The organism is Xanthomonas sp. WHRI 7065, assembly GCF_040203115.2.
GTDB classification, from domain to species: Bacteria; Pseudomonadota; Gammaproteobacteria; order Xanthomonadales; family Xanthomonadaceae; genus Xanthomonas; species Xanthomonas arboricola.
Map to the genome: position 1 here is coordinate 4,641,717 of NZ_CP168194.1, position 230,686 is coordinate 4,872,402.

Sequence of the window (230,686 nt, forward strand, 5' to 3'; positions counted from 1 at the left end):
ACCTGATAGGCGAAGGTGGGCACGCGGAATTCCTGCTTCACCCGCCGCACCACATCCAGATACGGCATGCCCGGCTTGACCATCACCATGTCCGCGCCCTCTTCCAGGTCCAGCGCGATCTCGCGCATGGCCTCGTCGCTGTTGGCCGGGTCCATCTGATAAGTGGTCTTGTCGGCCTTGCCCAGATTGCCGGCACTGCCGACCGCATCGCGGAACGGGCCGTAGAACGCCGAGGCGTACTTGGCCGAATAGGCCATGATGCGCACATTGAGATGGTCCTGCGCATCCAGCGCGCGGCGGATCGCACCGATGCGGCCATCCATCATGTCCGACGGCGAGATGATGTCCACACCGGCTTCGGCATGCGACAGCGACTGTCTGACCAGCGCCTCGACGGTGATCTCGTTGAGCACATAGCCCTTGGCATCGATGATGCCGTCCTGGCCGTGCGTGGTGTACGGGTCCAGCGCCACGTCGGTCATGATGCCGAGTTCGGGAAACCGCGCTTTCAGCGCGCGTACCGCACGCTGCGCCAGGCCGTCCGGATTCCACGCCTCGGCCGCGTCCAGGCTCTTGCCGGCCGGGTCGATCACCGGGAACAGGTCGATCACCGGAATGCCCAGCTCCAGGGCCGCTTCGGCTTCGCGCAGCAATTCGTCCAGCGACAGGCGCTCAACGCCGGGCATGGATGCGATCGGCGCGCGGCCGGACAACTCATGCACGAACACCGGCCAGATCAGGTCATCGGTGGTCAGCGTGTTTTCGCGCATCAAACGGCGCGAAAACGCATCGTGGCGCATGCGGCGGGGACGGTAATGGGGATGGGCCATCGTGGGCTCCTGTCAGCAGCCGGCAAGTTTACGCCCGCGACCCGCCGCCGAACGCGCTGCGACGCTGTGTCGCAGCGGTGCAACGGGCCGGATCACGCCGTGATCAATGCAAATGCAAGCGTGATCCGCTTGGACCACGCGGTCAGCTCACCCCACAGGGAACGCGCCCGGCTGGCGGCGGTGCCACGCGTCGATCTTCTCCATCCCCAGCCGGTGCACGGCCCTTCAGAGCTCGCGCGACCTGCCTGGAAGGCGACGCCGCGTGCTAGATCACGCCGCCGCCCAGGCTCAGGCGGATCACCCCGACCACGATCACCAGGCCGTTGAGCAGCAGACCGGTCTTGGCACGTCCGCGATTGCCGGCCGAGGTGAACAGCAGCGCGATCGCCGCGATCAGCGCGCCCACCGCCGCAAACGGGATCAGAAACCAGTTGCCCCAGCCCAGCAACGGGATGAAGGCCAGCACCATCCACAACAACGCCACAATGCCCCACAGCAGGCTGATCAATCCCACGTGCCACCTCGCATCTAAAGAATGGCATGAGCTTAGCGCCACGCCCGCCAAGGCGCTGTGGGCAGATGGTCACCCTGACCAATGGCGGCTTGGCGGTAGCCTCACGTGGGCATGGCTAGGGTGCGGCAAAGTCCGGAGCGATTCAGTCCGGGCGCCGGATCATCGCCATCATCGTCGTCAACAGGGCCCACACCATGAACAAGCATGCCGTCATCGCCGCTGCGCTCGCCATGCTCCTGGCCGGTTGCGCCAGCAGTTCCAAGGTGATGCTGGGCCAGGCGCGCGCGCCGATCGACCCGGCGCAGGTGCAGGTGTACTCCAATGCACCGGTCGGCTCGGTGGAGATCGCCCAGCTCGAATCCACCAGCGCTGCCGGTTTCGGCACCCAGGGCCAGACCGATGCAGCCGTGCAACGGCTCAAGCGCGAAGCCGCCAAGCTCGGCGCCAACGGCGTGGTCATCGTCGGCGTGGGCTCGGAACGCTCCGGCGGCGGCCTGTCGGTCGGCGGCGGCAGCTACGGCGGCCGGGTCGGCGGCGGGCTGGGCATCGGCATCCCGACCACCCAGAAACGCGCGGCAGGCATGGCGATTTGGGTACCGGCGGGGGCTAGCGATGCCACTCGCTCTCCCCCTGGGCAATAAAGCTTTCCTGGGATTCGGATGTTCTTTTGACCTAGCAAAACGACCGGCATCGAAAAGATGCTGGTTGTGTGTGACAACTAGTGCAACGCATCTCCTGCACCGGCTTGTGGTGAAACCCCCAATCGAATGCAGTATCCTTCGCGGGAAACAAAGTTGGTAACGGCCTAAGCAATCGCTTGCCAGTTTTCCTGTTGCCCCGCTCGTAGTCACTCGATCTTGGCAGAGCGAAACTATTGACCTCAGTCATCTAAGGAATAGTCATGAAAAGCTGGATATGGATGTTGATGTTGACGTTGGCAATTTGTTTCGTTGGACAAGCTGCGGCTCAAACTAAGGGAGTCAAGCTTGTCTGCCGCTCCGATGATCCATTTGTCTTCTGTACTCAGGGTTGCAAAGATCAAGACAAGAACTGGATACCGATAGATCCTATCAGTTCGACTTGGGTTGCCGCGCCCGGCTACTGTCTTTTTCCCAGTCTTTCACCCTGCTGCGCGGGTCCGGTTTGCCTTCAAGCTTGGACGCCAACGGCTATTACTGCGCTTGGCCAGTACCAGACAATCTGCAAAATAGCTAAGAAGCAAGGCAAATGGACGGGTCAACAGCGGCCAGAGAATGTGCCATTTGCCCATTAATACAGGCTCAGGCAGCTAGTCTGAAACAGGGTGACATGCAGCTTGCTGGCATACCTCTGCTGATAGTCAGCTTAGATTGACCCGCCCGTTTGACGAAGCGGGTCGCATTTGCTTTACCGAAAGATTTACTAAGAAGCATCGCTTTAGAATTAGACAGCGATTACTTTTGCTGCGCCGGAATGAACTGCGTTTCCACCGCCTTGGCCAGTTGGTCCGGCGGCAGCAGGCCCTGGTCGAGCAGGAAGTTGTTGAAGGCCAGGCGGTCGAACTTCTTGCCCAGGACCAGCTCGGTGCGCATGCGCAATTCGAGGATGCGGGTGTAGCCGTAGAAGTAGCTGCCGGCCTGGCCGGGGGCGCGGACGGTGTAGCGGTCCAGTTCCTGACGGGTCATCGCTGGCGAGAGGCCGACGTCGTCTTCGAGCACCTGGCGTGCGCGTTCGCGGTCGATCAGGCCGAGGTTGAGCATCGGGTCGAGCATGGCGCGGGCGGCGCGCAGCAGGCGGAACTGCAGGGCGATCAGCTGACCGTCGAGCGGTTCGTACGGGACCATTTCGGCTTCGGCATACAGCGCCCAGCCTTCGACGTTGACCGAATTGAACGCGAACAGGCTGCGCGCCAGCGACACGCCGCGTTCGACCATGGCGGTGAACTGCAGCTCGTGGCCGGGGCGACCCTCATGCGCGCTGAGCGTCCAGGCGGCCGAGCCGAAGTTGAAGTCGTCGTACTGTTCCTTCTTGGCGCCGTCGGCGGTCGGGTTGCCCAGCGGCAGAACGAACTGACCCTGCTGGCCGGTATTGCCGATCAGCGGGGCCGGCAGGAAGTGCGGTGCCGGTTGCGCAGCACTTTCGGCGGCACTGCCCAGGCGCATCTGCATCGGGCGATTGGGCACATCGACGATGCGCTGCTGACGGATGATCGGGTCGATCTGGTCGATCACGCCGCGGTAGTGGGTTTCCAGCTGGTCGTCGGCGATCTTGTTGCCCTTGAGCGCGCGGATCACCTGCACGTAATCGCTGCCCTGCACGCCCTTGGCCTTGGCCACCAGCGGCGCGAGCTGACGCATCGCCGAGCGGGTTTCCATGAATTCCAGCTGCGCGCGCTGGATCAGCTGCTGCGGGGCAATATCGATGCCGACCTGCTTGAGCTGGAAGGCATACAGCGGTTCGGGCAGGCGGGTGTCCTTGCGTGCCTTCGGCAACACCGTGGTGCGGGTCCAGTTGGCGTAATCCTTCAACTGGGTGGACATCGCCTTGAGCGCTTCGTCGCCGCCGGCGATCTTGTACTTGGCGAACAACTCGCCGATGCCGGCGACGTAGGTGTCCACGTTCGCCAGCGCCTGCTCCACTTCGCGCTGGGTGGGCTGCAGCAAGGTGGTGTTGCCAAGCTGTTCTTCGTAGCGCTGGCGGGCCAGCGTGGTGGTCGGCGTGCTGCCCGGCACCAGGCCGACGTAACGCTTGAGGCGATCCAGCGCCTTGGCGCGGCGCTCGGGCACGGTCTGGTCGGACAACAATCCATTGAGGCCGCTGAAGACCAGCTGCGGGGCATCGTTCCATGGCAACAGATAGCGCTCGTTGAGTTCGCTGCCTTCGATGTTCTGCTCGGCCGCAGCGATCATGATCTGCAGGTCCTGGCGCACATTGACGTCGCGCTCGGTGGCCAGCTTGGCCTGCAACGCGGCACGCGCCTTGTTCATCGCATCGCGGTAGCGCGCAGCGTTGTTTGGCCCCAGGTCGATGACCTGGTCGTCGTAGCCGGGCACGCCGAAGAAGCTGGCGTATTCGGGCTGGAATGGCGCCTGCGCGTTCAGCAGGATCTGTGCGTAGCCGTTGCTGGTCTGCACCCAGGCCGGCGTGGCAGGTTGGGCCTGCGCGGCCTTACCGGTCTGTGCCTGCAATGGCAGCGAAGCACCGAGCGCCAGCGCAATGGCGAGAACAAGTGGTTTCATGGGGCGGATCCGCAAGTTGAGTAGCGCGACCCTACCCATCCGCAGCGGCGGCGGCAATGCGTCTTAGGTCATGGTCGGCAGGAGTGCGGCGGCGTTTGCGGGTCGGCTACCAGGTTGATTGGATCGGCATACCTGCTGGCGAATGTCAGCGTCTGATAGCGCCATCGCCCGTGCCTGCGGCTGGCGTCCACCTGCCGCCGGTTTCCCTCAACGCGCGCCCTGTGCAGGTCCACGCTGCGACGGGCATCTCCTGCCCGACCGCTCTGGTGAATGTCGCCGATGCCAGGCATCGGCGGCCGTTTACCACTGCAGTTCCGTCTCCCCGGCACCGATTGCCGGCCGCTCAGGGCATCAAGCAGCGCTGGATGAATGCCTCCGCGGTCTTGTAGCGATGCAAGGCGGTGCTGCCGGACAAGCCGTGCTTGGCGCCGGGATAGGTCATCAATTCGAAGGCAGTGCCGCGCGTCTGCAACGCACTCATCAGCGCGGTGGAGTTGGTGAACAGCACGTTGTCGTCGGCCATGCCGTGGATCAGCAGCAGCTTGGCGCGCAGGCCGTCCAGATGGGTGGCGATGCGTGCGTCGCGGTAGCCGGCGGCGTTGCCGGCCGGCAGGTCCATGTACCGCTCGGTGTAATGGGTGTCGTACAGCCCCCAATCGGTGACCGGTGCGCCGGCTACGCCGCAGGCGTAGGCGTCGCTGTGTTTGGCCAGCAGCATCAGCGTCATGTAGCCGCCGTTGGACCAGCCCTGCACGCCGATGCGGGTGGGATCGACCCAGCGCTGCGCCTTGAGCCAGGCCACGCCTTGCAGCTGGTCGTCCACTTCCACCGTGCCCTGCCTGCCGTACAGCGCGCCACCGAAGGCACGGCCACGCCGCGGGGTGCCGCGGTTGTCCAGCGAGAACACCACGTAACCACGTTGCGCAAGATATTGATCGAACAGCGCATCGCCACGGCTTGGCCAGGCATCAAGCACGGTCTGCGCGGCGGGGCCGCCATACACGTACACCATCACCGGATAGCGCTTGGACGGGTCGAAGTTGTCCGGTTTGATCAGGCGATACTGCAGCGGCGTGGTGCCGTCGGCAGCGGTGAGCGTGCCGAATTCCACCGGGCGCTGCGCGTCACGGTATCTGGCATACGGGTGCTGCGGATCGGCCAGATCGTTCTTCAACAGTGTGGCGATTTTTTCGCCATTGGCGCGAAACAGCTCGATCTGCGGCGGCGTGGCGGTGTTGGACCAGCTGTCGACATACACGCTGGCGTTGTTGGCGAAGCTGGCGGCGTGCGTGCCGTGGGGTGTCGAACGTTGTTCGATCGCACCGCCGGCCAGCGGCACGGCGTAGATGTGGGCCTGGGTCGGCGACTCCTTGCTGGCGGAAAAATACACCGTGCCGGCTTGCTCATCGACGGCGAGCAGTGCATCGACCACCCAGGCGCCGGAGGTCAGCGGCGTGAGCGTGCGGCCGTCTTCCGATGCCACATACAGATGTTCGTAGCCGCTGCGCTCGGAGTTCCAGATAAAGCGGCCGTCCTTGAGAAAACGCAGATCGTTGTGGAGCGGTACCCAGGTCGGCGAGGTCTCGGTGATCAGCACGCGTTGCTTGCCACTGGCCAGCGTGGCTTCGATCAACTCGAGGGTTTTCTGGTCGCGTGACTGGCGCTGGAAGGTCAGCCGCTGCGCATCGCGCCAATCCACCCGTGCCAGATAGATATCGGGGTTATTGCCCAGCTCGATCCAGCGCGGCGCAGCGTTGGCGCGCGGTGCGATCACACCCAGTTGCACGGCCACATTGGGCTGGCCAGCCTGCGGATAGCGCTGGCTGATGACCTCGGTGTGGTCGGCATAGACTTCGGGGCGCTTTTGCACCGGCACGCCGGATTCGTCGATACGCGCGAAGGCGATCGCCGAGTCGTCCGGCGCCCACCAGTAGCCGGTGTGGCGATCCATTTCCTCGTCGGCGACGAACTCGGCCACGCCGTTGCCGATGGTCTCGCTGCCGTCGCTGGTGAGCTGCAGCTGCTTGCCGCTGGCCAGGTCGATCACCCACAGGTTGCGCTCGCGCACGAAGCTGACAAAGCCGCCCTTGGGCGAGAGCTTGGCGTCGGTGGCGAAGCCTTCGCCGTGGGTGAGCTTGCGCACTGCCGCCGCGCCGGTCTTGCGCAGGTCGTACAGATACAGTTCGCCACCGAGCGGGAACAACAGTGCATGTGCGTCCGGCGCCCATTGGTAATCGACGATGCCGGCGAAGGCGGCGATGCGTTGGCGCTCGCGGCGGGCCTTTTCGACATCGCTGAGCGTTTCGGTGCCGGGCAGCACGAGCTTGGAATCGACCAGCAGCCGGGTCTGCCCGCTGGCGATGTCGTACTCCCACAAATCCAGTTGATTGCGGTCGCTGTCCTTGCCGCGCAGGAAGCTCACGCGCGAGCCGTCGGGTGCGACCTTGGGCTTCATCAGCGTCGGGCCGGACAACGGCAACGGGCCGGTGATGGCATCGAGGGTGAGCTTTTCGGCGTGGGCGGTAGTGAGCGTGCTGAGCATGAGGGCAAGGGCGGCGAACAGGGCGCGCATCGAAGATCCTGTCTTGAGATAGCACACAGGATGCGGGCGCGTGGGGTGTTTGAGAAGCGCGGCGATGCTGCGCGTGCGCGATGAAGGGCTGCGCACGGTTGTGAGCGTGTACTGCAGCATGGTGCTGGGGTTGTTGTCGCTCAGTTTTTAGCGAGCAGAGGTGCGTTTGGGCTGATGGTCGCAGTTGGCGGGCTACGGATGGTGCATGCGCGTTTCGTGGTGCGCAGGTTACGGGGGGCGGTGGGTCTGGCTCCACTTGCGTACCCTCACCCCAATCCCTCTCCCGGGGGAGAGGGGCTCGAGGCGCCCGGGTTTGTGCACACCCGGTTGATGCAAGCGTGTGCCGCTGCTAATTCCTGATGCTGTTTGCTGTTGTCGTTGCTGCTGCGCAGTTGCAATAGTTGTCGCTATCGCCGTATGTATTGCTACGCCACCGTTCCTACCGCTTTGCCTCAGCGCTTGCCGAACAGATGCTTGCGCTCTTCCTCGCTCAGCGGCTTGCCGGCGTTGGGGTTGACTTGCTCCTTGAGCGCATACGCACGCTGCGTGGCCGGGCGCGCGGCGATGGCGTCGTGCCAGCGCTTCAGATGCGGGAACTCGGCGTAATCGGGGCGGATGTCGGCGTAGACCTCGATCCACGGATAGCTGGCCATGTCGGCGATGCCGTATTCGGGGCCGGCGAGGAATGCCTGCTCGGCCAGGCGCTTGTCGAGCACGCCATGCAGGCGACGCACTTCGGCGTTGTAGCGTTCGATCGCGTAGGGAATCTTTTCCGGCGCGTAGACGTTGAAGTGGCCCATCTGGCCGCTCATCGGCCCCAGCCCACCCATCTGCCAGAACAGCCACTCCAGCGCGGCAATGCGGCCACGCGCATCGCGCGGCAGGAAACGGCTGGTCTTCTCGGCCAGATACAGCAGGATGGCGCCGGATTCGAACACGCTCTGCGCCGGGCCGCCGTCGGCCGGTGCGTGGTCGACGATCGCCGGCATCTTGTTATTGGGCGAAATCTGCAGGAAGGCCGGCTCGAACTGCTCGCCCTTGCCGATGTTGACCGGCTTGAGCGTGTAGTCCAGCCCGGCTTCTTCCAGGAACAAGGTGACCTTGTGGCCGTTGGGGGTGGGCCAGTAGTACAGGTCGATCATCGTGCGCTCCAGTTCGGCAGGGGATGGCACGCAGCGCGCGCCTTGGCGATCGATGGTACGACCAAGCCCGCTACCGGCGCGTGCGCGTGCGGTGGTGCTGGCTGGAACGATGTGTGACGCGATTGGCTCGCGGCCGATGCTGCAGTGCAAGTTGACTTGGTTAAGCCTGCGCTCACAAATGCACGATTGTTTCATCGACCTTCGCCTGTCCCGCCTGGGGCCGGCTTATCTTCACTTGGGGAAGAAATCATCGTGAGAGAGCCACGCAACCTGCCGCGCACGCGGCGTCTGACGTCTGCCCTGCTGTTTGCCCTGTCGACGCCGCTGGCCGCGCAGACCGCGCCGGCGCCGCAGTCCGCATCCACCGTCCCCGGCGCGAGCCAGGCCGATCCCGCCACGCTCGATGCGGTGCAGGTCACCGGCATCCGCGGCAGCCTCACCTCGTCGATGAACGTCAAGCGCGATGCGCAGGGCATCGTCGATGGCATCGTGGCCGAAGACATCGGCAAGTTCCCCGATACCAATCTGGCCGAATCGCTGCAACGTATCAGCGGCGTGTCGATCGACCGTTCGCTGGGCGAAGGCTCGCGCGTCACCGTGCGCGGCGTCGGCCCGGACTTCAACCTGGTGCTGTTGAACGGCCGGCAGATGCCGGGCGCCAGCATCGAGGAATCCAACGCCTCCAATTCGCGCGCGTTCGACTTCGCCAACCTGGCGTCGGAGTCGATCTCCGGCATCGAGGTGTTCAAGACCAGTCGCGCCAGCACGCCCACTGGCGGCATCGGTGCGACCATCAACATCAAGACCAGCCGGCCGCTGGACAACCCGGGCCTGCATGCCAACGTCGGCCTCAAGGGCGTGCACGACAGCTCCAACGAGAATCTGCCCGGACGCCTGCAGGGCGATTCGCTGACCCCGGAAATCTCCGGCATTTTCAGCAACACCTCGGCCGATGGACGCTTCGGTGTATCGCTGAGCGGCAGCTACCAGGAACGCGACTTCGGCTATAGCCAGGTCGGCGTGCCCAACGGCTGGCGTTCGTTCCGCGGCGATTCCACCGCCTACGGCACCATCCCGCAACCGGGTGCGCCGGGCTCGGAGAACATCGTCAACCGCCCCGGTCCGAATGACATCTATTCGGTGCCGCAGAACCTCAACTACCGCGTGGTCGGCGTGGAGCGCCAGCGCACCAACGGCCAGTTGACGCTGCAGTACAAGCCGCTGGACAACGTCACCACGACGCTGGATTACACCTATTCGGAAAACAAGATCCAGCAGCAGCGCAACGAGATGTCGGTGTGGTTCAACTATGGGCCGTCGGCCAGCGCCTGGACCAATGGCCCGGTCGCCGGGCCGGTGACCTATTCGGAAATCGTCAATCCGGCCACCAGCGATCTGGCCACCGCCGGCTCCAACGCGGCCACCCGCAACCAGAACAAGTCGCTGGGTTTCAACGTGGATTGGGCGGTGAACGACCAGTTCAAGCTCAACTTCGACATCCACCGCTCCACCGCAGAAGCCGGTGCGGACAGTCCGTTCGGTTCCAGCAATTCGCTGGGCGTGTCCGGCTTTTACCGCGGCACCTCGGTGGTGGATTTCAGCAAGGATTTCCCGGTGTTGCAGCAGCAGTTGGGCTTTGGCCTGACCGGGCTGGATCCGTCGCGCACCTTGGTTACCGGCTCGGCGTTCCGTAATAGCTACATGAAGTCGGAGATCGACCAGGCCCAGGTCAACGGCGACTTCACCTTCGAAAATTATTCGCAGTTGAAGTTCGGCATCGGCAGCACCGAGGTCAAGAACCGCTCGGCATTCTCCAACGTGCAGCGCGACACCTGGGGCGGTGCCGGCACCGCGGCCGATTATCCGGACGATCTTTGGATCCCCAGTTCGTTTGCGCAGTACTTCGATGCGATCGACGGCAGCGGCAATCCGGCGCAGTTCAACCAGCTGTTCCTGTTCGACTTCGAACGTGCCCGCCAGGCGGCCGCGCAGGTGGCCGGCGACGATGCGCTGTACCGCACCTCGCCGGTGTTCACCACCGACCGCCGCGTCACCGAAAAATCCAAGAACGCCTACCTGCAGTGGAACAACAGCTGGGACGATTTGCGCGTGCCGATCAGCCTGGCCGCCGGTGTGCGTTACGAAGAAACCAAGGTGGAGGCGCAGGCACTGGTGCCGGTGGCGGTGGGCATCGACTGGGTCGCCAACAACGAGTTGCCGATCCGCTTGGCCGACTCGGCATTCGCCAGCGGCAGCGGCAAGTACGAGTACTGGCTGCCCAGCCTGGACCTGAGCTTCAAGCTCACCGAGGATCTGGTGCTGCGCGGCAGCTACGGTGAAACCATCGGCCGGCCCGGCTGGGGCGATATCCAGGGCGGGCAGACGCTCAACCAGATTGCGCGCCTGGAAGGCGGCACCGGCCAGGAAGGCAATCCCGGCCTCAAGCCGCTGCTCTCGCACAACATCGATTTTTCGCTGGAGTGGTACTACAGCGATGCCAGCTACGCCTCGGTGGGCTTCTTCCGCAAGAACATCGACAACTACATCGGTGTGACCACGCGCAACGACTCCTCGCTGGGATTGAACACGCCGGTGGGTGGTGCGTACTGGAACGAAGCGCTGGGCAACGGCTGCGCCTCGGCCGACTTGACCTGCATCCGCAACTACATCTTCCGCAACCGCGGCGGTGCGCCCGGCGTGGTGCGCGGGCAGGACGATTCCAACGGCAATGCCACCGGCGTGATCAGTGGGCAGCCGGGCGATCCGGTGGCCAATTTCGCCATCACCGCGCCGGCCAACCAGCGCTCGGCCTCGCTGGACGGTTGGGAATTCAACCTGCAGCACATGTTCGGCGACAGCGGCTTTGGCGTGTCGGCCAACTACACCATGGTCGACTCCGGCCTGACTTACGACAACTACGTGATCGGCGAGCAGTTCGCGCTGGAAGGGCTGAGCGACTCGGCCAACGTGGTCGGCTTCTACGACAGGGACAAGTGGCAGGTGCGTGCGGCCTACAACTGGCGCGACGAGTTCCTGGCTGCACGTTTCGACGGCAGCGGCCAGCCCAACCCGGTCTATACCGAAGCCTATGGTCAGCTGGACCTGAGCATCGGTTACCAGTGGACCGAGAACCTGTCGCTGAGCCTGGAGGCGATCAACCTCACCGACGAGGTGCAGCGCCAGCACGGCCGTCACCCGAACCAGATCATCTACGCCACCCAGACCGGCCCGCGCTACATGCTGGGCGTGCGTTACAAGTTCTGGTGATGTAGCGCGTTGGTCATGCAGTGATGTTTTTTTAAGCGCTTCCGGCAGTGAGTCTGCCGGGGCGTTTCGCACGGCGCTCTCGTGGCGTTTCCCGGATGTGTCGCATCCGGGACTTGCCATGCCGAAGCAACTGTCCAAGCATGGGCCACGCGCCCCGCGTGATGTGTCTTCCCCCATGATCAATGCCGTGTTGTTGAACAACCTCGATCACCGCGACCTGCGCGTGATCACCGCGCACGGCGCCGCCTACGGCGACGACGTGATGTCGGCCGCGACCTTTCCGCAGGAGTTCCGCCAACTGCAGGCGCAATACCCGATCGTGTTCCATCGCAGCGGCGAGCGCAGTTTTCAGCCGCTGGCATTGCTGGGATTACGCCTGGGCGAGAACCTGTTTCTGGACGGCGCGCGCTGGGATGCGCCGTACGTGCCGCTGGCGATCCAGCGGCAACCGTTTTTGATCGGCGAGCAGCCGGACGGGCCGATGGTGCACGTGGACCTGGACAGCCCGCGCATCAGCCGCAGCGAAGGCGAGCTGCTGTTTCGCGAACACGGCGGTACCACCGAGTTTCTCGACCACATCAGCCAGGTGTTGCGCACCTTGCACGATGGCCTGGCCGCGAGCGAGGCCTTCGTCGGCCGCTTGCTTGGCTACGACTTGCTCGAACCGTTCGTGTTCGAGGCCACGCTGCAGAACGGCCTGGAATGCCGTCTGACCGGGCTCTACGCCGTGCATGAGGAACGCCTGCGCGCACTCGACGATGCGGCCTTGCTCGACCTGCATCGGCATGGCGATCTGGAACCGTTGTACATGGCGGTGGCCTCGATCGCGCAGTTCCGCCATCTGCTCGACCGCATGCAGCGCCGTCATGCTGGCTGAGCCGCGCGCCATCGAAGAACTGCACGGGCTGGACCCGCAGCAGCTGGACCCGGCCGTGCTGCGCTCCACCACGCCGTTGGTGTTGCGCGGGCTGGTGCGCGACTGGCCATTGGCCCAGGCCGGCGCGACCTCGGCGCAAGCGGCGGCCGCCTACCTGCGCGGTTTCGATCGCGGTGAAGCGGTGGTGGCACAGGTCGGCCCGCCGGACATCGGCGGGCGCTTCTTCTACAACGCGGACATGAGCGGCTTCAATTTCCGCCCCGAGCGCGTGCCGCTGGGCGTGGTGCTGGAGACCTTGCTGCGCGATCTGCACAACCCGCAGCCACCGGCGATCTACGTCGGCTCCACCACGCTGGACACCTACCTGCCCGGCCTGCGCGCGCATAACCCGATCGCGCTGCCGCAGCGCGAGCCGCTGGCCAGTATCTGGATCGGCAATCGCACCCGCATCGCCGCCCACCAGGACCTGCCCGACAACCTGGCCTGCGTGGTCGCCGGGCGCCGCCGCTTTACCCTGTTTCCGCCGCAGCAACTGGCCAATCTGTATATCGGCCCGCTTGATCTCACCCCGGCCGGGCAGCCGGTCAGCCTGGTGGATATCGCCGCGCCGGACCTGCAGTGCTTTCCACGCTATGCGCAGGCGCTGGAACACGCGCTGGTGGCCGAGCTGGAACCGGGCGATGCATTGTTCATTCCGAGCATGTGGTGGCATCACGTCGAAGCGCTGACGCCGTTCAACGTGCTGGTGAATTTCTGGTGGCGGCAGAGCCCGGCCTACATGGATTCGCCGATGAACGCGCTGATGCTGGCGCTGCTCACCCTCCGCGACCTGCCAGCGGAACAACGTGCGATCTGGCAGGACGTGTTCGACCATTACGTGTTCGATGCCGATGCGGACACCGCCGCACACATGCCGGAGTCTGCGCGCGGCGTCCTGGCGCCGATGGACGAGGCCCGTGCCCGCAGCCTGCGCGCGCGGTTGCTGCAACGCCTGAATCGCTGAGGATCTGACGCCATGACCGACACCGCCCCTTCCGACCCAAAACAGCGCCCGGTGCGCCGCGTCGTCATCGCCGGTGGTGGCACCGCTGGCTGGATGGCCGCAGCCGCGTTATCCAAAGTGCTGGGCCGGCACCTGCAGATCGTGCTGGTGGAGTCGGACGAGATCGGCACCGTGGGCGTGGGCGAAGCCACCATCCCCAGCCTGGTCACCTTCCACCGCCTGCTGGAGATCGACGAGGCCGCGTTCATGGCCGCCACGCAGGCCACCATCAAGCTGGGCATCGGCTTCGAGCACTGGCGCGACGTGGACCGGCACTACATCCACTCCTTCGGCCACACCGGCACCGATCACTGGAGCGCGGGCTTCCAGCATTTCTGGTTGAAGGGGCGGCAGCGTGGCGTGGCGCGCGACTTCGGCGACTACTGCCTGGAACTGCGCGCCGCGCAGGAAGGCCGCTTTGCGCATCTGCCCAACGGCGGCATGAATTACGCCTACCACCTGGATGCCGGCCTGTACGCGCGCTTCCTGCGCCGCTTCAGCGAAGGCTTCGGCGTGCAGCGTATCGAAGGCCGCATCGGCAACGTGGAGACCCACGCGCACAGCGGCTATCTCACCGCGCTGACGCTGGACAACGGCACGCGGGTGGAAGGCGATCTGTTCCTGGATTGCACCGGCTTTGCCGGCCTGCTGATTGGCAAGACGCTGGGCGTGGGCACCGACGATTGGTCGCAGTGGCTGTTCGCCGACAGCGCGCTGGCGGTGCAGACCGAATCGGTCGGCGCGCCGGTGCCCTACACCCGCTCGCGTGCCGATCAGGCGGGCTGGATGTGGCGCATACCGCTGCAGCACCGGGTCGGCAACGGCATCGTGTACTCCAGCCGCTACATGGACCAGGACAGCGCCGCACAGGTACTGCAGCGCAATCTCAGCGGCCGCGCACTGACCCAGCCGCGCGCACTGCGCTTCACGCCCAATCAGCGGCATCGGGTGTGGGAAAAGAATTGCGTGGCGCTAGGGCTGGCCAGCGGCTTTCTGGAGCCGTTGGAGTCGACCAACATCCATCTGATCCAGCGTGGCATCATCCGGCTGATGCAGACCTTTCCGCAGGTCATCAACGATGTCGATATCGCCGAATACAACCGCCAGGCCGCCGCCGAAATCACCCATATCCGCGATTTCGTGATCCTGCATTATCACGCCACCGACCGCCGCGACACGCCGTTCTGGCGCGATTGCGCGGCGATGGACATCCCCGACACGCTGCGGCACCGGGTGGAGTTGTTCCGCCAGAGCGGGCGGGTGTTCCACCAGGCCAACGAGCTGTTTGCCGAGAATTCCTGGGTGCAGGTGATGCTGGGCCAGGGCATCACGCCGAAGCAGCACCACCCGGTGGCCGATCTGATGGGCGATGCCGAGCTCCGTCATTTCCTGGAGACCATCCGCACGCGGGTCGATGCCGCATTGGCGCGGCTGCCTGCGCATGCGGACTTCCTGCGCCGCTACTGCCCTGCGCCGCCGCTGCCCGAGCCGGCCACGCGGCTGCCGGCCGACGCCGCACTTGCAACCGAAGTGCGATGAATTTCGCGCCCGGCAGGCGCCCCCCCTTGGCTTAGACCGCCCCAGCAATGCTAGATTGCCGCTTTGCCGTCCATTGCGGGAACAATGGCCGGCCTCGCCGCAGCATCTTTCGCAATCGGGGTAAGGGGGACGCATGTTGGATCTGACACAGGGCCGTATGGCACGCCGGATCGCGCCGGTCATTTTGTTGGTCGGCCTGGCCGCCTGTTCCAAGCAGGACGACAAGGCCGCCACCACCGCGCCTGCCACCGGCGCCACGCCTGCGGCACCGGCCGCCGCGCCGACGCCGGCCACCGCAGTGTCGCCGCAGGTGCAATCGATGGCCGCCGACCAGTTGCGCGCATCGGCCACCAAGGCCTTGCAGGACAATCGCATGTACGCCCCAGCCGGCGACAACGCGGTGGAGTACTACCTGGCCTTGCGTGAAAAGCAGCCGCAGGACGCCACCGTCAACAGTGCGCTGACCGATCTGCTGCCGTACACGCTGATCGCCGCCGAACAGGGCATCAGCCGCGAAGAATTCCCCGAAGCGCAGCGCCTGATCGCGTTGATCGAAAAGGTCGACCCCAAGGCACCGGCACTGCCGCGCCTGAAGAGCGGCCTGGAAACCGGCATGAAGACCGCCGCCAGCCGCTCCGAGCAGGATGCCGAGCAGGCCAAGAAGCTGGTCGAAGACAAGGCCAAGCAGGCCGCTGAGCAGAAGCGTCTGGCCGAGCAGCAGACCCGCGAGGCGGCCGCTGCGCAGCAGATCGCCGCGCAACAGGAAGCCGCCCGTCAGCAGAGCGCCGAGGCCGAACGCCAGGCCGCCGCGCGCCGTCAGGCCGAGACCCCCACGCCTGCTCCGACCCAGGCCGCCCCGCGCCCGGCCCCGGCGACTGCCGCGGCTGCACCGGCCGCGCAGTCGCTGCGCCCGATCAGCACCCCGGCACCGCGTTACCCGCCCGAAGCGCTGCGCGCCGGTACCTCCGGCGAAGTGCTGGTGGAGATCACCGTCGGCACCGACGGCTCGATCACCGCCTCGCGCGTGCTGCGCGCCACTCCGCCGCGCGTGTTCGACCGCGAAGCGCTCAATGCGGTCAAGCGCTGGCGCTTCGAACCGGTGGCCGCCCCGGTGACCACGCGGCGCACGCTGTCGTTCAACCCGGGCGGTTGAGTGGGGCGTTGGGCGATCGAGTCGTTCTGCATGCGGTTGAGTGAGTGAGTTGGTTGGTTGATCGCTTGATCGCTTGGTTGTTGATCGCCTGATTGGTCGATCGTTTGTTGATTGCTGGCTAATGGCTGATGGCTGATGGCTGATGGCTGATGGCTGATGGCTACCGATGATCGATGCACTGCACTCCCGGCGAATGTCCGGCGCCAAACAAAAAGCCCGCAACGATGCGGGCTTTTTGTTTGCTGGTGATCCGCACCCTCATCCGGCGCTACGCGCCACCTTCTCCCAATGCGAGAAGGTGCATCAACCGGAAATCGCCAACCGCTCCTGGTGATAGCGCCGCACTGCCGCGTACCACAGCACCGCGGCCACACCGAATCCCGCCAGCAGATACACCGCCCAGGTCTGCGCGTTGATCTGCTCGTGGCGGATCACCTTGAGCAGCATCTGGTTCTGCGCCAGAAACGGCACCGCGAAATGCCAGAGCTGCGTCTTCAACGGATACGCCATCAGCGCATAGCCCGGCAGCATCGGCAGCAGCAACAGCCAGGTCATGTGCGCCTGCGCTTCCTTCATGCTCTTGGCGGCAGCGGCCAGATAGGTCAGCAGCGAGGTGCCGATAAAAAGCATCGGCACCAGGATGAACAGCATCTGCAGCATCGGCACGAAGCCGACGTTGAGCTGGCGGCCCAGGTTCGAGGTGGACAGCTGCGCACTCAACTTGAAGGCCAGCAAGGTCAGCAACAGCGACACCATGCCGATCACGCAGGCGGCGGCGATCTTGCCGCTGACGATCGCGCTGCGCGGCGCCGGGGTGGCCAGCAAGGGTTCCAGCGACTGGCGTTCGCGCTCGCCGGCAGTGGCATCCAGGATCAGCGAGGCGCCACCCAGGAACGAGGTGATCACCAGCAGCACCGGCAGCAGCATCGCCATCATCTGCCCGCGCTTGGCGTCGGCGGTGGCCAGATCCTGCGCGGCGATTTCCAACGGCCTGCCCACCTGTGCATCGATGCCGCGCGCCAGCAGGCGCAGTGCACCCACCTGCTGGCTATAGCTGCTGAGCGCAGCCTGCAGGCGCAGGCTCGGCACGTCGGCTTCGCGCCGCGTGCTGTCCTTGATCACCTCCACCAGCGCCGGGCGCCCGGCGCGCCAATCGTCGGCGTAGCTGTCGCTGATGCGCAATGCCACATCCACATCCTGATTGCGGATCGCGGCGGTCAGATCGGCCGGCGCATCGACCGCATTGAGCCCCTGCGCGGCCAGGAACCGCACCAGATTGGGCGCGTTCTCGCGGCCGAGCATGGGGATCTCCAACGGCTTGTCGATCTGCGTACGCACGCGGCTTTCGCTCAATGCGCCCATGCCCAGGATCAGCACCGGATACAGCAATGGCGACAGCAGCAAGGCCAGTGCGAGCGTACGGCGATCGCGGCCGATGTCGCGCAATTCCTTGCGCAGCACCGTCCATAGCGTGGACAACAACGATGTGGTGCTCATGCGTGCAGTCCCTCGTCCGAGCCGATCGCCTTGACGAAGGCGTCTTCCAGATTGTCTTCGCCGGTGCTGGCGCGCAGTTCGTCGGCGCTGCCGCAGGCCACCACCGTGCCCTTGGCGACGATGACGATGCGATCGCACAGCGCCGCCACCTCCTGCATGATGTGGCTGGAAAAGATCACGCAACGCCCCTCGGCACGCAGTTGCTGCAGGAAGCCACGCATGGCGCGCGTGGTCATCACATCCAGCCCGTTGGTGGGCTCGTCCAGGATGACGTTGCGCGGGTCGTGCACCAGCGCGCGTGCAATTGCGGTCTTGGTGCGCTGGCCCTGGCTGAAGCCTTCGGTCTGACGGTCGAGGATGTCATCCATGTCCAGCGCGGCCGACAGCAGGCGCGTGCGCTCGGCGATCTGAGCACGCGACAGGCCATGCAGCTCACCGAAATAGGCGATGTTCTCGCGCGCGGTCAGCCGCTTGTAGACTCCGCGCGCATCCGGCAACACGCCCAGCGCGCGGCGCACCGCCACCGGGTCGCGGGCGGCATCCACACCGTCCACCATGACGCTGCCCTGGTCGGGCGACATCAGCGTGTAGAGCATGCGCAAGGTGGTGGTCTTGCCGGCACCGTTGGGGCCGAGCAGGCCGGTGATCTGGCCGTCGGCAGCACTGAAACTGACCCCATCGACCGCCTTCACCAGGCCGGTCTTGGTCTTGAACGATTTGTGCAGGTTGTCGACGACGATCATGCGTGCGCCTCCGTGGCGTGGTCGGTGCGGCTCATGGTTCCCATCCGTTGAACGAGGTAAACGCGGGCACATTGTTGAGGCTGGCCACGCACTGCGCATCCAGTGCCTTGGCATTGGCGGTCTGCAGGAACTGGCCCAGCACCTTGGGCATGCAGCCCAGTCGAAACACCCCGTGGCCCTGCCCCGGCGCCACCAGGTGACGGCCATTGGGCAGGCCCTGCAGCACACGCTCGGCATAGCGCGGCGGCGTCACCGGGTCCAGCTCGCCCGACAGCAACAACACCGGCAGGTTGGATTTGAACGGTGCGGCGTCGGCAGCCGGGGTCGGCTTGGTCGGCCAGGCCTTGCAGGGCGCAAAGAACATCTGCGCGACCTCCGCTCCCAGCAAGGTGTCGTCCTTGCCGGATGGCGGCGTGTAGCGGCCGGCGTCTTCGCTGCACAGCACCGACCATTGCATCGGGCGATTCATCTGGTCGGACATGTCCGAGGCGCTCATCTGCGCCAACGCCATCAGCGAGGCGTAACGCCCTGCCGCCGCCTCGTCCAGCACCAGCGGCAACAACGAGGCGGTTTGCGGTACATACGAAAACCCGAACGCCAGGCCGACCACGGTATCGGCCGTCACCTGCTCGTGGTGCAGTTCACCGGTGCGCGGGTCGCGGTAATCCACCGCAACCGGCGCCTGACGCAAGCGCTCCACCACCTGCCGTAGCTGCGTGCGCGTGTCCACCGGAAAGCGTTTGGCGCATGCCGCGTCCTTGCGGCATTGGGTGGCCTGCAACGCGATCGCATCTTCGAACGTGCGCGCGAACTCGCCGCCGATCACCAGATCGTTTGGCGCCACGCCATCGATCACCAGCGTGCGTGTGTGTTGCGGATAGCGCACCGCATAGTGCTGTGCGACCCGGGTACCGTAGGAGCCGCCAATCAGGTTGAGCGTCTGCACGCCCAGTGCGGCGCGCACCGCATCCAGATCGCCAATCGCCTCGCTGGTGGTGAAATAGCGCGGATCGGCATCGTTGCGTAGCCCTTGTGCACATTGGCGTGCGTAATCGGTCAATTGCTCGGCGGTGGCGGCGCTGCTGTTTTCCAGTACGAGCGGCTTGCCGGCGGCATCGCGGCACGCAAGCGGATGCGAACCGCCGGCGCCGCGCTGGTCGACCAGGAAGATGTCGCGCCGCTTGCGGACTTCATGCAGCCCCATGTCCACGATCGCGGCGACCTGGGTGGCCGATTGCCCCGGCCCGCCGGCGATGAAGAACACCGGATCCGGCGTGCTGCCGGCGCCGGCATCGCTTTCCAGCCAGGCGATCTTCAGATCGATGCTGCGCCCGGTCGGCGCGGCCGGGTTTTCCGGCACGCGCAGGCTGGCGCATTGCGCCTCGATATTGCCGGCCACGCTGCCGGAACTCAGCGTGCACGGTGCAAATTGCAGCGTGCCGTAGCGAGTGCCTGCGGCGGTGCCGGTCTGCGGCTTGGCCGCCTGCGGCTGCGCGGTGCCGGGCGTGGCTGCGCCCGCCTTGGGCGCGGCAACTGCGTTTTCAGCCGATTTGTCAGCAGGCTGGCATCCGGTTGCCAGCAATGCGATCAGCAGCGCCGCCACCAGTGTGGGTTGCTTCACCATGTTCACCATCTCTCCTGATAGTTCCTGTCCCCTGACGCCGCATCCGGTCGGGCGTGACCGGTGCGGCTACTGCCCGTCTTCATAAAGAAAGACGTGCTCGATCGATTCCCCGAACAGACGCGCGATGCGAAACGCCAACGGCAGACTGGGATCGTACTTGCCGGTCTCCAGCGCATTGATGGTCTGCCGCGATACGCCCAGTCGCTCGCCCAACTCGCCTTGCGACCAGCCGCTGGCCTCGCGCAATTCGCGCACCCGGCTATTCATTCGAACCGTCGGGCATTGATGCTTTTGGTGACGCCGTAGATGGCGCACAACATCGGAAATACCCACAACATCGCCACCGTCGCGGGGATGTCGATCAGCTCGGCGGCCTGCAGGAACCCGCCGGTCATATACGCGCCGCTGACCAGGCCGGCGGCAATGGCGATCGACTCCAGTTCGATGCGCCGCTGCATTTCGTCCGAGTCGCGCACGTAGCGCGCCACTGCGCGGATCACCAGGGCGACCAGCACGGCCGGCAACAAGGCGATCAGCACGCGCGCCCAGCTCGGATCCACATGCGCAAGCAAGTATCTCCAGATCAGCATCACCACCACATACAAACCCATCGGCACGCCGAATTCGCGGTAATAGCGCCGCGCCAATGCCGGCCGTGTGCTGTCGCGCAGGCTACCGCGCGACAGCAAGAGCAGCAGCGACAGCACCAGGCAGGACACGCCCATGCCGGCACAGAGCCCGGCAAGGTGGGCACTCATCGGCAGCAGCTGCCAGCGACCAAGCGCGCTGACGGCGAGCAGGCCGGCTCCCAGACCGAGCGCCAGTAGCGCATTGCGTTTGCAGCGGCTCATGCGCGTGGCCTCGGGCGCGCCGATGGACGCATTGGCAGGCCAGTGCCTCCCATCCCGGCATTGCCGCGCAGCGGCCGCTGCGCCGACCACGCCGGTGTGCACTCCCATTGCCGATGCTGCTGACGCATTCCCTTCGCCTGTCAAGTCAACTTGACAGGCACGATGCGCCCGACACGTCCGACTGTCAAGCACCCTTTACACATTCGACCGCGTGCAATCCCTGCCCATCGCCACGCAACGCGGGTAGCAGGAAGACGCAAGCACCCCGGGTCCGCAGCACCGGGCCGGAGCTGGGTTACGCTCCGCGATCGAACATTGGCGGGAGCGGTGATGCGTCTGAAGATCTGGTGGGCAATTGCACTGAGCGGCTGCATGGCGAGCTCTGCCATGGCGCAGGCCGCCGCGCCTCGCACGATCGAACTGGATCTGGCCAGCGCCGCTGCGCCGGTCGACCGGTTCTACGATCTGTCGATCGGCTCGGACTTTCCCGGCACCTTGATCCGCAGCGACAGCCAGGCGCAACTGGTTCCGGCGGTGCAGGAGCTGGGGTTTCGCTATATCCGTTTCCACGACGTGTTCCATGACGTGCTCGGCACGGTGAAAGACGTCGACGGCACGCTCGTCTACGACTGGACCAAACTGGATCAGCTCTACGATGCGCTGTTGGCCAAACGCATCCGTCCATTCGTCGAGTTGGGCTTTACGCCTGGCGCGATGAAGACCTCCGAGCAGACGCTCTTCTACTGGAAGGGCAATACCTCGCATCCGGACCCGGCCAAGTGGACGCAGCTGATCGATGCGTACGTGCGCCACATCCGTGCGCGCTACGGTGCCGACGAGGTGCGGCAGTGGTACTTCGAGGTGTGGAACGAGCCCAACCTCAAGGATTTCTGGGAGAACGCCGACCAGCAGGCCTACTTCGACCTGTATGCGAACACCGCGCGCACGATCAAGGCGATCGATCCGCAGCTGCGCGTCGGTGGCCCCTCCACCGCCGGTGCGGACTGGGTGCCGGAACTGCTGGCCTTCGTTGCCAAGCACAAACTGCCGATCGACTTCGTCACCACGCATACCTATGGCGTGGACGGCGGCTTTCTCGATGAGGACGGCAAGCAGGACGTCAAGCTGTCGGCATCGCCGGATGCCATCGTCGGCGATGTGCGCCGCGTGCGTGCACAGATCCAGGCCTCGCCGTTTCCGGATCTGCCGCTGTATTTCACCGAGTGGAGCAGCAGCTACACGCCGCGCGATTTCGTCCACGACAGCTACATCAACGCGCCTTACATCCTGACCAAGCTCAAGCAGGTGCAAGGCCTGGTGCAGGGCATGAGTTACTGGACCTACACCGATCTGTTCGAAGAACCCGGCCCGCCGCCCACGCCCTTCCACGGCGGCTTCGGGCTAATGAATCGCGAGGGCATACGCAAGCCGGCGTGGTTTGCCTATAAATACTTGAACGCGCTCAAGGGCCGCGATATTCCACTGCGCGATGCGCACGCATTTGCGGCGGTGGATGGCCAGCGTATCGCCGCGCTGGCCTGGGATTGGCAGCAGCCGGTGCAGGCGGTGAGCAATACCCCGTTCTATACCAAACAGGTGCCGAGCACCGACAGCGCACCGCTGGTATTCCGCCTGGCGCACGTGCCGGCCGGCAACTACCGGCTGCAGGTGCGCAAGACCGGCTACCGGCGCAACGATCCGCTATCGCTGTACATCGACATGGGCATGCCCAAGGATCTGGCGCCGCGGCAGCTGGCGCAGTTGCAGCAGGCCACGCGCGACACGCCCGAGCAGGACCGGCGCGTGCGCGTCGGCGCCGATGGCGTGGTGGAGATCCACGTGCCGATGCGCAGCAACGATGTGGTGCTGATGACGCTGGAGCCATCGGCGCGCTGAGCGCCCGGTACGCCATTGCGCCTGCAATCAGGCGAGGCGTTGTGTATGGATTGCGTGCGCGCAGCGATGCGCGCAGTTCGGCGCGACGTCCCGACCGTGCATCGTTCGCGACATCGGGTGCGTCATGCGTGCGCTGCGGCATGTCGCGCGCATCGCCGCAGGACACTAAAGGCACGACATCATCAAGGTCCAGCGCGCTGGACCGTCACTCAGTCCGCGCAGCGCACAAGGTGAAAAGCGAATCGGCGTGATCGCATCGACCCGATTTACAGGACTTGAAGCGGCAAACAAAACGTAACGCGCAGTGGTCAGGTGAGAGCAGACGGCGCGGATGAGCTGCAGTGCATGAGTAGTCATGCCGGTTCCGGGCACCGGCCGCGCCCACCTGACGGTGAGCTCAGTCGTTTTGATGGCCGCTCTTACTTGAGATAGGTCTTGAGAATGGCAGTGATGTCGTCGACCGCCAGTTCGCGCTCGCCCAACGCCTCCGGTGCCGCGACGTGATGCTTCAAGTGCTCGCTGAGCAGCTCGACCATCAAGCCCTGCGCCGCGCCACGAAACGCCGCCACCTGCGTCAGCAAGGCGGTGCAGTCCACGTCCTGCGCCAGGGCTTTCTCCAGCCCCTCCACTTGCCCACGGATCCTGCGCACGCGGGCGAGCAGTTTGGATTTGTCCTGATTCAGATGTGCCATTGCCGTATACCCCCTGGGGGTATCTCAGATACCATAGGGGGGTATCGTAGCCAGAGCCCCTTCCGATGTCGATCACGCACGCCGCGCCGCACTGCGCGCAGTCGCACACATTCGCCAGCGCCAACCCGCTTGCCGAGCGCAGCACCCGCAAGGCCGTCATCCTGACCGTGGTCATGATGGTGGTGGAGATCGTCGGCGGCTGGACGCTCAATTCCATGGCCTTGCTCGCCGATGGCTGGCATATGAGCTCGCACGCACTGGCGCTGGGGCTGGCACTGTTCGCCTACCGCTTCGCGCGGCGCAATGCCAACGACCTGCGTTTCAGCTTCGGCACCTGGAAGGTCGAAGTGCTCGGGGGCTATACCAGCGCGATCCTGCTGTTGGGCGTGGCCGGCCTGATGGCGTTCCAGTCGCTGGAACGGTTGTTCTCGCCCAAGCCCATCCAGTACCAGGAAGCCACCGTCATCGCCGTCATCGGCCTGCTGGTCAACCTGATCTGCGCCTGGTGGTTGCGCGACTCGCATGGCCATGACCATGACCATCACCACGGTCACGCCCACGTGCATGACAGTCATGGTCATGGTCATGGTCATGGTCATGGTCATGGTCATGGTCATGGTCATGGTCATGGTCATGGTCATCATGATGCTCATGCCGATCTCAATCTGCGTGCCGCGTATCTGCACGTGGTGGCCGATGCGGCGACCTCGGTCCTGGCGATCGTCGCGCTGCTTGCCGGCATGTACTGGGGCGTGACCTGGCTGGATCCGATCATGGGCATCGTCGGCGCGGTGCTGGTCACCGTGTGGGCATGGGGACTGCTGCGCAGTACCGGCCGCGTGCTGCTGGATGCGGAGATGGATGCACCGGTGGTGGAAGAAGTGAAGCAGGTCATCGCCGAGCTGCCGCATGCCATCGACATCGGCGACCTGCATGTCTGGCGCGTGGGTGGCGATCGTTATGCCTGCATCGTCAGTCTGGTCACTGCGGCCGACATCGATGCGGACCTGGTCCGCGCCGCCTTGCAGATCCACGAAGAACTGGTGCACATCACCGTCGAGTTGCAGCGCCCGCCAGCGGCGCGGGCTGCGGCCTGACGATTCGGCGGCGCGCTGCATTCGGCGCCCTGCAGTAGTGAGCGCGGAATCGGTCAGCGAGAATGCCAGCCCGAGCAGCAGTGGCTCCAGTTGCACCGCGCGCCGGAGCACAGGATGCGACTGCAGCAGCGCACAGTGGGCGGGAGGGATAACCGGGACAGCATCGCAATGCTGTCGAGCAGCCTTGAACGCGTCGGGACCCGCGCACCGGGCGCGATCGGCGGGTGCCGAGCAAGCCAGCCCGGCACCGTGCAACTGGCTCAGGTTTTTGCCGGAGCCGGGCTGACGTATTTCTCGCGGCGGATCTGCGCGTTCGGCAGGCCGGCTGCCTTCAGGGCCTCGATGCAGCTGTCCACCATATCCGGGTTGCCGCACAGGTAGGCAATATCGCCTTGCGCATCGGGCGCGAACTCGGCTAGCTGCTGCTGCACGTAACCGTGCCGCACATCGGCATGCGGCTGCTCGGGCAGCTCGCGCGAGAAGCACGGCACGTAGCGGAACGACGGATGTGCATCGGCAAACGCGCGGAAGTCGTCGCCGTACAACAGCTCGGCCGGCGTGCGTGCTCCTTGCAGCAGCAGCACCTGCACGCCGCGGGTGGCGATCGCCTCGGCCAGCAGCGGCAGCATCGAGCGGTACGGGGTGACGCCGGTACCGGTGGCGATCAGCACATAGCGCTGGTTGTGGTCGCCCGGCGGCAGGCAGAAGCGCCCGTAGGGGCCGCTGGCCTGCAACTGGTCGCCGATCTGCAGGCCTTCGAACAGCGCGGTGGCCGAGCCGCCGGGCACGAAGCTCACCGCGATATCCACCGCCTCGCCCGGTCCGAGCGCATGGTCGTGAATGGTCGCCAGCGAATAGCTGCGCTTGGTCGGCGTACCGTCGGCGGCATCGAAATGGATCTGGATGAACTGCCCGGGCTGGAAATCCAGCGGCTGCCCGTCGTCACGCAGGAACTGGCAGTGGGCCACGGTGGGCGCAATCATGCGCCGGTCGACAAGCTTGAGGGGGAATTGAACGGGCACGAACGTATTTGGGACAGTCTGTGATCGGGGCTTGCCCCCGCGGGCTTCTATAATAACGGCCTGCAACTCGCTGCGCCGTCACGCTGACGCGAAGGAACATCTTGAATTCTCCATCTCCGATCACCGCACCCGCGCTGCGTGTGTGCGATCTGCGCAAGACCTACGACAACGGCACCCAGGCGCTCAAGGGCGTCTCGCTGGACGTGGCGCCAGGCGATTTCTTCGCCCTGCTCGGCCCCAACGGCGCCGGCAAATCCACCCTGATCGGCATCATCAGCTCGCTGGTGAACCTGTCCGCCGGCCAGGTGGAAGTGTTCGGCACCGACCTGGTCGGCCAACGCAGCGATGCGATGCGCCTGATCGGGCTGGTCCCGCAGGAGGTCAACTTCAACCTGTTCGAAAAACCCTTCGACATCCTGGTCAACTACGCCGGTTTCTACGGCATGCCGCGCGCCGAGGCCGAGCGCCTGGCCGAAGCGGAGCTGCGCCGCTCGCACCTGTGGGAAAAGGCCCAGGTGATGAGCCGCACGCTGTCCGGCGGCATGAAGCGCCGGCTGATGATCGCCCGCGCCATGATGACCCAGCCGCGGTTGCTGATCCTGGACGAGCCCACCGCCGGCGTGGACATCGAGATCCGCCGCGACATGTGGCGCGTGCTCAAGGAGATCAACGCCGCCGGCACCACCATCATCCTGACCACGCACTACCTGGAAGAAGCCGAGCACCTGTGCCGCAACCTGGCCATCATCAACCACGGCCAGATCGTCACCCAGGGGCCGATGCGCGAACTGCTGGCCAAGCTCGACGTGGAAGGCTTCCTGTTCGATATAGACGGCGACCTGCCGGCCGAACTGCCGGTGATCGAAGGCACCACGCTCACCGCCATCGATGGCCACACGCTGGACCTGGACATGCCGCGCGCGATGGATCTCAACCGCGTGTTCGCCACGCTCGGCAGCGCCGGCATCCGGGTGCGCTCGATGCGCACCAAGAGCAACCGGCTGGAAGAGCTGTTCGTGCGCCTGACCGGTGACGCCCCGGTACCGGCCACCGCCCCCACGCCTGTCGCCCCCAACGGCACACCGCCAGCGCAGCCGCGCAGCGGAGGCCAGCCATGAACGAGATCCGCACCGTGACCGAACCCACCAACGCGCGCCGCAACTGGATTGCGCTGGGCACCATCGTGCGCCGCGAAGTGCAGCGCATCCTGCGCATCTGGGGCCAGACCCTGGTGCCGCCGGCCATCACCATGACGCTGTACTTCCTGATCTTCGGCGGGCTGATCGGCTCGCGCGTGGGCGACATGGGTGGCTACTCGTACATGCAGTTCATCGTGCCGGGCCTGGTGATGATGAGCGTGATCCAGAACAGCTACGGCAACATTTCCTCCAGCTTCTTCGGCGCCAAGTTCGGCCGGCATGTGGAGGAGCTGCTGGTCAGCCCGATGCCCAACTGGGTGATCCTGTGGGGCTACGTCTCCGGCGCAGTGCTGCGCGGAGTGATGGTCGGCGCGCTGGTGCTGATCATCGCGATGTTCTTCACCCCGGTGCGCATCCCGCACCCGCTGGTCACGCTGACCACGGTGCTGCTGGGCGCGACCATCTTCTCGCTGGCCGGCTTCGTCAATGCGGTGTACGCCAAGAAGTTCGACGACGTGGCGATCGTGCCGACCTTCATCCTGACCCCGCTGACCTATCTGGGCGGCGTGTTCTACTCGGTGAAGCTGCTGCCGCCATGGGCCGAAGCGGCCACCCACGCCAACCCGATCTTCTACATGGTCAATGCGTTCCGCTATGGCCTGCTCGGCAGCTCCGACGTGCCGATCTGGGTCGCCTATGCGCTGATGCTGGGCTTTGTCGCGGTGCTCAGCGCGCTGGCGCTGTGGCTGCTGCGCCGTGGCGTGGGTTTGCGGAGCTGATGACGATGGCGATGCGTATCCTCATCCTCGGTGCCGGCGGCACCGGCGGTTATTTCGGTGGACGCCTGGCGCAGGCCGGTGTCGATGTGACCTTTCTGGTGCGCGATGCACGGGCTGCGCAGCTGCAGGCCGATGGCCTGCGCATTCGCAGTCCATTGGGCGATGCGGATCTGCCGGTGGCGCATGTCACCGCGCAGGACTTGCCGGCCCTGGTGGCGCAGCGGCCGTTCGATCTGGTGATCCTCAGCTGCAAGGCCTACGACCTGGATAGCGCGATCGAGGCGATTGCGCCGGCGGTGGGCGAGCACACGACGGTGCTGCCGATCCTCAACGGCCTGCGCCATTACGCGGCGCTGGACGAGCGTTTCGGTGCCGCACGCGTGCTGGCTGGGCTGTGCTTCATCAGCGCGACCAAGGGCGAGCACGGTGAGATCCTGCACCTGGGCAAGCCGGCGGCGATGACCTTCGGCGAGCGCGATGGCAACGGCGCATCGGCACGCGTGCAGGCGTTTGCGGCGGCCTGCGCGCAGGCCGGCATCGATCATGTGGCCAGCGAGCAGATCGCGCAGGAGCAGTGGATCAAGTACAGCTTCCTCACCGCGCTGGCCGCTGCGACCTGCCTGATGCGTGCACCGGTCGGGGCGATCGTCGCCACCGACGACGGCCGTGCGTTGATCAACGGTTTGTACAACGAGTGCCTGTGGGCCGCCGATGCGGCCGGGCAGCCGATTCCGGAAGCTGCGCGCGCCAAGGCGCTGCAGACCTTGTTGCAGGTGGATTCGCCGCTGAAGGCCTCGATGCTGCGCGATCTGGAAGCCGGCCAGGACGTGGAAGCGGCGCAGATCGTCGGCGACATGTTGAAGCGGGTGCGCGAGACAGGGCGCAACGCGCCGCTGCTGATGGCGGCCAATGTGCATCTGCAGGCGTATCAGGTGTTGCGGCATAGCTGAGGGTGTTGGGGTGTGCGGGCGGTTGTTGGGCTGCGGGTGCACCGTACCCCCATCCGCCCTGCGGGCACCTTCCCCGGCGGGGGAAGGGCTGTGACGTGGAGCGGACGGCTTTTCGTGTAGCGCCGTCCGCCTCTCTGGCACCTCCACGCGTGTCGCGGCTGATTGGCGCCCTTTCGGCGCTGATCGTTGAAGCGGTCTTCGGAAAGAAGCTGACTCCTGATGCCTGCTTCGATCAGGCGCATGCGTTGCATTGGCGCGAGGCGTCGACACACCTCACGCGATACCTCCGCAGCGCGATGCCATCGACGTCGACGTTGCCATTGCCTTCGCGCCATCACGACGCGGTGCGCACGATGCTCTGCATCCCCTCGCCCGTGTCGCCGCCGATGAAACTGCTCAGCCACCTGTTCCGTGCCGGTCACTTCGTGATCCTGGCATTTTTTGTGCTGTGCGCGGCGGGTCTGGTGGCGATGGCCGGGCTGGAGCTGTGGCATGGCTTTACCCCGGGCGGCGACATGGTGGTGCGCGACCGCTTCAACGTGGTGCTGGAGGCGATCGGCCTGCTCACCGTGGCGCTGGTGACGCTGGAACTGGGCCAGACCATCTTCGAGGAAGAGATCCTGCGCGACGTCAAGGTCAGCGGCCCCACGCGCGTGCGCCGCTACCTGTCGCGGTTCTTCGTGGTAATCGTGATTGCGCTGGCGATCGAGACACTGGTGTCGATCTTCGAGCTGATGCACGACGACCCGGCCAAGCTGCCGTATGCGGCGGCGGTGGGCCTGTGCGCGGCGCTGTTGCTGATCGCCTGGGGCGTATTCGTCAAACTCAATCGCAGCGCCGAAGAGCTGGAGCCCGAGGCGATGGCGGAAACCAAGCGCGAGGACCGCGAGGTCGAGGAATAAGCGCCGTCAGCTGCTGACGGCAGGCAGCGGCGGCACCGTGGTCGGCTTGCCGTTGTCGCCGAGCGCGATCATCACGAAGTGGCCGCGGGTACACAGCTCGCGTGCGCCGCTGAGCAGGTCTTCGGCGATCAGTTCCACTTCCACCTTGATCGAACTGCGCCCCACCGACACCACCCGCGCGATGGTTTCCACCATCTGGCCCTGGCGGATCGGCAGCTTGAAATCCACCTGGTCCGAGCGCGCGGTCACCACCGCACGGCGCGCATAGCGCGAGGCGGCCAGGAAGGCGGCCTTGTCCATCCACGCCAGCGCCTGCCCACCGAACAGCGTGCCCATGTGGTTGGTGTGGTTGGGGAACACGATCTCGGCCATGCGGACTTCGGTCGGTGGCTGGGTCTGCAGGCTGTCTGACATGAGGTGTTTCCAGAGAAGGGGGTCGCTGCGCGCCAGGGCGATTGCAGCAGCCTGGCACCAACAGGATAGGCGGTCAGCCGCAGCGGCGTACGCCGGAACGTAGCGCAGTGGTGATTGGCGGCCATCTTGCCGACGCAGGCGCTACGTTGCGCTTGCGCGCGGCTGGCGTTGGCGTGTTGGCCGGTGGCCGGCATTCGGCGTGGCTGTCGTGAACCGCCGCGCGCACGATGGGGTTTGTCGGGACGGCGGTCGCGGCCGGGGCCGCTCCTACGGGAGCATCAAGATTGCGTCGCCATCACTGGGTAAGGCGGCGGGCAGCCATCGCCTCGATGCGATGACGGGCAACCGCAGGTGCGCATGCGGCTGCGCGCCACGGTGGCTCAGAGGCTGGTCTTGACCGCGGTTTCCACCTGCGCCGGCGACTGGAAGCCGGGCAGGCGCGCCACCTCGCTGCCATCGCGGTACAGCGCCAGGGTCGGGGTCTGGCGCAGGCCCAGGTCGCGGAAGAACTCCTCGCCCACCACTTCCAGCTTGACCTTCAACAAGGCCACACCTTCGGCGGCATCGCTGTTGGCGAACTTGTCCAGCGACATGTCGAGCATGCGGCAGCCGGGGCAGTTGTCCTTGTAGAAATCCACCAGCGCGCGCGGATGCGCGGCCAGGGTGGCGGTGTAGTGCTCAGGCGACGTGACGGTAATGGTCTGCATCATGGGGATCGTTCTTGCATTGGGCCAGGACCTCGTCGGTCCAGGCGGCGATGGCCTGCGCGTCGCGCTGGCCGTGGGGCATCTGTTCGATGGTCAAACGCGGGAACGGGCTGGCGAAGAACTGGGCGATGCGATGCACCGCGCCGCAAAAATAGTCCTCGCCCCACTGCGTTTCGCCGGTGCCGAACACCGCCACCCGCGGCGGCTTGCCCAGCGTTTCGACCAATTCGACGATGAAGCGTTTCATCTCTGCCGGCGTACGGCCACCGTTGTCGGTCCAGCTACCGAGCAGAAACAGCTCGTACTGCCCCGGCGCATGCGGCACCTGTGCCAGCGTCTGCACATCGGTTTCCACCCAGGTCACCGCATGCCCGGCCGCTTCGCAGCGCAGTGCAACACTGCGCGCGACATCGCGCGTGTTGCCGCTCAACGAGGCCAGTGCGAGCAGGATGTTCATGAGGCGGGGATTCGGGAGTCGTGATTAGGGATTCGTTTAAAAGCAGGGATTGGAGAGTCGAAGTGGAGATTCGTCAAAGCACATCAAGTTGCTGTTGCAAATCCCGCCTACCCACTCTCCAATCCCGGATCTTGATGATTCGTAAAGCACATCGATGCGGCTGCGACGAATCCCAAATCCCGAATACCTAATCCCGGCTCCTCACAGATCGTCGAAGCCGTTATCCGAATTGGTCTTCTTGTACGAGGCATTGCGCATCTCGAAGAAGTCGGTCTTGGTTTCGGTGAAGTTGTCGGCGTAGGCCTTGATCCACGGCATCACGTTGTCGTTGGCGCCTTCGTACAGCTTCTCGATGCCGAGCATGCCGGCCATCTTGTTGGCGCGGTACTTCACGTAGCGGATCATCTCGTCCACGTCGATGCCGTCGATGCCGTCCAGCACTTCGGCCGTCCACACCGTTTCCAGGTCGATCGCGTGCTCGAACGCCTTGTGCACGTAATCGGTGAGCTGGTCGCCCTGCAGCGCCTGGTTCTCGCCGATGATGGCGCGAATCAGCTCGCTGATGAACTTGGAATGGGCCAGCTCGTCGCGGTTGATGAAGCTGATGATCTTGCCGGTGCCGGTCATGCGGTTCTGGCGGACCAGATTGTAGAAATACGCAAAGCCGGAATAGAAGTTGATGCCTTCCAGGATCGAGGACTGGATCAGCGCGCGGATCAGCGTTTCGGCCGTCTTGTCGCGCATGAAGTCTTCGTAGGCGCCCATGATCGGCGCATTGCGCTTGATGATGGTTGGATGCGTGCGCGCGATCTCGAACACGCGGTTCTGATCGGCCAGGCCGGTGATCGAGGCCAGCACGTAGCTGTAGCTCTCGTTATGGATCACTTCCTGCTGGCCGATGATCGCGGCATTGGCGTGCGCGGCCGGGTCGGTGATGTATTCGGCGACGTTGTAGATGAAGCGCGTCTGCGGCGAATCCAGCGTGGCCAGCAGGCCGATGATCGAGTCGTAGGCATTCTTCTCGCGCGCCGACAGCTCGTTGTACTGGCGCGCGTCGCCCTTCATGTCCACTTCGTCGGGGATCCAGAAGTTGGTCGACAGCTCCTTGTAGGCCCGATAGAAAGACGGGTACGGGATGTCGTTCCAGTTGAGGATGCCGGAGGTTTCGCCATTGATGATGGCGGTGGAGCGGTTCGGGTGACGCGGCTCCAGGATCTTGATGCGCTCAAGCGGTGTTGCGGACATGGGTCTCTACTCGTGTTTCAGGCGTCGCGCGTACGGCGGCGCAACAAATCAATCTGGAGGAAAGCCCCCTGAGTCAGGGGGCGCGCCGAAGGCGCGGGGTGTGGGAGCTGGTGAAGCAGGGTCCACGGTTCGCAACGCGAACCGTGGAAGCGAAGCGCGAATGCGCTTAGCTACCGCATGCGCTTTAGCTCGAACACCACTCGCATTCGCTGATGTCGATGTCGTTGGAGCGCACGTAGTACGTGGTCTTCAGGCCTTCGCGCCAGGCCGTCATGTGCAGGTCCAGCAAGGTGCTCGCACGGATGGTGCTGGGCACGTAGAAGTTGAAGCTGATCGACTGGTCGATATGCCGCTGGCGACGCGCGTTCTGACGCACGCTGGCGAACTGGTCGACCTTGTAGGCGCCCTTTTCGTAGTACGGCCAGGTTTCCAGCGACAGGCCAGGTGCGGCGACCGGACGGCGGAAGTCCTTCTTCTCTTCGTAGTAGAACGCGCTGTAGATCGGGTCGATCGAGGCGGTGGAACCGGCGATCTGCGCGGTGCTCATGTTCGGCGCAACTGCCAGCATCCAGGCATTGCGCACGCCGTTGACGGCCACCTGCGCGGACAGCTCCAGCCACTGCGGGCTGTTGTAGTCGCGCGCACGGAAGTACTCGCCGGTGTGCCAGTCGCTGCCGCGGAACACGCTGTAGGTGCCCTTTTCCTTGGCCAGCTCCATGCTCGCCTGGACGGTCAGATAGTTGATGCGCTCGTACAGCTCGTCGCTATAGTCCTCGGCTTCCTTGGCATTCCAGTGGATGGACTTCTGCGCCAGCAGATGGTGCCAGCCGAAGGTGCCCAGGCCGATGGCGCGGTACTTCTGGTTGGTGATGGTGGCCTGCGGCACCGGCAACTGATTCAGATCGATCACGTTGTCGAGCATGCGCACCTGGATCGGGATCAAGCGCTCCAGCACGTCGGCGCCCAGCAGATCGGCCTGGTCTGCCTGCACGGTGATCGCGCGGCCCAGGTTGATCGAGGACAGGTTGCACACGACGAAGTCGCCGGCCTTCTTGGTGGTGACGATCTGATTGCCGCTGATGATCTCCTGCATCATCCGCGTCGGGCTCATGTTCTGCAGGATCTCGGTGCACAGGTTGGACGAATAGACCATGCCCTCGTGCTTGTTCGGGTTCTTGCGATTGACTTCATCGCGATAGAACATGAACGGGTTGCCCGTTTCCAGCTGGCTGACCATGATCCGCTTGAAGATCTCGATCGCCTTGACCGTCTTGCGGGTGATGCGCTCGTCGGCAACCACTTCCTCGTACTTGCGACGGAAGCTGCTGTTGGCGTCGCCCTTCTTCTCGTCGTAGAAGTCCTGCAGGTACCAGCCCTTGATCCGCTTCACTTCGTGCGGATCGAACAGGTACCAGTCGCCGCGACGCTCGACCGCTTCCATGAACAGGTCTGGGATGCACACCGAGGTGAACACGTCGTGCGCGCGCAGACGCTGGTCGCCGTTGTTCAGCCGGAGATCCAGGAACGCCTCGATGTCGCGGTGGAAGATGTCCAGGTAGACCGCGATGGCGCCCTTGCGCTGGCCCAGCTGATCCACCGACACCGCAGTGTTGTTGAGCTGCTTGATCCACGGCACCACGCCGCCGGAGGAATTGGACACGCCGCGGATCGCCGACCCGGACGAACGCACATAGCCCAGATACGCGCCCACGCCGCCGCCGTGCTTGGACACGCGCGCCACGTCGGTATTGGAGTCGTAGATGCCCTGCAGGCTGTCGTCGACGGTATCGATGAAGCAGCTCGACAGCTGGCCGCCGACCTTGCCTGCGTTTGCCAGGGTCGGGGTGGCCACGGTCATGTACAGGTTGGACAGCGCCCAGTAAGCCTCGCCGACCAGCTGCATGCGGCGCTCGCGGCTACCCTTGCCGTTGCCGATCTCGTCCTGCATCAGGTACAGCGCGATGGTCAGCCAACGCTCCTGCGGCAGCTCGAACACGCCGCGCGAGTTGTCGGTGGCCAGGTAACGCGTGGCCAGCAGGTACAGGCCGTTGTAGGCGAACAGCTTGTCGCGCTCGGGCTCGATCATCTTGCCGGCTTCGATCAGCTCGTCCTTGGAGTAGCGGCGCAGGATGTCGTTGGAATAGACATTGCGGTCGGCCAGGCTCTCCTGCAGGCCGACGAACGAGCCGTACTTCTGGCTGGCGTCGTAGAAACGGTTGCGGCTGGCGCGCTTGTACAGGCGGCGCAGGTATAGGCGCGCGGCAAAGTGCTCCCACTCCGGGGTGGTCAGATCGACGCGGGCCTCGGCCTCGCGGATCAGGTGGTCGACCAGGTCGTCAGCGTTGACGCTGTCCTTGCGGTCGACGAAGCCGAACACCGAGCGCTTGTAGTCGGCCACGTCCAGCTGCGGGAATTCGGCATGGATCTGGTCGATGGCGCGCTCCAGGCGCTCCGGCTCGAACGGAATCCGGCGGTTACCGGCTTCCTTGGTGATCCAGGTGGCGACGGCTTGTTCTTCGATGGTCTGTGCGTGCATTGCAATGGCTTGGCGGGGAGGCGGCACGATGTCCGACGGGTCGGTCAATTCCGGCGCGCCGCAACCGGGCGCGCTGACACTGGCGGGAACGCTGGTGGGTGTTGCGGTACCGGCGGCGATCGCGGCAAGGGTGTCGTTGGTGGTCATGCGTCCTCCATGCGTAGGCACACGAACCCGGCTGGGGACGGGTTGCGGCCGGATCCGGATTCCCTGGACAGCGATGGCGGTGCGCGACGACCAGCACGCAAGACCCACGGTCTGCGGCGGCATCGCCTTCACCAGCCATCTCCTTACCGGAGATTCCACGGCCGCCACCGCGCGGTGTGCTGTCGCGCAGTGGTCGGTGGCGAAACAACCGCGGCGCAACGAGACCACGCCGCCCGCTCCAGGCGACGCCCGGATGGCTGTGATCGTTCGTTGCTGCCGCCGCGGAGAGGCGTTTGATTGGCAACCTGCTGCAAATCATGCTCTCACTGGTCCGGACGCCTTGGGGCGACCAACCACCGACTCCCCCAAGATAGTGGGGTCCCCCGGAGGGGTCAACACCAAATGTAGGAAAATCGCGAAAACCCTTACAGCACAAAGCACTGTCTGACGAACGGTCGGCGCAAGGCTGCGAACCCGTCCAATTGGACTGCGCAGTCAAGGCCCAAACCGGCAATTCTGTCGATCAGTTGGGTCCGGTTGGGTTGGCTGCGACACCCATCGACACTGAAGCTGGTCACAGTTGTGCGATCCCTGCCTCAGGCGGCACCCCACACCTGGGGGGCCTGCCCTGACACCGGCAATGGGAGGAACTCGCCGCTGCCCACTTTGGGTCGAGGGCGCAGCGCCCTCACCGCTCGCGGGACACGCCGTGAACCCGTCCCTGGGGGCTCGGCGGCGGCATCCATGCCGCCACACGGTCCCGCAATCGGCGAGGACACCGCACCAGAAAGTTGGTCAGTGGTCACGTGAAAGCTGCTGTAGCCCATTGCGCATCGGACGCTGAGCCGGCGCGTCATGATCGAACAACGCGCCTCAAGCACGGCTCCTACCGTGCACACCGATCATCCCGACTGGCCCTTGCCCGCTCACCGTCGCGGGACCTTACGCGGCATGGATGCCGCGTAAGAGCCTACAAGGACGTACTTGCGGCGTGTCCTGCGAGGGTGGGCGGGCAAGGGCCCGGCAGCAAACTCACAGCGTAGAGGGCGCGGCGAGGACACCGCACCGATTGCCGGTTGCTTTGTCGAAAACCATGCACACCGGCCATCCCGACTGGTCCTTGCCCGCCCACCGTCGCGGGACCTTACGCGGCATGGATGCCGCGTAAGAGCCTACAAGGACGTACTTGCGGCGTGTCCCGCGAGGGTGGGCGGGCAAGGGCCCTGCAGCAAACCCACACCGTCGAGGTCGGGCGTGCAAAGGCAATGCAGCCAAGCCACCGACCAGCCGCGCCATCCGATGGCCACGAAGGCACTGTCAGCCGCTCTCAAGTAAACGGCGTGACGCCTTGCGCGCTGCCCGTGCGCGGGAATCAGATCTCGGTCGGGCCGATGTGGTGCCGCTTGCGGTAGCGGATCGACGACCACACCGAGGCGGCGATGAAGGCCACGCCGATCAGGCCGGTCAGCACTTCAGGCACGTGGTACACGGTGCCGACCAGCATGATGATCGCCAGCACGCCGATGGCGTAATGGGCGCCGTGCTCCAGGAACACGAATTCGTCCAGCGTGCCCTTGTGCACCAGATAGACCGTCATCGAACGCACGAACATTGCGCCGATCGCCAGGCCCAGCATGATGATGACCACATCGCGGGTGATCGCGAACGCGCCGATCACCCCGTCGAATGAGAACGAGGCGTCCAGCACTTCCAGGTACAGGAAGGCGGCAATGCCCGAGCGCTTGGCCGGGCCCATGCCGTCTTCGCTCTCTTCGGACTCGAACAAGGCATCCACGCTGCCGACCAGCAGGTAAAGAAGGATGCCGCCCAGGCCGGCGAACAGCACGCTCTGGAAGATGGCCTCGGGCAGGAACAGCTTGGTGCCCAGCAGCACCGTCACCGCCACGATCACCGACATCGCATCGGCCTTGCCCAGCTTGCCGACCAGCCGTTCCACCGGGCCGAGCCAGTGCAGCTTGCGCTCCTGGTCGAACAGGAAGTTCAGGAACACCAGCAGCAGGAACATGCCACCGAAGGCGGCGATGGACGGGTAGTTGTCGGTCAGCACCTGGCTGTAGCGGTCCGGCTCCTTCAGCGCCATCTGCATCACCGGCACCAGGCCCATGCCGGTGGCCACCGACACGATCACGATCGGAAACACCAGGCGCATGCCGAACACCGCGATCAGAATGCCGACGGTGAGGAACAGCTTCTGCCAGAACGCGTTCATGTGCTTGAGCACACCGGCGTTGACCACCGCGTTGTCGAACGACAACGACACCTCCAGCACGCTCAGCACCAGGCACAGCCACAGCGCCTGCCAGATGCCCATCGAGGAGGTATGACCCCACCAGGCAGCCAGGCCCAGGCAGATCGCTGTGACCAAAAACGACATTCTGAAATCGCGGAACATTGACACTCCCAGGCGGGCCGAGACGACAGCCGAAGCAACCGGCCAGGGTGAGGCCCGGCAGATCCGGCATGCGGTGGAGGATGGGGGACCGCGGCGTGACGCTAGGTCAGGCCGGGCGTGGCTCGCCCATTATAGGGAGTGTCACCGCCATCAGGGTCGCATCGTCCGGATCCGGGCGGACCCCGAAGCCCAGGCTCTGGCACATTGCCAGCATGGTGCGGTTCTCGCGCAGCACCTGGCCTTCGATCTGCTTCAGGCCCAGCCAGCGCGCGTACTCGATCATGATGCGCATCAGCTGCCAGCCGATGCCGTGGCCCTTGAGGTCGGAGCGGATCAGGATGCCGTATTCGCCGCGCTCGTAGTCGGCGTCGGCATGCAGCCGCACCGCGCCGAGCATGTCGCCGGTCTTGGGGTCGATGGCCACCAGCGCGATCGAGCGCGCGTAATCGAGCTGGGTCAGCCGCGCGATGAATTCGTGGCTGAAATGCTTGACCGACTGGAAGAAGCGCAGCCGCAGGTCCTCGTCGGTGACCCGCGCGAAGAACGCGCGGAACAGCGCATCGTCTTCCGGGCGCACCGGGCGCACCAGCGCATGCGTGCCATCGCCCAGCCCGATCTGGCGCTCCCATTCCTTCGGGTACGGAAAGATCGCAAAGCGTGGATGGCCGCGGCCCTTGTGCAGCTTGCGCGCCGGCGCCACCGCCACGCGCGCGTCCAGCGCGATCACGCCATCGCGGTCGGCCAGCAGCGGGTTGATGTCCAGCTCGGTGATTTCGGGGATGTCGGCGGCCAGCTGCGCCAGCTTGACCAGCACCAGCGCCACCGCGCGCTCGTCCGCGGCCGGCACGTCGCGGTAGGCCTTGAGGATGCGCGACACCCGCGTGCGCCCGATCAGCTCGTGGGCCAGGCGCAGATCCAGCGGCGGCAATGCCAGCTCACGGTCGTTGATCACTTCCACCGCGGTGCCGCCGCGGCCGAACACGATCGCCGGGCCGAACACCGGGTCGTCGGCGATCCCGGCGATCAGTTCGCGCGCCTTGGGCCGCAGCACGGTGGGCTGCACGATCACTCCTTCGATCAGCGCATTGGGATGCGCGGCACGCGCACGCGCCAGGATGCCGGTCGCCGCTTCGCGCACCGCCGCCACGCTGGACAGGTTCAGGCGCACGCCATCCACATCGGACTTGTGCGCGATGTCGCTGGACAACACCTTCAAGGTCACCGTGCGGCCGACGGCCAGTAACGGGTCGGCCAGCAATGCGGCCTCGTTGGCGGTGGCGGCCACCTGCAGCGGCACGATCGGGATGCCGTAGGCGGCCAGCAGGCGGTTGGTGGCGACCGGGTCCAGCCAGCGCCGACCGGCGGCCAGGGCGTCGTCAACCACCGCCCGGGCGATGCCGGCATCCACCACGAAATCTTCCGGCAGGCTGGGTGGGGTCTCCATCAACGCCGCCTGCGCCTCGCGGTAGCGCACCAGGTGGGTGAAGCCGCGCACCGCGTCCGATTCGGTCGCATAGGTGGGCACGCGCGCGGCATTGAGCGCGGCGATTGCCGCGTCGTCCTGGCCCAGCCATACCGCGAACACCGGCTTTTCGCGCTGGTAGCGGTTGCGTTGGTCCAGCGCGCGGGTCAGCGCCTTGGCCGCATCGGCCGAGGAGGTGAACGCGGTGGGCACGTTGACCACCAGCAGCGCGTCGTTCTCCGGGTCGTCCAGCAAGGCTTCGATCGCCGCGGCATAACGCGGCCCGTCGGCATCGACGATGATGTCGACCGGATTGCTGCGCGACCAGCCCTGCGGCAGCGACTGATCCAGCCGCTCCAGCGTCTTGGCCGACAGCTCGGCCAGGGTGCCGCCGCGCAGCACCAACTGGTCCACCGCCAGCTGCCCCACCCCGCCGCCGTTGCTGAGGATGGCCAGCCGCCGGCCGGGAAAACTGCCGAGCCGGCCCAGGGTTTCGGCGGCGGCGAACAATTCGTCAAGCGCGCCCACCCGCAGCAGGCCGGCACGTGCGAATGCCGCGCCATACACCGCGTCCGAGCCGGCCAGCGCCTGCGCGTGGGTGTCGGCATTGGGATTGATGCGGAACTGGCGCCCGGACTTGACCACCACCACCGGCTTGGCGCGCGCGGCGGCGCGTGCGGCCGACATGAACTTGCGCGCATCGCCGATGCGTTCGACGTACAGCAGGATCGCGCGGGTGCGGTAGTCGGTGGCGAAGTAGTCGAGCAGATCGCCGAAATCCACATCCAGCGTATCGCCCAGCGACACCACCGCCGAGAACCCGACCGAGCGCGCCACGCCCCATTCCACCAGCGCGGCGGCAATCGCGCTGGATTCGGAGATCAGCGCCAGGTCGCCGGCCTGCGGGCAATGCGCGGCGATGCTGGCATTGAGCCGCGCATGCGGAGCGATCACACCCAGGCAGTGCGGGCCGAGGATGCGCATGCCCTTGGCGCGCGCGGCTGCCTCCATGCGCGCGGCCGGCGAGCCGGGGCCGCTGCCCAGCCCGGCGGTGAGGATGATCGCCGCAGCCACCCCGCGCCGCGCCGCGATCGACACGATGCGCGGCACGATGCGCGCCGGCGCGGTGATCACCACCAGGTCCGGCACCCAGGGCAGATCGGTCAGCCGCGCCACCGTGCGCACGCCATCGATCTCGCTGTAACGCGGGCTCACCCAGCCGATCTGCCCGGGAAACCCGGCCGCGCGCAGGTTGCGCACCACCGCCCGCCCGGCCGAGCGATCGCGCGGACTGCCGCCGACCACCGCCACGGTGGTGGGACGAAAGACCTGCTGCAGGTGGTAGGTACTCATGGCTAGAAGAGACGACGGGAAACGGACACGGTACACGTCGGCCCGAGCGCACGTCATCGATCCCGCAGCGAAGAAGCGCGACACAGCGCCTGCTATTGTTGTGAACGATTCCCATTTTCGTTAATATCCCGTGGTCAGCCAGCTTCCTGCGCCGCCCCGCGCCCCTCCGCCAGCGACTTACTCGGAACAGGGCCCCCCATGAAACTGCTGACCTTGTCGGCGCTGCTGCTCGCTGCCTCCGCCTCTGCGCACACCCCTTATCTGGCACCCAATACCTTCGCGCCCCAGCCCGGCCAGACGGTGACCCTGGACGCAGCCTTCGCCGAGACCTTCTTCGTCCCGGAAGCGGCCTTCGACCAGAGCCACTTCAGCATCACCGGGCCCGACGGCCGCGATGTGGAACCGGCCCGGGTGCAGGCGCTCGACACCCGCACCGTGCTCGAACACACCCTGGGCAAACAGCCCGGCACCTACCGGGTCAGCAGCGGCCTGCGCGTGGGGGCGCAGTTCCGCACCTGGGAGCTGGACGGCAAGCGGCAGACCGTGCGCGACCCCAACGTGGCCATGCCCAAGGGCGCCACGCTGATCTCCAGCTTCCAGTCGCGCACTTTGGCGGAAACCTATCTGAGCGTCGGCAAGCCTGATCGCCGCGCGCTGGCACCGCGCAACCGCGGGCTGGAACTGGTGCCGGTGACGCACCCCAACGACCTGTATGTCGGCGAGAGCTTCGCCTTCACGGTGCAGTACGACGGCGTGCCGCTGGCCAGGCAGACCGTGGACATCAGCGAGGCGGTGTGGACCTCCGACCGCAAGCCGACGCAGGTCAGCGTGACCACCGACGCCGCGGGCCGCGCGACCTTGAAGCTGGACCACGCCGGCACCTGGCTGGCGCTGACCCGTCACCGCACCCCGGCCCCGGCCGATGCCCCGGTGCGCGAGTACAGCAACAGCACCACGCTCACCTTCCAGGTGCTCGAACAATAGCGTTGCGCAACCGCTAACCGCGGTTGCATCGCCCTGGCAGCATGACACTACCGGCGCGGCCATCCGCCCGGCACCGCACTCCACCTGCAGGCCCAGCCAGCGCCACGGCCCGGCACCGTTTCTCCCCTCAAGAGGCAATCCATGAACACTGGCTCCCTGGCCGGCGCGTATCTGTGCGCGCTGTTACTTCCTGCCAGCGCTCTCGCCCAATCTGACCCGCGCCCGCTGCTCGGCGGGCACGGCAACAACGTGCAGGCCTTCATCACCCAGCATGACGACGACGGCGACGGCCGCATCACCGCCGCCGACTTCGCGGCCTTCCGCCGCGCCCGCTTCGACGCCACCGACCGCAACCACGACGGCAGCGTCGACGAGAACGAATACGTGGCCGAGTTCCGCCAACGCCGCCAGCGTGCGCTGGAGCAGGAACGCGGCGTACAGGCGGCACAGGGCCGGACCCGCTTTGCCGCCCTGGACGCCGATGGCGACGGGCAGGTGTCGCGCGCCGAATTCGACGCGGCCGGCGCGCAGGACTGGACGCGCGGTCAGGCGGCGCTGGCGGCAGCGGCCAAGGATGCGCCTGCCGATCGGACGCAGGCCTTCGACCGCGACGGCGGCCGCCCGGGTATGACCGACAGCGGCTCGGCCGAGGGCTTTCTCGCGCTGTACGACGAAAACGGCGACGGCAAGGTGGGCCGCAAGGAATACGCGGACCTGCGTACGGCGCAGTTCGTCAGTGCCGATGCCGACCGCAACGCGGCGCTGTCGCTGGACGAGTACCGGGTGGAATTCGAAGACCGCCTCAACCGCCGCCTCACCGCGCTCGAACAGGCCGACGACCGCCAGGTGCATGTGCGTTTCACCGTGCTCGACACCGACAAGGACCAGCGCATGAGCTTTGCCGAGTACCAGGCCTCGGGCCTGCGCACCTTCGCCCGCGTTGACCGCAACCACGACGGCGTGGTCGATGCCGGCGATGCCGCGTTGCCGCCGCCGGCGCCTGCGACTGCGCCGGCCACCACGCCGGCCCGGGCCGACTGACCTCCCGACGCGGGCCTTGCCGCCCGCGCTCCTGGCCCGCTACCGGCGGGCCCACCCAGCCACGCGACCGCTCTTGCCGCCCGCAGCCAGGTCCGCGCCTTCCGGCGCCCCCTCCCCTTTCCTTACTGTGGACTTCACGATGACCTCGACACCGACCCTGCTGGCCCTGGCGATCGCCGCCGGCCTGGCCTTCCCGCTGCATGCCGAACAGGCACCCGCCGACGCCACCACCTTCGACCCGGTCGAAGTGAAGGCCGCGCGCGACAAGCGCGCCTCCAGCAACCAGAACGTCACCACCCTCGACACCGCGCAGCTGCAGCAGGAACAGGCCGAGAGCATGGAAGACCTGATGCGCTACATCCCCGGCGTGAGCATCGCCGACATGGGCCGCTTCGGCGAGAACGGCTTCAACATCCGTGGCCTGGAAGGCGACCGGGTGGCGATGACCATCGATGGCCTGTCGATGGCCGAAGGCGTGGAGACCGCGCGCGACTACGAGTTCTTCCGCGCCGGCCGCGGCGGCGTGGACGTCGATTCGCTCAAGCAGGTGGACATCGTCAAGGGCGCCGACTCCATCAGCGCCGGCAGCGGCGCGCTTGGTGGCGCGGTGGTGTTCACCACCAAGGACCCCTACGACTACCTCAAGGCCCAGGGCAACGACAGCTATGTCGGCTTGAAGACCGGCTACACCGGGCATAACGACCAATTGCTCGGCAACCTCACCGTCGCCAACCGCAGCGGCATCGTCGAATCGATGCTGAGCTACACCCGCCGCGAGGGCCACGAATCCGAAGGCTGGTACTCCAGCACCGACATCGACACCGGCAGCGCGCGGCGCACACCCGACCCGGTCGACAGCCAGAGCGACAACGTGCTGGCCAAGCTCGACGTGGTGCCGAACGCACAACACCGCTTCGGCGTGGTGTACGAACGCAACCGCTCGCAGAACCGGGTCGACAACCTCAGCCGCGTCAGTGCGCCCAGCTACGCCGAGCGCATCGGCGAAGACAGCAACGACCGTGACCGCTACGGCCTGCGCTACCTCTGGCAGGCCGACAACGCCTTGTTCGACACCCTGGAGGCGCAGCTCGACCGCCAGCAGACCGACAGCCGCGGCACCACCCGCATCCTCACCCAGAGCGGCAGCTCGAGCACGCCGGCCACCGCCGCCACCACCCGCTGCACGGTGGCGCTGCCGTGCCGCCGTGCCGAGGACCGCGACACCGAGCAGACCCTGGACCGCCTCGCGGTCGACTTCGACAAGCAGCTGCACGGCAGCGGCTGGTCGCAAGCGCTGTTGTACGGGGCGGCCTGGCAGCGCCGCAGCATCGACTTCAGCGCGATCGACTACCGCTGGAACAACGCCGGCGCGCTGGACACCGCCACCGTCGACCCGGCGCAGGTGCCCAAGACCGATGCCGACACCTGGAGCGTGTACCTGCGCGACCGCATCGGCTTGCTCGACGACCGCCTGCAGCTCACCCTGGGTGCGCGCTACGACCACTACCGCTACGCGCCGACGCTGTCGTCCACCTTCGTCGATGTCACTGGCACGGTGCGCGAGGTGACCTTTGCCGCACCGACTTGGCAGGCCGGCATCAGCTACGCCTTCACCCCGCCGCAGACGCTGTGGTTCCAGGCCGGGCGCGGCTTCCGTGCGCCGACCACCGCCGAGATGTACGCCCCGACCAGCATCACCGCACTGACCCGGCTGGACACCGGCGCAACCGTCAACGTGCCGACGGTGGCCGCCAATCCCGCGCTCGACGCCGAGCGCAGCCTCAACCTGGAACTGGGCTGGCGCTGGGAGAGCGACTGGGCGCGCGTCGGCCTATCGGTGTTCCGCGACCGCTACGACGACTTCATCCAGAGCGAGACCGTCACCACCGATGCCGGCACGCTCTACCAGACCTGCACCCGCGGCGTGTGCAGCACGCGCAACGGCTACGCCTACACCACGCTGCTCAACGTCGGCCAGGTCGAGGTCAAGGGCGTGGAACTGGATGCGCAGTTCAAGCTCGGCGACGCCTGGCTGCTGCGCGCGGCATGGACCCACAACCAGGGTGAGCTGGAAGATGGCCGCCCGCTGGACAGCATCAATCCGGATCGCGGCGTGCTCGGCCTGAGCTGGCAGGGCCTGGACGAGCGCCTGCGTGTCACCGCCAACATCACCCACGCGCTGGCCAAGAAAGCCAAGGACGTCAATGTCGAGAACGACATCTTCGGCGCTGCGGCCGAGCCGTTCCTCAGCGACGCCTACAGCGTGGTCGACCTGTTCGGCAGCTACCGCTTTAACGCGCACGTGCGCGTCAATCTCGGCGTCTACAACCTGTTCGACGAGCGCTATTACCAGTGGGCGCGCATCCGCAATGTCACCCGCGGCGATTTCTATCTGTACGGCTATGCCACCGACGACGGCATCGGCCGCTACAGCGAACCGGGACGCAACCTGCGTGCCACGCTGTATGTGACCTTCTGACGCGATCGCCGCTGCGCATCGCTGCATGGCCTGTGCAGCGATGCGCGGTAGACCAGCCACTACGGCCTGAGCCTGCACACGCCGTGCTACGCCGGGTGCCGGTCCGCGGCGTCAGCCATCCGGTCAGAGGTGCCGCAACACCTGCGGCACCTCGACCATCGCAGTCCTCATCCAGGGCACGGCGGGGCGCAACTTCCGCGCGCCCTGCCCGCTGCGCTACAACAAGGTGCCGCTGAGGATCGCGGCGGCAATGCTGAAATAGATCACCAGCCCGGTGACATCCACCAGCGTGGCCACGAACGGTGCCGAGGCGCTGGCCGGGTCGAAGCCGAGCCGTTGCAGCACGAACGGCAGCATCGAGCCGGACAGCGAGCCGAAGGTGACGATGCCGATCAGCGCTGCGCCGATGGTCAGCGCCACCATCTGCCAGTGCGGGCCGTAGTCGTACAGGCCGGCGGTCTGCCAGAGGGTGATGCGCACGATCGCCAGGATGCCCAGGATGGTGCCCAGGGTGAGCCCGGTCGGCAGCTCGCGCAGCGCCACCTTCCACCAGTCGCCTAGGCGCAGCTCGCGCAGTGCCAGCGAGCGGATCAGCAGCGAGGTGGCCTGCGAGCCGGAGTTGCCGCCCGAGCTCATGATCAGCGGAATGAACAGGGTCAGCACCACCGCCTTGGACAGCTCGTCCTCGAAGTGCTGCATCGCGCTGGCGGTGAGCATTTCGCCTAGGAACAGCACGCTCAGCCAACCAGCGCGCTTCTTGATCATCTGGCCGAAGCCGATCTGCATATAGGGCTTGTCCAGCGCTTCCATGCCGCCGAACTTGTGCACGTCCTCGGTGGATTCGGCGATCAATGCGTCCAGCACATCGTCCACGGTGACGATGCCGAGCACATGGCCGTGCGCATCCACCACCGGGATCGCCAGCAGGTCGTGGCGGCGGATCAGGCGGGCGACTTCTTCCTGGTCCAGCGCCGGGTCCACCGTGACCGGCGGATTGACCTGTGCCACCTCCAGGATCGGCGCCTCCGGCGCGCCGGTGATCAGCCGGCGCATGGTGACCACCTGGGTCAGCACGCGGCTGTGCGGGTCGAGCAGATAGATCGCATAGACCGTCTCGCGGCTGCGCTCCACCTCGCGGATGTGCTGCAGCGTGCGGCCTACCGTCCAGTCGGCCGGCACCGCTACGAACTCGGTGGTCATCAGCGCGCCAGCGGTATTGGGCGGGTAGCGCATCAACGCCTGGATCGACAGCCGCGCCTCGGCACTGAGCAGCCACAGCAGCGGCTGGCGCTGCTCGGCATCCAGGCCATGGAAGATGTCGGTGGCGCGGTCGTCGGCCATCTGCCCGAGCAGGGAGGCGGCCTGCTCGGCCGGCAGCAGCGCGACCAGCGCGCTGGCGGCGTGCAGCTCGGGCTGTTCGAGCAATTTCACCGCACGCGGTTGCGGCAGCGCGGCCAGCACCTGTGCGGCCTCGTCGCGGTCGAGGGTATTGAGGTATTCCACCGCATCGGCCGTGTTGAAGTCGGCGATGGGTGCGATCAAGGCATCGACGCCTTGGGCAAGGCGCAGGGTTTCGTTGTACATGGTGGTTCGCCTGGTGACGACCGTCGTCGATGACAGCCGGCGAACCTGAGCCTCAGGCGTGCGCCAGCTGGGTCATCGACCCGGGTCTAGGGTGACTGTCGCTGGACATGAGTAAGGGCTCCGAAAAGTGCGTACCGGCCGGTGATCCGGGCGGCAGCGCGGCGCAGTCTGCGCGCCTGCGCCCGCTTGGTCAATGCCCTGCGCAGGCCATGCTCAGCGGGCGTCCAGGCGGACGCCACAACGCAGGGCCTGTCATGTCGACAAGCGACTGCATTGCACCCGACTACCGGCCGTGCGCGACCGACCAGGAAGGTGGGTCATGGCCTGCAACGGCGGCTGCGTGCACGCGTGCAATGCGGAACGACGTGGCGACATGCGGCTCAGTCATGCGGACGACGTGGCGCATTGCTGCCCGCGATGTGGTGCTGCCGGCTTGCATCACCGGACCAGAGCACACCGCCAATCCACACAGTTGCACGCAGCGCACGCCGATCCAGGCCAGCAGCCGACCGCGGGCGGCATAATGCGAACCTCAACGGAGAACGTGCATGCATAGCGGTGGTCTGGAACTGGCTCTGGTGCTGATGCTGGCCGCCATCGTGGCGGTGCCGGTGTTCAAGCGCTTCGGCCTGGGCGCGGTGTTGGCCTATCTGGTCGCCGGTGTGGTGCTCGGGCCCGATGGCGTGGGCGTGGTGCAGGATGCCGAGCGCATCAGCGGCGCGGCCGAGATCGGCGTGGTGATGCTGCTGTTCGTGATCGGCCTGGAACTGTCGCCGGCCCGCCTGAAGGTGATGCGTCATTCGGTGTTCGGTGCCGGCGCCACCCAGGTGGTGGTGACCACGCTGATCCTCGGGGGCCTGCTGATGCTCGGCAACCTGGGCTGGAAGAGCGCGTTGATCGTCGGCGTGGCGCTGGCGTTGTCGTCCACCGCAGTGGGCCTGCAGCTGCTGGCCGAGCGCAAGGCGCTCAATAGCGACTACGGGCGCCTGGCGTTCGCCATCCTGCTGTTCCAGGATCTGATCGCCATTCCGTTGCTGGCGGCCATTCCGCTGCTCGGTGGCAGCAAGAACGCCACGCTGGCATGGCCGGACGTGGCCAAGGCGGTCGCGGCACTGGCGCTGGTGATCCTGTGCGGGCGCTTCGTGCTGCGCCATCTGTTCAACGTGGTGGCGCGCACGCGCATGCCTGAAGTGTTCACCGCCAGCGCCCTGCTGGTGGTGCTGGGCACCGCCTGGATCATGCAGGAAGCCGGGTTGAGCGCCAGTCTGGGCGCCTTCATCGCCGGCGTGCTGCTGGCCGATTCGGAATTCCGCCATGAGCTCGAATCGCAGATCGAGCCGTTCGAAGGATTGCTGCTGGGGCTGTTCTTCATCTCGGTCGGCATGGGCATCGATCTGAACCGGGTGGTCGCCGAGCCAGGCCTGATCGCCGGCGGCGTGGCGATCCTGCTGGTGGTGAAGTTCTCGCTGCTGGTCGGCATCGGCAGCGTGGCGAAGTTGCCGCTGCGCAGCAGCCTGATGCTGGGCAGCGTGTTGTGGCTGGGTGGCGAATTCGCCTTCGTGGTGTTCAACGAGGCCGATCGGGTCGGCTTGCTGGAGCGCGCCAACCACGACCGGCTGGTGGCCGTCGTCGGCGTGTCGATGGCGCTGACCCCGCTGTTGCTGCTGGGCATGCAGCGCATCCTCAACGGGCCGCTGCGGCTGCATGCGCCCAAGTCCGACCGCCCGTTCGACACCATCGATGCGCAGACGCCCAAGGTGCTGGTCGCCGGCATGGGCCGCTTCGGTCAGGTGGTCGCGCGTCTGCTCACCGCGCGGCATGTGCCGTTCGTGGCGCTGGAACACAACCCGGACACCGTGGAAGATCTGCGCCGCTTCGGCAGCCAGCTGTACTACGGCGACCCCACGCGACCGGAACTGCTGCGCGCCGCCGGCGCCGACCGCATCAAGGTGTTCGTGATCGCGGTGGACGACCCGGACACCAACATCAAGACGGTGCGGCTGATCCGCCGCCTGTACCCGCAGGCCACCGTGCTGGCACGTGCACGCAATCGCCAGCACGCCTGGAAACTGATGGACCTGGGCGCCGAACCGTTCCGCGAGGTGTTCGCCTCCAGCCTGGAACTGAGCGAACGCGTGCTGACCTCGCTCGGCTTGGGCGAGGCGGTTGCCAAGGATCACGTCAAACGCTTCCGCCAGCACGACGAAGAGTTGCTGCATCGCCAGCACCTGGTCTACGACGACGAAGCCAAGGTGATCCAGACCTCGCGCGACGCACGCGCCGACCTGATGAATCTGTTCGAAGCCGACGTCAAGGCCGACGTGGACGGCGAGCCCGCGCCTACCACACAGGATCGCTGAGCCCTTGGTAGGAGCGTGCCTGCGCGCGACCCGGGCGTTACCGATAAAGCCCGTCGCACGCAGGCACGCTCCTACGTGGAGCTGCGGCGGCTGCCTCCGTCAGCGCCGTGGCGTTCGCGCCGCGGGCTTGCTGGCCGACTTCTTCGCTGCGCTCTTGCCAGCCGCGGTTTTGCCGGCGGTCTTTGCGACCTTGCCGGTTGCGCGTTTGCCCGCGGCTTTCTTTGCCGCACTGCCCGGCGACGTAGCCGCATCCTGCGATGGTCTTGCTGCAGCCGCAGATGCGCGTTTGGCTGGCGCCTTGGTGACCTTTTCGGCTGCCGCCTTGGTGATCTTCCTGGCCGGCGCCTTGGCAGCCTTCTTGACCGTCTTCCCGGTGGCTTTCTTGATCGGCGTTGCAGCGCTGCTGCGCGCTTCCGGTGCGCGGCGCGGTGGTGGCTTGCGGCCCGGAGTCAGCGCGCGCCAGGCGTGTCCGCCGTTCATCGCCAGCAAGGCGTCGGCGGCCGAGGGTCCGGCGCTGCCGGCGGCGTAATTGGGAAAATCGCTGGGCGGTTGTTTCCAGGCATCCAGGATCGGTTGCACGATGCGCCAGGCGCCTTCCACCATTGCCGCATCCTGGAACAGGCCAGCCTCGCCGTTCATGCAGTCCTGCAGCAGGCGCTCGTAGCCCACCGTGTATTCCTTGGGGAACCAGTCGCGGTAACGGAAGTCCATGCGCACCGGTGCCAGGCTGACCTGCGCGCCGGGGCGCTTGACGTCGAACTGCAGCGAGATGCCTTCGTCGGGCTGGATATGCAGCACCAGCCAGTCGGGGCCATAGCCGCCCACTTCGGTGCTGCGGAACGGCGCCAGCGGCGCGGGCTTGAAGCGGATCGCGATCTCGGTGGTGCGCTCGCGCAGACGCTTGCCGGTGCGCAGGTAGAACGGCACGCCGGCCCAGCGCCAGGTGTCGACCTGCAGCTTCATCGCCACGTAGGTTTCGGTTTCCGAATCGTCCGGCACGGTGTCTTCTTCACGATAGCCGGGCACAGCGCTGCGGTTGACCGCACCGGAGGCGTACTGGCCACGCACCACGTCTTCGGGCTTGATCGGGCGCACCGCCTCGATCACTTCGGCGCGGCGGCGATGCATTGCTTCGGTGGTGAACGCGGCCGGCGGCTCCATCGCAATCATCGCCAGCAGCTGGAAGAGGTGGTTGGGTACCATGTCGCGCAGGCAACCGGTGGGATCGTAGAAGCGCCCGCGCCCTTCCACCCCGATGGTTTCGGCGGCGGTGATCTGCACATGATCGATGCGGTCGCGGTTCCACACCGGCTCGAACAGGCCATTGGCGAAACGGAATGCCAGGATGTTCTGCACGGTTTCCTTGCCGAGGAAGTGGTCGATGCGGAACACCTGGTCCTCGTGCAGCACCTTGGCGACGGTGGCGTTGAGCGCGACGGCGCTGGGCAGGTCGTGGCCGAAGGGTTTTTCCACGATCACCCGACGCCAGCCCTCGCCCTCGCGTTGCTTGACCAGCCCGGCTTCGCCCAGGTTGAGCAATACCGGCTCGAAGAAGCGCGCGGCGGTGGCCAGGTAAAACAACACGTTGCCCTGGGTGCCGTAGCGCTTGTGCAGCTTCTCCAGCGCGCCACCCAGGGTTTGATAGGCACCCAGGTCGGTGAAATCGCCGCGCAGGTAATGCATGCGCTCGCGCAGCCACTCCCAGGTATCGGTGTCGAATTCGTCGGTCTGGAATTCGGCGTCGCGGCTGCTGAGCAGCTCGGTCATCGACTGGCCCATCATCGTGCGCCACGAACGCTCGCTGATATCGCCGTGGTCCATGCCGACGATGGCGAACTGCTCGCCCAGTGCGCCGGAGCGGCGCAGGTTGTACAGCGCCGGCATCACCAGGCGCTTGGTCAGATCGCCGCGTGCACCGAACACCACGATGATGCACGGCGGGGTGGTGGCTTGTTCGTTCATGGATGTGTTTCCTCTTTGCCCATGCGTCCGTGCAGGCGCAATGCCGCATTGACCAGAGCCACGTGGGAATACCCTTGCGGGAAGTTGCCAAGCATGCGTTTGCTGCGCGGGTCGTACTCTTCGGCGAGCAGGCCCACGTCGTTGCACAGCCCGAGCAGACGTTCAAGCAGGACACGTGCCTGCTCGGTGCGCCCGAGCAGGGCGTAGTTTTCCACCAGCCAGAAGCTGCAGGCAAGAAAGGTGCCCTCGCCGGCCGGCAAGCCGTCGGCGCTGTCGTCGGCGCGATAGCGTTCGACCAATCCGTCGATGGTCAGATCGCGTGCGATCGCATCGGCGGTCGCGGCGATACGCGGATCATCGGCCGGCAGGAACCCCACGATCGGGATCAGCAACAACGCCGCATCCAGACGATCGGAGCCGTAGCTCTGCACGAAGTGCCCGTCCGGGTGCACGCCTTTTTCCAGCACTTCGGCGCGGATGTCGTCGGCGATGCGGCCCCAGTGCGCGCGCTTGGCCGCATCGGCATTGGTGATGCCATCGCGCGCGCCGCAGTCGAATGCCAGCCAGGCCATCACCTTGGAATGCACGAAATGACGGCGCTCGTCGCGGATTTCCCAGATGCCTTCGTCGGGCAGGCGCCACAGCGTTTCCAGCGTCTCCAGCACCTTTTCCAGCAACGATGCCGACGAGCCATCGTCATCGGACGGCGGTGCCACGCCCTTTTCGCGTGCGTAATGGAACGCGCCGATCAACTCGCCGTAGACGTCGAGCTGGAACTGGTCCACCGCACCGTTGCCGATCCGCACCGGCCCGGAATTTTCATAGCCGGGCAGCCAATGCGCTTCCCACTCCTGCAGGCGGCGTTCGCCGGCGATGCCGTAGAGCGCCTGCAACTGATCCGGCGAACCAGCGATGGCGCGTTGCACCCAGTCGAGGAAGGCCTCTGCTTCGTCGCGATAGCCGGCCTGCAGCAAGGCGATCAGGGTGAACACCGAGTCGCGCAGCCAGCAGTAGCGGTAATCCCAGTTGCGGCTGCCGCCCAGATGCTCGGGCAGCGAGGCGGTCGGCGCGGCGACGATGCCGCCGGTGGGCAGATAGCTGAGCCCCTTCAGCACCACCAGCGAGCGACGCACCTGCTCGGTCCAGGGGCCGACATCGGTGCAGCGCCGCGCCCAGCCATGCCAGAACGCGGTCGTGCGTTGCAGCGCCTGTTCCGGATCGATCGCCGTCGGCGTGGGCTGATGCGACAGGCCGTGGCTGAGCAGAAACCAGGTGCTCTCGCCCTGCCGCAGCGTGAAGTCGGTTTCGGTGCCCATGTCCTCGCCGTGCAGCGCCTGCGGCGAGCGCAGCGCCAGCTGGTCGGGGCCGGCAATGGCGCGGATGCCGCCGTCGATGCGCGTCACCCATGGCACGGTGCGGCCATAGTTGAAGCGGAAGGTCAGGCGCATGTGCATCGGCACCTGGCCCTGCACGCAACGCACGATCCGCACCAGGTGCTGGTGGCCGTCGCCTTCATCGCTGGCGACCATGAAGTCGACCAGTTCCACCGTGCCGGTGTCGGTGTGCATGCGCGTGCACAACACCAGGCTGTCGTCTTCATAGGCACGTTCGCTGCGAAAGTCGCCGGCCGGCGACAACGCCCATTGCCCGTGCTGCTCATCGCCCAGCAGGGATGCGAAAAACGCATCGGAATCGAAACGTGGCAGACACAGCCAGTCGATGGTGCCGCGGTGGTCGACCAGGGCCGCGCTGTGGCAATTGCCCAGCATGGCGTGGTCCTCGATACGCACGCTCATCGTAGAGGCGCTTCCTTCGTGCGAGGGAGCGCCAAGTTTTGCATGCGCGGTGTCGGGATCAGGTTACGACTGCGCCGGCAGACGCAGCAACGGTGGCACCGTGTGTTCCAGGCGACGGATCAGTGCCGGATCCATGTACGCGTAGTCGTCGGGAATCTGCAGGCAGATCACCCGGCAATGGCGCAGATGCGCGGCGAAGCGTTTGCGCAGCAACTGCAGATGGCGACGCTCCATCACCAGCACCAGCTGCGCCTCATGCAACAGCTCCGGGGTGAGCTGCACCTCCGCATCGGCGGCCAGCCCGGCCGATTGCGTCTGCACGCCCGGCCAGTCGGCGAACACGCGCTCGGCAGTGGGGCTGCGCAGCCGGTTGCGGCTGCACACGAACAGCACCCGCAGCGGTGCGCCGCCGCGCTGGCTCAGCGGCCTTCGCGCAGGAAGCGCGCCATCGAGGACACACCCGGCAAGGCGGGTTCGAACTGGCCGGCCACATCGATGAAGCCGCGCATGATCGCGATCTCGCGCGGGGTGCGGTTGAGCGCATCGCGGCGGTCGGCATCGGCGCCGGCACGCAGCAGGCGCTGCACCAGCAACGGCAGGCCGTGCAATGCGGCCAGGTGCAGCGGGCCGAAACCGCGTTGATCGGCCACATCCAGCGAGACGTCTTCGTCGAGCAGGCGTTCGACGCCGGCCAGCACCACCTGCTCGTCGCAGGCGGTGCCCGGTTCGGCGCGCGCACCCAGCACCAGCAGCAAGGGGCTGACCCGGCCGCCGGCCAGGTAGTCCGGGTCGGCACCGGCCAGCAGCAAGGTATCCAGCAAGGCCAGCAGGCGGCTCTTGTCGCGCGCGGTGAAGCCGTACAGCGCGGCGCAATGCAGCGGCGCCAGGCCTTGGTCGTCGTTGGCGTGCACATCGGCCGCCGCGGTGAGCAGGCGCGCCACGATATCCGGCAGGCCCAGCGCGCAGGCCAGCATCAGCACGGTGACGCCGCCGGGCAGGCGGTGCTCGATCTGCGCGCCGGCCTGCAGCAACGCGGCCACGATCTCGGTCTGGCGCATGCTGACCGCCGCCGACAACGGCGTGGCGCCGCTATTGGCCGCGCGTTGCGGGTCGGCGCCGCGACCGAGCAGATGCGCCACCACGCCCAGATGGCCGCCACCGGCGGCACGCAGCAACGCGGTGCAGCCCTGGGCATCGATCGCATCGACCGGCAGGCCCAGATCGATCAGCCGACGCACCGCATCGGTGTCGCCGACCATCGCGGCGGCCGGCACATCCGCCTCGCGCAGGCTGCGCTGCGGCAGCGACCAGATGCGCCAGTCCAGCCAGTCGGCCAGGTCGCGGCGGCCAATCGACAGCGCCACCCCCAGCGGGGTCTGCCCGTCGGCAGCGCGCGCTTCCGGCGAGGCGCCCTGCTTGACCAGCAATTTCAGCGACGCCTCGCGGCCCAGCGCGGTGGCCAGATGCAACGCGGTCATGCCATGGCTGTCGCGCGCTTCGCGGTCCACGCCGTGTTCCAGCAGCCACTGCTGCAGGCGCAGCCAGCCCAGCCGCACCGCCAGCGACAACGGCGGATCGCCGGCGGCCGATGCGGCGAACGGGTCGGCGCCGCGTTCGAGCAGTTCCAGCGCGAACTGTTCCAGCCCGCGCGATGCCGCATCGTGCTGCACGCAGGCGCTGAGCAGCCGCGTCAGGCCGCCGGCACCGGCCGGCGACACGCCATGGCGCAGCAGCGTCTGCAGCGCCGGCACCGCCTCCACGCCCCGCGACAGCAGCGCAAACATCGGCACATCGCCGCAGGCATCGCGCACTTCGGCATCGGCCCCGTGGCGCAGCAGCCAGTCCACCGCGTCGGCGTTCAAGGCCAGATGCGCGTCGTGCAGCAGGCCGCCGAGTTCTTCCGGGCCGCACAGGCGGGCCAGTGCGACCAGACCGTCGCGCTGACCGAACTGCAGGCCTTCGCGCAGCAGCACCAGTGGCGGGCGATCGGGCAGCACCGCCACGCCGGAGCTCTCGCCGTGCGCGTCGCTGACCGCCGCCGGCAAGGGATAGGCGGGATCGAGCAACTGCACGATCGCCCAGCGCCCGGCTTCGGCGGCCACATCCACCGCGCGACGGCCGTGCGCGTCGGCGCTGTCGGCCGGCACCTGCAGCTCGAGCAGGCGCCGGATCAGCGCCGGCGACACGCTGTCGGCGGCGCAGGCCAGCATCACCGCATTGCGGCCCTCGCCGTCGATGGCCAGCACATCGGCCTTGCGCGCGACCAGGCGTTCGAGCACGCCGCTGCGCGCCTGCCGCGCCGCATCCAGCCACGGCGTACGGCCGAACAGGTCGCGCGCTTCCAGATTGGCGCCGGCTGCCAGCAGCGCCTCGACGATGTCGCCGTGTCCGGCCAACGCCGCTTCGTGCAAGGCGCTGCGGCGTTGGCGGTCGCGCGCATCCACGCGCGCCTTGTGCTTGAGCAGCAGCTGCACGCCGGCCGGGTCGTCTTCCTCGGTGCCGGCCGCGGCCAGCAGCACCGGCGCGCCACCTTCCGGTTCTGAGTGCGCGCCGCGTTCCAGCAGGAACTTGGCCAGCCGCCAGTTGCCGACCTGGCAGGCCATCGCCAGCGGCGAGTGGCCTTCGTTGTTGAGCGCATCGAGCTCGGCGGCGGCATCGCGCAGCAGCGCGGCCACGCCCGGGTCGGAACTGCGCACCGCGTGATGCAGCGGCGTGTTGCCGTCGTTGTCGCTGGCGCGCGGGTCGGCCCCGTTGGCCAGCAGCGTCATCACCGCATCCGGGCGGCCATGCCAGCTGTCGCGGGTGGCGGCCAGCAACGGGGTCATGCCGCGATGCGGCTGGTTGACGTCGACGCGGCGCACGATCAGCTCGCGCAGCAGGCGCAGATCCGGCAGCACCGCGGCCAGCGCGGGCAGGCTGCGTTGGTCGCGCCAATCCGGCAACGGCATCGCCTGCGGGTCGGCGCCGGCGTCGAGCAGCTGCAGCGCACGGTCCACGCGTCCGCTGCGCGCGGCCTCGAACAGTTCGGGCACCAGTTGGTGCTGGGCCACCGGCTCCAGCGGACGCGGCTCGGCCGCCGCTTCGGAAAAGAAATCGGCCGCCTGCAAGGCCGCCGGGGCATCGCTACGCGCCGGGGCGGCGGTGCGTTGCAACAGCAGGTGGGCGGCGGGCAGCAGCACGCTGGCCGCGATCGCCAGACTCCAGCGCAGGCTGCTCGACAACCAGCCCGGCCAGGCCAGCGCCACCACCAGCGTGCACATCGCCAGCACCAGGGCAGCGGCCAGCAGGCCGCGCCAGGCGTGCAACTCCTGCGTTGCCAGCGCATGCCAGCGCGGGGCCAGGGCGCCGCCATCGCGTTCGACCTCGCCCCACAGCGGCCAGGTCCGCCACAACCCGAGCAGCGCGGCGCTGACCGCCACACTCAAGGCCAATGCGGCGGCCAGGCTGCCGCTGTCGCGCAGGGCGGTCAGCGGCCAGCTGATCAGGGCGGCCAGCGCCAGCAGGCCCACACCCCAGATCGTCAGCAGCGGCGGCAAGGCCTGCGCAACCGCACGCGGCCGGCTGGGCAGTGCGCGGCTACCGCGCGCCCACGACACCGCCAGCGCGAACGCCGGCTGCGCCAGCCACAGCGTCACCGCGGCGACACCGCCGCCGATGCCGCCCAGCAACGACAACGCCACGCCGGCCAAGCCGGCCAGCGCTGCGGCCCGCAAGCGTGCGGCCCGTGCGGCCTCAGTCATAGTCGCACTCGCCCGCCAGCACCACCGTCTTGGGCAGTTGCAGATAGAAGCCGTGCTTGGCGAGCGCTTCGCGCACCGTGGCAACGTCGGCTTGCGCCAGACGGCGCTCCGGCGTCAACGCCACCTCCAGCACGAACGCGAACGGCGCCAGCTGCGCGTGCACGGCGGCGGGAAGACCGGAGAAGTCGTCGCGCGTGGCGAGGTAGACGAAGGTGTCCTGCTTGCGTTGGCTTTTATAGACGTAGGCGTGCATGCGCGCGTGGTCGCGCTCGATCGGCAAGTGTGTCGCAGGATTGTGTCCCAATTGCGCCGATGGCGAAAGCGCGGCAACGCGCGAAAACTCCAGCCCCGTCAGCGACATGACCGGCACGTTCAGTTGCGCCATCGACGGGAGGCGCACCCGCCATCGATATACTGAGTCCACTTCTTGCCAGCCAGACCACCGTGAGCCAAGCGCAGCATTCGTCCCAGATGGCCCCGGTCGCCGTCACCGCTTTTACGTCCACCACCGCGCTCGGCGCCGGGCTCGATGCCCAGGCCGCCGCCCTGACTGCTCGCCGCAGCGGCATGCGTCGCAACGATTTCGGCCCGCAGCCGCTGGCGTGCTGGATCGGCCGCGTCGACGGCGTGGAAGACATCGTGTTGCCGGAGGCCCTGCAAGGCTGGGACTGCCGCAACAATCGCCTGGCCTGGCTGGCCCTGCAGCAGGACGGCATGGCCGAGGCGGTGCAGGCCGCCGCGCAGCGCTACGGCGCCGAGCGCGTGGCGGTGATCATCGGCACTTCCACCTCCAGCATCGGCGCCAGCGAAGAGGCCTACACGCGGCTGGTCGAAGACGCCGACGGCGCGCGCTTCCCCGACGACCTGGATCGCCCGATCGTGCACACCCCGCACTCGCTGGGCGACTTCGTGCAGCACGCCACCGGCCTGCGCGGCCCGAGCGTGACCGTGGCCACCGCCTGTTCGTCCAGCGCCAAGGTGTTTGCGCAGGCCGCGCGCCTGATCGACGCCGGGGTGGTGGATGCCGCCCTGGTCGGCGGCGTGGATACCTTGTGCGGCAGCGTGCTGTTCGGCTTCAACTCGCTGCAGGTGGTGGCACCTGAGCTGTGCCAGCCGTTCGATGCGCGCCGGGTCGGCCTGAGCCTGGGCGAGGCCGGCGGCTTTGCCATGCTTGAACGCACCGCTGCCGCACCGGACGCAACGCTATGGCTGTACGGCTATGGCGAATCCAGCGATGCGCACCATATGTCCGCCCCGCATCCGCAGGGCCTGGGCGCGCAGCTGGCGATGCGCGGCGCGCTCGAACGCGCCGGCCTGGAGCCGGCCGCGGTGGGCTATCTGAACCTGCACGGCACCGCCACCCCGGCCAACGACAGCGTCGAAGCCGCCGCGGTGGCGGCGATCTTCCCGGCCACCCTGCACGCCAGCTCGACCAAGGCCTGGACCGGCCACACCCTGGGCGCGGCCGGCATCGTCGAGTCGGTGATCGCGCTGCTGGCGCTGCGCGACGGCGTGCTGCCGGGCACGCTCAACAGCGAAGTGCCCGACCCCGCCTGCGGCCCGCAGATCCGTTTCGACAATGCCCATTCCAAGATCGATTACGCAATGAACAACTCCTTCGGTTTTGGCGGCAACAACTGCTCGCTGCTGTTCGGGCAGGCCCGCTGATGCTGGCTGCCACCATTGAGGGGATCGGCTTCTGGACCCAGGGCCTGCCGAGCTGGGACGCCGCTGCGGCGTTCGTGCGCGGCGGCGCGCTGCAGGACACCGGGGCACGCCCGGCGCCGCAGCTGCTGGCCGCCAACGAGCGCCGTCGCGCACCGGACACGGTGGCGGTTTCGCTGGAGGCCGCGCTGGCCGCCTGCACCGCCGCCGGCCGCGAGCCGGCCAGCCTGCCGTCGATCTTCACTTCCACGTACGGCGACCTGGCCATCTCCGACTACATGTGCACCACCCTGGCCAGCGACCCCACGGCGATCTCGCCGACCAAGTTCCACAACTCGGTGCACAACGCCGCGGCCGGCTACTGGACCATCGGCGCCGGGGCGATGACCCCGGCCACCGCGATCAGCGCCAGCCTGGGCAGCTTTGCGCAGGGTCTGCTGGAGGCGCTGGTCCAACGCGCCGCCGGCATGGACGCAGTGCTGCTGGCCGGCTACGACGCCCGCTCGGTCGGGCCGCTGGGCCGGGTCGCCCCCAGCCAGGGGCTGCTCGGCGGTGCGCTGGTGCTGGGTGCGCCCGGCCAGGCCGGCAAGCCGCAGTTGCGGGCGCGGCTGGACGACGGCACGCCGACGCCGGGCGAGGGTCCGCTGGCGCGGCATGTCGCCGCCAATGCGATGGCGCCGATGCTGCCGTTGTTCGACCTGATCGCCACTGGCGGCGAACGCGTGGCGCTGTACGCCGGCCCGGGCCGGGTGTTGCGCGTGGAGCTCCAGCAGTGAGCCGGCAGCCGCTGACCCGCGAGGACACCGCGATCCTGGTGCCGGCGCTGAACGAATCGCTGCGCATCCGCGAAGTGGTCAACGATGCGCTGACCTATTGTTCCAACGTGATCGTGATCGACGACGGCTCCGATGACGGCACCGCCGACTGCATCGCCGGCCTGCCGATCACCTTGATCCGGCATCCGCAGCGCAGGGGCAAGGGCGCCGCGTTGCGCAGCGGGTTTGCGCAGGCGCAGCGGATGGGCATGCGCGCGGTGATGACCATGGACGGCGACGGCCAGCACAAGGCCGCCGATTTCCCGCGCCTGTTGGCGGCGGCCAACCGCCACCCCGGCTGCGTCATCGTCGGCGCCCGCATGCGCAAGCGCGCCACCCAGCCCACCATCCGCCGCATCGGCAACGATTTCGGCGACTGGGGCATCGCCTGGGCCTGCGGCTTCCAGCTGGTCGACAGCCAGAGCGGCCAGCGCCTGTATCCGGCCTCGGTGTTCACCCTGCCCGACGTGCCCGGCGAAGGCTTCGTGTTCGAAGCGCAGCTGCTGATTTCCGCCGCACGCCAGGCCGGCGCGCGCGTGGTCGCGGTGCCGATCGAGACCCGCTACGCCGGCACCTCGCCGGGCACGTTCCGCAAGAGCCATTTCCGCCTGGTACGCGATCTGTGGGAAATCACCTCGCATGTGGTGGTCCAGGCCTGGAGCTACGGGCATATCTGGCGCGAGTACCGCCGCGTGCGCGCCAACCCGGTGCTGATCGACGACGCTGACGGCGAATTTGCTACTGTGCCCGCGGTTACCAAGAGCAAGCCGACTCCATGAATGCACAGCGTGCCGATGTCGTTATCACCGGTGGTGGCCTGGCCGGCCTGAGTCTGGCCCTGCAGCTGCGCCAACGCGATCCCGCGCTGGCGATCACCGTGCTGGAGCGCCGTGCGCACCCGGTGCGCGAGGCGGCGTTCAAGGTGGGCGAGTCCACGGTGGAGATCGGCGCGCACTACTTCGCCGAGGTCTTGGGCCTGCGCGAGCATCTGGAGACCGAGCAGATCCGCAAGTTCGGGTTCCGCTTCTTCTTCTCCGACAAGCGCGAGGACATCGACCGCTGCACCGAGCTGGGCGTCAGCCAGATCCTGCCGACGCCGTCGTGGCAGATCGACCGCGGCCGCTTCGAGAATTTCCTCGGCGAGCGCGCCCGCGCGCAGGGCATCACGTTTGTCGACAGCTGCAGCGTCAAGGGCGTGGACCTGTCCGATGATGAGGCCGACCACGCTTTGCGCTACGAGCGCGCCGGCGAGGCCGGCACGCTGAGCGCCCGCTGGGTGGTGGATGCCAGCGGCCGCGCCGGCCTGCTCAAGCGCAAGCTCGGCCTGGCGCAGGACAATGCGCACGACGCCAATGCGGTGTGGTGGCGCGTGGAAGGCCTGATCGACCCCAATGGCTGGTCGCAGGACAGCAGCTGGCTGCAGCGTTGCACGCCGCCGGACCGCTGGCGCTCGACCAACCACATGTGCGGGCCGGGCTACTGGTTCTGGCTGATTCCGCTGTCGTCCGGCGCGCATTCGCTGGGCATCGTCTGCGATGCGTCGATGCACCCGCTGGACACGATGAACACCCACGACAAGGCGATGACCTGGCTGCGCACGCATCAGCCGCAGGTCGCCGCCACGCTCGACAAGGCCGACTACCGGCTGCAGGACTTCCTGTTCCTGCGTAACTTCTCCTATGGCTGCAAGCAGGTGTTCTCGCCACAGCGCTGGGCGCTGACCGGCGAAGCGGGCCTGTTCCTGGACCCGTTCTATTCGCCCGGCAGCGACTTCATTGCGATTTCCAATACCTACATCTGCGAACTGATCGGCCGCGACCGCGCCGGCAGATCGCTCAGCCCGTATGTGGAGCTGTATCAGCAGCTGTATTTCTCGTTCTACGAAAATACCCTGACCCTGTACCAGGACCAGTACGCGCTGTTCGGCGACGCGCAGGTGATGCCGGTCAAGGTGATCTGGGATTACACCTACTACTGGTCGCTACTGGCGCCGCTGTTCTGCTCCGGACGCATCGCCGACCTCAGCCTGCTCTCGCGCATGAAGTCCGATTTCTTCTATGCGCGCGACATGAATCTGGCGATGCAGCGTGTGCTGCACGACTGGGGCCAGCACAACACTGCACAGGGCCTGGCCACCGACGATGGGCGCCTGCTCGATCAGTACCTGATCGGCTGGTTCAACGAACTCAATGGCGCCTTGAACGACACCCTCGACGACGACGCCTTTGCCGCACGCATCCACAGCAACGTGGCGCAGATGGCGGTGCTGGCACGCGAGATCCTGCAGCAGGCACGCCAGCGTCATGCCGCACTGCCGGACCATGGGCTGGACGCCTTGACCGCCAACGCCATCGGCGAGCCGATCCTCACCGCCGCCTGGTACGCCGATGCGGCGTAAGTTTTATTGCGTGCAGAGAGGCGTGGATGAAACTTGGCTACTTCGTAACCTTGCTTGCGCTTAGTTCGCCGACGCACGCGGAGGAAATTGCCGCGTGCTCAAATCCGTCAGGAAAAGGCTATTACGCCGAGACAGGCATCATCACGGCAAAAGACAGTGGCTGGAACGATGAAAAGATCACGGGCGGCCTGACGAAACTGTCAAAGCACGGGGATGACTACGACCTGACGTATGTAGATGTACGCAAGGAGATAGTGTCAGCTCGCGAAGAAGGAGCAACGGTCATGCTGCTGAGTCGCGGCACTAGCTCGGTGTCCGTGCTGGTTGTTTACCCTGGCAAGACTGCCGAGGTCTATACATTCCTCAAGACTTCTTCAGGGCATCTGGAATATATCCACACGCTTAGTCGTGCTGGAGACGAGGTGCTTATTACCAAGGCATCCGTGATGCATGGCGAATGCCGCTACATCAACTTCGATGCGGTCTAGCCCATCCCACCATTGATGCCGATGACCTGGCCGTTGATGTAACCGGCAGCTTCCGAACACAGAAACGCCACCAATGCGGCCACTTCGTCGGGCTTGCCGACCCGGCCCGCCGGCACCAGTTGCTTGATCACTTCCGGCGCGAAGCTTTCGCCGACCATCTCGCTTTCGATCACGCCCGGCGCGACCACGTTGACCGCAATGCCGCGGCTGGCCATCTCGCGCGACAGCGATTTGCTGGCGCCGTGCAAGGCGGCCTTGGCCGCGGCGTAGTTGGTCTGCCCGCGGTTGCCCAGCACTGCTGCCACCGACGACACGCTGACGATGCGGCCCCAGCGCGTACGCGCCATCGGCAACAGCAGCGGCTGGGTGACATTGAAGAACCCGTGCAGCGACACGTCGATGACCCGATGCCACTGTTCGGCGTTCATGCCCGCCATCGGTGCATCGTCGTGGATGCCGGCGTTGTTGACCACGATCTGGATCGGGCCGACCTCCAGCAGGCTTGCCAGCGCCGCCGCACTGGCCTGCGCATCGGCGACATCGAACGCCACCGCCTCGGCGCTGCCGCCGTCGGCCACGATCGCTGCAACCACGTCATCGGCGCGGGCGATATTGCGATTGGCATGCACGATCACATGGCGCCCCTGCGCCGCCAGCTGACGGCAGATCGCACCACCAAGATCGCCGCTGCCGCCGGTGACAAGTGCGCGGCGCTGTGGAATGGAAGTGCTCATGGAAGCCTCGATGAAAGCCGCAGACACGACGGCGGAAAGAGCCTCATCCTAACGACTCGCAGCAGGCGCAGGAATAGATCCAGCATTGATCGCCCACTTCATGTAGGAGCGCGCTTGCGCGCGATGCGGCATCAGCGCTAAAGCCATCGCGCGCAAGCGCGCTCCTACAGGGCCGGGGTGGCCTGCGCGGCGCCCAGCATGACCGTGGCGCGCCCTTCGGCAAGCAATTGCGCGCCGTGGCTCAGGCGAAAACTGTATTGCTGGCTATCCTCGCCCTGCAGCAACACCTGCGCTTCGCAGACGATCGCATCGGGCAGGTCGTCCAGATACGCGACGTGCAGGTCCACCGCACGCAGCGCCACCAGCATGCCTGGGCGCACCGGCTTGCCCGATTCCCGGCCGAGCAAGCCGCCATGCACGGCCATGGCTTGCGCGCCGTATTCGCATAGATGCAGCGCGCGCAGGCGGCCATTGCAACGCAGCGGATGCGTGTCGCTGCGATGGGCATCACTGCGCAACACGATGCGCTGCGCATCCCATTCCAGCACTGCTTCCCACAGGCACATGCTGCCCTGGTGCGGAATCAGCGCGGCAATTGCCTCACGTCCCTGCATGTGCATCTCCGTGTCTTGCGCGCTCCAGCGCCGGCTCGCGCGATACCAGCAAGGCGAGGATGAAATTGAACAATACCCCCAGCGCCACCGTGCTGCCGATCGCACGCAACACCGGGATGCTGGAGGCAGCCAGTAGCGCGAACACCAGCAGCGTCATCAGGCTGCACACGATCAGCGCATGCAGCGTGCGCAGTTGGTCGGCGTGATCGTCGCCGGCATGGTCGAAGAACAACGCGTAATCCAGGCCCAGGCCTGCCGCCAGGATCAGCGCGATCAGATGGAACAGGTTGAGCTCCACCCCCATGCCGCGCAGGATCGCCAGGATCAGCACCGTGGTCAGCGCCATCGGCAGCAATACGCGCACGATCCGGCGCGGGCTGCGCAACGCGATCGCCACCGTCACCGCCAGCAGCAGCGCGGCCAGCACCAGCGCGCCGAGCACACGTCCGCGATACGCGGCCACAAGGGACTCGGACGCGTCCTTCAGATCCAGCAACTGCGCGCCGCTGCCTTGCACGGCGGCAGCCAGTACCGACGGATCGCGCAGGCCGGTCAACGACACCAACGCAGTGCTGCGATCGCCGCGACCCAGCAGCAGCCCGCCGACCGACGTTGCCAGCGGCGAGCCGGCCAGGTCCTTCGGCAACAGCGGCGCGGCGCGCTTGGCAGCGTCCAGGTCCTGCAGGAACGGCGCGAACGCGTCGCTACGAAACGGTGTGGCGGCCACCGCACTGTCGGTCAATGCGCGCGCTTGCGCAGCATCCGGCAACGCGGCCTGACGCGCATGCTGGGTCTTGATGCTGGGCAGATAGCGTGCAGCCATGTCGTAACCGGTCAATGCGCCGGCGCGCACCAGGGCATCCAGGCGCGGGCGCAACTGCTCGCTGGCCTGCAGCGCAGCCTCGTCGTTGGCGGCAGTCAGCGCGAGCACGTAACGCACGTCGGGGGCACCCAGTTCCTGGCGCAGATGCGTGTCCTGCGCCAGGGCCTTGGGCGGCACGGGGGTCAATTTCGACAGATCGTTCTGCCAGAACTGCCCCGGCGCGAACGCGATCACCGCGATGCCGATCAGCGCAATCACTGCCAGGCTGATGCGCGGCCGTGGCAGGCGCGCGATACCGCGCCACAGCGCGGCGAGCATGCGCGAATCGGCGTAGTCGCGCGGCGCCGGGTCGATCAACGACGGCAACAGCCACCGCGTGGTGATCGCGGCGGTCGCCAGCCCGGCGATGGTGAACACCGCCAGCTGCCGCAAGCCGTCCACACCGGAAAACAGGAAGGTCACATAGGCAATGCAGGTGGACACCACGCCGGTGGCCAGCGTCGGCCATAGATGACGCGCGTTGTCGCGCGGATCCAGACCCGGACGTTGATGACTGAACAGGTGGATCGGGTAATCCTGCACCACGCCGATCAGGGTGAAGCCGAAGGCCACGGTGATGCCGTGCACGCCATCGAACAGCAGCGCCACCGCAGCCAGACCGGCTAGGCCGGCACTGGCCAACGGCAGCACGCCGAGCACCGGAATCTTCCAGCTGCGATAGGCGACCAGCAGCAACAACACCAGTCCCACCGTATCCAGCGTCCCGATCCATTGCGCCTCGCCCTGCGTGCGCGCGGTGATTTCCACGGCGAATGCACCGGGGCCGGTCAAGGTAAGCCGGGTCGTGCTGCCCTTGCTGACCTTGGCGAAGGCCGCCTGCACTGCGTCGTAGGCCAGTTGCTGGCCGGTGGGATCGAAGCCAGCTGCGCGCGTCTGCACGACCAGCAAGGCCGAGGTGCCGGCACGGTCGAACCACACCTCGTTGCGCGTCTGCGGCGCCGCGGCCGGCTGCAGGGTTTCGGCCAGATGCAGCACTTCCAGCGTGGGGTCGCGCGGCAGCAACGGCTCCACCAGCGCCGCCGCCGGCGACCCCAGATCCTGCACGCGCGACTGCAATGCCGCTTGCAGGGTGTGCGCATCCAGCGGCGTAGTGTCGAAGCTGTCGCTGAGCAGATAGCGATACGGCAGCAGGCGCTCGGGGATCGCATCCAGCCCCGCAGTACCGCCATTGCCGACCAGCTCGAACAGCTGCGGCTGCGCAGCCAGGGCCTGCTGCAGGGCCTGCGACTGCGTGGCCAGCGTGGCCGGGTCGCTGTTGGACAGCGCCATCAGCAACAGGCGCGAGCCGGGGCCTTCGCCCAGTTCTTCGATCAGCAGTTTCTGCGCCGGCGTGCGTGGGGCGGGCATGAATTTGCGCAGATCGCCGGTGACCTTGAGCGTCTCGCTCAACCAGAACCCGGCCACCGCCAGCAACGCCAGCCATAGCAGCGCCAAGCCGATGCGGCGGTTTGCGTTCAACTTAAACGCCATGCGCAAGCCTCGCTGTGCCAGCCGAACGTCCACCGGCCGCGCGCGCGGCATCGGGCTGTGCGGGCGCCTTCCCGTTGCTGCGGGCGGGCATGAATTTGCGCAGATCGCCGGTGACCTTGAGCGTCTCGCTCAACCAGAACCCGGCCACCGCCAGCAACGCCAGCCACAGCAGCGCCAGGCCGATGCGGCGGTTTGCGTTCAACTTAAACGCCATGCGCAAGCCTCGCTATGCCAGCGGAACGTCCACCGGCCGCGCGCGCGGCATGGGAGTGTGCGGGCGGCTTGCTTGCGCCGTGGGCGCGCTGCGTCACGCGCCCGACCCGTGGCATAGCGTGGTCAGCGCCGCCGCATCGGTCACGCTTGCGGCCTCGCGCGCCGCACCGGCCAGCAGCGTGCGTTGCACGTCGCCCTTGGCCGGCTGGCTCTCGATGCAGCGCAACTCGTCATTGCGCCCGTACAGCCGCAACTCGCGCACCTGCTTGGCCACGGCAGCGTCCTTGGGCTGCAGCGTCAGTTGCCAGGCCTGCGGCTGGCCCTGCCCGCTGATGCGGTAGTGCTGCTCCAGCAGCGCGCGGTCGCCGGCCAGCAATGCGCCGAAGCCGGACTTCAGGCCGGCCAGTTCGGGCACCCGGCTCAGCGAAAAACGCCGCGGCGATTTGCCTTCGCGTTCCAGCACGCCCTCGTCGCCCTGCAACGTGGTGGTCTCGCGATACGGCGCGCTGACCTCGCGCACCAGGGTCTGCGCGTCCGGGCGACGGTAATGGCCCTGCACGCGCAGCGGCGTCTTCAGCAGCGCCGAGCCACGCAGTTCGACGAACTCGGTACTGACCGGTGCAGGGCGTGCCAGGCGCTGCAGCACCTGGCCGACGTCCAGCGTCTCAGGCGGTGCGGCGCATAGCGGTGCGGCGCTGAACAGCAGTATCAGCATCCACGGCAGGGTGCGGCACATCGGCATGGTGGGTGTTCCAGAAATCGTAGAAGTTGAACCAGTTGTACGGCGCGTAGCGTGTGTAATGTTCCAGCCTGGCCGCGTAATCGCGCATGAGCACCGCCAGCACCGGTGCGCGCTGGCGACGCGGCACGTCCAGGCCCTCGCTGAAGGTCTCGAATGCCAGCTCGTAATGATTGCCGCCGCGATATAGACCAAACGCCAGCACCACCGGCACCTTCAGCGCTGCGGCGATCAGCCACGGCGAGGTCGGGAACATCGCGTTGCGGCCAAGGAACGTCGCCGGCAACGCCGGGTCGCCCTCGCGCGGGCGATCGATCAGCAGCGCCACCAGCGCACCGGCGTCGGTGGCGTCCTTGATCGCCATGACGATCGAGGTCGCGTCCATGCCGGCATCGATGATGTTGGCCGCCAGCTGCGGATTCAGCGCGCCCAGCAGCTCGGTCATGGCGCGGTTGTGCGCCTTGTCCAGCACAACCTTGACCTGCACGTCCGGCCGCTCGGTGGCCAGCACGCGCAGCGCATCGAAGCTGCCCAGGTGCGAGCCGAAGATCAGCACGCCGCGGCCGCGATCCATCTGCGCATGCAGCTGGTCCAGCCCGGTGATGTCGACCCGGAAGCGCTGCATCTGCCCGCACAGCATGTACACGCGGTCCAGAATCGTCGAGGCGAAGGTGTGGATATGCCGCGCCACATCGCGCAGCGTGGCCGGGCGCTCCAGCACGCGCGTCAGATAGGCACGCGAGGCGCTGCGCTCGGGCGCACGCACCAGCAGGAAGTACAGCGTGATCGGGTACAGCAGCGCGCGTCCCACCGCACGCCCGGCATGCTGGGCGATGCCGCGGATCAGCCACAGCGCGAAACGTCCGCCGCCTTCCGGGCGCTGCTTCCACTGACTGCTCATTGCGCCGCCTCCGCCACCAGTTCGCCGCTGACCAGCAGCTCGTCGGCACGCTGCACGCGAAAGCGCCAGCGCGGGCCGGCGCCGTCCAGCATGACCGATGCCGTCTGCCCGGGCAGCAACGGCTGCACGAACTTCACCTGCGGCAGGCGTGCCGCGGCGCGTGGGCCGTGCGCGGCCTCCACTGCCTGCAGCACATGGTCGAGCACGACCACCCCGGGCACCACGGGACGCCCCGGAAAGTGCCCGGGCAGGCAGGGATGATCATGCGGCACGACGAAATCCATAAGCGGGTAACTCAAATCCTGGGTTGGAGCATCGCAGCCACGGCGTTATGTGCCTGCTCGGTCAATTGCTGGCGGTCCGGCGCATCCGGCCCGGTCACCGGGATCGGATCGCCGATCCGCACCCGGATGATGCCCGGGCGCACCCTGAACATACCCTCCACCGGCAGCACCTTGCCGCAGCCATCCACCGCCACCGGCACCACCTGCACACCAGCATCGATAGCGGCCTGCAACAGCCCGGCCTTGAATGGCAATAATGCGCCGCTGCGGCTACGGGTGCCTTCGGGAAACAGACACAACTGCTTGCCCTCGCGCAGCAGCGCGGCAGCCTGCCGGCGCACCATCGCCCCGGCACGGCGGCTGTCGCGGTCCAGGAACAACATGCCGGTGGCCCGCGCATACCAGTTCACGAACGGCACCTTGAGCATTTCGTCCTTGAGCAGGAACCGCAGCGGCACCGGCAAGGCGTAGAACAACGCGCAGATATCGATGATCGACTGGTGGTTGCTGACGAACAGATAGTTCCTGGACCAGTCCACGCGCTCGCGGCCTTCCACGATCACCGTGGCGCCGGCGCCGCGAAACAGCACCGGCGACCACATCCACGCGCCCATGCGCAGCAGGCGGTCGGTGTCGCGCGTGATCGCCAGCAACGCCAGCGCATAGACAATTCCGCCAGCGGTAAACGTCAGCGTGAAAGCCAGTTGCAGCAGATTGAACACGGCCCACGCCAGGCGCGACGGCATCCTTGCCAGCGGCATTTTTGTCTTGTCCCCGAAAATGTGCACGTACGTCGCTGCCCCTGGCCACGCACTCAGCGCAGCAGATCGCGCCAGAATTCCGGCCCGAGCCGCGCCATCTGGCGCAAGAAGTCTGGCAGATTACGATAGGGGCGCTGTGGAAACCAGCGGCCGCGCAATAGATATTCGCCTACAAAGAACCCGCCAACCACACCGTACGCCAGCAGATTGGCGAACAACGACGCGCGCGCGTCGCTGATCGGCAGCGGCGAGGCATAGCCCAGTTGCGCCAGCACGCCACTGGGTTCGGCGCACAGGCCCAGCACCAGGTTGACCAGGGTCAGCGCGCACAGCAGCAGCGCCCAGGCCAGGGTGAGGCGGCGCGTGTAGCGGTACTGCTCCGGAGTGATCGGCATGCCGGCCTGGCGATACAGCCCTTCGACAATGCGCGTGATCAACGGCGTGCGCCCGCGGCGCAGGCTGCGGCCGAAGAACCAGGCGATCCAGCCGGTGAACACCACCGGCGGCGCGGCCAGCACCAGCATCGCGTACGGCGAGTGCCACAACGCGCTCAGGCCCAGCAAGGTCAGCACGGCCAGCGCCCAGGCCCAGGCCCGGCGCGCGACCATCGGCTCGATCAGCACCATCAGCACCAGCAAGCCACCGGCGATGACGGCCAGCTCCGGGCGATGGCTGGCGTTGGCCCAATGCGCCAGCGGCGAATACGCCACCGCCAGCAGCACGCCCAGCCCCAGCACCCACGGGGGCGCATCGCCAGGCGCGGCGGTCGCAACCTCAGACGGTCTTGTTGGCTTCGACATGCGCCGACAATGCGCGCAGCGACGCGAAGATGCGACGGTTCTCGTCATTGTCCGAGCGCAGCTGGAAGCCATAGCGCTTGCTGATCGCCAGCGCCAGTTCCAGCGCGTCGATCGAATCCAGTCCCAGCCCGGTGTTGAACAACGGCGCCTCCGGGTCGATGTCGGCGGGCTGGACGTCTTCCAGGTTCAGGCTTTCGACCAGGAGTTCGGCCAGTTCACGTTCGGCAGCGGTTTGCGAGGACATCCAGAGAGCTTCCAGGTGAGGGTCGGGCGACAGATTCACAGCGAAATTGCAGAACAACCACCACAGCGGCGCGGACAACCGTCAGGTCGGCATCGGCGATGCTGCGGAACACAGACAGTGTACGTCGCCGTGCCGGCCGATTCCGAGCACTCGCCACGCCGGCCTTGCGGCCGCATTGTCGAGGGTGTCGATGGTTGTGCAACAGCGATTCGGCGGCCGGCATACCTGTCCGGGCCGCCGGTCAGGCTATCATGACTGCATGACGCTCGCCCGCTGCAGGTTCGTTCCAGGATGACTTCCACCGCTGTTGGCCCTACCCCGACCGCCAAGCCGGCAGCCGGGCCGGCTCCCGGACCTGAGTGCCCGGATGTCCTGATCATCGGCGGCGGGCCGGCAGGCTGCGCGGCCGCCATCGTCCTGGCCCAGCAGGGCTGGCAGGTGACGTTGCTGGAGAAGGCGCAGCATCCGCGCTTCCATATCGGCGAGTCGCTGCTGCCGATGAACATGCCGATTCTCGAACGCCTGGGCGTGTTGGAAGAGGTGCGCAGCATCGGCGTGCTCAAGCGCGGTGCGGACTTTCCCAACGACAGCGGCGGCTACAACACCTTCCGCTTCTCGCATGCGCTGGATGCCAAGGCCGATTTCGCCTTCCAGGTGCCGCGTGCGCAGTTCGACCAGGTGCTGTTCGAGCGCGCGCGGGCGGTGGGCGTGGATGCGCGCGATCAGGTCAAGGTCGAAGCGGTGGAGTTCGACGGGCAGCAGCCGGTACTGCAGGCGCAAGGCGCGGCAGGGATGCAGCAGTTCCGCCCGCGCTACCTGCTCGATGCCAGCGGCCGCGACACCTTTCTGGGCAACCGTTTCAAGCTCAAGCGCGCCAATGCCAGGCATCAATCGGCCGCATTGTTCAGCCACTTCCGCGGCGTGACGCGCCGACCGGGCGAAGATGCCGGCAACATCAGCATCTACCGCCACGCGCATGGCTGGATGTGGCTGATCCCGTTGCCGGACGACATCATGAGCGTGGGCGCGGTCTGCTACCCGGAATACATGAAGACCCGCAAAGGCGACAGCGAGGGCTTCTTCATGCGCACGCTTGCGCTCAACGCCGAGCTCAACGCGCGCATGCTCGGCGCCGAACGCGTGGCCCCGGTGCATGCCACCGGCAATTACGCCTACGAATGCACGCGCATGTCCGGCCCGCGCTGGTTGATGCTGGGCGATGCCTACACCTTCGTCGACCCGATGTTTTCATCAGGCGTATTCCTGGCCATGCACAGCGCCGAGCGCGGTGCGGCGATGGTGGACCAGGCCCTGCGCATGCCGCAGCACGAGGCGAAACTGCAGCGCGCCTTGCAGCGCGAACTCAAGCGTGGCGTGGACGAGTTCAAGTGGTTCATCTACCGCTTCACCTCGCCGACCATGCGCGCCCTGTTCGCGCAACCGCAGAACACCTGGCAGATCGAGGAAGCGGTGGTGGCGATGCTGGCCGGCGATGTATTCGACAGCCCCAAGGTACGCCTGCGCCTGCGCGCGTTCCGCGCCATCTATGCACTGACCACCTTGTCGATGATGCCGCGCGCCTGGCAGTCCTGGCGCCAACGCCGACGTCAGGCCACGCTCGGCTTCGACGGCGACACCTTGCAACGCGACACGCAACAACGAGATACGCGATGACCGCTTCCCAGGCCCAGACCACGCACACCGTGCGCCATCCCCGCCTGCAGGTCGACTATGTCGATCAGACCGACCCGTCTGCACTGCTGGCCGATCCGCAGGTGCTGGCCGTGTTCGGCTTCGGCACGGCGGCGCCGCGCCTGGACGACCCGCGCTACCTGCGCGTGCCGCTGCAGCCGTATCGAGCCGACGTGCTGGAGGTGTGGCGCAGCGATGCGGCGGTGCACAGCGGCCGCGATGGCAACATCGCCTGGGCCAGCGACGGCCGCCTGCAGTTCGGCGTGATCGAAATCGACGAGCAGGATGTCGATATCGAAGCCGCCGCCGCCAAGGCCTATGCGGAAATCACCGCCTTCGTCACCGGCAGCCAGACCCCGCGCCTGCTGCGTATCTGGAACTATCTGGACGCCATCACCCTGGGCAGTGGCGACCGCGAACGCTACCGGCAGTTCTGCGTGGGCCGTGCGCGCGGCCTGGGCGCCTTCGACAATGCGCAGCTGCCGGCCGCCACCGCGGTGGGACGCTGCGATGCCGAGCGCATCATCCAGATCTACTGGCTGGCCGCCAGCGACGCCGGCACCCCGCTGGAAAATCCGCGCCAGGTCAGCGCCTACAACTACCCGCGCCAGTACGGCCCGCAGCCACCGAGTTTCGCGCGCGCCATGCTGCCGCCGGCCGGCAGCGACATGCCGCTGCTGCTGTCAGGCACCGCCGCCGTGGTCGGGCATGCCTCGATGCACACCGGCCAGTTGCTGGCGCAGCTGGAAGAGACCTTCGCCAACTTCGACGCCCTGCTCGGCGCTGCCCGCCAGCATGCCCCCGCCCTGCCCGCGCAGTTCGGCGCCGGCACCCGCCTGAAGGTCTACGTGCGCGAGCAGGACGATCTACCCAAGGTCGCACAGGCCCTGGACGCCCGCTTCGGCGATGCGGTGCCGCGTCTGCTGCTGCACGCGGTGATCTGCCGCGACGAGCTGGCGGTGGAGATCGATGGGGTGCATGGGTGAGCGATTGCGGGCGTCAGCACTGATGCCCGCTGCGGCCACGCAGCAGCAATGCTCCGTGGCGAGGCCTGCGCTCAGCCGTTGAGCAAACCCAGCACCATATCGCGTGGCAGCTTGCCGGTTTCGTTGCGAGGCAGTGCGGCGAGTTTGCGCAGGCGGCGCGGCAGGAACACCGGGTCGACGCTGACGCGCAGGGCGGCGAGGATCTGCGCTTCGTCCAGGGTCGGGGCGACCACCAGTGCGGCGATGCGGCCGACCGCCTGACCGGGCTCGGGTGCGAGCTGCACGATGGTGCCGTCGACGACGCCGGGGATGGCCAGCAGGCGACGGGTCAGATCGGCCAGCGAGGCGCGTTTGCCGGCGATTTCCAGCAGATCGGCCTGCCGGCCACGCACCTGGAAGGTGCCGTCGGCAGCCACGTCCATCATGTCGGCCAACAGCACCGGGGTGGCCAGATGCGGTGCGTGCACCAAGGTGCCTGCCGCCTGGGTTTCCAGGCGCACACCGGGCAGCGGTGTCCACGCCGCCTCCAGCGCGGTGCGGCGCACCGCGAACACGCAGGTTTCGGTGGAACCGAACATCTCGCGCACCTCGCCGCCAAACCGCGCTTCGGCGGCCGCGGCCACCTCCTGCGCCAACGGCGCGGTGGCCGAGACGATGCCGACCAGCGGCGGCAACGCCACGCCGGATTCGACCAGCGCGCGCAGGTGCACCGGTGTGGTCACCAGCACGCGCGGGGCAGGAATGTCCGACAGCGCGCGCGCCACATCGTCCGGGAAGAACGGGCGGCCCGCATGCACCGCAAGCTCGGTCACCATCGGCAGCAGCACCGACAATTCCATGCCGTACATATGTTGCGGCGGCACCGTGGCGACCACGTGCGGCACCGCATCGGTGTGCGCCCACAGGCTTTCCAGCGCGACCAGATCCTGACGCGTACTGGTCAGGAAGCTGCCCCAGGTCTTGGGGTTGGGCTGCGGGCTGCCGGTGCTGCCGGAGGTGAAGCCGATGGCCACCAGGGCATCGTCGGCCAGCTGCGGAATCGGGCCTGCGGCCTGCGGCAACTCGGCCGGCAGCTGCCAGTAGCGCGGCGGTGCCAGCTCCAGTGCCAGATCGCCGAGGCAGTAGGCATCGGCATGCCGCGCCTGCACTTCGCCGACCACGGCCGGCGCGCGCGAGGACGGCAGCAGTGACACCTGACCGCGCAATGCGCACGCATAGAACGCGACCATGAAGCGATAGCGGTCTTCGCACAGATTCACCGCGTGGCGACCGTCCGGCAATTGCTGCGCCAGGCCATGCACGTGTGCAATGAAGGTGGCCAGATCGACCGACTGCCCCGCGCGCCAGGCCAGCGGCCGGCCGGGCGCGCCGACGGCCATCGGGTGGGAAACGGCAGGAACAGGCAGGCTGGACATGGGAACCGGCAATCGCAAAAGCGCGCTAGCTTGGCCGCCACCTGCCCTGCTGGCAAGTCGGGAGGTTTCCGGCTGCGCCACGAGGGCCGCGGTCGGGAACCTCGGCGAGGCACGTGCGCGAAGCACATTCCAACTCATTGCAGCTGCGCATCGCAGCTGGAGTGCATTGACCGTCAAGCGCCTACCCACCCTGGGGACCAATGTGCGCACAACTGTTTATGGTCGCGTCCGTCACTCGTCCATGCCTTGCCTGTTCGATAACGCGCTCGCTCCCACGCGCACATGACCTGTGGCCCAAGCCCCCGGCGGAAGCGAGCTGCTAGGCTTGTGCGCTCCTCGTTGCGTCCAGTTGTTACCGATGCCCAGATTGTTGCCGCTGTCCTTGTTGTTGCTGGCTGTCACCGCGCATGCGCAATCCGCCACACCGCTCACCATCGAACAGGTGATGGCCGATCCGGACTGGATCGGGCCGTCGGTGGATCAGGCTTGGTGGCAGTGGGACGGCAAACAGGTGCAATACCTGCTCAAGCGCGACGGTTCCCCGGTGCGCGACACCTATCGCCAGGGCGCCGGCGGCGGCAGCGCCGAACGCGTGGCCGACAACGCACGCGCCGGCCTGGATGCGGATAACCCAAGCTACGACGCGACCCGCCAGCGCATGCTGTTCGCGCGCAATGGCGACATCTTCCTGCGCGATTTGCGCTCCGGCGCGCTGACCCAGCTGACCCGCAGCAACGAAGTCGAATCGCGGCCGCAATTTGCCAGCGATGGCGGCGCGATCTGGCGCGCGGGCAACAACTGGTACCACTGGCGCGCCGACGGCGGCACTGCGCAGGTTGCAGTGGTCAAGGCCGAGCGCGATCCCAACGCTGCGCCCAAGGCCGATGTGTTGCGCGAGCAGCAGCTGGCCACGCTGGCCACGCTGCGGCGCGACCGTGAGCAGCGCGATGCGTTACGCACCCAGGAAGACGCCTGGCGCCGCGCCGATGCGACGCGTGCGGCAGCGCCGGTGTACCTGGGCGATGAGGTAGAGATCGTCGACAGCGCGTTGTCGCCGGACGGCCGCCACCTGCTGGTGGTCACCCAGGCCAAGGGTGCCGAAGAGGGCCAGGCCGGCAAGATGCCCAAGTACGTGACCGAATCCGGTTACGAGGAATTCCAGGAAGTGCGCACCCGCGTCGGTCGCAATGCGCCGGTGGCACATGCGCTGTGGTTGGTCGATGTCAGCGCCGGCACTGCAAGACCACTGTCCTTCGACACCCTGCCGGGTATCGCCACCGACCCGCTGGCCGCGCTGCGCAAGGCCGCCAAGCGCGACGCGCTCAAGGGCAACCGCGCCGTCCGTGTGGAAAGCGACGGCGACGGCAGCGGGCCGGCGGTGCACTGGAGCGACGACGGGCGCAACGTGGCGGTGGAGATTCGCGCGGTGGACAACAAGGACCGCTGGATCGCCAGCGTGGACCTGGCCAACGCCACGTTGCAGCCGCGGCACCGCCTGAGCGACAGCGCCTGGATCAACTGGGACTTCAACGATTTCGGCTGGCTGCCCGACAACCGCACGCTGTGGCTGCTGTCGGAAGAATCCGGCTATTCGCAGCTGTACACGGTGGAAGGCAACGGCAAGCCGCGCCAGCGCACGCGCGGCAAGTGGGAAGTGTCGATGCCGGTGCCCAGCGCCGACGGCAGCAGCATGTTCTTCCTGTGCAACCAGAAATGGCCGGGCGATTACGAGGTGTGCAAGCTGGACCTGCGCAGCGACCAGCTCAGCGAAGTCACTGCGTTGAATGGCGTGGAAGGCTTCAGCCTGTCGCCGAACGGGCAGCAACTGCTGGTGCGTTACTCAGGCAGCTACCTGCCACCGCAGCTGGCGGTGGTGCCGGCCGCAGGCGGCCAGGCCACGCTGCTGACCGACACCCGCACGCCCGCGTTCAAGGCGCAGCCGTGGATCGCACCGCAGTATGTGCAGGTACCGTCCAAGCATGGCGCCGGCACGGTCTGGGGCAAGTACTACGGGCCGCAGAACCCCGAGCCTGGCAAGCAGTATCCGATCGTGATGTTCGTGCACGGCGCGGGCTATCTGCAGAACGTCTCGCAGCGCTACACGCCGTACTTCCGCGAGCAGATGTTCCACAACCTGCTGGTGCAGCAGGGTTACATCGTGCTGGACCTGGACTACCGCGCCTCGGAAGGCTACGGCCGCGACTGGCGCACCGCGATCTACCGCAACATGGGCCACCCGGAGCTGGAAGACTATCTGGACGGGCTGGAGTGGCTGGTGACGCAGAAGCAGGGCGACCGCGCGCGCGCCGGCATCTACGGCGGCTCGTACGGCGGCTTCATGACCTACATGGCGCTGTTCCGCAGCCCCGGCACCTTCAAGGCCGGCGCGGCGCTGCGTCCGGTCGGCGACTGGATGCAGTACAACCACGAATACACCTCCAACATCCTCAACACGCCCGAGCTCGATCCCGAGGCCTACAAGACCTCATCGCCGATCAACTACGCCGACGGACTGCGCGACCATCTGCTGATCGCACACGGCATGATCGACGACAACGTGTTCTTCAAGGACTCGGTCGACATGACCCAGAAGTTGATGGAGCTGCACAAGGACAACTGGCAGGTGGCGCCGTATCCGCTGGAACGCCACGGCTTTACGCGTGCCGATTCGTGGCTGGACGAATACAAGCGCATCCTCAAGCTGTTCAATGAGCAGGTAAAGCCGTAAGCCATGCCGCTGCGGCCGGGCGATGCGTACTGCATCGCCCGGTCGATGACATGGCGCGCAGCGCCAGCATCCACATGCTGCAGCAAGCGACAGGTCGCCCAGGTTGCACGCGTGATGCGCTACTGCGTCACCCATCGCCACGCGTCACCCTGCGCGGCACTCACCTGCACGTACGCAACTGGCCCTAAGCTTGGCGCAGGATCGGCAGATCGCTGGCGCATTGCGCTCCCCTCTGCCGGCCCGCCGCCCGACCGGAGCGCCGCCGGCACCGCAGCGGTTTCCGATTCGCGGCGCGCAGAAGGTAATCGCGATGGGCCTGTGGGACCGTTTGTTTGGACGCAAGACCCCGGTGGCGAAAACGCCCCGAGCCGAACCGACCGCAGCGCCGGCAGCTGCAGCCGACGACACCGATACCGAGGTCCAGATCGACCCGGCACTGCAGCCCGCACTGAGCCTGTTCCAGCGCGGCGATCAGCTTGGCGCCTACAACGCTGCGCAAGCGAAGTTGCACCTGGGTGCCGACGCACAACGTCTTTGCGCGTTGGCATTGAGTGCGCTGGACCGCTATCGCGAGGCGTACCCGCACTGGCTGGCGCTATACGAGCTGGAGCCCACCGCGCACAACGCATTGCAGTTGGCGACCACTTCGGTGATGTGCAACGAGATCGATCGTGGCGAACAGTGGTTGCTGACCTTCGACGATCTGAATGCGCAGGAGCGCTCCACCTCGCCGGCCACCGCACGCACCAGCTTCCTCACCGCGCTGACCCGCGCCGGTCACGGCGCGCACGCGTTGCCGCATCTGGAGTGGTTGCGCGAGGCGTACGCCGGCATGTCGATCACCGACAGCCACTTCCTCTACGTGCGCGGTCTGCCCTTCTTCGAAGCCTTCCTGGAGCGCAGCACACCGTTGTTGCGCCAGTGCCTGCCGGCCGACGCGCTGCCCGGTTGGTACGCGCAACTGCAGCCGGCCCTGGATCCGGCTGGCCAGGCCGCCGTGGCCGCCCATATCGCAGCGCTGCAATGAGCGCGCCGACACCGCCCTCTCGACCGCGCGGCGGCTTCGTCACGCCGCTGGCGTGGGTGTCCCTGCTGCTGGGTGTCGTCAGCGCGATGTCCAACCTGCTGCAGATCGCGATGATCGTGCTGATGCCCGACGCGGCAGCGCTGGGCTTGCCCGAAGGGATCACCCTGCCCGCCTCGTTGCAGTGGCTGATCGATCATGCGTTGTCGTTGTCCGTCGTAGGCGTGGTGCTGTCGGTGGCCTTCGCATGGTTGAGCTGGGCCTTGCTGCAGCGACGCGAGTGGGCGCGGGTCGGGTTCGTGGCGGTGCTGCTGGTGACTGCACTGCTCAATATCGGTGGCCTGGCCTTGATCGGGCCACTGTTCGAGGGCGTGCAGGCGATGCTGCCTGCCGATGTCGTGCACAGCCCCGAGTGGCCGCAGCTGCAGGCGCGCCTGCAGGCGACCCGCCAGGCGGCGTTGCTGCTGACAGGCCTGGGCGTGCTGGCAATCGGCTGTCTCCACGCAGCGCTGGCATGGCGGTTGTGCACGCCTGCGGTGCGCGCCGAATTTGCCGCCTCGCGCGGGCGCAACGCATGAGGGAATCGAGATGTCGAGCCGTGGCGACCGTTAGACACGGCGCGGGCCTGAATCAAGTTCGGTGAGTCGAGGGCGCGATGCCCTAACCCACTTCCAGGACACGCCGTGAATCCGTCTGTGGAGGCTTCCTGGCAGCATCCATGCCGCCAAGGGTCCCGGAACCGGTAAGGACATCGCACCGGTTGCCGGCTGTTTTGTTGAAAACCATGCACACCGACCATCTCGACTGGTCCTTGCCCGCCTACCGTCGCGGGACCTTACGCGGCATGGATGCCGCGTAAGAGCCTACAAGGACGTACTTGCGACGTGTCCCGCGGTGGTGGGCGGGCAAGGGCCCTGCAGCAAACTCACAGCGGCGAGGACGCGGCGAGGACACCGCACCGGTTGCATGCTGTTTGTTGAAAAACATGCGAACCGACCATCCCGACGGGTCCTTGCCCGCTCACCGTCGCGGGACCTTACGCGGCATGGATGCCGCGTAAGAGCCTACAAGGATGTACTTGCGGCGTGTCCCGCGATGGTGGGCGGGCAAGGGCCCCGCAGCCAGACCGCCAATCGCATGCTCCGCTTCCTCTTCCGCTTCCGCTGCTTCTGCCTCGCCCACACTGCCTGGTCCCAACTAGAAAACAGCCGGCATATGAATCCGGGCGTGGGACGACCCGGCAAAGCCTGACTGGTCAAGCACCCGATGCCTACACGACGCAGCGCCTCGCCCTGCGACAAACGGGCGCGTTTGCCCGACTGCATGAAGCGCGATGCACCGCTTAGAATCGTGGCATGAACGAATTCGACCGTGTACGCGATTATTTGACCGGCCTGCAGGACCGTATCTGCGCTGCCGTGGAATCCATCGATGGTAGCGCGCGTTTTGCCGAAGACCTTTGGCAACGCGAGGAAGGCGGTGGCGGGCGCACCCGCATCCTGCGCGATGGCGCGGTGTTCGAGCAGGCCGGCATCGGGTTTTCGGATGTGTCCGGCTCGCGCCTGCCGCCTTCGGCCAGTGCGCACCGGCCCGAGCTGGCAGGGGCGACCTGGCGCGCCTGCGGCGTGTCGCTGGTGTTCCACCCGCACAACCCGCATATCCCCACCACCCACGCAAATGTGCGCTACTTCCGTGCCGAGCGCGATGGCGAGGTGGTGGCGGCCTGGTTCGGTGGCGGCTTCGACCTGACCCCCTTCTATCCGGTGGACGAGGACGTGCTGCACTGGCACCGCACCGCGCAGGCGCTGTGTGCGCCATTCGGTGAGGAGCGCTATGCCGCGCACAAGCGCTGGTGCGACGAGTACTTCTTCCTGCGTCACCGCAACGAGACGCGTGGCGTGGGCGGGCTGTTCTTCGACGACCTGGGGCAGGATTTCGAACGCGACTTCGCCTACCAGCGCGCGGTTGGCGACGGCTTCCTGGATGCCTACCTGCCGATCGTCGAGCGCCGCAAGGACACCCCCTACGGCGAACGCGAACGCGAGTTCCAGCTCTACCGCCGCGGCCGCTACGTGGAATTCAACCTGGTCTATGACCGCGGCACGTTGTTCGGCCTGCAAAGTGGCGGGCGCGCCGAAAGCATCCTGATGAGCCTGCCCCCACGGGTACGCTGGGAATACGGCTTCACGCCGGAACCGGGCAGCGCCGAGGCACGGCTGATGGACTATCTGGTCCCACGCGATTGGCTCGGTTGAATCGGTCAATTAAAAAAACACAGCGCCAATGAAACGCTGTGTTGATTGATCGAGTTTATTCGGCCTATTTAAATTTGTGATTTCCAGCGATGCCGGTGAATCGTGCAATACGATGAACCGGTTATGTTGCATAGCAAAATAATTGCAGGTCGGAAATAAAAAGCCCCGCAGACCAGGGGGAGGTCGGCGGGGCCAGGGAACGGAAACTTGGGGAGTAGTTTCCGCTCCGAGATCTGCTCCAGGGGATGGGAGAGATCTGCCGACAGGCGTTGCGCCCGTCGAGGGATATAACACCATTTTCTACATTGATGGATCGTGAAGATAACTGTTAAAAATATGTAGAATTTAGCGGTTATTCATTCCATCGGCACAGGCTCGATTCGTATTATGTCTGGTCTGCGCATTCAGCATATCAGCCTTATCTGCTGCGTCAGTGCGCCTCATCCCAGTTATCGCCAACCCCGGAATCGACCACCAGTGGCACGCGTAATTCGGCCGCGGCCGACATGCGCGTGGTCACTTCGCTCAGCAGCGTATCGACGAAATCGGTCTCGGCTTCGAACACCAGTTCGTCGTGCACCTGCAGGATCATCAGCGCACGCTCGGCGTGGTCGGCGATCCAGCCGTCCACGCTGACCATGGCGCGCTTGATGATGTCGGCGGCGGTGCCCTGCATCGGTGCGTTGATGGCGGCGCGCTCGGCGCCGGCGCGCTGGCCCTGGCTGCCGGCGTTGATGAAGTCCAGATACAGCCGGCGGCCGAACACCGTCTCCACGTAGCCCTTGTCGCGTGCCTGCTGACGGGTGGTTTCCATGAAGTCGCGTACGCCCGGGTAACGGCTGAAATACAACGCGATGTAGTCCTGCGCCTCGCCGCGGCCGATGCCGAGCTGGCGGGCAAGACCAAACGCGCTCATGCCGTACATCAGGCCGAAGTTGATCGCCTTGGCGGCGCGGCGCTCGTCAGCGCTGACGGTGTCGATGGTGCGGCCGAACACCTCGGCGGCGGTGGCGCGGTGCACGTCGGCGCCGGACTCGAACGCACCGACCAGGCCCGGGTCGCCGGACAGGTGCGCCATGATGCGCAGCTCGATCTGCGAGTAATCGCAGGCGATCAGCTTGCGCCCGGCCGGGGCGACGAAGGCGCGGCGGATGCGGCGGCCGTCTTCGGTGCGGATCGGGATGTTCTGCAGGTTGGGATCGGACGAGGACAGCCGCCCGGTGGCCGCGCCGGCCTGGTGGTAGCTGGTGTGCACGCGCCCGGACTGCGGGTGGATCATCTCCGGCAGCTTGTCGGTGTAGGTGCTGCGCAGCTTGGTCAGGCCGCGGTATTCCAGGATCACCCGCGGCAGCTCGTGCTGGTCGGCGATGGCTTCCAGCGCCTCTTCGTTGGTCGAAGGCTGGCCCTTGGGCGTCTTGACCACGGCGGGCAGCTTGAGCTCGTCGAACAGCAGCGCCTGCAGCTGCTTGGGCGAGTCCAGGTTGAAGCTGCGCCCGGCCAGCTCGGTGGCCTTCTGCTGGGCGGCGAGCATGCGCTTGGACAGGTCCGCGCTCTGGCGGCGCAGTTCGGCCGCGTCCACGCACACGCCGTTGGCTTCGATACGCGCCAGCACTTCCACCAGCGGCATCTCGATGTCACGGTAGACCTGCTCCAGGCCCGGCTCGGCGGCCAGCCTGGGGCCGAGCACCTGGTGCAGGCGCAGGGTGATGTCGGCATCTTCGGCGGCGTAGCGGGTGGCGTCGTCCAGGCTGATCTGGGCAAACGGGATCTGCTTGGCGCCCTTGCCGCAGACGTCCTCGTACTTGACCGTGTCGTAGCCCAGGTAGCGCTTGGCCAGGCTGTCCATGTCGTGGCGGGCGCTGCCGGAATTGAGCACGAAGCTCTCCAGCAGGGTGTCGTCGCTGTAGCCGGCCAGGGCGATGCCGTGGCGACGCATCACGTGCAGGTCGTACTTGCCGTGCTGGCCGAGCTTGCGCACCGCAGGGTCGGTGAGCAACGGCGCCAGCTGCGCCAGCGCCTGGGCACGGTCGAGCTGGGCCGGGGCGCCGGGGAAGTTGTGACCGAACGGCAGATACGCCGCCTGGCCGGGCTCGGCCGCCACGCTCAGGCCGATCAGATCGGCCTGCAGTGGGTCCAGGCTGTCGGTTTCGGTATCGAAGGCGAACTGGCCGGCGGCGCGCAGGCGCGCGATCCAGCTGTCGAGCTGTTCCTGGGTCAGGATGGTCTCGTACTGGCCGGGCGCCGACAGCGCGGGGTCCACTTCCACCGGGGCGCTGGCCGGGCCGGACACGAAGCCGGTGCCGCGCGCGCGGCCGGGTTCGGTGCGGGCGCTGGCTGCGGCGGCTCCCAACGGCATCGGTTCGGTCGACAGGCCGGCCTGGGCGGCTGCACCGCCGAGTTCACGCAGCGCCTGGGTGAAGCCGTAGCGTGCGTACAGCACCGCCAGCGTTTCCGCGTTGGGCTCGCGCAGGTCCAGCGCGCGCGGGCCGCTGGCCAGGGTCACGTCGGTCTTGATGGTGACCAGTTCGCGGTTGAGCGGCAGCCGCGGCAGCGCGGCGCGCAGGTTGTCGCCGATCTTGCCCTTGATCTTGTCGGCGTTGGCGATCACCCCATCGAGCGAGTCGTATTCGGCCAGCCATTTGGCGGCGGTCTTGGGGCCGCACTTCTCCACGCCGGGCACGTTGTCCACGGTGTCGCCCATCAGCGCCAGCAGGTCGACGATCTGGTCGGGGCGCACGCCGAACTTGGCGATCACCGCCTCGTCCGAATCCATGCGGCTGCCACTCATGGTGTTGACCAGTTCGATGCCCGGGCGGACCAGCTGGGCAAAGTCCTTGTCGCCGGTGGAGATGGTCACGCTCAGGCCATCGGCGGCGGCCTGCAAGGCCAGCGTGCCGATCACGTCGTCGGCTTCCACGCCGTCGATGCGCAGGATGTCGATGCCCAGCGCATGCACGATGTCGCACATCGGCTGCACCTGCGCGCGCAGGTCGTCGGGCATCGACGGGCGATTGGCCTTGTAGTCGGCATACAAGTCATCACGGAAGGTCTTGCCCGGCGCATCCACCACGAACGCGACATAGGCCGGGCGTTCCTTCAGGGTGGCACGCAGCATGTTGACCACGCCGAACAAGGCACCGGTGGGCTCTCCGTGGGCATTGGTCAGCGGCGGAAGCGCGTGGAACGCGCGGTACAGGTAACTGGACCCGTCGATCAGGACTAATCTGCTCATGCGCCAATTCTACGCTGCACGCTCACGCCACACCGTGCCGGCGCATACTTGCCGACGACCTAGAACGGATGACGACGATGAAGAGAGCAAGTCTTTTGCTGCTGCCGTTACTGCTGCTCGGCGGCTGCGCCACCAGCGGCGCGGTCGGCGATGTGCCGGCCGGCGCGGATGTCACCAGCAAGACCATGGGCAATGGCGACAAGGTCGACGAGTACCGGGTCAACGGCCAGCTGGAAATGGTGCGGGTGACGCCTGCACGCGGTGCGCCCTACTTCCTGTACGACCGCGATCACGACGGGCATACCGATGCGGAGAAGGACAAGGTCAACAAGGTGTATTGGAAGCTGTATAGCTGGTGATTCGGGATTCGGCAATCGGCAATCGGCAATCGGGAATCGGGAATCGGGAATCGGGAATCGGGAATCGTAGAGCGTAAGCCTGGCGGACCTTCCGGCGCTGGTTTCGGTGACACCAGCCTAGTGCCGGGCGAGATGGCCCGGTGGTTCTCGGTACTCCGCCGCATGGCGACAGGGATTGTCTGCGCTGCCGCCCTGCGGCAGCTGTCGGCCGGCGGCACTGGGCCGGCCCGAGACTTCATCTCAGCGTTGTGCCACCGACGTTGTGGTTTCTGCGCTGGAGATTGCGGGAAGCGCCTTGGCCGGGGCGACCAGGGCCAAGGTCTGGCGTGCGGCGCGCAAGGGTTGTTCGGCATCGCCGTAGATGCCGGTCAGAATCTGCAATGCCTGCTGCGCGTGGTCGCGCGCGGCGGCCATCTGGCCGAGCCTGCGCTCGGCTTCGGACAGGCCGCGCAGGATCTCGGCGGTCTGTGGATGCGCGCGGCCCAGCACCCGCATGGACGACGCCAGCGATGCGCGCTGTTCGGCCAGCGAGGCATCAAGCTGACCACTGTCCAATAGCCACAACGCATGGTTGCTGCGATAGGCGATGGTGGCCGGCGCATCGTCGCCGAACAGGGTGCGCGCGCGCTCCAGGACTGCGCGGTAATGCGGGCCGGCGTCGGCCAGCTTGCCTTGCTGCCGCAATGCGTCGGCCAGGTTGCTTTCCACCATCAAGGTGTCGGCGGCGTTGTCGCCGTAGAGCTTGCGGGTGAGGCGCAGCAACGAGGCCAGTTCGGTTTCGGCAGCGGCAAAGTCGCGCTGCATCAGCAGGAACACCGCCAGGCTGTTGCGCATCGACAGCACCAGCGGGTGCTCCGGCCCGCGCATGGCGATGCGCTCGCGCAGCAGGCTGCGCTGCAGGGCGATCGCCGGCAGCAGCTGGCCGACATCGGCCAGCAGGCCGGCATAGACATTGCCGGCATCGATGCGTTGATCGGCGGTGGTGGCACCGTTGGCCAGCGCGGCGACATAGGCATGCCGGCTCTCTGCCATGGCATCGGCCATGCGGCCCTGGTCGCGCAACGCCCAGGCCAAGCGCGCGTGCATTTCGTTGCCAAGCGCCTGCTGTTCTGCGTTGCCGCCTGCGGCCAGCGCGATGCCCTGGCGCAGCGTCTGTTCGGCCTCGTTCGCCTTGCCAGCGCCGGTCAGTGCCTGGCCGAGCATGCATGCCGCTTTCAGGGCCGGCACGCTGGCTGCGCCCGTGTGCTGCCGCGCCAATGTCTGGGCGATGCGCAGATGCAGCACGGCCTGCGGATAATCGCCCAGCGCGATCAGCGTGCGGCCCAGGGTCAGCTCCACCTGCGTACGAGCATCCGGCTGATCGGCCAACTCACGCGCGGCACGCTGCGAGGCCTGCTGCAGCACACGCAGCATCAGCGTCTTGTCCAGATCCTGCGCAATGCCCGGGTCCACGCTGGACAGCACCGAACTCATGAAGTCGCCGGTGACCTGCGCGCGTTGCGCATCGCGCGCAGCGTGTTGCAGCGACCACAGTGTTGCGCCCAGGCCGGCAACCAGCGCGATCGAAACAAGTGCAGCAGCCAGCACGCCGCTGCGATGGCGCTGGATGAACTTGCGTAGCCGCAACCAGCCGCCGGCCTGCAACGCATGTGGCGGATAACCATCCAGCCAACGGTGCAGATCGTCCAGCAAGGCCGACACCGACGCGTAGCGCGCGCCCGGTTCCGGCGCCAGCGCGCGCAGCACGATCGCATCCAGGCCATCGCGCAGCTGATCCTGCAGCTTGCCGTGGGTGGTCGCACGGGCCGCGCAGATGCGCGCGCGCGCATCCGCCGGCACTGCCGCCACCCGCTGCGATGGCGGCTGCGGCACGCCGTCGCGGTCTGCCACCGGGGCCAGCCCGCAACTCAGTTCGTAGAACATCGCACCCAGCGCATAGATGTCGCTGCGTGCGTCCACCTCCGGCGCGCCGCGCGCCTGTTCCGGGCTCATGTAGCCGGGCGTGCCGCGGCCATGCGCGGAGGTCATGCCGGGGTTGGACGCATCGATGGCGATGCCGAAATCGATCACGCCCGGCATCGGCCGCCCGTCGACCGCGCTGACCAGCACGTTGCTCGGTTTGAGATCGCGATGGATCACGCCTTTCTGGTGGGCGTGCTGCACTGCCTCGCCAACCCGCAGCATCAGCAGCACGCGCGCCTGCAGCGACAGCAGGTGCGCATCGCACCACCAGGTGATCGGCTCGCCGCGCAGATACTCCATCACCAGATACGGACGGCCGTGCGCATCGGTACCCACGTCGTGAATCTGCGCGATCGCCGGGTGCACCATCTGCGCCAGCAGCCGACATTCGAACTCGAACAAGGCGCGGCCCTGCACATCCAGGGCTTCGGCGGCCACCAGCTTGATCGCCACCTCGCGCTCGTAGGCACCGTCGGCGCGATGACCCAGATAGACCTGGCCCATGCCGCCGGCGCCGATCAGGCGGTCGATCGCCCAGGCACCGAAGCGCGTGCCGGCCGGCAGTTCCGGCAGCGGCGCGCGCAGTGCAGCAGCGGCCTGTTGCAGCGGCGCACGCACGCGCAGCGTGGCCTGCGATTCCACCGCCAGCATCGCCAGCAACTCATCACGCAGCACTGCATCGTCGCCGGCTTGCGTACGCGCGAATGCCTCGCGCGCTTCCACCGGCAGCTGACAGGCCTGATGGAACAAGGCCTCCAATCGCTGCCAGGAGGTGGCGGCACTGCTCACAGCTGCGCCGCCAGCCACACCCGCGCGAAGCGCAGGTCGCGCTCCAGCGTCGGCACCGACACCTCCAGTTGCTCGGCCGCCTCGGCCACGCTGAAACCCACCAGCTCGGTCAGCGCGAAGGCCTTGGCCTTGCGCTCGTCCACCCGCGCCAGCTTGTCGAAGGCATCGGCAACCACCATCAAGGCCTCCGGCCGTGGCGCGCCGTCGGACAAACTGATCGTCAGGGTCACCGCCTGCCCCAGCCGCTTGGCGCTGGCATGTTGGCGGGCCAGATCCACCAGCAGATGGCGCATCTGCAGCGCCGCCACCGCATAGAAATGCGTGCGCGAGCGAAACGCCTGCTGGCCCTGCTCCAGCCGCATCCAGGCCTCGTGCACCACCTCGGTCGCCTGCAGGCCGGCACGCGCATCGCGCCGCAGCTCGCGCAACGCGGTGGAGCGCAGCACCTCATAGACCTGCCGCGCCAATGCATCGCCCGCGCCGGGCTCATCGCGCTGCCAGGCCTGCAACAACTCGGTGATCGGCAGCTCGGACATCCGGTCCATCTCGCCTGCGTGGAAGCGCAGTATCCCGCATTGGCGACCGGGCAGGCATTTCAAAACCAAACGGTTTAGCTCGCCTGCGCCGTCCCTGGCAAACGCGCGTGGGGCAGCAGGTCAGGCAGCCATCAAGGTGCGGGCTGCCAGGTCGGCCCCTGGCAGATGAAGGCCACGCAGCCTTCCACCTTCAAGGAGCCATCCGCCCCGCGCGTGAGCTTGGCGTTGTAGGTCTTGCCGGACTCGGGGTTGTAGATCCTGCCTTTCCACAGATCCCCGGCATCCACCAGTTCGCTGAGGATCACCGTGCCTTCCACCGGGTTGTTGCGCTTGCCCGGATCCGGATTGAAGACATCGGTCTTTGCACTACCGGGCTTGCTCCTCAAGACCTTGACGATGGTGCCGCAGAGCGACGCGCCACAGGGCCGGATTTCCACCAGGGCCTGCTGGTTATCGGTAAACCATTTTCCGGTGATCGGTTCGGCAGCGAATGCAGGCACACTCAGCACGGCAAGGGCAAATACCAGACAGCGTGTGGCAGAGATAACGTGGCTCATTGGCTTGGTTCAACCTTCAATAAGACGCGAAGACCAGCGTGGCTGGCAGGCCTGGCTGATAACGGACGACTGACTCTGGAGTGATTGAGTCAGGAGCTTCGATCTTATTGACGCACTCTTGGGACTTGATTAGCCGAGGCTCGGCAACCCGGCATCGCGCTCAACCTGCAGCGTCATCTGGGAGGCAGCTTGCGGGGCACTTAAGGTTGCTAACAAAACACCAGTACCTGCACACCACTTGATCTTGTCGGACGGCATCGCGCTCCATAGCTCACCCTTTCGAATCCGCGAATCAGCGCGGCCTCACGCAACGCCCGTGCTGGCTGTTGCCGGCCCCGATCTTGATGCGATGCCATTGGCTCCGCAGTAGCCACCACCCGACGTGCAGGCCGGGTCATGCGCTTTCCAGTGTCACGGTGCATCAAGGAAAGGGCCGGCCGGTTGATCTGGATCGCGGTCGCTCGCACCAATGCGTGACGCAGCACCGAATTCACGAAAGGCGATGATGGGTTGGCGCCGCTTTTCTCGGTTGACCAGATGACAGGCCCCGGGGAGGGCCGCAGGCAGCACCCGCATGAGCGACACCCGCTATTACGGCGCCATCGTCCCGCAAGCATCGGCATCGGTGGAGGCGCATGCGCCGCTGATGATCGATCTGCTGACCTACATCGAGCAGCACATCGGCGAGGCCGAGCTCGGTACCGAGTCCCTGCAGCAGGCGTTCGGGCTGTCGCGTGCGTCGTTGTACCGGCTGTTCCAGTCGCGCGGGGGCGTGGCCAGCTATATCCGCGAGCAGCGCCTGTGCGCTGCGTACCGTTATCTGCAGGCCTACCCGGAGTGCGGCCTGACCTGGCTGCTGTACGAAATGGGCTTTGCGTCGGAGCGGCAGTTCCAACGCTGTTTCCAGCAGCGTTTCGGCATGCCGCCGATGCAATGGCGCCGCCAGTGCCGCGCCGCGCCGCCGCCGCATTCACCACGCCGCGGACACTACATGCCGGTGTGGCGCTTCATGCGCGAGCTGGGCGAGGATGCGCAGCGCGATCACGCATCGGTGTGCGCCGGCACGCTGCCGGTGCAGCCCGCCACGCTGGCGCATACCGAAGCGCTACGGCGTCTTGCACAGCCGGCACCAATGGAAAGCTGACCTCCAATTTGCAATCCGCGTAGGGGCGCGCCTGAGCGCGATGAGGCTTTACCGATAACGCCCCGTCGCGCTCAGGCGCGCTCCTACGAGAGATTGTGCGACTTGGAACGTAGGACGCTTTGCATCTGCTTTGGCGCAGCAAAACATCCAACGATCAGCGGATCACCAGCACCGGGATCGAACTGTGCGTGAGCACCTCCACCGTCTGGCTACCAAGCAGCATGCGGCGCATGCCACGGCGGCCGTGCGAGGTCATGATGATCAGATCGCTGTTGCACTCCTTGGCGGTCTGCACGATGCCTTCGGCGGCGAAGCGGTCCAGCACGTGGCGCGACGTGGCCTTGATATTGGCCGCAGCCGCCAGCTCCAGCGCCGGGCGCAGGATCTTCTCTGCGGCAGCTTCGCGTTCCTTGCGGTACTCCGGACTTGCCTCGTAGCCCACGCTCCAGCCCATCGCGTCGTACATGCCCATTGCCCACGGCTCGGACACGGTGACGATATCCACCTTAGCACCGGTGGCCTTGGCCAATTCCAGGCCTTGGAACAAACCGCGATGCGACAACTCGGACGCATCGATGGCGATCAGGATACGTTTGTACATGGTGACCTCCTTGGATGACCGGCCTGGCTGCCGGCGCAATCAGCCTGACAGTGCGCTGCGGTACACGCATTGATGCGCATCAATGCGGCCACGCGGCGTGCTGCAACACTCAATCGGTTGGCGCGGCATCGGCAGCGTCGCGGCTTGCGCGTACGCGCGCGGGATTGCCCAGCGCGATCGCGCCGGCCGGCACGTCGCGGGTGACCACCGCACCGGCGCCGATCACCGCGTCGTCGCCGATGCTCACGCCAGGCAGGATGATCGCACCGCCGCCGATCCACACGTTGCGGCCGATACGGATCGGCCGCCCGAACTCCAGCCCGCTGGCGCGTCCTGCCGCGTCGCGCGGATGGTCGGCGGCATAGAACTGCACCGCAGGGCCCACCTGCGTGCCCTCGCCGATGCTGACCTCGCAGACATCCAGGATCACGCAATTGAAGTTGAGGAATACACCCGCGCCCAGACGGATGTTGTAGCCATAGTCGCAATGAAACGGCGGGCGAATCACCGCGCCTTCGCCCACATCGGCCAACCGCTCGACCAGCAGCGCGTGCCGCTGGGCGGGCGGCTGCGCGGCGCTGGCGTTGTAGCGCGCCATCCAGCCGGCAGCTGCCGCCTGGTCGGCCTGCAACTCGGTATCAGCCGCGTTGTACAGCTCGCCTGCGAGCATTTTTTGTTTCTCGGTCTGCATGGTGCGCGTATCTCTGTGCGATCGGTGCCGGCACAGGGTGTCACGGATGCCGCGAAGAAGGCATCGAGCGATGCACCAATCGTGCGGATGCACAGGTTCAAGGAACGTGCATGCCACGCTGATGGACGATTATCGCTTCTCGGCGCCGGAGCACCTGGAGATTAGCCGCGATGGAAGAAACCTGGCCGCAGTGAAACAGGCGCAACGGGCGCCATGCGCCTCGTCTCCTGCAGGGACCACTGCGCTCCGTTCGTAGACTGCCAAGTTGACGTTACAAGTTCCGGTTACGAAGGCGGCGCACCGGCGCATGACCAACTGCCAGAAGACTGTATCGTTACAACCAGCATGCACCCTCAGCCGCTAAAACTTTCAGCGGCCCAATCATTTGTAAGGTGCAAGCTTATAGATCCCCTTGGCCACAATGATATCGTTCATCCGAGCAATATTGCTCAACAACTCACTTTCTATTCTGGAGTCAGCCCAAGTTTCGCTGCACCCAAAAAATTCAATCTTCATAAGTGCAGTGATATAGGAAAGTCGCATTTCGAACTCATCCACGACATTCTCTTCATCTTCAAACGCCGTGTCCAGCGTCTGTCCATCCATAAAACGTTCGTGAACATTTGCCTTTACCGTCATTTGAAGCTCGCTGCCTGATTTAAGAGCGGCAACGGCGGCTCGAAATGCCTCGTCATATTCTTCGTTATGACCTTGAGCAATTGCCAGCCGACCCTTCATCACCAAGGCAGCTTCAATCCAAGTCCAACAATCATAGCTATTGGCAAAAGGGATCTGGGAAATAGGCTCTACCAGTTCAGAGGCAGCGCGCGTGTCACCCATGGCAAACAGCACATACGCCAGTTTCACTGATGACTCAAGGACGCCTTTGGCTGTTCTCTTTTTATTGGCTGGCAACTTCTCCAAGTGCTGCGCTATTTTTTTATCGGCATTTGAAAAAAGACCGAGTGCCTCGAAAGCGTTCATAATGTGATCCGGCATGATGAAGTGCTCACAAGAATGACGATCTTTTTCTTCATCTGTCTGCGCGCCTTGGTCATCGCTGTCCCGTAACGTAATCGGCTACATATGCGCAAGCAAGACTGCACGCGCGTGCGGGCCGGAATGGAGCCGATCGGTTGTATGCCTACGGCATCTGCATCAACCACCAACCGCCGCTACACCAGCGTCAAATTCGCGTACGCCATCACTAGCCACTTGGCGCCGACGTCGTCGAATTGCACCTGCACGCGCGCGTGCGCGCCGGCGCCTTCGTAGTCCACCACCACGCCGCTGCCGAACTTGGGGTGTTCGACATTGGCGCCGAGCTTGATCGGTGCGGCTTCGACCACGCCATGTACCGGTCCGCCGCGGGTCGCGCCCAGCGAGGCGGTGCGCGAGACCTGCACTTTCGGGCGCACTTCGTGCAGCAGCTCGCGCGGAATCTCGCGCAGGAAGCGCGAGGGCACGTTGTAGTTGTCCTGGCCGTGGATGCGTCGCGATTCGGCGTAGCACAGCACCAGCTTCTGCCGCGCGCGGGTGATGCCCACATAGGCCAGGCGGCGCTCTTCTTCCAGCCGGCCGCTTTCTTCCAGCGAACGCGCGCTCGGGAACAGGCCGTCTTCCAGGCCGACCAGGAACACGATGGGGAATTCCAGGCCCTTGGCCGAATGCAGCGTCATCAGCTGCACGCCTTCTTCGCCGGCCTGGGCCTGGCCTTCGCCGGCTTCCAGCGAGGCGTAGGCCAGGAAGGCCACCAGCTCGGTCATGCCCTGGCTGTCTTCATCGTCCGGGCGGGTGAAGCGCGAGGCCACCGACACCAGTTCGTCCAGGTTCTCGGTACGCGATTCCGAATCCAGCCCGCTGCGGCTTTCCTTGGCCCAATGCTCGCGCAGGCCCGAGCGCATCAGCACATGGTCGATGCGTTCGGCCAGTTCCATGTCGCCGGTTTCGGCGTGCAACTGGCCGACCAGGCTCAGGAACGTGGCCAGCGCATTGCGGGCGCGGGCGGCCAGGGTGTTTTCCTGCGTGGACAGCATTGCCGCTTCCCACAGCGACAAGGCGTTGGCGCGTGCCAGGCGGCGCACTTCATCCAGCGTGCGATCGCCGATGCCGCGCGTGGGCGTATTGACCGCGCGCTCGAACGCGGCATCGTCGCTGCGGTTGGTGAGCAGGCGCAGGTACGCCAACGCATCCTTGATTTCGGCACGCTCGAAGAAGCGCATGCCGCCATACACACGGTACGGCAGCTGCTCGGAAATCAGCGCTTCTTCCAGCGCGCGCGACTGCGCGTTGCTGCGATACAGCACCGCCACTTCGCCATAACTGCCGCCGTCGCGCACCCACTGCCGCGCGCGCTCGACCACATAGCGCGCCTCGTCGACCTCGTTGTAGGCCGCATACAGGTCGATCGGATCGCCGTCGCCGGAATCGGTCCACAGCTGCTTGCCGATCCGGTCCGGGTTATGCGCGATCACCGCATTGGCCGCGCCCAGGATATTGGCGCTGGAGCGGTAGTTCTGCTCCAGCCGCACGGTCTGCGCGCCGGGGAAATCCTTCAGGAAGCGCTGGACGTTCTCGACCTTGGCGCCGCGCCAGCCGTAGATGGCCTGGTCGTCGTCGCCGACCACGAACACGTGGCCGGTCTCGCCGGCCAGCACGCGCACGAAGGCGTACTGGATGGCGTTGGTGTCCTGGAATTCGTCGACCAGGATCTCGCGGAAGCGCGCACGGTAATGCGCCAGCAAGGCCGGGGTATCGCGCAGCAGTTCGTGCGCGCGCAGCAGCAACTCGGCGAAATCGAGCAGGCCGGAGCGGTCGCAACGTTCCTGGTAGGCCGCGTACACCTGCCGGCGTACCTCGGTCCAGTCGTCGTTGGGCTCGGGCTGGATATGCTGCGGACGGCGGCCTTCGTCCTTCTGCTCGTTGATCCACCAGCTCATCTGCTTGGGCGGATACTTGCCCTCGTCCAGCTCCAGCGCCTGCACCACGCGCTTGACCAGCCGCAGCTGGTCGTCGCTGTCCATGACCTGGAAGCCTTCCGGCAGCCGCGCATCCTGCCAGTGCAGGCGCAACAACCGGTGCGCCAGCCCATGGAAGGTACCGATCCACATCCCGCGGCTGCCGTTGCGCAGCTGCAGGTCGGTGCGGTGGCGCATTTCGCCGGCGGCCTTGTTGGTGAAGGTCACCGCGAAGATGCCGTGGTTGGGCACGCCCTGGACTTCGTTGAGCCAGGCGATGCGATGGATCAGCACGCGCGTCTTGCCGGAGCCGGCGCCGGCCAGCACGAGGTAATGCCCCGGCGGCGCGGAAACGGCCTCGCGCTGGGCGGGGTTTAAATGATCGAGCAAATGAGAGACATCCACCGCCGTATTTTACCGGTTGTGGCGTCGCTGCGGCTGAGATTGCGATGAAGCGGTTGGGAATGCGGGGCTTCGCACGTACCCTCATCCGCCCCTGCGGGGCGAGAAGGCACCGCTTGCGCGCCATTGGCGCGCGTGCCTTGGAGCGCCCGCGCCAATGGCGCGGGCCGGGGCGCGCAGCGGGGATTGGGGTGAGGGTACGGGGCGAAGCAGTCGGTGCATCACTTCCGAAGACGCGTGGCGACGCGTTTGTCACTGCAGGCACTGATGGAGGTCTGAGGCGCCCTCATCCGGCGCTACGCGCCAGCTTCTCCCGGCGGGAGAAGGGACCAACGCCCCTCTCCCGTCAGATCTCGCGGCTGGCCGATCAATCGCCGCCTGGCAGCCCCAACACATCCCGCGCAATCGCCGCTGCCTGCTCACGCAGCTCCGGCACTGCCAGGCTCTCCCACAACGACCCGATCCGCAGGCTGCCGATCACCCGCAACCGCGGATTGGCGCGCCCCTCGGCGTCGATCAGACAGCCATCGGCAGCGGTATCCACCCCGATCCCGTGCGGCCCGGCCACCGCAATGCCCTGCCCCAGCAGCTGCTGCAGCAGCGGGTTGCGCATCGCCTGCACGCGCATTTCCACGCCGGTGGCGTTGACCAGCGTCTGCACATCCAGCTGCAAGGCATGCCCGGCACTGGCGCCGGCACTGAGCCGCACGCAGGCGCCGGCCTGGAACGCTACATCCAGCCGCGCGCGATGCAGCTGCAACTGTCCGCGCGCGCGCATCGCCTGCAGTTGCGCATGCACCGGCGCGGCGATGCGGTGACGATGCACATCCCAATAGCGCACCACGTGGCGCAGGAAGCGGCGTTGGTCGGCAGCCGACAGCGTTTGCCACAGGGCCTGACTCAGCGGGCGCACACGCTCCATCACGCTCTGCCAGGGCAGGCCTTGCGCCATCGCCACCCGCGCGTGCTGCCGCAAGCTACGCATCCGTGCACGCAGCGACAGCGCCAGCAACGGCTGCGGATCGAAGTCCGCCGCAACGCAGTGCGCCTGCGGCAACGGCAGCAGCCCATGCCGCGACACCACGTGCACCGCCCCGCGATGCGCCTGCGCGGCCAGCGTCACCACCGTGTCGGCCATGCTCAATCCCGAGCCGACGATGCACACCGCCGCGTCCTGCGGCAACGCGGCGACCGCCTCGGTATCCCAGGCTTCCACCCGCTGGGTTGCCGACAGGCCGGTGGCCCCGCGAAGCGGCAACGGCCGCAACGCATTGCCTACCGCCAGCACCACGCTGCTGGCGTGCAGGGTCTGCCCATCGTCGAGCTGCAACCGCGCGCCGTCGGCATCGGCGTGCAGCGTCTGCACGCGGGCGCTGTGCACGGTGAGCGTCGCCGGGCTCTGCGCACGCGCGGCCTGCAGGCGTTCGCGCAAGTAGGGTGCGTAGTGCCGGCGCCCGACGAAGTGCTGCGGCAGCTGCGTGTCCTCCAGCTCCGGGCAGCAGGCATGCGCACGCAGGTAATCGACGAAATCTTGCGGCGCCTCCACCAACGCACTCATCCGCGCAGCAGGCACATTGAGCAGATGTTCGGGACGCGCGGTGGAGTAGGCCACGCCCTCGCCCAGCACCGCGTGCGGCTCGATCAGCACGATCTGCACCGGCGCCACGGCCTGACGCAACAGCTGCAGCGCCACCAGCACCCCGGATGCGCCACCGCCAACGATGGCGATCACTGCATCGCCGGGACCACGCAATTCATTCATCCGGCAATTGTAGGCGATGCGTCGCGTCGCACCGATGACAGCGGTCATGCCCGCGGCGATGGCCGGGATGGCCCCGCGCGCGCATGCCGGCGCGGCGCAGCGCAGCCGTCCAACAAAGCGGTCGCCGGACGCGTCCATTCGAGCGCGGGCGCGTTTGCATGCGGCGCGATCTTGCCGCCCCAGACGCGTCCCCCACTTCACCTGCCACCGCAGGCACCCACTGCGCCACAACGGGCACTGCGCGCGCATGGACCGCGCCCGCACGCACTACATCAACGCATCGGCCAGGCGCGCAATGCCTTCGCGACTGCGGCGCCAGGCCGGGCGCGTGCGCCATTGCTCCAGCTCCAGCTGGCGTGCATTGGCCAGGTAATCCTGCTCGATCGTACGCAGGCGCTGCACCACGCCCTGGTCGTAGCAAAGCATGCCGATCTCGGCATTGAGCGCGAACGAGCGGATGTCCAGGTTGATCGAGCCGACCAGCGCGATGTCCTCGTCCACGCTCAGGTGCTTGGCATGCAGGAAGTGCGGGCGATACAGCGCAATCTTGACCCCGCAACGCAGCAGCTCTTCGAAATACGCCTCCTGCGCCCAGGCCGCCAGGATCTGGTTGTTGCTCTCCGACAGGATCAGCTGCACATCCACGCCCGACACCGCAGCAATGCGCAAGGCACTGAGCAAGGCCTCGTCGGGGACGAAATACGGTGTCACCAGCACCACCTTGCGCCGCGCCAGATGGATCACCGCGTTGATCGCATCGCGCGCATTCTCGAACGGATACGCCGGCCCGCTGGGCAGCAGCTGCGTGGCGATGTTGGCCTCGCACACCGGCGCATCCGGCCATACGTCCAGGCGCTGTCCGGTTTCGGTGAACCAGTCGCTGGCGAACACCGCTTCCAGATGATTGACCACCGGCCCGCGCACGCGCGCCACCAACTCGCGATTGGGCACCCCATCGATGAAGCCGGCCTCGGCCAGGTTCTGCGAGCCGACAAAGCCCACCTGGTTGTCGATCACCGCAATCTTGCGGTGGTTGCGCAGATCCATGCGCCCGCTGCGGCGCCAGCGCAGGCCGCCGGGCAACACCGCCAGCACGTCCACTCCACCGGCCTGCAGCTGCTTGCGGTAATGGCGCAGACCGCGCTTGGCGCCCACCGCATCCAGCAGCACGCGGCAGCGCACGCCGCGCGCACCGGCACGCAGCAGCGCGGCGACCACCGCGTCGCCCACCGCATCGTCGAACATCAGGTAATACAGCAGATGCACGCGCTTTTCCGCCATGTCGATCGCGGTGATCAAGGCCTGCAGCGACCGCGTGTAGTCGTCCAGCAAGTCCACCGCATTGCCCAGCGTGGGCATGAAATCGCCCTGGCGTTCGATCAGCGGCACCACCTCGGCGCTGCTGGTGTCCGCCTGCGGGGTCCAGCGCAAGGCATGCAGCGGCAGTTGCTGCTCGCGGATCACCTGCGAGGCAGTGGCCTGGCGTTCCACCCGCACCCGCGATAGCCACGGATGCCCGAACAGCAGATACAGCGGCAGGCCGACCACCGGCACGAAGCCGATCAGCAGCAACCAGCTGCGTGCCGCGCCCGGCGTGGTGCGGGCCGGAATCCACAACAGCGCGGCCAGGCGAATCGCCCAGTCCAGTGCCAACAGCCAGGTCCCTTGCAACCAGTCAGGCAGCATCAGCGATCCGTTCTCAAGAAGGCTCCGATTCTGACCGCCCGGTGCGTGAACGCAACGGGGCGGGCGCGTCGATCGGCGCGCAATAGCGAAACGGCCCGCCCTGCGCGTCGGCCGGCTGCACGCGCTCGGCACAGACCTGCCGCAGCGTCTGCACGAATGCCGACTGCGCGCGGGTGGGATGCCAGTCGCTGCGCAGCGTCATGCCGATCTGGCGGCGCAGCTGCGGCCCGGCGCGGCCGACCTCGCACAGCAAGCCGGCGCGGCGCTCGAACAGGAACTGGTCGCGCGACATCAGCGTGAGCCAGTCGCCTTCCAGCAGCAGCCCGCGGATGGTGAGCTCCGCGCCGCATTCGATACGCAGCGCCGGTGGCTCGATGCCCTGATCGCGAAACATCTGCTCCCAGCGTGCGCGCACCGGCGTGCCGGTGGTGGCGATCACCCAGGGATAGTCCAGCAACTGCGCGAACGCATAGGCGCGCCCGGCCAGCGGATGCCCGCTGCGCGCCACGATCACCGGCTCGTCGTCGAACAATGGCTCCTGCAGCACATCGCGCACCGGCAACGGCTCGCGCAGCGCACCGATCAGCAGGTCCAGCCCGCCCTCGCGCAGATGCGCCAGCAATTCGTCATACGGGCCTTCGACCACGTTGACGCTGGCACCGGGATGCGCGCGCGCAAACCGCGCCAGTACCTGCGGCAGCAGGATCGCCCGCGCCAGCGGCATCACCCCCAGCGCGATCCGGCCGGCGTGCTGCGAGCGCAACGCGCTCACTTCGTCCAGGCCGGCGCGCAATTCGGCCAGCGCCAGGCGCACCTGCCGCAGCAGCCGCGTGGCCACCGGCGTGGCCTGCATGGTCTTGCCGCGGCGCACCGTCAGCGGCACCTCGATCACATCGGCCAGCGACTGCACCGCGCGGTAGATCGCCGGTTGCGAGACCCCGGCGCGCGCCGCCGCCAGCGAATAACTCCCGGCCACATCCACCGCGACCAGCGCCTGCAGTTGCCCCAGCGAGACCCGTCGCTCCAGGCCGGGCCGGGCCGGCAACCGCAACGCCCGCCGCGCCACTCGGATGCCGCGACCCAGTTGCTCCAACGCCCGTGCGATGCGCGGCACCAGCAACTGCGTGGCCTCGGTGGCGACCATGCCGCCCGGATGCCGTTCGAACAGGCGCACGCCGAGCTGCTGTTCCAACCGCGCCACCGCCTGGGTCAATGCCGGTTGCGACAGATTCACCTGCGGCGCGGCCGCGCTGATGCTGCCCAGCCGGTGCACCACCACCAGGGCGTAGAGATGGCGAAGGTTCGGCTCGGGAGTCGGCGGCATGCTCTAACTATAAGCAAAACCAATATGCATACCTCAAATGAATCTTGAGCCAGCAGGCGATCGCCGCACAGACTCGATGCACCCCTAACGAGGATGGATGGATGAGCCAGGTCGTCACCCGGATCGAGCGCACCCCGTTGGCCGTCGTCGACGGGCTTGCGCAGGCCGGCGTGGCCACCGTGCACGAGGCGCAGGGGCGCAGCGGCCTGCTGCACCATCGCCTGCGCCCGATCTACGCCGGCTGCCGCATCGCCGGCACCGCCGTCACCGTGTCGATCCCACCCGGCGACAACTGGATGATGCATGTGGCCATCGAGCAACTGCAGCCCGGCGATGTGCTGGTGGTCGCCCCGACCAGCGCCTGCTGCGATGGCTATTTCGGCGATCTGCTCGCCACCTCGGCGCAGGCGCGCGGCTGCCGCGGGCTGATCATCGATGCCGGAGTACGCGATGTGCGCGACCTCACGGCGATGCAGTTCCCCGCCTGGAGCCGCGCCATCTGCGCGCAGGGCACCATCAAGGAGACGCTGGGCTCGGTCAATGTGCCGCTGGTCTGCGCCGACGCGCTGGTGCAGCCGGGCGATGTGGTGGTAGCCGACGACGATGGCGTGTGCGTGGTGCCGCGCGCCAGCGCCGACGCGGTGCTGGCCGAAGCGCAAGCACGCGAAGCGCGCGAGCTGCGCAAACGCGAGCGCCTGGCACGCGGCGAACTGGGCCTGGACATCTACGCGATGCGCGAGCGGCTGGCGGCCAAGGGCCTGCGCTATGTCTGAGCACATCCGCGCGATGTGGATGCGCGGCGGCACCTCCAAGGGCGGCTTTTTCCTGGCCGACGAGTTGCCGAGCAAACGCGCCGCACGCGATGCCTTCCTGCTGCGCGCCTACGGCTCGCCGGATGTCCGCCAGATCGACGGCATGGGCGGCGCCGACCCGCTGACCTCCAAGGTCGCGGTGGTGTCGCGCTCGGCACGCGCCGATGCCGACGTGGACTATCTGTTCCTGCAGGTGTCGGTGGACCAGGCACAGGTCAGCGACGCGCAGAACTGCGGCAACATGCTGGCCGGCGTTGCGCCGTTCGCGCTGGAGCGGGGCTTGTTGCCCGCACGCGATGGCGAAACCGAGGTGCGCATCTTCATGCGCAACACCGGCACGCTGGCCACCGCCAGCGTGCAGACGCCCGGCGGCCAGGTGCGCTACGACGGCGACGCGCGCATCGACGGCGTGCCCGGCACCGCTGCGCCGATTGCGCTGGCATTTGCCGACATCGCCGGCTCCTCGTGCGGCGCCTTGCTGCCGACCGGCAATAGCGTCGACACCCTGGAGGGCGTGGAGGTCACGCTGATCGACAACGGCATGCCCTGCGTGGTGCTGCGCGCCAGCGATCTGGGCATCAGCGGTTACGAAAACCGCAACACCCTCGATGCAGACGAGGCATTGAAAATCCGCCTGGAATCGCTTCGTTTGCAGGCCGGCCCGTTGATGCAGCTGGGCGATGTTGCCGACGCGACCGTGCCTAAGATGATGCTGGTCGCCGCACCGCGCCACGGCGGCGCAATCAGCGTGCGCTCGTTCATTCCGCACCGCTGCCACGCCTCGATCGGCGTGCTCGGCGCCGTCACCGTGGCCACTGCCTGCCTGCTGCCCGGCTCGCCCGCGCATGATCTGGCGCAGCTGCCTAGCGGCACCACCCAGCAGCTGGAGGTCGAGCATCCCAGTGGTGCGAGCAGCTGCGTGATCACGGTCGATTCGCACGGCGAGGTGGTGCGCGCTGCCGTGCTGCGCACTGCACGCAAGCTGTTCGATGGGCAGTTGTATGGCTGAGCGGATGGATGCGCCACCACGCTGGATCGATCGCCATCGGCCATGCCCGTCCCACGACCTGCGCCTGCGGCGCGGCATGGCCGACACCGCGTGCTGCAGCGACGTGCGCGTGAGCATCCATGCGCGCACCACACCCCACGTGGGCACCTGCAGGTTCCGCGCACCGGGTGGGTCCGTCTTTCGCGCGCGTGGCCGTTTACTCACCGATCCCGCCGCCTCAACAAGACCCTTGCCATGATCATCGACTGCCACGGTCACTACACCACCGCGCCCGCGGCGCACGATGCCTTCCGCAAGGCGCAGATCGCGCAGTACGACGACCCGAGCCTGCCCGCGCCGGTGTATCCATCCATCTCCGACGATGCACTGCGCGAAAGCATCGAACAGCACCAGCTGCGCCTGTTGCGCGAGCGCGGTGCCGACATGACGATTTTTTCGCCACGCGCCAGCACCATGGCGCACCATATCGGCGACGAAGCAGTCAGCCAGGTGTGGACGCGCCACTGCAACGACCTGATCGCGCGCGTGGTGCAGCTGTATCCGCAGACCTTCATCGGCGTGTGCCAGTTGCCGCAGTCGCCGGGCGTGCCGATCGCCCAGTCGATCGCCGAGCTGGAACGTTGTGTCACCGAACTCGGATTTGTCGGCTGCAATCTCAATCCCGACCCGTCCGGCGGGCACTGGAACGGCGTGCCATTGACCGATCGCGCCTGGTATCCGTTCTTCGAAAAGATGGTCGAGCTCGACGTGCCGGCGATGGTGCATGTGTCGGGCAGCTGCAACGCCAACTTCCACGCCACCGGCGCGCATTATCTCAATGCCGATACCACCGCGTTCATGCAGTTTCTCCAAGGCGATCTGTTCGCTGATTTCCCCGACTTGCGCTTCATCATCCCGCACGGCGGCGGCGCGGTGCCGTATCACTGGGGTCGCTTCCGCGGCCTGGCCGACATGCTCGGCAAGCCGCCGCTGTCCACGCATGTGATGCGCAATGTGTTCTTCGACACCTGCGTGTATCACCAGCCCGGCATTGATCTGCTGTTCGAGGTCATCGACATCGACAACATCCTGTTCGGCTCGGAGATGGTCGGTGCGGTGCGCGGCATCGACCCGCAGACCGGCCAGTATTTCGACGACACCAAGCGCTACATCGATGCCTTGGCGATTTCCGACGCCGACAAGCGCAAGGTATTCGAAGGCAATGCGCGGCGGGTGTATCCGCGCCTGGATGCACAATTGCGCGCGCGTGGGCTGTAGCTGCGCTTCCTTCTCCCATCGGGAGAAGGTGCCCCGCAGGGGTGGATGAGGGGCGCCTCGGAGAGCGGTCACCGCCTGCGATGCCAAACGCGTCGCCACGCGCCTTCAGAAGTGAAACGCCGGCTGCTTCGCCTCAAACTGCCAACGACTAACGGTGCGTGCAATCGGAAAAACGACGTCTCGCTCCCTTCTCCCATCGGGAGAAGGTGCCCCGCAGGGGCGGATGAGTGTGCGTGCGAAGCCTCTGGTACTCCAACCACTTCAAGTGGCTTCGCCCCGTACCCTCACCCCAACCCCTCTCCCGGAGGGACAGGGGAGTGCACACTGACCATTGTTGCGATCAAACCCCGCAACACTCCCCAAACGCAAACACCCGCCTTGCGGCGGGTGTTTGCCTGGATGCAGATCGGGTAATCGGTGGATTACTTGATCTTGCCTTCCTTGTACATCACGTGCTTACGCACGACCGGGTCGTATTTCATCATTTCCATCTTCCCCGGAGTGTTCTTCTTGTTCTTGTCCGTGGTGTAGAAGTGGCCGGTAGCGGCCGAGGAAATCATACGAATCTTGTCACGCTTGCCTTTTGCCATGACTGCTTACTCCTCAGACCTTTTCGCCGCGCGCACGCAGCTCTTTCAGAACGGCATCAATCCCGTTCTTGTCGATGGTGCGCAATGCATGCGCGGAGACACGGAGCTTCACCCAACGGTTCTCGCTGGCGACCCAGAAGCGGCGCTCGTGCAGGTTGGGCAGGAAGCGACGACGGGTTCTGTTGTTTGCGTGGGAGACGTTGTTACCCGTCTGCACACGCTTGCCGGACACTTGGCATACGCGGGACATTACGCACCTCGATAAATGAATTGCCACCCATAGCCTGGGGAGCGGCGGCCCCGACAGCGTCAAGCTGCCACGCAACGTTGGGAATCAAGAACTTACGCTGGGAACAAGCCGGCAACCCCATCGCGCTGGGTGCCGCCATCCGGAGCGATCCGGGCACAGCGAGCCGCGCATTATGCACGGCTTTCCTATGTGCCGCAAGCACTTAGCCCGCACGGCCGTGTCCTGCCCGCTCGCGGTGCAGCCAGCGGTACAGCACCGGCAGCACCAACAGGGTCAGCAAGGTGGACGAGACGATGCCGCCGATCACCACCGTGGCCAGCGGGCGCTGCACCTCGGCCCCGGCGCCGACATTGAAGGCCATCGGCACAAAGCCCAGTGCGGCCACCAGCGCCGTCATCAGCACCGGGCGCAGACGGCTCAGCGCGCCTTCGCGCAAGGCCTGCTCCAGCGACATGCCCTCGGCCCGCAGGCTGCGCACGAACGCGATCATCACCAAACCGTTGAGCACCGCCACACCGGACAGCGCGATAAAGCCGACACCGGCGGAGATCGACAATGCCAGGCCGCGCAGCGCCAGCGCCACCACACCACCGGTCAGCGCCAGCGGCACGCCGCTGAACACCACCAGCGCATCGCGCAGCGAACCGAACGACCAGTACAGCAGCGCGAAGATCAGCAGCAAGGTGCCCGGCACCACCCAGGCCAGGCGCTGGCCGGCGGAGATCAGTTGCTCGAAGGTTCCGCCATAGCCGATCCAGTAACCGGTGGGCAGCGCGACCTCGGCCTGCACGCGCTGCTGCACCTCGGCGACGAATCCGCCCAGGTCGCGGTCGCGCACATTGGCGGTGATCACGATGCGGCGCTTGCCGTCTTCGCGATTGATCTGGTTGGGCCCGAGCACGGTTTCGACCTTTGCGACCTCGCGCAGCGGCACCGTGGTCGGTTCGCCACTGCGCCAGCCGGCCGCGCGACTGGACTCGTCGACATCGGCGCGCTCGCCATCGCCACGCAGCGGGATCGGCAGATCGGCCAGCGCCGTCGGGTCCTGCCGCAGGCCTTCGGGCAGGCGCACCACGATGTCGAACCGGCGGTCGCCTTCAAACAATTGCCCGGCCGCCTGCCCGCCCACTGCGGCCGCTACGGTGTCCTGCACCACACCGGGATTGAGCCCGTAGCCGGCCAGTGCGACGCGATCGGGCACCACCGCCAGCATCGGCAGGCCGGTGGCCTGCTCCAGGCTCACGTCGGCCGCACCCGGCACCGTGCTGGCGACTTCCTGCACGCGCTGCCCCAGCTTGACCAGCGTGTTCAGGTCATCGCCGTAGACCTTGATCGCCACATCCGCACGCACGCCGGAAATCAGCTCGTTCATGCGCATCTGGATCGGCTGGGTGAACTCGTAGTTGTTGCCGGGCAGCTGCTTCACCGCTTCCTCGATCTCGGCCACCAACTGCGCCTTGGGTTTGCGCGGGTCCGGCCACCGCGCGCGCGGATGCATGATCAAGAACGTATCGGCCACCGACGGCGGCATCGGATCGGTCGCCACTTCGGCAGTCCCGAGCTTGCCGAACACATGCGCCACCTCCGGAAACTGCTTGATGCGTTTTTCCAGCGTGGACTGCATGGTGATGGCCTGTTCCAGGCTGGTGCCGGGAATGCGCAAGGCGTGCAGCGCGATGTCGCCCTCGTCCAGGTTCGGGATGAACTCGCTGCCCAGGCGCGTGGCCAACACCGCGCACAGCGCCACCGCCGCCACCGCACCGAGACCGACCCAGCGGCCGTGACGCAGCGCGCGATCCAGCAAGGGCGCATACACGCCGCGCGCCCAGCGCATCGCGCGGTTCTCGTGCTCGGCCACCTTGCCGCCGAGCAACAAGGCGATCGCTGCGGGGACAAAAGTGAGCGACAGCAGCATCGCACCGCTCAGCGCCAGCACCACGGTGATCGCCATCGGATGGAACATCTTGCCCTCGATGCCGGTGAGCGCGAATACCGGCAGATACACCGCCGTGATGATGCCCAGGCCGAACAGGCTGGGCCGGATCACCTCTGCCGTGGCTTCGGCGGTCAGTTCGAAACGCTCGTCGCGCTCGAGCACCCGACCCAGGCGCAATTGCGCCTGGCCGAAGCGGCGCAGGCAGTTCTCCACGATGATCACCGCGCCATCGACGATCAAACCGAAATCCAGCGCCCCCAGACTCATCAGGTTGCCGGACACGCCACCGCGCACCATGCCGGTGAGGGTGAACAACATCGCCAGCGGAATCACCGCCGCGGTGATCAGGGCCGCACGCACATTGCCCAGCAGCAGGAACAGCACCACGATCACCAGCAACGCGCCTTCGATCAGGTTCTTGGCGACGGTGACGATGGTGCGGTCCACCAGCGCGGTGCGATCGTAGACCGGCACCGCCTGCACACCGGCCGGCAAGCTGGCATTGGCCACTTCCAGCCGCTGCGCGGCGGCCTGCGCCACGGTGCGGCTATTGGCGCCAACCAGCATGAACACCGTGCCGAGCACCACTTCGGTGCCGTCCTGGGTGGCCGCCCCGGTACGCAGCTCGCGCCCCTCGCCGACCTGCGCCACATCGCGCACCCGGATCGGCACGCCTTGGCGCCGATCCAGCACGATCGCCCCGATCTGCGCGATATCGTCCACCTGCCCCGGCACCCGCACCAGGAACTGCTGGCCGTTGCGTTCGATATAGCCGGCGCCGATGTTGCGGTTGTTCGCCTCCACCGCGCGCGCCACATCGTCCAGCGTGAAACCCAGGGCGACCAGGCGTGCCGGATCCGGGGTGATGTGGATCTGCCGCGCATAGCCGCCGATGGTATTGACCTCGGTGACGCCGGGCACATTGCGCAACTGCGGGCGCACCACCCAGTCCTGCAGGGTGCGTAGATCGGTGGCTGTCCACGCACTGCCATCGGGTTTGCGCGCATTCGGTTTGGCTTCGACCGTGTACATGAAGATCTCGCCCAGGCCGGTCGCGATCGGCCCCAGCTGCGGCTCCAGGTCGGCCGGCAGTTGCGACTTGACCTGCTGCAGCCGCTCGGCCACCTGTTGCCGCGCAAAATACAGGTCCGTGCCATCGGCAAAGACTGCCGTCACCTGCGACAAGCCGTAGCGCGACAACGAGCGCGTGGACTCCAGGCCGGGCAAGCCCGCCAGCACCGTCTCCAGCGGAAACGTCACCCGCTGCTCCGACTCCAGCGGCGAGTACCCCGGCGCGGCCGTGTTGACCTGCACCTGCACATTGGTGATGTCCGGGGTGGCATCGATCGGCAGGCGCGAAAAACTCCACGCCCCGATCGCAATCAACACCGCCGTCAACGCCAGCATCAACCACCGCTGCGCGATCGCGAACCGAATGATGTTAGTGAGCATGACGCGCACCTCCACGCACACGCGGCGCAACGGCGTGCGCAGCCACGCCGATCAGTGCGTAAGTACGCACGCACGACGCCGGCACAATCGCAGCGGGCTGCCGTCGGCCAGCGGCACTGCAGCCAGGATCCCGACCCTCGCCGCTATCGCGATCGCCCCCGACGCATCTAACCTTTGCCGCGCAGATTCTCACGCTGTTGCTGGCGTGATCGCCTGCGCCGTGAGTGCGTGGATGACGTAAAAAACGTTTCACCGAAGAATGGACGAACTGGTCGCAAGCACGCGCTTGCGGTCGAGGCAGACGCAAACCGGAAGCGCAGCGATCAATGATCATGCGACGCCCCCGACTTCTCGATATCGGCCTTCACCAGATAACTCTGCTCCACCACCACCGCGTCACCCGCGGTCAGACCCGACACCACCTGCACCTGCTGCGCATCGCGCGCGCCCAGTGTCACCGGCCGCACCTCGTACACATCTCCCACCCGCACGAACACCACCTCCCAGTCGCGAAACTGCTGCAAGGCCCCCACCGGCACCACCATCGCCGCCGGCTGCTGCGCCACCGTCACCCGCGCCTTCACCGCCGAGCCCGGCCGCCATAAGCCATCGCTGTTGCGCAACACCGCGCGCGCCACCGTGCTCTGACTCGCGGTGGCTGTGCCCGGCAACACGCGCTCCAATGTGGTCTGCGCCACCACGCCATCGCTGATGCGGGTCACCGTCACCGGTGCGCCGGCGGTGATGTGCCCGGCATCGGCACCGAAGATGTGCAGATCCACCCACAGGCTCGACAGGTCGGCAATCTCGAACAACGCCTGGCCTTCGCTGGCGTTGCTGCCCAGGCTGGCGCTGCGGGCGAGCACGGTGCCGCTGATCGGCGCGCTGACCGAATACGTGGTCAGGCTCAGGTTGCTCTCCACCGTGGCCAGCACCTGGCCGGCGCGCACCTGGTCGCCGACGTTGACGCGCAGGCTGCGCACCGGCCCGGGGAAGCGGGCGGTGGCCTGCGCCTGCGCACCTTCTGCCGGCGTCAGCAGGCCTTGTACTTCGTGCTGGTCGGCGATGCTGCCGGGACCGACCTGCGCGACCCGGATGCCGGCGTCCTGCGCAATCTTCGCTGCGATGGTGGTGCGCCCTTCATAGCTGGGATAGGCCCAGCGATGCGACTTACCCTGCACGGTGGCGCGTACATCCACATCGAACGAATGCGGCTCGCCTACCGTGCTGTCGGCCAACAGGCTGCCATCGTCACGGGCGCGCAATCGATGCACTTCGTTGACGCCGCCAAGCCGGGTCAAACGCACTTCGACACTGCCGGCGCCGGGCGGCAACGGCTTGCCGTCGCGATACAGCCACGCTTGATACGTCGGCGGCGTGCCGTCTTCGGCAATCGCCAGCTCAACGCTGTCGCCGCCCTGTTCGAGCAAGCGCCCGCCGTGCGCGCCTTTTTCGGCTTCCTCGCCATGTGCGTCGGCTTCACCTTCGGCACCGGGCGTTGCGTGGTCATGGGCTTCTTCGCTGTTGCCGCTGTTGCCGCTGTTGCCGCCGCAGCCGCTCAGCAGCAGCGCCAGCACAAGCGGCACAATCAAAAAACTTTTCATTGAAATTGGTCCTGGTTGGCGCCGACGCAGTGCGTCGGGCGAACGAACGAAGATGGTCTGTGCTGGATCCGCGGTAGGCGCGGTAGGCGCGAGCAGCGCTTGGCGGCTGCTGGATGCCGATGCGGTTGCAAGCGCCGAGGCCGATAACGACGCAGCGGCTCCAGGCGGACGCAGGCAGGCAGGGCGAAAATGCGCGGCGGAGGTAGCGCTCATGGCCCCACCTGCGCAGTGCTGTCGGCCACGAACGGCTGCCCGGTCAGGCGCTGGATTTCGATCAATGCGGTCTGCGCTTCCAATGCGGCGGCCAGTTGCTGCTGGCGTGCATCGCTGCGCTGTGCCTGCAGCTGCGCCCAGTCCAGATAACTGGTGGCGCCGGCGCGGTACGCGCGCTCGGCGGCGGCATCGGCGCGCGCAAGTGCGGGCAGCACATCGCTGCGCATGCGCGCCACTTCCAGCTGCGCGGCGCGGTAGCGGCCATGCGCGTCGGCCAGCGTGGTGTAGAGCGTCAGTGCCTGCGATTGGCGTTCGATGTCCAGCAACGACAGCTCCGCTTCGGCGGCGCGGATCTCCGGTTGCGCACGCGCGGCGCTGCCCAAGGCCAGCGAAACGCTGCCGAGCAGCGCGGTGGCATCGTTGGCTTCGAGCCGGCGCACGCCCACCTGCCAGTCCAGATCCGGACGCGCCTGGCTGCGTGCCAGCTGCACCCGTGCCTCGCGCACGCGCTGCTCACCGTTCAAGCGCGCCAGTTCGGGGGTGGCATCGAGCAGCTGCGCCAGCACCTCGAATTCGGGAATCGCCAGCAGCTGCAATGGGTCGCCAGTGACATCGCCGAAGTCCGGCGTGCGCTGCCCCCACAACACCGCCAGCTGGCGGCGTGCGGCCAGCAGTTCCTGCTGGGCGCGATCGCGCTCCAGTTCCGCGCGCGCCTGCAGGGCCTGGGCGGTCAGCAGCACCGATTCGGGCGATGCGCCGGCCTGCAGCCGCTGGCGCGCGGCACTGACGGTGCGTTGGCGCTGGGCCAGGGTTTCCAGCGCGGCCGCATGCCGTTGCGCGGCCATGCCGATGGCCAGATAGCGCCGGGCGACTTCGGCCAGCACGTCCAGGCGCGCCAGCGCCCGCTGCGGGGCAAGTGCGTCGATGCGCGCCTGGGCCAGGGTGCGGCGCGCGTCCAGCTTGCCGCCCCGTTCCAGCACGCCGGCCAGGGTGACGGTGAGTTCGGCCTGGTCCAGCGCGCGGGTCGGGCCGCTGCCGAACACGTTTTCCAGTTCGGCGCCGATGCGCAACGGCGGACGCAACGCGTCGCGCTCGGCGTCGGCGGTGAGGACCGCGCGCTGACCATCGGCCAGACGCAGGTCGGGGTGCTGCCGGGCGACGCGCGCGATGGCGTCGTCCAGGGTCAGCACGGGTTTGGGCGGTACGTCCTGCGCCATGGCGCACGGCACGACCGCGAAGACGGCAAGCGCCGTCAGTCGCAACCACATGAGGGTGTCTCCGGAATCGGGATCGATGGACAGGCCGGCAGCCGCCGGCGATGCATCAGGCCGCGATCGGGGGACGCAATCCGGTCTCGCTCAGGTGCGAGCGGTAGTACGCGAGCACGGCCACGGGCTGGGCCTGCGTGTGCGTGGACAACGGCAGCCAGGCCAGCGCCGGCAAGACGGCCGGATTCTGGCCGTGGCAGTAGCCGCTATGCATCAGGGCGTGCATCAGGCCGGCCCCATCGCGCTCGCCGGCATCGCCTTCGTCGGCGCCGTCATGACCATGCGGCGCGGTGTCTTCCAGGTGCATCTGGTCGTGCGCCAGCGCATGCACATCGCCCAGAGCGCAGGCCACCGGTGCGACCAGCACGCCCATGGCCAGCACCGCCAGCGCCATCAGGCGCAGCAAGGGGTGCAACAGGCGGGCGCGACGCAGCAGCATGGGCGCAGCGTATCGGGGCCGGGGCAGTTACACAATCGCATGCACGGCCGAGCTACGTTCAAAGCGCAGGGCAAAAGCCGTGGTGCGTCGAGGGCGCGATGCCCTCACCGCTCGCGGGACACGCCGTGAATCCGTCCGTGGAGGCTCCTTGGCGGCATCCATGCCGCCAAGGGTCCCGCAATCGGCGAGGACACCGCACCAGGGAGTTGGTCGGTAGCTTAGCGAAACCTGCTTGCCGATCATCTGGCGTTGGCAACCGACCGGATGTGCCGTAGTCCAACCACCCCATGTCATGCGCTGCTTGTAACCACGCACACCGACCATCCCGACGGATCCTTGCCCGCCCACCGTCGCGGGACCTTACGCGGCATGGATGCCGCGTAAGAGCCTACATGGACGTACTTGCGGCGTGTCCCGCGATGGTGGGCGGGCAAGGACCCTGCAGCCAAGCCAAAGACCAGACGCTCTGCAGTAGTCCTGTCAGCCGCTCCAGATGCCTCCGGGCATCACGGCGCCGCGTTGCGGGCCGGTTTGGCGTCGGCCGGGCGCGCCTTGCTCTCGGCGATGAAGGCGCGCACCTGCTGCTCCAGCACCGTCAAGGTGACCGAGCCCTGCTTCAGCACCGCGTCGTGGAAGGCCTTGATGTCGAAGCGGTCGCCCAGTTCCTGTTCGGCCTCGGCACGCAGCTTGACGATGCTGATCTCGCCCAGCTTGTAGCTCAGCGCCTGGCCGGGCCAGGAGATGTAGCGGTCCACCTCGGTGGTGACCTCGTGCTCGCTCAGCGCGGTGCGCTCGCGCAGGTAGGCCAGCGCCTGCTCGCGGCTCCAGCCGTCGTGGTGCACGCCGGTGTCGATCACCAGCCGGCAGGCGCGCCACATCTCATAAGTGAGCCGGCCGAATTCCTCGTACGGGGTCTCGTAGATGCCCATCTCCTGGCCGAGCTTTTCGGTGTACAGCGCCCAGCCTTCGCCGTAGGCGGAGATATAGTTTTCGCGGCGGAACGCCGGCTGGTCGCCCTGCTCCAGCGCCAGCGAGCCCTGCAGCGAATGCCCGGGCGAGGACTCGTGCAGGGTCAGCGCGGGCAGGTTGTACAACGGCCGCGACGGCAGGTTGTAGGTATTGACCCAGTAGGTGGTGGCGCCGCCGCGGCCGGCGGTCCAGAACGGGGCGATATCGTCCGGCACCGGCTTGATGGTGAAGCGCCCGCGCGGCAGCGTGCCGATGAACCTGCCGACCTGCCCGTCCACCCGCTTGGAAATCCACGCGGCGCGATCGAGCAGTTCCTGCGGAGTCTTGGCGTAGAACTGCGGGTCGGTGCGCAGGAAGCTCAGGAACTGCGCGAAGCTACCCTTGAAACCGACCTGCTGGATGATCGCGTCCATTTGCGCCTGGATGCGCGCCACCTCGTCCAGGCCGATCTTGTGGATCTGCTCCGGAGTCAGGTCCAGCGTGGTGTATTCGCGGATCTGCTGGCGATAGAACGCCTTGCCGTCGGGCAGCGCTTCGGCCGCCAGCGTGGTGCGCGCCTTGGGCATGTACTCGTCGCGGAAAAAGCTCAGCAGCTTGCTGTAGGCCGGCAGCACTGCATTGCTCAGCGCGGCCTTGGCCTGTTCGCGCAACTGTGCCTGTTCGGCAGCGGGGATCTGCGCCGGCAGCTGCTTGAACGGCGCGTAGAAGCTGGACGCGGTGGGATCCTTGACATCGGCCACGGTGGCGATGGAAACGTCGCGGCCATCCAGCACCGCGCGCGGCACGCTGAACCCGCGCGCCAGGCCGGCGCGCATGTTGGCGGTCTGCTGGTCGAAGTAGCGCGGCACGTCGTTGAGGCGCGCGATGTAGGCGCGGTACTCGGCAGCGGTCTTCATCGGCCGCTGCGCCATGAAGCCGAGGTTGGACCAGAACGAGCTGTCCGAATTGAACGGCATCTCGTACAGGCGCAGGCGCACCTCGGCGGCGAGGTTTTCCACCTGCGGGCGGTAGATGGCGTAGTTGACCTGGTTGGCGGGCGAGAGCTGTTTCGGGTCGATGCCGTCGAGCTGCTTGAGCACGCCGTCCCATACCGCCAGGCGCGCCTGCTGCGCGGCCGGGCCGACATCGGGCAGATGGGTGTTGTCGCCGGTGGTGTCGCTGTCTTCGTCGGCCTGGCCGGTCTCGGCCTGGCGCCAGCTCCACTCTTTTTCGTAGATGGCGCGGAAGCGCGCATCGGCGGGGCGCTCGGCGGTCAGCGTGGCGGGCGCCGCTGGTGCCGGTGCGGCGGCCTGCGCCGAGGTGGCGGCGAAGCTTGCGCCCAGCAGGGCGAGCGAAAGTGCGGCGGCGAGAGGAGATGTCACGTGCGGGCGGCCTGCGTTCGGATCGAACGTTCGATCATGGCAGCCCGGGCGGCAGCTGCCATGGGCCGGAAGTCCCAGCGCGGGGATTGGGGATTGGGGGTTGCAGAGTGAATGCGCGCGACCGGACAGGCCGGCCGCTTCAGCCTGCCTTGCGCACCACCACCAGATGCCGCTCGCCGTCCAGGCCGGGCACCTGCAGCGGATGCACCTCGCCCACCGTCCAGCCGGCGGGCAGCGCGGCGATCTCGTCGTGCGGGTAGATCCCCTTCATCGCCAGCAGGCTGCCGCCCGGGCGCAGCAGGTGGCCGCCGACGTCAATGATGCCGGCCAGCGTGTCCAGCGCCCGCGCGGTGAGATGGTCGTAGGCGGCCGGCTCGTCCAGCGCCTCGGCGCGCGATTCCGCCACGCGCGCGTTGCCCAGCGCCAGCTGGCGCAGCGCCTCACGCATGAAGCGGGCCTTCTTGCCGTTGCTTTCCACCAGGGTCACCTGCAGCTGCGGGCGGGTGATCGCCAGCGGGATGCCGGGCAGGCCGGGGCCGGTGCCCAGATCGGCCAGCGTGCCGCTGGCGATGTAGGGCTGCATGGCCAGCGAATCGAGCAGATGGCGGGTGACCATCTCGCGCGGGTCGCGTACGGCGGTGAGGTTGTAGGTCTTGTTCCAACGCACCAGCAGCGTCAGATAGCGCAACAACGGCGCGGCGAAGGCCGCATCCAGGGATTGGGCCTGCAGGCCGTTGGCCAGCGCAGCGGCTACATCGGGGGGAAGTGCGGCATCGTTCATGCCGCGATTATCGCAGCTGGCTGGCGTGCAGGTACGTGCGTGACGCGCATGGTAGCGGCGCGTGGGCCGCAAGCCGACGTACGTGAACCTGCCCAGCACAAGGTCCAGGCCTGCGATGCCGCAAGACCTGCCACCCACGACAGCCGCCGCTGCACCGGCGTATGGACATCGCTGTGGGCAGGGGTCACCCGCCGCAGTGGCGCACCCGTATCCGTATCCGCCATCGGCAGCCGATGACGCACGCAAGCCTGCGCCAGCAGCGACACCACTGCCGCTGCCATTGAACGGACATCCGCCCGTCGCACTATGGTCGCGTTCGCCAGATCGCCTGTATGCCCATGTCTTTGATTGACCCGTCGTCCGCTTCGCCCCTGCCCGGCCCCGGCAACGCAGCTGCCACCGTGGATCATGGCCGGCGCCGTCTTCTCGTCGCTGGCGCCGGGCTGGCGGCCGCCGGACTGCTCAGCCCGTTCGCGCGTGCCAGCAGCAGCCCGGACCCGTTCACCCTGGGCGTGGCCGCGGGCGATCCGCTGGCCGACGGCTTTGTCATCTGGACCCGGCTAGCACCGCGCCCGCTGGAGCCGGATGGACGCGGCGGGCTGACCGCTCCGGTACAGGTGCGCTGGCAGGTGGCCAGCGACCCGGGCATGCGCCGCATCGTGCGCCAGGGTCAGGCCGTTGCCAGCCCGGCCTGGGGCCATGCGGTGCATGTGGAGGTCGCCGGCCTGGCCGCCGATCGCCCGTACTGGTACTGCTTCCAGGCGCTGGGCGCGCGCAGCCCTATCGGCAGCGCGCGCACCTTGCCGGCGCCGCACCAGTTGCCGGATGCCGCACGGCTGGGCTTTGTGTCCTGCTCGCACTGGGAGCTGGGCTATTTCAGCGCCTACCGCCACCTGGCCGCCGAACAGCCGGACCTGGTGTTCTTCCTCGGCGATTACATCTACGAATACAGCAACCACGGCGAGGCAGCGCAGAAGATCGTGCGCCCGCATGGCAGCGGCGAATGCCTGGATCTGGCCGGCTACCGCAACCGCTATGCGCTGTACCGCACCGACCCCGATCTGCAGGCGCTGCACGCCGGCAGCGCCTGCGTGGCGACCTGGGACGACCACGAGGTGCAGAACGATTACGCCAACCGCTGGTCGCAGGACCCGTCGATTGCAGTCGACACGTTCCTGGCCCGGCGCGCGGCCGCCTACCGTGCCTTTTACGAACACTTCCCGCTACGCGCACGCAATCGCCCGCATGGCGCCGACATGCGCATCTACCGCTCGCTGGACTACGGCCAGCTGGCGCGCTTCTACGTGCTCGACGGGCGCCAGTACCGCAGCGAACAACCCTGCCCGCAGGCCAACGGCTGGCGCGGCGGGCATGTGGTGGACGACAGCTGCCGCGAACGCACCGACCCACGCCGCAGCATGCTCGGCTGGGAACAGGAGCGCTGGCTGCATGGCGCCTTCGCACAATCGCCCGCGCGCTGGAACGTGATCGCGCAGGATCTATTGGTGGCACCGATGAACCAGCACGGCCGCGACGGCGTGCTCGGGCACTGGACCGACGGCTGGGACGGCTACCCGGCCACGCGCACCCGCATGCTCGATGCGATCGCCACCACGCGACTGCGCAACCCGGTGTTCTGGGGCGGCGACATCCACTCGTACTGGGTCACCGATCTGAAGGCCGATCCGGCCAACCCGGACTCGCCGACGCTGGCCACCGAATTCGTCGGCACCTCGATCACCTCCGACGGCCAGAGCAACGCCGAGCTGCACCAGACCATGGCGCTCAATCCGCACGTGCACTACGCCGAAGGCGAAACCCGCGGCTATGTCTCGGTGACGCTGACACCGGGCCGAATGGACACGCGCCTGCAAGGCATCTCCGACCGCCGCGACCGCCAGGCCACGGTCTCGACGTTGAAGCGCTTTGTGGTCGAAGACGGCAAGGCCGGTGCGGTGGAGGCGTGAGCCTGCGCTGCGCTGCCGCGGGTGGTGGCGACCTCCTGCCTCACCATCCACCACAACTTGCCTTTGCCGATCTCCACGACCGTGGCAGCACGCGTGGACCGCCCTGCCACTGCCTTGCCGCGCAGAGCTTGCGGTGCGTGCTGCGCAACGCGGTGACTGCATCCATCCCCACAGGCCGGGCGCGTCGTGCAGCGCAATGGACACGCGCCGGTAAGAAGGCGGCGCTATATCTGGGCGCCGCTGCCAGACGTTCGAGGATGCCATGACCGCCTCCGATCCCGCCCGCCGCCGCGTGTTGCAAGGGTTGGGTGCCGGCCTGTTGTTGCCGGCCACCGCCGGTTGGTCCACGCGCAGTCTGGCTGCGCCGTCCGGGCGGCCGCTGATCACCGATGGGGTGCAGAGCGGCGATGTCGTGGATGGCCGGGCGTTGCTGTGGAGCCGCTGCGATCGGCCGGCGCGACTGCGGGTGGAATGGGATACGCGCCCGAGCCTGCGTCAGGCGCGTCGCGTGGATGGGCCGGTGGCTTCGCCAGCGCACGATTTCACTGCGCGGGTGGATCTGGGTGCATTGCCGCGCGATCAGGACATCTTCTACCGGGTGCGCTTCGAAGATGCCGACAACGGCGTCTTGAGCGCGCCGGTGCACGGCCATCTGCGCAGTGCGCCGCAGGCGCGTGGCGATGTACGCTTTGTCTGGAGTGGCGACACCGTCGGCCAGGGCTTCGGCATCAATCCGGACATCTGCGGCATGCGCATCTACAGCGCGATGCGCGAGCGCAACCCGGATTTCTTCCTGCACAGCGGCGACACCATCTATGCCGACGGCCCGATCCCGGCCGAGCTGATCGTGGAAGAAGGCAAACGCTGGCGCAACCTCACCACCGCGGCCAAGAGCAAGGTGGCCGAAACGCTGGACGAATTCCGCGGCAACTACCGCTACAACCTGCTCGATGAGCATGTGCGCCGCTTCAATGCCGAGGTGGCGCAGCTCTGGCAATGGGACGACCACGAAACCACCAACAACTGGTCGCCCGGCAAGCAGCTGGACGAGCGCTATCAGGTGCGCGATATCGGGGTGCTCGCTGGTCGTGCGCGTCAGGCATTTCTGGAATACGCACCGATGCGCGGCGTGCATGCCGATGGCAACGGACGCATCTACCGCAAGATCAGTTATGGCCCGCTGCTGGATGTATTCGTGCTGGACATGCGCAGCTATCGCGGTGCCAACAGCGACAACCTGCAGCCGCAACCGGGCGCGGACGCGGCCTTTCTGGGTCCGCAGCAACTGGCCTGGCTGCAGCGCGAACTGGCCGGCTCGCGCGCGCAATGGAAGGTGATCGCCGCCGACATGCCGATCGGCCTGCAGGTGCCCGATGGGCAGGACGCCGCAGGCCGCGCGCGCTGGGAGGCGATCGCCAATGGCGATCCGGGCGTGCCGCGCGGACGCGAACAGGAGATCGCCACGCTGCTGCGTTTCATCAGCACAGCGCGCATTCGCAACACGCTGTGGCTGACTGCCGATGTGCATTATTGCGCGGCGCATTACTACCACCCGGATCGGGCGGCGTTTCAGCAGTTCGAGCCGTTCTGGGAGTTCGTGGCCGGCCCGCTCAATGCCGGCAGCTTCGGCCCGAATGCGCTCGATGCCACCTTCGGCCCGACGGTGATCTTCCAGAAAGCACCGCCGGCGCCCAACCTGTCGCCACTGGCAGGATTTCAGTTCTTTGGCGAAGTGGAGATCGATGCACGCACCGGCGTGCTGACGGTGACCTTGCGCAATCTGGATGGGGTGGCGCAGTTCCGTCAGCCGATTTTGCCGCACGCTGCGACGCGGCCGGAACATGCCTGAGACGTCGGTCGGGCCAGCAACGCAAGCATCCATGTCAGGTACGTGCTGCATCACGGTCCAGGACGCAGCGCGCGCTTGCGCAGCCACGGAGTGAAGCGACCGCCTAGCCTATGCGGCCGGCAACGGGTAGAACGCCAGCGCAGCGCGGCAGTCCGGTGCGGCCCACCATTCGTGTAACTGCCAATGCGTGGCCTGGCCGAGCGCGGGGTCGCACCACTGCAACTGCAATGCGCCGTCGGGTGCCACTGCGTAGGCGAGCCGATGCAGGCCAAACGACAGGCCATGCCCGTACGCCTTGAGCAGCGCTTCCTTGGCGCACCACAGGCGGAAAAACAGCGCCTGTTGCGCGTCCGGCTGCAGGCCGGCAAGCAATGCGATTTCGTCGGCATGGAAAAATCGCTGCGCGATTTCCAGCAGACGCGGGCGCGCGCGGATGCGTTCCAGATCCACGCCCAGCCGCACGCCCTGCCCCAGGCCGACCAGCAGATAGTCGCCGCTATGGCTCCAGCCGGTGTCCCGGTCCGGCAAGGCTGGCTGCAGCGACGGCCGCCCGCGCTCGTCACGCCGCAGCGGCACCTGGGCGGGTTGCAGCGCCAGGGCCTGGCCCAGCAACTCGCGCGCCTGCGGTTCGCCACGCTCGCCATGCCGGTGCGGACGCAGCCACAGCTGCACCGGGCCGATGTGCCAGCTTGCGTGCGCTGTCACGCTGCGTGCACCAAGCACAACAGCCGCATGCGCATGTGACCGCGCTCGACAGTCACTTCACGCCGGCCTGCGTTGAATGGCGCCCATGCACTACTTCCGGTGCAATCGCATGAGGAGTTCGGCAACATGGGCATCATCATCTGGTTGATCGTCGGCGGCATCGTGGGTTGGCTGGCCAGCATCATCATGCGTCGCGATGCGCAGCAAGGCATCATTCTCAATATCGTGGTCGGCATCGTCGGCGCGCTGATTGCCGGGTTCCTGTTCGGTGGCGGCATCAATCAGGCCATCACGCTGTGGACCTTCGTGTGGTCGCTGGTGGGTGCGGTGATCCTGCTGGCGATCGTCAATCTGTTCACCCGTGGACGCGTGCGCTAAGCACACATCCACTGATGGAACACTCAACGCCCGGGCTTGCCCGGGCGTTGTCGTTTCAGCCATCGACCGGAGCACGATCCAGCGGATGGTGCACCCCATCTTCCACCGGCACGGCGATGTTCAACGCATAGGGATTGACGCCCTCCAGGCAGCCGACGTTGTAGCCGTACTCGTTGGGATTGGAGCGCCGCCGGTGATGCGTGTAGATGCCGCACACGCCGCAGAAATAATGCGCCGCCGCATGCGTGTTGAACTGATACAGCCGCAGCACATCCTCGCCCTGCCGCACGTGCAGGCCATCCAGCGTCACCGAGGCGACGATGGCACCACGGCGGCGGCACATCGAGCAGTCGCAACGGCGCGGATCGAGCAGGCCATGCGGCAGATCCAGATCGATCTGCACCGCGCCGCAGTGGCAACTCAGCCGATGCACCTGCCCCAGGGTGACCTCACCGACCTTGTGCGTGCTACGCCGCAGATGCCGCTCGCTCATGCGCCCGCCTCGGCCAGGCGCACCCAGGCGGGTGCATGGTCGCTGGGGCGCTCCCAGGTGCGCGGTTCGCGGTCGATGCCCGCTTCCACCGCGCGTACGCGCAAGGCCTCCGAGACCAGGGTCAGATCGATGCGCAGGCCCAGATTGCGGCGGAACCCGGCCTGGCGGTAATCCCACCAGCTGAACTGCTCGGCGTCTTCATAATGCAGCCGGAACGCATCGTGCAGGCCCAGCGCCAGCAGCTGTTCCAGCGCGGCGCGCTCGGCGGTGGAGGTGAGGATGTGGTGCTCGTTCCACACTGCCGGGTCATGCACATCGCGCGCATCCGGGGCGATGTTGAAGTCGCCCAGCACCACCAGCTGCGGGTACTTGTGCAGCTCCTGCGCGAGCCAGTCGTGCACCGCGGCCAGCCAGCGCAGCTTGTAGGCGTACTTGTCGGTGCCCACGTCCTGGCCGTTGACCACATACAGGTTGACAATGCGCACGCCGTCGACGGTGGCGGCGATCACGCGCTGCTGCACGTCGTCGAAACCGGGGATGCCCATCTGCACGTCCAGCGCCGGCGAGCGCGACAGGATCGCCACGCCGTTGTAGGTCTTCTGCCCGCAGAACACGCTGCGATAGCCGGCAGCGGCCAGCGCCGCATCCGGAAACTTGTGGTCTTCCAGCTTGGTTTCCTGGATGCCGACCACGTCGGGCGCGAACGTGCCCAGCCACTGTTGCAGGTGCGGCAGGCGCACGTTGAGCGAGTTGACGTTCCAGGAGGCAATCTTCATGGCGTGGCGCGGACCGTGGTTCAAACCACCAATGGTACCGCGCCGCCGGAGTGTGCTCAGGGCCGCGGGGCGATGCGCACGCCGAGCTGGTTGGCGACCGGGCGCTCTCGCCCCGGGATGCCGGTGTGGATGGGGCGATTGAGGGCGCGCACGCGGCCGTCCACGCGCGCGGCCAGGGTGCTGGAGCCGCCGCCGTCCAGGTTGATGGCGGATGTGGCGCCGAGTTGCTGCAGCACTGCGGTCAGCGCGTCCAGGCTGATGCCGGCGCTATAGCCGGGCTGGCGGCCATCGGCGACCACCATCCACAGCTTCCTGCGCGCGCGATCCAGGCCCAGCGCGCTGCGTGGCTCGGGGCCGTCGTAGTACTCGGCGCGGCTGGCCTCGCGTGGCTGGCGCCTGCCGTCGAGCAGCAGCAGCGGGCCGGCCCCCACACCCAGACGGGTGCCGGACGGGCAACTGCCGCGCACGATGCCGACCGCATTGCGCGTGCTCACGCACAACGCCGCGTTGACGCGTGCATCGCTGGTGGCAGCGGCCGAATCGAGATGGCCAGCGTCGATCGCCAGACCTTCGGCAGTGACGCCCTGCCCTGCGGCGGGCACGAATGCCTTGTCGAACAGATGCCCGCCGTCGAACGGCAGGAAGTAATCGGCATTGATCGCCAGGGCCAGCTCGCCGTCGCGTACGAACGCGGTGGTGGGGTTGGCCAGGAACTCGCCACCGCCGCTGCGCTCGCCGCGCGTGCCGACCAGCTGCAGCCCGGGTGTGGCGAGATCGACTTCGGCGATATGCAGCATCACCGGTTGTGGCTCACGCACGGCCTGCCGCCAGTAGCGGATGCCCGGCGCCAGCGTGATCGGCGCGCCGGGCGCCGGCACCGGCTGCACCAGCGGCTCGATGCTGACGCGCGCGCGGGCATGGGCCTGATCCAGCGCGGCCAGCACCGCGTCGATGCGTGCCGGTGGCGTGCGCAGCAGCAGCCGCTGGGTGGGCGCGGTTTGCAACACCTGCGCCAGGCCGGCGCAGCGCGCGCCGCTGCACGCATTGGCATCGACGCCGACGCGTGCCGGGCCATCGGCATCGTCTGGCACCTGCAAGGCGATGCGATTGTGTTCGGCCGTTTTGCAGCGGCTCACCGCGGCCAGCACATCGTCTGGCCACTGGCCCCAGCAGTCGCCGCTGAGCAGGGTCTCCATCGGCACGAAGGGCGCATCGGTTGGCGGCATTGCAGCATCGTCGGCCGTGGCGCTGCCGGCCAGCGTTGCCAGCAGTACAAGCACTGCATGCAATAGCGCCGATGCGGCGCGGCGATCAGAACGCATAGTCCACTCCCAGGTAGTAGGCACGGCCGTTGTCGAGCTGCTCGCGCAGCAGTTGCTGGTCGGCGCCGATCACGCGGGTGAGCCGCGCATTGCTGAGATTGCGGCCCTGGACGGTCAGGCGCAGTTGCTTGCTGAAACTCCACGCCAGCTGCGCGTCGTAACTGGTGATCGCATCGTAATAGCGGTCGTTGACGCGGTTGTCGGTGGCGGCGGACAGCAGCTGCTGGCCGGTGTAGTTGGCGCTGACGCGCGCACTGAACCGGCCGATGTCGTACAGCAGCGAGGCATTGACGCTGCGCTTGGGCGATTCCATCAGGCCGGGCAACGCGCGGCGCGTGCCGTCGGCCATCTGCACGTCGGCGGTGCGCGGGTCGAGCAGGGTCGCATTGAACATCGCGCCCAGGTTGGACCAGGCGCCGGGCAGGAAATCGAAGCGCGTGTCGATGGCGGTCAATTCGATGCCCTGCACCTGCGCAGCACCGGTGTTGATCGCCTGGGTGGTGGTGATCTGGTAGCTGCCGACCAGGCCGCCGGGGTCGCGCTGGGTATCGGTGCTGGTCAGGCGCACGATTTCATCACCGATGCGCTTGTGGAACAGCGCCAGCGACAGCTGCGAATCGCGGTCCGGATACCATTCCAGCGACAGGTCCAGATTGTCCGCGCGGCGCGGGCGCAGCAGCGGATTGGCGATGCTGCGGTTGATGGTCAAGCCGGTGACATCCACCACCGGGCTGCTGTTCTGGCCGATGTCGGCATAGGTGGGCAAGCCAATGGTGCGGCTGCCGGCCATGCGCAGTTTCAACGCCGGGGTGATGTCCCAGGCAACGTTGGCCGAGGGCAGCAGGAAACGGCGATCGCTGTCGGCCGATTGCTGCAGGTAGTTGCTGGTGCTGTTCAAGGGCTGCGGCACCGCGCTGCGTACGGCGCGCTGCAGGTATTCGTTGCGCAGGCCGACCGTGGCCAGCGTGCGCTCGCCATGCCAGGTACCCATGAGATAGGCGGCGCCGTTGCGCTCGTCGATGCCAAAGTCGCTGATCGCGCTGTTGCGTGCATTGGTGTTGGCCAGCACATAGGCGCCTGGCGAAGCAGCGGCGAAGGCGGCGACCCTGGCCGGGTCGACCAGCAGCAGGCAGCTGAAATCGGCATACGGGCAGAGGCGTGCGTCATCGGTGCCGATCGTCGCCAGACTCACCCGGCCGGCTGGATTGCGGCGTACTTCATCGAGGTTGTAGCGCTGCTGCAGGTCGCGGTATTGCAGCCCGGTCCGCATGCCCCAACCGCGCGCATCGGTATCGGCGTTCTGGCTGTAGTCCAGCTTGAATGTTGTCGTGTCGGTGCTGCTCTTTTCCACGCGGGTCAGAAAATACTGCTGCGTGTAGTTGGCCGCATTGGCGTAATACGCCGGGTCGTTCAAGGCGATGCGCGGGCGCGCAGCATCGCCGAGCGCATACGCAAAGCCCAGCCGCGCGGAAGCCGCGGCGCTGAACACATCCTCGCGGGTGTCCTGCTGATACTTGCCGGTGGCGCGGTTGAGCACGACATCCACGTGGCCTTCCGGGTTGAGCCGGAAGCTGCCGCCCAGTTGCGCGTAGCGCAGTGTGCGGGTCTGATCGAAGTGGTTGGCATCCACCTGCGCGCTACCCTGCGCATAGCGGCCACGGTCGCCATCGATGATCGTGGCATTGCCGACGCGGTTGATCCATTGCGAGCGCCGCTGCTCGTCGTTGCTGTGCTCGAAGGTGCCGGCACTGAAAGCCAGTTTCAGGTCCTGGCCATCGTCATATTCCAGCTTGCCGAACATGCTGCGGCGCTGGCGCAGGTTGTCGTAACTGAGCGGGCGGAAACGGTCCGGTGCGATCGCAAGGCCGTCCGGATCCAGACCGGGGGTGAGGTTCTGGCGCACGCCATTGGCGTAATAGCTGTAGCTGTCGATGGCGGTATTGAGCGAGGAGGAATCGCGCCGGAAGTAATCGGCCGACAGCACCACGCCGAAGCGCTGGTCCGGCCCGAAGGTGTCGCTGAAGCTGCCCTGCACCTGCCCGGACGGCGTGCTGCCCTGCAGATGCCGGCGGTTTTCCCAATCGGCCAGGTTGGCGCGCACCGTGGCAAAGCGGCCGTCGTGATCGAAGGCACTGCGCGTGCGCAGCGCGGCGATGCCGCCGATGGCATTGCTGTCCATGTCGGCGTTGAAGGTCTTGTAGATATCCACCTGCTGCGCCAGCGAGGCGGGAATCACGTCCAGCGATTGCACGCGCCGGCTGGTCTCGGTGGACGGTAGCGCCACGCCATCGATCAGCACGTTGTTGTAGTCCGGATTGAAGCCGCGCAGGCTCATGAACTGCGCCTCGCCGCGGCCGTTGTTGACCACCATCGACACACCCGGCACCCGCTGCAGCGCCTCGCCCAGGCCGAAGTCCGGGATCGAGCCAATATCGTCGGCAGCCACGCCGTCGGACACCACGGCCGCCTCGCGCTTGGCGCCGATCGCCTGGCGGATCGACAGGTGCTGGCCGGAGACCTGCACCGCATCCAGCTGCACCGGGGCGGTGTCGCTGGCGGGCGCGGCAACCGCGGGCTCGGCGGCATGGGCGCCCAGGCTGGCGCTCACGCACAGGGCCAGCAGGCAGCGGCGGGGACATGGACGGGTGCACAAACGTGACATGGGATGACCGGAGATGGCAGAGGTCGCCAATTTAATAACTTACTGTGAATTAATTATTTCAGTCGGACCGGGTAAGCTAACGCCTCCCCCGTGCCACCGCTCGCCATGCCGTCCACTGCCACCGTCGCATTGCCGCCGCATTCGCCGAACTTTCCCAGCCTGAGCCGCAACGAGCGCGACATGCTCGACCGCCTGCGCCTGGCCGGCGTGCTCACCCGCGCCGACCTCAGCCGCGGCACCGGGCTGACCGTGCAGACCGCGGTGCGCCTGATCGAAGGCCTGCAGGCGCGCGGCATGGTCCACATGGGCAGCGGCGTGGCACGCGCCGGGCGCGGCAAGCCGGGGGTGGCGGTGTCGTTGAATCCGGCGCACGGCCACACCTTGGGCGTCTCCATCGCCACCGACGCGCTGAGCCTGGCGCTGGTGGACTTCGCCGGCCAGGTGCTGGCGGTCAGCGAGCTGCCGCTGGATGCGCGCAGTGCCGACGCGGTGTTGCTGCAGCTGCAGGCCGGCGACGCGGCGCTGCTGGCAGGCCTGGACCACGCGGTGGGGCCGCGGCTGGGGATCGGGTTGGCGATGAGCGGGTTTTTTACCGGCGAGGACGGGCGCATCAATCCGCCCGAGCCGCTGCGCGCGCTTGGCGAGTTCGCCCTGGCACCGTGGCTGGCGCAGGCCTGCGCGCAGCCGGTGTGGATGGACAATGACGGCAGCGTGGCCGCCGCCGGCGAAGCGATGCTGGGCGTGGGCCGTCGACATCGCGACTTTGCCTACCTCTACCTCAGCTACGGGTTCGGCGGTGGCCTGGTCATCGACGGCCAGGTCATGCGCGGTGCGCGTGGCAATGCCGGTGAATTCGCCGGCATGCTGCCGGCGCAGAAGCTCGAACGCGCCACGCTGGAACTGCTGCGCGAACTGCTGGCCGACGATGGCGTGGTGTTTGCCGACGTGCGCAACCTGCTGGCCGCCTACGACCCGACCTGGCCGGCGATCGAGCGCTGGATCGCGCGCAGCGCGCCGGGAGTGTCGTTGATCGTCTCGGCGATCACTGCGGTGTGCGACCCGGAAGCGATCGTGTTCGGCGGCCGTCTGCCGGCCAATCTGGCCCGGCGCCTGATCGCCGCCGTGCAGATCGACAACCTGCCGCGTCGCGGTCAGGCCAGGCCGATGCCGTTACTGCTGCCGGCCGAAGCACCGGCCGATGCCTGCGCGATCGGTGCAGCGACGTTGCCGCTGCAGGCGCGGTATTTCCGTTGATTGCTGGCGCGATGCGTGCTGCGTCATCGGACGCGGGCGAGCGCAGCGCGCCATTGGCGATGCTTCAGCACGAGACCGCGTAGCGGCAGCAACGCCGTCAGCAACCGGGCACGATGCGCAGACGATGCAGCGACAACCGCAGGCCTGCTTCACTCCTGTTGGCCAGCGCCCTGACCCGCACAGCAGTGCGCGTGCAGTTCGCGGGCCAGTGCAACCACCTGCTGTTCGGTGTGCGCATCCATGTCGTCGAACATCGCTTCGCCACGTAGCGGTTGTGTGGCCGGCAAGGGATGCCCGAACGGTTGCTCGGCGACCAGCCGCCAGGCGTCGCCGTACAGCGGTTCGGCGGTACCGGGCAGCGGCGAGGACAGCAGTTGATCGAGCACCGGCATGGCGGCACGATGACCACGCATGGCCAAGTCTTCTAGCGCCGCAAGCACCTGGTCTGCCTCGGCATGATCGGAAGCAGACGGCGGCGCGAACAGGCCGTCTGCCGCCGCAGGCGCCTGACGCTCCAGCACGGCGCTTGCCCGCCGATGCAGCAGCTCGATCTGCGCATCCACATTGCCGGCGGCGGCCGACTGACGCAGCAGTTGATCCACCTGTGCGTATTCGCCGGCCCCGACGTGACGGCATGCCGCGCGCTGCAGCGCCTGCGGGTCCAACCGGTTTCCGGCGCCGGCCGTCGCAGCGTCGCCGAGTCGGTCGATATCGTCCAGTTCGATCCCATCGCGCATGGGCTGCGACGTCTCGGCGATCAATGCGCAGCGCGCATACCGTTGCGCACGCGCGTAGCCGGCCGCAGCGCTGTTGCCCGATGCAATCGCCACAGTAGCGTGCGAACCCCCACCTGCAGCGGATGTCGCCTGCGCTGGGGTGTCGGTGTGCATCGGCGCCGGTGGCGAAGGCGCACCACAGCCGCACAGCGCAGCGACCCATGCCAATCCGAGCCAGCGTGCATGCGTGGCACGATGCGCGATCATTGCAGGGCCTGACGGGCGCGGTTGTCGGCAGGCTGCGCTGCATGGCCCGCCGCAGCGGCAGCGTCCAACCGAGCCGAACGCGCCTGCACCAGCTGCGCGATGGCGCGGTCACGTGCTTCTTCACGTAGCTGCGCCTCGATCATGGCGCCGACGTTGTCCAGGGTCGCAACGTGTTTTTCCTCCAGCCGGATCAGGTGATACCCACCCGGCCCACGCACCGGCGGTGAGACCTGACCGGGCGTCAACGCACGCACCGCCGCCTCGAACGGTTTGGCCAGATACAGGCCGAACATCGACGACAGCTGGCCGCCCTCGTGCGCAGTGGCCGCATCGTCGGAGTCGGTGCTGGCCAGCTGGCCGAAATCCGCTCCGGCGTCCACGCGGCGACGCAGTTCCTGCGCGCGTACCAGTGCCTGCGCCTGACTCAATGGATGCCCGGCACGCGCACCGCTGTCGGGCTGCTCTGCGATAAAGAGATGGCTGAGCCGGAACTCGTCGAAATCGCCGGGCCGCTCAGCAAAGCGCTGCGCGATCTGGGCCTGGGTGATCGTCGCATCCAGCAACAGGCGATTGCGTTCGGCCTGCGCCAGCACCGTGTCCGGATCGGGATCGGCGCGCACCATGGCCGCTAGCTGCGGGTCGTCGGCAAGCCCATCTGCTTTGGCACGTTCGACCAGCACCTCGCGCTCGATCTGCGAGGCAGCGCGGTCCTGGCCCGGGTGCGAATCCTGCCCGACCGGCGCAGCATCGCCTGCGGAGACTGCGCCGGCCGACAGAGGCAGCAGCGCAGCGAGCAGACAGGTAACAGTCGTCGTTGCGCCCAGCAGCCAACGCAAACCAATCTTCCTGCTTGCCGACGTCATTGAAACCACTCCAGCATCTGACATGAGGTTTCCTTCAAAGAGTCGCATCGCGGCGATCGAACGCCATGCGGTGCCCGGTGCAGGGTCGAGCCTCCACACCGGGACACCTCTCATACGGTCAGCCTGTTACGGCGCGTAATGCGATACGCGTCGGCCGTTGGTCTTGAGCACGCGCATGGTGGTCTTCGGGTCGTCGGTGGTGATCAGCCCGAAGCGCTGCGACATCAGGAAGCCGATATCTCCGCGATGGTCGGCGGTATCGGCATTTCCCTGGTAAGCCGGCGCGAATTTTTCCGCCAGCGTGTAACAGCACGAGCCGTTGTTGTTGTAGAACTTGCCGGCCACCGGACCATCGGGAATGGCCTGGAACACGCCGATGCGCTTGCCTTCTGCGCGTGCCGCATTCTTCTGGCCTTGCAGCAGGCCATCGTCCTGCTTGACGTTGATCTCCAGCGTATGTGCATAGCTCTGCCACTCGACCCGGCTGGCCGGCACGTCGATGCTCGACAGCATGTTGGTGGTGTAGACCGGGATGGCGTGCACGTACCGGGAATTGCCGACAAATGCGGCCGGATGCGGGAACAGCGTGGCATTGACCTTCATCGCCACCACCTGCTCGGGATGGTTGGGGAATGCGCGCAATGCAGCGGTATGCACGGCACGTACGCCATCGGCCGTCTTGACGTCGAAGATCAACGGCAGCTGCATGTTGTTGTTCTTCCAGTACGCGAACAGCTCGTCCAGGCTGTAGACCTGCCAACCGGTGACGGTGCTGCGGTCGGGCGTGAGCAGATGCAGCCTCTTGATCGTGGCCAGCGGCAGGCTGCTGACGGTCGGGTTGGCGCCCTGATTGGTTGCCGGGTTGTACTTTCCACCGCCCACCACTGCATACACGTCGGTGGTGCGGCCGAGATTGAAATCGTGCATCAGTATCGGCATGCCGTCCTGGGTGATCTTGACGTCCAGCTCCACACCGTCCATGCACTGAACGTCGGCGGTGAGCACGGCGCGGCTGGAATTTTCCGGAAGCGCTGCATCGCCGGAATATTTTCCCCACAGGCCGCGATGGGCCAGGACCAGGGTGTCGGCGGTGAATGTGTCGTTGAGGATTTCGGCCATTTTGTGGGCGGTGTTGCCGCACGATGCCGCAGCGAGTTGCGGCATTGCAGCCAGCACGGCCAGTGCGCCAAGCAGGCGGCAGGCGCGGGCAAGCGGAGGTGGAACGAGGGCGGTCGGCATGGTCTATGTCCCGGTTATAGAGGCAGGAAAGGCAAGGGATGGACGAGAGCCGAGGGGTCGACACCATCGGCGAACTCGCTTGCAGCGCACTCGCCAGCCGGTCGATACCGGGGGGAGAGGCCAAGCCGCGCGTGATCAGCGTTCGGCTTGCCCGCCAATTTAGTCACTCTCCATGAATTAATTGTTTCTGCGAGATGGCGATCTGTCGCGCATGCGCGGTGTGGCGCCGCGATGCGCAGCGATGCATGGCATGCGCTGCGATGCACGCGGCAGCAGCACATTGGTGCTTGCCGGCTCCACTAAAGTTGCAGCTCCGCATACCCGCGCAGCGGGCGTTGTGCAGCTGACCGCAAGCGTTTGCCAAAACGCAGAACGCCGGCACAAGGGCCGGCGTTCTGCGCTACATCCAGCGATGGACCGATGCGTCAGTGACCCGACGCACCGCTGGCACCCAGGCCGGTTTCGGCACGGATCTGCTGGGCCTTGAACGCGGCACGTTCGTTGGCCGCCTGCGGGCTGTGATCCAGGATCGAGAACAGCCAGATGCCGACAAAACCAATGGTCATCGAGAACAGCGCCGGCGAGGTGTACGGGAACGGCGCCGAGCCGGCTGCATTGCCCAGCGTGTCCACCCACACCGACGGCGACAGGATGGTGAGCACCAGCGAGGAGACCAGGCCCAGGAAGCCGCCGACCACCGCACCGCGGGTGGTGCAGTTCTTCCACAACAACGACAGGATCAGCACCGGGAAGTTGGCCGAGGCCGCGATGGCGAACGCCAGCGACACCATGAAGGCCACGTTCTGCTTCTCGAACACGATGCCCAGCAGCACCGCGATCACGCCCAGCACCAGGGTGGTGGCACGCGAGACCTTCAGCTCCGAACCCGGCGCCGGATTGCCCTTCTTGATCACCGTGGCGTACAGGTCATGCGACACCGCCGAGGCGCCGGACAGGGTCAGGCCTGCGACCACCGCCAGGATGGTGGCGAAGGCCACCGCCGAGATGAAGCCCATGAACACATTGCCGCCCACTGCATTGCCGACCAGCACCGCTGCCATGTTGGCCGCACCCTTGCCGCCGTGGATGGTGCCGGTGGTGACGTCCGCAAACTGCGGGTTAGTCAGCACCAGCGCGATCGCACCGAAGCCGATGATGAAGATCAGGATGTAGAAGTAGCCGATCCAGGTGGTGGCCCACAGCACCGACTTGCGCGCCTGCTTGGCATCGGGAACGGTGAAGAAGCGCATCAGGATGTGCGGCAGGCCGGCGGTGCCGAACATCAGCGCCATGCCGAACGAGATCGCCGAGATCGGGTCCTTCACGAAGCCGCCCGGGCCCATGATCGACAGGCCGGCCTTGGCCGCGTCCTCCGGCGATGCACCGCCATTGGCCGCGATCGCGGTCTTCACCCGCACGCCCTCGGCAAACAGCGCCTCGAAGCTGAAGTTGAAGTGCCACATGATCGCCACCGCCATGAAGGTCACGCCGGTCAGCAGCAGCACCGCCTTGATGATCTGCACCCATGTCGTGGCGGTCATGCCGCCGAACAGCACGTAGACCATCATCAGCACGCCGACCAGAGTCACCGCCACCCAGTAGTCCAGGCCGAACAGCAGCTTGATCAAGGCGCCGGCACCGACCATCTGTGCGATCAGATAGAACAGCACCACCACCAGCGTGCCCGACGCGGCAAAGCTGCGGATGGCGGTCGGCGCAAAGCGGTAGCCGGCCACGTCGGCGAAGGTGTACTTGCCGAGGTTGCGCAGCCGCTCGGCCATCAGGAAGGTCAGGATCGGCCAGCCGACCAGAAAGCCGATCGCATAGATCAGGCCGTCGTAGCCATTGGCCATTACCGCCGCGGTGATGCCCAGGAACGAAGCCGCCGACATGAAGTCGCCGGCGATTGCCAGGCCGTTCTGGAAGCCGGTGATGCCACCGCCGGCGGTGTAGAAGTCGGAGGCCGACTTGGTCTTGGCCGCCGCCCACTTGGTGATCCACAAGGTGCCCAGCACGAAGAAGCCGAACATGCCGATCGCCACCCAGTTGGTGGGCTGCTTGTCGACCTGGCCCATGTCGCCGCCGGCGGCCAGCGCGATGCCGGCCGGCATCAGCCCGGCCAGGATCAGGAGAAGGCGCGAATACTTGCTCATTTGCGGGCTTCCTCGAGGATCTGCGCGGTCAGCTGGTCATAGGTGTTGTTGGCGCGGCGCACGTAGATGGCGGTGATGACGATGGTGAACACCATCACCCCGATCGCGATCGGGATGCCGATCGAGGTCACGCCGGCACCGATCGGCTTGGCGAGGAATTCCTTGTCGAAGGCGATCAGGCCGATGTAGCCGTAATAGGCCAGCAACATCAGCACGGTGAGGGTCCAGCCCAGCGTGTTGCGCTGGCGCTTGAGTGCGTGGTACTTCGGATTGGCATCGATCTTGGCGATCAGTGCGTCATTCGAGACGGTCATTGTCTGTCTCCTGGTAGAGCGCTGGTAAAACGACGGTGGCCTTGCCCGTCCCACCGCAGTGGAACGAGCCGCCGGTGGCAGAAACTAGAAGCTGTACTTGGTGGTGAATTGCAGGCGCGAAATATCGCCGCTGTCGCCGTTCTCGGCTTCGCGACGGCCATACATCAGCTCCGCGCCCACATCGACCTTGGGCAGCGGCGAATAGAACACGTTGGCGCGGATGCTCTGCTGCGATTTGCTCGCAAGCGCGCCGGTATTGGCGATGTCGTGGTCGTAGTTCACGCGCGAATACATGATCGTGCTGCGCAGCTTGGCGTTGTAGTCGTGGCGCCAGGCCACCCAGCCGGCGATCGTGCTGACGGTCTGGATATTGCCGTCCATGTCAATCTCCACATCCGAGCCGTTGCCCAGGCCCAGATAGCGCCCCAGGCCCTCGCCGTAGCTGAGCTGGTAGCGCAGATCGTTGTTGGAATTGATGATCCAGCGGCCGCCACCGGCAATCGCGCCGCCGAAGTCGGTGTCGTTGGTCAGCGCGCTGCGCGTGCGGTACTGGCGCGCGATCGCCGACAGGCCGAACGTGCCCCAGGTACCCTTCCAGTTGTAGCGCGCGGTCAGGTCCGGCATCGCACCGTGGTCGGAGGCCAGGATGGTGTTGCCGCCCTGGTAGGGCGTGGTCAGCGTCTCGGGGTTTTCCGCAGACACGCTGAAGGCGCCACGGGTGTAGCGGATCTGGGTCTGGCGGCTGAACAGCGCGCCGTCGGTCGGCCCGACGATGTCGGCCGCCTCGGGCAGGATCGTGGAATCGATGAAGTTGGACCAGGTCTGGCCGGCCAGCCAGTTGTTCCAGCTCACGTAGGCGTGGCGCAGGGTGCCGCCGTACAGATTGTTGACCTGGTTGGCCAGCGCGTTGCCGAAGAAATCCAGTTCGATGAAGCCGGTGATCTTGTCGCCGTTTTCGGTGACGGTGTCCACGCCCAGGTTGAAGCGCGAGAACTTGGCATGGAAGTCGGTATCGGTGCTCGAGGCCTGGCCACCGACCGGGGTCTGGGTCGGGATGTACAGGTAACGGCCTACCGCGCCTTCGGGCAATGCGCCGTCGGAGGTGCGGGTGGTCATGAAGTCGGCCTTGATGAAACCACCGTAACGGAACGTTGTCCCCGCCGCTGCGTTCGGTGTGATGCTGGTCAGCTGGATCGGCCGCTTGCCGGCCGGCACCGCAGGTGCGGCCGGTGCCTGCGCCTGCGCAGCGCGCACCTCGGTCACCTGGGTCTGCGTCTGCGTGATCTGGCCCTGCTGTTGTTGCTGCGCCGACACCAGCAGCTGGACCTGACGCTCGAGCTCGGCAATGCGTGCTTCCAGCGCCTTTTCCTTGGCGGTCTGCGCGAACGCCACGCCCGGCAGGATGCTCGCCACGAACAAGGCAGCCGCCAACGGATGGCGCACCAACGGTGCAGTACGGTGTGTCATGGACCCCTCTCCCCGATAAGGCCTCGCGCTTGATGGCGATGCTGTGCGGAGCGTGAGGCAGTCCGCGCTTTGGAGCCTATTCGCCTTTGGTCGTAGCTGCAACGCAGCATTCCGCAAGGTGACCGATCGTCGCACCAGGGCCGGCAACCGATTGCCGATCGCGCGCTGCGGCGGTTAAGACCAAGGTCTAAGGCGCGGTTGAACGCCGGGACAGAATGGATGCGGCACACTGATTGCCTACCGAGGGCAGCCGCAACGTCCTCTTCCGACAAGTTCATCGCAAGTGAGGGTGCCATGGCTGATGTTTATCCCGTCGATCCCGCGTTCGCCGCCGATGCGCGCATTACGCGCGAGCAGTACGCAACGCTGTACCGCGAATCGATCGAACACCCCGAGCAATTCTGGGGCAAGGCCGCGCAGCGGCTGGAATGGTTCAAGAAACCCACCCAGGTGAAGGACGTCAGCTACGCGCTGGACGATTTCCATATCCGCTGGTTCGGCGACGGCGAGCTCAATGCCAGCGTCAACTGCCTGGACCGCCAGTTGGCCACGCGCGGCGACAAGACCGCGCTGTTGTTCGAACCCGACAGCCCGGACGCGCAGTCCTACCCGGTCACCTATCGCGAGCTGTACGAGCGCGTCTGCAAGCTCGGCAATGCGCTGCGTAATCTCGGCGTCAAGAAGGGCGACCGCGTCACCATCTATCTGCCGATGATCGTCGATGCCGCCGTGGCCATGCTCGCCTGCGCGCGCATCGGTGCGGTGCACTCGGTGGTGTTCGGCGGGTTTGCCGCCAACTCGATCGCCGACCGCGTGGTCGATTGCCAGAGCAAGCTGATCATCACCGCCGACGAAGGCCTGCGCGGCGGCAAGAAGATTCCGCTCAAGGCCAATGTCGATGCGGCGCTGAAACTGCCCGGCACCAACACCGTGGAAACGGTGCTGGTGGTGCGCCACACCGGTGGTGCGGTGGAGATGCAGGCACCGCGCGATCGCTGGTTCCACGATGTGGTCGACGGCCAGCCGGCCGAGTGCGAACCCGAGCGCATGAACGCGGAAGATCCGTTGTTCATCCTCTACACCTCCGGTTCCACCGGCAAGCCCAAGGGCGTGCTGCACACCACCGCCGGCTATCTGCTGTTTGCCAGCTACACGCATGAAGTGGTGTTCGACCTGCGCGAGGACGACATCTACTGGTGCACCGCCGACGTGGGCTGGGTCACCGGCCACAGCTACATCGTCTATGGTCCGCTCGCCAACGGCGCCACCGCAGTGATGTTCGAAGGCGTGCCGAACTACCCGAACGTGTCGCGCTTCTGGGAAGTGATCGACAAGCACAAGGTCAGCATCTTCTACACCGCGCCCACCGCGATCCGCGCGCTGATGCGCGATGGCGAGGAGCCGGTCAAGAAGACCTCGCGCAAGAGCCTGCGCCTGCTCGGCAGCGTCGGCGAGCCGATCAATCCGGAAGCCTGGCGCTGGTACTACGAGGTGGTCGGCGACAGCCGCTGCCCGATCGTGGACACTTGGTGGCAGACCGAAACCGGCGGCATCCTGATCTCGCCGCTGGCCGGCGCGGTCGATCTCAAGCCGGGCTCGGCCACCCTGCCGTTCTTCGGCGTGCAGCCGGCACTGGTGGATGCCGAAGGCAAGATCCTGGAAGGCGCCACCGAAGGCAACCTGGTGCTGCTGGACTCGTGGCCGGGCCAGATGCGCTCGGTCTATGGCGACCATCAGCGCTTCATCGACACCTACTTCCGCACCTATCCGGGCAGCTACTTCACCGGCGACGGCTGCCGCCGCGATGCCGATGGCTATTACTGGATCACCGGCCGCGTGGACGATGTGATCAACGTGTCCGGCCACCGCATCGGCACCGCCGAAGTGGAAAGCGCGCTGGTCTCGCATCCGAAGGTCGCCGAAGCGGCCGTGGTCGGCTTCCCGCACGACGTCAAGGGCCAGGGCATCTATGCCTATGTCACCCTGATCGCCGGCGAAACCCCGAGCGAGGAACTGCACAAGGAACTGGTGAGCTGGGTGCGCAAGGAGATCGGCCCGATCGCCTCACCCGATCACCTGCAATGGGCACCGGGCCTGCCCAAGACCCGCTCGGGCAAGATCATGCGCCGCATCCTGCGCAAGATCGCCGAAAACGCCCCCGACCAACTCGGCGACACCTCGACCCTGGCCGATCCGTCGGTGGTGGATTCCTTGGTGAGCGAGCGGTTGGCGCGCTGACGCGCGTCGGGAATGGGGAATCGGGAGTGGGGAATGGTTAGAGCCGTTCCCTGAGAAGCGGGGAGTAAATGTTCGGATTGGGGACTCATAAAAGCGGTCCCCGGCCCACTCGTCTCCACTGCAGATCTTGATTTTCAACCCCGTCACACTGACGTCGCCGTTACCTCGCCGTCGCCGTCTTGCTGTTGCTTGCCTTGCTGCCTTCGCTGTTGCCTTTGCGATTCCCGATTCCCCACTCCCAATTCCCGATTCCCAGCCCCTCAATGACCACCCTGCTGATCGCCGATGACCATCCCCTGTTCCGTGAGGCCTTGCGCGGGGCTGTGCAGCGCGTGATGCCGGGGGTGCAGTTGTTCGAGGCCGACACGGTGGATGCGCTGTACACCCTGGCCGATGCGCAACCGGATGCCGATCTGCTGTTGATGGATCTCAACATGCCGGGCGCGCAGGGATTCAGCGCGCTGGTGCACATGCGTTCGCTGCATCCGCAGCTGCCGGTGGTGGTGGTGTCGGCACGCGAAGAGCCGACGGTGATGCGGCGTGCGATCGACCATGGCGCGTTCGGGTTCATTCCCAAGTCCGCCGATTCGGACACCATCGGCCGTGCCCTGGCCACGGTGCTCGATGGCGAGCGCTGGATCCCGGCCGAAGCGCAGAACCTGCCGCCGACCGACAGCGAAGAACGCGAAGTGGGCCAGCGCCTGCGCGATCTCACTCCGCAACAGTTCCGCGTGCTGCAGATGCTCGGCGCCGGACGCCTCAACAAGCAGATCGCCTACGACCTGGGCGTCTCCGAGGCCACCATCAAGGCGCATGTCACCGCGATCCTGCGCAAGCTCGGCGTCACCAACCGCACCCAGGCGGTACTGATGGCCGGCAAGCTCGCCATCGATGCCGACGGTATCGTGCTGCCGCCGCCCGAAGAAGACTGAGCGTCTTCGTCAGCCGCTCTACGTCTGTGTAGACCGATCGCCACAGCGAAGCGTCGTGTGAGGTCACCACCGCAGACGGCAATCAGCGCAACGGCTGGCCCGTGCAGACCTTCGACGCGCTTTGCGGCGAGGGCACATGCCACACCGCGTTTTCGTTTTCGTCCTCGCCTTCATAGATCGCATAGCGCCCATCATCCTGGCGATGCATGGTGGGGCTGAAGGTGACGAAATCGGTGCGGCCGTCGGGGCCGATGAAATGCATGTCGCCTCCGCACACGATATTGGAATTGGTTTCCTGCCCCAGGGCAGCGCAGGTGACCTGCGAGGTCTCCGCGCGCACCACGCGACTCACGCGTGGCCGGACCAGCCCGCGATCGGCGGCCTCGCAGAAGTAATCGGCAAGCACCGTGCGCATCTCACGCTGCGACGGCATCCAGGACGGGCAGCTGCTGTACGCATCGGCGGTGCAGCTTGAGACCACGGCGGCAGGCTGGCTGCGATCGGGCGCAGCAGCGAGGCTGTCCTGCAGTGGCAGCAACAGGCAGGCGGCGACAGCCAGCAGGGAAACGTAGGAAGGCATCGGAGCGTGGGCTTGGAGTGCGCAGGGCGTGCGACTGTACGCCATGGGTGGTTGATGCCGTGCATGCCCGCGCTGCGGCATCGGCAGGTGCGTGGCATGCTGTGCGCCTGCGGCGCGTCGGTGCGTGCCGTTACCAGGGGATACATGCAGCCACTCTCTTTTCCGCGCGGCCCGCTCGGGCTGCTCCTTGCGCTGGCCGTACTCGGCTGCGGCAGTGCGCAGGCCAACGACAGCAGCTTCGGCGATGACAACGGCACCATCCGGCTGTTGCATCAGCCCGATATCAGCATGGACAAGGAAGCGCTGCTGCTCAGCGAGGAGCGCGTGCAGGTGGACTACGTGTTCACCAATCACAGCGCGCGCGCGTTGAGCGTGCCGATCGCCTTCCCGATGCCGCCGATGTATTTCGGCATGGCCGATCACAGCGAACTGACCGCTTTCAACCTGTGGGTGGACGGCAAGCCGGTAACCACCACGCGCAAGCTGGTGGTGCTGCTGGACGATGGCAGCGATATCTCCAAGGCATTTGCCGCCACCGGCTGGAGCACCGACGATATCGCCGCGTTCGCCGAATCGGGCAATGTGCCGACCGGGCGCACGCCGTTGCCGGCGCGCTGGATCGACCGGGACCAGCAACCGCGCTTCACGCTCAGCGAGTACTTCGTCTGGCAACAGGTCTTCCCCGCACGGGGCAGCGTGCAGATCCGGCATGCCTACGCGCCCAGCCTGTCCACCGGCGTGCCGCAGAGCAGCGCGTTCCTGCTGGAGTCGTATGCAAAGCGCACCTGCATCGAACCGGCCACCAAGGCCAGCATGCAGCGGCGCGAGGGTGCGCACGGCCTGGGCTGGGCCAACCTGCGTTATGTGCTGACCACCGGCAAGAACTGGAACGGCCCGATCAAGGACTTCCAGCTGACCATCCGCAAACAGGCCGCCAGCGACATCCTCAGCCTGTGCTTCGACGGCGCGCTGAAGAAGATCGATCCGCTGACCTTCGAGTTCAGGCAGGCCGACTTCGTGCCGATGCGCGATCTGGAGCTGCTGTTCGTGCGCGGCGTGGAGTGACCGGCGGGGCCAGCACCGGCTGGCCGAACGCGCGTCTGCCTGCTGTCGGCGCGTTGCAGACGCACTGCAGATCAGCGCTGATGGATCGCGCACCGCTTGTGTTCGCCTGGCGGCAGGGCGCCGCGTCATCGGTCGGCAATGATCGGTGCCAGCGGCAGGAATCAGATGACGGTGGCAACGGTCGCAGCCACTGATCGCAGGAACACCCGCAGTCGTAGCAGGCACTCTTTCATCGATCGTTCGGATGGTGCTGCGTGCCTCGCAGACACGGCGCAGTGCTGTTGATCGACATGCCGCGCCATAGTTGCGCAATCGCTACCTGCCAACTGCTACGAGACTGGCAAGCCCAAGCGCAGCGGCGTGACCGCCTCCACAACCCCGCACCGTGCGACATCGCAGTTGTCGATATCACCATTGACCATCAGCTCATGCCTGGGCAAGGCTCGGGCTTGATGACGCTAACGGAGCTGGCATGGCGCGACGTTTCCCCTGGCTCTGGATCGGGCTGCTGATTGCCTGTGCATTGGTCGCCGTGCTGGCATGGCAGAACAAGCAGCTGCGCGCGCAGCAGCAGTTGCTGCAGGCCCGCATCAGCGCGCCGTATGACGGCATGTACGTGCCGCGCATCGAGGTCACCGATACCGCCGGCCAGCGTCATCTGCTCGGCGTGCCGCAGGGACAGGCGCAGGTGCTGTTCTTCTTCACCACCACCTGCCCGTATTGCCAGCGCTCTGCCCCTACCGTGCTGCGTGCAGCGCAGCAGTTACAGGCCAATCTGCCCGGCCGTCCGCAGTTGCTCGGCGTGTGCCAGTGCGATGCAACGCAGGCTGCGCGCTATGCGCATGTGCATGGCTTCGATTTTCCGGTGGTCACGTTGACCGATCGTCGTGCGTTGATGCTGTTTCGCGCGCGCAACGTGCCACTGCTGATGGCCATCGACGGGCAGGGGCGCGTGCGCCATTCCCGTCTTGGCGTCTTCGATACCACGGAGCAGGTGCAGGACCTGGTCGCCGCCTTGCGCCGCACGGATGCGCCAGCGGCTTTGGCAACGGTGAAGGAGTAATGCATGAAGAAGCGTTGGGGTACCTTGCGGACGGCGTTGATGGCGGCCACGTTCCTGGCCAGTACCGGTTTCGGTGCGTTCCAGGTGATGGCGGTCGATAACGCACAGCCGAAGACCGAATCGTGTAGTGCGTGGGCCTGCAAAGCCGAATGTCCGGAGTTTGGCGGCGACCTGGGGCAGGGCAACGTCTGCTACTGCTGCGGCTGACAGCGGCTATCACACCTACTGCGCAGTTCAGCCTCATCAGTCGCTTTAGGTCTGACGGCGGGGTCCCCCCGGGCCCCGCCGTTTGCCGGCAGCACCGCGCTCAGCGCAGCGCGCGATAGCGGAAATCGCGCAACACTACTGCGCCCTGCTGTGCGGCGTAGATGCCGAGCTGCAGGCTCAGGAAGCCGCCGAATACGTTGTGGTGGAAGCCGGACATTTCCATGCGCGTGGGGTGGCGGATCCACTGCCGGCCATCGTCGAACGAATAGTCGAAGGTCACCACATGCGCCTCGTTGCTCAGACGCAGGCGGATGCGTCGGTGCGTGTTGGGCGCGCGTGCCCACACCAACTCTTCGGAGTACTCATAGGTCTTGATGGTGTCGGGCGTAACGCCGATGCCGACGAAGGCCTTGTGGTTGTAGAACAGCAACAGGCCACCCTCGGCATTACCGGTGAGTTCCAGCGTGACCTCGGCGACGTAGCCGCGATCGGGCACGCCGCAGGTCAGTGGCGAGCTGTCGGCCGGCGAGCTGCCGGAACAGGCCAACGTGAGCGACCGATCTGCCCGATGCACGCGCGCCTGTTCGCCGGGCACGGGCGCATACAGGCTCCATTGGGTGCCGAACCTGTCGCTGGAAAAATCGTCCGACAAGGCGAAGCCGCTGAGCGTCGCGTTGCCGGTGGCGTTTGCGCGTGCAGGCGTGCGCAATGGCCTGGACAGATCGCCACCGGTGGCGCGGAACCAGCCATCGGCGGTCCACTCGATCGGCTCCAGCAGGGTCTGCCGGCCCAGCGTGCGGAAGCCGTTTTCGTAGCCGTGATAGACCATCCACCAGTCGCCACGCGGGCCTTCCACCAGCGTGGCATGCCCGCGCGACCACCACGGCTCCTGTTCGGACTGGGTGCGCACCAGCGGGTTGCGCGGGCAGTGCTCCCATGGCCCATGCACCGAGCGCGCACGCGCGGCGATGACCATATGCCCGGTGACCGGACCGGCGGTGCCGCCGACCGCGGTGACCAGGTACAGCCACCCATCGTGCCAGGTGAGCTTGGGGCCTTCGGGGGCAAAGTTCTCCACGATCCAGTCGTCGGGATAGCGCCAGGGCGCGTAGGCCGGTTCCACCTGCCCGTCGGTGGCCAGGCCGTCGTCGCGCAGGCGCACCTTGCGGATGCCGTTGACGAACAGGTAGCGCTTGCCGTCCTCGCCCAGCACATGGCCGGGGTCGATGCAGCCGGCGATCTGCAGATCGATCGGGTCGCTCCAGGGTCCGCGGATGTCGTCGGCCCAGATCACGAAGATCGACCAGCCGGTGTCGTCCGGATTGGACGGGATATAGATGAAATAGCGGCCATCGTGCTTGCACAGGTCCAGTGCCCAGATCGTGCCCAGCTGCTTGCGCAGCGCCGGGCCGAGCGGCGTCCAGTTGACCAGGTCGGTGGAATGCCACAGCACGATGCCCGGATAGGAAAGGAACGACGAAAACGTCATGTAGTAGTCCTCGCCATCCTTGAGGATGGTGGGGTCGGGGTGATCGCCGGCCACGATGGGATTGAGGTAGCTGCCGTTGCCCAGGTCTGCCTTGCGCTGGCCTTCGATACCGCGCGCCCACTGCGGGGTGCCGGTGCAGGCCGCGCGCGCGTCGCCCGCCAGTGCGGCCGGCGACAGCGGGGCAACAACGGCGCCGGCGGCAAGCACCTTGAACAGGTCCCGGCGGGTAGTGGTTGGCATGGGCGTGCGTTCGTGCGGGACGGGCTGGTATCTAGCCCCATGCATCGGACCGGGGCAACCGCGCAGGCGGCGTTATAGGAGGCGCTCATGCCAGCTGCGGATTTCGACATAGATCAGCTGCTGCGGCATATGGAGCTCGCGATCGGGCAAGGGTGCTGGAATCCATGCAGGACCCACGTGCTGAACACCACCAGCTGCAATGCTGCACTGCAGCGTGATCTGTTCACTTATGATTGCGATATTCATATGCGAACAGTCCGGCACCGGCCGGCTGGTGGACGTTGCGATGCCCAGTGACTGCTTCAAGGATTGCGTGAGCACCTGTTCGGCGACCGCCAGATGCGCGGAGCGTGCAGCGTGACCATTGCACGGCAGCGTCTGGGCAACACCGACGTGCAGCTCTCGGCACTGGGCTTTGGCGCCGCGCCGATCGGCAACCTGTATGCCGAGGTCGACGAGGGCCAGGCACTGGCCGCCGTGGCGGCTGCGTTCCAGGCCGGCATCCGCCATTTCGATACCGCGCCGTACTACGGCTACGGGCTGAGCGAGACCCGCCTGGGCCGTGGCTTGGCCGGCGTGCCGCGCGGCGCCTATACGCTGTCGACCAAGGTCGGCCGCTGCATCTACGACGATGCGCAGGCCGCCGCCGGGCGCGACGGCTTTGCAGTGGCGGGCCGCCGCGCCGAGTTCGACTACAGCGCCGACGGCGTGCGCCGCGCGTTCGCCTCCAGCCTGGAGCGCCTGGGCACCGACTACGTCGACGTGCTGCTGCTGCACGACATCGGTGCGCTGACCCACGGCGACAACCACGCCAACGTGCTGCGCCAGGCCTTGGAGGAGGCCTTGCCGGCGATGGCGGAGCTGAAGGCGGCCGGTGCCTGCGGGGCGATCGGGCTGGGCGTCAACGAGCAGGACGTGGCACTGGAGGTGCTGCCACGCTTTCCGCTCGACTGCGTGATGCTGGCCGGCCGCTACACGCTGCTGGAACAGCACGGCGCGCGCGCCCTGCTCGAGCAGGCGCAGCAGCGCAACGTGGCGATCCTGTCGGCCGGCCCGTACAGCTCCGGCCTGCTCAGCGACGGACGCGGCCCCGGCGCCACCTACAACTACGCCCCGGTCGACGCCGCCACCCTGCAGCATGCGCAGCGCCTGTACGCGGCCTGCGCGGCATTCGAGGTGGATATCGGCGCGGCGGCCTTGCAGTTTCCGCTGGCACATCCGGCGGTGACCACGGTGGTGGCCGGCATGCGGACGGTGGCCGAGGTGCAATCGGCCGCCGCGCGCCTGCAGGCGGCGATCGCACCGGCACTGTGGCAGCGCCTGCGCGATGGCGGCCTGCTGGACGCGGACCTGCCCACGCCATGAGCCGCATCGACGCACACCTGCATTTCTGGCAGCTGGCCCGTGGCGACTACCACTGGCTGACGCCCGAGCTGGCGCCGCTGTATCGCGACTTCGGCCCCGCCGATATCGGTCAGGCGCTGGACGCTGCCGATATTGAGGGCGTGGTGGTGGTGCAGGCGGCCGCGACCGAGGCCGAGACCCGTTACCTGTTCGAGCTGGCGCGCGCCGAAGCGCGTATTGCCGGCGTGGTCGGTTGGGTCGATTTCGCCGCGCCCGATGCCGCCGCGCGCATCGACGCGCTGGTGCAGGCCGGCGGCGGCGTGCTCAAGGGCCTGCGCCCCATGGTGCAGGACATCGCCGATGTGCAATGGCTGGCCCAGCCCGAACTGGATGCCGCCTTCGATGCGCTGATCGCGCACGACCTGGCCTTCGACGCGCTGATCCGCAGCGTGCATGTGCCGGCGCTGCAGGCACGCCTGAAGCGTCACCCTGGCTTGCGCGTGGTCGTCGATCACGGCGGCAAGCCGCAGATCGCCGCGGGCGAATTCGTCGCCTGGGCCGCCGGCATGGCTGCGCTGGCGCAGCATCCCAACGTGCACTGCAAACTCTCCGGCCTGCTCACCGAAGCAGCGCGCGGCGCCGGCGTGGAGGCGCTGGCACCGTATGTCGCGCATCTGTTCGCACGCTTCGGCCCGCAGCGTGTGCTGTGGGGCAGCGACTGGCCGGTGCTGACCCAGCGCGCCGATTACGCGCAGTGGTTCGACATCGCACAGCACCTGGTCGCCACATACGCCGACGGCCATGCCGGAGCGGTGTTCGGCGACAACGCACGCACGTTCTATCGTCTGCCACGGCCGGCGGCCCCCACCTACGGAACCTCTTCGGTATGACTGTCTCGATCCCTGCAACTCCCAACGACCGCCTGCATGGCAAGCGCTGCCTGATCACCGCCGCTGGCGCCGGCATCGGCCGCGAAAGCGCACTGGCCTGCGCACGCGCCGGTGCGCAGGTGATCGCCACCGATATCGACGCCGCTGCCCTGCAGGCGCTGGCGGCCGAATCGGAGGCCATCACCACCCAGCTGCTGGATGTCACCGACGCGGCGGCGGTTGCCGCGCTGGTCGCGGCGCACGGCCCGTTCGATGTGCTGTTCAACTGCGCCGGCTTCGTGCACCAGGGCAGCATTCTCGATTGCGACGAGCCGGCCTGGCGGCGCTCGTTCTCGATCAACGTCGATGCGATGTACTACACCTGCAAGGCGATGCTGCCGGGCATGCTCGAACGCGGCCGCGGCAGCATCATCAACATGTCCTCGGTGGCCTCCAGCATCAAGGGCGTGCCCAACCGCTTCGTCTATGGCGTCACCAAGGCCGCCGTGATCGGCCTGAGCAAGGCCATTGCCGCCGATTACGTGGCCCAGGGCGTGCGTTGCAACGCGATCTGCCCCGGCACCATCAAGACGCCGTCGCTGGGCCAGCGCGTCAAGGCACTGGGCGGCGACGAACAGGCGGTGTGGAAGAGCTTCACCGACCGCCAGCCGATGGGCCGCCTGGGCGACCCGCGCGAGATCGCACAGCTGGTGGTGTACCTGGCCTCGGACGAATCGTCGTTCACCACCGGCCAGACCCACATCATCGATGGCGGCTGGTCCAACTGATCGCGGCAACGCACCGCCGTGCCGCGTACCGCAATGTGGGCGGCCAGTGCCGGATGCGACTTGTAGTGGCTTGATTTGAGCACGCCGTCCTTATCCACCCGATGCATGCGCGCTAGCGTTGCTGGCCGCTCCATTCCTCACCTGCAAAGGAAGACTGCATGAAACTCGTACGCGTTGGCGCCCCCGGCCAGGAACGTCCTGGCCTGATCGATGGCGAAGGCCGCATCCGCGATTTGAGCGGCGTGATCGACGATGTGGCCGGCGAGCACATCACCAATGCCGGCCTGGACAAACTGCGTGCGCTGGACGTGTCCACGCTGCCGCTGCTCGAAGGCGAGCTGCGCTATGGCGCGGCAGTGGGGCAAATCGGCAAGTTCATCTGCGTGGGGTTGAACTACGCCGACCACGCTGCCGAATCGGGCATGGACGTGCCCAAGATGCCGATCCTTTTCATGAAGGCCACCACTGCGGTGACCGGCCCCAACGACACCGTGATCATCCCGCGCGGCTCGGTCAAGAGCGACTGGGAAGTGGAACTGGGCGTGGTGATCGGCGATGTGGCGCGCGATGTCTCGGTGGACGAAGCACTGAACCACGTCGCCGGCTACGCAGTCATCAACGATCTGTCCGAGCGCGAGTTCCAGCTCGAACATGGCGGCCAGTGGGTCAAGGGCAAGAGCGCCGACACCTTCGGCCCGATCGGCCCATGGCTGGTCACCCGCGATGAAATCGCCGACCCGCAGAACCTGTCGATGTGGCTGGAGGTCAACGGCCACCGCTACCAGAACGGCAGCACCCGCACGATGGTGTTCGGCGTGGCCGAACTGGTCAGCCACATCAGCCGCTACATGACACTGATGCCGGGCGATGTGATCAGCACCGGCACCCCGCCGGGCGTGGGCCTGGGCCAGAAGCCGCCGGTCTACCTGAAGCCCGGCGACGTGATGGAGCTGGAGATCGAAGGCCTGGGCCGCCAGCGCCAGCCGGTGGTGGCGCATCCGCGTGATGCTGCCTGAGGCCATCGCCTTCCCGAACCTAGGTTCTCGAAGAAAAGATTGAGTGAAAGTAAGTGGCTAAGTATCCGCACGAAGCAGCCCAAAGCCCCTCTCCCCTCGGGGCACTAAGGCACGGCTTGCGCGCCACTGGCGCGCGTGTGTTGGTGCGCCCGCGCCGCAAGCGCGGGCCGGGGCGCGTAGCGGGGTTGGGTGAGGGTACGTAGCGACATATCCAAGCAGTTCGTCGCGATGTGCGTTTGCCGTCAGGCGTGACATGTCGGCATATGTGTTGACGTGTCATGCGCAAATTTTTCAAGCGGCGTGCGAGAGCGTTGAACTTCCAGGTGCTGTCGCGCGTTGGTGTCTACACGCAGTTGGTCGTGCAGTGATGCGTTGATCTGTGTTGTTCGTTGATCTGCGTTGCAAACGCATGAGTACCTGCAGCGCTTCAATACGGACGGTCGGCGCTTTGCGTCCGTACCCTCACCCCTCTCCCGGGGGGAGAGGGGCTCTGGCGCCCGTCTCCGTTTCCGTTCTCCGTTTCAGTTTTATTTCGCGCGTTTTATTCCCGTTTCCATCGCCCAGGACTTCCATGAGCACCATCATCGCCCTCGACACCCACGACGTCCGCTTCCCCACCTCGCGCGAGCTGGATGGGTCGGATGCGATGAATCCGGATCCGGATTACTCGGCCGCCTACGTCGTGCTGCGCACCGATGCGCCGGATGACCTGGCCGGCTACGGCCTGGTGTTCACCATCGGCCGCGGCAACGATGTGCAGACCGCCGCGGTGGCCGCACTGGCCGAGCATGTGGTCGGCCTGTCGGTCGAGGAGGTCATTGCCGATCTGGGCGCGTTCGCGCGCCGGCTCACCAACGACTCGCAGCTGCGCTGGCTGGGCCCGGAAAAGGGCGTGATGCACATGGCGATCGGCGCGGTGATCAACGCCGCCTGGGACCTGGCCGCACGCGCGGCGAAAAAGCCGCTGTGGCGCTACATCGCCGAGCTCAGCCCGGAACAGCTGGTCGACACCATCGACTTCCGCTACCTCACCGACGCGCTCACCCGCGACGAAGCGCTGGCAATTCTGCGCAATGCGCAACCGCAGCGTGCGCAACGCATCGCCACGCTGATCGAACAGGGCTATCCCGCCTACACCACTTCGCCCGGCTGGCTCGGCTACTCCGACGAAAAGCTGGTGCGCCTGGCAAAAGAAGCCGTCACCGACGGCTTCCGCACCATCAAGCTCAAGGTCGGCGCCAACGTGCAGGACGACATCCGCCGCTGCCGCCTGGCGCGTGAGGCGATCGGCCCGGACATCGCGATGGCGGTGGACGCCAACCAGCGCTGGGACGTGGGCCCGGCGATCGACTGGATGCGCCAGCTGGCCGAATTCGACATCGCCTGGATCGAGGAACCAACCAGCCCGGACGACGTGCTCGGCCACGCCGCGATCCGCCAGGGCATCACCCCGGTGCCGGTCTCCACCGGCGAGCACACCCAGAACCGCGTGGTGTTCAAGCAGCTGCTGCAGGCCGGTGCGGTGGACCTGATCCAGATCGACGCCGCGCGCGTGGGCGGCGTCAACGAAAACCTCGCCATCCTGCTGCTGGCCGCCAAGTTCAACATCCGCGTGTTTCCGCATGCCGGCGGCGTCGGCCTGTGCGAACTGGTGCAACACCTGGCCATGGCCGACTTCGTCGCCATCACCGGCAAGATGGAAGACCGCGCGATCGAATTCGTCGACCACCTGCACCAGCACTTCCTGGACCCGGTGCGCATCCAGCACGGCCGCTACCTGGCCCCGCAAGCCGCCGGCTTCTCCGCCGAGATGCACCCGGCCTCCATCGCAGAATTCAGCTACCCCGACGGCCGCTTCTGGGTCGAGGACCTGGCCACGGCAAAGGACTAATCCAACGCACCGCCTCACCTAATCCCAGGATGTCGTAGGAGCGGCTCAAGCCGCGACAGGCGTTCCCGATTGCCCGATCGCGACCGAGGCCGCTTGTGCATGGAGCACGCGCACAACGGCTCCGGATAGCAGAATTCCGCCACCCGACAGCCGCTTCCGGATCGAGGACCTGGCCGAGGCGAAGGCGTGACCCAACACACCGCATCACCTAATCGCACGATGTGTCGTAGGAGCGGCTCAAGCCGCGACAGGCTTTCCCGATGGCCTGATCGCGACCGAGGCCGCTTCTGCTTGGCGCATCTGCGATGCAGCTGTCACGCCTTCGCAGCGCAGCGCCACTTACGCTGCGCCGCATAAGACACCTGTTTCGACGCCCGGCGGCAGCAGCAGCAAAGATACCCAAGACCAGCGCCCCACTGCAGCGCCAGCACACGCGCAAAAACTCAGGCCAACACCCTAACCCTGCACTGCTTCAACCGCCGCACTCAAGGCAAAGATCTGCCCGGCCTCGCGCCACTTCTCTCCCGGCGCACTGCCAGGCAACGGCTTTTGAAATCGCCACATCAAGTCTTCCCAGGCCTGGATGCGCGGATCGGCTGCATCCCGCGCCGCCTTGGCTGCCGGATCGTAGTCGTCGCCGACCTCCATCAGCATCACCAGGCGGTCGCCGCTGCGAAAGATCTCCAGCTCCTGGATACCGGCCTGCTGCAGCGAGGCCACCACCTCCGGCCAGATCTCGCTGGGCCGATGCCAACGCTCGTACTCGGCGATCAACTGCGGGTCGTCGTGCAGATCCAGCACGTAACACAGACGCCGCGCGCTCATGCGACGGCTCCTGCAACCACCGGCGCAGCGCGGCGCGCACGCAACGCGAACAGCAGAATCACCGCAAAGCACCCACCCGGCACCACCATCGCCCAATGGATACCGGCCATGTCCGATACGGCACCCATCACTGCCGTCAGCAGCGCGCCACCGATGATGGACATCACCAGCAACGACGAGCCCAGCTTGCGCGCATCGTCATGCATGCCATCCAGGCCCAGCGCGAAGATGGTCGGGAACATCACCGACATGAACACGCTGGCAGCCACCAGCGCGTACAAGCCGGTCCAACCAGGGAAGGCGATCGCCACCGCACACAGCGCCAGATTGATCGTGGCAAAACTCGCCAGCAACCTGGCCGGCGCCAGGTAACGCAACAGCGCGGTGCCGACGAAGCGGCCGGCCATGAACAGCACCAGCGAGATGGTCAGGTAAGTGGCCGCGGTTTTTTCCGGCGTGCCCGGCACCGCATCCTGCAGATAGCGAATCAGATAGCTCCAGATGCCGACCTGCGCGCCCACGTAGAAAAACTGCGCCACCACCGAAAACATGAAGCGCCGATTGCGCAGCAATTCGCCGAAGCGTGCACGCTTGGGCGCCATGCCGCCATCGCTCTCCGGCGCGCCGGTGGGAAAGCGCACCAGCGCGATCAGGATCGCCCACAGCACCACCACTGCGCCGATGATCAGATAGGGCGTCTGCACGGCTGAGGATTCGGCGGCAAAGAACGCCTCGCGCGCGGCCGGCGCCATTGCCGCCAGCTCGGCCGGCGTGTGTTCCACCCCGGAGAAGATGAAGTGCTGGCCCACCAGCACGCCGGTGATCGAGCCCAAGGGGTTGAATGCCTGGGCCAGATTCAACCGCCGCGCCGCGCCTTCTGCCGGGCCGAGCACGGTCACCAGCGGATTGGCGGTGGTTTCCAGGAAGGCCAGGCCGCTGGCGATGACGAACAAGGCCAGCAGGAACAACCAGTAGGTATGTACCTGCGCGGCCGGATAGAACAGGAACGCGCCGCACGCATACAGCAGCAACCCGAGCACCACCGCGGCCTTGTAGCTGTAGCGGCGCATGAACATCGCCGCCGGCATCGCGAACACGAAATAGCCCAGGTAGAACGCGCTCTGGACAAGACCTGCCTGCAGGTCGGTCAGCTCGAAGGCCTTCTTGAACTGCTTGATCAGGATGTCGTTGAGGTTGTTGGCCATGCCCCACAAAAAGAACAGGCTGACGATCAACAACAGGGGAACCATGGCGGTACGCGCCAGGTTGCCGCGCGGTGACGCGGCAATGTCACTGTGATGCATGCGACCGATCCCCTCCCAAGGCTGTGGCGCTTGCGTTGCTGTGCGGCGAGCGTACTGCGCACGCCAGCGCCATGCAAATATAAAAACTTTGTTTATATTTGCACGCAAGCGCCACATCTCACCGCAGCCCGCGATGCCTGTACCCTGGCGCGCCGCAGCCTTGCCTGGAGCCGCAAACGGATGAGCACCGAACCCGCCAAGTACCGCGCCCCCGCCCTGGACAAGGGCCTGGACATCCTCGAGCTGCTCGCCCGCCAGGCGCAGCCGATGAGCATGGGCGCGATCTCGCAGGGCATCGGGCGCTCGCGCGGGGAGATCTTCCGCATGCTGCAGGTGCTGGAGGAGCGCGGTTATCTCACCCGCGACGGCGAGGGCGACTATGTATTGACCAATCGGTTGTTCATGCTCGGCATGCAGCAGCCGCAGGTGCAGAGCATCAGCGAAGCGGCACTGCCGGTGATGCGGCGGCTGGCCGATGCGATCTATCAGCCCTGCCACCTGGTGGCGCCGTCCGGCGACCAGATCGTGGTGATCGCGCAGATGGACGTGCCCAGCGACCTGGGCCTGGTGGTGCGTCCGGGCCACCGCCGCCCGCTGACCCATTCCAGCTCCGGGCTGGTGCTGTTCGCGTTCCAGCAGCCCGAGGTGCAGGCGCGCTGGCTGGACCTGCTCGACGCCAGCGAGGTGCCGTTCGAGCGCGCGCAGTTCCTCGCCGCCGCCGCGCAGGCCCGCAACGATGGCTACGCCATGCAACCCAGCGAGGCAGTGGTAGGCGTGGTCGACCTGACCGCACCGATCCTGCAACGCGGCAGCGCGACCTACACGCTCACCGTGCCCTTCATCGCGCGCCGCCCCGAGCTGGTCGGCCCGCATGCGGCCTTGCAGGCCCTGTGTGCGGCAACGGCAGAGATTTCCGCTGCGTTGATGTAGCCGCAGCCCACGCCGGGAGTCTGCGTCGGCGCTGGTGTTTCTGTTGCTCGCTTCCGAAGGCTGACTTCTGCGGTCCATCCGCAGCGCGGCCGGCCCTGTACGTGGAGCGCAGCGCGCTCTTTCCGCAGCGCTGCGATGGCAGCCTGGCCATCGCACTCCATCCGAACCACTTCGCCAGCACCTGCGGCATCGCAAGCCGTGCAAATCGAGATGCCATGGAGATCGCAGCATCGTTGTCGATCGCGGCACTGCTGCACGACGCCCGGAAAGACAGCACGACGCAGGCGCTGGCTCACGCACGCGCAGCCAGACATGAGGCTTCCATCTCGCACTGCTTGCAGCACACCCACGTCAGCAGCTTTCCCAGCGTTTTTCGCTACCTGCTCCACCGGCATGCAGACCGTTGGTCGCTATAGCCAAGGCTATCGGGCGCCGCATCGCGCCGTTGCGTGGACATGCCTGCCTGGCTTTGATGCCTGAAAACAAGGCAAAACCTCGTCACCCCTGCTCGCAATAGCCACGGCTATAAAGATCAGACCGACCTTCGCGTGCAGTGCAGACGCACCGAACGCGGCCATGCGTTGGTACACTGCGCGCCCCTTGGGGAGTAGCCTGCTTTCGCATCGTCGGAAGCGCCTGCATCAACATACTCGGCCGTTGCGCCGTGGTGCAGGCAACCAGTTCCGGTTTGGCGAGACCAGCGGCATGCGTGCACGACGACGGTTGGCGCGGGCGCATGTCGTTGTGACCGTGCCCAACCCGAGAATGTCGATGTCCCCTTTTTCCATTGTTTTGATCGGTTTCGCGATGTCGACCGATGCGTTTGCCGCGGCGATCGGCAAGGGCGCGGCGATGCGCAAGCCGCAGTGGCGCGATGCGCTACGCGCCGGCTTGATCTTCGGCTGCATCGAGGCGATCACCCCGGTGATAGGCTGGCTGCTGGGACGCGCCGCGTCCAGCTATGTGTCCGACTACGACCACTGGATCGCCTTCGTGCTGCTCGGTGCGCTGGGCACGCACATGATCGTGGCCGGGCTGCGAAACGATGCGGACGACGCTGAAGAAGCAACGTCCGAGACGCCGAAACGGCACGGCTTGCTCGCCCTGGCCACCACCGGTTTTGCCACCAGCATCGATGCGATGGCGGTCGGCGTGAGCCTGGCGTTTCTGGACGTGCATATCGGTGTGGTGGCAGTGGTGGTCGGGTTGTGCACCTTCAGCATGGTCACCGCAGGCGTCATGCTGGGCCGCGTGCTCGGCAACCTGATCGGCAAGCGCGCCGAGATCCTCGGCGGCTTGATCCTGGTGATCGTCGGCAGCGTCATCCTCTACGAACACCTGAGCGGCGCAGCGTAAGCACCATCCATCGTAGGAGCGTGCCTGCGCGCGACCGAGCGTTACCGATAAAGCTTCGTCGCGCGCAGGCACGCTCCTACGCTGCAGTCGCACCGGTCAGCGCGTTTTCGCATCGTGATGCGCGCTCAGAAACGCGCGTAACGAGGCCGGCTTCACCGGTTTGGTCAGCAGGCGATAGCCACGCGCACGCGCGAGCTGCTTGAGTTCGTCGCGGCCGTCGGCGGTGAGCAGGGCACCGGCAATCGGCGCGGTGGCGACCGCCTGCAGCGCATCCAGCGTGTCCAGGCCATCGAGCCGGTCGTGCAGGTGGTAATCCACCAGCATCAGGTCCGGCTGTTCGCGCGCGCGCTCCAGCGCCTGATCCACGGTGCTGGCGGTGATCACCTCCACCTGCCAGCGACCGAGCAGCGCACGCATGCCGTCGAGGATTTCGCGGTCGTTGTCCACGCACAGCACGCGCAGGCCCGCCAGCGAATCGCCGCTGGGCAGCGCGCGCGCAACGGCCACTGGCAGCACCGGCGGCAGCGGGGCTGCCGCCACGCGCGGCAGCAGGATCGAGAACATGCTGCCGCGGCCGACCTGGCTGCGTGCGCTCAGGTCGTGGTCGAGCAGGCGCGAGATGCGCTGGCAGATCGACAGGCCCAGCCCCAGGCCCTGCTCGCCCCAGTCGAACGGCTGCTGATAGCGGCGGAATTCTTCGAAGATCTGCCGCATGTGATGCTCGGGAATGCCCGGGCCGGTATCCCATACCTGCAGCTCCACGTGTGCGCCGCGGCCGCGCATGCCCAGCACGATGCGGCCCTGGCGCGTGTAGCGCAGCGCATTGGCGAGGAAGTTCTGCATCACCCGGCGCAGCAGGCGGCGGTCGCTGCGCACCCACAACGGGCGACTGTGCACCTGCAGCTGCAGGCCGCGGCTGGAAGCCACCGGCGCGTATTGCGCGGCCAGTTCGTGCATCAGCGCGCTGGCATCGAAATCCTCGACCGTGGGCCGCAGGCCGCCGGCATCCAGCCGCGAGACGTCGAGCAGGCCATCGAGCAACTCCTCGGCCGCACGCAGCGAGGCATCCACGCGCTCGGCCAGATGGCGTTGTTCCTCGTTGTTCTGATGGCTCTCGCGCAGCGCCGAGGCGAACAGCCGCGCGGCATTGAGCGGCTGCAACACGTCGTGGCTGATCGCGGCCAGAAAGCGCGTCTTGGATTGCTGCGCCAGCTCGGCCTCGCGCGAGCGGTCGGCCACGCGCTGCTCCAGGTTCTCGTTGGCGTCCAGCAGCGCGCGTTCGGCACGCTTGTAGTCGGTGATGTCGTTGTAGCTGGTGACATAACCGCCGCCGGGCAGCGCCTGGCCGCGCATCTCGATCACCTTGCCGTCGCTGCGGGTGCGCTCGAACACATGCGGCGATCCGGCACGCATGTGGCGGATACGGCGATCGATCTGATCTTCGATATCGCCCTCGCCCAGCTCGCCGCGCTCGGCGTTGTAGCGGATCAGATCCGCCACCGGGCGGCCGACATACAGCATGCCGTCCGGATAGCCGAACAGCTGCTGATAGCGGCGATTCCACGCAGTCAGGCGCATCTCCGGGTCGACCACGCTGACCGCGGCGCTGATGTTTTCCAGCGTGGTGGACAGGATCTCGCGATTGAAGCGCAGCTCCTGGCCGGCCTCGTCCAGCACCGCCACCACCTCGCCCAGGTCCATGCCCGAGCCGCGCAACAGGCTGGTCAGCACCAGGCGTGCGGAGGCCGCGCCGATCGAGGCGGCCAGCAGGCGTTCGGTGAACTGCACCCAGGCGCGGTCGGCCACCACGGTGGGTTGCAGCTCGCGCTCCAGCAGCACCGCCTGGTCGACGAAGGCGCGGTGCGCATGCCGCTCGCCCACCACGCGCTCGGCCAGGGCCTGCAGGTCGGCCACGCGCACATGCCCGGGCCAGTCGCCGGCCACCGCCGGCCGCTGTGCGTACGGGTCCAGGAAGGGCGCGGCGCGCAGGCGTTCGTCCACCCCGGGGCGCCAGCGTGCGGAGACCAGCATCATCGCGCCGACATTGATCAGCAGCGACCAGAACGTGCCATGCGCCAGCGGGTCCCAGCCGTGCATGCCGAACAGCTGCTGCGGCTGCAACCAGGCGATGCCGAACGGCCCGTCCACCAGCCAGTCCGGCTGCAGCCAGCCCGCGCGCGTGGCGGCCGGCAGCAGCAGCGTGTAGATCCAGGTCATGAAGCCCAGCACCATGCCGGTCTCCACGCCCTTGCGGCTGGCGCCGCGCCAGTACAACCCGCCGATCACGCCGGGGGCGAACTGCGCCACCGCCGCAAAGGCCATCAGGCCGTAGGCCGCCAAGGTGGTGTCATTGGCCACGCTGCGGTGGTAGCCGTAGGCGATCAGCGCCAGCAACAGGATGGCGACGCGACGGATCCACAACACCCGCGAGGCCACCGCCGCGCGCGCATCGGCGCTGCCGCGGCGGCGCAGCAGCACCGGCATCACCAGGTCGTTGCTGACCATGGTGGCCAACGCGATGCTGGCCACGATCACCATGCCGGTGGCGGCCGAGAACCCGCCCACATAGGCCACCAATGCCAGCACGGTGTTGCCCTGGCTCAGCGGCAGCGCCAGCACCACCGCGTCGTCGACCACCGTGCTGCCCTTGCCGAACAAGGCCACGCCGGCCGATGCGATCGGCACCACCATCGCCGAGATGATCACCAGGTACGCACCGAACAACCAGCGCGCGCGACGGATGTCGCCGACGTCGCTGCATTCCACCACCGCCACATGGAACTGGCGCGGCAGGCAGATCACCGCCAGAAAGCTCAGCAAGGTCTGCGAAATGAAACCCACCGACGGGGTGTGCTCGAACAAGGTGCGCGCCGAGTCGGCGATGGGCACCTGGTGGTCGCTCAGCCACACCCAGGCGAACAGGCCCACCGCGACGATGGCGATCAACTTGATCACCGACTCCAGCGCGATCGCCAGCATCATGCCGCGGTGGTGTTCGGTGGCATCGACCTGGCGGGTGCCGAACAAGGTGGCGAACAAGGCCATCAACAGCGCCACGTACAACGCCGGATCGGCAAGGATGCCGCGCCCGGCACTGCTATGCCCGGTCAGCACCTCCAGGCTCATCGCCACCGCCTTGTACTGCAGCGCCAGGTACGGAACGATGCCGACCAGCGCGATCACCGCCACCAAGGCCGCCAGCCGCCGCGAGCGGCCATAGCGCGAAGAAATGAAATCGGCGATGGAGACGGTGTTTTCGGCGCGTGCGATCAGCGCCAGCCGCTCGATGATGCGCCAGCCAAACAGCAGCAACAGCAGCGGGCCCAGGTAGATCGGCAGATAGCCGATGCCATTGCGCACCGCCGAGCCGACCGCGCCGTAGAAGGTCCACGACGAGCAGTACACCGCCAGCGCCAGGCTGTAGACCGCCGGCCGCAGCCACGGCCGCTCCGGGTACAGCGGACGACGGTCGCCCCACCAGGCCACGCCGAACAACAGCACGGCATAGCCGACGGAAACCAGCAGCAGGATCCAGCTTGATACCAAGGGGCGTTCCTAGGCCAATGCGAACGGGGAGTTTACGCAGTGGGGAATCGGGAGTGGGAAACAGCCTGCCTGGCCGCACGTGCGTAGGAGCGCGCTTGCGCGCGACAGCACACCGGCGGGAAGGCCTCATCGCGCGCAAGCGCGCTCCTACACCAGCTTGGCAGTTATCGCAGTTGCCCCAATCAGGCGCCGCACCTGGCGCGCCGCTCAGCCCGGTAGCCGCACCTGCACCTGGTACGTGCGTCCGGCGACAATGCCGTGCACGCGCTGGTCCGGGCAGGCGGTGCCATCCACCTCAACGTCGACGTGCGTGCGCCCCGGTTCACGCGTCAGCGTCACCTCGAACTGCGCGCCGCGGAACTGGCGCGTCACCCGGGCCTGCGGCCAGTGCGAGGGCAGCTGCGGGCGGATCGCCAATGCATCGCCTTCGCCGACCAGGCCGAACAACCCTTCCAGCACGCAGCGATACACCCAGGCCACCGTGCCGGTGTTGAACAGCTGGCTGGAACGCCCGGCCGTGCGCGGGTACTGGTGCCAGGCGCCGCGATAGTAGTTGGGCAGCGAGACCGGCAGGTGGCCGCGCTGCAGCACGTCCTCGCGGCTGGGGCCGGGCAGCAGCGCGCGCAGGATCTCCCAGGCGCGGTCGGCTTCGCCGATCTGGTACAGGCTGTACAGGTAGAACGCCGCCGCGTGGTTGTAGACCGCGCCATTTTCCGCGGCGCCCGGCCACTTCTGCGTCAAGCGGCCAACGTCATCGCGCATGTGCGTGTAGGCCGGGGCGAGCATCACCGGCCCGTATGGCGTATGCAGCTGCTCGCGTACCGCCTCCAGCAAGGCCTCGCGCTGCGCGCTATCGGCGGTGCCGGCCAGCAGCGCAAAGCTCTGCGGATTGAGATAGATGCGTCCCTCCACATCCTCGGCGATGCCGAAGCGCACGCCATCGTCGGTGATGCCGCGCGCATACCAGTTGCCGTCCCACAGCTCGCGGTTGGCATCGGCGTTGATCGCCTGCACGTCCTGCGCAAACGTCTCCGCCTGCGCGCTTCGCCCATGCGCGGCGCAGATGCCCGACCACAGCCGCAGCGCGTACGCGGTGGCCACGGTGAGCCAGCCGGACACCCCCTTGCCGCGCCAGCCGACCATGTTCATCGGGTCGCACCAATCGCCCTGCGCGATGAAACTCAAGCCACGTGCATCGCGCGCATCCAGCAGCCACTGCATCGCCGCATCCAGTCGCTCGGCCACACTGAGCGCCTGTCCATCGTGCGTGCGGACCGCCGCATCGAGCACCCTGGCATCGCCGGTTTCGGCCAGATAGGCGCTCAGGAAGATCGGCAACCACACGCAGTGATCGGTATGCGGCACCTGGTTGATGTATTTGAGCTCGGCGCCTTCCACCAGCAGGATGCCGTCCGGCATCGCACCGCTGGGCTCCTGCTGCGAGAGCGCGTGCAACAACGCCGCGCGTGCGGTGGCCGGCTGCAGGTAGGCCATGCCCATGTGGTCCTGCAGATAGTTGCGCGTCTGCGGATCGGTGGTCAGGCGATTGACGTCGCCGTGATAGAACACCTGCCGCGGCAGCCAATGGTTGACCAGGTTGTCCAGGGCCGGATCGGGCGTGGCGATCTGCGCGCAACCCTGCCCGCCCTGCAGATACTGCGTGTAATCGCGCGCGGCGGCGGCAAAGCCGGCTTCGGACAGATAACGCGCACGCAGCGCGGCGATCTCCGCATCGTCCTTGGCCGGCCCGAACGCGAAGCGGTACACGTTTGCCGCATCAGCATCCAGCGTCAGCCGATACTGCAACGCGGCGGCCGGGTTCTCGTAGTGCGCATCGCTATTGCCCAGCTGCTCGGCCTGGATGGCCGAGGGTGCATGCAGGCCGCCCTCGCCTTCGAAGGCCATCTGCTGCGCGTCCCAGGCCACCGGCGGCTGCTCATGCAACAGGAAGGTGCAGTCCTTGAAATCGCGCTGACGGAAATAGTCGTCCACCTTCTGGTACGGCGCCACGCTACGGCAGACGATGCCGCCCAGCGCCGGCTCGTAAGCGCCGCCCTGATGCATCCACGACATGTAGCCGATCGGAAAGTAGGGGTACAGGCTGAGCCGGCGCGTACGCCCGGACTGGTTATGCACGCGGCATTCCCACAGCTCCACTGCATCGTCGGTGGGCAACGCCACGCACAGTTCCACCACGATGCCGTCGTGACGCACCCGCCAGCGCACATCGTGCTTGCCCGCGGAAAACGCGAACTGCTCCGGCGTTGCACGCACCGGTTCGTGCGGCACCGAATACAACGCACCGCTGTCTTCGTCCTTGAGATAGAAGAAGCGCCCGGGATGATGCGCGTAGTACGGCTGCTCGGGCATCATGAAGTTGCGCGCTTCCAGCAGTGGCGCATGCGCGTACTTGGCCGGCTCCGGCTGCATGAACTGCCCGGTGGCATAACCACGGCAGGTCAGCTGCAGCATCATGCGGCGGTTCCACAGGAATCCGCCCGCGTTCGGCATCGCGGTGGGGCTGTAGAGCGCATAGCGCGTGCCGTCGGCGCTGGGCGCTAGCAACGCGGAAAGATCGTCGTCGGACGTGGTGCCGGAATCGGCGTGGGAGAGTGCAGACACGGTCAGCGGTGCTCCGGTTCGTTGCGCTTGCGCGCGGCCAGTTCGTGTTGGATGCGGCGCAACAGGCCATCATCGAGCGAATAGAAACGCATGGTCCAGGCTGCCAGCAGCGCCACCGTGCCCGGGATCACCGTCAGCAGCAGCACGATGCCGGTCAACGACCCCGCCGACTGCGCGCTGTTGGCCACATAGCCCATGCCTGCCAGCACCCACGCGATGCCGGCCGAGGCCAGCGCGCCACCGAGCTTTTGCGAGAAGGTCGCGGCGGCGAAGGTCATCGCGGTGGCGCGCCGGCCGGTGCGCCATTCGGTGTAGTCGGCGCTGTCGGCATACATCGAAAATGCCAGCGGCGACTTCGGCCCCAATGCCAGCCCGATCAACATGTTCAACGCGAAGATCGCCCACACCGCATCGGCAGGAATGAAAAACATCAGGCAACTCAACACGCCCACCACCGCCATCAGCGCAGTCATCAACTGGCGCTTGTCCCAATGCCGTGTCAGCAATGGCGTGATCGCCGCGCCCACTGCCAGCGACACCGAATAGCCACCCAGAAACAGCCCGGTCAGGTCCGGCCGCTGCACGTAGTACTTGAGGTAATACACGCCCGCACCACCGCGCATGACAATGGTGATCATGATGATCAGCGACAGTACGAACAGCACGCACCACGGCTTGTTCTGCAGCAGGTCGGCGATATCCCGGCGGATCGGCGTGCGCTGTTGCGGCGGTGGCTGCACGCGCTCGCGCGTGGTCAGCGCCACGGTCACGAACAACGCCACCGCCACCGCGCCGTACAGCATCATCGTGCGCTGCCAGCCCAGTGCATCGTTGCCGGCACCGAACCAGGCCACCAGATCCAGCGTGCAGTAATTCACCAACGTGGTGCCGGCGAACGCGGCGATGAAGCGCAGGCTGATCAAGCTGGTGCGCTGGCTGCTGTCGGCGGTAATCACGCCGGACAATGCCGAGTACGGAATGCTCACCACCGTGTAGGCCAGCATCATCACCAGGAAGCTGATCGTGGCCCACCACATGCGTCCGTTCTGATCCAGCGCAGGCGTGGTGTAGGCGAGCACGCCGGTCACCGCCATCGGCACGGCGCCCCACAACAGATACGGGCGGAATTTACCCCAACGGCTGCGCGTGCGATCGGCCAGTGCACCCATCGCCGGATCGGCGATCGCATCGGCGATCTTGGTCAACAGGATCATCGTGCCCACCGCCGCTGCCGGCAGATGCATGGTGTCGGTGTAGAAGATCAACAGGAAAGCGGAGATGTTGGCCCAGTACAGATTCAGGCCCAGATCGCCGGCACCGTAGCCCAGCTTTTCGCGCCAGCGCAGGCGCGCCGATGCAGGAGACGTTGCAGGCGATGACGTCATCGGCAGACCTTGGAGTGCGTTGAACCCGGCCGAGCGCGCCGTTACGCTGGGCGGCCCGCTCACCTGGCGAGGAGCGCCGACGCTACACCACGCATCGACTGCCGCCAACGTGAAATCCGGCAAAATGCCGAATCGATCCGGAGATATAACCTGACGTGATGGACACCGCCGCCCCCGCTACACCCGCGTCCGCTTCGCCCCTGGCCATCGTGGTGATGGGTGTTTCCGGCAGCGGCAAGACCACCATCGCGCAGGCCCTGGCAGCGCATTACGGCTACCGTTTTCTGGATGCCGACGACTACCACAGCGTGGCCGCACGCGCGCAGATGGCCGCCGGCCAGCCACTCACCGATGCGATGCGTCTGCCGTGGGTGGAGTTGCTGGCGGCCACCTTGCGCGACTGCGTACAGGCCGGCGAGTCGGTGGTGCTCGCGTTCTCGGGCTTGCGCGGCACGCACCGTCAATTGCTGCGCCGCAGCGGCATTCCGATCCGCTTCGTGTTCCTGCACGCGGCCCCGCACGTGATCGCCGCACGCCTGAGCGCACGCGCCGGCCACTTCATGCCGGCCAGCCTGCTCGATAGCCAGTTGCAGACCCTGGAATTGCCGTTGGACGAAGCCGACGTGGTATCGGTGGATGTGGACGCCACGGTGGCGGAGGTGGTGCAGGATGCGATCGCGCAGTTGGCGCTGATCGCTCCCGCTGCAGTGCACACTTCCGTGCCCTCGCCGCAAAGCGCATAACGCGCCGAATAACGCAGCTACCTGGCTGTTTCCTTCTCCCATCGGGAGAAGGTGCCCCGAAGGGGCGGATGAGGGGACGCGCGAAGCCTCGTGCATTTTGACGACACAGAAGCTTCGCCCCGTACCCTCTCACCCCAACCCCGCTCCGCGACGCGGCCCGCGTTTGCGACGCGGGCGCTCCAAGGCACGCGTGCCAGTGGCGCGCAAACCGTGCCATCTCGCCCCGCGGGAAGAAGGGCTTTTCAGCACAGTGGCCAGCCTCACAAGGTGGCGCAAAATTTCCTGGTTACTTTTTGCAGACCATTGATTTGCGTGCAAATACGCATGCATCGCGGCCAATCATTTTTTCTATCGCAGCGGCCGCCGATAGTGATGAATCATCAGCATTTGTGCGAATAGCGAACACGTTGAACGCAATTTTTTCAAGCTGGTGGCACCAGATGCGAGCGGACCCGACCGTTGAATGAATGCGGGAAGGTGCGTGTGTTGCACGGTCGCCACAATCGGCCATCTTCACTCGGCAGATCCGGGGGGATCCAGCGCTTCCTTCCATCTATGGACATGCCGTGATGACAAATTCAATTCGCCGCTTGCGATTTCGCAGTTTGACGCTCATTCCCTGCCTGCTTGCCAGCGCAGTGGCTTTCGCCCAGGCCGGCTCCGCAACCGCACAACAGTCGGTGTCGTCGCTGGATACCCAGGCTTTTGCACGCTCCGGCCAGATCTGGCGCAGCTTCGGCAATCAGCTGCCGTTCGCCAGCCCCACCAGCTGGACCACCGCCGGCGGCGGCTACTTGAACCAGCGCTTCGCGCCGGGCGAGTGGAAGATCAACCGCACCACCGTCAAAGGCCTCAAGCCGGCCTGGACCCTGACCACCACCGGCGACATCTCGGCCACGCCGAGCGTGGAAGGTGGAACGTTGTATGTGCCCGACTGGGGCGGCACGCTGTATAGCGTCGACACCCAGACCGGCAAACCGAACTGGCAGGCCAAGTTGTCCGACTACACCGGCAATGCCAACTCGGTGACGCGCAACACGCCGGCCATCAGTGCCAACAGCATCATCGTCGGCGACCAGGCCGCCGGCACCGTGCTGGCGATCGACAAGAAGACCGGCAAGCTACTGTGGAAAACCACCGCCGAAGCCAACCCGCAGGCGCGCATCACCTCCTCGCCGGTGATCTACGGCAACCGCGTGTACGTGCCCGTGTCCTCCGGCGACTGGGGCAACCTGGACCCGACCCACACCTTCAGTTTCCGCGGCAGCGTGGTGGCGCTGGATCTGAACACCGGCAAGAAAGTGTGGCAGTTCTACAACGTGCCCGAGGGCTATACCGGTGCATCGGTGTGGGGCCAGGTAGCGATCGATCCGATCAACCGCCGCCTGTATTTCGGCACCGGCAACAACTACAACATTCCCGCCAGCGTGGGTAACTGCGTGTCCAACGCACGCTCCTACCGCGGCAGCGAACTCACCGTGCAGGATGAACTGGCGTGCATGGCGCCGGACAACTACGTCGACTCGGTGATCTCGCTGAATCTGGACACCGGCAAGCTGGTCTGGGCCGACCGTGCACAAGGCTACGACGCCTGGAACCTGTCGTGCATCGTGGCGCCCACCAATGGCCTGTGCCCGAACACCCAGGCAACCAACCTGACCGGGCCTGATTACGACTTCGGCGGCGCCGGCGTGCAGCTGTTCACCGTGTGGCGCGATGGCAAGGCCCAGCAGCTGGTCGGCGCAGGGCAGAAGAGCGGCATCTACTGGGCCTTCGACGCCAAGACCGGTGCCAAGGTCTGGTCGACCCAGGTCGGCCCCGGCGGCACCACTGGCGGCGTCGAGTGGGGCACTGCGTTCGATCCGTACAAGTCGCAGGTCTATGTGGCCATCAACAACAGCTCCAACGCCACCTATACGCTGGGTCCTGCGAACACGCAGAGCCACAACGGCGGCTCGTGGGCAGCGCTGGATGCCGCCACCGGCAGGATCAAGTGGCAGGTCAAGGTGCCCGGCATCAACCGCGTGAATCCGAACGTGCCGGCCGGTGGCCAGGGCTCGCTGACGGTGTCGCCGAACCTGCTCTACGCCGGTTCGATGGCCGGCAATATGGTCGCCCTCGACGCCGACACCGGCGCCACGCTGTGGAACCACGATGCCACCGGATCGGTGATCAGTTCGCCGGCCATCGTGGACGGTGCGCTGTACTGGGGCGCCGGCTACGGCCGCTTCAACTTCGGCACTGCCGCAACGGCCAACCAGCTGACCAAGTTCGTGCCGGAGGCCAGCCCGGCCAAGTAAGCGTCAACCCATGTGATCTGCGTCGAGCGACGCGCAATCACGGCGTAACGACGGCGCCACCTTCGGGTGGCGTCGTTGTGTGTCACGCCGCTACAGCCGCGTGACCTGGCACAGGCGGATCTGCCCCGCTTCCAGCCCGTGCGCCTCTGCCGCACGGCGGCGCAACGCAGTGACCAGCCCGGCGGCATCCAGCACGCCATCGGCAGGCACGTCCACGCTGTGGGCCAGTTGCCCCCACAGCACCGGCCGACCGTCGCAATAACCCTCGTAGTCGGCGAAGTAATGCAGCTGGCGCAGCTCAGGTACCGACGTGGACATCGCCCTGGATCTCCGTGCAGCCCAGATGTTCAAGCGCGATTTCCAGCCCGAGCAGATAGCTCTGCGCGCAGTAACCGCGCACCGTCGCAATGCGTTGCCCGAACCCCTCCGGCAGGCAACGCTCCGGACGGTCCACGCTATCGTCGTGAGCCTCCACGAACGGATACGGCAACGCGCTGAGCACACGGTGCAGGCGCGCACTGTCCACGCAGCTACCCGGATCGATCAGCGCGATTTCCATCCGCGCCTGCCCGGCCACACGCAAGGCGTCCAGCAGCTCCTGCTCCGACCCGCAGGCACGCAAGGCCACCGTCTTGCCCGCGTCGCCGGCGCATTGCACGAGCTGCCGAATGACGGCCCGCGGCAACGGCTGCGGACCACGCACCAGCGGCATCGCCGCCTCCGGCCCACGCACGATCATGATCGACATGGTGGCTTCCTCAGGCAGCGGCGCGCAAGGGCGCGCACAGCGACGGCAGACAACGCGCGGCAATGCCCAGCGACATCGCATAGGCGCGCGGCGCATCGTGCGGCGTAATCACCACCGCCAACGGCGCGTGCTGCGGATGCAGCCATGGCTCCAGCTCCTGATCGGCATCGGTATGCAGTTCGATGTACGGCGTGGGTAGCGCATCCAATGCTGCGCGCAAGGCTTTCGCATGCACCTGCGCACGCTCGGAGGCCGACAAATCGCCCGAATCCAGCAACACCAGCTCCACCTCGGCATCGCCACCGGCGGCCTGCAAGCCGGCGATCAAGCCACCGACATCGGCACACGCCAGCGTGCGCAACGCACGTCCCGCACACTCGGGCAGCTGCATCGGCGCCACCTGCGCCGGATCGGCCTGCGGACCTTGCAAAATCAGGATACACATCGTGTTCGACTCAACGCACCACAGTGCGGGAGTGCCAAGGTAGGCCTGCCGGGCATAAAGGGGCTATTTGCGGATTAGTGGTCGGGCATAAAGAATGCGTAGTAATTTCCACGCGCAGTACCAAACACAACTGGAACCTGTTCTCACACTGTGGCAACCTAGACGTGGGGCGTATAGGTTCGAATTGGGGGACCAGGGGCGATAAGAAAAAATTATTCCGGTCACCGGATCTGTAAGTACAGGACCGGCAGCGCATTGAACAACGCAGCTTGAATTAATTCACTCACCTTACTTCGGTATTTTTATGATCCGTAGACTAGTTTTTCTAACTTTGATGTTGGCAAGCTCCCAATGCTTCGCGGCCTACTCACTCGGGGGACAGAAGATAAAGAACATAGCCACTGGATGGGGAGGAGAGGCCATATATATAGTCACTGAAGGCCCGCTGCCTGCGGGAACAGGCTGCGGCGGTGGAAATCGTTTCATGATTACACCCAACGCATTGATGTACAAAGAGATTCTTTCTATGGCACTAACATCTCTGCAAAGCAAGAATACGGTAGAAATTTACGTGGACGGTTGCAACGGAACTTCAATGCAAATTAAGGCATTCACTGTAGCTGAATGAGTGAAGACTTAAACACCAGGTGCGGACTTCCATAAATAGTGCCAGCTTGAATTTAGAGGTCTGCGGAGATATGGATCACGGAACTCGGCGGGCGTTAGCCCGCCCAAGCTGTCGTGCGGGATCTGTTGGTTGTAGTCGGCCAGCTAATGCCAGGGCTGATCGCGGACTTCGCTCATGGTGCGGGAACAATGTGCATTTCTAGTACGCCGCGTCGGTAGCTGTCGTTGGAACGTTCGATGAAGCAGTTCTGCATCGAACACCTCGGCCCGATGAAATTCAATGCAATGCTTTTGCGCTCAGCCCACTCGACCAAGTCAGCGCGAAAAACTAAGGTCTTTCGTCCAGACGAAGCCTGTTCAGATTACCGGGCCAGGCCGCGATGCGTTCCGATGTTCGGATGACGCGTGCAGCCGGCAGATTCAAGTCCACTTCGATCGCCAAGGCTTCCCGACTGAAATCGTCGATGACACTGAACTTGCGGAACCGTCGACCGTCCCATAGCGCATCGGACATGAAATCGATCGACCATCCAGCCTTGGGTCGATCACCACATGCCAGCGGCTGTGATTGGCGCATCAGTATCCGGCGCTTGCTGCGACGACAATGATTGAGCTTCATCAGGCAGTGCACATGCCAAACACTCCGGTTGTTCCACACATGTCCGCGACAACGGATGGTCTGAAACAGCTCTCCAAAACCACGCCCAGGAAGGCGCTCGGCCAACTCGGACAACAGCGCAATGACTTCCTGGTCGCGATCGGGACGACGCCGATAGGGCGCTGTTGAGTGAAGTACGCCAACGACCGAACAGGCCCGGCGCTCGCTCCAGCCATTCTGCTCGACGAGCCAGGAACGAAGCTGGAGCTTGTGCGCCGGGTCTACAGCTTTTTTGCGATCAGATCCTTCAAAGTGTGGTTCTCCATCGCCAACTCGGCGTACATCCGCTTGGGTTTGGCATGCTCGGCTTCAACATCACGCAGCCGCTGCACGTCGGAGGCTTCCATACCGCCGTACTTGGACTTTCAGACGTAGTACGTCGCATTAGAAATGCCTAGCTCACGACATACATTCTTGACCTGCCTTCCAGCCTCAACCTGCTTCAACGTTGTAACAATCTGGCTCTCGGTGAATTTGCTCTTACGCTTTGTTGGTCTCCTTAGCAGCTAGTGAGACCTGAGACTTCTAATTATGGATGGATCAATTTCTACGGGAAGTTGACGATCGTCTTGGCTGAAGCAGTTTATAAAGATAAAGTAAAACTGCGTGAAATCGACATCCGGAGTCAAGATGAATTAACGCCGACGACCTCTTTTATAATCAACGAGCAGTGCCACTATAAATATCACTTGAAAGTAAGCAAAAAAAGTAAATGCCTTTTTTATTGGTGAATTAAAATCATAAAACACAAGAAACCCATAAATAATAAATGCTAATAAAAAATAACTAAGCTGGTACCCTAGAAAGAGTTTTAGGAATTTTTTTTTATTTTTCATCGCTTATTTTTCTCATCCCACTTTTTCTGTCCGGCATTTGCCACACCACCAGCAGCAGCTTGACCAGCTTGCGAAGCCGCAGCTTGGGAAGCGGATTGCGTAGCGACAGGAATCCCCGTTGAAGAAGTCGTACTTGCGATATTTGGAAGCCCTGCGGCGGTAGAACTCCACATTTTTTGTATTGCTGCTTTCCCACTCGCTTCAGCAAAATCGCCCAGAGCCACACCTACGCCACTTCCCGCTAAACCTCCCAGTGCACTCCCGACTGCGGAGCTAGTAGCTTCATTAACTGAAATTTCCTTTCCTTCCGCCAAGTTCTGAGCAGCAGAACTAGTGGCACCCGTACCAATATTTACAGCTGTTTGAATAGCTACAGCTTGCCCAACACTTACCGTGCTCCTAGCGACAGCTGTCACTAAAAACCCACCTACACCGCCCGAAACTGCCCCAGCTGCTGCTGATATGGCCGCCTCAACATAATTTACAGGCTTATCAGGATTGAGTATTTTTTGCACCGCAATATTAGTCCCGGCTCCGACTACAGCACCAAAGAGAACTGGACATACTGGACACCTTCCATCTACATCATTGAATTTGTAAGGATTGTTAAAAGCATAAGTGTACCGATTAAATAACCGCGCATCGCCATCATAAGCGGCCACAGGGTCTACACTGATGAACAATCCAACATGGGGATCATAGTAGCGCTGTTGCATATATGTTAGCCCAGTAGTTCCATCCATCACATGTCCGGTGTAACCAACCCCATCTATGTCCCCTCCAATATTTGCCCCATAAGGCTCATACTCTCTCCGCTCAATGACATTGCGATTTGCGTCAGTCACAACTGAAACCGAGCCAAGTCCGTCGGTGTGAATGTAGCGCACAGCCTGAGCATTAGCGAATGGAAAGATTATAAAATAAAGAGAAATATAGTGAAGAAATCGAAAAAATGCAGAGCTATTCACGTGTAAAACCTCTTCTGTGGCATCGAGATAAAAATTTTTATTATCAATCGAACAACCGCTATTGAAATCTAGTTAGCTTGGGATAGCAGCGCTTATACAATAAGCAGAGCTTAAGCTGTTTACATTCGCTTAAGATAGACCTTAGCAATATCGCAGCCAGCAGCCTGATAATCCATGTTTCCCGTAATTAATAACGTCGCCGTTAAAGTCTCCATCAATGCCTTGCCGCCGGGCTTGGTCTTATCGAAATACATAGTGGTGAGCTTATGCATTCCTATGAAAGAGACCCAAACCAAACGAAATGGGCAGTTTTTAACTCGTAGGCGCCAAGTTGCGTCACCTCCGCATCCCGCACCCGTTCGTTTGCTGAGACTTGGATGGGGAGCGTGAAGAAAATTAGAGCAAACAAACAAATTTTTATAAAAATTCACTTCGCCGCCCATTAATTTGTTTAGCTAAATTTATTTTACGAAAAATTTAAATTCTGTAACACGGCACATTTTATATGTAAATTATCATGTTCGGTAACATTTCAATTGAGCAGGAGTTGATAGAGTAGTGGAACAATGTCAACAGCTGACCGTTTAAAATGCGTTAATTCAGACAATGCCTTACATACTCCATCTTGTGTGCAGGCGAATACACGATACGAATATGTGCCGGAAGGCCTAGATAGTGAGGTCCAATTCGTTTGGTCGCCTTCGTAAACAGAAGTCCATGTCAGTCCATCGACGCTTTCCTCAACAAGATAGCGTGCGGATCCTGAAGCGGGGGACCAAGTTAGATAATCTTTTGTCGCCATAGCTTGGCCAAACGGCCACTCCACTTCCGCCACTCCGCTGCCGCCAAGCATTACGTACTCGGTGATCTTGGAACGGCGCTGGTTTTTTTGAAATCGCAAGACTCCAGATTGGTCGTACATCGAGGTCACCGCGCCGGCAGTCTGGGTTGCCTGGGTACGCCTGCCATTGCCGTCGTACCGATAGCTCTCTTTACCTGTTGCAGCACGTAAGCGATTACCAAAGTCGAACGCGTACGTTTGTCCGTTCTTGTTGATAAGATTGCCTTGCATATCATATGCAAGACCTACGACCGTGCTGCCACCGCATCCATTTGTCTTGATGTTGGTCAAATGCCAATACGGATCATAGCAGTAGTAATGGTCACGACCTGGCGCAACTACGCGCGTGAGGTTATCTAATACATCATACGAGTAGGCAGCTGTGCCGAACATTGGTGACACTGCGGACGTCAAACGATCCAATCCGTCGTAAGACATGTTTCGATTTCCACGCTGATTACGTCCACTTGAGCCATCGGTAATCGCAGCTACGTTTCCATTGGCATCATAGTCATATCCATCACTAAGAACAGCATTTCCACCATATGCATCTTGACTCGTGTCGGGCAACTGACGTTCATTTTGCGTCATGCTGTGCACGATTCCATTTCCATAAGTGAATTGTCGGATGGCTCCGTTTGGATAATAGCCAACACCTGTTGCGTAGCTTCCTGCCTGTGTTGCTTGGCCTAATGCGTTCGGCGCATAGTCGACCGTCATGCCCGTTGGGTATCGATGCATCGCTAGGTGGCCGTTGGCATCGTAGAACAAGCCAACTGCTCGGGTTTCTCCATCGGCTTGTCCTTGACTCTCTCCCACAAGCAAACGACGCTTGTTATATGCATAACTGTTGTAGGTTGCCACGCCGCTGTTTATCGTTGTGATCTGCTTGACCAAGCCATCCGGCCAGTACGTCCAGCGTTGATTTCCGTTTCCATCGGGGAAAATTAACGTGGCCAGACGATTGCGCGCGTCATAGGTGCGGTCCACTCGACGCGCTGCGATCGTTCCGTTGGTTCCGGCTTGGTCACAAGCAATATCAGAAGGCAGACCGGCTGCTGACCATTTCATGTTTCCGGCAGAGTCGTATCCCATCAGGGTAGCGCCTGTTTCCGGCTCTACTGATCGGCAAAGCTCCTGACTTGCGTTGTAAGCATACGTCCGAACAAGAGATCGGCTTCCATCGCTGCTACGCCGTGCAATTGAGGTCGGTTTTCCAAATAAGTCACGTGTAATGTCGGTATTGGCTCCCTCTGGATGCTGAATCCATACAGGCTTATCGTAGCCAGGTTCATCGAAGACCTGATATCCAGTGAGCGTTCTATTCCCGCGTGGATCTGTAACTCGCGTTTGGTTGCTCGGAAGATATTCAGTGGTCGTACTAAGCAGGCCTATTTCTGAATCCTTTGATACAGCCACAGCGCGGCCTAGGCCATCATAGCTGGTCCAAGTTCCCTTACTTAAGGTGCTATTAGTACCCGGATAGGATGCGAAATTTTGTCGCCCGTTTGCATCATATGCAAATCGCTGATAACTCTGAGTTTCCGACTCATTGCCCGCATCATATTTCCGGGTAACCAATGGGCGCCACATCCCATCGTAATAAGTAATTTCACGTGCGTTGCCGGTTGCGACCGTCTGACGCCAGTGGCCAGCTGCGAGATCATACTCTGCCGCACCGATTTGTTCGAATTTTTGGGTGCTCGTATTCCAGTTGGTGCTGTCAGAAGATGGATAACTGACACTATTCATCCTACCCATTCCATCATAACCATACGACGTTGTATAACCGCTCTCATCCGTCGTCGAAGCAATCCAACCCTTATCATCGACCACCGCAGAAATGCCGCTATTATCGCCGTATCTTATAGATTGAGGAATGCCACGCTTCCACGACGAAAAGCTTACTACATTTTCATTCCCATCTTTAACGAAAGCCACCATTCCATCGCCGTAGTAGCCAATTGCCTGCTGTAGCTTTCCGAAAGAATACATTAAACTCGGTTGACTATTAGCATTATAGACAACCTGGCGCTCGACCAGTCCAGTGTCATTATTTATGGCACTGGACAGCTGGCCAAGCACCCACTTTTCGTTGTTGTCATAATACGTAGTAGTGTCTGTTCGCCTGAACCATGCACTAGATCGCGTCACGCTCATCGGGCGTGAAAAGGAATCAAAGCTATTTACAACACGACTAAATTCGGAATTATCTTGATTTATTTTTGTCGCAGCAATGGGAGTCCATCTCTCAGAAACCGTCCAATTGGAGCGAGGAGTAAAATCTCGCCCTACAGAACGCCAGGGGTACGGGCTACTGTTTTCTACTAATGGAGCGATAGCGTAACTGTGTTCAATCACACTAAGCAGAGCATTAGACCCGTAAGCCCGCACCTCCTTACGAAGCAATAAATTCTCAGACCCGTCGGCCCGATTGCTGAATATAGTGCGCTGAAGCGTTCCATCTGGATCGGTGACATCAGTCCAGACAGTGGATGCACATCCGTTAGTGCATTCCGAGCTCCAACTTGAATTGCCGGGCGAATACGCATATCGCCAGACGGCTTGCGGCATACCTGGTCCGCTTACTGTTTTTGTGCTTAACGCGTATTCCCAGTTGTCTTTCGGATAGTAAGCGTAGAGTGCACCTCCGCCTGGCGACCAGCATGATCTCGTTGCATAGGAGCGTCCTATGTGAAGCTTCCGCATTGCGAAATATGCTGTTGCACCCGCGGGTGAGGTGATGGAGCCTACTGACTCGCTGCCAGTAAGGCCATCGTCTTTTAAGGAATTATTACAATTTCCGGTGTTCTGGACCGGCAAATTCAAATTAAATAATCCATCTAACGAGAATCTCCAAGCTGAGCCGTCGGGTAAAATGACCGCTGCTAAGGCAGCGTTGGAGCCGTATTGATACTGCCAAGCCTGGTTTACTGAGGAAGATGCTATTGATATCGAGGTGAGATTAACGCCATCATTTGTGAAAACTACACGGCGCCCATCACTTGCGTCAATGGAGCTAATAATTCCGTTCGAGTAGCTATAGTTAACCCAGTTACCGAAGCGATCTTCCGCACGGGTAACAAGCATGCTTGCATAGTTCCGGGGTAAATACCCTGCTCCAGAATCGCCAACACCGGGAGCAGTCTTGTAGGTTAGATAGTCAAGCCAATACCGGGTTCCATCTGGTGCAATTGCCTGAAAAGCTTCTCCTGGCTGTCCATTCGATGTTGAGGGTAAACATGTGATCAGCCAATTGTTCTTTGTACGGGCAACATGCGATGGTTGCACCCCTTCCTGCTTATGCGCCAGCACATTCTCTTCGTCACCTGCATCATTTACTAGCTGGTAGCCTGCCCACCAAGTATCTGGCTCTATGGGATCAGCCTTTACGGGAAATATTTCACCAGGACTGCTCATCTGAGTGCAGCGCGCATTGCTACCCATCCCTACTTGCCAACCTTTAGGGCTGTTATTGGATACGCCAAATGTCTTAGCGCTGGTCAGCGTTTTAAGCCGGGGAAGTGCAAGCTCCCACTCCCCCATTCTGTTGCCGGATGTTTCGGCGATTCTACCGACCCTTGACGTTACTCGAAAAGTACGTACAAGCCGGATTGTTGGACCTGTCCCTGGCAATTCCGCGTCGACGTGCCGAAACGACAGGGATCCATCACGGAGACTGACTTGGTCACCGAAGGAGGAAAGCGGCGCGACCGAGCGTGCTTTTGTGAGATAGCGGCCGTATTCTTGATCGGGTGTAGCATTTTGAGCAAAAACCCAAAATGGGAAGCTCAGAAGTGAGTAAAGAATGGTAGCTTTGACTGCGTGATCGGGCTGATGTCTAAAATGCATCCTTACTCTCTCTTGGTTTTCATGCGAATTAATTTAAGATTTGCTTTTCTTTAAATACTTACGCAGTTGCGCTTATTTATAATTAATGACTTGACTGCCCAAGCATTGCCACATACTCATGTAGAATTCGAAAAAATTAAACGTTAAAATAATTAAAAATGCTCACCCTTCGAGATATAAAAATTTACCAATGCAACTTTTGTCGTCATCTCCTATGATGAACGTTACTTTTTTTCCGGTTGTCAGTGCCGTCACTAGAGTGGCGTATATAGCTTTGTTGTTATCGACGCTTGAATTTTCCCAATATACTGGCTTACCGGCCGGGCATGCAGCATTGCCAACACTTAAAACAAAAGGGATTTTCGTTGGCATATAAGACGCTTCAATGGATGTGACTTGGCCCGAAATGTATTGAAACGCGTCCGCTTTACCGGACACAGCTGTCAGCCAAAACAGAGCCCAAAGGTGCAAATTTTTTTTCATTTTTTCCACCCCTCAAAGTTTAATAAATTAATTCAAGACACCCAACGCCCTTCGCACAAATATTTAAAATTCAGATCATTAAGCGGCAAAATTCCTTGAGGCCCAAAAGTACCTTCTATTTACTCAACCGTATCGCCATTATTTTAGTGCGCCCACCAAATCCACAGTCGCCTTTTTCTACAATCAGCTGCACATCAAGATCACGCGTATACGCTGTCAGAGTCATGGCAAGCAGCTCTTGGTATGCCGCATGGTTGCGATCAATAACGAAGTCGTTTGGACCAGCTGTGCAACCTGTGATCGATGCAGTGGAATGATGTAGAGCGATGCCCTCGCCATACCAGCCATTCTCTACGTAAGTGATTTTTCCGGGGCCGGTGCCCTCGGCGGCCATGGTCGCACCAGACAATGACGCCATCAGCGCCAGCAAGTACTGCAAGCACGACCTTTTACTGAGATGCACCTTAGCTTCCCTTGCTATCAGCTATAAAACGATATCAATGGCCACAAATAGCGCCACGCATGTGCGCAGGCTAGTTAGTAGTTACGTTCCCCTGGTACCTCTGCACGACAAGCAGAGCTAGCCACCCCGGCAGAATGAACAGCCAAGTCAGCTTTGTCAATATGTGATGAACAGCAAGCGGCGGGCTACTTCTCCCGCCGCCAGTTCACCGAGCCCTTGGTCTCCACCGTGCTGGATTCGGCTTCGATGTCGAAGCCGCGGCTGAGCAAGTATTTCAGCGTCAGGACCGAGCCGCTGCCGACCATCGAAACGCCGTAGCCGACGTAGAGTTTCGGCGAGAGATACTTGCCGAAGCCCACTACCGAGCCGACGGTGCTGGATTCGCTCACCCCGGCTTCGTCCAGGCCGAGCTTGGCGCCGATCTGCGAGGCGATCAGGCTGCTGCCGGCCGACAAGGCGGCCGAGGCCGCGCTGACCTGCTGGGTTTCGTCGCTGCTGGCGGTGGACAGGCCGCGGCCGAGCACCAGGTACGACAGCGCTTCGGATTGCGACATCGCCGGCTCGGACCACACATCGGCACGCGGCGATTCGGCACGGCCGCTGACGTCGATGCCGGCGGTGACATCGCCGACCTTGCGCTCGGCGCGCAGGCTTACGCGTGGGTCGGAGACGATGTTGTTGTTCCAGGTCAGCTGGCCGCGGCTGATGGTCAGGTCCTGGCCATAGGCCTTGTAGCGGCCGCGCACGTCCAGCCCGCCGTTGGCAGTCATCTCGCGACCCGGGCGCGCGCGGATCTGCATCTGCCCGCTCAGCCCGCCCTTCAGGCCGAAGCCGCTCATGTTGACCTTGTCACCAAGCACGATGGCCAGGTCCATATCCAGCGGCGAAGCGGGCACTTCTTCCGGATCCACCGGGTCCAGCACCACCACGTCCTCGGATACCGAGGTGCCGCGATCCAGGCGTTCCAGGTCGATGTCGGCTTCGGGCACGGTGACCTTGCCACGCAGTTGCATGGTGTTGTCGGTGATGCCGAACTGCATGTCCGGGTTGGCGATGATGCGCAACTCGCTGGTGTTGTAGGCCAGCACGTTTTCGCCGCGGATATTCAGCAGCAACGGCGTGCTGGTGCCAAACCACGACAGCCCGCCATCGATGTTGAGCGTGCCCTGCCCCGACTTGGCGGAAGCGGTGATCTTGGCCGAGCCATCCGGCAATGCGTCGAAGCGGCCCTTGCCCTCGCTCAGGGTCAAACCCATCGACGGATATTCGGCAGTGAAATTGCTCAAGGTTGCATCGCCGCCCAGCAGCGGCTTGTCGCGGGTGCCGCGCAGGCTCACATGGCCTTCGACCAGGCCCTTGGGCTGCACCACATCGGCCACCACCAGCTCGAGCCAATACAGCCGCGACATATTGAGATACAGCTCGCCGTTGAGCGGCGCGTACGCATCCCAGCCGGTGTTGAACTTGGCATCGACAAAGCCGGCGCCCTGGAAGCCGATACCCAGCTTGGCCTGGATCTGCTGCGGGGTGAAATCGGCCTGCACGCTGAACTGGTCGTAGCGCAGCAACTCGCCGCGATTGGGATTGCCGGCCACCGCGGCGTAGCGGGTTTCGCCCAGGCGAATGCCGCCTTCGGGCGAGGCGATGCGGAACGAGCCTTCCCAGGCATTGCCGCGCGGCTTGAAGCTGCCATCAAGCGCGAGCTCGCCACGCAGATAGATCTGCCGCCCCTCCTGCTTGGGCAGCCACGGTTGCACCAGCGACAGCGGCAGCGCATCGCCATGCACCACCATGCCGTCGCGCGGCCAGTTGGCGCTGGCGCACAGCGCGCCGCCGGTGGCCGCGCCCAGGCAGGTGTCTGACAGGGTAAACGCGGCGCCATCGGTGCTGAACTGCGCCGGCTGGCGCAACGCCCAGGCATCGCCCTTGGCCGGTGCGATCCGCAGCGTGGCGACCTGGCCCTGCCAACGCTCGCCATTGCGACGGACATCGCCCTGCAGCGCGACGTTGGCCATGCTGTTGGCGATATCCGCATCCAGGCGCAGCGCTTCCACCGCACCGCGTGCCTGCACGCGCACGCTGTCCAGCACCACGCCGGCTTCGATCGCCGTGCCCTGCAAGGCCAGCTGCCCGTCGCTGCCGCGCCACGGCAGACGCCCGCGCAAGCTGATGCTCTGCGCGCTGTAGTCGTTCCAGCGCAAGCCGTTGCCGACCAGGTCGGCAGTGATGTCGGGCGCGTCGCGACGGCCGCTGACCTGCAGCTGCCCGCGCATCGTGCCGGTGGCGCCGGGCAAGACATCGTCCAGCTGCAGCGGCTGCAGTTGCGCGGCGATATCCAGCTGGTCGCCGACCTTGCCCTTGGCAGTGATGCGGCTATTGCCCAGCGACAGCTGCAATTGGCCCTCGCCCTGTTCACCACGCAAGGCGAACTTGCCGTTGGCCGACAGCGCGCGTTGACGTAGCTGGCCGGTCAGGCTAGGGATATCGGCCGTGGCCTCGAAGCCCGGCGACACGCCACCGGCCGGTGCCGGCAACTGGCGGCCCTTGGAGGCGACCTTGCCGGACAGATTGCCGTTCCAGCCCGGCGCGAAGTAGCCCGGATCGAACTTGGCCAGTTGGGCAGTGACATCCCACTGCAGCTCCGGGGTCCAGCCCACCTCGCCGGTGAGATCCAGCGAGCCGCCCGGGGTCTTGGCCTGCACCTGCTTGAGCTGCGCACGTTGATCGTTGCCGCGGCTGTCGAACACCAGCGCGGCCTGCTGCCCGTCGCGCTCCAGCGTGGCGCGGCCGATCGCCGCCCACGCCTTCAGGTTACCGGCCACGCCCAGTCGCGCATCGACCAATTCCACCGGCACCACCGGCGCATCGGGGGTGGCGGGGTCCGGCGTCGGAGTGAAGCGCAGGCCGCTGGCGTTGACCGCAAAACGGAAACTCGGGTTCTGCGTGTCGCGGAAATCGGCAGTCCCGCGCAACTGCGCGCGGCCTTCGAAGGCATCGATCACCAATGGCTCGACGGTGATGACCTGGTCCAGCAGGCTGATGTGCGAAGGCTGCAAGGTGGCGCTCAGCTCGCCCTGCTTGACGCTGCCTTGCAGGTCGGCATTGCCGCCCTTGCCGGAGGCCTGCAGGTTCAGTGCGATCGGTGTGGCCGGGGCGGCGTACTCCCCATTGGTGGCCGGCATCAGCAGCGAGGTATCCAGCGCGTCGGTAACGGCCTTGAAGGCCCAGGTGGGGTCATCGCGCCCGGTAAACACCAGGCTGGCCTGCAGCGGTGCCGGCGCACGGCCGGCGATGGCCACTTCCATCTTGTCCAGATCGCCGCGTGCAACCAGCCCCAGGCTGGCCGGGGTGCGCCCACGCGCGGCCGGCAGCACCGCGGTGGCGGTCAGGTCGGCGCGGTAATCGTCGTTGGGCACATAGTCGCCGTGCAGGCGGAAGTTGCCCATGTCGGTATCGACCACCAGATTGCGCGTGCGCAGTTCGCCGGTGGCCACTTCCAGCCCGCCCTGCACCTTATGCAGGACGATCATCGGCTGCTGCAGCTGGGTGATGCGCAGGTTCTCCACGTCAATCTTGTCGGCCTGGATCGCCAGCGGCACGTTGATCTGCGGCAGCGATTCGGGCCAGCTCGGCAGCGTGAACGGCTCCTCGCTCTTGCCCAGATTCAGGCTGGCATTGCTGACCTGCACTGCATCCAGTTGCAGCTTGCGCCCGAGCAGCGGGCGCAGGTCCGGCTCCAGGTACACACGTTCGGCGGTGAAGTGGATGTCCTGATAACGGAAATCGACATCGCGCAGGGTCAGCGGGCCGGCCACCGGGCCTTCGACCTTGCCGTAGGTAAAGGTGGCACCGACCGGCAGGCGCGCGGTCACCTGCGCCAGCAACACATCGCGCCCGGCCACGGTCTGCAGCAGCCAGTACACCGCGATCAGCGCCAGCAACACCAAGCCCAGCACGGTCAGCCCCGAGCCCACCCAGAAGCGGCGGCGGCGGTAGAAACGCGCGCGGCGCGGTGCGGGGGGTGGCGTAGGGGTCGGCGTGCTCACAGGTTGGCCCCGATATCGATATAGAGCTGGAACTGCGAGTCGGGGTCGTTCAGGCCGTGCGCGATGTCCACGCGCACCGGGCCCACCGGCGAGCGCCAGCGCAGGCCGAAGCCGATACCGGTGTGCCAGTCGGGCGTGTCGTCGAAGGCACTGCCACTATCGACGAACACCGCGCCGCCCCAGGGGCCGCCCTTGAGGTAATGCTCGTATTCGGCACTGGCAGTGACTACGTTCTTGGCACCGAGCGCGAATTCGTCCGGCTTGGGCGTGCGCGGGCCCACTTCGCGGAAGGCATAGCCGCGGATGCTGTTGGCGCCGCCGGCAAAGAAGCGCAGGCTCGGCGGCATCGCCACCAGGTCGCTGGTCCAGGTGGTGCCGCCTTCGCCGCGCAGGATCATCCGGCCGTTGTCGCCGGCCCCCAGGAACCAGCGCAGCTGGCCGTAGAGCTGGCCGAAATTGGTATCCGAGCCGGCGCCTTCTGCACCGCCGCGGATGAATGCCTGCCCGGACACGCCACTGCGCGGGAACAGGCGGTCGTCGACATTGACGTAATTGACCTGCAACTGCGGATAGATCAGCGTGGAGGTCTCGTAGACCGCATCGGTGAAATCGCTGCCGCTGCTGAACCGCCAGCGCTCGCGCAAGGCGTTGATCGAGGCGATCGCACTCCAACGCTCGTTGATCTGGCCGCTGCGGCTGCCGGTGAGTTTGACGTTGCGCAGGTCGATGTATTCGGTCTGCTCGTCGTAGAGCCGCGCCGACGCGGTGTACCAGCCATCCAGCCAGCGGAACGCCGGCACGCGGTAGCTGGTGGTCAGGCTCTTGCGGTTCTGCGCGTAATCCAGCTGCGTGTCCATCTTGTGGCCGCGCGAATTGACGTAGCGGCGCTCCACGCCGCCACGCACACCGGCACCGCTCTCGCTGCCGTAGCTCAAGCCGGAGGTGTAGACGGTGCGCTTGGCGCGGGTGAGCTTTACATCCACCGGCACCCGGCCCTGGTCGTCGGCTTCTTCGGGCTTGGGCTGGATGTCGATGGTGCTGAAGTAATCCAGCTTGGTCAGCGACTCGCGCAGGCGATCCAGCTTGCCTTCGTGGTAGTAGCTGCCCTCGTCCCAATACACCAGCGGCTCGAACAGGCCAGGACGGAAATAGTCGTAGTCAAAGCGCACCTTGCCCATGTCGTAGCGGCGGCCGCTATCCCAGTTCAGATCGATATCGGCGGCGTGCTCGGCGCGCGTCACCGCGACGCGGCGTTGGGTGAAGTCGGCATCGAAGTAACCGCGCTCGGCCAGCCGGCGGGTGATGCGCACCTTGCTCGCTTCGTACTGCGGATGGCTGAAGACCTGGCCTTCGCGTGGTTCGAACTGCTTGAGATCCTGGCCCAGGTAACGGTCCTGCTCGGCCCAGCCGGTGATGGAGATATGCGACTGCCGCACGCGTACCGGTTCGCCGCGCTCAACGGTGATCACCACCGTCACCTTGTCGCCGGTGCGCGGCGCGGCCAGCTCGATGGTCGGCGAGTAATAGCCGAACGGTTCCAGCGCCTCGCGCGTCTGCCGTTCGGCCTGCGCCAGCAGATATTCCAGTCGCGACTCGCCCTGCTCCTTGCCAACGGCCTCATACAGAGACAGGGAGACCTCGATGTTCTCGATCATCTCGGCGTCGGCGTCGTCGTCCAAGCCCTTGATTTCGATCTTGTCGATGGTCGCCCGGGCAACCGCTTGCAGCGGAACGAACAGGGTGCACAGCAGGGAGAGAGCAAACGCGGCTTTAAGCATCGGCAAAGGATACCCAGCCTGGGCGTGAAGGGACAAAAAAACTGAAGAAACACGCCTATACGGCATCGGATAGAACTCGGTACAGTCGGCACGTTGTTAACGTTTCGTTGACACCCATTGCGTGCGGCCCCCCGATTGCCGCGCGCCCGTTCATACCTTTGGAGAGAGAGGTGCGTTTCATGAAACGTCATTTGCTGGTCACCGCCGTGTGCACCGCCCTGACCATGCCATCGCTTGCGATGGCACAGGATTCAGGTGAAGTGACTCAACTGGACAAGGTCACGGTGACAGGGTCGTTGATTCCCCGGTCCCAGGTCGAAACCGCGACCCCGGTGTTTTCGATCACCGCCCAGGACATCCAGCGCCGCGGCTTCAAGGACGTCTACGACGTGCTGCGCTCGCAACCGATGGCCACCGGCTCGGTCCAGGACGGTCAGTTCAGTGGCGGCTTCACTGCCGGCGCCAAATCGCTAAGCCTGCTCGGCCTGGACCCCGGCTTCACCCTGGTGCTGATCGACGGCCGGCCGATGGCCGATTACCCACTGCTCTACAACGGCCAGAGCAATTTCGTCGACCTGGCCAGCGTGCCGGTGGGCATGGTCGAACGCATCGACGTGGCGCCGGGCAACCAGTCCTCGATCTACGGCTCCAGCGCCATTGCCGGCGTGGTCAACATCATCCTGAAGAAACGCATGGACGGCGTGCAGATGAATTACCGCATGGGCACTTACGACGGGGGTGGCGGCAACAACCAGCGCTTCCAGCTCACCGGTGGCAACGAAATCGGTGGCGCCAACATCGTGTGGGGCCTGCAGCTCAACAATCAGGATCCGATCTACGGCTACCAGCGCCGCGATTTCGATTCCACCAGCGACAATCCTGACCCGACCCTGCGTTACGGCTCACGCATTGCCTTGCATAACCTGCCCACCACCTATCTCGATCCGGGCGCCGAAAATTGCGCTGCATTGGGACCGCTGTTCAATGGCTCGGTGCAGTACGACAACCGCGCCAACCGCGGCAACTTCTGCAGCAGTCGCACCGAGCCGGGCTACGCCAGCATCCTCAACAAGGAACGCAGCGCCAGCGGCTATGCCAACCTGAGCTATGCCTTCAACGACAACGTCGAGCTGTACTCGACCCTGCTGCTCAATCGCACCAAGGTCGAGGTCAATAGTGGTCCCCGCTTCTGGCAGACCTCGTCCGATACCGGTGGTTTTTTCTACAATCAGGACAGCCAGCAGCTCGAAAGCTATCAACGCATCTTTGCGCCGGAGGAAACCGGCAATCAAAACTTCAACAACGACCGCCAGACTGCCGACTCCTACAACATCGCGCTTGGCCTGAAAGGCGGCCTGGGTGCCAGCAACTGGACCTACGATGCCTACTACGCACGCTCGGAATATCGCATCGAAAGCCGTCAGCAGTGGCCACTGGCCGACCGCATCGAAGATTTCTTCCGCGAACAGTTCCTTGGCGCTCCGCAGGGCGAGTACTACGGCTACCCGATCTATTCACCCAACGATGCCAACTTCTATCGCGCCTTGACGCCGGCGCAGTACCGCAGCTTCAACGACGAAATCCGCACCAAGTCCCGGACCTGGACCCAGAACGTCAACCTGCAGCTGACCAACACCGAGTTGTTCAACCTGCCGGCCGGTGCGGTCGGCGTCGCCGGTGTGGTGCAGGCCGGTAATCAGTACTGGACCAACCCGACCGACCAACGCGTGATCGCTGGCGACTTCTACCAGCTGACCGGCACCCAGGGCAGCGGCAAGCGCGAGAACTGGGCGGCGGCCTTCGAAATGCGGGTGCCGATCCTGAGCACCTTGACCGCCAATCTGTCGGGCCGCTACGACGACTACAAGAACCAGGGCGGCGGCGGCGATTCCAAGTTCACCTACAAAGCCGCGCTGGAATTCCGTCCGATCGATTCGCTGTTGTTCCGCGGCAATTACGCCACCGCGTTCAAGGCACCGGACATGGCGTTTTCCTTCGCTGGCGACAGCGGCTTCTTCCAGGGCGTCAACGATTACTACCGTTGCGCACTCGAAGAACCCAACGTGCCGATCGCCGACTGCACCTATGGCGGCACCAGCATCCAGGGCCGTCGGTCCGGCAATGCGGATCTGAAGTCGATCACCGCAAAGTCCTGGGGTGCCGGCGTGGTGTGGTCGCCGAGCACAAGCTTCAGCGTCAACGCCGATTACTACAACATCAAGATCGATGACAAGGTCAGCGACCTGAGCACCGATGCCCTGCTGCAGAACGAATCGGCCTGCCGGCTCGGCGCCCTGGATATCAACTCGCCCACCTGCGTGGACGCGCTGTCGCGCATCGATCGCACGGCCGCCGATGCGCCGGTACCCAATCGCCTGAGCAACATCCGCATCAACCCGGTCAATATTTCCAACGAGGAAATCTCCGGCGTGCTGACCAAGGCGACCTACAACCTGGCTACCGACTCCTGGGGCCTGTTCGTGTTCGACGCGCAATACAACCTCACGCTCAAGCATGAAAGTCAGCAGTTCCCGCAAGACCCGGTGCGCGACCTGCTGAGCGAGCCGTTCTTCTCCTCCGAGTTCCGCAGCATCACCAATGCCTCGATCACCTGGCAGAAGGATGCGTGGACCACCACCTTGTTCGGCCAGCGTTACGGACGTACGCCCAACTTCACCGCACAGCAAAGCACCGATGGCTATGCGGTGGAAGGCGCACGCAAGGTCGGTGCCTGGACCACGCTCAATGCCACGCTGGACTATGCGGTCAACGACGACATCTCGCTGACCGCCACGGTCAACAACCTGGCCGACACCCGGCCGCCGCGCGATCGCACCTACAGCAGCTATCCGTACTACAACATCTTCAACTACACCGGTTACGGACGTTCCTACATGCTGGAGCTCAACTGGCGTTTCGGCGCGCACTGAGTCAGCCAGGGCGGTATTTGCCAACGGCAGCCATGGGGCTGCCGTTGGCGTTTTGAGACAAGCGTTTTTGGATCGAGCGCTTGGGGATCGCCGCTGCTGCGAGTGGGCGAACTTGGAGTGGCCAGACACGACGCGGCTGGCGACACGCAGGCACTTTGTTTGCTGCCACACTGCATGCGTCGCGGCGGCATCTTCGCGTCGTTTCGCTGGCCGTTGTCAGCGTGCGTCGGTCTGGATCAGGCCGGCATGCAACAAGGCCTGCCGCAGTGGTTCCAGCTGCGTGGCGTAGCGCCGCCATTCTTCGACGTTGCGCCCATGCACGCCTTCGCGCACCTGCACGCTGCTCAGCGTGGCCGATGCGGCCGCATTGCGGGTGATATCGATCTGCCCGGGCTCGATCTGCAGCCCACAGTGCGCCATCAACTGCTGCAACACCGTGGATGGATCGCGCACCATCTGCGCATAGTCCACATCGATCACCCGGCCCGGCAATGCCGCACGCCATTGCGCCATCAGGGCGTGATACGCCTGATAATGGCGCGCCAGCGTGTGCAGGTCGTAGCTGTAGGCGTAGGAGTCGCCGAACAGCGCGCGGTAGTTGGAGAAGCACACCGCCATCGGCTCGCGTACCAGATGCACGATCAATGCCCCCGGCAAGGCGCGCGCAATCGCGCCGATCGCCACTGCATTGGCTGGTAACTTGTCGATGTACCAGCGTGCCGATCCGGCCCGCCATTGCGTCTGTTCCAGGTAACGCGCGCCGATCTGCGCGTAGTCCAGCGTCGGCAAGGCCTGCAGCAGGCGCGCATCCAGCAGGCTGCGACCGGCCTGGTCGGCGCCCCAACGCAGTTGATGGCCGAAGTCGTTCAATTCGCCAGCCGACACCACCTGGGAATGATTGCCCAGCATCCGCTCCAGCACCGTGGTGCCCGAGCGCGGCAAACCGAGCACGAAGATCGGTTGCGGGCCGTGCGCGACAGGGGCTTGCTGCGCGGCGAACACGCCCTGGTCGGCCAATGCACCCAGCTGCGCGTACAACGCCGCCTCGGCGTCGGCGTCGTGGCGCAGGCGTGCATGCATCACCGCGTTGCCATGCTGTAGCGCGTCCCAGGCGGCCTCGGTCTGGCCGAGGTCTTCCAGCTCCTTGTACAGCGCGAACGCCAGCCCGGCGCGATCTTCGCTGTCGGGCTTGGCGAGCTGCAACTGCCGACGCAGTTGTTCCACATGGTTGCTGCTGGCGCTCTGCCGGCGCAGGCGCGCACGCGTCAACGCCGCGCGGCCATAGCCGGGCGTGTGCGCCAGCGCATGCTCCAGCGCCTGCGCCGCTTCATCGAGGCGACCATTGAACTGCAATTGCACCGCAAGAAAGAAACGAAAATCCGGTCCATCGAATCCGCAGGCCTGCGCACGCTGCATCATCGTTAGTGCGTCAACATGTTCGCCCAGGGATTGATGCACGTGCGCGAGCAGGGCCAAGGTCGCGCCGTCCTGGCACCGCATCACCGACGGGTGCCGCAGCAAGGCATGCAGTGCGCGATGCTCGCCGACACGCAGCAAGGCCTGCGCCACGCGGCAACGCATTGTCACGTCGTCGCCCAGATCGTTTTCGGCCAGCCGCAGCTGCACAACCGCCTCGCGCATCCTGCCGTTGGCCAGCACGGTGCCGGCCAGCAGCACGCGGGCCGCCACATGCGCCGGCTCCACCTCCAGCAGCGCCTGCAACGCAGACGCCGCCACAGCCAGGTCGCGGCGTGCCAACGCGGCCTGCGCGGTCTGCCAGTGCGCCGCGCCGGCGGACGCGGCCATCAGCTGGACAGATGCTCGATGGCGGCGACGCTGCCGAGGCGGTCGCCGAGCTTCTTCAGCAGGGCCAGACGATTGGCGCGCAGTTGCGCGTCTTCGGCATTGACCATCACGCCATCGAAGAACGCGTCCACCTGTGGGCGCAACCGCGCCAGGCGTGCGAGCACGGCGACGTAGTCGTGCCGGTGCAGCGCATCGCCGGTATCGCCGATGGCCGCTTCCACCGCTTCGGCCAGGGCTTCTTCGGCCGGTTCGCGCAGCAGCGTGGTGTCGATGTCGCCGGGGATCTCGCCCTCGACCTTGCGCAGGATGTTGCGGATGCGCTTGTTGGCTGCGGCCAGGGCCTCGGCTTCGGGCAGCGTGGCGAAGATGCCGATCGCATCGATGCGGCGGTCGAAGTCGTAGAGGGAGCCGTGGGTCGCGCCCAGGTGCGCTCCTACGAGCCCTGTAGGAGCGCCCTCGGGGGCGACCGAGAACAAGGCAGCGACCGCATTGAAGTGCGTGGCAGGGACGCCCTTGTCTGCGTAGTAGCCGCGTAGGCGGTCGAGGATGAAGTCGAAGATTTCAGAAGCGAGCTGTGCGTATTGCGCGGAGTCGATAGCGGAAATCGTTTCTTCGTCTTTCAGCGTCGCTTTTCTCACGAGGCGATCCCACGGCAGCAACTTGACCGCAGTCACCAGCGTCGCCTTCAAATCCAGATCAAACCCACTCTCAATCACCGTCCGCGCCAACCCCAGGGCATTGCGCCGCAGCGCGAACGGGTCCTTGTTGCCGGTCGGCTTCAAACCGGCCGCAAAGCCACCGGCCAAGGTATCCAGCCGTTCTGCAATCGCCAGCACCTTGCCCAGCGGCGACAGTGCGATGTCGTCGCCGGCAAAACGCGGCTGGTAGGCCTCGTCGATCGCCAGCGAAATCTCGCTCGGCTCACCGGCGGCCTTGGCGTAATGGCGCCCGGCAATACCCTGCAGCTCCGGAAATTCGTTGACCATGCGCGACTGCAGGTCGTTCTTGGCCAGCTGCGCGGCGCGACGCGCCTGCGCCGGATCGGCGCCCACCTGCGGCGCGATCGTCTCGGCCAGCGCCGCCACACGCGCCACCTTGTCGGCCACCGTGCCCAGCTTGGCCTGATACGTGACGCTGGCCAGGCCCGCGCCCATCGCCTCCAGGCCCTGCTTGAGGTCTTCGTCGAAGAAGAACTTGGCATCGGCAAACCGCGGACGGATCACCCGCTCGTAGCCCTTGGCGACTTCGGCCACGTCCTTGGAGGCGATATTGGCGATGCCGATGAACTGCTCGGTCAACTTGCCGCCGTCGTCCAGCACCGGGAAGAATTTCTGGTTGATCTCCATGGTTTCGATCAGCGCTTCCTGCGGCACCGCCAGGAAGTCGCGCTCGAAGCTGCACAGCACCGCCGACGGCCATTCGACCAGGTTGACCACCTGCTCCAGGTTGTCGTCGCTGATGCGCGCACTGCCGCCGGCCTGCCTGGCGGCGGCTTCGACCTCTTCGACGATGCGCGCACGGCGTGCGTCCGCATCCACCAGCACATGCGCCGCGCGCAAGGCCTCGATGTAATCGCCCGGTGCCGCCAGCGACACCTCGCCCTGATGCATGAAACGATGCCCGCGGCTGAGGCGATCGCCACGCACGCCCAGCAGCTTGGCCGGAACCACGCTATCGCCGAACAGCAGCACCAGCCACTGCACCGGCCGCGCGAAGGCGTATTCGTGCGCCCCCCAGCGCATCGGCTTGGGGATCGGCATCGCGGCGATCGCCTCGCGCAGGATGTCGGGCAGCAGGTCGGCGGTGCGCGCGCCCGGCGTCACCGCACGGTGCACGAAGCGCTCGCCCTTGGCATCGCTGGTGCGCTCCAGCGCGGTCCAGTCGATCCCGGCCTTGGCGGCGAAACCTGCCAGCGCCTTGGTCGGCTTGCCCTCGGCATCCAGCGCGATGTTGAGATACGGGCCCAGCACTTCGGAGCGCTGCTCGGGCTGCTCGGTGGCCACGCCCGGCAGCAGCACCGCCAGGCGGCGCGGTGTGGACAGCGGCTTGGCATCGCCACGGGTGACCGCGACGCCGCGCTTTTCCAGACCGTGCAGCACGCCATCGAAGAAAGCCTGCGCCAGACCCGGCAGCGCCTTGACCGGCAGCTCTTCGGTGCCCAGTTCGATCAGCAGGGGAAGTTGTTCGCTCATAAGACGTGGACCTTTACGTGTTCCCTTCTCCGGTCGGAAGAAGGTGCCCCGAAGGGCGGATGAGGGTACGGGCGAAGCTCTGTGGAGTTTGGGTGCAGGAGGGCTGCGCCCCGTCCCCTCACCCCAACCCTCTCCCGGGGGGAGAGGGGTCTGCTGGTCACTTCTCCCACTGGGAGAAGGTGCCTCGAAGAGGCGGATGAGGGTGCGGGCGAAGCTCTGTGGAGTTTGGGTGCGGGAAGGCTGCGCCTCCGCCCCTCACCCCAACCCCTCTCACGGGGGAGAGGGGCTTTGGTTACTTCTTTACTCCGGGAAAGCCCAGCTTCTCGCGTTGTGCGTAATACGCCTGCGCCACGCCCTGCGCCAGCGCGCGCACGCGCAGGATGTAGCGCTGGCGTTCGGTGACGCTGATCGCGCGGCGCGCATCCAGCAGGTTGAACGCATGGCTGGCCTTGGTGACCTGCTCGTAGGCCGGCAGCGGCAGACCGACCTCGACCAGGTGCCTGGCTTCGGCTTCGCAGGCGTCGAAGCGATGGAACAGCTCGGCCACGTTGGCATGCTCGAAGTTGTAGGCGCTCTGCTCCACCTCGTTCTGGTGATAGACATCGCCGTAGCTCACCGGCGTGCCGTCCGGGCCGTAGGTCCACACCAGGTCGTAGACGTTGTCGCAGCTCTGCAGGTACATGCACAGCCGCTCCAGCCCGTAGGTGATCTCACCGAGCACCGGCTTGCACTCCAGTCCGCCGGCCTGCTGGAAGTAGGTGAACTGGGTGACTTCCATGCCGTTGAGCCAGACTTCCCAGCCCAGGCCCCAGGCGCCGAGCGTCGGCGATTCCCAGTTGTCCTCGACAAAGCGCAGGTCGTGCACCAGCGGATCAATCCCCAAGGCCTTGAGCGACCCCAGGTACAGGTCCTGGATGTTGTCCGGGTTGGGCTTCATCGCCACCTGGTACTGGTAATAGCGCTGCAGGCGGTTGGGGTTTTCGCCGTAACGGCCGTCTGTGGGGCGGCGCGAGGGCTGCACGTAGGCCGCATTCCACGGCTCCGGTCCCAGCGCGCGCAGGAAGGTGGCCGGATGGAACGTGCCTGCGCCCACTTCCAGGTCCAGCGGCTGGATCAGCACACAGCCTTGCTCGGCCCAGTACTGGTTGAGGGTCTGGATCAGGCCCTGGAAAGTGATTGGAACGCGCCGGGAATCGGACATGCAGCAAAGGCCGTGCGGAAGGGGTGCGCTAGTATACCGGCCGACCCGCAGCGCTTTGCCGCGGAGCACCGCCGCAGGGGAACATCGAACATGGAACAGCGGCGTACGGCCGATCCAGACAGCGCAGCGGCGATCCTGCCGCGCGGCCGGTTGATGTTCGACCCGGTGGCCGCCGCGTTGCTCGCCGATGGCATGGTGGTGCCGCACGAACACGAGCGCGTGCAGTTCTCCGCCGCCGGCGTACGCAATGCCAGCGAGGTGCATCCGCTGGTGCTGCTGGCCAATCTCAAGCTGCATGCCGCGCAGCCGCCGGCCGGCGAACTCGGGCTGGAACGGCTGACCGAATGGCTGGCCACCCGCACCGGCCTGCGCTATCTGCGCATCGATCCCACCCGCATCGATGTGGCCGCGGTCACCGGTGTGGTCTCGCATGCGTATGCGCGCCGCCACCGCATCCTGCCGCTGGCGCTGGATGCCGAGCGCGTACTGATCGCCACCAGCGAGCCACTGGCGCTGGAATGGCTGGCCGACGTGCAGCATCTGAGCCGGCGTCGCATCGAGCTGGCATTGATCAACCCGCTGGACCTGCATCGCTACACGATGGAGTTCTTCGGCGTGACCCAGTCGGTGCGCGGCGCGCGCGGCGATGTGCGCAGCGCCGAACCGGGTGCCGGCCTGCCCAGTTTCGAGCAGCTGGTGGAACTGGGCCGCACCGGCGACGTCAACGCCGACGACCACCACATCGTGCATATCGTCGACTGGCTGCTGCAGTACGCCTACGAACAGCGGGCCAGCGACATCCATCTGGAGCCGCGTCGCGAGGCCGGGCGCATGCGCTTCCGCATCGACGGGGTGCTGCACAAGGTGCTGGAAGTGCCGCCGTCGGTGATGACCGCGGTGGTCAGCCGCATCAAGGTGCTCGGCCGCATGGACCTGGCCGAACGTCGCCGCCCGCAGGACGGCCGCATCAAGACCCGGTCGCCGGGCGGGCGCGAGGTGGAAATGCGCCTGTCCACGATGCCTACCGCGTTCGGCGAGAAATGCGTGATGCGCATCTTCGACCCGGATTCGGCGTTCAAGAGCATCGAGCAACTCGGCTTCAGCCCGGAAGAGGCCGCCGGCTGGAGCGCGCTGGTCGAGCGCCCGCACGGCATCGTGCTGGTCACCGGCCCGACCGGCTCGGGCAAGACCACCACGCTGTATTCCACGCTCAAGCGCCTGGCCACGCCGGACGTGAACGTGTGCAGCGTCGAGGACCCGATCGAAATGATCGCGCCCGAGTTCAACCAGATGCAGGTACAGCAGAACATCGACCTGGATTTCGCCAGCGGCGTGCGCACGCTGCTGCGCCAGGACCCGGACATCATCATGATCGGTGAGATCCGCGACCTGGAGACCGCGCAGATGGCGGTGCAGGCTTCGCTGACCGGGCATCTGGTGCTGTCCACGCTGCACACCAACGACGCCGCCTCGGCGATCACCCGCCTGCTGGATCTGGGCGTGCCGCATTACCTGGTGGCGTCCACGCTCAACGGGGTGCTGGCGCAGCGGCTGGTGCGCACCCTGTGCGTGCACTGCAAGCGCCCGCATACGCTCAGCGACGATGAGTGGGCGGCGATCCGCGAGCCGGGCGAAGCGCTGCCGGAGGTGCTGAACGTGCACGCGCCGGTCGGCTGCCTGGAATGCCGCCGCACCGGTTACTTGGGCCGTGTCGGCCTGTACGAGTTGCTGCCGGTGAGCCCGCGCCTGCGCAGCCTGATTCGCGCCGACACCGACCTGGCCAGCTTCAGCCACGCCGCGCGTGGCGAGGGCCTGCGCACGCTGCGGCGCACCGGCCTGGAGAAGGTCGCCGCCGGGCTGACCACGGTGGAAGAGGTGTTGTCGGTGTTGCCGCCGCGGGACTAGGCGGATCGCCTGGGAGGTGCACGGTTATCGCCCAGGCGACTCTCACCCCAACTCCGCGCCCCGGCCCGCGTTTGCGACGCGGGCGCTTCAAGGTACGCGCGCCAGTGGCGCGCAAGCCATGCCCTCTCGCCCCGGCGGGAGAAAGGCTCGCTCCGTTCTCTCATCGTTTGCTCCCTTCTTCCACCGGGAGAAGGTGCCCGAAGGGCGGATGAGGGTACGTCGGCACGCAGCCGCCATCGGCAGGGACTCGGCCTCACCATAGACCAGGTAAACGGCACGGCCGAGTACAACCAGATCAGCGGCGCACGATCACCGCGGCAACCGAGTCGGGAACCGACGTGGCACAAACCATCTCAGCCATCACTGCTCTTACATCCACACAGCGCAAGTAGCCAGCTCCCCGCCCCCCAGCCATCAGCACATAGCCATCCGGAATAACCTTAGCTGCATGCGTTGGCACGCCACTTGAAAAAAACCGCCTGGAGCTGCCTACAATCGGGCACATCAGTCGCTGCTGGATTTCCGTCCGCATGTCCGCCTTGCCGTTCCTGATCATCGAAACCGGGCATCCCGTGCCGGAGATGAAGCGATACGGCCGTTTTCGGCACTGGATCCGCGTCGCGGCCGGGCTGGCCGAGCATGAGACCGTCGCCGTCGATGTCGCCAACGGCGGCCGCCTGCCCGACCGCGACGGCTTTGCCGGCACCATCGTCAGCGGCTCGGCCGCCTACGTCACCGACCGCGCCGACTGGAGCGAACGCAGTGCCGCCTGGCTGCGCGATGCCGCCCACCAGGGCATGCCGCTGCTGGGCATCTGCTACGGGCACCAGCTGCTGGCGCACGCGCTGGGCGGCGAAGTCGATTACAACCCGGCCGGGCGCGAGTCCGGCACCATCGCGCTGGAATTGCACCCACCGGCCGAGCAGGACCCGTTGTTTGCCGGCCTGCCGGCGCACTTCCCGGCGCACGCCACGCACATGCAAACCGTGGTGCGCGCCCCGGACGGGGCCATCGTGCTGGCGCATTCGCGGCAGGACCGTTGCCATGCCTTCCGCTGGGGGCAGGCCACCTGGGGCGTGCAGTTCCACCCCGAGTTCGCCACCCACCACATGCGCGGCTATGTGCAGGCGCGCGCCGAGTGCATTGCCCGCCACGGGCACTGCGCCCGCACGGTCGCCCGCGAGGTCACCGCCGCGCCGATCGCCCGCAAGCTGCTGCGCCGGTTCGTGCATCACGCACGCGGCCTGCAAACAGTGACCACTCATCCCGCCGCACACACGCAAAAGCAGCGATAATCGCGCCACGCCGGATGGTCCGGTGCGTATCGATCCGGAATGGGAATGAGCGAAATCCGCAAGGTGCCGGCGTCTGCCGGCGCAGAATGGCTGTTGACCGGTTTCTCGCTGTTGAAGCGGGCGCCGCTGGCGCTTGGCTCGCTGGGGGTGATCTGGAGCGTGGCGGCCACCCTGGTGGTGTCGCTGTCGGTGCTGGTGCCGCTGCTGGGCCCGGCCCTGCAGTTCCTGCTGGTGCTGGCCGGCCCGCTGTTCATGGGCGGCCTGCTGTGGGCGATCCGCGAGGTCGACGAAGGCCGCATCGCCAAGCCGTCGCATCTGCTGCACGGCCTGCAGGACGGCCGCGCGCCGCATCTGCTGGTGTCGCTGCTGCCGCAGCTGATCGCCGGCCTGCTGCTGGGCGTGCTGCTGCTGGTGATGATCGGCGCCAGCGGGCTGCAGCAGTTGTCCGAGGTGATGATCAAGATCAACCAGATCAGCCAGTCCGGCGCGCAGCCGGACCCGGTGCAGATCGAGCAACTGGCCGCCAGCCTGCCGGCCGGCCGCATCCTGCTGTGGCTGCTGCTGACCATCGCCACGTTCGCGGCGATGACGCTGGCGCTGTTCGTGATGCCGCCGCAGGTGATGTTCGACCGCAGCACCGGCGGCCATGCGCTGCGCGAGAGTCTGCGCGCCAGCCTGCACAACCTGCCGGCAATGCTGGTGTTCTTCGTGCTGGCCTTCATCGCCATCTTCGCCATCTATTTTGCGGTGATGATCGTGGCGCTGATCGTCGGCCTGGTGGCCGGCCAGACCGTGGCGATGTGGCTGGCCCAGCTGCTGCTGATGGCGGTGCTGATGCCGGTATTCGCCGGCTCGGTGTACGCCGCCTGGAAGCAGATGTTCACCCACGCAGGCGCAACCGCGCAGCCCACGGCACCGTCGCGCCCGGATGTGTTTGCCGCTTGATCGCCTTGATCCGGGATACACCCTGATCCGTAGGAGCGCACCTGGGCGCGACGAAGCTTTCCTCAGGAGAGCCCCGGTCGCGCCCGGGTGCGCTCCTACGTGGGTGATTGCATTCGGGTGATGCCAGGTTGCGCAGCTGCATGTCGGCGCGCCTCACCGCGGCGAAAGCGCTAAGCGGGCTTCGGCCCCACCGCGCGCGAGGCGATGATGCCCAGCTCGTAGAGCAGGCACATCGGGATGGCCAGCATCAGCTGCGAGACCACGTCCGGCGGGGTGAGCACCGCGGCCAGGATAAAGATGCCGACGATGGCATAGCCGCGGCCTTCGCTCAGCTGCTTGGGGCTGACCCAGCCCAGCAGCACCAGGATCACCAACGCCACCGGCAGCTCAAAGCTCGCACCGAAGGCGAAGAAGATCGCCAGCACGAAATCCAGGTAGGAATTGGCATCCGGAGTAATGGCGATCACGTCCGGCTTGAACGTGGTCAAGAAGTGGAACACCGCCGGCAACACCAGGAAGTACGCAAACGCGCAGCCGATGTAGAACAGCGCCACCGCCGAGGCCAGCAGCGGGAATGCGAGTTTCTTTTCGCGCTGGTACAGGCCCGGCGCCACGAAGGCCCAGGCCTGGTACAGCAGCCACGGCACGCTGAAGAACACCGCCACGAAGAAGGTCAGCTTGAGCGGTGCGAAGAACGCGCCGGCCGGGTTCATCGCGATCATCGTCTGCCCCAGCGGCAGCTGCGAAATCAGCGGTGCGGCCAGCCACGAATAGATCGCGCGCGAGAACGGCAGCAACGCCAGCAGCACCACGCCCAGGCCGATCAGGGCGCGCACCAGGCGCGCGCGCAATTCGACCAGATGCTCGATCAGACTGCTTTCGGCCTGTGCGTCGTCGAACAGGCTCACGGCTGTTTCTCCTGGATCTTGCTTGGCTCAGTCGGCTCAGTCGGCGCCTTCCGCGTGCTCGGCTCCATCGGCGGGTTGGTGGCCGGCGTCTGCGCCTGCGCGCTGGTGCTGCTGAGATGCGCGGCATGCGGGGCCGGCACCACGGTGTCGTGCGGGGCCGGTACCAAGGTTTGATGGGGCGCTGGCGCAATCGGCTGGGCCTGGGCAATGACCGGTGCGGCCTCCTGGTCGGCCGCATCCGCAGCGCCCGCTGCCGACGTGGCAGTCGCCCCGGCCGACAGATCCGCGTGCGCCAGCTCCAGCGGTGTCGCCACGGGTGTGGCCGGGCTGCGGATATCGATATCGCGCCCCACCTGGTCGTGCAGCGCGCGGGCGCCCTGCTCCAGATGCTGCTGCTTGTTGCGCAGCTGGTCTTCGGCTTCGCGCAGCGAGGCCTGCACATCCTGCAGGCTGCGCTTGAGCTCTTCGGCTTCCAGCTCGCGCTCCAGTTCCTGCTTGACCGAATCCCACTGCATGCGCGCGCGGCGCACCCACAGTCCGGCAAACCGGGCCGCCTTGGGCAGGCGCTCGGGACCGAGCACCACCAGAGCGACGATCGCAATCAGCGTCAGTTCGCCAACACCTATGTCAAACACCGACGCCGCTCCGGATCAACGCGCGTCGCGATCGCGCTCGGCCTGCGCTTCACGTGCCTGCTCGGCCGTGCGGGTGTCGTCACCGAGCTTGCCGGCCGGCTTGTCGTCGTCGTGCATGCCTTTCTTGAATTCCTTGACCGCGCTGCCGAGATCCTTGGCACCGCTGGTGAGCCGCTTGGTACCGAACACCAGCAACACGATCACCAGCACGATCAGCCAGTGCCAAATGCTGAAACCGCCCATGATCTGCTCGCTTGCTGAAGAAGAAGGAAGACGCAGGATACCCCAGCGCACCGCGCAGGGGGATGACAGCCTGTCAGCGGTTGCCGTCCAGCGATTCGGTACGGATTTCGCCATCGGACACCGGCTGGAAGCCCTGCTGCGGCGGTGGCGTCGTGCTGGGCTGCATCGGCACGGTGCTGGCCTCGTTCACCGCTGGCGGCGGCGTGGTGGTCGCCTGTGCCGGCGGCGGCGTTGCCGGACGCGGCGCGCTGGCCCCGTCGTCGGCGCTGCCATCGGTACCGCGATTGGCGCGTGCGGTGTAGGTCGCCTCTTCCAGGCGGTCGCGGAAGGCGATCACGTCGGTGGAGGCACGCTCGTTGGTGCGGCCTTCGAAGATCATGCGCGGGGTGGCGCCGCCACCGTAGGCGTTGAGGTCGGCGGCATCGTCGATCTGCAGCACCGCACCGTCCAGCGCCACGCCGGCGAACAGGCCACGGGCGCGCGACCACGACCAGATTTCGGCCTTGAGCTGGCCGTCGGTGGCGGCGGCGGCATTGCGGCCGACCGGGCCGGCGGCCACGCCGGCATCGGCACCGAGGGTGAACTTGCCGTTGACGATGTTGTCCAGGCTGCGGTCGTTGCGGAACACCAGCACCACGTCGGAGGACTGCACGCCGGCCTGGAAGCCGATGCTGCCGCCGGTGAGCTTGACGAACACCGGCTGCGACCAGCTGCCGTCGGCATTTTTCATCGACATCAGGCCGTGCCCGCGCCGGCCGCCGATCACCAAGCCAGCCTTGAGCGTGTCGGGGATGACCACGATGGCGCGCGCCTCGTCGAGTAGCTTGTCCGGGATCGCCTGCTCGGGGATCTTCATGATCTCGTTGAGCACGCGCACCGCGTTACGCGCGCGCTGGTCCTCTTCCGGGCCGGCGACGGCATGGCCGGCGGCGAAGGTCAGCGACAACAACAGGGCCAGGCGCGACAGACGAGGCATGACAAGCTCCAAAGGACAATCCGTCAAAGATAGCAATGGCGCGACGTTAGTGGTGGCGCAATGAATCGGTGGTGAGCGCAATCGGGGGCAGAGGCAGTTAATGGCGGCGATCGATGCGCTGTCCTCGGCAGCACTGCCGCGCTCTGCCAGAATGGTGCGCATGAACACCACCTCCGATACCGCCCTGCTGGTCGTCAATCTCGGCACCCCCGAGTCGCCCACCGCCCCGGCCGTGCGCCGCTACCTGGCCGAGTTCCTCAGCGACCGCCGCGTGGTCGCGATCCCGCCGCTGTTCTGGAAGCCGCTGCTGTACGGGGTGATCCTGCCGATCCGCGGGCCCAAGTCGGCCGAGAAATACGCCAAGGTCTGGCTGCCCGACGGCTCGCCGCTGGCCGTGTACACGCGCCGCCTGGCCGAGGGCCTGAAAGAGGTCATGCCGGACTGGCACGTGGAGTGGGCCATGCGCTATGGCGCGCCGGCACTGCGCAAGACGCTGGATGGTCTGCGCGCGCGCGGCATCAGCCGCATCGTGGTGCTGCCGCTGTATCCGCAGTATTCCACCACCACCACCGCCTCGATCCAGGACGTGATCGATGCCTGGCGCCCAAGCGCGCCGGAGATCGCGGTGGAAGTGATCCAGGACTATTGCGAAGACGCCGGCTGGGTCGCGGCGATCGCCGATTCGATCCGTGCGCACTGGCAGGCGCACGGGCGCAGCGAGAAGCTGATGTTCTCCTTCCACGGCCTGCCGCAGCGCGTGGCCAATGCCGGCGACCCGTATCCGCAGCAATGCGAGCGCAGCGCGCAGGCCATCGTCACCGCGCTCGGCCTGGGCGCGGACGAATGGCAGATGGGCTACCAGTCGCGCTTCGGTTCGGAACGCTGGCTGCAGCCGTACGCCGAGCCGACCTTGTGGAAACTGGCTGAAGGCGGCGTGCGCAGCTTCGACCTGGTCTGCCCGGGTTTTGCCACCGACTGCCTGGAAACCCTGGAAGAAGTGGCGCTGGGCTTTGCCGAAACGCTGGCCGAACGCGGCGCCACGCTCAGCTATATCCCCTGCCTCAACGCCAGCCCGGCACACGCGCAGGCACTGGCCGCAGTGGCGCGACGCGCGTGAGGTTGGAGCCGTTTGCGTGCGACCTGGCGATCGGCCGGGTCACCGGGCTGCGCAATACCGAACGTGGCCCACGCCGGGTGCTGGCGCTGCATGGCTGGCTCGACAATGCCGCCAGCTTCCTACCGCTGAGCGCGCATCTGCACGCGCAGGACCTGGATCTGGTGTTGCTGGATCTGCCCGGCCACGGCCACAGCGCGTGGTTGCCCATCGGCGCCGAATACACGCTCAGCAGCGCGATCGCGATCCTGCTGCAGGTGGCCGATGATCTGGGCTGGGAGCGCTTCAGCGTGCTCGGCCACTCGCTGGGCGGCGGCGTCGCCAGCCTGCTGGCCGCTGCGGCGCCGGAACGCGTCGAGGCACTGATCGCGATCGAGGCCTTGGGCGCGCTGGCCGAGCCGGTCGAGAGCACCGCCACCCGCCTGCGCGATGCGGTGGCGTCGGCACGCACGCTGGCGCAGCGGCCGTTGCGGGTGTTTCCGTCGATGGAGATGCCGGTGCGCGCACGCATGATGGCCAACCAGCTCACCGAACCGGCCGCGCGGCTGCTGGTGGAGCGCGGGGTCTGCGCGGTCGAAGGCGGCTACAGCTGGTGCAGCGACCCGCGCCTGACCTTGCCCACCGCGATCCGCATGACCGAAGCGCAGATCGACGTGCTGCTGGCCTCCATCGCCTGCCCGACCCAGGCCATCTTCGCCACGCCGGCGCAGGTGTATTTCCCCGATGCCCTGCGCGATCACCGCGTGGCGTTGATGCGCGATGCACGCCTGCAGTTGTTGCCAGGCACCCACCATGTGCACATGGAAACACCGGACGCGGTAGCGGCGGTGATCAACGGATTCCTGGCGTCGTTGCCGCCGCCACACGCGTGATGCGTGCGCGCGTCCTGCGCGATGCCACGGCGCTGACGTTCGTGCTTATTGCCTTGCATGCGACAGCAGATCTCAGTGCCGGCAGGCATCGTCAGCGGCGCACGGCATCCTGGCACCGTTGAGCTAGCGCAATGGGCCATCCAGACCCGCTTGTCGCCGCGATCGAATCCTTCGAGCAGTGGAGTTTGCCAGGGACGTTCCTGGAGACGGTGCACGCGTCGCCGCAACTGGATCCGGACGATCGCCGGCGCCTGGATGAGGTCTGGTCGGTGGCCTGCGACGCCGACCATTGGGGATCGGCACGCGAGCTGCAGGCCGGCATCGCGGCCATCGAGTGTGCCCTGACCAGGCGCTTTGCGTGGCTGTCGCCGCTGGCCTGCCGGCACCTTGCGCGCGCCGCGTCTTACCAATGGCGCTAGCGCAGCCGCGTGGCGCTATGTCGCTTCGCTAGCCGCGCCATCGCGCAGCAGCTCTCCGAAAACCCGAAGCGCATTGGCGCCCCGACTTCGCGCCTTGATCGTTGCAGGAGCGCCGCCACAGCGGCGGCAACTGCATCGCGACGACCGGCCTCACTCCACCTGCAACAACCGCCGCAACTGCGCCTTGAGCTGGCGGCCGTGCTCGTGGAAATAGCTGCGCTCGTCGCGCCAGGCGGGAAAGCGTTGTTCCACCTCGGCCCAGAACGCCGGCGAGTGGTTGGCCTGCAGCAGGTGGCAGAGCTCGTGCACCAGCACGTATTCGAACGCCGACGGGCGGCCGAGCACCAGCGCCAGATCCAGCGCCATCGAACCATCCGGTGCCAGCGAGCCCCACTGCGAGGACATCACCTTCAGCCGCACCCGCGCCGGCGCGCGCGGCAGGCCGGGCAGATAGCACGGCAACCAGCGGCCGACATCGGCGCGCGCCTGCGCTTCGTAGAATTCCTTCAGCGTGCGGCGCAGGCCTGCATCGCCCAGGCGGGTCGGTACATGGAACTGCGCGCCGTCATCGGTGACCTCGATGCGTGCGTAGCGCCCGTCGTGCCAGCTCAGCGGCAACAAGGCGCCGCGTAACGGCAGCAGCCCCGGCACGCCACGCTCCAGCGCCGGAAACGCATCGACCTGCTGATAACGCGACAACTGCGTGCTCAGCCAGTCCAGATGCGCCTGCAGAAAGCGTTCGCCGGCCACCAGGCTTGCGCGCAGTGGCAAGGTCAGCCGCGCGCCGCGTTCGTCCACACTGAGCTTGATGCGCCGCGCACGCGGGTCGCGCACGCGCAGCACCGCGATCTCGCGCCCGTCCAGCTGCAGGCGCAGGCAATCGCGTTCGACAACCTGCGGGGCGGGCGCAATAAGGCGGCGGACGGGCTTGAACATCGGCACAGGATAGCGCTGCGATGTGTCAGGTGGTGAGACGGAGCGATTGATGCATTCGATGTTGGCGCGACTTATTTGAGCGACTGGCAAACGACGCTGCCCAACGCCAGGTGGGCGCAGCCGACGTCGCTTGATCTGCGGCCTGGTTGCAGGGCCCTTGCCCGCCCAGCACGGCCAAGTCTCTGTGCTTTGAGCGTCGTACTGGATAGCGCGGGAACAGTTGCAGAGCGGCTGATCGGCGACTTGGCTGCAGGGCCCTTGCCCGCCCACCATCGCAGGACACGCCGCAAGTACGTCCCTGTAGGCTCTTACGCGGCATCCATGCCGCGTAAGGTCCCGCGACGGTGGGCGGGCAAGGGCAAACTGAGATAGTCGGTGTGCATGTTTGCAAGCAGGGCATGACCTGCGCTGGTCGGATCACTGTGCGTCGACCAGCTTCTCACTCCTCTCCTTCGCATGCCGAGCGGTGGACAGGCTTTCAGCACGTAATCCGCAAACTTTCATTGCCTGGCGCAGCGCAAGCCAGGAAAGACGCTTTCAAGAAATCAAGCGGCCAACTTTCTGGTGCGGTGTACTCGCGGGTTGCGGAACCCATGGCGGCATGGATGCCGCCAAGGAGACTCCACGAACGGATGCACGGCGTGTCCCGCGAGCGGTGAGGGCACCGCGCACTCGACTCACCGGGCGTTTGACTCGAGCATCGATCGCGACGACACGACGCAACGTTCAACCGTTGCGCTTACTCGGCCTTGCTCAGCTTCAACGCGGTCTCCAGCAGCAGGAACAGGCGCCGGATTTCGGCGCTCATCAGCGCGAAGCGGGCGTCGAGTTCGGCGCGTGCGCCGTCGTCTTCGCTGTGTTCGAGCTGGTCCAGTGCGCCATCGAGGAACTTGAGCTTGCGGATCACCAGATCGTCGCCGAGCACGAACGACAGATTGTCGTCCAGCACCAGCGCCAGCTTGGTGACCTGCTTGCCGGCTTCCAGGTGCTTGTCGATCTCGTCGCCGCGCAGTTCCTGGTGCTGGCACTTGACCACTGCGCCGCCTTCGATCGGGTCCTTCATCTCGCACTCTTCGCCCAGGCTCAGGCCTTCGGGCAAGGGTTCGCCGGCGATCCAGCCGGTGAGGATGGCGCGCGGTGCGACTTCGGCATTCAACGGCAATGCCGGGAAGCTGCCGAGCGCGCCGCGGATCTCGCTCATCACGTTCTCGCCGCTCTTGCGGCTGGAGCTGTTGACCGCAATGTAGCCGTGCTGCAGGTCCAGGATGGCATCGGTGCGCGAGCTCTTGACGAAGGCGCGCGGCAGCAGCTCATGGATCAGATCGTCCTTCAGGCGCTTGCGCGCCTTGCCGCCGGGGCGACGACCTTCCTTCTCTTCGATCTCGGCGACCTTGCGCTCGAGCAGGTCGTTGACCACTGCGCCGGGCAGGATCTTGTCCTCGCCACCGACGGTGAGCCAGAGGAAATCTTCCAGACGGTGCGAGAGCACTTCCTGCTCGTCGCGGCCGAACGGGGAGATGAAACCGCGCGAGGTCATTTCCAGCGGGCCGACCGGCTTGAGCTGCACTTGCGGCAGCAGCGTGTCGATCTCGGAGAAATCCAGCGTGGTCGGGAAACGGAACAGGGTGAGATTACGAAAGAACATGCGTCGGACCGAAGAGGAGGAAGAAACGGGGAGGGTGGAAAGACTGCCGGCGCCGCGATGGCCGCGTCAGTCGCTGTCGTGTGCGCTGTCGCCGGCGGCGAGCCAGGCGCTGGAATCGGGATCAGGATCGGGCGGTGCTGCATCGCCATTGCGGCCCAGCGCCAGGAAATCGAACAGGGTGCGGTCGGCCAGTTGCTCGGGCCGCACATCGCCCAGCGCGCGGGCGATCTGCTCGACCCGCCCGGGCTGCTCGCGGTCCCACTGCTGCAGCATCCGCCCGACCTGTTGGCGCTGCAGGTTTTGTTGGCTGCCGCACAGGTTGCACGGAATGATCGGGAACTGGCGCGCCTGCGCGTAGGCGGCGATATCGGCTTCGCGCACGTAGGCCAGCGGGCGGATCACCACATGCGCGCCGTCGTCGCTGCGCAGCTTGGGCGCCATCGCCGCAAGCCGGGCGTGGTGGAACAGATTCATGAAGAACGTGGCCACGATGTCGTCGCGATGGTGGCCGAGCGCGATCTTGGTCACGCCATGCGCCTGCGCATAGGCATACAGCGCGCCGCGCCGCAGCCGCGAGCACAACGAACACATGGTCTTGCCGGCCGGAATCACCCGGCTGACCACCGAATAGGTGTCCTGCTCGACGATGTCGAACGGTACGTCCAGCCCGCGCAGGTAAGTGGGCAGCACCTGCGCGGGGAAGTCGGGCTGCTTCTGGTCCAGATTGATCGCCACCAGGGTGAACGGCACCGGTGCCTTGCGCTGCAACTGCAGCAGCATGTCCAGCAAGGTGTAGCTGTCCTTGCCGCCGGACAGGCAGACCATGATCTTGTCGCCGGGAGCGATCATGCCGAAGTCGGCAATCGCCTGGCCTACCTGGCGCTGCAGGCGTTTGCCCAGGCGCAGCTGCTCACGCTGCAGCCGCTGGCGCGGGTCGCGCGGCGCGGGGTCGGCCAGGGGTTGCGGCAGCGGCAGGACAGCGGTCATAAGCCGGCCATTGTAGCTGCCCGGCGCGCGGCGGGCCGGCGCGGCGCGTGCGCGGCTGAACGGGCGGTCAGCCGCTTGCGGGCGGGGTGCTCGGCGCTGGTTTGGCGGTGCCGGGGCGCTAGCGAGCCGATCACCGCTAGAGGTGTGCCGCAGGTGCTCGGGGCAGCGCACATCTCGCAGCGCAGCAAGCCTTTCGGCGCCGGGCTGGGTAAAGTCGGGCAGACCGCTTCACTCGGGATCGGCATGGCATCTTCAGCTTCGCCCCATCGCGCGGCTTTTTTCGGTCGCGATTGTGGTAGCGCTAACATTCTGCGCGGCACGGGTCAGGCCCCGTGCCGGCGTCCGTCCCCGGCGCTGATTGAGAGTGCGCGCCGGTGGCGGCGATGACAGCCTGCATGCGCGATCGCTGCGCTGCGTGGCTGGTCACTCGCGTGCGACACCTTTCCCTTCTCCCCTCGCCTCTCTGCAGGAGTTCCACCCCATGAGCAACACCGTCTACATCGGCGCCAAGGAATATTTCCCCGGTATCGGCAAGATCGGCTTCGAAGGCCGCGATTCGGACAACCCGCTGGCGTTCAAGGTCTACGACGCCAACAAGCAGGTCGGCGACAAGACCATGGCCGAGCATCTGCGCTTTGCCGTGGCCTACTGGCACAGCTTCTGCGGCAACGGCGCCGATCCGTTCGGCCCGGGCACGCGCGCGTACCCGTGGGATATCGGCAACACCGCGTTGAATCGCGCCGAAGCCAAGGCCGATGCCGCGTTCGAATTCTTCACCAAGCTCGGCGTGCCGTACTACTGCTTCCACGACATCGACCTGTCGCCCGATGCCGACGACATCGGTGAGTACCAGAGCAACCTCAAGCACATGGTCGGCATCGCCAAGCAGCGCCAGGCCGATACCGGCATCAAGCTGTTGTGGGGCACCGCCAACCTGTTCTCGCACCCGCGTTATATGAATGGTGCGTCGACCAACCCGGACTTCAACGTGGTGGCGCGTGCGGCGGTGCAGGTCAAGGCCGCGATCGATGCCACCGTCGAGCTGGGCGGCGAGAACTACGTGTTCTGGGGCGGCCGCGAAGGCTATGCCTGCCTGCACAACACCCAGATGAAGCGCGAGCAGGACAACATGGCGCGCTTCTTGACCCTGGCACGCGACTACGGCCGCGCGATCGGCTTCACCGGCAACTTCCTGATCGAGCCCAAGCCGATGGAGCCGATGAAGCACCAGTACGACTTCGACAGCGCCACGGTGATCGGCTTCCTGCGCCAGCACGGCCTGGACCAGGACTTCAAGCTCAACATCGAAGCCAACCACGCCACCTTGTCGGGCCACAGCTTCGAGCACGACCTGCAGGTGGCCTCCGACGCTGGCCTGCTCGGCAGCATCGATGCCAACCGCGGCAACCCGCAGAACGGCTGGGATACCGACCAGTTCCCGACCGACCTGTACGACACCGTCGGCGCGATGCTGGTGGTGCTGCGCCAGGGCGGGCTGGCACCGGGTGGGCTGAACTTCGATGCCAAGGTGCGCCGCGAGTCGTCCGACCCGCAGGATCTGTTCCTGGCGCATATCGGCGGCATGGACGCGTTCGCACGCGGGCTGGAAGTGGCCAATGCGCTGCTGACCTCCTCGCCGCTGGAACAGTGGCGCGCCGAGCGTTACGCCAGCTTCGACAGCGGCGCGGGTGCGGATTTCGCCAACGGCAGCAGCACGCTGGTGGATCTGGCCAAGTACGCCGCCGGCAACGAACCCAAGCAGCTCAGTGGCCGTCAGGAAGCCTACGAGAACCTGATCAACCAGTATCTGACGCGTTGATGTTGTGCCGATGGTCGCCTGCACGCGCAGGCGACCGCCGGCGGCCTGCGCGCAGAACCGCGTGCAGCGTCATGGCTGTTCCGTTGCATCCGGCGCCGCCGGTGCGGCCACCGAATCCCGCTTGACCAGCAGGTGCGCGACCACATGATCGACCATCTTCGCCGTGCGCTCCTTGGCGCGAATCGTCTTCAACAGGATGTCCAGCGCGGCGTCGGCCATGGCGGCGATGGGCTGCTGCACGGTGGTGAGTTCGGGCCATACCGCAGTGGCGGCGGAGGTGTCGTCGAAGCCGACCACCGACAGATCGCGCGGCACATCCAGCCCGCGCCGATGCGCGACCGAGATTGCGGCGGCGGCCATATCGTCGTTGCTGGCGAAGATGGCGCTGGGGCGGCGTTTGCGCGCCAGCAGTTTTTCCGCAGCGACCAGGCCGGATTTGTAGGTGTAGTCGCCCGGTTGCACCAGGTGCCGGTCCAGCCGCAGGCCCGCATCGGCCAGCGCCGCCTGGAACCCTTCGAAGCGACGCGTGCTGGCAGACAGGTTGGGATGCCCGGCGATGTAACCGATACGCGTGTGGCCCTGCGCGATCAGATGCTCAGTGATTTCCTTGGCGGCAGCGAATTCGTCGATGCGCACACAGGCCACATCCGGGCTGAAATGGTTGGAGGCGATCGCCACCACCGGCACCTTGGCGCGTACCAGTTCCAGCACCGCGGCCTTGGATTCGCACAGCGGCGGCGGCAGGATCACCCCGGCCACGCCCTTGGCGAGCTTGCGTGCGGCACGGCGTTCGGCGTCGGCATCCAGGTCATCCCAGCAATCGATCACCAGCTGGATCGGCGTGCGCGAGGCAACCCGCAACACGCCCAGCAGCAACTCACGCAGGTAGGCGCCGCTGGGATCGCTGTAGATCAACGCAATGCGCGTGCTCTGCGCGGCGGCCAGGGCACTGGCCGCCAGGTTGGGCGTGTAGCCCAGCTTGTCGACCGCGCGCAGCACGCGTGCACGGGTGGCATCGCGCACGCTGCCATTGTTGTTGACCACGCGCGAGACCGTCATCGGCGAGACCTTCGCCAGCGCCGCCACCTCGTCGATGGTGGTCGCGCGGCTGGTGCGGCGGACCGATTTCCTGACCTTCTCCAAGCGTGGCCTCTTCAAGTGGGTGGCGAACCTGCACGATGCACACAACCCGCTGCAGTAACGCAAGCGCCGACTGCGTGCATGACGATGCGACGCATGGTACCGGGAAGCAGGCAGAGCGGCGATACACCGCGGCGTGCGGTGATGCCGCTGGAGCACGCCGCATGAGCGCGCGTGCAATGCGGCGCTGCGGCGCGTATTGCGCTGCATTGGCGCAGCCGTGGTGGCTGGCGCTGACGTTGCTGTGTGGATTGGTACTGGCCAGTGCCGGCGCGCGGGCCGAGGATGGCTACGATTTATGGTTGCGCTACCACCCGCTGGCCAACGCGGCGCAGTTGCGTGGCAGCGCAAGCGAGTTGATCGTCGCCGGCGACTCGCCCACGCTGCAGGCTGCACGTGAGGAATTGCAGCGTGGAATGTCGGGCCTGCTTGGTGCTGCGCCGCAGTCGTCCGCCACGGTCACGCGCGATGGTGCGATCTTGCTGGGCGCGGCTGCCGCGCCGCAGATCGCGGCATTGCAGCTGCAGACCACCGACCTGGGCCGCGAGGGCTATCTGATCCGCAGTGTCAGCGTGGACGGGCATCGCACCATCGCCATCGTCGGCGGCAGCGATGTCGGCGCGCTGTATGGGGCATTCCACTTCCTGCGCCTGTTGCAGACCGGCCAGTCGCTGGCCGCGCTGGACCTGCGCGAGTCGCCGCGCTTGCAGCTGCGCATGCTCAACCACTGGGACAACCTGGACAGGGTGGTCGAGCGCGGCTACGCCGGCGCCTCGTTATGGAACTGGCAGACCCTGCCGGGTTACCTGGATCCGCGCTATACCGACTACGCGCGCGCCAACGCATCGCTGGGCATCAACGGCAGCGTGCTCAACAACGTCAACGCCAAGGCCTGGAGCCTCACCCCACAGTACCTGGACAAGGCGGCAGCACTGGCCAAGGTGTTTCGCCCTTACGGCATTCGCGTGTTTCTCAGCGCGCGCTTCAGCGCGCCGATCGAGATCGGCGGTTTGACGACCGCCGACCCGCTGGATCCGCAGGTACAGCAGTGGTGGCGCAACAAAGCCGACGAGATCTACGCGCGCATTCCGGACTTCGGCGGTTTTCTGGTCAAGGCCAACTCCGAAGGCCAGCCTGGCCCGCAGGATTACGGGCGCAGCCATGCCGATGGCGCCAATCTGCTGGCCGATGCGCTGGCGCCGCATGGCGGGGTGGTGATGTGGCGCGCGTTCGTCTATTCGCACGAGCAACCGGACGATCGCGCCAAGCAGGCGTACAGCGAATTCCTGCCGCTGGATGGCCAGTTCCGCGACAACGTGATCGTGCAGGTCAAGAACGGGGCGATCGACTTCCAGCCGCGTGAGCCGTTCCATCCGCTGTTCGGCGCGATGCGCAAGACGCCGTTGATGCCGGAGTTCCAGATCACCAAGGAATATCTGGGTTTTTCCACCCATCTGGCCTATCTGGGCACGCTGTTTGCCGAAACCCTGCAGGCCGACACCTATGCACGCGGCAAGGGCTCGACGGTTGCCAGAACCGTGGATGGCACGCTCTTCAACGATGCCAGACGCACGCGCCTGACCGGTATTGCCGGGGTGGCCAACATCGGTGCGGACCGTAACTGGAGCGGCTCGATCTTCGATCAGGCCAACTGGTATGCGTACGGGCGGCTGGCGTGGAACCCGCAGTTGTCGCCGCAGGCCATCGCGCAGGAGTGGGTGCGCATGACGTTCTCCAACGATGCTGAGGTAGTGACGCCGGTGGTCGACATGATGCTGCGCTCGCGCGAGGCAGTGGTGGACTACATGACCCCGCTCGGCCTGCATCACCTGATGGGGCGCGGCCATCACTACGGCCCGGCACCCTGGGATGCGGGCAGCGAGCGCCCGGACTGGGACCCGGTCTACTACCACCGCGCCGACCGTAACGGGATCGGCTTTGACCGTAGCGCCAGCGGCAGCAATGCGGTGGCGCAATACGCCAGGCCGGTGGCACGCGTGTTCGGCGATGTGCAGCGCGTGCCGGAGCGCGACTTGCTCTGGTTCCACCATGTGCCCTGGGATCACCGCATGGCATCGGGGCGGCCGCTGTGGGACGAGCTGGTGTGGCATTACGACCACGGCGTGGACGAGGTGCGTGCCATGCGAGCCACCTGGCAGGGGCTTGCCGGCAAGATCGATCCACCGCGTTACCAGCAGGTAGCGAACTTCCTGGCGATCCAGCAGGACGAAGCGCAGTGGTGGCGCGATGCCAGCATCGCCTACTTCCAGCGCGTGTCCGGGCGGCCGTTGCCGGCCGGCACGGCGCCGCCGGCGCATCCGTTGGCGTATTACCAGGCACTGCAGTTTCCGTATGCACCGGGGAATCCGAAATGAGCGCGCGCCTCTCGACCGTCATCATGGCAACGCTCTGCGCAGCACTGCTGCCGCGCCTGGCGCAGGCGGCCGATGCGCCGCTGCTGCATGCGCTGTTTCAGGAGCATGTGGTGTTGCAGCGCGATGCGCCGATCCGGGTGTGGGGCGATGCACCCCCTGGCGCGCGCGTGAGCGTGCAACTGGATGCGCAGCAGGTGCAGGCACGCGCAGATCGGCAAGGCCACTGGGAAGCACGCCTGCCCGCACACGCCGCGGGTGGCCCGTACACCTTGAGCGCACACACCAGCGCGGGCGTGACGCAGCAGGTCAATGATGTGCTGATCGGCGATGTGTGGCTGTGCTCGGGCCAATCCAATATGGAATTGCAGGTGCATCGCACCCTGGATTCACGCAGCGAGATCGCCGATGCCGACAACCCGCGCATCCGCATGTTCAAGGTGCCCGCGCAGTCCAGCCCGACGCCGCAGCGCCGCTTCGGTGGCGCTGCGGCGTGGCAGCGCACCACGCCGGAGACGGTGAAGGAGTTTTCTGCGGCCTGCTATTACTTCGCGCGTGAATTGCAGAAGACCGTCGATGTGCCGATGGGCCTGATCAACGCCTCCTGGGGCGGCTCGCAACTGCAGGCCTGGATCGGCGAGAAGGCACTGCGCGCTGCCGGCGACGATGGCCCGGCGCTGGATGTGCTGGCGCGTTACGCACGCGACCCGGTGGATGCCGCGCCGCATTGGGGCGCGCTGTGGGAGGCCTGGTGGCATGCGCACGGCGAAGGCGAGCCCTGGCAGGCGGATGCGCCCGGCGCCTGGCAAACCGCACCGGCGGGATTGGGCGCGTGGGACGACTGGGGCGTGCCGCAGCTGGTCGGCTTCAACGGCATGGTCTGGTACCGCACCAGCGTGGAGCTGACGCCGGCGCAGGCCGCGCAGGACGCCAGCTTGTTGCTCGGGCCGGTGGACGAACTGGACCAGACCTGGGTCAACGGGCGCGGCGTGGGCAGCAGTTACGGTGCCGACCAGCCGCGTCGCTACAGCGTGCCGCGCGGGCGCCTGCATGCCGGGCGCAACAGCATCGTGCTCAATGTGCTCAATACCTATCGGCGTGGCGGCTTGTTGGGCGATGCGCAATCGCGTGCGCTGCAGTTTGCCGATGGCAGCACGCTACCGCTGGATGCGCCCTGGCAATACCGCATCGTGCCGCCGCAACTGGGCTCGCCACCGCGCGCGCCGTGGTCGTCGGCGGCCGGGCTGACCACCTTGTACAACGGCATGATCGCCCCGCTCGGCCAGCTCGGCCTGCGTGGCGTGCTGTGGTACCAGGGCGAATCCAATGCAGGTGATGCGGTGCATTACCCGGCCTTGCTCGCTGCATGGCAACGCGATTGGCGGCAGCGCTTCGGTGCGCAGTTGCCGCTGCTGATCGTGCAACTGGCCAACTTTGGCGCGCCGCCCACCCAGCCGGTCGACAGCGGCTGGGCGCAGCTGCGCGAGGCGCAACGCCGCTTTGTTGACAACGATGCGCACGCAGGTCTGGCGGTGACGATCGACATCGGCGACCGCTACGACATCCATCCGGCCAACAAGCAGGAACTGGGCCGGCGCCTGGCGCGTGTGGCGCGGCAAGTGGTGTACGGCGAGGCGCTTGCGCCCTCCGGCCCGGTGCCGCGCAGCGCGCAACGCGAAGGCGAGAGCGTGCGCATCGCCTTCGACGATGTGGACACCGCCTTGCTCAGCTATGGCGCCGATGCGCCGATCGGCTTCGAGCTGTGCGGCGCTGCGTCCAACAGCTGCCGCTATGCCGTCGCGAGCTTGCACGACCACGCCATCAGCCTGCGCATTCCCACCGGCCTGGCCGTCACGCGCGTGCGCTACTGCTGGGCCGACAGCCCGGTATGCACCTTGTACGACCGCAGCGGCCTGCCGGCCGGCCCGTTCGAACTCCCCCTCACTGCCGCCACTTCTCCCTGAGCGAGACCACGATGTCACAGACTCCCGACTCCCCTGCTCCGCTGCAAGGCTCGGCCCGCGATCGCGAGATCGTCGAGGCGCGCGTCATCGTCACCTGCCCGGGCCGCAACTTCGTCACCCTGAAGATCCGCACCCGCTCGGGCATCACCGGGCTGGGCGATGCCACGCTCAATGGCCGCGAACTGGCGGTGGCGGCGTACCTGCAGGAACACCTGGTGCCGAACCTGATCGGCCGCGATGCCGGCCGCATCGAAGACATCTGGCAGTTCTTCTACCGCGGTGCGTACTGGCGGCGCGGCCCGGTAACGATGAGCGCGATCGCCGCGGTGGACGTGGCCTTGTGGGACATCCTGGGCAAGATGGCTGGCCTGCCGCTATACCAGTTGCTGGGCGGGCGCTCACGCGAGGGCGCGCTGGTCTACGGCCATGCCAATGGCCGCGATATCGCCGAAACCAGCGATGAGGTAGGCCGCTTCCGCGAGCTGGGCTTCATCGCCATCCGCGCGCAGTGCGGCGTGCCCGGCATCAAGAAGACCTACGGCATTTCCAGCGGCGGCAAACCGTATGAGCCGGCCGAGAGCGAATTGCCGACCGAAACGGTGTGGTCCACGCCGCGCTATCTTGGCGTGGTGCCCAAGCTGTTCGAGCAATTGCGCAACGATCATGGCGACGAGATCGAACTGCTGCATGATGCCCACCACCGGCTCACCCCGATCGAGGCCGCGCGGCTGGGCCGCGACCTGGAACCGTACCGGCTGTTCTGGCTGGAAGACGCCACCCCTGCAGAAAACCAGCGCGCGTTCGAGGTGATCCGCCAGCACACGGTCACCCCCTTGGCGGTGGGCGAGGTGTTCAATTCGCTGTGGGATTGCAAGCACCTGATCGAGCAGCAACTGATCGACTACATCCGCACCACGATTGTCCACGCCGGCGGCATCACCCATGTGCGCCGGCTGGCCGATTTCGCCGCGCTGCATCAGGTGCGCACCGGCTTCCACGGCGCCACCGACCTGTCGCCGGTGTGCATGGGCGCGGCATTGCACTTCGATACCTGGGTGCCCAACTTCGGCATCCAGGAATACATGTTCCATTCCGACGAGGCCAACGCGGTGTTTCCGCACGATTACGTGTTCCGCGAGGGCCGCCTGCATTGCGGCGAAACGCCCGGGCATGGCGTGGACATCGACGAAGCCCTGGCCGCGAAGTATCCCTACGTGCCCAAGCAGTTGCCGATCGCGCGGCTGGAAGACGGTGCGATGTGGGACTGGTGATGCGCTGGCTGCCGGCCGCGCTTGCGGCACTGCTGCTTGCGGTGGCCGCGCCTGCGCGCGTGCAGGCGCAAGCACACGCCGATGTCGCCTTCGACTGGTTCGAGTATCGCGGCGATGATGCGGTGTTTGCCACGCCGTTGCCGCCCGGCCACTACCGCAACCCGGTGCTGGCCGGGTTCTACCCAGACCCCAGCGTGACGCGCGTGGGCGATCGCTATTACCTGGTCAATTCCACGTTCGCGTATTTCCCGGCGATCCCGGTGTTCGAAAGTACCGACCTGGTGCACTGGACGCAGATCGGCAATGTGGTCGAACGCCGCGAACAGCTCGACTACGACGGGCTGGGCGTGTCGCGTGGCATGTTCGCTGCCAGCATCCGTCATCATGCCGGGCGTTTCTATGTGGTGGGTACCTCGGTCGACAGCGGCGGCAACTTCATCGCCAGCGCCCGCAATCCCGCCGGCCCATGGTCGGCACTGACGTGGTTGCCGGGCATCGACGGCATCGACCCGTCGTTGTTCTTCGATACCGACGGCAGCGCCTACCTGCTCAACAACGGCCCGCCGGAAGGCACGCCGTTGTACGAAGGCCATCGCGCGATCTGGATGCAGCGCTTCGACCTCGCCAACAATCAACCGGTCGGCCCGCGCAAGGTGTTGCTCAACGGTGGGGTGGATCTGGCCAGCAAGCCGATCTGGATCGAAGGCCCGCATCTGTATCAACACGACGGTTGGTATTACCTCTCGTGTGCCGAAGGCGGCACCGGGCCGCAGCATTCGCAGGTGGTGCTGCGCAGCCGCAACGTGTGGGGGCCGTATGTCGCATCACCGCACAATCCGATCCTGACCCAACGCGACCTGCCGGCCGAACGCACGCACCCGGTCAGCAATGCCGGGCATGTGGATCTGGTGGACACACCGGACGGGCAATGGTGGGCGGTGTTCCTGGCCAGCCGCCCGTATGCGGGCGAACGCTACAACACCGGGCGCGAAACCTTCCTGCTGCCGGTGCACTGGCGCGATGGCTGGCCGTCGATCCTGCCGGCCGGCGAGCCGATTCCGTCTGTCGCACAGAGCCCGCGCAGCGCCAAGACCCCGGTAGATCAAGCCCCGTTGTCGGGCAACTTCACCTGGCGCGACGACTTTGCCGGCACCTCGCTGCAGCGCGAATGGCTATCTCTGCGTGTGCCCAAACATGAGGTGGCCGATCTAAGCGCACGCACCGGTTGGCTGACCCTCCATGCCAGTGCGCAAGGCTTGGACAGCACCGCCACACCCGCCTTCCTCGCGCGGCGCCAGCAACACACGCGCTTTACCGCGAGCACCGCGTTGGCGGTGCCCTCGCAGGCCGGCGTCAGTGCTGGACTCGCCGCCTTCCAGAATTCCAACGCGTGGTATGCGTTGGGCGTGCGACGCAACGGCGATGCGCTGGACGTCTTTCTCGACAAGCGCGACGGCGCAAGAACCACCACGCTCGCACGCACCCGCGTCCCCGCAACGGCGCAGCTGCGCCTGCAGATCAGCGGCGATGGCGGTGCGTACAGCTTTGCCTTCGATGCCGATGGGCGCGGCTGGCAATCGCTACACCGCAACGATGCTGCGGGCATGCTCAGCACCGCACAGGCCGGCGGCTTCGTCGGCAGCATGATCGGGCCGTTTGCCCAGCTGGAACCGCACCGCACCCAGGAGGACTGACCATGCATTCGCACCCCGCCCACCGCGCCACCGCCCCGCGTTGCCCACCTGCGCGCGGCTTACTGCTGGCGATGGCGCTGGCCGCCACCGGCACGCAGGCCGCAACGCCGCCGCCGTATCTGGACACCCAACGCCCCTTCGACGCGCGTGCGGCCGACCTGGTGTCGCGCATGACGCTGGAAGAAAAGGCCGCGCAGATGCAGAACGCCGCCCCGGCGATCCCGCGCCTGCAGGTGCCCGAATACGATTGGTGGAACGAAGCGCTGCACGGCGTGGCGCGTGCAGGCGGCGCCACCGTATTTCCGCAGGCGATCGGCCTGGCTGCTACGTTCGATACCCCGTTGATGGCCGAGGTGGCCACCGCCATCAGCGACGAAGCGCGCGCCAAGCACCACGCCTTCCTGGCGCGCGGCGAGCACAAGCGCTACCAGGGGCTCACTTTCTGGTCGCCCAACATCAACATCTTCCGCGACCCGCGCTGGGGCCGCGGGCAGGAAACCTATGGCGAAGACCCGTTTCTGACCGCGCGCATGGGCGTGACCTTCGTGCAGGGCCTGCAGGCGCAGCAAGGGCCGTACCGCAAGCTCGATGCCACCGCCAAGCACTTCGCCGTGCACAGCGGCCCGGAGGCCGACCGTCATCACTTCGACGTGCATCCCAGCGAGCGCGATCTCCATGAAACCTATCTGCCCGCCTTTCAGGCCCTGGTGCAGGAAGGCAAAGTCGCCGCAGTGATGGGCGCCTACAACCGCGTCAATGGCGAATCCGCCTCGGCCAGCACGCGGCTGGAAGGCATCCTGCGCCGCGACTGGGGCTTCGATGGTTACATCGTCAGCGACTGCGCCGCCATCCGCGATATCTGGCAGAACCACAAGATCGTGCCCACGCCCGAAGCGGCCGCCGCGCTTGGCGTCAAGCACGGCACCGACCTGGATTGCGGCGACACCTATGCCGCGTTGCCGGCGGCGGTGCGTGCCGGCTTGATCGACGAGGCCAGCATCGATACCGCGCTCAAGCGGCTGATGACCTCGCGCATGCGGCTGGGCATGTTCGACCCGCCGGCCAAGGTGCCGTGGGCGCAGATTCCCGCATCAGCCAATCAATCGCCAGAGCACGATGCACTGGCCCGCCGCACCGCGCGCGAATCGCTGGTGCTGCTGAAGAACGACGGCCTGCTGCCGCTCAAACCCACGCTCAAGCGCATTGCCGTGATCGGCCCCACCGCCGACGACCCGATGTCGCTGCTGGGCAATTACTACGGCACGCCGGCCGCGCCGGTCACCATCCTGCAAGGCATCCGCGACGCCGCACCGCAGGCACAGGTGGTCTACGCGCGCGGCAGCGATCTGGTGGAAGGGCGCGAAGACCCCAACGCCGCTGCACCGATCGACACCCGCTATCTGCGCCCGGCGCCGGATGCCAAGCAGAACGGCCTCACCGGCGAATACTTCAAGGGCCGCGCCCTGGCCGGCCAGCCGGTGCTGACCCGCATCGATCCGCGTATCGCCTTCCGCTGGGACCGCAATGCGCCCACCGACGATGCCGTGGGCCGCGGTGAACTGCAGGCCGACCGTGCGCTGGCCAAGGACGACTTCAGCGTGCGCTGGCATGGCCAGCTGCTGCCGCCGGTGTCGGGCACCTACGAGCTGCAAATTGCCGCCGACGATGGCGTGCGCCTGTTGCTGGACGGCAAGCTGCTCATCGATCAATGGAGCGAGGCCCCGCGCATGCGCGGCGGCAATGCCAGCGTCGCGCTGGAAGGCGGCAAGGCCTACGACCTGCGCGTGGAATACTTCGAGGCCACACGCGATGCCGGCGTGCGTCTGGCCTGGCGCATGCCCGGCGCCAAGCCGCCGCTGCAGGAAGCGGTGGACGCCGCACGCAACGCTGAGGTGGTGGTGTTCGTCGGCGGGCTCACCGGCGATGTCGAAGGCGAGGAGATGGACGTCAACTATCCCGGTTTTGCCGGCGGCGACCGCACCGACACCCGCCTGCCCAAACCGCAACGCGAGTTGCTGCAGGCACTGCAGGCCACCGGCACGCCAGTGGTTGCGGTGCTGACCACCGGCTCGGCGCTGGCGATCGACTGGGCGCAGCACCACGTGCCCGCCATCCTGCTGGCCTGGTACCCCGGCCAACGTGGCGGCAGCGCGGTCGGCGATGTGCTGTTCGGCCAGGCCAGCCCCGGCGGCCGCCTGCCGATCACCTTCTACAAGGAAGACGAGCGCCTGCCCGCCTTCGACGATTACGCCATGCGCGGCCGCACCTATCGCTACTTCGCCGGCAAGCCGCTGTATCCGTTCGGCCACGGCCTGTCCTACACGCAGTTTGCGTATTCGGATCTACGCCTTGATCGCACCACGGTGGCCGCCGATGGCACGCTCACGGCCACGGTCACGCTGAAGAACACCGGCCAACGCGCAGGCGATGAAGTGGTGCAGCTCTATCTGCATCCGCTCAAGCCGCAACGCGAACGTGCCATCAAGGAACTGCGCGGCTTCCAGCGCATCACCCTGCAACCCGGCGAACAACGGCAGCTGCGCTTCACCCTCAAGGCGCAGGACGCCTTGCGCATCTACGACGAGCAGCGCAAGGCCTACGCAGTGGATCCAGGCGACTACGAAGTACAGGTCGGCGCTTCCAGCGCTGATATCCGCAGCACACAACGCTTTACCATCACCGACAAGTAGCAGCCGTTGACACCCTCGCCATGCGGACGTGGGCGAAGAACCCACTCAGCCGCGATTGCCCCAGGCCCCTCTCCCGCCGGGCGAAGAGGCACCGCTTGCGCGCCACTGGCGCGCGTGCCTTGGAGCGCCCACGTCGCAAGACGTGGGCCGGGGCGCGGAGCGGGGGTTGGGATGAGGGTACGGCCACAGGCGAACTTGCAGCACCCCCACGATTCCAAACAAAAACCCATGCCAATTCCAACGCTCTCCATCGCAACACTCGCGCACCTACCAGCCACCGTCCTCACTCCCAGCTACGACCCCAAACAGACCACCATCGGCATCGTCCATCTAGGCGCAGGCGCCTTCCACCGCGCCCACCAGGCCGTCTACATCGACGACCTGCTCGCACATGACCCCACCTGGGCCATCTGCGCCGTCTCCCTGCACAACCCGAGCGTGCGCGACGCCCTGCGTCCGCAAGACGGCCTGTACACCCTCGCGCTGCTCGACGAACACCCGCAGCTACGCATCATCGGCGCCATCCGCGAGGTGCTGTGCGCCGCCGACGAACAAAGCGTCGTGCTCGCGCGCCTAGCCGATCCCGCCGTGCGCCTGGTCACCCTCACCGTCACCGAAAAAGGCTATTGCCTGGCCGGCGACACGCTCGACCTCGCCCATCCCGACATCGCGCACGACATCGCCAACCCCGGCACACCGCGCAGCGCCATCGGCTATCTGGTCGCCGGCCTGCGACAACGCAGGCAGCAGGGCAGCGCACCGTTCACCGTGCTCAGCTGCGACAACCTGCCCGACAACGGCAGCCTGCTACGCCGCGCAGTCTTGCTGCTCGCACAGCAAACCGATCCCGCGCTTGCGGCATGGATCGACCGACACGTCACCTTCCCGCGCTCAATGGTCGACAGCATCACCCCCGCCACCGACGACGCACTGCGCGCCAACGTACAAGCGCAAACCGGTCTGCACGACGCCTGGCCGATCCAGCGCGAGCGCTACAGCCAGTGGGTGATCGAAGACCGCTTCTGCAACGGCCGCCCCGCGTTTGAAAGCGCAGGGGTGATTCTCAGCGACGATATCGCCGGCTATGCACGCGCCAAACTGCGCCTGCTCAACGGCCCGCACTCCGCACTCGCCTATCTCGGCAGCCTGCTCGATCTGGAAACCGTCGCCGACGCCATGCGCCACACGCAACTGGCCGCGTTTGTCGAAACCCTGATGCGCGAGGACATCGCCCCCACCCTGCAACGCATGCCGGGCTTCGACCCACAGCAGTACATCGACGCCGTCCTCGCCCGCTTCCGCAACCCCGCCATCCGCCACCTGCTCGCCCAGATCGCCTGGGACGGCTCGCAGAAGATTCCGGTGCGTCTGCTCGGCGTCATCAGCGATGCATTGGACGCCGGGCGCCGGGTCGACCGGCTCTGCATTCCGGTAGCGGCCTGGCTGCAGTTCGTGCGCAGGCAGGCGGCCAACGGCATTACCCTAGTCGATCCACTGAGCGAGGTCCTCAGCGACATCGCCCATTCGACCACCGACGATGCCAGCCATGACATCGCGGCGTTCCTCACCGTGGATGCAGTGTTCGCTGCGCTCTCTGGCGATGCGCGTTTTGTGGAGGCCTTAGAGCGTTCATATGCAGCGCTGCATCCCGGAGGTCCGGCAAATGTGCAAAACGCCCTATTGACACAGGGCTGAATTTCTTCATTTCAGCAGTCAATCAGGCTCAGGCAATAGAATTTTTCTTATTCCCAAAATGGTTATACACATGGCGTTGCTGCTTCAGTTCGATAAAGCGAGCTGATCCATAAGCCAGACAAAATTCGGTGTAACTGCATCACCAGTCGCCTTTGCTGTGGTAGAAATTGCCAAATCGGGGAAAGGAGCAACGGGGATGGATTTCATTGATCAACTGCGCGTGCTTGCAACGCGCATCAGTACGACGCGCGCATTGATTCAAACAGAAGAAGCCACCAAGAATGCGATGGTGATGCCGTTGATCCAGATCCTTGGATACAACCTCTTCGACCCGCTCGAAGTCACACCAGAAATTGTGGCAGATGTAGGAACCAAGAAAGGCGAGAAGGTCGACTACGCAATACTTCGCGACGGCAAACCGATCATCCTTTTCGAGTGCAAGAAGGCAGGCGCTGAACTTAACATCAACCATGCCGGTCAACTCTTTCGCTACTTCCACGTTACTGCTGCGCGCTTTGGGGTTCTTACAAACGGCTTGGTCTACCGGTTCTTCACCGATCTTGAGCAACCGAACAAGATGGATGAGAAGCCGTTCTTCGAATTCAACATCCTGGACTTCAAGGACCGCGACGTCGAGGAATTAAAGAAATTCGCTAAGGCTGCGTTCGATCTGGATACGATCCTGACGACTGCCAACGAGTTGAAGTACACGCGCGCCATCCAAACTAAACTGACGGAGTGGATGCACCAACCGACCGAAGAGTTCGTCAAACTGGTTTCAGCCGACCTTGTCGGAACTCGGCGCTTTACACCGGCGATCCGCGATCAGTTCACATCGATCACGCGGCGCGCATTCGATCAGCTGGTTAGCGAGCGGATCAATGAACGGCTTAAAGGCGCCATGGCACCTGAAGCAATCTCAATCAGCGATCACCCTGCGCCTGTCATGACGGAGCAACCTGCCGCGACGACGCAGCCATTGCTAGCCGACCCTCTGATTGTCACCACTGCGGAGGAAATTGAAGGGTTCCATATTGTTCGGGCCATCGTGCGCGAGGTGATTCCTGGCAAGCGCGTCTTCATGCGGGATGCCCAGAGCTACTGCGCCGTGCTGCTCGACGACAACAACAGAAAACCGATCTGCAGGCTTCGCTTCAACAATCTTCAAAGACTTCGACTTGGCATCTTCAATCAGGATAAAGAAGAAGAGCAACTCGACCTCGGCTCGATCGACGACATCTACAACTTTGCGGACAGGATCAAGGCCACCGTCACATCCTACCTGCCTCAGGAAGCTTGATCATAGGTTAGTGGAGCCTGGTTGATGCATCCAATCAACCGGCTCCAGTCCTTCTTACCCGAGATAATCAGGTTCCCGTTGGACGGAAGGCTCAGCTTTCAATCACCTGCCCAATCCTGATCAGATTGCCGTTCTCATCGACAAGCGCAAATTCCCGCATCCCCCACGGCTTGTCGCTGACAGCATCAAGCCTGGGGATGCCGTGCGCCGGAAGCTGCGCGGTACGCATGGCGGCGTAGACCGCATCGACATCGCCAACCCGGATATAGCAGCCCGCATAGCAGGCAGCAGGATCCAGGTCAGGGTGCGCGAAGAAATGCAGCTCCACCTCGCCACGCGTCAGGATCGCGTAGCCCACATCGTGCGGATGCGCGTCGCCGACAAAGCCCAGCCGCCGATAGAAGGCGACCGTGTGTTCGATCGAGCGACCGGGGAGCAGTGGGATCGCACGGTCTGGCGTTTCGGCAGTGGAAGTCATCGCTTTCTCGTAGTGGGATAACGAAGCCGTCTTCGAGCACAACGATACGCCAGATACGAAAGATCGGTTAGGAGCCGTGCCGTGCTGTCTTGACTCGCTGTGTTGGCGAGTAGCAAGATCCCTGTGCTGCGGCACATTCCGCAGCCGGATTTGACAGTCCGAAACCACAAGGCGCACCAGCGCCCATTGCACGATGTCGGCGCTTTTTCTTTGCCCGATGTCATGCGTGGGGGCGTGCCCGCTCTATGGCGGGCGGTGTGCGGAGACCGAAAGGTCTGCCGGTACCTTGTGGCCGGTCTGTCAACCGCATACCGTCCGCCACCTCGATTGACAGCGATGCGGCGGACTTCCTATCGCACAAGGAGTTCGATATGACCCGTCCCAAAGCAACCGCCAGTGCACGCGCTGCATCGCCTTCCAGGCGATCTGTTGTGACACGCGCCAGATCCAAGCACCGCCCGGCTGCCGGCATGACCGGTGCTGAGCCAGCGGTGGATCCAGCGCTGGCGCCTACCCCGCCCTTGCGCAAGCCCGGCTTCCGCATTCCAGAGCGGGTCACCATGAGCTACCAGCACTACGACGTGCGGCGTGCCGAGGATGTCATCGGTTGTGCGGTGCCCAAGCTGCGGCTGTCCGGGCGCTGGCTGGAACACTGCGGTTTCGCAGTGGGTGATGCGTTGCGGGTAACGGCGGGACGCGGCGTGCTGTTGATCAGCCGCGTGGCGCCTGCGGTACCAGCGGTGAGATCGCGCCGCAGGTGACACGCCTGGGGCGAGCGCCCTTGCCCGGCGCTTTGCGGTTCCTTCTCTCGTGCACGGGAGAAGGGACGCATTCTGCTCTTGTCTGGATTGCGGAAGGGAGGCCGGCTGTTCCTGTTTGCGCCTGAGAGCAGAGGTGCCTGTTGCGGTGCGGAGCAGCAAAGCAAGGCTGCGTAGCGCATTGGCTGTCAGCGGCAGAGAGCTTCTCGCCTGCAATGGCATCTGCACCGCATCGCTCGACATGCCATGCTTGGCCTCACCTACGCCCCGCCCACGTTCGGACAGGTTCAAGCGCCACATGGCCATGCGCAAGAAACACGAGTTGCCGGAAAAGCCCTGCATGCAATGCGGGCGGCCGTTTCGTTGGCGCAAGAAGTGGGAGCGCGTGTGGGACGAAGTGAAGTACTGCTCCGACCGTTGCCGTGGCGAGAGCAAGCGGACGCGTCCAACTCCGTGACCTACGCGGTGTGTTGATCGCCGATCGACAACACGCGCAACCCCATCGCCAAACCAGCGCACACTGACGCATACGCGTAGTGTTGGTGCGCGACATGCTTAGACTCTATCCGTCAGGCTGACGTCCATGCCGCCGCTTGAGCTAGCCACATCCGCACTGATTGGCGAATGTCAGTGGCAGACACATGGCATCTGATGGGTCACTGTCCTTCCGTATCGATGGAGTTCTCTGCATGAAAATGGCTGTCTTCAGCACGCGCCCTTACGACAAGCGCTTTCTCGATGAAGCGAAACTACGCCCAGGCACGCAATGTGCAGCCGAGTTCGTTTATTTCGAGGCATCGCTCGATCTGCAGACGGCAGCGTTGGCGCAGGGCTGCGAGGTGGTCTGCGTGTTCGTTAACGACCAGCTCGATGCGCCCGTGCTGCAGGCACTGCACGCGGCCGGTGTGCGCGCGGTGCTGCTGCGCTGTGCCGGTTTCAACAATGTGGATCTCGCTGCAGCCACCGCACTTGGGCTGTTCGTGGCACGCGTGCCGGCCTACTCGCCCGAAGCAGTGGCCGAGCACACCCTGGCGCTGGTCATGACGCTCAACCGCCAGACGCACCGCGCCTATAACCGCGTGCGCGAGGGCAACTTCATGCTCAACGGCCTGCTCGGCCGCACCTTGCACGGCAAGACGGTGGGCCTGATCGGGCTGGGCAAGATCGGGCTGGCGACTGCGCGTATCTTTCAAGGGATGGGCTGCGACGTGCTGGGTTTCGACCCTTATTCCACGCCTGGGTTCGATGCGCTCGGGCAGCGCGTGGAGCTGGAGACGCTGCTCACCCGCTCGGACGTCGTCTCGCTGCACTGCCCGCTGACAACGGCGACGCAGCACCTGATCGATGACGCGGCGCTGGCGTCGATGAAGCCGGGTGCGATGCTGGTCAACACCTCGCGCGGTGGCTTGGTGGATACCGATGCGGTGATCCGCGCGCTCAAGTCCCGCCAGCTCGGCCATCTGGCCATCGATGTCTACGAACAGGAAAGCGCGTTGTTCTTTCAGGACCGCTCGGGCGAGATCATCGACGACGAAGCGTTTCAGCGCCTGATGACCTTCCCCAATGTGCTGGTGACCGGGCACCAGGGATTCTTCACTGCCGAGGCACTGCAGGAGATCTCCGACATCACCCTGCGCAACCTCGCCGATTTCGCTGCCGGTTCCCCATGCGCGAATCGTGTTCCGGCACCTTAGCGGCACCTTCTCGCTCACCACCCGCGCAGGTTCGACGCATCGACTCCTCTGTCGTGGTACTCGGGTTCAAGCCGGTACGGCAGTTGCCTGGCGACGCAGCGCACAGATCCGCGTGCAACCAACCACGACGGCCAGCCCCAGCTGACCGGTGTACCAGCTCACCTGCCGCAAGTATCCACCCAGGCAGCAGTTGACTGCATAGCCCAGTGGCCGCACCAACCTGTGGCCCCGGCGCGTGTATGCATCCCGGATCACCAGCGCCACGCCCTGCAGCAGAACCGGGCCCAGCCGGCTTGCCAACAAGTATGCAAACACGTCGATACCCACCATCTCCAGCAGTGGTATGGCCGCTGCAACCTCCGGATTGGATGCGATGCAGGCAATCGCCAGCGTGGTGATGGCAATGACCGACCTGCGGTTCAAGTTGATCAGCCACATGTCGATGGTCCTGAGCGCTCTCTGGATGTCACGCAGATCTGCGCCATTCAGACACCTTGGCTTGCCTGTCGGTCACGATACCCGGACGCCCTGGCTGCCGCCGGATGTATTGAAGATGCGCGTCAGCACCAGCACGAGCAGGACCACAAAGCTCAACTCCCACACATAGAATGCGGCGCCCACGTGATCGATCATGACTTGCTGGCCAGCCTCGTTCTTGTCGAACCGGGTTGCGCGAAAGGTATCCAACCCGATCAGGCAAGCCGCTATCAACAGGGCCACCGCCATCTTGTCCGCCTTGAGGAAATAACACAGCCATGCCAGCAGGAACAGCGGGTTACTCATCCAGGCCAGGCACTGGCCATCAAGCACCTGCATCCAGCCAAGCAGCAAGATGACTAATCCACCTAGTTGATCATTACCGCCATGCAGTGCAGGAAGGCACAGCGAAATGCCGTACAGCAGGGCAGATAGCAGAAGTGGAAACAGCTTCATGGGCGTCCTTGTCTGATGATGAAGCGAGTGCATGTCCCCGCGTTGGGGAGGCTCGTTCCATCTCGGCACAAGCCAACATGCATCACTATAGACACTGCGCGTGCCGCTTTCACGACCACGCTGCAAAGCCCGTCGACGCATCTCGTGAAGCGGCGGAGGCTTCGGCCCAATGCATCGCTATGGCATGCTTGAACCCCTGCCGCACAGCGTCCGACGTCCGCCTTGCCATGGCCGCCCACAAGAAGCAGAACTTGCCGGAAAAGCTCTGCGTTCAATGCAGGCGACCCTTCTGCTGGCGCAAGAAGTGGGAAAAGGTGTGGGACGAGGTGAAGTATTGTTCGGACCAATGCCGCCGAAACAGCAAGCGGCAGCGCCCGGAACAATAGTCTGCTCACGCGAAACCCATCTCTCCCGTGCCGTAGCGCCTGAGCCGAGCGGGTTCGGCCATTCTGACAGCCGGTTGCGGCTAACGTTTACCAGCTTTTTTCGCAGCACCCGATCCACTCGCCCGCTTGGCGGAGCTGCCGTTACCTGCCACTGCCATGTTGTCCACCAGATTGGGATAGGGGCGGCCTGCTGCCTTGGCGCGTTGTCTGGCCTGTGCCTTCTGCGCCGGGGAAAGCGCACCTGAGCGCGAGCGACTCTTGGGGTTGGGCCTTTTCCATGGCGCAGACGTCTTGCTTGTGCCTTTCTTCGCTGCACCGCGCGTGGAAGCGCTCTTCCCGGCTGCAGTTCGGCGCGCGACCGTTTTGTTTACCGCTTTCTTCGTCGATGCTGCTTTCTTTGCAGGAGATTTCCTGGACGCAGTCTTCTTGACTGCCTTCTTGACTGCCTTCTTGACTGCCTTCTTGACTGCCTTCTTGCCGGTCGCCTTGCGGGCACCGGCCGAGGGCGCCGACTTGCGCGTCGCTGCGTTACCGGCGCTCGTTTTCTTGGTCGCGGCCTGTGTTGCCGACGGTTTACTCGCTGGCGACGTTCCGGTTGCCTTCTTTGCGACCGCCTTCTTTCTCGCGGCCTTCTTCGGGGTGCGCTTGTCCGCGGCACCGGCATGGGCGGCGGCCGTCGTGGTCACGCTTGCTCGTTTTCCTGCCGGGGTCTTCGCGCTCGCCGCCTCTTCCAGACGCTGGTACAGCCGCGCCGCCCAACGCTGGCCGGCATCGCCGCCCCAGAGCAGCCAGGCAATGTAGCCGGCCGATGGCGCGCTACGGTCGGCCCAGCCCTTGCCAGTCTTGTCCACGCTGTGGCGCGCGAAGTACGCATGCATGCGCCGGATGGTCTGCGTGGAAAGCGATTTTCGTGCCGAAAGATCGCGCGCACGCGCAACGCCGATTGCGGTGCCACCACGCCCATGCTGCTCGCGCAGCCGCAGTCCGCGTGCCGCCGCGTCGGCAACTGTCTTGGGTGGTGTTGTCGAAGACGCCTGCTTTGCCGGTTTGCGTGCCACACCTTTCTCCTGTCGTATCGCGTTGCCGTAGTGTTCGCATGCGCGGTGCTGCTGCATGTGAAGAACCGGTAACCAGGACTGCCTAGGCAGCCTGCCGGGGGACATCACGGCAATGCGCAAGCACGCGCGACCTGGCCCTGGATCGGCTTGCTTGTGCGAGTGGATCATCGCGCGCGTGTCGCTACACTGGCCTGCCCACGCCATCGGAAGAGTGCTGCATGCGCCTGTTGACGAGCTGGTTCCGCGCAAGCCTGTTTGCTGCCGCGGTCGGCACTTTCCCCGCGCTTGGTCAGGCCACCGACAAGGCGGTGCCGGTGGCCACCTCGGCACAATCGAAGCAGGCAGCCTCCTGGCAGACGCTGACCCCGCACGACAAACCGCATGCGCGCCATGAGAACAGTCTGGTGTCGGTCGGCGATAGGCTCTATCTGATCGGAGGGCGCGACGACCGCCCGCTGGACATCTTCGATACCACAACACGCCGCTGGTCCAAGGGCAGCACGCCGCCGCTGGCGGTCAGCCATGCGCAGGCAGTGGTGTCGTCGGGGAAGATCTACGTCGTCGGCGGCCTGACCGGCGACTACCCGGAAGAAGCCGCGCTGACCCACCTGTTGATCTACGACCCTGCCACCGATCGCTGGCAGGTCGGCGCGGAGATTCCCAAAGGCCGTCGCCGCGGCGCGGCAGGCGCGGTGGCGCACGACGGCGTGCTGTACCTGGTCGGCGGCAATACGCGCGGCCACATGAGCGGGTATGTGCCGTGGCTGGATGCGTTCGACACCAGGACGCAGCAATGGACGCAGCTGGCCGACGCACCGCGTGCGCGCGATCATTTCCATGCAGTGGTGCTCGACGGCAAGCTGTATGCGGCCGGTGGCCGCAGGTCATCGCACGAGAGCGGCAACACCTTGGCGCAGACGATTTCCGAAGTCGATGTCTATGACATCCAGCGCGGCACCTGGAGCGTTGCCCCGGCCGCGCTGCCGACGCCGCGCGCCGGTGCCGCCGCCATTGCACGCAATGGCCAGCTGCTGGTCATGGGCGGCGAGAGCACGCGCCAGGTCAAGGCGCACGACGAGGTCGAAGCCTACGACCCGGCCACCTCCACCTGGACGACGCTGGCCGCATTGCCGCAAGGGCGCCACGGCACCCAGGCCGCAGCGGTCGGCGACGCTCTGTACATCGTGGCGGGTAGCGGCAACCGCGGCGGCGGGCCGGAGCTGGATGATGTGCTGGTACTGCATGAAAGCAGCGCGCAATAGGCCATGCCGACTCCCGCGTACGGCATGCTGCGAAAGACCTGGTTGAAGATTGTGCCTCTGCAGATGAGGATCTAATCTGCTGCATCGTTGTTCAATGTGCAGTGCCAGGGAGCGGTCATGCCGAAACGTGGATCAGATAACACGCCATCAACAATGCCTGGCGTTGCCGGGCAATTTTCGCTGCCACTGGTACAGGCGGAAGGCGAGCCGGCAACATCGCCACTGCTGGCGGCTGCCGACCCGCGTTACAGCAATTACATCGTCTATGTCGATGAAAGCGGCGACCACGGCCTGGAGTCGGTAGATCCCAACTATCCGGTGTTTGTGCTGGCCTTGTGTGTCTTCCACAAAGGCCACTACGCGCAACACGTGGTTCCCGCCATTGAGTCATTCAAGTTCAGGCATTTCGGGCATGACGTGGTGATTCTCCACGAGCATGACATCCGCAAGGAAAAGGGACATTTCCGCTTCAATGATCGGTTGGAAAAGACGATTTTTCTGGACGAGCTGACGGGCATCATCGAGTCGCATATCTTCATCCTGATCAGCTGTGTCATCGACAAGACACGGCTGAAGGAAAAGGCCCAGACCGCAGACAATCCCTACCACCTGGCGCTCGCATTCTGCCTGGAAACACTTTTCGAACTGATGCAGGAAAAGAAGCAGGACGACGTTGCAACGCACGTGGTGGTTGAATGCCGTGGCAAGAAGGAAGACCGCGATCTGGAGCTGGAATTCCGGCGGATCTGCGACGACGCAAACCGCTGGGGCCGGCAACTTCCCTTCACCATCGTCTTTGCGGACAAAAAGGCCAACTCATCTGGCTTGCAACTGGCTGACCTCGTTGCGCGGCCCATCGGGCTATCGGTACTTCGCCCGGATCATCCCAATCGCGCATTCGACGTGCTGCAGCGAAAATTCTTCTGCAAGCAAGGCCGGCGTCAATTGGGTGTCGACTATGAAGGCTGGGGTCTGAAAATTTTCCCGCCGCCAGGAAGCGAAAAGCCCCGGTGATCTCACCGAGGCTATGACGCCGACCGGGAACCCCCAGTCCACTTAGGGTGCGAGTCTAGAGTTCTGGACCGAAGAATTCAAGGTTGCCTGCTACAAAACCGGGTCAGTCAGCACATCGCATCCATCAGCTGTTGTAACTGCTGAAAAAAGAACGCCGTGCAATACAGGGCGATGGGTAAAGCTCCATCGCGGCCAGGGCCGCTCCTACTAAAGCGGCGATTGGGCAAATTCCAAGCCAAGCGCTTTGACCCGCACCCGCGCCAGCATCGCGTGCGAGGTCATGTACAGCGTATGGCCGTCGTTGCCGAAGGCGCAGTTGGAGACGGGTTCGCCGGTTTCGATGCGGCCCAGCCTGCGGCCGTCGGGGGCGAACACGATGACGCCGCCGGGGCCGGTGGCGAACAGGTGGCCGTCGGCGGAGACCGCCATGCCGTCGGGCAGGCCGGGCGAGTCCTTGGCGACCAGATCGGAGGCGTCGGCGAACACGCGCTTGCCGGTCACCGCACCGGCGGCGTCGAGCGTGTAGGCCATCCAGATCGGGCGCTCAGGATCGGAATTGGCCACGTACAGGGTGCGCGCATCCGGCGACAGTGCGATGCCGTTGGGAAGGCTGAGACTGTCGTCCAGCAGGTGCACGCTGCCGTCGGTGTCCAGCCGGTAGACGCCGTTGTAGCGCAGCTGCTTGACCGGCGAATCGTTCATGCCCTTCAGGCCGTACGGTGGGTCGGTGAAGAACACCACGCCATCGCTGCGGCGGACCAGATCGTTGGGGCTGTTGAAACGGTGGCCTTCGAACTGCGTCGCCAGCGGCGTCTTCTTGCGCGTGGCCGGGTCGAGCCTGGCGACGATGCGTGTGCCGGAATCAGCCAGCAACACAGTGCCGCCCGGTTCGGCATACAGCCCATTGGCGCCGGCTTCGCGCAGCGTGGCCTGCTCCGGGCCGCTGTAACCGGACGGCGATAGCAGGACCGACAGGCCTGCGTCCTCGGACCAGCGATAGAGCTTGTTTTCCGGCACATCGGTGAACAGCAGATAGCCACCGTTGCGGACCCAGGCAGGGCCTTCTGACCACGTAAAGCCTTCGCTGAGCTTCTCGATGCGCGCATCGCCAGCGACCACCTCGCTGAAGCTGCGATCGAAGCTCTGCAGATGCCCGATCGCGGCAAAGCGCGGTGGCGGCACCTCCTTCCTGGTGCAGGCGGCGAGGATTGCCAGCAACGGAATGGCCAACAGCAGATAGGGCGGCAAGCGCATCGGTCAGTCCAGTAACGAAGTCGGGCCATGATGCCACCATGTGTGTGCAGGTCTGCTGCGCATGCCGGCGGCCGTGCTAGCGCCCGCCAGCGTGCGCGGGTACCGCCAGCACCGCATCCAGCGCCGGTTTGGGCCGGTGATTGCGATCGAACAACAGCGGATAATTGGTACGGCCCGGCACGGGGTAATCGTTCTTCCAGGACATGCCATCGCTGACGCCCCACACGCTGACGCGTGCGAGCTTGTCGCGCTTGCGCCAGAACAGCGCGAACAACTCGGCGTAGCGATCGCGCAGTTGCGCCTGCACCTGCGGTGGCAAGCCCTCGCGATACGGGTCGAGAAAGCGCTTGAATTCCGGCAGCTGGAACTGCTTGTGTGCAAGCCCGGTCCCGATGACCTGACCTTCCCTGGTGAGCGGCAACACGTCGATGTCCAGCTCGGTGATCATGACCTTGATGCCGAGCGCGGCGTAGGCATCGATGGCGTCTTCGATATCGCGCAGGCTGGGATAGTTGAGCCCCCAGTGCCCCTGCATGCCGACACCATCGATGCGGATGCCCGATTGCTGCAGCATCCTGACCATGCGCACGATGCCATCGCGCTTGCTCGGCCGCCATGCGTTGAAATCGTTGTAGTAGAGCTCCGCATCCGGTGCATACCGGTGGGCAAAGGTGAAGGCGTTGCGCACCACGGTGTCGCCATCGCCGACGCGCTGCACCCAGTTGGTGGAGCGGTAACTGCCGTCTTCGTCGATGATCTCATTGACCACGTCCCAGGCCTGCACCTTGCCGACGTAGCGCCCCGCCACGCGCTCGATGTGCGCGCGCATGCGCTCCAGTTGCTGTGCCGGCGTATTGGGCCGGCCATCAGCGGTGGTGAAGAACCAGTCCGGCGTCTGGTTGTGCCACACCAGCGTGTGACCGACCACGAACATATGCTGCGCACGCGCGTCATCGACGAAGGCATCGGCGGCGGAAAAATCGTTGATGCCGCGACGCGGCGAGACCACTTCGGCCTTCATCACGTTCTCGGGCGTGAGCGCATTGAAGTGGCAGGCGACCAAGGCCGCGGATGCGGCGTCGTGGCCTGACACGATCTCGGCATTGACGGCGGTGCCGATCAGAAAGCCGTCGGCGTAGGCGTGCTTGAGCGAGGTACTGCGGCTGTCGCAGTCAGCCAAGGCCGGCACTGCCATCACAGCGCCGATCAGGGCCAGAACAAAACGCAAGCATGCTGCTGGGCGCTCGTGGGTCTGCTGCATCGCCTGATTCCTGTGCAGGTACCGCAGGTAGTGCGTCATCGGGAACTCCATCACTCCACCACCACCTGCGCACTGGCGGCCTGCAAACTGTCGGAGTCCACATGCAGCGTGATGGTGCCACGCTCGCCAGGCTTGGCACGCACGATCGCCAGGCACAGCCCGTTGAACGCATTGCGCTGCGGCGCGGCGAAGGATTCCAGGTTGGTGGGATCGCCGTTGTCGGTGGCGACCAGCTCGCCCGGGCCTTCGATGCGGAAACGCAGGCGATCGCCGGCGGTCGGCGCGGGGCGGCCAGCGCGATCTAGCAAACGCACGGTGACGAAACTCAGATCCTGCCCGTCGCCACGGATGCTGCTGCGGTCGGGCGTCACCTGCATGCGCGCGGCGCTGCCAGCGGTTTGTACGCGGTCGTCGGCCCAGGGTTTGCCTTCCTTGTACGCCTGCACGCGCAGCTCGCCGGGTTGGTAGACCACCGCGTCCCAGCGCAGCCGGTACTGCAGCGGGCCCTTGCGCTTGCGCCCCTGCGAGACGCCATTGACGAACAGCTCGGCCTCGTCGCCGGAGGTGAACACATGCACCGGCGTCACCCGGCCCTCGCGGCCGGGCCAGGTCCAGTGCGGCAACAGATGCGCCATTGGCAGATCGGGGCGCCAGCGCGATTGATACAGCCAGTAGCGGTCCTTGGGAAAACCGGCCAGATCGAAGATGCCGGAGTACGAACTGCGCGAGCTGTAGTACGGCGTGGGCTCGCCCAGATAATCGAAGCCGGTCCAGACGAATTCGCCGGCGACATACCGATGCCGGTCCTGTGCCGCGAACACCTTGTCGGCGCTGGAGCCGAAGTCCACCGCATGCAGTTCGTAGGCACTGACCTGGTGCGCGACCGAATCGCCGCCGCGCCCATCGCGCACCGGCGCGCTGGTGTCCGGCGTCACCGGAAACAGATACACACCGCGGCTGCTCAACGCCGAGGCGGTCTCGCTGCTGAGAATGGGCTTGTGCGGGAACTTGCCATGGAACGCGGGATATTGCGGTTGTTTGCGGATGCGCTCGGTGCCTGCGAATTCCGGCGCGTCGCGGATGCCTTCGCCCTGGTAGTTGAGGCTGATGACATCCAGCGCAGCGGGCAGCGGCATCTCGGGCGAGGCGTAGTTCATCGCCACCGTGGCGGGGCGCGTGGGGTCTTCCTCATGCACGATGGCGTGCAGTGTGCGTGCGATCGCCGCACCCGGCTCGCCGGTGTATTGCTCACCGACCTCGTTACCGACGCTCCACAAGATCACCGAGGGATGATTGCGGTCGCGCCGCAGCATCGCGCGCAGGTCCGGCTCGTGCCACTGCGGGAACACCAGGTGGAAATCCAGTGGAGTCTTCTTCATCTCCCAACTGTCGAACACCTCGTCCACCACCAGCAGGCCCATGCGGTCGGTTAGCTCCAGCAGCTCCGGTGCGGGCGGATTGTGGCTCATGCGGATGGCATTGGCGCCCATCTGCTGCAGCAACTGCAGTTGCCGCTCGGCGGCGCGCACGTTGAACGCCGCACCCAGCGCGCCGAGGTCGTGATGATTGTTCACGCCGCGAATCGGCACATGTTCGCCATTGACCAGCAAGCCCTTGTCGGCATCGAACACGATACTGCGGACACCGAACGGTGTTTCGTAGCGATCCACCACGTGCCCGTCCTGACTGACCTCGGTCACTGCGACATAGCGGTGCGGGCGCTGGGTCGGCGGCGGGCCCCACAGACGCGGGCGGTCGATCTGCGTGCTGCCCTGCACACGGGCGCTGCCACCGGCGGCAACCGCAACCTGCACGGCGGCAATGCGCGCGACCGGCTCGCCGCTGCGTGTGCCGCGTGCATCGTCGAGCACATAGATCGCGGTGCTGACCTGTGCCTGCATTGCACTGCGCGCGGCGTTGTCCAGCGTGATCGCCAGCTGCACCTGCGCGGTGTCGGCCGAGACCTGCGGCGTGGTCAGCTGCGCGCCCCAATGCGCGACATGCAGCGGCGCAGCTTTGGTCAGCCACATATTGCGATACAGCCCGCCGCCCGGATACCAGCGCGCCGAGTCGGGCGGGTTGTCCAGGCGGATCGCCAGCTGGTTGCGCGCACCAAACACCACATAGGGGCTCAGGTCCACGCGCCAGGAGCTGTAGCCATACGGCCAGCCGCCGACCAGCTTGCCGTTGAGCCAGACCGTGGCATAGGCCATTGCGCCATCGAGATCCAGAAACAGCGCGCGCCCGCGATCGCTGGCGGGGATGTCCAGACTCTTGCGATACCAACCCACGCCCCAGCTCGGCAGGCGCCCCATGCCGCCATAGGGACCGTCGGCCAGGAACGGCCCGGCGATGGCCCAGTCGTGCGGCAGATCCACGCGCTCCCAACCGCTGTCGTCGAACTGCGGCTGCACGAAGGCGACGCTGCTGCCGGGGTGGCCGGGCGGGCGTTTGTGCCGCTTCGCGGGATCTGCAATCAAGGCATTGGCCGTGGGCAGGATCCATGGCTTGAGCACGCGGGTTGCGGCGGCATTGAGGTGCTGCGCCTGCTCGGGCTGCGCGTCGGCCACCTTGCCGTCTTCGCTACGTAGCACGTGCGGGCGGATGTCGTAGTCCAGGATCTGCCGATTGCCTGGAGGATCGCCGCGATGGAAGCGCCATTGCCCGTTGAGCGAGACATGCTCGCGCGGCAACTGGTTCGATGCCGGTGGTGCTGCCAGCGCGGGCACTACCACGCAGATGCAAAGCATCGCGACACGCGCAAGGCATGCGCAATCCCTGAGCGCGCGCATCACCCTCGCCTGCATGCCCGTGTGCGTCATATCACGCCTCGCATCGACCATGCATGCATGCGTGTCCTATCCGCGCCACCTGCATGCGTGCGGGCATGGCCACGTGCTGCCTCGCTCAGCCTCACAGCTTGTAGGCTTGCTTGGGCAGGCGATACGCCAGATCGATCGCAACCTCGACCGCCTCGTCCTCGTCCAGCCTGTGCTCGGCGACCAGCTTGGCGAGAAAGGCGCTGTCCACGCGCCGCGCCACATCATGCCGCGCCGGAATCGACAGGAAGGCGCGGGTATCGTCGTTGAAACCCACGGTGTTGTAGAAGCCGGCGCTGGCCAGGGTCTGCTCGCGGAAGCGCCACATGCCTTCCGGCGCGTCATGGAACCACCAGGCCGGCCCCAGCAGCAGCGACGGGTAATGCCCGGCCAATGGCGCCAGCTCGCGGCTGTAGCTGGTTTCGTCCAGGGTGAACACGATCAGGCGCAGGCGTGGGTCGTTGCCGAACCGGTCCAGCAAGGGTTTGAGCGCGTGCACGTAGTCGGTGCGCATCGGAATATCGGCGCCCTTGTCGCGCCCGAAGGTCTGGAACAGCTGCCGGTTGTGATTGCGGAAGCACCCCGGGTGCAGCTGCATCACCAGGCCATCGTCCAGGCTCATCGCCGCCATCTCGGTCAGCACCTGCGCGCGGAACAGCTCGGCCTGCGCCGGTGTGGCGGCACCACGCACCACGGTGTCGAACAGGCGGCGCGCCTCGGCCGGCGACAGATCGGCGGTGGCCGCGCTGGGGTGGCCGTGGTCGGTCGAGGTGGCGCCATGCGCGGCAAAGAACGCGCGGCGCTGCCGGTGCGCACGCAGATAGCCTTGCCAGCTCAGCACATCCTCGCCGGTGAGCGCGCCGAACTGCTGCAGCGCGCCGGCAAACTGCTCGTGTTCGGGGTCGACCACCGGGTCCGGGCGGTACGCGGTGAGCACGCGTCCCTTCCAGCCGCTGGCGCGAATGGTCGCGTGGTGCTGCAGCGTGTCCAGCGGCGACTCGGTGGTGGCAATCACCTCGATGTTGAAGCGCTCGAACAGGGCACGCGGGCGGAATGCCGGCATCTGCAGCGCAGCGGTGATGTGATCGTAGTAATGATCGGCAGTGCCGGCATCCAGCCGGATGCGCAGATCGAACACCTCATGGAAGACATGATTGAGCCACAACGCTGACGGCGTACCGCGCAGCAACGTGTAGTGCTCAGCGAACACGCGCCACGCTGCGCGCGGGTCCACCGCCGCGCGCGACCCATCCGCACGCGGAATGCCCAAGGCATCCAGTGCGATGCCCTGGCTGTAGAGCATGCGGAACACGTAGTGATCCGGCACCAGCAACAACTCGGTGGCATTGGCGAACGGCGCGTCGGTAGCGAACCACGCCGGATCGGTATGGCCGTGCGGGCTGATGATCGGCAGTGCGGCGATCTGCGCGTACAGGCGGCGCGCGATCGCACGGGTGCCGGGGTCGGCGGGCAACAGGCGGTCGGCGTGCAGGGTCAGCGGAATGGAGGTAGGCATCAGTCGGTCGCCGAACGGGCAGGAAAAAGGCAGGGCACCGGGATCACCGCGCCGCACCGTGGCTGGCAATGTAATCGCGCAGCCAGGTCAGCGCCGGCCGTTCGGTGCCATCGGCGCGAATCAAATAGGCCGCTTCCTTGTCGCGCCACAGCCCGGGGCGAAAGCCCCACAGCGTGATGCCGCGCACGCCGGGGTGCTCCCAGAACACCGGGAACACACGTTGGTAGTCGGCTAATTGCTGCGCATCGGTGGGCCCGTCCAGGTCGAACTCGGTGATGTAGATCGGCAAGCCAGTCGCGGCCAGTGCATCGAGATTGTCGCGATGCACCGACATCGCCACATTCGGGGTGGTTTCGAAGGCATGCTCCTGCACGCCGATCGCATCGACCAGTTGTTCGCGCTGCAGCAGCTGCACGATCTGCAGATATTTCTGCGTGGCCTGGGGGCTGTTGGTGATGCTGTAGTCGTTGATCATCAGCCGCGCACGTGGAAAGTGCTGGCGCGCCAGCCGGAACGACTGCAGCACCCATTCCCAACCGCTGGCGCCGTTGCCACCGAGCGCCTGCAGATAATTCCCGCCGCCGGTGTCGTCCTTGCTGGGCGGGTCGTTGAGCGGCTCGTTGACCACTTCCAGCAGGTCGATCTCCGGATAGCGCTGCGCCACCGCGGCAAACCACTGCTCGATCTCACGGCGCTGCTCGGCCGGCCGCAGCGACTTGATCCACTCCGGCTGCTGATTGCCCCACACCATCACATGCATCTGGAACGGCATGCCGTTGGCCTTGGCCAGCCGGTAGGCGGTATCCAGCCCGCTCCAGTCCATCTGGTCGCGCACCGCTTCCACGCTGCCCCACTTGCCGCTGTTTTCCGGTGTGAGTTTGTTCCAGTACTGCGCAAATCCCGGGGACTGTTGCGGACTGTAGGCGCTGCCCAGGAACTTGGGCGCGCCGGAAGCCAGCGGTGCGGCCTGCGCAAGCGTTGCGACGTTCGCCGCCAACAACAACCCGATTGCCATTGTGCGTAATTGCATGATGATCCCCTCAGGAAGATGCGGCGGTGGCGGCGGTATCTGCCGGCAGCTGCGCCGGCGCCAAGCGTGGCACCAGCATGTGCACCACCGCCAGCGCCAGCAGATACGCCGAGCCTGCCATCAGGAACACCGGCACATAACTGCCGGTGGCCTGCAGCAGGAACCCGATGAAGGTGGCGATCAGCATGCCACCGACCGCGCCGGCAAAGCCGCCGATGCCGACCACGGTGGCGACCGCGTGGCGTGGAAACATGTCCGACGGCAGCGTGAACAAATTGGCCGACCACCCCTGGTGCGCAGCGGTGGCCAGGCCGATCAGGCCCACGGCCAGCCACAGGTTATCGGCGCGTGCGGCGAACACGATCGGCACCACCGAGATTGCGCAGATCAGCATTGCGCTCTTGCGTGCGCGGTTGACGCTCCAGCCGCGCGCGATGAAGCGCCCGGCGACCCAGCCGCCGGCAATGCTGCCGATATCGGCCAGCACGAAGATCACGATCAACGGCGCGCCCAGTTGCAACAGACTCAATCCGTATTCGGCATGCAGGAACTTGGGCAGCCAGAACAGGAAGAACCACCAGATCGGGTCGGTGATGAACTTGCCCAGCACGAACGCCCAGGCCTGCCGATGCCGCAGCACCTGCAACCACGACAGCCGCTGCTGCACCGGCTCGTGCGCATCGCTGCGGATATGCGCCAGCTCTGCCGCCGACAGGCCGGGTTGCTGCTCGGGCGGGTGATAGCTGAGCCACCACACCAGCAGCCAGGTGGCGCTGAGCACGCCGGTGAACAGGAATGCCGCCTGCCAGCCCCAGGCGGTGGCGATCAGCGGCACCAGCAACGGCGCGACGATCGCACCGATGTTGGAGCCGGAATTGAAGATGCCGGTGGCCAGTGCGCGCTCGCGACGCGGGAACCACTCGGCCACCGTCTTCAGTGCAGCGGGGAAGTTGCCGGACTCGCCCAGCCCCAGGAAGAAGCGCGCAATCGCAAAGCCCACCACGCTGGTGGCCAGCGCATGCCCCATCGCCGCCAGGCTCCAGATGCCGATCGCCAGCGCGTAACCGACGCGCGTGCCGAAGCGGTCGATCACCGCACCGCTGCACAACAGGCCCAGCGCGTAGGCGGCCTGGAACGCGGTGACGATATAGCCATACTGGATCTCGTTCCAGCCGATCTGCGTCTGCAGAAACGGCGCCAGCACGCCGAGCACCTGGCGGTCGACATAGTTGATGGTGGTGGCGGCAAGCAGCAGTGCGCAGACGCGCCAACGCATGCGGCCGAGGCGCGCCAGCGTGCCGGCAGGGGCTGCGGTTGGGGGCAGTTGGCTCACGTGCTCGACTTCCGCAACAGCGCTGCAGGCAGTACGCACTGCGCAATCGCGTAGCGAAGGCTGCAATGCGCTGCTGGATGTCGAGGGCAGCTCGGCACACTGTTGCCGCGTTCTTCGGTTCGATTCATCGAGCACTGCACCTGCACGAAGGTGGCCTTGCGCCACGGGTGATAGCGCTACCATTACCACGCTGCCGGGCAAAATCCATCGCGCAGTGCAGCACGCCAGTGCGCCATATGCAGCCGGCACCATTCCGATCAGCGCCACTGTCGCAGCCGCCGCGATGCCTTCCGTCGCCTATGCTGCCCTGCAGCGTGATGTTCTGAATTTGGTAGCGCTAACATCGGCCACCGCTGATCGCCCGTCTCCCCCATCGCACCATCGCCGCGCCGCTGTTCGGCAGCGGCACTCCCTGCGCAGGGGCGATGCGTGGGACATCTGCTCACCTGTTAGGGAAGGGATTACGGTGAAGAACAGCTACGCACAAACCGCGTTGTCCTGCGCGTTGGGGTCCATCCTGCTGGGCATGACCAGCACTGCCGCCTGGGCACAGTCCAGCGACGCCGACAGCGCTTCCCCCGCACAACCGCCCGCGGCCGCCGCTGCCAGCGGCGATGCGGTGACCCAGCTCGACACCGTCACCGTCTCCGGCTACCGGCGCAGCATCCAGTTTTCCACCGATGCCAAGCGCGACTCGGTGGGCTTTGCCGACACCGTGTTTGCCGAGGACATCGGCAAGTTTCCGGACATGAACATCGCCGAGTCGCTCAACCGCATCCCCGGCGTGCAGCTCTCGCGCGACGTCAATGGCGAGGGCCTCAACATCGCCATCCGCGGCCTGGGCACCAGCTTCACCAAGACCACGCTCAACGGCGCCAGCATCGCCACCGCCTCGATCGGCCTGAACGCGCAGAACCAGAACCGCGAAGTCGATCTGAACCTGTTTCCCACCGAGTTCTTCACCCAGCTCACCGTCAGCAAGACGCCTACCGCCAGCATGCTCGAAGGCGGCGTCTCCGGCGTGGTGGACATGCGCAGCGCGCGTCCGTTCGATCGCCCCGGCGTGCACTTCACCTATCAGGCCCAGGCGGACTGGAACAGCACCAGCGAAAAGACCACCCCGCGCGGGGCCTTCATGGGCAGCTGGACCAACGAGCAAGGCACCTTCGGCGCATTGCTGGGCGTGGCCTCGGTCCGAGGCAAGCTGGGCGTGCGCGGCTTCGAAAGCGTGGGCTGGACCAACCCCGGCCTCACCTACACCCAATGCGGCCTTACCCCGCCTGCCGGCACCCCGGCCACCAATCAACCGACCGCGTGCAACGTCAATGGCGGCGGCAACTGGCGCATTCCCGACCGCGTGCCGGCCACCGCCGGCAACGGCCTGACCACCGGCGAGACCATCGATGCGGCCTGGCTGCTGGCGCGCAACCCGGGTCTGAGCATCGACCAGATCAGCGACGCGCTGATTCCGCGGCTGGGCCGCAGCGTCTACATGAATGGCGATCGCGACCGCGATGCCTCGGTGATGTCGCTGGAATGGCGCCCGTCCGACAGCATGCATTTCTACCTGGATACACTGTATTCGGAAGCCAAGCGCACAACCGAGCGGATCAGCATGAATCTGATCGGCCGCAACGGCAACATGATCCCGCTGGGCATGCAGCTGGACCAGAACAACGTGGTCACCAGCGCCACGTTTGCCAATGCGCAGTACTTCCTGGAAGCGCGCCCGTACCGGGAAGAGGTCAAGTTCTGGAGCGTCAATCCAGGTGCCGAGCTGTTGTTCGGCGAGAACCAGGACATCAAGCTCAACGTGCAGGCCAATGCCACGCGCAGCTGGCTGGAGCGCGAGTCGCCCAGCATCCTGGTCACCTCGCCGTTCACCACCGTCGATTACCGCAACGAAGGCGGCGACCGCCCCTCGATCAGCAGCCCGCTCGATCTCAACGACCCCAATCTGGGCTGGGGCTGGAGCGGTGGCCGGGTCAATATCCAGAACGAAAAACGCGTGACCGAGACCCGGGGCGCACGCGCCGACCTGCAGTTCGGCGAAGACAAGCGCAACATCAAGATCGGCGCCGCCTACGACCAGGCCGAGCGCACCATCCGCGGCTTCGACAACAGTATCGCCTGGGAGCAGGTGGTCTGCCGCGGTGGCGGCGGCAATGTCTGTAACGGCGGCCCTGGCTCGGCAATCCCGAATGCGGCGCTGGCCGGCTATCTGCGCCCCGGTCCGGATGGCTTCATCACCGCCGATTTCAACCGCTTCCTGGGCGACACCAATTACTACGCGCTGCGCGATTCCGCACCGGAGACCAACTCCGCCAACACCGGTGCCTCGGCCGGCGGCATCCGCGAGAAAAACTGGGGTTTCTATATCGAAACCAACGCGGAAACCGAAGTGTGGAACCGCACGCTGCGCTTCAATGCCGGCGTGCGCTACGTGACCACCGACCAGACCATCACCGGCCCTGTCACCATCAACGGCATCCGCCGCATCCAGGTGCTGGATTCGGACTACAAGGAAACCCTGCCCTCGTTCAACGCCGCCTGGGACGTGGCCGACAACGTGGTGCTGCGCCTGTCCAGCTCGCGCACGCTCACCCGGCCCGACCCCAGCGCGATGCTGCCCAACACCAACTTCAGCGACCCTTCCGCGCAGACCGCAACCCAGGGCAATCCGAACCTGGCGCCGTACCTGTCCACCAACGTGGATTTCGGTGGCGAGTGGTACACCGGCGGCGAAGGCTATGTGGGCCTGACGTTGTTCAACAAGCGCATCAGCGGCTTCACCGTCAACGGCGTGCGGCGCATTCCCTTCAACGACCTGGGCGTGCCCTACGACAGCCTGCTGCCGATCCAGCAGGCCGGCCTGGATCAGCGCGGCGGCCCGAATGCGGCCACCGTGGATGTCCAGACCCAGGTCAACGCCGACGGCGTGCTCAACATCCGCGG

At 65.7% G+C, this 230,686-nt stretch carries 178 protein-coding genes, 1 other RNA gene, 3 pseudogenes and 1 riboswitch (2 of these 183 only partly in view); of the genes and pseudogenes, 75 read left to right on the forward strand and 107 right to left on the reverse strand.

The features are described from left to right. Together hemB and ABQY64_RS19380 are read right to left on the reverse strand one after the other, a co-directional pair. Nucleotides 1–830, reverse strand: partial view of a porphobilinogen synthase gene (hemB, locus tag ABQY64_RS19375; protein WP_024939082.1) — the 5' portion only. 160 nt of this gene lie to the left of the window's left edge; only the first 830 of its 990 coding nucleotides appear in the window; the start codon lies at nt 828–830; its stop codon lies off the left edge, out of view. Nucleotides 831–1,095: 265 nt separating this feature from the next. Continuing rightward, a complete protein-coding gene (locus ABQY64_RS19380) occupies nt 1,096–1,338 on the reverse strand; it encodes a hypothetical protein (RefSeq protein ID WP_005989387.1) in 243 nt (80 codons plus the stop codon). Between the two features lie 200 nt (nt 1,339–1,538). Here ABQY64_RS19380 and ABQY64_RS19385 point away from each other — a divergent pair, with 200 nt between their 5' ends. Beyond that, nucleotides 1,539–1,985, forward strand: a complete 447-nt coding sequence (locus tag ABQY64_RS19385) for a hypothetical protein (protein WP_104595403.1) — start codon at nt 1,539–1,541, stop codon at nt 1,983–1,985. 792 nt (nt 1,986–2,777) lie between these two features. Here ABQY64_RS19385 and ABQY64_RS19390 read toward each other — a convergent pair. The 3 genes from ABQY64_RS19390 to ABQY64_RS19400 all read right to left on the reverse strand — a co-directional run bounded on the left by ABQY64_RS19390 (nt 2,778) and on the right by ABQY64_RS19400 (nt 8,276). Further along, on the reverse strand, nt 2,778–4,562 hold the full coding sequence (locus tag ABQY64_RS19390) for a DUF885 domain-containing protein (protein WP_104601481.1): 1,785 nt from the start codon (nt 4,560–4,562) through the stop codon (nt 2,778–2,780). Between the two features lie 343 nt (nt 4,563–4,905). Then, on the reverse strand, nt 4,906–7,134 hold the full coding sequence (locus ABQY64_RS19395; RefSeq protein ID WP_349780574.1) for a S9 family peptidase: 2,229 nt from the start codon (nt 7,132–7,134) through the stop codon (nt 4,906–4,908). Nucleotides 7,135–7,586: 452 nt separating this feature from the next. Next, nucleotides 7,587–8,276: a glutathione binding-like protein gene (locus tag ABQY64_RS19400; protein WP_016902799.1), complete on the reverse strand. Its 690-nt coding sequence runs from the start codon at nt 8,274–8,276 to the stop codon at nt 7,587–7,589. 252 nt (nt 8,277–8,528) lie between these two features. Here ABQY64_RS19400 and ABQY64_RS19405 point away from each other — a divergent pair, with 252 nt between their 5' ends. The 6 genes from ABQY64_RS19405 (at nt 8,529) to ABQY64_RS19430 (ending at nt 16,488) form a co-directional block, all read left to right on the forward strand. Next, the gene (locus ABQY64_RS19405) at nt 8,529–11,543 is read left to right on the forward strand and encodes a TonB-dependent receptor (protein ID WP_349780575.1); all 3,015 of its coding nucleotides are present in this window, start codon (nt 8,529–8,531) and stop codon (nt 11,541–11,543) included. 175 nt (nt 11,544–11,718) lie between these two features. After that, complete coding sequence (locus tag ABQY64_RS19410; RefSeq protein WP_349780584.1) at nt 11,719–12,420, forward strand: SapC family protein; 702 nt, start codon at nt 11,719–11,721, stop codon at nt 12,418–12,420. Then, nucleotides 12,410–13,423, forward strand: a complete 1,014-nt coding sequence (locus ABQY64_RS19415; RefSeq protein ID WP_349780576.1) for a cupin-like domain-containing protein — start codon at nt 12,410–12,412, stop codon at nt 13,421–13,423. The genes ABQY64_RS19410 and ABQY64_RS19415 overlap by 11 nt, the downstream gene beginning before the upstream one ends. 12 nt (nt 13,424–13,435) lie before the next feature. After that, nucleotides 13,436–15,001 carry a tryptophan halogenase family protein gene (locus ABQY64_RS19420; RefSeq protein ID WP_104555685.1) on the forward strand — a complete coding sequence of 522 codons (1,566 nt, stop codon included), beginning with the start codon at nt 13,436–13,438 and terminating at the stop codon, nt 14,999–15,001. Nucleotides 15,002–15,134: 133 nt separating this feature from the next. Continuing rightward, nucleotides 15,135–16,154 (forward strand): energy transducer TonB, encoded by a 1,020-nt coding sequence (locus tag ABQY64_RS19425; protein ID WP_102584043.1) that lies wholly within the window; start codon nt 15,135–15,137, stop codon nt 16,152–16,154. 166 nt (nt 16,155–16,320) lie between these two features. Then, the gene (locus tag ABQY64_RS19430; RefSeq protein ID WP_164741713.1) at nt 16,321–16,488 is read left to right on the forward strand and encodes a hypothetical protein; all 168 of its coding nucleotides are present in this window, start codon (nt 16,321–16,323) and stop codon (nt 16,486–16,488) included. On the opposite strand, the gene ABQY64_RS19435 is transcribed toward ABQY64_RS19430, so the two are convergent. Genes ABQY64_RS19435 through ABQY64_RS19455 form a run of 5 tightly spaced genes read right to left on the reverse strand, consistent with a single transcriptional unit; the run spans nt 16,458 to nt 20,869 of the window. Then, nucleotides 16,458–17,651, reverse strand: a complete 1,194-nt coding sequence (locus tag ABQY64_RS19435; RefSeq protein ID WP_039512696.1) for an ABC transporter permease — start codon at nt 17,649–17,651, stop codon at nt 16,458–16,460. The genes ABQY64_RS19430 and ABQY64_RS19435 overlap by 31 nt on opposite strands. Continuing rightward, nucleotides 17,648–18,394: an ATP-binding cassette domain-containing protein gene (locus tag ABQY64_RS19440; RefSeq protein ID WP_047130043.1), complete on the reverse strand. Its 747-nt coding sequence runs from the start codon at nt 18,392–18,394 to the stop codon at nt 17,648–17,650. The genes ABQY64_RS19435 and ABQY64_RS19440 overlap by 4 nt, the downstream gene beginning before the upstream one ends. Nucleotides 18,395–18,425: 31 nt before the next feature. Continuing rightward, nucleotides 18,426–20,024: an alpha/beta hydrolase gene (locus ABQY64_RS19445; RefSeq protein WP_349780577.1), complete on the reverse strand. Its 1,599-nt coding sequence runs from the start codon at nt 20,022–20,024 to the stop codon at nt 18,426–18,428. A gap of 60 nt (nt 20,025–20,084) precedes the next feature. Next, a complete protein-coding gene (locus ABQY64_RS19450; protein WP_016903655.1) occupies nt 20,085–20,285 on the reverse strand; it encodes a helix-turn-helix transcriptional regulator in 201 nt (66 codons plus the stop codon). Then, the gene (locus ABQY64_RS19455) at nt 20,282–20,869 is read right to left on the reverse strand and encodes a hypothetical protein (protein ID WP_349780578.1); all 588 of its coding nucleotides are present in this window, start codon (nt 20,867–20,869) and stop codon (nt 20,282–20,284) included. The genes ABQY64_RS19450 and ABQY64_RS19455 overlap by 4 nt, the downstream gene beginning before the upstream one ends. Nucleotides 20,870–21,199: 330 nt before the next feature. Here ABQY64_RS19455 and ABQY64_RS19460 point away from each other — a divergent pair, with 330 nt between their 5' ends. Further along, the gene (locus tag ABQY64_RS19460) at nt 21,200–22,765 is read left to right on the forward strand and encodes a beta-xylosidase (RefSeq protein ID WP_349780579.1); all 1,566 of its coding nucleotides are present in this window, start codon (nt 21,200–21,202) and stop codon (nt 22,763–22,765) included. 282 nt (nt 22,766–23,047) lie between these two features. On the opposite strand, the gene ABQY64_RS19465 is transcribed toward ABQY64_RS19460, so the two are convergent. Both ABQY64_RS19465 and ABQY64_RS19470 read right to left on the reverse strand, forming a co-directional pair. Further along, nucleotides 23,048–23,122, reverse strand: a non-coding RNA gene (locus ABQY64_RS19465) — sX9 sRNA. A gap of 62 nt (nt 23,123–23,184) precedes the next feature. Then, nucleotides 23,185–23,457: a metal/formaldehyde-sensitive transcriptional repressor gene (locus ABQY64_RS19470; protein ID WP_039514053.1), complete on the reverse strand. Its 273-nt coding sequence runs from the start codon at nt 23,455–23,457 to the stop codon at nt 23,185–23,187. Between the two features lie 65 nt (nt 23,458–23,522). On the opposite strand from ABQY64_RS19470, the gene dmeF reads away from it, so the two are divergent. Continuing rightward, nucleotides 23,523–24,554: a CDF family Co(II)/Ni(II) efflux transporter DmeF gene (gene dmeF, locus ABQY64_RS19475; protein WP_349780580.1), complete on the forward strand. Its 1,032-nt coding sequence runs from the start codon at nt 23,523–23,525 to the stop codon at nt 24,552–24,554. A 260-nt stretch (nt 24,555–24,814) separates the two neighbouring features. On the opposite strand, the gene ABQY64_RS19480 is transcribed toward dmeF, so the two are convergent. Further along, entirely contained in the window at nt 24,815–25,642 is an 828-nt protein-coding gene (locus tag ABQY64_RS19480) for a ferredoxin--NADP reductase (protein WP_080716243.1), read from the reverse strand. A 35-nt stretch (nt 25,643–25,677) separates the two neighbouring features. Between ABQY64_RS19480 and ABQY64_RS19485 the strand changes: the two genes are divergently transcribed. From ABQY64_RS19485 to ABQY64_RS19500, 4 genes are all read left to right on the forward strand, one after another. After that, complete coding sequence (locus tag ABQY64_RS19485) at nt 25,678–26,694, forward strand: ABC transporter ATP-binding protein (RefSeq protein ID WP_039521112.1); 1,017 nt, start codon at nt 25,678–25,680, stop codon at nt 26,692–26,694. After that, nucleotides 26,691–27,494 carry an ABC transporter permease gene (locus tag ABQY64_RS19490; RefSeq protein ID WP_016903649.1) on the forward strand — a complete coding sequence of 268 codons (804 nt, stop codon included), beginning with the start codon at nt 26,691–26,693 and terminating at the stop codon, nt 27,492–27,494. The genes ABQY64_RS19485 and ABQY64_RS19490 overlap by 4 nt, the downstream gene beginning before the upstream one ends. Before the next feature lie 5 nt (nt 27,495–27,499). Next, a complete protein-coding gene (panE, locus tag ABQY64_RS19495) occupies nt 27,500–28,444 on the forward strand; it encodes a 2-dehydropantoate 2-reductase (protein ID WP_349780581.1) in 945 nt (314 codons plus the stop codon). Between the two features lie 386 nt (nt 28,445–28,830). Next, nucleotides 28,831–29,346, forward strand: a complete 516-nt coding sequence (locus ABQY64_RS19500) for a hypothetical protein (RefSeq protein ID WP_016903647.1) — start codon at nt 28,831–28,833, stop codon at nt 29,344–29,346. Nucleotides 29,347–29,352: 6 nt separating this feature from the next. Here ABQY64_RS19500 and ABQY64_RS19505 read toward each other — a convergent pair whose 3' ends face one another. The 7 genes from ABQY64_RS19505 to ABQY64_RS19535 form a co-directional block, all read right to left on the reverse strand. Continuing rightward, a complete protein-coding gene (locus ABQY64_RS19505) occupies nt 29,353–29,760 on the reverse strand; it encodes an acyl-CoA thioesterase (RefSeq protein WP_228607995.1) in 408 nt (135 codons plus the stop codon). Nucleotides 29,761–30,140: 380 nt separating this feature from the next. Beyond that, nucleotides 30,141–30,467 carry a thioredoxin family protein gene (locus tag ABQY64_RS19510; protein ID WP_039514063.1) on the reverse strand — a complete coding sequence of 109 codons (327 nt, stop codon included), beginning with the start codon at nt 30,465–30,467 and terminating at the stop codon, nt 30,141–30,143. After that, entirely contained in the window at nt 30,439–30,924 is a 486-nt protein-coding gene (locus tag ABQY64_RS19515) for a flavodoxin (protein WP_039521114.1), read from the reverse strand. The genes ABQY64_RS19510 and ABQY64_RS19515 overlap by 29 nt, the downstream gene beginning before the upstream one ends. Before the next feature lie 201 nt (nt 30,925–31,125). Then, entirely contained in the window at nt 31,126–32,169 is a 1,044-nt protein-coding gene (locus ABQY64_RS19520) for a ribonucleotide-diphosphate reductase subunit beta (RefSeq protein WP_039521116.1), read from the reverse strand. A gap of 184 nt (nt 32,170–32,353) precedes the next feature. Next, on the reverse strand, nt 32,354–34,852 hold the full coding sequence (locus ABQY64_RS19525) for a ribonucleoside-diphosphate reductase subunit alpha (RefSeq protein ID WP_228607997.1): 2,499 nt from the start codon (nt 34,850–34,852) through the stop codon (nt 32,354–32,356). A 1,372-nt stretch (nt 34,853–36,224) separates the two neighbouring features. Then, nucleotides 36,225–37,265: a DUF475 domain-containing protein gene (locus tag ABQY64_RS19530; protein WP_102255111.1), complete on the reverse strand. Its 1,041-nt coding sequence runs from the start codon at nt 37,263–37,265 to the stop codon at nt 36,225–36,227. A 106-nt stretch (nt 37,266–37,371) separates the two neighbouring features. Beyond that, nucleotides 37,372–40,080 (reverse strand): bifunctional acetate--CoA ligase family protein/GNAT family N-acetyltransferase, encoded by a 2,709-nt coding sequence (locus tag ABQY64_RS19535; RefSeq protein WP_039521122.1) that lies wholly within the window; start codon nt 40,078–40,080, stop codon nt 37,372–37,374. A gap of 198 nt (nt 40,081–40,278) precedes the next feature. Between ABQY64_RS19535 and ABQY64_RS19540 the strand changes: the two genes are divergently transcribed. The 3 genes from ABQY64_RS19540 to ABQY64_RS19550 all read left to right on the forward strand — a co-directional run bounded on the left by ABQY64_RS19540 (nt 40,279) and on the right by ABQY64_RS19550 (nt 44,584). Next, the gene (locus ABQY64_RS19540) at nt 40,279–41,064 is read left to right on the forward strand and encodes a DUF4198 domain-containing protein (RefSeq protein WP_104598598.1); all 786 of its coding nucleotides are present in this window, start codon (nt 40,279–40,281) and stop codon (nt 41,062–41,064) included. A gap of 141 nt (nt 41,065–41,205) precedes the next feature. After that, nucleotides 41,206–42,105 carry an EF-hand domain-containing protein gene (locus ABQY64_RS19545; RefSeq protein WP_349780309.1) on the forward strand — a complete coding sequence of 300 codons (900 nt, stop codon included), beginning with the start codon at nt 41,206–41,208 and terminating at the stop codon, nt 42,103–42,105. A gap of 139 nt (nt 42,106–42,244) precedes the next feature. Continuing rightward, nucleotides 42,245–44,584 (forward strand): TonB-dependent hemoglobin/transferrin/lactoferrin family receptor, encoded by a 2,340-nt coding sequence (locus tag ABQY64_RS19550; RefSeq protein WP_349780308.1) that lies wholly within the window; start codon nt 42,245–42,247, stop codon nt 44,582–44,584. A 216-nt stretch (nt 44,585–44,800) separates the two neighbouring features. On the opposite strand, the gene mgtE is transcribed toward ABQY64_RS19550, so the two are convergent. Then, nucleotides 44,801–46,168, reverse strand: coding sequence for a magnesium transporter (mgtE, locus tag ABQY64_RS19555; RefSeq protein WP_104623884.1), 1,368 nt, complete (start codon nt 46,166–46,168; stop codon nt 44,801–44,803). Between the two features lie 548 nt (nt 46,169–46,716). Between mgtE and ABQY64_RS19560 the strand changes: the two genes are divergently transcribed. Further along, entirely contained in the window at nt 46,717–48,528 is a 1,812-nt protein-coding gene (locus tag ABQY64_RS19560; protein WP_053051610.1) for a monovalent cation:proton antiporter-2 (CPA2) family protein, read from the forward strand. Nucleotides 48,529–48,627: 99 nt separating this feature from the next. On the opposite strand, the gene zwf is transcribed toward ABQY64_RS19560, so the two are convergent. From zwf to ABQY64_RS19585, 5 genes are all read right to left on the reverse strand, one after another. After that, nucleotides 48,628–50,490, reverse strand: a complete 1,863-nt coding sequence (gene zwf, locus ABQY64_RS19565) for a glucose-6-phosphate dehydrogenase (RefSeq protein WP_245103703.1) — start codon at nt 50,488–50,490, stop codon at nt 48,628–48,630. Beyond that, nucleotides 50,487–52,286: a glycoside hydrolase family 15 protein gene (locus ABQY64_RS19570; protein ID WP_349780307.1), complete on the reverse strand. Its 1,800-nt coding sequence runs from the start codon at nt 52,284–52,286 to the stop codon at nt 50,487–50,489. Before ABQY64_RS19570 ends, zwf begins: the two co-directional genes overlap by 4 nt. Nucleotides 52,287–52,349: 63 nt before the next feature. After that, nucleotides 52,350–52,679, reverse strand: coding sequence for a low molecular weight protein tyrosine phosphatase family protein (locus tag ABQY64_RS19575; RefSeq protein ID WP_016902847.1), 330 nt, complete (start codon nt 52,677–52,679; stop codon nt 52,350–52,352). Nucleotides 52,680–52,705: 26 nt separating this feature from the next. Next, the gene (locus ABQY64_RS19580; RefSeq protein WP_349780306.1) at nt 52,706–56,026 is read right to left on the reverse strand and encodes an ankyrin repeat domain-containing protein; all 3,321 of its coding nucleotides are present in this window, start codon (nt 56,024–56,026) and stop codon (nt 52,706–52,708) included. Then, nucleotides 56,019–56,279, reverse strand: coding sequence for a YcgL domain-containing protein (locus ABQY64_RS19585; RefSeq protein ID WP_026064404.1), 261 nt, complete (start codon nt 56,277–56,279; stop codon nt 56,019–56,021). The genes ABQY64_RS19580 and ABQY64_RS19585 overlap by 8 nt, the downstream gene beginning before the upstream one ends. A 218-nt stretch (nt 56,280–56,497) precedes the next feature. Between ABQY64_RS19585 and ABQY64_RS19590 the strand changes: the two genes are divergently transcribed. The 5 genes from ABQY64_RS19590 to ABQY64_RS19610 are packed head-to-tail and all read left to right on the forward strand — an operon-like array spanning nt 56,498 to nt 61,392. Further along, complete coding sequence (locus ABQY64_RS19590; RefSeq protein WP_024940579.1) at nt 56,498–57,694, forward strand: beta-ketoacyl-[acyl-carrier-protein] synthase family protein; 1,197 nt, start codon at nt 56,498–56,500, stop codon at nt 57,692–57,694. Continuing rightward, nucleotides 57,694–58,467, forward strand: coding sequence for a beta-ketoacyl synthase chain length factor (locus ABQY64_RS19595; RefSeq protein WP_104575928.1), 774 nt, complete (start codon nt 57,694–57,696; stop codon nt 58,465–58,467). The genes ABQY64_RS19590 and ABQY64_RS19595 overlap by 1 nt, the downstream gene beginning before the upstream one ends. After that, nucleotides 58,464–59,285 carry a glycosyltransferase family 2 protein gene (locus tag ABQY64_RS19600; RefSeq protein WP_039521140.1) on the forward strand — a complete coding sequence of 274 codons (822 nt, stop codon included), beginning with the start codon at nt 58,464–58,466 and terminating at the stop codon, nt 59,283–59,285. The genes ABQY64_RS19595 and ABQY64_RS19600 overlap by 4 nt, the downstream gene beginning before the upstream one ends. Then, on the forward strand, nt 59,282–60,904 hold the full coding sequence (locus tag ABQY64_RS19605) for an NAD(P)/FAD-dependent oxidoreductase (RefSeq protein ID WP_349780305.1): 1,623 nt from the start codon (nt 59,282–59,284) through the stop codon (nt 60,902–60,904). Before ABQY64_RS19600 ends, ABQY64_RS19605 begins: the two co-directional genes overlap by 4 nt. Before the next feature lie 26 nt (nt 60,905–60,930). Beyond that, nucleotides 60,931–61,392, forward strand: a complete 462-nt coding sequence (locus ABQY64_RS19610; RefSeq protein WP_039524643.1) for a hypothetical protein — start codon at nt 60,931–60,933, stop codon at nt 61,390–61,392. On the opposite strand, the gene fabG is transcribed toward ABQY64_RS19610, so the two are convergent. The 10 genes from fabG to xanC all read right to left on the reverse strand — a co-directional run bounded on the left by fabG (nt 61,389) and on the right by xanC (nt 69,035). Then, entirely contained in the window at nt 61,389–62,126 is a 738-nt protein-coding gene (gene fabG, locus ABQY64_RS19615; protein ID WP_211921211.1) for a 3-oxoacyl-ACP reductase FabG, read from the reverse strand. The two genes, ABQY64_RS19610 and fabG, sit on opposite strands and share 4 nt — an antisense overlap. Before the next feature lie 164 nt (nt 62,127–62,290). Beyond that, on the reverse strand, nt 62,291–62,740 hold the full coding sequence (locus ABQY64_RS19620; RefSeq protein ID WP_054592914.1) for a hypothetical protein: 450 nt from the start codon (nt 62,738–62,740) through the stop codon (nt 62,291–62,293). Continuing rightward, nucleotides 62,727–65,093, reverse strand: a complete 2,367-nt coding sequence (locus ABQY64_RS19625; protein ID WP_166769561.1) for an MMPL family transporter — start codon at nt 65,091–65,093, stop codon at nt 62,727–62,729. The genes ABQY64_RS19620 and ABQY64_RS19625 overlap by 14 nt, the downstream gene beginning before the upstream one ends. Next, nucleotides 65,083–65,307 carry a hypothetical protein gene (locus ABQY64_RS19630; protein ID WP_104571088.1) on the reverse strand — a complete coding sequence of 75 codons (225 nt, stop codon included), beginning with the start codon at nt 65,305–65,307 and terminating at the stop codon, nt 65,083–65,085. Before ABQY64_RS19630 ends, ABQY64_RS19625 begins: the two co-directional genes overlap by 11 nt. A gap of 93 nt (nt 65,308–65,400) precedes the next feature. Next, nucleotides 65,401–66,048: a LolA-related protein gene (locus tag ABQY64_RS19635; protein ID WP_039512723.1), complete on the reverse strand. Its 648-nt coding sequence runs from the start codon at nt 66,046–66,048 to the stop codon at nt 65,401–65,403. Continuing rightward, nucleotides 65,972–66,946, reverse strand: coding sequence for an acyltransferase (locus tag ABQY64_RS19640; protein WP_039524636.1), 975 nt, complete (start codon nt 66,944–66,946; stop codon nt 65,972–65,974). The genes ABQY64_RS19635 and ABQY64_RS19640 overlap by 77 nt, the downstream gene beginning before the upstream one ends. Beyond that, nucleotides 66,943–67,230, reverse strand: a complete 288-nt coding sequence (locus ABQY64_RS19645) for a dehydratase (protein ID WP_024937534.1) — start codon at nt 67,228–67,230, stop codon at nt 66,943–66,945. The genes ABQY64_RS19640 and ABQY64_RS19645 overlap by 4 nt, the downstream gene beginning before the upstream one ends. An 11-nt stretch (nt 67,231–67,241) precedes the next feature. Then, nucleotides 67,242–67,991 (reverse strand): 1-acyl-sn-glycerol-3-phosphate acyltransferase, encoded by a 750-nt coding sequence (locus tag ABQY64_RS19650; RefSeq protein ID WP_104601461.1) that lies wholly within the window; start codon nt 67,989–67,991, stop codon nt 67,242–67,244. Nucleotides 67,992–68,044: 53 nt separating this feature from the next. Further along, nucleotides 68,045–68,728 carry a ketosynthase gene (locus ABQY64_RS19655; RefSeq protein WP_081400688.1) on the reverse strand — a complete coding sequence of 228 codons (684 nt, stop codon included), beginning with the start codon at nt 68,726–68,728 and terminating at the stop codon, nt 68,045–68,047. Between the two features lie 37 nt (nt 68,729–68,765). Continuing rightward, nucleotides 68,766–69,035, reverse strand: a complete 270-nt coding sequence (gene xanC, locus ABQY64_RS19660; RefSeq protein ID WP_011260626.1) for a xanthomonadin biosynthesis acyl carrier protein XanC — start codon at nt 69,033–69,035, stop codon at nt 68,766–68,768. A gap of 291 nt (nt 69,036–69,326) precedes the next feature. On the opposite strand from xanC, the gene ABQY64_RS19665 reads away from it, so the two are divergent. After that, nucleotides 69,327–70,709: an NAD(P)/FAD-dependent oxidoreductase gene (locus ABQY64_RS19665; RefSeq protein WP_127158511.1), complete on the forward strand. Its 1,383-nt coding sequence runs from the start codon at nt 69,327–69,329 to the stop codon at nt 70,707–70,709. Then, the gene (locus ABQY64_RS19670; RefSeq protein ID WP_166769559.1) at nt 70,706–71,713 is read left to right on the forward strand and encodes a pteridine-dependent deoxygenase; all 1,008 of its coding nucleotides are present in this window, start codon (nt 70,706–70,708) and stop codon (nt 71,711–71,713) included. Before ABQY64_RS19665 ends, ABQY64_RS19670 begins: the two co-directional genes overlap by 4 nt. Nucleotides 71,714–71,784: 71 nt before the next feature. Here the strand turns inward: ABQY64_RS19670 and ABQY64_RS19675 are convergent, their stop codons facing one another. Then, the gene (locus ABQY64_RS19675) at nt 71,785–73,128 is read right to left on the reverse strand and encodes an AMP-binding protein (RefSeq protein ID WP_039524618.1); all 1,344 of its coding nucleotides are present in this window, start codon (nt 73,126–73,128) and stop codon (nt 71,785–71,787) included. Nucleotides 73,129–73,495: 367 nt separating this feature from the next. Here ABQY64_RS19675 and ABQY64_RS19680 point away from each other — a divergent pair, with 367 nt between their 5' ends. The 4 genes from ABQY64_RS19680 to hemF all read left to right on the forward strand — a co-directional run bounded on the left by ABQY64_RS19680 (nt 73,496) and on the right by hemF (nt 79,135). Beyond that, on the forward strand, nt 73,496–75,856 hold the full coding sequence (locus ABQY64_RS19680; protein WP_167706259.1) for a S9 family peptidase: 2,361 nt from the start codon (nt 73,496–73,498) through the stop codon (nt 75,854–75,856). A gap of 310 nt (nt 75,857–76,166) precedes the next feature. Continuing rightward, nucleotides 76,167–76,883, forward strand: coding sequence for a hypothetical protein (locus tag ABQY64_RS19685; RefSeq protein WP_349780303.1), 717 nt, complete (start codon nt 76,167–76,169; stop codon nt 76,881–76,883). Continuing rightward, on the forward strand, nt 76,880–77,458 hold the full coding sequence (locus tag ABQY64_RS19690) for a hypothetical protein (protein ID WP_349780302.1): 579 nt from the start codon (nt 76,880–76,882) through the stop codon (nt 77,456–77,458). Before ABQY64_RS19685 ends, ABQY64_RS19690 begins: the two co-directional genes overlap by 4 nt. 777 nt (nt 77,459–78,235) lie before the next feature. Next, entirely contained in the window at nt 78,236–79,135 is a 900-nt protein-coding gene (gene hemF, locus ABQY64_RS19695) for an oxygen-dependent coproporphyrinogen oxidase (protein WP_349780301.1), read from the forward strand. 430 nt (nt 79,136–79,565) lie between these two features. On the opposite strand, the gene polA is transcribed toward hemF, so the two are convergent. After that, nucleotides 79,566–82,367 (reverse strand): DNA polymerase I, encoded by a 2,802-nt coding sequence (gene polA / locus ABQY64_RS19700; RefSeq protein WP_349780300.1) that lies wholly within the window; start codon nt 82,365–82,367, stop codon nt 79,566–79,568. A gap of 77 nt (nt 82,368–82,444) precedes the next feature. Between polA and ABQY64_RS19705 the strand changes: the two genes are divergently transcribed. Beyond that, nucleotides 82,445–82,726 carry a DUF2782 domain-containing protein gene (locus ABQY64_RS19705; RefSeq protein WP_039515413.1) on the forward strand — a complete coding sequence of 94 codons (282 nt, stop codon included), beginning with the start codon at nt 82,445–82,447 and terminating at the stop codon, nt 82,724–82,726. 240 nt (nt 82,727–82,966) lie between these two features. Here ABQY64_RS19705 and ABQY64_RS19710 read toward each other — a convergent pair whose 3' ends face one another. From ABQY64_RS19710 to ABQY64_RS19720, 3 genes are all read right to left on the reverse strand, one after another. After that, nucleotides 82,967–85,495: a tetratricopeptide repeat protein gene (locus tag ABQY64_RS19710; RefSeq protein ID WP_349780299.1), complete on the reverse strand. Its 2,529-nt coding sequence runs from the start codon at nt 85,493–85,495 to the stop codon at nt 82,967–82,969. Next, a complete protein-coding gene (gene ecfK / locus ABQY64_RS19715) occupies nt 85,474–86,013 on the reverse strand; it encodes an ECF-type sigma factor EcfK (RefSeq protein ID WP_065049533.1) in 540 nt (179 codons plus the stop codon). Before ecfK ends, ABQY64_RS19710 begins: the two co-directional genes overlap by 22 nt. Before the next feature lie 131 nt (nt 86,014–86,144). Continuing rightward, the gene (locus tag ABQY64_RS19720) at nt 86,145–86,570 is read right to left on the reverse strand and encodes a DUF2147 domain-containing protein (RefSeq protein ID WP_065049531.1); all 426 of its coding nucleotides are present in this window, start codon (nt 86,568–86,570) and stop codon (nt 86,145–86,147) included. Between the two features lie 510 nt (nt 86,571–87,080). Here ABQY64_RS19720 and tagK point away from each other — a divergent pair. Beyond that, nucleotides 87,081–87,714: pseudogene (gene tagK, locus ABQY64_RS19725) on the forward strand (transcriptional regulator TagK). A gap of 154 nt (nt 87,715–87,868) precedes the next feature. Here tagK and ABQY64_RS19730 read toward each other — a convergent pair. The 7 genes from ABQY64_RS19730 to ABQY64_RS19760 all read right to left on the reverse strand — a co-directional run bounded on the left by ABQY64_RS19730 (nt 87,869) and on the right by ABQY64_RS19760 (nt 97,137). Next, nucleotides 87,869–88,315: a universal stress protein gene (locus ABQY64_RS19730; protein WP_016902734.1), complete on the reverse strand. Its 447-nt coding sequence runs from the start codon at nt 88,313–88,315 to the stop codon at nt 87,869–87,871. A gap of 109 nt (nt 88,316–88,424) precedes the next feature. Further along, nucleotides 88,425–89,006: a sugar O-acetyltransferase gene (locus tag ABQY64_RS19735; protein WP_349780298.1), complete on the reverse strand. Its 582-nt coding sequence runs from the start codon at nt 89,004–89,006 to the stop codon at nt 88,425–88,427. Between the two features lie 381 nt (nt 89,007–89,387). Beyond that, a complete protein-coding gene (locus tag ABQY64_RS19740; RefSeq protein ID WP_349780297.1) occupies nt 89,388–89,990 on the reverse strand; it encodes a DUF6707 family protein in 603 nt (200 codons plus the stop codon). Nucleotides 89,991–90,181: 191 nt separating this feature from the next. Then, nucleotides 90,182–92,368: a DNA helicase II gene (uvrD, locus tag ABQY64_RS19745; protein ID WP_349780296.1), complete on the reverse strand. Its 2,187-nt coding sequence runs from the start codon at nt 92,366–92,368 to the stop codon at nt 90,182–90,184. A gap of 364 nt (nt 92,369–92,732) precedes the next feature. Beyond that, the gene (locus tag ABQY64_RS19750; protein ID WP_349780295.1) at nt 92,733–94,127 is read right to left on the reverse strand and encodes an FAD/NAD(P)-binding protein; all 1,395 of its coding nucleotides are present in this window, start codon (nt 94,125–94,127) and stop codon (nt 92,733–92,735) included. 267 nt (nt 94,128–94,394) lie between these two features. Continuing rightward, nucleotides 94,395–95,813 (reverse strand): cardiolipin synthase, encoded by a 1,419-nt coding sequence (gene cls / locus ABQY64_RS19755; protein ID WP_349780294.1) that lies wholly within the window; start codon nt 95,811–95,813, stop codon nt 94,395–94,397. A gap of 13 nt (nt 95,814–95,826) precedes the next feature. Continuing rightward, nucleotides 95,827–97,137 carry a LysR substrate-binding domain-containing protein gene (locus ABQY64_RS19760; protein ID WP_349780293.1) on the reverse strand — a complete coding sequence of 437 codons (1,311 nt, stop codon included), beginning with the start codon at nt 97,135–97,137 and terminating at the stop codon, nt 95,827–95,829. Between the two features lie 101 nt (nt 97,138–97,238). Here ABQY64_RS19760 and ABQY64_RS19765 point away from each other — a divergent pair, with 101 nt between their 5' ends. From ABQY64_RS19765 to ABQY64_RS19775, 3 genes are all read left to right on the forward strand, one after another. Beyond that, a complete protein-coding gene (locus tag ABQY64_RS19765; RefSeq protein ID WP_166764836.1) occupies nt 97,239–97,910 on the forward strand; it encodes a 4-carboxy-4-hydroxy-2-oxoadipate aldolase/oxaloacetate decarboxylase in 672 nt (223 codons plus the stop codon). Next, nucleotides 97,903–98,958, forward strand: coding sequence for a 4-oxalomesaconate tautomerase (locus ABQY64_RS19770; RefSeq protein ID WP_349780292.1), 1,056 nt, complete (start codon nt 97,903–97,905; stop codon nt 98,956–98,958). Before ABQY64_RS19765 ends, ABQY64_RS19770 begins: the two co-directional genes overlap by 8 nt. A 234-nt stretch (nt 98,959–99,192) precedes the next feature. Further along, the gene (locus tag ABQY64_RS19775; RefSeq protein WP_184616029.1) at nt 99,193–100,215 is read left to right on the forward strand and encodes an amidohydrolase family protein; all 1,023 of its coding nucleotides are present in this window, start codon (nt 99,193–99,195) and stop codon (nt 100,213–100,215) included. A gap of 422 nt (nt 100,216–100,637) precedes the next feature. On the opposite strand, the gene rpmG is transcribed toward ABQY64_RS19775, so the two are convergent. The 8 genes from rpmG to rsmG form a co-directional block, all read right to left on the reverse strand. Then, a complete protein-coding gene (rpmG, locus tag ABQY64_RS19780) occupies nt 100,638–100,805 on the reverse strand; it encodes a 50S ribosomal protein L33 (RefSeq protein ID WP_002809462.1) in 168 nt (55 codons plus the stop codon). 13 nt (nt 100,806–100,818) lie between these two features. Beyond that, nucleotides 100,819–101,055, reverse strand: a complete 237-nt coding sequence (gene rpmB / locus ABQY64_RS19785; RefSeq protein ID WP_002809459.1) for a 50S ribosomal protein L28 — start codon at nt 101,053–101,055, stop codon at nt 100,819–100,821. A 202-nt stretch (nt 101,056–101,257) separates the two neighbouring features. Continuing rightward, entirely contained in the window at nt 101,258–104,443 is a 3,186-nt protein-coding gene (locus ABQY64_RS19790) for a CusA/CzcA family heavy metal efflux RND transporter (protein ID WP_349780291.1), read from the reverse strand. Nucleotides 104,444–104,766: 323 nt separating this feature from the next. After that, nucleotides 104,767–106,047 (reverse strand): efflux RND transporter periplasmic adaptor subunit, encoded by a 1,281-nt coding sequence (locus ABQY64_RS19795; protein WP_349780290.1) that lies wholly within the window; start codon nt 106,045–106,047, stop codon nt 104,767–104,769. A 209-nt stretch (nt 106,048–106,256) separates the two neighbouring features. Continuing rightward, nucleotides 106,257–107,528 carry a TolC family protein gene (locus tag ABQY64_RS19800; RefSeq protein ID WP_349780289.1) on the reverse strand — a complete coding sequence of 424 codons (1,272 nt, stop codon included), beginning with the start codon at nt 107,526–107,528 and terminating at the stop codon, nt 106,257–106,259. 55 nt (nt 107,529–107,583) lie between these two features. Then, a complete protein-coding gene (locus ABQY64_RS19805; protein WP_016902720.1) occupies nt 107,584–107,967 on the reverse strand; it encodes a hypothetical protein in 384 nt (127 codons plus the stop codon). A 506-nt stretch (nt 107,968–108,473) separates the two neighbouring features. Further along, nucleotides 108,474–110,297, reverse strand: coding sequence for a DUF885 family protein (locus ABQY64_RS19810; RefSeq protein ID WP_349780288.1), 1,824 nt, complete (start codon nt 110,295–110,297; stop codon nt 108,474–108,476). A 139-nt stretch (nt 110,298–110,436) separates the two neighbouring features. Beyond that, nucleotides 110,437–111,078 carry a 16S rRNA (guanine(527)-N(7))-methyltransferase RsmG gene (gene rsmG, locus ABQY64_RS19815; protein ID WP_065049514.1) on the reverse strand — a complete coding sequence of 214 codons (642 nt, stop codon included), beginning with the start codon at nt 111,076–111,078 and terminating at the stop codon, nt 110,437–110,439. Nucleotides 111,079–111,416: 338 nt separating this feature from the next. Between rsmG and ABQY64_RS19820 the strand changes: the two genes are divergently transcribed. Both ABQY64_RS19820 and ABQY64_RS19825 read left to right on the forward strand, forming a co-directional pair. Next, complete coding sequence (locus ABQY64_RS19820) at nt 111,417–113,045, forward strand: alkaline phosphatase D family protein (protein WP_349780287.1); 1,629 nt, start codon at nt 111,417–111,419, stop codon at nt 113,043–113,045. 262 nt (nt 113,046–113,307) lie between these two features. Next, the gene (locus ABQY64_RS19825) at nt 113,308–114,894 is read left to right on the forward strand and encodes an alkaline phosphatase D family protein (protein ID WP_349780286.1); all 1,587 of its coding nucleotides are present in this window, start codon (nt 113,308–113,310) and stop codon (nt 114,892–114,894) included. A gap of 108 nt (nt 114,895–115,002) precedes the next feature. Here the strand turns inward: ABQY64_RS19825 and ABQY64_RS19830 are convergent, their stop codons facing one another. Then, the gene (locus tag ABQY64_RS19830) at nt 115,003–115,599 is read right to left on the reverse strand and encodes a 4'-phosphopantetheinyl transferase superfamily protein (RefSeq protein WP_127158526.1); all 597 of its coding nucleotides are present in this window, start codon (nt 115,597–115,599) and stop codon (nt 115,003–115,005) included. 126 nt (nt 115,600–115,725) lie between these two features. Here ABQY64_RS19830 and ABQY64_RS19835 point away from each other — a divergent pair, with 126 nt between their 5' ends. Further along, nucleotides 115,726–115,977 carry a GlsB/YeaQ/YmgE family stress response membrane protein gene (locus ABQY64_RS19835; protein ID WP_016901812.1) on the forward strand — a complete coding sequence of 84 codons (252 nt, stop codon included), beginning with the start codon at nt 115,726–115,728 and terminating at the stop codon, nt 115,975–115,977. Nucleotides 115,978–116,032: 55 nt separating this feature from the next. Here the strand turns inward: ABQY64_RS19835 and ABQY64_RS19840 are convergent, their stop codons facing one another. The 4 genes from ABQY64_RS19840 to ABQY64_RS19855 are packed head-to-tail and all read right to left on the reverse strand — an operon-like array spanning nt 116,033 to nt 121,176. Then, entirely contained in the window at nt 116,033–116,470 is a 438-nt protein-coding gene (locus tag ABQY64_RS19840) for a GFA family protein (protein ID WP_127158527.1), read from the reverse strand. Further along, nucleotides 116,467–117,246: an exodeoxyribonuclease III gene (xth, locus tag ABQY64_RS19845; RefSeq protein WP_349780285.1), complete on the reverse strand. Its 780-nt coding sequence runs from the start codon at nt 117,244–117,246 to the stop codon at nt 116,467–116,469. Before xth ends, ABQY64_RS19840 begins: the two co-directional genes overlap by 4 nt. A 56-nt stretch (nt 117,247–117,302) precedes the next feature. Continuing rightward, on the reverse strand, nt 117,303–118,568 hold the full coding sequence (locus ABQY64_RS19850) for a phosphodiester glycosidase family protein (protein WP_039521208.1): 1,266 nt from the start codon (nt 118,566–118,568) through the stop codon (nt 117,303–117,305). Further along, complete coding sequence (locus tag ABQY64_RS19855) at nt 118,558–121,176, reverse strand: TonB-dependent receptor (RefSeq protein ID WP_349780284.1); 2,619 nt, start codon at nt 121,174–121,176, stop codon at nt 118,558–118,560. The genes ABQY64_RS19850 and ABQY64_RS19855 overlap by 11 nt, the downstream gene beginning before the upstream one ends. Nucleotides 121,177–121,335: 159 nt before the next feature. Between ABQY64_RS19855 and ABQY64_RS19860 the strand changes: the two genes are divergently transcribed. After that, a complete protein-coding gene (locus ABQY64_RS19860) occupies nt 121,336–122,484 on the forward strand; it encodes an ROK family transcriptional regulator (RefSeq protein ID WP_349780283.1) in 1,149 nt (382 codons plus the stop codon). Between the two features lie 149 nt (nt 122,485–122,633). On the opposite strand, the gene ABQY64_RS19865 is transcribed toward ABQY64_RS19860, so the two are convergent. The 6 genes from ABQY64_RS19865 to ABQY64_RS19890 form a co-directional block, all read right to left on the reverse strand. Continuing rightward, nucleotides 122,634–123,221, reverse strand: coding sequence for a hypothetical protein (locus tag ABQY64_RS19865; protein WP_374151321.1), 588 nt, complete (start codon nt 123,219–123,221; stop codon nt 122,634–122,636). Between the two features lie 242 nt (nt 123,222–123,463). After that, the gene (locus ABQY64_RS19870) at nt 123,464–124,303 is read right to left on the reverse strand and encodes a peptidylprolyl isomerase (RefSeq protein WP_349780281.1); all 840 of its coding nucleotides are present in this window, start codon (nt 124,301–124,303) and stop codon (nt 123,464–123,466) included. Nucleotides 124,304–124,456: 153 nt separating this feature from the next. After that, on the reverse strand, nt 124,457–125,494 hold the full coding sequence (locus ABQY64_RS19875) for a glycerophosphodiester phosphodiesterase family protein (RefSeq protein WP_243849993.1): 1,038 nt from the start codon (nt 125,492–125,494) through the stop codon (nt 124,457–124,459). Nucleotides 125,495–125,994: 500 nt separating this feature from the next. Further along, nucleotides 125,995–127,722, reverse strand: a complete 1,728-nt coding sequence (locus tag ABQY64_RS19880) for a cation acetate symporter (RefSeq protein ID WP_024937572.1) — start codon at nt 127,720–127,722, stop codon at nt 125,995–125,997. Then, nucleotides 127,719–128,036: a DUF485 domain-containing protein gene (locus tag ABQY64_RS19885; protein ID WP_017156033.1), complete on the reverse strand. Its 318-nt coding sequence runs from the start codon at nt 128,034–128,036 to the stop codon at nt 127,719–127,721. Before ABQY64_RS19885 ends, ABQY64_RS19880 begins: the two co-directional genes overlap by 4 nt. An 84-nt stretch (nt 128,037–128,120) precedes the next feature. Continuing rightward, nucleotides 128,121–129,503: a DcaP family trimeric outer membrane transporter gene (locus tag ABQY64_RS19890; RefSeq protein ID WP_039521213.1), complete on the reverse strand. Its 1,383-nt coding sequence runs from the start codon at nt 129,501–129,503 to the stop codon at nt 128,121–128,123. 294 nt (nt 129,504–129,797) lie between these two features. Here ABQY64_RS19890 and acs point away from each other — a divergent pair, with 294 nt between their 5' ends. Continuing rightward, nucleotides 129,798–131,741 (forward strand): acetate--CoA ligase, encoded by a 1,944-nt coding sequence (acs, locus tag ABQY64_RS19895; RefSeq protein ID WP_349780280.1) that lies wholly within the window; start codon nt 129,798–129,800, stop codon nt 131,739–131,741. Nucleotides 131,742–132,004: 263 nt separating this feature from the next. Beyond that, complete coding sequence (locus ABQY64_RS19900; RefSeq protein ID WP_016901792.1) at nt 132,005–132,673, forward strand: response regulator transcription factor; 669 nt, start codon at nt 132,005–132,007, stop codon at nt 132,671–132,673. 82 nt (nt 132,674–132,755) lie between these two features. Here ABQY64_RS19900 and ABQY64_RS19905 read toward each other — a convergent pair whose 3' ends face one another. Next, complete coding sequence (locus ABQY64_RS19905) at nt 132,756–133,253, reverse strand: hypothetical protein (RefSeq protein ID WP_047127635.1); 498 nt, start codon at nt 133,251–133,253, stop codon at nt 132,756–132,758. 144 nt (nt 133,254–133,397) lie between these two features. Here ABQY64_RS19905 and ABQY64_RS19910 point away from each other — a divergent pair, with 144 nt between their 5' ends. The 3 genes from ABQY64_RS19910 (at nt 133,398) to ABQY64_RS19920 (ending at nt 135,588) form a co-directional block, all read left to right on the forward strand. Continuing rightward, nucleotides 133,398–134,318, forward strand: a complete 921-nt coding sequence (locus tag ABQY64_RS19910; protein ID WP_349780279.1) for a DUF4424 family protein — start codon at nt 133,398–133,400, stop codon at nt 134,316–134,318. 499 nt (nt 134,319–134,817) lie between these two features. Then, entirely contained in the window at nt 134,818–135,381 is a 564-nt protein-coding gene (locus ABQY64_RS19915; protein ID WP_026064163.1) for a peroxiredoxin, read from the forward strand. Between the two features lie 3 nt (nt 135,382–135,384). Next, nucleotides 135,385–135,588 carry a hypothetical protein gene (locus ABQY64_RS19920; protein ID WP_016901788.1) on the forward strand — a complete coding sequence of 68 codons (204 nt, stop codon included), beginning with the start codon at nt 135,385–135,387 and terminating at the stop codon, nt 135,586–135,588. A gap of 100 nt (nt 135,589–135,688) precedes the next feature. On the opposite strand, the gene ABQY64_RS19925 is transcribed toward ABQY64_RS19920, so the two are convergent. Beyond that, nucleotides 135,689–137,317, reverse strand: a complete 1,629-nt coding sequence (locus ABQY64_RS19925; RefSeq protein ID WP_349780278.1) for a family 43 glycosylhydrolase — start codon at nt 137,315–137,317, stop codon at nt 135,689–135,691. Between the two features lie 72 nt (nt 137,318–137,389). After that, entirely contained in the window at nt 137,390–137,563 is a 174-nt protein-coding gene (locus tag ABQY64_RS19930) for a hypothetical protein (RefSeq protein ID WP_349780277.1), read from the reverse strand. 93 nt (nt 137,564–137,656) lie between these two features. Here ABQY64_RS19930 and ABQY64_RS19935 point away from each other — a divergent pair, with 93 nt between their 5' ends. From ABQY64_RS19935 to ABQY64_RS19955, 5 genes are all read left to right on the forward strand, one after another. Continuing rightward, the gene (locus ABQY64_RS19935; protein WP_349780276.1) at nt 137,657–138,682 is read left to right on the forward strand and encodes an aldo/keto reductase; all 1,026 of its coding nucleotides are present in this window, start codon (nt 137,657–137,659) and stop codon (nt 138,680–138,682) included. Next, nucleotides 138,679–139,551, forward strand: a complete 873-nt coding sequence (locus tag ABQY64_RS19940) for an amidohydrolase family protein (RefSeq protein ID WP_349780275.1) — start codon at nt 138,679–138,681, stop codon at nt 139,549–139,551. The genes ABQY64_RS19935 and ABQY64_RS19940 overlap by 4 nt, the downstream gene beginning before the upstream one ends. Continuing rightward, the gene (locus ABQY64_RS19945; RefSeq protein WP_349780274.1) at nt 139,548–140,318 is read left to right on the forward strand and encodes an SDR family oxidoreductase; all 771 of its coding nucleotides are present in this window, start codon (nt 139,548–139,550) and stop codon (nt 140,316–140,318) included. Before ABQY64_RS19940 ends, ABQY64_RS19945 begins: the two co-directional genes overlap by 4 nt. A 158-nt stretch (nt 140,319–140,476) precedes the next feature. Next, complete coding sequence (locus tag ABQY64_RS19950) at nt 140,477–141,334, forward strand: fumarylacetoacetate hydrolase family protein (RefSeq protein ID WP_047127638.1); 858 nt, start codon at nt 140,477–140,479, stop codon at nt 141,332–141,334. A gap of 571 nt (nt 141,335–141,905) precedes the next feature. Beyond that, nucleotides 141,906–143,225: an L-fuconate dehydratase gene (locus ABQY64_RS19955; RefSeq protein WP_349780273.1), complete on the forward strand. Its 1,320-nt coding sequence runs from the start codon at nt 141,906–141,908 to the stop codon at nt 143,223–143,225. 456 nt (nt 143,226–143,681) lie between these two features. On the opposite strand, the gene ABQY64_RS19960 is transcribed toward ABQY64_RS19955, so the two are convergent. Both ABQY64_RS19960 and fucP read right to left on the reverse strand, forming a co-directional pair. After that, entirely contained in the window at nt 143,682–144,050 is a 369-nt protein-coding gene (locus tag ABQY64_RS19960; protein WP_349780272.1) for an L-fucose mutarotase, read from the reverse strand. Continuing rightward, nucleotides 144,047–145,354 carry an L-fucose:H+ symporter permease gene (fucP, locus tag ABQY64_RS19965; RefSeq protein WP_349780271.1) on the reverse strand — a complete coding sequence of 436 codons (1,308 nt, stop codon included), beginning with the start codon at nt 145,352–145,354 and terminating at the stop codon, nt 144,047–144,049. Before fucP ends, ABQY64_RS19960 begins: the two co-directional genes overlap by 4 nt. A 180-nt stretch (nt 145,355–145,534) precedes the next feature. Here fucP and ABQY64_RS19970 point away from each other — a divergent pair, with 180 nt between their 5' ends. The 3 genes from ABQY64_RS19970 (at nt 145,535) to ABQY64_RS19980 (ending at nt 147,640) form a co-directional block, all read left to right on the forward strand. Next, complete coding sequence (locus ABQY64_RS19970; protein ID WP_104563742.1) at nt 145,535–146,284, forward strand: IclR family transcriptional regulator; 750 nt, start codon at nt 145,535–145,537, stop codon at nt 146,282–146,284. Between the two features lie 101 nt (nt 146,285–146,385). After that, nucleotides 146,386–146,700 (forward strand): hypothetical protein, encoded by a 315-nt coding sequence (locus tag ABQY64_RS19975; RefSeq protein WP_349780270.1) that lies wholly within the window; start codon nt 146,386–146,388, stop codon nt 146,698–146,700. Nucleotides 146,701–146,880: 180 nt separating this feature from the next. Then, a riboswitch (yybP-ykoY riboswitch) is annotated at nt 146,881–147,043 on the forward strand. Between the two features lie 12 nt (nt 147,044–147,055). Continuing rightward, on the forward strand, nt 147,056–147,640 hold the full coding sequence (locus tag ABQY64_RS19980; protein ID WP_039521230.1) for a manganese efflux pump MntP family protein: 585 nt from the start codon (nt 147,056–147,058) through the stop codon (nt 147,638–147,640). 96 nt (nt 147,641–147,736) lie between these two features. Here ABQY64_RS19980 and ABQY64_RS19985 read toward each other — a convergent pair whose 3' ends face one another. The 3 genes from ABQY64_RS19985 to ABQY64_RS19995 form a co-directional block, all read right to left on the reverse strand. Then, the gene (locus tag ABQY64_RS19985) at nt 147,737–151,186 is read right to left on the reverse strand and encodes a PAS domain-containing hybrid sensor histidine kinase/response regulator (protein ID WP_349780269.1); all 3,450 of its coding nucleotides are present in this window, start codon (nt 151,184–151,186) and stop codon (nt 147,737–147,739) included. A gap of 207 nt (nt 151,187–151,393) precedes the next feature. Continuing rightward, nucleotides 151,394–153,808, reverse strand: a complete 2,415-nt coding sequence (locus ABQY64_RS19990) for a GH36-type glycosyl hydrolase domain-containing protein (protein ID WP_374151322.1) — start codon at nt 153,806–153,808, stop codon at nt 151,394–151,396. Nucleotides 153,809–153,810: 2 nt separating this feature from the next. After that, nucleotides 153,811–155,193 (reverse strand): MFS transporter, encoded by a 1,383-nt coding sequence (locus tag ABQY64_RS19995; protein WP_349780268.1) that lies wholly within the window; start codon nt 155,191–155,193, stop codon nt 153,811–153,813. 158 nt (nt 155,194–155,351) lie between these two features. On the opposite strand from ABQY64_RS19995, the gene ABQY64_RS20000 reads away from it, so the two are divergent. Beyond that, entirely contained in the window at nt 155,352–155,936 is a 585-nt protein-coding gene (locus ABQY64_RS20000) for a gluconokinase (RefSeq protein WP_104571198.1), read from the forward strand. 286 nt (nt 155,937–156,222) lie between these two features. Here the strand turns inward: ABQY64_RS20000 and ABQY64_RS20005 are convergent, their stop codons facing one another. Continuing rightward, nucleotides 156,223–156,453, reverse strand: coding sequence for a hypothetical protein (locus tag ABQY64_RS20005; RefSeq protein ID WP_155413178.1), 231 nt, complete (start codon nt 156,451–156,453; stop codon nt 156,223–156,225). Between the two features lie 52 nt (nt 156,454–156,505). Here ABQY64_RS20005 and ABQY64_RS20010 point away from each other — a divergent pair, with 52 nt between their 5' ends. After that, a complete protein-coding gene (locus ABQY64_RS20010; protein ID WP_104575820.1) occupies nt 156,506–158,236 on the forward strand; it encodes a PQQ-binding-like beta-propeller repeat protein in 1,731 nt (576 codons plus the stop codon). A 90-nt stretch (nt 158,237–158,326) separates the two neighbouring features. On the opposite strand, the gene ABQY64_RS20015 is transcribed toward ABQY64_RS20010, so the two are convergent. The 10 genes and pseudogenes from ABQY64_RS20015 to ABQY64_RS20060 form a co-directional block, all read right to left on the reverse strand. Beyond that, nucleotides 158,327–158,554: a hypothetical protein gene (locus tag ABQY64_RS20015; protein ID WP_016903869.1), complete on the reverse strand. Its 228-nt coding sequence runs from the start codon at nt 158,552–158,554 to the stop codon at nt 158,327–158,329. Continuing rightward, a complete protein-coding gene (locus tag ABQY64_RS20020; RefSeq protein ID WP_046345097.1) occupies nt 158,535–158,984 on the reverse strand; it encodes a 3-dehydroquinate dehydratase in 450 nt (149 codons plus the stop codon). The genes ABQY64_RS20015 and ABQY64_RS20020 overlap by 20 nt, the downstream gene beginning before the upstream one ends. A gap of 10 nt (nt 158,985–158,994) precedes the next feature. Beyond that, a complete protein-coding gene (locus ABQY64_RS20025; RefSeq protein ID WP_104595338.1) occupies nt 158,995–159,429 on the reverse strand; it encodes a hypothetical protein in 435 nt (144 codons plus the stop codon). A 636-nt stretch (nt 159,430–160,065) separates the two neighbouring features. Further along, a pseudogene (locus ABQY64_RS20030) lies at nt 160,066–161,220 on the reverse strand (IS3 family transposase). 326 nt (nt 161,221–161,546) lie between these two features. Then, complete coding sequence (locus ABQY64_RS20035) at nt 161,547–162,518, reverse strand: RHS repeat-associated core domain-containing protein (RefSeq protein ID WP_349780267.1); 972 nt, start codon at nt 162,516–162,518, stop codon at nt 161,547–161,549. A 532-nt stretch (nt 162,519–163,050) separates the two neighbouring features. Continuing rightward, complete coding sequence (locus ABQY64_RS20040) at nt 163,051–167,211, reverse strand: RHS repeat protein (protein WP_349780266.1); 4,161 nt, start codon at nt 167,209–167,211, stop codon at nt 163,051–163,053. 162 nt (nt 167,212–167,373) lie between these two features. Next, a complete protein-coding gene (locus ABQY64_RS20045) occupies nt 167,374–167,694 on the reverse strand; it encodes a hypothetical protein (protein ID WP_349780265.1) in 321 nt (106 codons plus the stop codon). Nucleotides 167,695–167,809: 115 nt separating this feature from the next. Next, nucleotides 167,810–168,133 carry a hypothetical protein gene (locus ABQY64_RS20050; RefSeq protein ID WP_349780264.1) on the reverse strand — a complete coding sequence of 108 codons (324 nt, stop codon included), beginning with the start codon at nt 168,131–168,133 and terminating at the stop codon, nt 167,810–167,812. A 209-nt stretch (nt 168,134–168,342) separates the two neighbouring features. After that, nucleotides 168,343–172,203, reverse strand: coding sequence for a translocation/assembly module TamB domain-containing protein (locus ABQY64_RS20055; RefSeq protein ID WP_349780263.1), 3,861 nt, complete (start codon nt 172,201–172,203; stop codon nt 168,343–168,345). Next, complete coding sequence (locus ABQY64_RS20060) at nt 172,200–173,981, reverse strand: autotransporter assembly complex family protein (protein WP_349780262.1); 1,782 nt, start codon at nt 173,979–173,981, stop codon at nt 172,200–172,202. The genes ABQY64_RS20055 and ABQY64_RS20060 overlap by 4 nt, the downstream gene beginning before the upstream one ends. Nucleotides 173,982–174,220: 239 nt before the next feature. Here ABQY64_RS20060 and ABQY64_RS20065 point away from each other — a divergent pair, with 239 nt between their 5' ends. After that, nucleotides 174,221–176,911: a TonB-dependent receptor domain-containing protein gene (locus ABQY64_RS20065; protein WP_349780318.1), complete on the forward strand. Its 2,691-nt coding sequence runs from the start codon at nt 174,221–174,223 to the stop codon at nt 176,909–176,911. Between the two features lie 216 nt (nt 176,912–177,127). Here ABQY64_RS20065 and ABQY64_RS20070 read toward each other — a convergent pair whose 3' ends face one another. The 3 genes from ABQY64_RS20070 to glyQ all read right to left on the reverse strand — a co-directional run bounded on the left by ABQY64_RS20070 (nt 177,128) and on the right by glyQ (nt 182,110). After that, the gene (locus tag ABQY64_RS20070) at nt 177,128–178,717 is read right to left on the reverse strand and encodes a sulfotransferase (protein WP_349780261.1); all 1,590 of its coding nucleotides are present in this window, start codon (nt 178,715–178,717) and stop codon (nt 177,128–177,130) included. Beyond that, nucleotides 178,717–180,909, reverse strand: a complete 2,193-nt coding sequence (gene glyS / locus ABQY64_RS20075) for a glycine--tRNA ligase subunit beta (RefSeq protein ID WP_349780260.1) — start codon at nt 180,907–180,909, stop codon at nt 178,717–178,719. The genes ABQY64_RS20070 and glyS overlap by 1 nt, the downstream gene beginning before the upstream one ends. Nucleotides 180,910–181,201: 292 nt before the next feature. Then, nucleotides 181,202–182,110, reverse strand: coding sequence for a glycine--tRNA ligase subunit alpha (gene glyQ / locus ABQY64_RS20080; RefSeq protein WP_039513568.1), 909 nt, complete (start codon nt 182,108–182,110; stop codon nt 181,202–181,204). A 90-nt stretch (nt 182,111–182,200) separates the two neighbouring features. On the opposite strand from glyQ, the gene ABQY64_RS20085 reads away from it, so the two are divergent. The 3 genes from ABQY64_RS20085 (at nt 182,201) to ABQY64_RS20095 (ending at nt 186,255) form a co-directional block, all read left to right on the forward strand. Continuing rightward, nucleotides 182,201–184,015: a GspE/PulE family protein gene (locus tag ABQY64_RS20085; protein ID WP_166769519.1), complete on the forward strand. Its 1,815-nt coding sequence runs from the start codon at nt 182,201–182,203 to the stop codon at nt 184,013–184,015. Nucleotides 184,016–184,545: 530 nt separating this feature from the next. After that, entirely contained in the window at nt 184,546–185,310 is a 765-nt protein-coding gene (locus ABQY64_RS20090) for a glutamine amidotransferase (protein ID WP_016904252.1), read from the forward strand. A 45-nt stretch (nt 185,311–185,355) separates the two neighbouring features. Next, entirely contained in the window at nt 185,356–186,255 is a 900-nt protein-coding gene (locus tag ABQY64_RS20095) for a BPSS1780 family membrane protein (RefSeq protein ID WP_016904253.1), read from the forward strand. Between the two features lie 170 nt (nt 186,256–186,425). Here the strand turns inward: ABQY64_RS20095 and tatC are convergent, their stop codons facing one another. The 4 genes from tatC to ABQY64_RS20115 form a co-directional block, all read right to left on the reverse strand. Beyond that, nucleotides 186,426–187,163, reverse strand: a complete 738-nt coding sequence (gene tatC / locus ABQY64_RS20100) for a twin-arginine translocase subunit TatC (RefSeq protein WP_039513578.1) — start codon at nt 187,161–187,163, stop codon at nt 186,426–186,428. Beyond that, the gene (gene tatB / locus ABQY64_RS20105; protein ID WP_349780259.1) at nt 187,160–187,798 is read right to left on the reverse strand and encodes a Sec-independent protein translocase protein TatB; all 639 of its coding nucleotides are present in this window, start codon (nt 187,796–187,798) and stop codon (nt 187,160–187,162) included. The genes tatC and tatB overlap by 4 nt, the downstream gene beginning before the upstream one ends. Before the next feature lie 15 nt (nt 187,799–187,813). Next, entirely contained in the window at nt 187,814–188,041 is a 228-nt protein-coding gene (gene tatA, locus ABQY64_RS20110) for a Sec-independent protein translocase subunit TatA (protein ID WP_016904256.1), read from the reverse strand. Nucleotides 188,042–188,114: 73 nt separating this feature from the next. Further along, entirely contained in the window at nt 188,115–189,017 is a 903-nt protein-coding gene (locus tag ABQY64_RS20115; protein WP_016904257.1) for a YSC84-related protein, read from the reverse strand. 151 nt (nt 189,018–189,168) lie between these two features. Between ABQY64_RS20115 and hemH the strand changes: the two genes are divergently transcribed. The 3 genes from hemH (at nt 189,169) to ABQY64_RS20130 (ending at nt 191,422) form a co-directional block, all read left to right on the forward strand. Continuing rightward, nucleotides 189,169–190,134: a ferrochelatase gene (gene hemH / locus ABQY64_RS20120; protein ID WP_104571225.1), complete on the forward strand. Its 966-nt coding sequence runs from the start codon at nt 189,169–189,171 to the stop codon at nt 190,132–190,134. 2 nt (nt 190,135–190,136) lie between these two features. Continuing rightward, nucleotides 190,137–191,003 carry an alpha/beta hydrolase gene (locus ABQY64_RS20125; protein WP_349780317.1) on the forward strand — a complete coding sequence of 289 codons (867 nt, stop codon included), beginning with the start codon at nt 190,137–190,139 and terminating at the stop codon, nt 191,001–191,003. A gap of 131 nt (nt 191,004–191,134) precedes the next feature. Beyond that, nucleotides 191,135–191,422, forward strand: coding sequence for a hypothetical protein (locus tag ABQY64_RS20130; protein WP_126962122.1), 288 nt, complete (start codon nt 191,135–191,137; stop codon nt 191,420–191,422). Nucleotides 191,423–191,572: 150 nt separating this feature from the next. On the opposite strand, the gene ABQY64_RS20135 is transcribed toward ABQY64_RS20130, so the two are convergent. The 3 genes from ABQY64_RS20135 to ttcA form a co-directional block, all read right to left on the reverse strand. Beyond that, nucleotides 191,573–192,358, reverse strand: coding sequence for a SprT family zinc-dependent metalloprotease (locus ABQY64_RS20135; protein WP_349780258.1), 786 nt, complete (start codon nt 192,356–192,358; stop codon nt 191,573–191,575). A 739-nt stretch (nt 192,359–193,097) separates the two neighbouring features. Further along, entirely contained in the window at nt 193,098–194,003 is a 906-nt protein-coding gene (locus tag ABQY64_RS20140) for a recombination-associated protein RdgC (RefSeq protein ID WP_349780257.1), read from the reverse strand. Between the two features lie 66 nt (nt 194,004–194,069). Further along, entirely contained in the window at nt 194,070–194,990 is a 921-nt protein-coding gene (gene ttcA / locus ABQY64_RS20145) for a tRNA 2-thiocytidine(32) synthetase TtcA (protein ID WP_349780256.1), read from the reverse strand. Nucleotides 194,991–195,471: 481 nt separating this feature from the next. Here ttcA and xylA point away from each other — a divergent pair, with 481 nt between their 5' ends. Beyond that, a complete protein-coding gene (xylA, locus tag ABQY64_RS20150; RefSeq protein ID WP_046342382.1) occupies nt 195,472–196,809 on the forward strand; it encodes a xylose isomerase in 1,338 nt (445 codons plus the stop codon). A gap of 69 nt (nt 196,810–196,878) precedes the next feature. On the opposite strand, the gene ABQY64_RS20155 is transcribed toward xylA, so the two are convergent. Continuing rightward, nucleotides 196,879–197,904, reverse strand: coding sequence for a LacI family DNA-binding transcriptional regulator (locus ABQY64_RS20155; protein ID WP_326520217.1), 1,026 nt, complete (start codon nt 197,902–197,904; stop codon nt 196,879–196,881). On the opposite strand from ABQY64_RS20155, the gene ABQY64_RS20160 reads away from it, so the two are divergent. The 8 genes from ABQY64_RS20160 (at nt 197,846) to ABQY64_RS20195 (ending at nt 210,935) form a co-directional block, all read left to right on the forward strand. Continuing rightward, entirely contained in the window at nt 197,846–198,010 is a 165-nt protein-coding gene (locus tag ABQY64_RS20160) for a hypothetical protein (protein ID WP_016903660.1), read from the forward strand. The genes ABQY64_RS20155 and ABQY64_RS20160 overlap by 59 nt on opposite strands. 118 nt (nt 198,011–198,128) lie before the next feature. Then, a complete protein-coding gene (locus tag ABQY64_RS20165; protein ID WP_349780316.1) occupies nt 198,129–200,324 on the forward strand; it encodes an alpha-glucuronidase family glycosyl hydrolase in 2,196 nt (731 codons plus the stop codon). Further along, nucleotides 200,321–202,285 carry a sialate O-acetylesterase gene (locus ABQY64_RS20170; RefSeq protein WP_349780255.1) on the forward strand — a complete coding sequence of 655 codons (1,965 nt, stop codon included), beginning with the start codon at nt 200,321–200,323 and terminating at the stop codon, nt 202,283–202,285. Before ABQY64_RS20165 ends, ABQY64_RS20170 begins: the two co-directional genes overlap by 4 nt. Nucleotides 202,286–202,296: 11 nt before the next feature. Then, on the forward strand, nt 202,297–203,556 hold the full coding sequence (gene manD, locus ABQY64_RS20175) for a D-mannonate dehydratase ManD (protein WP_039513089.1): 1,260 nt from the start codon (nt 202,297–202,299) through the stop codon (nt 203,554–203,556). After that, a complete protein-coding gene (locus tag ABQY64_RS20180; protein WP_167707971.1) occupies nt 203,556–205,250 on the forward strand; it encodes a glycoside hydrolase family 43 protein in 1,695 nt (564 codons plus the stop codon). The genes manD and ABQY64_RS20180 overlap by 1 nt, the downstream gene beginning before the upstream one ends. Before the next feature lie 2 nt (nt 205,251–205,252). Continuing rightward, entirely contained in the window at nt 205,253–207,940 is a 2,688-nt protein-coding gene (locus ABQY64_RS20185; protein WP_374151323.1) for a glycoside hydrolase family 3 C-terminal domain-containing protein, read from the forward strand. Nucleotides 207,941–208,168: 228 nt separating this feature from the next. Continuing rightward, a complete protein-coding gene (locus ABQY64_RS20190; protein ID WP_349780314.1) occupies nt 208,169–209,635 on the forward strand; it encodes a mannitol dehydrogenase family protein in 1,467 nt (488 codons plus the stop codon). A gap of 196 nt (nt 209,636–209,831) precedes the next feature. Further along, nucleotides 209,832–210,935, forward strand: a complete 1,104-nt coding sequence (locus tag ABQY64_RS20195) for a type I restriction endonuclease (protein WP_349780254.1) — start codon at nt 209,832–209,834, stop codon at nt 210,933–210,935. A 91-nt stretch (nt 210,936–211,026) separates the two neighbouring features. On the opposite strand, the gene ABQY64_RS20200 is transcribed toward ABQY64_RS20195, so the two are convergent. Continuing rightward, the gene (locus ABQY64_RS20200; RefSeq protein WP_349780313.1) at nt 211,027–211,413 is read right to left on the reverse strand and encodes a VOC family protein; all 387 of its coding nucleotides are present in this window, start codon (nt 211,411–211,413) and stop codon (nt 211,027–211,029) included. 431 nt (nt 211,414–211,844) lie between these two features. Here ABQY64_RS20200 and ABQY64_RS20205 point away from each other — a divergent pair, with 431 nt between their 5' ends. The 3 genes from ABQY64_RS20205 to ABQY64_RS20215 all read left to right on the forward strand — a co-directional run bounded on the left by ABQY64_RS20205 (nt 211,845) and on the right by ABQY64_RS20215 (nt 213,865). Beyond that, nucleotides 211,845–212,174, forward strand: a complete 330-nt coding sequence (locus ABQY64_RS20205; RefSeq protein ID WP_258080441.1) for a type I toxin-antitoxin system SymE family toxin — start codon at nt 211,845–211,847, stop codon at nt 212,172–212,174. A gap of 295 nt (nt 212,175–212,469) precedes the next feature. Then, nucleotides 212,470–212,628, forward strand: coding sequence for a DUF2256 domain-containing protein (locus ABQY64_RS20210; protein WP_172454289.1), 159 nt, complete (start codon nt 212,470–212,472; stop codon nt 212,626–212,628). Nucleotides 212,629–212,860: 232 nt separating this feature from the next. Continuing rightward, nucleotides 212,861–213,865: a 2-hydroxyacid dehydrogenase gene (locus tag ABQY64_RS20215; RefSeq protein WP_349780253.1), complete on the forward strand. Its 1,005-nt coding sequence runs from the start codon at nt 212,861–212,863 to the stop codon at nt 213,863–213,865. A 66-nt stretch (nt 213,866–213,931) separates the two neighbouring features. Here ABQY64_RS20215 and ABQY64_RS20220 read toward each other — a convergent pair whose 3' ends face one another. Together ABQY64_RS20220 and ABQY64_RS20225 are read right to left on the reverse strand one after the other, a co-directional pair. Further along, nucleotides 213,932–214,303 carry a hypothetical protein gene (locus ABQY64_RS20220; protein WP_349780252.1) on the reverse strand — a complete coding sequence of 124 codons (372 nt, stop codon included), beginning with the start codon at nt 214,301–214,303 and terminating at the stop codon, nt 213,932–213,934. Between the two features lie 72 nt (nt 214,304–214,375). Continuing rightward, a complete protein-coding gene (locus tag ABQY64_RS20225; protein WP_374151324.1) occupies nt 214,376–214,798 on the reverse strand; it encodes a hypothetical protein in 423 nt (140 codons plus the stop codon). 227 nt (nt 214,799–215,025) lie between these two features. Between ABQY64_RS20225 and ABQY64_RS20230 the strand changes: the two genes are divergently transcribed. Continuing rightward, nucleotides 215,026–215,184: a DUF2256 domain-containing protein gene (locus ABQY64_RS20230; RefSeq protein ID WP_046346114.1), complete on the forward strand. Its 159-nt coding sequence runs from the start codon at nt 215,026–215,028 to the stop codon at nt 215,182–215,184. Between the two features lie 80 nt (nt 215,185–215,264). On the opposite strand, the pseudogene ABQY64_RS20235 reads toward ABQY64_RS20230, so the two are convergent. Then, a pseudogene (locus tag ABQY64_RS20235) lies at nt 215,265–215,483 on the reverse strand (DNA-binding protein); the annotation flags it as partial. Between the two features lie 977 nt (nt 215,484–216,460). Between ABQY64_RS20235 and ABQY64_RS20240 the strand changes: the two are divergent. Together ABQY64_RS20240 and ABQY64_RS20245 are read left to right on the forward strand one after the other, a co-directional pair. After that, nucleotides 216,461–217,504, forward strand: a complete 1,044-nt coding sequence (locus ABQY64_RS20240; protein WP_349780251.1) for a kelch repeat-containing protein — start codon at nt 216,461–216,463, stop codon at nt 217,502–217,504. A 117-nt stretch (nt 217,505–217,621) separates the two neighbouring features. Beyond that, complete coding sequence (locus tag ABQY64_RS20245) at nt 217,622–218,518, forward strand: DUF3800 domain-containing protein (RefSeq protein ID WP_349780250.1); 897 nt, start codon at nt 217,622–217,624, stop codon at nt 218,516–218,518. A gap of 207 nt (nt 218,519–218,725) precedes the next feature. On the opposite strand, the gene ABQY64_RS20250 is transcribed toward ABQY64_RS20245, so the two are convergent. The 6 genes from ABQY64_RS20250 to ABQY64_RS20275 all read right to left on the reverse strand — a co-directional run bounded on the left by ABQY64_RS20250 (nt 218,726) and on the right by ABQY64_RS20275 (nt 227,674). Continuing rightward, nucleotides 218,726–219,772 carry an SMP-30/gluconolactonase/LRE family protein gene (locus ABQY64_RS20250; protein WP_349780249.1) on the reverse strand — a complete coding sequence of 349 codons (1,047 nt, stop codon included), beginning with the start codon at nt 219,770–219,772 and terminating at the stop codon, nt 218,726–218,728. A 76-nt stretch (nt 219,773–219,848) separates the two neighbouring features. Then, complete coding sequence (locus ABQY64_RS20255; protein WP_374151372.1) at nt 219,849–220,967, reverse strand: endo-1,4-beta-xylanase; 1,119 nt, start codon at nt 220,965–220,967, stop codon at nt 219,849–219,851. 116 nt (nt 220,968–221,083) lie between these two features. Further along, complete coding sequence (gene galB / locus ABQY64_RS20260) at nt 221,084–223,783, reverse strand: beta-galactosidase GalB (RefSeq protein ID WP_349780248.1); 2,700 nt, start codon at nt 223,781–223,783, stop codon at nt 221,084–221,086. Between the two features lie 163 nt (nt 223,784–223,946). Beyond that, nucleotides 223,947–225,368 (reverse strand): glucuronate isomerase, encoded by a 1,422-nt coding sequence (gene uxaC, locus ABQY64_RS20265; RefSeq protein WP_349780247.1) that lies wholly within the window; start codon nt 225,366–225,368, stop codon nt 223,947–223,949. Nucleotides 225,369–225,411: 43 nt separating this feature from the next. Further along, nucleotides 225,412–226,398, reverse strand: coding sequence for an endo-1,4-beta-xylanase (locus ABQY64_RS20270; protein ID WP_102584114.1), 987 nt, complete (start codon nt 226,396–226,398; stop codon nt 225,412–225,414). Between the two features lie 10 nt (nt 226,399–226,408). Further along, nucleotides 226,409–227,674 (reverse strand): MFS transporter, encoded by a 1,266-nt coding sequence (locus ABQY64_RS20275; RefSeq protein WP_349780310.1) that lies wholly within the window; start codon nt 227,672–227,674, stop codon nt 226,409–226,411. A 523-nt stretch (nt 227,675–228,197) separates the two neighbouring features. Here ABQY64_RS20275 and ABQY64_RS20280 point away from each other — a divergent pair. Beyond that, nucleotides 228,198–230,686: the 5' portion of a TonB-dependent receptor gene (locus ABQY64_RS20280; RefSeq protein ID WP_349780246.1), read on the forward strand. The gene runs 451 nt beyond the window's last position; 2,489 of the gene's 2,940 nt are visible here — the first part of the coding sequence; its start codon is at nt 228,198–228,200; its stop codon lies off the right edge, out of view.

Coding starts and splice junctions, on each gene's coding strand:
- hemH (WP_104571225.1), top strand. CDS start 189,169: ATGGTGCGCATGAACACCACCTCCGATACCGCCCTGCTGGTCGTCAAT.
- zwf (WP_245103703.1), bottom strand. CDS start 50,490: ATGAACGAACAAGCCACCACCCCGCCGTGCATCATCGTGGTGTTCGGT.
- ABQY64_RS19910 (WP_349780279.1), top strand. CDS start 133,398: ATGCAGCCACTCTCTTTTCCGCGCGGCCCGCTCGGGCTGCTCCTTGCG.
- ABQY64_RS20000 (WP_104571198.1), top strand. CDS start 155,352: ATGGACACCGCCGCCCCCGCTACACCCGCGTCCGCTTCGCCCCTGGCC.
- ABQY64_RS19635 (WP_039512723.1), bottom strand. CDS start 66,048: ATGCCGATGTGCCGCACCCTGCCGTGGATGCTGATACTGCTGTTCAGC.
- ABQY64_RS20210 (WP_172454289.1), top strand. CDS start 212,470: ATGGCCATGCGCAAGAAACACGAGTTGCCGGAAAAGCCCTGCATGCAA.
- ABQY64_RS20215 (WP_349780253.1), top strand. CDS start 212,861: ATGAAAATGGCTGTCTTCAGCACGCGCCCTTACGACAAGCGCTTTCTC.
- ABQY64_RS19410 (WP_349780584.1), top strand. CDS start 11,719: ATGATCAATGCCGTGTTGTTGAACAACCTCGATCACCGCGACCTGCGC.
- ABQY64_RS19645 (WP_024937534.1), bottom strand. CDS start 67,230: ATGGATTTCGTCGTGCCGCATGATCATCCCTGCCTGCCCGGGCACTTT.
- ABQY64_RS19960 (WP_349780272.1), bottom strand. CDS start 144,050: ATGAGCGCGCGGCGTCTGTGTTACGTGCTGGATCTGCACGACGACCCG.
- ABQY64_RS20190 (WP_349780314.1), top strand. CDS start 208,169: ATGCCAATTCCAACGCTCTCCATCGCAACACTCGCGCACCTACCAGCC.
- ABQY64_RS19435 (WP_039512696.1), bottom strand. CDS start 17,651: ATGAGCACCACATCGTTGTTGTCCACGCTATGGACGGTGCTGCGCAAG.
- ABQY64_RS19685 (WP_349780303.1), top strand. CDS start 76,167: ATGGGCCTGTGGGACCGTTTGTTTGGACGCAAGACCCCGGTGGCGAAA.
- ABQY64_RS19890 (WP_039521213.1), bottom strand. CDS start 129,503: ATGACACACCGTACTGCACCGTTGGTGCGCCATCCGTTGGCGGCTGCC.
- ABQY64_RS19905 (WP_047127635.1), bottom strand. CDS start 133,253: ATGCCTTCCTACGTTTCCCTGCTGGCTGTCGCCGCCTGCCTGTTGCTG.
- ABQY64_RS20225 (WP_374151324.1), bottom strand. CDS start 214,798: ATGAAGCTGTTTCCACTTCTGCTATCTGCCCTGCTGTACGGCATTTCG.
- ABQY64_RS19945 (WP_349780274.1), top strand. CDS start 139,548: ATGACTGTCTCGATCCCTGCAACTCCCAACGACCGCCTGCATGGCAAG.
- mgtE (WP_104623884.1), bottom strand. CDS start 46,168: ATGTACAACGAAACCCTGCGCCTTGCCCAAGGCGTCGATGCCTTGATC.
- galB (WP_349780248.1), bottom strand. CDS start 223,783: ATGCTTTGCATCTGCGTGGTAGTGCCCGCGCTGGCAGCACCACCGGCA.
- ABQY64_RS20130 (WP_126962122.1), top strand. CDS start 191,135: ATGGGCCATCCAGACCCGCTTGTCGCCGCGATCGAATCCTTCGAGCAG.
- ABQY64_RS19650 (WP_104601461.1), bottom strand. CDS start 67,991: ATGCCGCTGGCAAGGATGCCGTCGCGCCTGGCGTGGGCCGTGTTCAAT.
- ABQY64_RS19630 (WP_104571088.1), bottom strand. CDS start 65,307: ATGGCGTTTAAGTTGAACGCAAACCGCCGCATCGGCCTGGCGCTGCTG.
- ABQY64_RS20230 (WP_046346114.1), top strand. CDS start 215,026: ATGGCCGCCCACAAGAAGCAGAACTTGCCGGAAAAGCTCTGCGTTCAA.
- dmeF (WP_349780580.1), top strand. CDS start 23,523: ATGTCGATCACGCACGCCGCGCCGCACTGCGCGCAGTCGCACACATTC.
- ABQY64_RS19850 (WP_039521208.1), bottom strand. CDS start 118,568: ATGCGTTCTGATCGCCGCGCCGCATCGGCGCTATTGCATGCAGTGCTT.
- fucP (WP_349780271.1), bottom strand. CDS start 145,354: ATGCATCACAGTGACATTGCCGCGTCACCGCGCGGCAACCTGGCGCGT.
- rsmG (WP_065049514.1), bottom strand. CDS start 111,078: ATGAACGATGCCGCACTTCCCCCCGATGTAGCCGCTGCGCTGGCCAAC.
- ABQY64_RS19490 (WP_016903649.1), top strand. CDS start 26,691: ATGAACGAGATCCGCACCGTGACCGAACCCACCAACGCGCGCCGCAAC.
- ABQY64_RS19795 (WP_349780290.1), bottom strand. CDS start 106,047: ATGAAAAGTTTTTTGATTGTGCCGCTTGTGCTGGCGCTGCTGCTGAGC.
- xth (WP_349780285.1), bottom strand. CDS start 117,246: ATGAAGATTGCCTCCTGGAACGTCAACTCGCTCAACGTGCGCCTGCCG.
- ABQY64_RS19760 (WP_349780293.1), bottom strand. CDS start 97,137: ATGCCGCCGACTCCCGAGCCGAACCTTCGCCATCTCTACGCCCTGGTG.
- ABQY64_RS20250 (WP_349780249.1), bottom strand. CDS start 219,772: ATGCGCTTGCCGCCCTATCTGCTGTTGGCCATTCCGTTGCTGGCAATC.
- ABQY64_RS19770 (WP_349780292.1), top strand. CDS start 97,903: ATGTCTGAGCACATCCGCGCGATGTGGATGCGCGGCGGCACCTCCAAG.
- ABQY64_RS19980 (WP_039521230.1), top strand. CDS start 147,056: ATGTCCCCTTTTTCCATTGTTTTGATCGGTTTCGCGATGTCGACCGAT.
- ABQY64_RS19860 (WP_349780283.1), top strand. CDS start 121,336: ATGCCGTCCACTGCCACCGTCGCATTGCCGCCGCATTCGCCGAACTTT.
- ABQY64_RS19900 (WP_016901792.1), top strand. CDS start 132,005: ATGACCACCCTGCTGATCGCCGATGACCATCCCCTGTTCCGTGAGGCC.
- cls (WP_349780294.1), bottom strand. CDS start 95,813: ATGCTGCCTGACTGGTTGCAAGGGACCTGGCTGTTGGCACTGGACTGG.
- ABQY64_RS19525 (WP_228607997.1), bottom strand. CDS start 34,852: ATGACCACCAACGACACCCTTGCCGCGATCGCCGCCGGTACCGCAACA.
- ABQY64_RS20115 (WP_016904257.1), bottom strand. CDS start 189,017: ATGCCTCGTCTGTCGCGCCTGGCCCTGTTGTTGTCGCTGACCTTCGCC.
- ABQY64_RS19670 (WP_166769559.1), top strand. CDS start 70,706: ATGACCGCTTCCCAGGCCCAGACCACGCACACCGTGCGCCATCCCCGC.
- ABQY64_RS19750 (WP_349780295.1), bottom strand. CDS start 94,127: ATGAATGAATTGCGTGGTCCCGGCGATGCAGTGATCGCCATCGTTGGC.
- ABQY64_RS20020 (WP_046345097.1), bottom strand. CDS start 158,984: ATGTCGATCATGATCGTGCGTGGGCCGGAGGCGGCGATGCCGCTGGTG.
- ABQY64_RS19455 (WP_349780578.1), bottom strand. CDS start 20,869: ATGAGCCGCTGCAAACGCAATGCGCTACTGGCGCTCGGTCTGGGAGCC.
- ABQY64_RS20070 (WP_349780261.1), bottom strand. CDS start 178,717: ATGGCCGCGTCCGCCGGCGCGGCGCACTGGCAGACCGCGCAGGCCGCG.
- ABQY64_RS19865 (WP_374151321.1), bottom strand. CDS start 123,221: ATGCGCGATGGGATCGAACTGGACGATATCGACCGACTCGGCGACGCT.
- ABQY64_RS20010 (WP_104575820.1), top strand. CDS start 156,506: ATGACAAATTCAATTCGCCGCTTGCGATTTCGCAGTTTGACGCTCATT.
- ABQY64_RS19820 (WP_349780287.1), top strand. CDS start 111,417: ATGTCTTTGATTGACCCGTCGTCCGCTTCGCCCCTGCCCGGCCCCGGC.
- ABQY64_RS19400 (WP_016902799.1), bottom strand. CDS start 8,276: ATGATCGACCTGTACTACTGGCCCACCCCCAACGGCCACAAGGTCACC.
- ABQY64_RS19775 (WP_184616029.1), top strand. CDS start 99,193: ATGATCATCGACTGCCACGGTCACTACACCACCGCGCCCGCGGCGCAC.
- ABQY64_RS19740 (WP_349780297.1), bottom strand. CDS start 89,990: ATGAACGCTTTCGAGGCACTCGGTCTTTTTTCAAATGCCGATAAAAAA.
- ABQY64_RS19530 (WP_102255111.1), bottom strand. CDS start 37,265: ATGTTCCGCGATTTCAGAATGTCGTTTTTGGTCACAGCGATCTGCCTG.
- ABQY64_RS20085 (WP_166769519.1), top strand. CDS start 182,201: ATGGAACAGCGGCGTACGGCCGATCCAGACAGCGCAGCGGCGATCCTG.
- ABQY64_RS20140 (WP_349780257.1), bottom strand. CDS start 194,003: ATGTTCTTTCGTAATCTCACCCTGTTCCGTTTCCCGACCACGCTGGAT.
- ABQY64_RS20065 (WP_349780318.1), top strand. CDS start 174,221: ATGGCACAGGATTCAGGTGAAGTGACTCAACTGGACAAGGTCACGGTG.
- ABQY64_RS19560 (WP_053051610.1), top strand. CDS start 46,717: ATGCATAGCGGTGGTCTGGAACTGGCTCTGGTGCTGATGCTGGCCGCC.
- hemF (WP_349780301.1), top strand. CDS start 78,236: ATGAACGAATTCGACCGTGTACGCGATTATTTGACCGGCCTGCAGGAC.
- manD (WP_039513089.1), top strand. CDS start 202,297: ATGTCACAGACTCCCGACTCCCCTGCTCCGCTGCAAGGCTCGGCCCGC.
- ABQY64_RS19720 (WP_065049531.1), bottom strand. CDS start 86,570: ATGAGCCACGTTATCTCTGCCACACGCTGTCTGGTATTTGCCCTTGCC.
- ABQY64_RS19800 (WP_349780289.1), bottom strand. CDS start 107,528: ATGTGGTTGCGACTGACGGCGCTTGCCGTCTTCGCGGTCGTGCCGTGC.
- ABQY64_RS19940 (WP_349780275.1), top strand. CDS start 138,679: ATGAGCCGCATCGACGCACACCTGCATTTCTGGCAGCTGGCCCGTGGC.
- ABQY64_RS20185 (WP_374151323.1), top strand. CDS start 205,253: ATGCATTCGCACCCCGCCCACCGCGCCACCGCCCCGCGTTGCCCACCT.
- ABQY64_RS19995 (WP_349780268.1), bottom strand. CDS start 155,193: ATGACGTCATCGCCTGCAACGTCTCCTGCATCGGCGCGCCTGCGCTGG.
- fabG (WP_211921211.1), bottom strand. CDS start 62,126: ATGAGCACTTCCATTCCACAGCGCCGCGCACTTGTCACCGGCGGCAGC.
- ABQY64_RS19930 (WP_349780277.1), bottom strand. CDS start 137,563: ATGAATATCGCAATCATAAGTGAACAGATCACGCTGCAGTGCAGCATT.
- ABQY64_RS19825 (WP_349780286.1), top strand. CDS start 113,308: ATGACCGCCTCCGATCCCGCCCGCCGCCGCGTGTTGCAAGGGTTGGGT.
- ABQY64_RS20095 (WP_016904253.1), top strand. CDS start 185,356: ATGAGCGAAATCCGCAAGGTGCCGGCGTCTGCCGGCGCAGAATGGCTG.
- ABQY64_RS19510 (WP_039514063.1), bottom strand. CDS start 30,467: ATGCAGACCATTACCGTCACGTCGCCTGAGCACTACACCGCCACCCTG.
- ABQY64_RS19500 (WP_016903647.1), top strand. CDS start 28,831: ATGAAACTGCTCAGCCACCTGTTCCGTGCCGGTCACTTCGTGATCCTG.
- ABQY64_RS19590 (WP_024940579.1), top strand. CDS start 56,498: ATGGCCCCGGTCGCCGTCACCGCTTTTACGTCCACCACCGCGCTCGGC.
- ttcA (WP_349780256.1), bottom strand. CDS start 194,990: ATGACCGCTGTCCTGCCGCTGCCGCAACCCCTGGCCGACCCCGCGCCG.
- ABQY64_RS19625 (WP_166769561.1), bottom strand. CDS start 65,093: ATGGCGTTTAAGTTGAACGCAAACCGCCGCATCGGCTTGGCGCTGCTA.
- ABQY64_RS19805 (WP_016902720.1), bottom strand. CDS start 107,967: ATGCTGCTGCGTCGCGCCCGCCTGTTGCACCCCTTGCTGCGCCTGATG.
- ABQY64_RS19610 (WP_039524643.1), top strand. CDS start 60,931: ATGAAACTTGGCTACTTCGTAACCTTGCTTGCGCTTAGTTCGCCGACG.
- ABQY64_RS20060 (WP_349780262.1), bottom strand. CDS start 173,981: ATGCTTAAAGCCGCGTTTGCTCTCTCCCTGCTGTGCACCCTGTTCGTT.
- ABQY64_RS20275 (WP_349780310.1), bottom strand. CDS start 227,674: ATGCGTTGGCGCGTCTGCGCACTGCTGCTTGCCGCCACCACCATCAAC.
- rpmB (WP_002809459.1), bottom strand. CDS start 101,055: ATGTCCCGCGTATGCCAAGTGTCCGGCAAGCGTGTGCAGACGGGTAAC.
- ABQY64_RS19420 (WP_104555685.1), top strand. CDS start 13,436: ATGACCGACACCGCCCCTTCCGACCCAAAACAGCGCCCGGTGCGCCGC.
- ABQY64_RS19540 (WP_104598598.1), top strand. CDS start 40,279: ATGAAACTGCTGACCTTGTCGGCGCTGCTGCTCGCTGCCTCCGCCTCT.
- tatA (WP_016904256.1), bottom strand. CDS start 188,041: ATGGGCGGTTTCAGCATTTGGCACTGGCTGATCGTGCTGGTGATCGTG.
- ABQY64_RS20270 (WP_102584114.1), bottom strand. CDS start 226,398: ATGCAATTACGCACAATGGCAATCGGGTTGTTGTTGGCGGCGAACGTC.
- ABQY64_RS19585 (WP_026064404.1), bottom strand. CDS start 56,279: ATGCACGCCTACGTCTATAAAAGCCAACGCAAGCAGGACACCTTCGTC.
- ABQY64_RS19595 (WP_104575928.1), top strand. CDS start 57,694: ATGCTGGCTGCCACCATTGAGGGGATCGGCTTCTGGACCCAGGGCCTG.
- ABQY64_RS19605 (WP_349780305.1), top strand. CDS start 59,282: ATGAATGCACAGCGTGCCGATGTCGTTATCACCGGTGGTGGCCTGGCC.
- glyQ (WP_039513568.1), bottom strand. CDS start 182,110: ATGTCCGATTCCCGGCGCGTTCCAATCACTTTCCAGGGCCTGATCCAG.
- ABQY64_RS19450 (WP_016903655.1), bottom strand. CDS start 20,285: ATGAATAGCCGGGTGCGCGAATTGCGCGAGGCCAGCGGCTGGTCGCAA.
- ABQY64_RS19580 (WP_349780306.1), bottom strand. CDS start 56,026: ATGACTGAGGCCGCACGGGCCGCACGCTTGCGGGCCGCAGCGCTGGCC.
- ABQY64_RS19885 (WP_017156033.1), bottom strand. CDS start 128,036: ATGACCGTCTCGAATGACGCACTGATCGCCAAGATCGATGCCAATCCG.
- ABQY64_RS19925 (WP_349780278.1), bottom strand. CDS start 137,317: ATGCCAACCACTACCCGCCGGGACCTGTTCAAGGTGCTTGCCGCCGGC.
- ABQY64_RS20090 (WP_016904252.1), top strand. CDS start 184,546: ATGTCCGCCTTGCCGTTCCTGATCATCGAAACCGGGCATCCCGTGCCG.
- ABQY64_RS20255 (WP_374151372.1), bottom strand. CDS start 220,967: ATGGCAGTGCCGGCCTTGGCTGACTGCGACAGCCGCAGTACCTCGCTC.
- ABQY64_RS19730 (WP_016902734.1), bottom strand. CDS start 88,315: ATGTACAAACGTATCCTGATCGCCATCGATGCGTCCGAGTTGTCGCAT.
- ABQY64_RS20195 (WP_349780254.1), top strand. CDS start 209,832: ATGGATTTCATTGATCAACTGCGCGTGCTTGCAACGCGCATCAGTACG.
- ABQY64_RS19570 (WP_349780307.1), bottom strand. CDS start 52,286: ATGAGCGTGCGTATCGAGGACCACGCCATGCTGGGCAATTGCCACAGC.
- glyS (WP_349780260.1), bottom strand. CDS start 180,909: ATGAGCGAACAACTTCCCCTGCTGATCGAACTGGGCACCGAAGAGCTG.
- ecfK (WP_065049533.1), bottom strand. CDS start 86,013: ATGTCCGAGCTGCCGATCACCGAGTTGTTGCAGGCCTGGCAGCGCGAT.
- ABQY64_RS19620 (WP_054592914.1), bottom strand. CDS start 62,740: ATGCAGGGACGTGAGGCAATTGCCGCGCTGATTCCGCACCAGGGCAGC.
- ABQY64_RS19550 (WP_349780308.1), top strand. CDS start 42,245: ATGACCTCGACACCGACCCTGCTGGCCCTGGCGATCGCCGCCGGCCTG.
- ABQY64_RS19735 (WP_349780298.1), bottom strand. CDS start 89,006: ATGCAGACCGAGAAACAAAAAATGCTCGCAGGCGAGCTGTACAACGCG.
- ABQY64_RS20015 (WP_016903869.1), bottom strand. CDS start 158,554: ATGTCCACGTCGGTACCTGAGCTGCGCCAGCTGCATTACTTCGCCGAC.
- xylA (WP_046342382.1), top strand. CDS start 195,472: ATGAGCAACACCGTCTACATCGGCGCCAAGGAATATTTCCCCGGTATC.
- ABQY64_RS20025 (WP_104595338.1), bottom strand. CDS start 159,429: ATGTGTATCCTGATTTTGCAAGGTCCGCAGGCCGATCCGGCGCAGGTG.
- ABQY64_RS20245 (WP_349780250.1), top strand. CDS start 217,622: ATGCCGAAACGTGGATCAGATAACACGCCATCAACAATGCCTGGCGTT.
- ABQY64_RS19470 (WP_039514053.1), bottom strand. CDS start 23,457: ATGGCACATCTGAATCAGGACAAATCCAAACTGCTCGCCCGCGTGCGC.
- ABQY64_RS19430 (WP_164741713.1), top strand. CDS start 16,321: ATGATCGATGCACTGCACTCCCGGCGAATGTCCGGCGCCAAACAAAAA.
- ABQY64_RS19935 (WP_349780276.1), top strand. CDS start 137,657: ATGCGCGGAGCGTGCAGCGTGACCATTGCACGGCAGCGTCTGGGCAAC.
- ABQY64_RS19505 (WP_228607995.1), bottom strand. CDS start 29,760: ATGTCAGACAGCCTGCAGACCCAGCCACCGACCGAAGTCCGCATGGCC.
- ABQY64_RS20165 (WP_349780316.1), top strand. CDS start 198,129: ATGCGGCGCTGCGGCGCGTATTGCGCTGCATTGGCGCAGCCGTGGTGG.
- ABQY64_RS19545 (WP_349780309.1), top strand. CDS start 41,206: ATGAACACTGGCTCCCTGGCCGGCGCGTATCTGTGCGCGCTGTTACTT.
- ABQY64_RS19460 (WP_349780579.1), top strand. CDS start 21,200: ATGCGTCTGAAGATCTGGTGGGCAATTGCACTGAGCGGCTGCATGGCG.
- ABQY64_RS19790 (WP_349780291.1), bottom strand. CDS start 104,443: ATGCTCACTAACATCATTCGGTTCGCGATCGCGCAGCGGTGGTTGATG.
- ABQY64_RS19705 (WP_039515413.1), top strand. CDS start 82,445: ATGAAGAGAGCAAGTCTTTTGCTGCTGCCGTTACTGCTGCTCGGCGGC.
- ABQY64_RS19415 (WP_349780576.1), top strand. CDS start 12,410: ATGCTGGCTGAGCCGCGCGCCATCGAAGAACTGCACGGGCTGGACCCG.
- ABQY64_RS19675 (WP_039524618.1), bottom strand. CDS start 73,128: ATGTCCAGCCTGCCTGTTCCTGCCGTTTCCCACCCGATGGCCGTCGGC.
- ABQY64_RS19970 (WP_104563742.1), top strand. CDS start 145,535: ATGAGCACCGAACCCGCCAAGTACCGCGCCCCCGCCCTGGACAAGGGC.
- ABQY64_RS19690 (WP_349780302.1), top strand. CDS start 76,880: ATGAGCGCGCCGACACCGCCCTCTCGACCGCGCGGCGGCTTCGTCACG.
- ABQY64_RS19950 (WP_047127638.1), top strand. CDS start 140,477: ATGAAACTCGTACGCGTTGGCGCCCCCGGCCAGGAACGTCCTGGCCTG.
- xanC (WP_011260626.1), bottom strand. CDS start 69,035: ATGTCCTCGCAAACCGCTGCCGAACGTGAACTGGCCGAACTCCTGGTC.
- ABQY64_RS19880 (WP_024937572.1), bottom strand. CDS start 127,722: ATGAGCAAGTATTCGCGCCTTCTCCTGATCCTGGCCGGGCTGATGCCG.
- ABQY64_RS19835 (WP_016901812.1), top strand. CDS start 115,726: ATGGGCATCATCATCTGGTTGATCGTCGGCGGCATCGTGGGTTGGCTG.
- ABQY64_RS19440 (WP_047130043.1), bottom strand. CDS start 18,394: ATGATCGTCGTCGACAACCTGCACAAATCGTTCAAGACCAAGACCGGC.
- ABQY64_RS19840 (WP_127158527.1), bottom strand. CDS start 116,470: ATGAGCGAGCGGCATCTGCGGCGTAGCACGCACAAGGTCGGTGAGGTC.
- ABQY64_RS19640 (WP_039524636.1), bottom strand. CDS start 66,946: ATGAGCAGTCAGTGGAAGCAGCGCCCGGAAGGCGGCGGACGTTTCGCG.
- ABQY64_RS19955 (WP_349780273.1), top strand. CDS start 141,906: ATGAGCACCATCATCGCCCTCGACACCCACGACGTCCGCTTCCCCACC.
- ABQY64_RS19520 (WP_039521116.1), bottom strand. CDS start 32,169: ATGTCCGCAACACCGCTTGAGCGCATCAAGATCCTGGAGCCGCGTCAC.
- ABQY64_RS19920 (WP_016901788.1), top strand. CDS start 135,385: ATGAAGAAGCGTTGGGGTACCTTGCGGACGGCGTTGATGGCGGCCACG.
- ABQY64_RS19390 (WP_104601481.1), bottom strand. CDS start 4,562: ATGAAACCACTTGTTCTCGCCATTGCGCTGGCGCTCGGTGCTTCGCTG.
- ABQY64_RS20170 (WP_349780255.1), top strand. CDS start 200,321: ATGAGCGCGCGCCTCTCGACCGTCATCATGGCAACGCTCTGCGCAGCA.
- polA (WP_349780300.1), bottom strand. CDS start 82,367: ATGAGCAGATTAGTCCTGATCGACGGGTCCAGTTACCTGTACCGCGCG.
- ABQY64_RS19425 (WP_102584043.1), top strand. CDS start 15,135: ATGTTGGATCTGACACAGGGCCGTATGGCACGCCGGATCGCGCCGGTC.
- uxaC (WP_349780247.1), bottom strand. CDS start 225,368: ATGCCTACCTCCATTCCGCTGACCCTGCACGCCGACCGCCTGTTGCCC.
- ABQY64_RS20135 (WP_349780258.1), bottom strand. CDS start 192,358: ATGTTCAAGCCCGTCCGCCGCCTTATTGCGCCCGCCCCGCAGGTTGTC.
- ABQY64_RS20180 (WP_167707971.1), top strand. CDS start 203,556: ATGCGCTGGCTGCCGGCCGCGCTTGCGGCACTGCTGCTTGCGGTGGCC.
- ABQY64_RS19665 (WP_127158511.1), top strand. CDS start 69,327: ATGACTTCCACCGCTGTTGGCCCTACCCCGACCGCCAAGCCGGCAGCC.
- panE (WP_349780581.1), top strand. CDS start 27,500: ATGGCGATGCGTATCCTCATCCTCGGTGCCGGCGGCACCGGCGGTTAT.
- ABQY64_RS19535 (WP_039521122.1), bottom strand. CDS start 40,080: ATGAGTACCTACCACCTGCAGCAGGTCTTTCGTCCCACCACCGTGGCG.
- ABQY64_RS19395 (WP_349780574.1), bottom strand. CDS start 7,134: ATGCGCGCCCTGTTCGCCGCCCTTGCCCTCATGCTCAGCACGCTCACT.
- ABQY64_RS19765 (WP_166764836.1), top strand. CDS start 97,239: ATGAGCCAGGTCGTCACCCGGATCGAGCGCACCCCGTTGGCCGTCGTC.
- ABQY64_RS20045 (WP_349780265.1), bottom strand. CDS start 167,694: ATGAAAAAAAATTTGCACCTTTGGGCTCTGTTTTGGCTGACAGCTGTG.
- ABQY64_RS20240 (WP_349780251.1), top strand. CDS start 216,461: ATGCGCCTGTTGACGAGCTGGTTCCGCGCAAGCCTGTTTGCTGCCGCG.
- ABQY64_RS19385 (WP_104595403.1), top strand. CDS start 1,539: ATGAACAAGCATGCCGTCATCGCCGCTGCGCTCGCCATGCTCCTGGCC.
- ABQY64_RS19515 (WP_039521114.1), bottom strand. CDS start 30,924: ATGAACATCCTGCTCGCACTGGCCTCGTTGAGCGGCAACACGCGCGAT.
- ABQY64_RS20040 (WP_349780266.1), bottom strand. CDS start 167,211: ATGCATTTTAGACATCAGCCCGATCACGCAGTCAAAGCTACCATTCTT.
- acs (WP_349780280.1), top strand. CDS start 129,798: ATGGCTGATGTTTATCCCGTCGATCCCGCGTTCGCCGCCGATGCGCGC.
- rpmG (WP_002809462.1), bottom strand. CDS start 100,805: ATGGCAAAAGGCAAGCGTGACAAGATTCGTATGATTTCCTCGGCCGCT.
- ABQY64_RS20200 (WP_349780313.1), bottom strand. CDS start 211,413: ATGACTTCCACTGCCGAAACGCCAGACCGTGCGATCCCACTGCTCCCC.
- ABQY64_RS19875 (WP_243849993.1), bottom strand. CDS start 125,494: ATGCCGCAACTCGCTGCGGCATCGTGCGGCAACACCGCCCACAAAATG.
- ABQY64_RS20220 (WP_349780252.1), bottom strand. CDS start 214,303: ATGTGGCTGATCAACTTGAACCGCAGGTCGGTCATTGCCATCACCACG.